The organism is Pandoraea faecigallinarum (assembly GCF_001029105.3).
Classification (GTDB): domain Bacteria; phylum Pseudomonadota; class Gammaproteobacteria; order Burkholderiales; family Burkholderiaceae; genus Pandoraea; species Pandoraea faecigallinarum.
On the sequence record NZ_CP011807.3, the window covers coordinates 2,822,198 to 3,052,883 of the forward strand.

The window sequence follows — 230,686 nt, forward strand, 5'->3', positions numbered from 1 at the left end:
CTCCGTGCCGCAGGCCGCCATCCAGTTGGCCGACAGCTTGATCCGGTCGAGCGACGCAATCGGCGCCGCTGCAATGTTGGTAATGGCTTCGCCAACGGCCATGCGCCCCGACGCCGGCGCGTCGATCACCGCCAGCGGGGTGCGCTCGCCCATCGTCATCGCTTCGCCGCGATAGCCGGCGTAATCCATCAGCGAAATGGCGCAGTCGGCGACGGGCACCTGCCACGGGCCGACCATCTGGTCGCGTGCGGTCAGGCCCCCCACCGTGCGGTCGCCAATGGTAATCAGAAACGACTTGCTCGCGACCGTCGGGTGACGCAGCACGGCGCGCGCGACCTCATCGAGCGAAAGCCCCGTGACGTCCACCGGCGGCAGTTGCTGCTTCACGCGCTTGACGTCGCGATGCATGCGCGGCGGCTTGCCGAGCAGCACGTCCATCGGCATGTCGACCGGGTCCGGCGATTCCGGATGCATCGGGTCGACGAGCTTCAATTGACGCTCGTCCGTGGCGATGCCAACGACGGCCACCGGACAACGCTCACGTTGGCAAATTTCCTGGAACGCCGGGAAGCTGTCCGGTGCGATGGCAAGCACGTAGCGCTCCTGCGCCTCGTTGCTCCAGATTTCCGCAGGCGACATGCCCGACTCTTCCAACTGGACCTGACGCAGATCGAAGCGCGCGCCCTTGCCCGCACCGTCGACCAGTTCGGGAAACGCATTCGAGATACCGCCCGCGCCCACGTCGTGAATCGACAGGATGGGGTTGGCTTCACCCTGGCGCCAGCACCAGTTGATCACTTCCTGCGCGCGCCGCTCGATTTCGGGGTTACCGCGCTGGACCGAATCGAAGTCCAGTTCGGCCGTGTTGGTACCGGTAGCCATCGAGCTGGCGGCGCCGCCGCCCATGCCGATGCGCATGCCCGGGCCGCCGATCTGAATGAGCAGCGTGCCGGCCGGCAAGTCGTGCTTGTGCGTGTGTTGTGCCGCGATGTTGCCCATGCCGCCGGCGATCATGATCGGCTTGTGATAGCCGCGCACGCGACCGCCCACGTTCTGTTCGTAGGTGCGGAAGTAGCCGCCCAGATTGGGCCGGCCGAATTCGTTGTTGAACGCCGCGCCACCGAGCGGCCCGTCGATCATGATTTGCAGCGGCGACGCGATGCGCTCCGGGCGGCCGTAGTCGGCACCGGTATCGCCGGGCTTGCGCAGCGACGGCGGCACGGCGACGTCGAGATCGTTTTCCCACGATTCGCGTGCGTCCGGCAGGGCCAGATTCGAGACAGTGAAGCCCGTCAGGCCCGACTTCGGCGTGGAGCCGCGGCCGGTCGCGCCTTCGTCGCGAATCTCGCCGCCCGCGCCGGTCGAAGCGCCCGGGAACGGCGAAATGGCCGTCGGGTGGTTGTGCGTCTCGACTTTCATCAGCGTATGCGTCAACTCGACGCTGCGGCCGTACTTGCCATCGGCACCGCGCGGATACCAGCGCTCGACTTCGGCGCCTTCCATCACCGAAGCGTTGTCCGAATATGCAACCACCGTGCCCTGCGGGTGCAACTGGTGCGTGTTCTTGATCATCTGGAACAGCGACTTGTCCTGTACCTGAGCGTCGATGGTCCAGTTGGCATTGAAAATCTTGTGGCGGCAATGCTCGCTGTTGGCCTGCGCGAACATCATCAGTTCGACGTCCGTCGGATTGCGCTTCAGGCTCGTGAAGGCGTCGACAAGGTAATCGATTTCGTCTTCGGCGAGCGCCAGCCCCAGATCGCGATTGGCCGACTCGAGCGCGCCGCGGCCTGCACCGATCACGTCCACCGTCTGCAACGGCTTGGCCGGCAGTTCGACGAACAGGGCTTCGGCATCCTTGCGCGTGGCGACGACCGTCTCGGTCATGCGGTCATGCAGCACCGCGGCCACGCGGGCGAGGACATCGGCCGGGAGCGACTTCTTGCCGCCCAGCAGTCCCGACTTCACACCGATCGTGTACTCGACGGCACGCTCGATACGGCGCACGTGATCGATGCCGCAGTTGCGCGCGATATCGGTGGCCTTGCTGGCCCATGGCGAAATCGTGCCCAGACGCGGAATCACCAGCAATTGATCGCCGACCGGCTCTTCGCGCACCGGTTCGCCGTAAGTGAGCAGACCCGCGACACGGGCCACGTCTTCGTTCGACAGCGCTTCGGCGCTGGCCACGAGGTGCACGTAGCGGGCATCGATGCGCACGATCGAACTGTCGATGGCTTGCAGGGTCTGCAAAAGACGTTGCTGGCGGAATTCGGAAAGCGCCAAGGCGCCGGCGAAGCAGGCAATGTGAGTCATGGAAGGACGGAAGGCGAGGCGTTCAAAACGCGGGGGAACGACAAACCGGGATTATACCCTGCTTACCCCGGGTTATACCCGAGTGTGAAGCGGGCATTCTGAGGGGTGTCCCGCCCTGTGAGGGCGTCTCTCTGGTAACCTATGCGCCCCGTATCCATCCGGTCCGCGAAACCAGGGTTCACGCGAATCCGGCCGGAATCCACCGCAATATGGCGGTTTGGGCGGTTTGTGCCGCTTAACCAGGCATGCGGCACGTCACAGAACGACACTAACAAGCGAACGAACGGGCGTTCGCCACACACCAGACGGTTGGGAATGAAGGTCATCGTTATCGGCGGCGGGGTCATTGGCACTTGTACTGCCTACTATCTGGCCGCTGCGGGGCACACGGTCACGCTCGTCGAGCGCAATAGCACGGTTGCGCAGGAAAGCAGCTTCGGCAATGCAGGCGTCATCGCGCCCGGGTATGTCACGCCCTGGGCGGCGCCCGGCATGCCGCGCAAGTTGCTGGGCTACATGTTCAGCGCCGCCAGTCCGCTCATTTTCCGGCCAGGCCTGTCCGCGGGCACGTGGCGCTGGGCGTCGCGCTGGCTGCGCGAGTGCAAGCTCGAGCGCTACCGCGCCAACCGCGAGCGAATGCAGCGTCTGGCGTTCTACAGTCAGCGTTGCCTGCACGAACTGCGCGAAAGCCATATTTTCGAATACGAACACACGCAAGGTTACCTGCAACTGTTCCGCACCGAACGCGAAATCAAGATGAACGAGCCGGCGCGCGCCATGCTCGCCGAGAACGAGGTGCCGCATCGCCTATTGACCGCGGACGAATGCCGCAAGCTCGAACCCGCGATTTCCATTGACGCGCAACTCGCCGGCGGCCTGCATCTGCCTCGCGACGAGACCGGCAACTGCCCGCTGTTCACCAAACGCCTCGCCCAGATCGCGCGTGAGCTCGGCGTGACGCTCATGACGGAGACGACCGTGCTGTCCGTGCGCCCGAACGTGGGGCGCAGCGGTGTCACGGCCGAGCTCGCAAGCAGCGCGCAGACCGGACAAGCGGGACAAGCTGGACAAACGACAGCACTCGAAGCCGACGCGGTGGTGATCGCCGCCGGCGTTGCCAGCACCTCCCTGCTGCGCCCGCTGGGCATCGATCTGCCGCTCTGGCCGATCAAGGGCTATTCGATCACGGTGCCGGTCAAGACCGAATTGTTCAGCCCGCGTATCGCCGTCATGGACGAGTCGTACAAGACGGCCATCACGCCGCAAGGCAACCGTCTGCGCATTGCCGGCACCGCCGAACTGGGCGATACCCAGCTCGTGCTGCGCGAGCGGGCCATCGCAACGCTCTATAAAGTGGCGACGGACTGGTTCCCGGGGGCCGGGAAGTATCGTGAGGCACGGGCGTGGGTCGGTGCGCGCCCGATGCTGCCGGATGGTCCGCCGCTGCTCGGCCCGACGCACCTGCCGGGCATCTTCCTCAATGTCGGTCACGGCTCCACCGGCTGGGCGATGGCATGCGGCTCGGGACGCGTGCTCGCCGATGTCATCTCCGGACAAACGCCGGACATCGATCTGAATGGGCTGACGCTGGCGCGATACGATCGCTGAGCCGAGTCTCCGACGGATTTTTCGGCAAATTCCGGGGAATTTCGATGGACTTCAACGGACTTCAACGAACTTCGACGGATTGCGATGGCACCCATGGCGTCGCGACGTCCATTGCCGGGGCAATCCGCGCGCTCGTGCTCGCTCATACTCGCTCATGATGCAATGCCACACGCGCGTCGGAAACCACCGACAGTCTGTCGGGATTCGCACTGGCAGGCATAGCGGCACTATCGCGGCATAATTCACGGATCGGTACGCAAACTATGGGCGTTCTGGGCGCGAAGGCGCCGAACGGTCCCGACACTGCGCGCACCGCCCTCGATTCCGGGAGCCCTGCCTGTCATGTCCGATTCCTTGAGCGCCGAAGGTGCGCCCGCCCCCGACAACGCCAGTCCGCCAGCTCGTCCGTCGGCATCGTCACCGTCCGTGGATAGCGTGTCGGCTTGTGCGAGCGCGACTGTCGCGCTCGATCTGCATCTGCCCGAAGCGCTGCGACGGACCGAGCGCGCCGCCGCCACGCGGCTCGCGCCCCACACGCTCATGTCCCGCGCCGGCACCGCCGTCGCCCATTGGCTCCATGGCCGTCTGCCCGCGCTGGCGAGTGCGGGACGACAACCGGTGCTGCTGCTCGCCGGCCCCGGCAACAACGGCGGGGATGCCTATGTCGCGGCGCGGGAATTGCATCGGCGCGGCGTGCTGGTGGACGTCTGGCAACTCGCACCGCCCACCACTCACGACGCGCGCTGGGCCTTGGCCGAGGCGCTCGCTGCCGGTGTGGCCGTGCGTCCGGCGCCGCACACGTGGCCGCAACCCGGCACTTACGCCTGGATCGTGGACGGCCTGTTCGGCATCGGACTCTCGCGCCCGCTCGAAGGCGCCGCCGCAACGCTCGTCGACAACATCGCATATGCCCACGCGCATGGCACGCCCGTGCTTGCCATCGACATCCCCAGCGGCCTGATCGCCGCAACGGGCATCGCCGACGGGCCGGTCATTCGCGCCAACGCCACGATAGCAATGCTCGGCGCCTGCCCGGGGTTGTTCACCGGCATCGGGCGCGACGTGGCCGGTCAGGTGCTGGTGGCCACCCTCGGCGCGCAAGACGTACCGGCGGCGTCCGGCGCGGGCCTGCTTTCGACGTCCGCGCCCGGCGCATTCGCCGCCCATCTCCCGAAGCGCCATCACGCGTCTCACAAGGGAAGTTACGGCTGCCTGGCGGTGATCGGCGGCCATGAGGGCATGGTGGGCGCGCCGATACTCTCGGCGCGCGCGGGATTGATGACCGGCGCAGGTCGCGTCTACGTCGGATTCGTCGCTCCTGACGCGCCGGCATGGGACCCGATGCATCCCGAACTGATGCTGCGTCACGCCCAGGGACTGGATCTCCCTTCGATGCAGGCGGTGGCCATCGGCCCCGGACTCGGAACGTCTGCCGCCTCGGCCGCATGCCTGTCGCGCGTACTCGCACTCGAAGACACCCCACTGGTGATCGATGCCGATGGCCTCAACCTGCTCGCCGCCGACCCGTCGCTCGCGCAGCGCGTGCGACACCGGGCAGGACCAACGGTGCTCACCCCGCACCCGCTGGAGGCCGCAAGGCTCACCGGCTGCGATGTCGCCCGCATTCAGTCCGACCGCCTGGCGTCGGCTCGCGCGCTCGCCATGCGCTTCGGCGCGACGGTCGTCCTCAAGGGCTCGGGCAGCATCATCGACGACGGCACGCGCGCGTGGATCAACACAACGGGAAACGCCGGGCTCGCGACCGCGGGCACGGGGGACGTGTTGACCGGTGTCATCGGCGCCCTGCTCGCTCAGGGCATGCCTGCGACGCAAGCCGCACTGGCCGCCGTCTGGCTGCATGGCAAGGCGGCCGAGCGTTGCGTCGAGCAGGGTGCCGGGCCAGCCGGTTTGACCGCGTCTGAACTTCTGCCCGCCATTCGTCACGAACTGACGACATTGGCCGATCCGGCCCAAACCGCCCGACGCCGCATTTCAGCGTGATTTCGCGGCGACTCCCGTTATACTTCGCTTTATCGAAATGGCCCTACCGCACATGCCGTACAAGACATCCGTTCGTTTGGATCAACTTCCCGCCTGGCGCACCTTGCTCGAGCACCGCGACGAGATCGCCGCGCAGCATATGCGCGACTGGTTCGCCGGTGCGGGCGCCAACGCGCGTGTCGAGAATTTCTCCCTTCACGCCGCTGGCCTGTATCTCGATTATTCGAAGAACCGCATTACGGACAAGACGCGCACGCTGCTCACGCACCTCGCGCGCGAGTGCCAACTGCCTGCCAAACGCGACGCCATGTGGGCCGGCGAACATGTCAACGTCACGGAGAATCGCGCCGCGTTGCACATTGCGCTGCGCGCGCCAAAAGGCGTGACATTTCGCGACACTGCCGGTGAAGTCAGCAGCGGCGTATGCGAAACGCTTGCGCGCATGCGCGACTTCAGCGAGCGCGTGCGCGACGGCCGATGGGTCGGCGCCACCGGCAAGCGCATCAAACATCTGATCAACGTCGGCATCGGCGGCTCGGATCTGGGCCCGCGCATGGTGTGCGATGCCCTCGCCGTCTACGGACGCGAAGACCTCTCGGCGCACTTCATCGCGAACATCGATCCGACCGAACTCGCCCGCACGCTGCCGACGCTCGACCCGCAAGCCACGCTGGTCGTTGTCTGCTCGAAGACGTTCACCACGCTCGAGACCATGACCAACGCCCGTACGATTCGCGCGTGGCTCACGGAAAACGGCGTTCCGCAAAGCGGTCTCGACAAGCATTTCGTGGCGGTATCGACCAACGTCGACGAAGCCATACGCTTTGGGATTCTCGGCGAGAACGTGTTCCAGTTCGGAGAATGGGTCGGCGGCCGTTATTCGCTATGGTCCTCGGTCGGACTCATCATCATGCTCTATCTGGGAGCACAGCATTTCGACGCAATGCTTGCCGGCGCCCACGCCATGGACGAGCACTTCCGGCATGCGCCGCTCGAAGCCAACATGCCCGTGCTGCTCGGCTTGCTGGGCATCTGGTATCGCAACTTCTTCGATGCGCAGACACTTTCCGTCGCGCCCTATACGGACGCTTTGCAAAAACTTCCGCCGTATCTGCAGCAACTGGACATGGAAAGCAACGGCAAGTCGGTACAGGTCGATGGCTCGCCCGTGTCCTGGCAGACCGCCCCGATCCTCTGGGGCGAGCCGGGCACGAACGGTCAGCACGCCTATTTCCAGATGCTGCATCAGGGCACGACGCTCGTGCCGGTCGACTTCATTGCGGTGCTCGAGCCGCAATACGACGAACCCGCCTATCTCGACCATCACCGCAAGCTGCTGGCGAACTGCTTCGCGCAAAGTGAAGCGTTCCTTCAGGGCGGTTCGATGGCAACGCCCGAACAGGCCGGCGGCCCGTTAGCCGCCCAGCGTCGCTTCGATGGCAATCGTCCGAGCAATACGCTGGTGATCGACAAGTTGACGCCGGAACGACTGGGAGCGCTGATTGCGCTATACGAACACAAAGTGTTCGTTCAGGCCGCCATTTGGAACATCAATCCGTTCGATCAATGGGGTGTGGAGTTGGGCAAGACGCTTTGCCGTGCGATCGAGCCGGAACTTGTCGATCCCGACTCGCTCAAGCCGGACGCTCACGACGCCTCGACGGCGTCGCTGATCCGTATCGCCGGCGAAGCGCTCAAGAAGCGCTGCTGACACCGGCTCGGCCGACGTCGCGGCGCAGACCAGGAAGGAGAAGCCTCGATGGCTTCTCCTTTTTCGTCTCAAACAGCCGCGCCGTTTACCACGCGCCCGCCCGCGAGGCGCACGGTCGCATCGCAACGCTGCGCGATGGCGAGATCGTGGGTTACGAGCACCAGCGTCGCCCCGCTCGCTTCGTTGAGCGAGAACATCAGATCGATGACGCGCTCGCCCGTCGCCGTATCGAGGCTACCTGTCGGCTCGTCGGCAAACAACACCGCCGGCTCGGTGACAAAGGCGCGAGCAAGTGCCACGCGCTGCTGCTCGCCACCGGAAAGTTGCTTCGGATAGTGCGTCAGCCGGGAGCCCAGTCCCACTTGCTCCAGTAATCCGAGGGCACGATTGCGCACCTCGCGTGTCTCACCCAACAACTCGAGCGGTAACATCACATTCTCGAGGGCGGTCAGATGCGGCATTAGCTGGAAGGACTGGAAGACGAAACCGACGGCCCCCCGTCGCAACGCGGCACGCCCTTCTTCGTCGAGCTCGCCCAGCGATCTACCCAACAGCGTGATGCTGCCGTCGGTCGCGGTGTCGAGTCCGGCCATCAACCCGAGCAGCGTGGACTTGCCGGAACCCGACGCGCCGACGATAGCCACGCTCTGGCCTTTCGCGACGCAGAAGTCGATATCCTGCAAAATGACCAGTTCACCGGTGGCGTCGCGCAACCGTTTGCCCAGACCCCGTACTTCAATAACGTTTTCGGAAAACGACATGGCAAGAAGAAGGTTCTTGAAATTGGCCGTATCGGCCTTCGTCGGCGGGTGCCTGCTCACAGGGACCGCGGCAAACGCGGCAAGTTCTGGCGCACCGGCGATCCTCGTCGTGGGCGACAGCCTCTCGGCGGAGTATGGCATTGCGCGCGGCGCCGGCTGGGTCAATCTGATGCAGCAGACGATCACGCAAAACGGATTCGATTATAACGTCGTCAACGCGAGTATCAGTGGCGACACCACCAGCGGTGGGCGCGCCCGCCTCGCCCCCCTGCTCGAACGTTATCGCCCGGTTGTCACGATCATCGAACTGGGGGGCAACGATGCCCTGCGCGGTATTCCGCTGGACCTGACGCGCAGCAATTTGCGAGAAATGATCGCAGCCTCCCGCAAAGCCGGCAGTCAGGTGATCGTGGTCGGTATGCGCATCCCACCGAATTACGGCCCGGACTACAGCGAGCAGTTCTTTGCGATGTTCTCGACGCTCGCCAAGCAGGAGAATACCGGCTATGTGCCGTTCCTGCTCGCCGGTGTCGCCGAGCACCAGGACTGGTTTCAGCAGGACCAGATTCACCCGCTCGCCAAGGCACATCCGCAGATCCTGCAAAATGTCTGGCCCACGGTGAAGCCGCTGCTCAAACCTGCCGGCAAACCGCCCGCCAAGGCGGTGAATGCACGAGCCTCGAAACCCGGCGCATAAAAAAAGCGGCCAACTGGGTTGGCCGCCCAGATTGCTGACAAACCCTCGCCAAGTGCGAGGGTTTTGTTTTTTAATAGCAGGATGCTAAAGATCCCGACGCCCACGCAGCACGAACTCGAGATGGTGACGCTCGAGGAACTCGTGCCGAAGGACCACCTGCTGCGCCAGATCGAGGCGGCGGTGGATTTCGAATTCATCCGCGAAAAGGTCGCGCACCTGTACTGCGCAGACAACGGTCGTCCGGCGCTCGATCCGGTGGTGATGTTCAAGCTGCTGTTCATCGGCTACCTGTTTGGGGTGCGCAGTGAGCGGCAGTTGATGCGCGAGGTCCAGGTCAACGTCGCCTATCGGTGGTTCGCCCGGTTTCGGCTGACCGACAAGGTGCCGGATGCGTCGACGTTCTCGCAGAATCGCCGCCGACGCTTCACGGACACGACGGTGTATCAGGAAATCTTCGACGAGATCGTGCGCCAGGCGATGGGCCGTGGTCTGGTCGATGGCCGTGTGCTGTACACCGACAGCACGCACCTGAAGGCCAATGCGAACAAGAACAAGTTCGACGTGGTAAAGCTGGAACAGACGCCTGCGGCCTATCTGGAGAAGCTCAATGCGGCAGTGGATGCGGACCGGGCCGCGCATGGCAAGAAGCCGCTGAATCGGGACGACGATGAGCCGCCGTCGAGCAAGGACACCAAGATTAGCCGGACCGATCCGGACAGCGGCTACATGGTGCGGGACGACAAGCCGAAGGGCTTCTTCTATCTGGACCACCGCACGGTGGACGCCAAGCACGCGATCATTACCGATACGCATGTGACGCCGGCCTCGGTGCACGACAGCCAGCCGTATCTGGAGCGGCTGGATCGACAGCGCGAGCGCTTTGAGTTCAAGGTGGAAGCGGTGGGGCTGGATGCTGGCTACTTCACGCCAGCGGTGTGCCAGGGGCTGGAGGAGCGGGAGATTGCCGGGGTGATGGGCTATCGCACGCCGAACCACAAGCCGGGGCTGTTCTACAAACGGCAGTTCCAGTACGACGCGTACCGCAACGAGTACGTGTGCCCGCAGGGACAGGCGCTGCCGTACAGCACGACTAACCGGCTCGGCTATCGGGAATACAAATCCGATGCTCGGATATGCCGGTGCTGCCCGGTACGAGCACAGTGCACGAACAGTGCCAACGCGGTGAAGGTGGTGACGCGCCACGTCTGGGAGCGCGCCAAGCAGCGGGTGGACGCGAGGCGGCTGAGCGAGTGGGGACGACGCATTTACGCGCGGCGCAAGGAGACGGTGGAACGCAGCTTTGCCGATGCCAAGCAACTGCATGGGCATCGCTATGCGCGCATGCGCGGGCTGCGCAAGGTGGCCGAGCAGTGCTTGTTGGCTGCGGCGGCGCAGAACATCAAGAAAATTGCGATGCTGGTGGCGCGCCTACGGGCGCGTTTAGGCGAGCGTTCGTACCTCTGGCGCCCGTTTCGGTGGCTCATGAGCGTCCTGAGGGCTTGTCTCTCAATGTGCGCGCCCTTACGCTGCCCATTCGCCCTTGCCTAAAAGATAAAACCCCTCGCTCCGAAAAACGAGGGGTTCGTCAGCAATCTGAGCGGCCAACTGGGTTGGCCGCCTTTGTTCTTGTGACTCGGTAGTCGCTTCGCGCTGGCCGGGGGCAGGTTACCCCCGCGTTCAATCGTTGACCTTGATCGCCGCGTCAACCGCTAACCGTGCGGTCCGTCATCAGTTCGCCGACCCCTTGGTCACGTCGTTCACGATCTTCACCTTCGAACTTGCACGCAGATCGCCCAGCCAGGCATTCCACTCCGCCTGCGCTGCCAACTGGCTCAACTGCTGCGCTTCGGCGGCCAAACGCTGCGGATCCTGAGCGCTCGACTGCGATACCTTGCTGATGCGATAAACCGCGTAGCCCTGTCCTTCGCCCAGCGCCACACCGACGTAGGCCGGCAGCTTGCTCGTATCGGCACTGAAAATGGCTGTCACCGCGGCCGGGGCCAGCTTGCCTGGATTGTCGCGCGAGACGGTCTGCGCGGCACCGAACGCAGCGTCGCCACCCTTCTTGAGCGCGTCAAGCTTGGCCTCACCCGCCTTCTTCGATGCTTCCGCGGCGAGATCAGCGGTCGCCTTCTGCCTGACCTGTGTTTCGATCTGCGCCAGCGGCGGCGTTGCCGCCGGATGGTAGGTGACGACGTGCGCCGACACCAATACGCCCTGACCGACGTCCACGGCTTCCGTGTTGCGCTTGTTCTTGAGCGCCTCGTCACCGAACACGGCCTTGAGCAGTTTCTCGTTGCCGAGCGGGCTTTGCGCGAGTGCGGGATCCGGCGTGCGCGTGACCTTCGCTGTCTGTAACTTCAGGTTCAGCTTGTCGGCCACCGGTTGCAGGCTGTCCGGCTGCTCATACACGGCGTTCGTGAACTGGTCGGCGAGTTTCGCATAGCCCTTTGCCGCTTCCTGCTGACGATACTGATCCGCCAGTTGCGCCTTCACTTCGTCGAACGATTTGGTCTGCGCCGGCTTGATGCCCGTGAGCTTGATGATGTGGTACCCGAAGTCGCTCTTCACGACGTCGCTGATGTCGCCCTCTGCCTTGAGCGAGAACGCGGCGTCCGCGAACGGTTTGACCATCGCATCGCGGGCAAAGAAACCCAGATCGCCACCGTTGGCCTTCGAACCCGGATCTTCCGAGTTTTCACTGGCCAGCCTGGCAAAGTCGCTCGGGTTCTTCCTGATCTGCGCGAGGATGGCATCGGCCTTGGCCTTCGCCTTGGCGTGATCGGCAGGCGAGGCGTCTGCCGGCGAAGCAATCAGAATGTGCGACGCGCGACGCTCTTCCTGCGTCGTGTATTGCTTCAGATTGTCGTTGTACATCTTGCGCAATGCGTCGTCGCTCGGCGCCGCCTGCGCCGATGCCGGCATAGCCTTGGGATCGAGCACCACATATTGGATCTCGGCCGACTCCGGTATCTGGAAGTCGGCCTTGTGCGCGTCGTAATACGCCTGGAGCTGTTGCTCCGTCGGCACGATCTTGCCAGCGTAGTCCGAGAGCGGGAATTCGATTGCGGCGACTTCCCGTTGTTGCGAACGCAGTTGGGCGAAACGCTCCAGCACCGTCTTGGGCAGCATTGCGCTGGCCTGAACACTCGACGGCAGTTGGTTCGAAGCCAACTGGAAACGAATTTGCGCTTCGAGGCGCTGCGGCGTCAGGTTCTGCGCCGACAGGAGCTGCTCGTAAGCCGCCTGATCGATGGAGCCGTCGGCACGGCGCAATTGCGCGATGGCGGGAATGGCCAGCAGGGCTTCGCGCACCTGCGCGTCAGGCACCGACAGATTTTTCTTGAGCGTTTCCTGCGCGAGCAGCTTTTGCTGAATCAGATTGTCCAGCACAGCGCTGCGCATCTCCGGCGTGTTGATCTGACTGGCATCGACCGCACCGCCGAACATCTGCTGCATCCGTTCGGTTTGCGCACGCAACGTACCGTCGAACTCCTGCCGCGTCACGGTCTGGTCGCCGACCTTGGCAATCGTGCCGGCGTCCGAAGCATACTCCTGCCAGCCATGCACGCCAAACACCACGAACGACGGCACGATCAACACCGTCAGGAAGATGAGGACCAATCGTTGATGACGGCGAATGAAGTCGAACATACGAAATCGGAAGAGTCGTCTGGATGCGTTTTATGACGCCATATGGCAAAAAAGGCGAACCGAAGTTCGCCTTTTCACAATTTGGCGGAGCGGACGGGGCTCGAACCCGCGACCCCCGGCGTGACAGGCCGGTATTCTAACCAACTGAACTACCGCTCCCCAAGATCTGGAACTGGTGGGTGCTGAGGGGTTCGAACCCCCGACCTACGCCTTGTAAGGGCGCCGCTCTACCAACTGAGCTAAGCACCCGTTCCTGATTTTGTCTTGTCTTACTGCCTCCTGCCGAAGCAGGAAAGCTCGTTAGTTTACATTATCTTTGAGATCTTTGCCAGGGCGAAATTTCGGAACTTTGGCCGCCTTGATCTTGATGGCCTCGCCAGTGCGCGGATTGCGGCCCGTGCGGGCGGCGCGCTTGTTGACGAAGAAAGTCCCAAAGCCAACCAGCGTCACATCGTCACCCTTCTTCAGCGCTTTCTTTACTGCCCCTACGAATGCGTCAAGTGCTCGTCCGGACGCAGCTTTCGAAATGTCTGCCTGTTCCGAGATGTGATCGATCAGTTCCGTCTTATTCACTGTAACCCCCTTGCAAGGATAGTAGGCGATTGAGCCGCGGAGGCGCTCTTTACGCGCCTTGACATTGATCTGAGAGGTCCGCTGGCTTTGCCATTAGACAAGCCGCAAACCCTGATGTCAAGCCGTTTTGCGGCCGTCGGAGCGCACCGGAAGCACACCTGAATCCGGGCTTGCCGGACGCCATTTTCAACCACTTCGAGTGAACAAAAAAAAGCCCGGGGAAAACCCCGAGCTTTTTGCCGCTTTTGCGCCGTGCCTTGTCGGGCGACGCTCAACCTTCCACGCCTCGCCCGACGAACATCACACTCAGTGCTTGATGACGTCCTGCTTGCCGCCCGCATCGGTGTTCGGCGTAACAGGCGCTGCCTTTGCTTCTTCTTCCGGCAACGGCGTCGGTGCATGCTCCAGCGCCAGTTCCAGCACCTTGTCGATCCAGCGCACCGGCACGATTTCCAGCGCGTTCTTGACCGTGTCGGGAATCTCTGCGAGATCCTTCACGTTCTCTTCCGGAATCAACACGAGCTTGATGCCACCCCGGTGAGCCGCAAGCAACTTCTCCTTGAGGCCGCCGATCGGCAACACTTCGCCGCGCAGCGTGATCTCACCCGTCATCGCCACATCCGCACGCACCGGAATACCGGTGAGCACCGACACAAGTGCAGTGGTCATCGCGATACCGGCGGACGGGCCGTCCTTCGGCGTCGCGCCTTCCGGCACGTGAATGTGGATGTCCTTCTTCTCGAACTGCTCGTCGGTCACGCCGAGTCGACGTGCGCGCGAACGCACCACCGAACGGGCCGCTTCGACCGACTCCTTCATCACGTCGCCGAGCGAACCCGTGCGGATGATGTTGCCCTTGCCCGGCATCAGCGCAGCTTCGATGGTCAGCAGATCGCCGCCCACTTCCGTCCACGCCAGCCCCGTGACCTGGCCGATCTGGTTTTCCTTCATGGCCAGACCGAAGTCGAACTTGCGCACGCCCAGGAAGTTGTCGAGATTGCCCGCATCGACCTTGATCGATGAGCCCTCGACCTTCTTGAGCAGCAACATCTTCACGACCTTGCGGCAGATCTTCGAGATCTCGCGCTCCAGCGAACGAACGCCCGCCTCACGCGTGTAGTAACGGATGATGTCGCGAATTGCGGCTTCCGTCAGATCGATCTCGCCTTCCTTCAGCCCGTTGTTCTTCTTCTGCTTCGGCAGCAGATAGCGCTGGGCGATGTTGACCTTTTCGTCTTCCGTGTAACCCGACAGGCGAATCACTTCCATACGGTCGAGCAGCGGCGCCGGAATGTTCAGCGAGTTCGACGTTGCCACGAACATCACGTCCGACAGATCGAAGTCGACTTCGACGTAATGATCCGAGAACGTATGGTTCTGTTCCGGATCGAGCACTTCGAGCAGCGCCGAACTCGGATCGCCACGGAAGTCCATGCCCATCTTGTCCACTTCGTCGAGCAGGAACAGCGGGTTACGCACGGCAACTTTCGACAGGCTTTGCAGAATTTTGCCGGGCATCGAGCCGATGTAAGTGCGACGGTGACCACGAATCTCGGCCTCGTCGCGCACGCCGCCCAACGCCATACGCACGAACTTGCGGTTCGTCGCACGCGCGATCGACTGGCCGAGCGAGGTCTTGCCCACGCCGGGGGGCCCGACGAGGCACAGGATCGGCGCCTTGACCTTGTCTACGCGCTGTTGCACGGCAAGGTACTCAAGGATACGTTCCTTGACCTTTTCCAGGCCGAAGTGGTCTTCGTCGAGCACCTTCTCGGCATTCGACAGGTCGTTGTTCACCTTGCTCTTCTTGCGCCACGGCAGACCGACCAGCGTGTCGATGTAGTTGCGCACGACGGTCGCCTCCGCCGACATCGGCGACATCAGCTTGAGCTTCTTGAGTTCGGCATCGGCCTTCTTCTTGGCGTCCTTCGGCAGATGCGCGGCCTTGATACGCTTCTCGAGTTCTTCGAGATCCGCGCCCTCTTCGCCTTCGCCCAATTCCTTCTGGATCGCCTTGACTTGCTCGTTCAGGTAGTACTCGCGCTGGCTCTTTTCCATCTGGCGCTTGACGCGGCCGCGGATACGCTTTTCGACCTGAAGGATGTCGATCTCGCTTTCGAGCTGCGCGAGCAGATGCTCAAGGCGCTCGATGACCGGAAACATCTCCAGAATCTTCTGCTTCTGCTCAAGCTTGAGCGGCAGATGCGCAGCGATGGTATCCGCCAGACGACCGGCTTCGTCGATGCCCGACAGCGAGGTCAGGATCTCCGGCGGGATCTTCTTGTTGAGCTTCACGTATTGATCGAACTGCGCCACGATCGCACGGCGCAGCGCCTCGGATTCCGGCGAGTTGCCGTCATCCGGTTCGAGCGGCATGACTTCCGACGTGAACTGGGTCTCCTCTTCGTCCACACTCAGCGTGCGGGCGCGTTGAATCCCCTCGACCAGCACCTTGACGGTGCCATCGGGCAGTTTGAGCATTTGCAGGATGTTCGCCACGCAACCGATCTCGTAGAGATCCTTGGCCGTGGGCTCGTCCTTGGCCGCCGCTTTCTGCGCGACCAGCATGATGTGCTTGCCACCCTCCATCGCGGTTTCAAGCGCTTTAATCGATTTCGGACGCCCCACGAAAAGGGGAATCACCATGTGCGGAAACACGACCACGTCGCGCAGAGGCAACAGGGGCAGTTGAATCGCTTCGGGCGGGAGGATTTGGGTGCCTGACATCTCGTTCCCCATATTTAACGATACCGTTGTGTTCCAGCTAATTGAGGCCGCCGGCGCGAATTACAAGGGGCGGGAACCGCCCTTTCGCCGACAAGTTGCACCACTCGGGGTTTCATTGCCCGTGGCATTAGTATGAAGGAAAAAAAGCCGTCCATGTTTCCATGAACGGCTTGGTATAGCCCTAAGTTGACCGTTCAATTGGAACCGGCAACCTTGGGCGACTCCTGATAGATCAAAAGCGGCTTTCCGTCGCCGCTGATCGCGTTTTCGTCCAGGATCACCTTGGTCACGCCCTTGAGCGACGGCAGCTCGTACATCACTTCCAGCAGCGCTTGTTCGATGATCGAACGCAAACCGCGAGCCCCGGTCTTGCGCTTGATGGCCTTGCGCGCCACCGCGTGCATGGCCGCCGGGCGAATTTCCAGTTCCACGCCTTCCATCGAGAACAGGCGCTGATATTGCTTGACCAGCGCGTTCTTCGGTTCGATCAGAATCGTCACCAGTGCGTCTTCGTCAAGCTTGCCCAACGTAGCAACCACCGGCAGACGACCGATCAGTTCCGGAATCAGACCGAACTTGATCAGATCTTCCGGCTCGACGTCGCGCAGCAGTTCACCCGCATCACGCTCTTCACCGGTCTTGACGGTCGCGCCGAAACCAATCCCCGTCTTTTCGGTACGGTTCATGATGATCTTTTCGAGACCGTCGAACGCGCCGCCGCAGATGAAGAGAATGTTGGTCGTATCGACCTGGATGAAGTCCTGATTCGGATGCTTGCGCCCGCCCTGCGGCGGTACCGACGCCATTGTGCCTTCGACCAGCTTGAGCAGCGCCTGCTGCACACCTTCGCCCGACACATCGCGCGTAATCGACGGGTTGTCCGACTTGCGGCTGATCTTGTCGATCTCGTCGATGTAGACGATACCCTTCTGCGCCTGCTCGATCTCGTAATTACAGTTTTGCAGAAGCTTCTGAATGATGTTCTCGACGTCCTCCCCCACATAACCGGCCTCGGTCAGGGTGGTGGCGTCGGCAATCACGAACGGCACATTGAGCAAACGCGCAAGCGTTTGCGCGAGCAGTGTCTTGCCCGAACCGGTCGGCCCGATCAGCAGGATGTTGCTCTTGGAGAGTTCGACCTCGTCGCGCTTGTCGCCGAGGTGCTTCAATCGCTTGTAATGGTTGTAGACCGCCACCGCCAGAATCTTCTTGGCGCGGTCCTGACCGATCACGTACTGATCGAGACTCTCACGGATTTCCTGCGGGGACGGCAGATCGGACTTGGCGCCGCTGCCGCTCTCGTCCTCGGCCGCTGCGGCCTCGTCGCGAATAATCTCGTTGCACAGATCAATGCACTCGTCGCAAATGAACACGGACGGACCTGCGATGAGCTTCTTGACCTCGTGCTGGCTCTTTCCGCAGAAGGAGCAGTAGAGCAGCTTTTCGCCGTTGGAAGTGCTTTTTTTATCCACCATATCTGTGTCAGCCTGCTAGCAATTTGCGCCCCGGTCGTCCCCCGCCGGGGCGGCAAACGCGGCATACGTGAATCCCATTGTAACGCCATGCTGTACGAGCGTGTGGCCCACTCGCGACAGCCATAAATTCCCTTTTACGACAAAGACTTGGCGCGATCACCCTGCTTCCCGAAACGAAAACGCCTGGTGTCGCGCCAACGATTTTGCCGTCAGACGCCCCGAATTCGAGACCGAATCAGGGACGCTTTTCGAGCACGCGATCGATCAACCCGTACTCGACGGCATCAGCCGCCGACTTGAAGTTGTCACGATCGGTGTCGCGCGCGATCACTTCGAGCGACTGGCCCGTGTTCTCCGCCAGCAGACGATTCAACCGGTCCTTGAGCAAAAGGATTTCCCTGGCGTGAATCTCGATGTCCGATGCCTGACCCCGCGCGCCGCCCAGCGGCTGGTGAATCATGATGCGCGCGTTCGGCAAAGCGAAACGCTTGCCCTTCTCGCCCGCGGCGAGCAGGAATGCGCCCATGCTGGCAGCCATGCCCAGGCACAGCGTCGAGACCGGCGGCTTGATGAATTTCATCGTGTCGTAGATCGCCAGGCCCGCCGAGACGGAACCGCCCGGCGAGTTGATGTACATCGAGATTTCCTTATCCGGATTTTCGCTCTCGAGGAACAGCAATTGGGCGACGACGAGGTTGGCGCTCTGGTCGTTGACCTCGCCAACCAGGAAAATGATGCGCTCCTTCAGGAGACGCGAATAAATGTCGTAAGCGCGCTCCCCACGACCACTTTGCTCGACGACCATCGGCACGAGGCCGAGGCCTTGCGTGTCGAGAGCGGAGTTGTGCGTCTGGGAGGCGAGTTGGGCGAGCAATTCGGAACGGGTAATCATATCGGTTCGACCCTTCTATCGAGATGGTTTTGCGCGCCGCAAGGTGGAGGCCCGAAGGCCATTTGGAAAAGAACCGCCACGGCCTTGCGGCCGCGGCGGTTCAGTCGGTCGTGTCGCAGTCGATCAGCCTTGCGTATTGCCGGCCAGTTCTTCGAAGCTGACCTGCTTGTCGGTCACCTTGGCCTTGCCCAGGACGAACTCGACAACGTTGTTCTCGACGACGAAACCTTCCATTTCCGCCATGCGCTGCTGATCGCCATAGTACCAGCGGACGACTTCTTGCGGGTCTTCGTAGCTCTTCGCAAACTCCTCGACTTCGGCCTTGATCTGCTCCGGCTTCGCTTGCAGGTCGTTCTGCTTGACCAGCTCAGCCAGAATCAGGCCCAGCTTCACGCGACGCTCGGCTTGTTCCTTGAACATTTCAGCCGGGATCGGCACGTTGCCGGCGTTCGGCACGCCACGCTGCGCGAGGTCCTGACGCGCCATCGCGACCAGGCGCTCCTGATCCTGAGCGATCAGCGCGTTCGGCACGTCCAGTTCCGAGACCGAGATCAAAGCGTTCATGACCTGATCCTTGAGGAGCGCCTGCGTGCGGCGCTTCACTTCGCGCGACAGGTTTTCCTTGATGTCGGCGCGCATCTTTTCGATGCTACCGTCGGCGATGCCGAGCGACTTGGCGAACTCTGCATCGACTTCCGGCAGGTGGGCCCACTCGACCTTCTTGAGCGTGACGGTGAACGTGGCGGTCTTACCCGCGACTTCCTTGCCATGGTACTCGTCCGGGAACTTGAGTTCGAATTCCTTCGACTCGCCGACCTTCAGACCCAGCGTTGCCTTTTCGAATTCCGGGAGCATACGGCCTTCGCCCAGCACGAACACGAAGTCTTCGGCGCTGCCGCCCGCAAACGCTTCGCCGTCGATCTTGCCGACGAAGTCGACGGTCACGCGGTCGCCGTCCTTGGCTTCGACCGAGCCGCCGTCGCCATGGGCGCCGGCTTCGCCGCGCACGTGGTAGTGCACGCGCTGCTTGCGCAGGATGTCGATGGTACGGTCGATCTCGGCTTCCGAGACCTCCGTCGTGGTGCGGCTGACTTCAGCCGTGCTCAGATCGCCGATCTTCACTTCCGGATAGACTTCGAACGTGGCGTCGAACGCATATTCGGTCTCAGCGGCGTCAGCCTTCGGGGCGAAGCTCGGCTGGCCGGCAACGCGCAGATCCTGTTCCTTGCTCACTTCGAAGAATTGCTGGCCGACCTTGTCGCTGACGACTTCGGCTTCGACCTGACCACCGTACTGCTGGGTGACCATCTTCAGCGGCACCTTGCCCGGACGGAAGCCCGGCATGCGAACCGTCTTCGACAGTCGCTGAATGCGCGTCGCGACTTCTTTTTCGACGTCCTGCTTGAGCAGGGTGATGGTAAAGCGACGCTCGAGCTTGCCGAGGTTTTCAACAGCGATAGTCATGAGGATATTCGTCCATCCAGAGGGTCGTTCTGTGTTGCGGTGAGGGAGTGCCGCAAGCGAACCCTGTCAGTTAATCAACCTTGGGCCGGTACCGACGATGCGACGCCGGCTTCCCTCCGCACCCGACAAATCGGGTTAGCGCCAAAACGGTCTTGCACACAAAGCGGAACATTTTAGCAAACTATTGTCCGGCACCGAGACTTTCCGGCGCGAACGCACCGAAATCAGACCTCTCCACCCCTGCGCCGGTTCAACCCGCCGCATTCACCGCGCCCTCGGACGCAACCCCCATGAAGGCCGCGCCCCGCTTCGCGAAACCGCGCTTTAGAGGGCAACGTCCACAAAAATACCTTGGGGCACCCCCGCTTACCGCCTAGCATTCAATCGAACGTTTGAATGAAACAGCGGTTCTTTGCGATGGCGTGGCCGTTCGCCACGTCTCACTGGAGGTTCGTCGTGAATCCTCGCGTCTCGGCCGGCCGCCAAGCCGGCGACACCAAACTGCGCATTCTCGATGCCGCAGAAGAGTTGTTCATCGAATTCGGCTATGAGGCAATGTCCCTGCGGCAAATCACGTCGCGCGCAGAGGTCAACCTGGCCGCCGTCAACTATCACTTCGGCAGCAAGGAGACATTGCTCCAGGCCATGCTCTCGCGCCGGCTCGACCGGCTCAACGACGAGCGTCTGGCGCTGCTCACCCGTGCCGAATCGGCCTGGCCGGCACCGCAACTGACCTGCGAGCACGTGCTGGGCGCCATGTTCATCCCGGCGCTCGCCATCTCCCACCACCGCGACATCGGCGGACCGGCGTTCCTGCGCCTGCTCGGGCGCGTCTATGCCGATCCGTCCCCTTTTATCCGCGACTATCTGCAACAGCACTACGCGCCCGTCTTCGAGCGGTTCTTCGAAGCCTTTGCGCGCGCCCTTCCCGAGTTGCCGCGCCAGGAACTTGGCTGGCGCCTTCACTTTGCCCTGCAAGCGCTCTCGGGTGTCCTCGCGAGCAGCGATACCTCGCGCCTGATCGACACCTTCGCGCAAGGTCAGGCCATGGGCGACCTGCAAGTGGTGGCAAGGCTTACGGCTCTCATGGTCGCGGCGCTCAAGGCGCCGATGCCCGGCGACGCGCAACTCGCGAGTTTTGCCGCGGTATTCGCGCTGGCCAAGGACGCGGACGTCACGCCGCCGCGCGAGGCAGGCCAGGTGTCGGGCGCCCCGGCACCGCAGGCGAACGACGACGGGCCGGTGGGTGGCCGGTCGCTCGCCAGCGCCTGAGGCCGGCAAGTCCTCGCCTCGGCAGGAGCCGTACCTGGGCTCGACGTACGCGGCACGCCCATGCCGTCCCGATTCGGGTGTGGCGTGCGTCGTCGGGGCACGAGGCATGGCCGCGCGGTTGCCGCGCGCTTTCGCAACTCGACGCTTTACTCGAATTTCCGGCGCACCAATACGTCGCCGAACGATCCAATAAAAACGCCATCACTGGCACGAACGGCGCACAACGCCTGCGAAAAACCGGCAGATGGCAAGTGGTTGACAGTCCCGGCGAGCCCCGGCGGCGCCGTTGTCCGGCGCAGCGTTGCGCGTTGCGCATCACGCGGCTCAGCTCCGATGACGTGCAATTTCCGTCCGATGTCGCCTGCCGGGACGCCGAACCAAGGGAGGAGAAAATGATAGCCGTATGGATTCTCGCGTTTGTCGTGGGCGTGAGCGCCCTGCTTTTGTATCGCGCGCATGCCTGGCAATGGCTGCTCGCGACCGTGCTCTGGGTCGGCGCCGGCGCCACGCTCGGACTGACCGGAACGATCGCGACTGCCGTCCTCAGTGTCGTTTTCGTGATTCCCGCCTTGATCCTCAGCATCGGCCCGCTGCGCCGCGCGTGGGTTACGGCTCCGATGCTCGTCAAGTTCCGGACCATCATGCCGGAAATGTCGGACACCGAAAAAGATGCCATCGAGGCCGGCACCGTCTGGTGGGACGCCGATCTCTTTTCCGGGCAACCCGACTGGAAGAAATTCACGGCATTGCCCGCTCCCGCGCTTTCCGCCGACGAGCAAGCCTTCATGGACAATGAGGTCGAGCACCTGTGCGACCTGTCCAACGACTGGGAAAGCACGCAGGTCTGGCAAGACCTGCCGCCCAAGGCCTGGCAGTACGCCAAGGACGCCGGCTTTCTCGGCATGATCATTCCCAAACGCTACGGCGGCCTCGAATTCTCGGCCTACGCGCACTCTCAGGTCGTGATGAAGCTCGCGTCGCGCTGCTCGGCTGCCGCCGTCTCGGTCATGGTGCCGAATTCGCTCGGTCCGGCCGAATTGCTGCTGCATTACGGCACCGAAGCGCAAAAGAACTACTATCTGCCCCGCCTTGCCAAGGGCGAAGAGATTCCGTGCTTCGCCCTCACCAGCCCTTACGCCGGTTCCGACGCCGCCGCCATTCCCGATGTCGGCATCGTATGCCGGGGCGTGCACGAGGGGCGCGAAACGCTCGGCTTTCGCGTCACGTGGAGCAAGCGCTACATCACGCTCGGCCCCGTCGCGACCGTGCTGGGCCTCGCCTTTCGCGCGCTCGATCCGGACCACCTGCTGGGTGAGGACGACGAACCCGGCATCACCTGCGCATTGATCCCCACGAAGCACCCGGGCGTCGTCATCGGCCGCCGTCACTGGCCGCTGAACGCCGTCTTCCAGAACGGTCCCAACTCGGGCAAGAACGTCTTCATCCCGCTCGACTGGGTAATCGGCGGTCAGGCGCAGGTCGGCAAGGGCTGGCGCATGCTGATGGAGTGCCTCGCCGCGGGCCGCGCGATCTCGCTGCCCTCGTCGAACGTCGGTTATTCGAAGATTGCCGTGCGCGCGACCGGCGCCTATGCGGCGGTGCGTCGCCAGTTCCGTACGCCGATCGGCAAGTTCGAGGGCGTGCAGGAAGCGCTTGCGCGCATGGCAGGCAATCTTTACGCGATGGACGCCACGCGCCGCATGGCCGCGCTCGCCGTCGATCTTGGCGAGAAGCCGTCGGTCATCTCCGCCATCGCCAAGTACCACGTGACGGAGCGCGCCCGCAAAGTGGTCAATGACGGCATGGACGTCGTCGCCGGCAAGGGCATCTGCATGGGCCCGAACAACTTCCTCGCCCGCGCGTACCAGCAGATTCCCGTGTCGATCACCGTCGAAGGCGCGAACATCATGACGCGCTGCCTGATGATCTTCGGTCAGGGTGCGATCCGCTGCCATCCTTACGTACTGAAGGAACTCGCGGCCGCACAAACGGCCGACGAAACCGCCGCCGTACGCGCCTTCGACGACGCCCTTTTCGGTCACCTGACATTCGTCACGAGCAACATCGTGCGCGGCGCGCTGCAAGGCATCACGCACGCCCGCTTTTCCTCCATCCCGTCGGGCGTGGCCCCCGAGCTGCACACTTACTACCGCGCCGTGAATCGCCTGTCGACGCTGCTGGCCATCGCGGCCGACGTTTCGATGGCTGTACTCGGCGGCTCGCTAAAGCGCCGGGAGAGCATCACGGGGCGTCTGGGGGACATCCTCTCCCAGCTATTCCTCGTGACCGCCACGCTCAAACGCTTCGAAGACGAAGGCCGTCCCGAGGCCGATCTGCCGCTCGTGCATTGGGCCGCGCAAGACGCCCTCTGGCAAGCCCGTGAAGCCTTCGAAGGGGTGCTGGCGAACTACCCGTCGCGCGGCGTGGCGTGGTGGATGCGCTGGAAGCTGACGCCGCTCGGCCTCCCCTACGCCAAGCCGTCCGATGCGTTGGCGACGCGCGTCGCGGAGATCATGCAGACGCCGGGAGATGCCCGCGAGCGTCTCATCGCCGGGAGCTACTCGCCGAGCCCCGAAGTCGACGATCTGGCGTACGGCGAGATCGTCTTCCGGATGACCCCGGAGGTCACCGCCATCGAGCAACGCCTGCGTAGCGCGGTCAAGGAGGGCCGTCTGCCCGTCATGCCCCAAAGCCTGCCCGAACTCGCCGCATGGGTCGAACACGCGGCGCAGTTGCAACTCGTGAGCAACGACGAACGCCGCCTGCTGGAGCAGTACGCCGACTATGCCGCCAGGGCCGTCGCCGTCGACGACTTCCCGGCCGACTTCGGACGCGCCGCCGACATGCGACGCGCCGAACACTACACGCCGACGGACGAAGCGCTGACACCGTAATGCCGCGCGTTCGATCGTTTGCCGACTTGCTCCGACTGACACCGACTTACCCCGAATTCCCCTTTTTCAGGATGACCGCGCCGTGACGACGTCCGACCGATACCTTGCTTTCGCCAACTCCGCCGTGGGCAGCCGACTGGCCAACGCGCTGGGCCTGCCGCGTCCGGTACCGCTGGAGCGGATGCCGGAGTACGGGGACGAGGTCGCCGAAGCGCGCCCGATGCCCGCACCGCTGGCCGTTGTCGGCGGCGCCAATGATGCGCCGCTTCTGCCGGGACTGGCCCGCGAACTGCATTGGCTGGGCGTGCCGAGTCTGGCGCATTCGCAACGGCTCGACTGGATTTCGCACGCCAACAAGGCAGGCACGATGAGCGGACGCTTCAATCCGAGCGAAGGCGTGCGCCCCAAGGCGTTGCTGTTCGACGCCAGCGCGATCGACAGCACCGGCGATCTGAGCGCGCTCTACACGTTCTTCCACGACACCGTCGCCTCGCTCGACCGATGCGCGCGTGTGCTGGTGCTGGGTCTGCCGCCCGCCATGGCCTCGACGCGCCAGGCCAGCACCGCACAACGGGCGCTCGAAGGCTTCGTGCGCTCGCTCGCGAAGGAACTCCGGCGCGGCGCGACAGCGCAGTTGCTTTACATCGCGCCCCAGGCCCGCGAAGCGTTGCACTCCACGTTGCGCTTCTTCCTTTCGCCGCGCGCCGCGTACGTCAGCGGTCAGGCCATCACGCTGCGCTCACCGGTGTTCGAGCCGCCTCCGACTCGCGATCGACGTCCGCTCGACGCACAGGTGGCCGTGGTCACCGGCGCGGCGCGCGGCATCGGCGAGGCCATCGCCACCGTGCTGGCGCGCGACGGCGCGCATGTGGTTTGCGTCGACATTCCGTCTGCGCAGGACGCCCTGAACGTCGTTGCCACGCGACTCGACGGGAGCGCGCTGCCATGCGACATCACCTCGCCCGACGCGGCTGCGACACTCCTCGCCCATCTGTCGACCCACGCCCCGCGCGGTCTGGACATTCTCGTGCACAACGCGGGCATCACGCGCGACAAGACTGTCGTACGAATGAGCGACGCGCAATGGCAAAGCGTGCTCGACATCAACGTCGGCGCACCGCAACGTCTGAATGCCGCATTGCTGGACGCCGGCGTGCTGCGCGAGGGCAGCCGGATCCTCGGCGTGGCGTCGATCAGCGGCATTGCGGGCAATCGTGGACAGACGAACTACGCCGCATCGAAAGCGGCCGTCATCGGCATGATCGAAGCGTGGTCGCCGGTGCTCGCCGAGCGTCACATCAGCATCAATGCCGTCGCGCCGGGGTTCATCGAGACAACGATGACCGCTGCGGTGCCGTTTGCAATTCGCGAAGCCGGACGCCGCATGAACTCGCTCGGCCAGGGCGGGCAGCCCGTCGATGTCGCCGAGACCATCGCCTGGCTCGCGCATCCGGCATCGGGCGCACTCACCGGACAGGTCGTGCGGGTTTGCGGCCAGAGCCTGCTGGGAGCCTGACGATGGCCAACGACCGAACCGACATCGTGCCCGTAACACAGGTAACACGCGTCACCCAGATCACCGATCTGCCCTCGCCGCTGCATCTCTATGGGCGCGCCCTGCTGTCGTCGCGCAAACCGGCCCGTGCGCAACCGATGCCGCCACTGGCCTTCGAGCGTCGCAACGTTGCGCTCGACGCCGGGCATATCGCGCGTTACGCCGGACTCTGCGGCTTTCCCGACGCGAACGGCGTGCCGCCGACATGGCCGCATCTGCTCGCCTTCCCGCTGCATATGCTGCTGATGACCGAGCGCGAATTCCCGTTCGCCATGCTTGGCATGGTGCATCTCGCGAACCGCATCCGGCAGTATGCGACGCTGGCCGCCGGAGAGCGACTGACACTGGAGGTGCGTGCCGGCCCGCTGTACGCACACGACAAAGGGCAAGCCTTTACGGTCGTGACCACGGCGCGCCGGGACGGCATCGTCGTGTGGACAGGCGAGAGCCTGTACCTCAGAACCGGCGTGCGCGGCGCGCTCGGCGCCCCTTACCGCGCCGAACTCGGCGCGAACGACACCCTGACGCAAGCCGCGACGTGGCACGTGCCCGGCGACCTCGGCCGCCAGTATGCCCGCGTCTCGGGCGACTACAACCCGATCCATCTTTGGCCGCTGACGGCGAAGCTGTTCGGCTTCCCGCGTCCGATCATCCATGGGATGTGGAGCTTTGCACGAACGCTTGCCGCGGTATTGCCCGCCATTTCGCCGAATGCTAGCGACGCGACGGAACTGGATCTCCTCGTGGAATTCAAGACACCGGTGTTGCTGCCCGGCGAGATCACGCTCTGGCGCGACGAGCGCGACAAGCGCGACAAGCGCAACGAAGCGAACGACGGAAACGAACACAGCGAGAGCGACGCAGGCGGCGAGCGCTTCGAATTACGCGACGCTGCGGGCAGCGTTCCGCATCTGCGCGGCCGCTGGCGATGCGTCGCCGCCGCGCCGCGCACCGCCCCCACTTCTTCGACTCCGGACTTCATATGAGCGCCTTCAAACCCACGGCACCCGCGCCAGCCCTGCGCCGCGTCGCGATTCTCGGCGGCAATCGCATTCCGTTTGCACGCGCGAATACGGCCTACGCCACCGCATCGAATCAGGACATGCTGACGGCGGCGATTCAGGGCCTCGTCGACCGCTTCGACCTGCATGGGCAGACGCTGGGCGAGGTCGCGGCCGGCGCCGTCCTCAAACATGCGCGCGACTTCAACCTCACGCGCGAATCCGTGCTGTCGACCACGCTCGCCGCGCAAACGCCTGCCTACGACGTTCAGCAAGCCTGCGGCACGGGTATGGAGACGGCCATTCTCACCGGCAACAAAATCGCGCTCGGTCAGATCGACGTCGCGATTGCCGGGGGTGTCGACACGGCCTCCGATGCGCCCATCGGCGTGAATGAGAAGTTGCGCAAGATCATGCTCGAAGCCAACCGCCAACGCAGCACCGGCGGCAAGCTCGGCGCGTTGGCAAAGGTGCGCCCGGGCATGTTGTTCAGCCCGGCGCTGCCGCGTAACGGCGAGCCGCGCACCGGTTTGTCGATGGGCGAGCATTGCGAGTTGATGGCCAAGCGCTGGGACATCGAACGTGCGGCTCAGGACGAACTCACGCTCGCCAGTCATGAGCATCTGGCCGAAGCTTACGAGCGCGGCTTCTTCCTCGATTTGATGACGCCCTTCCGCGGCCTGCAACGCGATAACAACCTGCGTCCCGACCTTACCCTCGAGAAGCTCGCCAGCCTCAAACCGGTGTTCGACCGCAGCGCAGCCGGCACGCTCACGGCAGGCAACTCGACACCGCTGACCGACGGCGCGTCGTGCGTGCTGCTCGCAAGCGAGGACTGGGCGAAGGCGCACGGCATGCCGGTGCTGGCCTATCTGACATACTCGCAAACGGCCGCCGTCGACTACTTCAATCCGGACGAATCGCAACGCGAAGGCCTGCTGATGGCCCCGGCCTATGCGGTGCCGCGCATGCTCGCACAGGCAGGACTCACGTTGCAGGATTTCGATTTCTACGAAATCCACGAAGCATTCGCCGCGCAGGTGCTGTGCACGTTGAAAGCCTGGGAAGACCCCGCTTACTGCCGCGACAGACTGGGACTTGGCGCACCGCTGGGCACCATCGACCGGCAACGCCTGAACGTGAATGGCAGCTCGCTCGCCTGCGGTCACCCGTTTGCGGCGACCGGTGCACGCATTCTCGCGACCCTCGCCAAACTGCTCGCGCAGCGCGGCGGCGGACGCGGCCTCATTTCCATCTGCGCGGCGGGCGGACAGGGCGTGGTCGCCATGCTCGAACGGTAAGCGCCGCGCGGCGAAAAAATCAGAACCATTCAACGGAGACAACGATGGATCAAGCCGTCCAGCACGAACGCGTGTGGCTCAACGCCTACCCTCCCGGTGTTCCCGCCGACATCGACGTGAATCGTTACACGTCGCTCGTGCAGGCCTTCGACGAATGGATCGACAAGTACCGCGAGCGCATCGCCTTCGTGAGTCTCGGCAGTGAAATCAGCTATGCCGAGGCGTCGCGCCAGGCTTACGCGTTCGCGGCATGGTTGCAGGCGCAAGGAGTGAAAAAAGGCGAGCGGGTTGCGCTCATGATGCCCAACTGCTTCCAGTACCCGATTTGCCTGTTCGGCACGCTCATCGCCGGCGCCGTGGTTGTGAACGTCAATCCGCTGTACACCGCGCGCGAACTGAAGCATCAGCTTCACGACAGCGGCGCGCAAACCATCGTCGTCTTCGAGAACTTTGCGAAGACCCTGGAGGATGCCATCGAGGGCACGCCGGTACGTCGCGTTCTTATCACGCAAATCGGCGACCTGCTCGGTCCGGGGCCGAACCTCAAGGGGCGCGCCGTCAACTTTCTCATGCGGCGGATCGCCCGTCAGGTGCCGCCTTACCATCTGCCGCAGGCAGTCGCGTTGCGCAGGGCGCTGGCCGAGGGCGCAAAGCGCAAGGTCACCCCCGTGCCGATCGCACGCGAGGACCTCGCGTTTCTCCAGTACACGGGAGGCACGACCGGCGTCGCCAAGGGCGCAATGCTCTCACACGGCAACGTGCTGGCGAACCTGTTGCAAACCGAAGCGTGGGCAGCCGGTCAGCTCGACGGCGACATCGAAGTGAATCTGTCGCTGCTGCCGATGTATCACATTCTCTCGCTTACGCTGAACTGCCTCGTCTTCATGAGCCTGGGCGGACGCAACATTCTTATCGCGAATCCGCGCGACGTAAAGAAGGTCGTCTACATCATCCGCAACGAAACGTTCACGGGCGTCACCGGCGTGAATACGCTCTTCAACGGGCTACTGGAAAACGCCGAATTCCGCGCGCGGGACTTCTCGAAGCTGAAGCTGTCGCTCGCCGGCGGCATGGCCACGCAACGCGCCATTGCCGAGCGCTGGAAACAGGTCACGGGCAAGCCGATCATCGAGGGTTACGGCCTGACCGAATGCTCGCCGATCGTCACGATGAACCCGGTCGACATCGCGCATATGGACGCCGTCGACTTCACCGGCTCCATCGGCCTGCCCGCGCCGTCGACCGACGTGCGCTTCAAGCGCGAAGACGGCACGTGGGCCGCGATCGGGGAGCCGGGCGAGTTGTGTGTGCGCGGGCCGCAGGTCATGAGCGGTTACTGGAATCGCCCGGAGGAAACGGCCCGCGCGTTCGACGCACAGGGATGGCTGCTGACCGGTGACACCGGGGTCATGGACGAGCGCGGCTACATACGGCTCATCGATCGCAAGAAGGACATGATTCTCGTGTCGGGCTTCAATGTCTATCCGAACGAGATCGAAGACGTGGTGATGCTCCATCCCGGCGTGCGTGAAGCGGCAGTCGTCGGCGTGCCCGACCCTGTGGCGGGCGAGCGCGTGAAACTCGTGGTCGTGGCGAAGGACCCTCAGTTGAGCGCCGAGGAGATCTCGGCGCACTGCCGCGAGCATCTCACCGCCTACAAGGTGCCACGCATCATCGAATTCCGTCAGGGCGAACTGCCCAAGACGACCGTTGGCAAGATTCTGCGGCGCGAGCTGCGCGATCCGGCACCGGCCTCAGGGAGATAACGACATGTCCATCCACTCCGCGGCGGCCGTGCGCCGCCACGCCCACCATCGTGCGCACCGTTCGCACCCTTGGCACCCTTGGCACCATTTGCACCCTTGGCACCCTTGGCACCCTTCGCGCCGCATCGTGACGATGCGCGCGCTGCTGCCGGGCGCCCTCGCCCTTTGCCTCGTCGCCGGCACGGTTGGTGCATCGCACGCCGTCGCGCAAAGCGCCTCGCCAACATCGGCGGGATCGGCAGTATCGACTGGACCGGCCAGTGCCGTCGCCAATCCCGCGCCCGCCCCCTCGACGGCAGGCGAATCCGATGCCGCCCGGCTCGCCGCCTTGCCCGTCGCCGCGCAAACGCAATGGCTCTCACGCGCTATCAAGAGCGGCGAACTGGCGAAGATGAGCGACGACCAGATCGTCGCGCACATGCAGGCTCTGCATCCGGACACCCTCGTGCGCTTCCTGAAGGCCGAATCCGCCGCGCTGCCCGAGTATCAATACGAACTCACGCGCCACGAACGTATCAACGATCAGTGGCAGACGACCCCGGATCGCATGCTCGTGAAAATTCGCGAGCATCCATTGCAGATTTACGCGAAGTGGCTGCCCGACGGTGCGCATGCCGGTCAGGAAATCATCTACGACGAGACACAGAAGCCCAAGGAAATGTATGGCCATCTCGGCGGCATTCTGGGCTTCACGTCGGTCTGGAGCAGCATCGACGGCACGCTTGCGCGCTCTCAGTCGAATCACACCGTGCGAGATCTGGGCTTCGCATTCATCGCGGAACAGATCGCCCACGACGCCAGGAGCTTCCGTGCGGCCGGACTCTCCGCAAAGCCGTCCAGAACATCGGTGTCCGAAGTGGGTGGCGTGCGCATGCTGGCGCTGGAGTGGGATGCCCCTGCCGGTCCGCCACAGCATTACGCCAACAAGTCGCGTGTATGGCTCGATTTGAAGACCGGTCGGCCGCGCGGCATCGAAGCGTGGGATGCATCGGGCCAGAAGATCGAAGAGATGCGTTTCGAGAAGGTGCGCAAGGCGCAGTGGACCGACGCGACGTTCGATCCGAAAAACCCGGAGTACCGGTTCTGACGCGTTACCGCGTACACGCTTCGCCGCCACTGGCATGGAGGAACGGCGAAAGCCCGCCACCCTGCAACGAGGGTGGCGGGCTTTCGCGCAGGCGGACATCGAACGGCCGGCGGCGTCTGGCCGACGCGCCCGATCTGCCGGACCCGTTCAGGTCTGCGGCAGTTCGATCTTCACTTCGAGCACTTCCAGGTTGTCCTGATGCTCGACGCTGACCTTGATGTCGTCTTGTGCGATTTTGACGTACTTGGAGATGACGGCGACCAGCTCGCGTTGCAGCGCCGGCAGATAGTCCGCCGGCGGCGACGAGCCCGCGCGTTCGTGCGCCAGAATGATTTGCAGGCGCTCCTTGGCAACGGCGGCGGTCTTTTTCTTCTCCCCCAGGAGGAAAGACAGGAAGGACATGGGCGCTCCTTACTTCGAGCCGAAAATGCGCTGCAACAGGCCCGGCTTTTGATAGTCGGTAAAGCGCATGGGTTTCTCTTCGCCCTTGAACCGGCTCACCACGTCCCGATACGCATCGGCCACGTCCGTGCCATCCAGATGGATCGCTGGCGTACCCTGGTTCGAAGCGTGGAGCACCGACTCCGACTCCGGAATCACGCCGATGAGCTTGATTCGCAGAATCTCCTGAATGTCTTCCAGCGACAGCATCTGACCGTCGTTCACGCGCTTCGGGTTGTAACGCGTAATGAGCAGATGCTCCTTGATCGGCTCGCTGCCTTCGATGGCGCGTTTCGTCTTTGACGACAGAATGCCCAGAATGCGATCCGAATCGCGCACCGACGACACTTCGGGGTTCGTCACCACGAGCGCTTCGTCGGCAAAGTGCATCGCGAGCAGTGCGCCGGACTCGATACCGGCCGGCGAATCGCACACGATGTATTCGAAGCCCATGTCGGTCAGGTCCTTGATGACCTTCTCGACGCCTGCTTGCGTGAGCGCTTCCTTGTCACGCGTTTGCGAGGCGGGCAGGATGAACAGGTTCTCGCAGGACTTGTCCTTGATGAGCGCCTGATTGAGGTTCGCTTCGCCCTGAATCACATTGATCAGGTCATATACCACGCGGCGCTCGCAACCCATGATGAGATCGAGATTGCGCAGGCCGACGTCGAAATCGATGACTGCCGTCTTGTGCCCCTGCAAGGCGAGGCCGGCGGAAAAGCTGGCGCTGGTCGTCGTCTTGCCGACGCCACCCTTGCCAGAGGTCACCACAATCACTTTTGCCATCTGTCGATGCCTTCCCAAACTTGAGGATGAAATTAGCTACGAATCATTTGAGCCCGAGGGGCTCGAAAATCAATTTGTCGTCTACCAGCCGCACCTGCACCGAGCGCCCCTGAACATCGGGCGGCAGCGCATGTTCGCCGGTCCGGTAAATCCCGGCAATGGAAATCAGCTCGGGCTCGAGGCAGGTACAGAAGATGCGCGCGTCGAGCTTGCCCTTCACGCCTGCCAGTGCCCGCCCCCGCAGCGGCGCGTAAATGTGAATATTACCTTCCGCGATCACCTCGGCCCCATAACTGACGAGATCGAGAATGATCAGATCGCCCTTCGCATAGACCTGCTGGCCCGAGCGCAACGGCTTATCGATGATGGTCGAGGGAATCGCCGACGCCTCCGACGCGGGCGGCGCGGGCGTCGCCTGGGCGGCCTCGGCGGGTGTCCCGGCCGATGCTTCGCTATCGCGGCTCGCACGGGGCGCAGGACGCTCGTGGCTGTCCAGACGCGGCAGCCCTTCCACCACCGCCCAGCCGGCCTGATCGGTGTTGGCAACAACACCGATAGGCTTCATGCGGAATTCGGCCAGCATTTCGGCCAACGCGGGCACGGCCACACGCTCGTCGCCGGCCAGACGCCGCACGTCGATGGCGACCGTGTCGCCGGCAAAAAACTCCGGGGTCGCTTCGAAACGTTGCGCCAGCTCGGTGCGCAAGGTATCCAGCTCAGGCGTCTTGACAACGAAATGCAGGGTATCCACGGCACCGCTGCGTAACTCGAAGTACGGCGTATTCTTTTGCGGCATGTCAGGTTGTTGTGCGCGAATTGCTGGCAAATTGGGCCATTCTACCGTCCTTGACCGGCAGCAAACCGCTAATAAGCAGGGCAACACCGCAAATTGCCCAAAAATTACCATTACTGCATCGCAGCAAGACGGTGCATTTTGTATACGGCACTTGCGTTGCGAAATGCTAGACGATTGACATGCCAATGTCATCAGCCAAGCCTAACCTGTGCGTGGGAAAGTCCAATAATAGAAGTGCTGCAATGCAGCATCGAAAGTACGAATTTTGTCGCGCAGGCGTCATTTTCGTGACCTATCCTTAAAGTCCCTGACGAGGGACCCCTGTGGAACCGCAAACCGGGAGACGGAGATGCTGAGTCATCATGAATTTGCCACCCTGATGCTGGTCAAGGAAGCTCCGGAGCAGGTGGAGCTGGATCGCCCGGACCTCGAATCGTTGCTCGAGAGCAAACTGATCGAGTGGGAAGAGTTGGAAGCGGGGAAGAAATCGCCGCGTCTGACCGTCCAGGGCAAGTACGTCCTTCAGGCCGTTGCCTGAGCGCCCAGCCAGTTGTTGAGGTGTCTTTAGTCGCAAAAAAGCCCGCCGGAAGGCGGGCTCAGATTGCTGACAAACCCTCGCCAAGTGCGAGGGTTTTGTTTTTTAATAGCAGGATGCTAAAGATCCCGACGCCCACGCAGCACGAACTCGAGATGGTGACGCTCGAGGAACTCGTGCCGAAGGACCACCTGCTGCGCCAGATCGACGCGGCAGTGGATTTCGAATTCATCCGCGAAAAGGTCGCGCATCTGTACTGCGCAGACAACGGTCGTCCGGCGCTCGATCCGGTGGTGATGTTCAAGCTGCTGTTCATCGGCTACCTGTTTGGAGTGCGCAGTGAGCGGCAGTTGATGCGCGAGGTCCAGGTCAACGTCGCCTATCGGTGGTTCGCCCGGTTTCGGCTGACCGACAAGGTGCCGGATGCGTCGACGTTCTCACAGAATCGCCGCCGACGCTTCACGGACACGACGGTGTATCAGGAGATCTTCGACGAGATCGTGCGCCAGGCGATGGGCCGTGGTCTGGTCGATGGCCGTGTGCTGTACACCGACAGCACGCACCTGAAGGCCAACGCGAACAAGAACAAGTTCGACGTGGTAAAGCTGGAACAGACGCCTGCGGCCTATCTGGAGAAGCTCAATGCGGCAGTGGATGCGGACCGGGCCGCGCATGGCAAGAAGCCGCTGAATCGGGACGACGATGAGCCGCCGTCGAGCAAGGACACCAAGATTAGCCGGACCGATCCGGACAGCGGCTACATGGTGCGGGACGACAAGCCGAAGGGCTTCTTCTATCTGGACCACCGCACGGTGGACGCCAAGCACGCGATCATCACCGATACGCATGTGACGCCGGCCTCGGTGCACGACAGCCAGCCGTATCTGGAGCGGCTGGATCGACAGCGCGAGCGCTTCGAGTTCAAGGTGGAAGCGGTGGGGCTGGATGCTGGCTACTTCACGCCGGCGGTGTGCCAGGGGCTCGAGGAGCGGGAGATTGCCGGGGTGATGGGCTATCGCACGCCGAACCACAAGCCGGGGCTGTTCTACAAACGGCAGTTCCAATACGACGCGTACCGCAACGAGTACGTGTGCCCGCAGGGACAGGCGCTGCCGTACAGCACGACTAACCGGCTCGGCTATCGAGAATACAAATCCGATGCTCGGATATGCCGGTGCTGCCCGGTACGAGCACAGTGCACGAACAGTGCCAACGCGGTGAAGGTGGTGACGCGCCACGTCTGGGAGCGCGCCAAGCAGCGGGTGGACGCGAGGCGGCTGAGCGAGTGGGGGCGACGCATTTACGCGCGGCGCAAGGAGACGGTGGAACGCAGCTTTGCCGATGCCAAGCAACTGCATGGGCATCGCTATGCGCGCATGCGCGGGCTGCGCAAGGTGGCCGAGCAGTGCTTGTTGGCTGCGGCGGCGCAGAACATCAAGAAAATTGCGATGCTGGTGGCGCGCCTACGGGCGCGTTTAGGCGAGCGTTCGTCCCTTTGGCGCCCGTTTCGGTGGCTCACGAGCGTCCTGAGGGCTTGTCTCTCAATGTGCGCGCCCTTACGCTGCCCATTCGCCCTTGCCTAAAAGATAAAACCCCTCGCTCCGAAAAACGAGGGGTTCGTCAGCAATCTGAGCCCGCCGGAAGGCGGGCTTTTCATTGGTCCGGAGCGTTTGCTCCGGCAATCGCCGGCACGCGTTAGCCGTGCCGGACGTCACGACGATGGCGCCGCCAAGTGTGCCGCGCCGCCGGGTGCTCCCGGCACCAATTGCGATCTGCCAGCCAGGCCACCGCGGCACCGATCACCAGCGCAATCACCAACATCCCAATCAAGCTCCCTGTGAGCATAGCGGCCTCCTAACTTCGAAATGGCGGGATGGCACGTTTTCATTCTAGGCAATCCCTATCGAAATAGGTACCCGAAAGTGATCCGGGTATACCGCGTTTGCGTGACGGCAAAATCGACGCAAGATCAGGACCTGCCCGATGCGGCAATGCAGCAATCCGGCGCGCCGCCGACCCCGGTCAGGCGATGGCGCCGCCCGCGTCGATCAGCACGGTCGAGCCGGTGGCGCTCGGTGTTCCGGCAAGATAAAGGATCGTGTTGGCGACGTCTTCTGCTGCCACGACACGCCGCGCGGGGAGGCGTTCTGCTGCATTGCGGTACATCGCCTCCCGGTCCGCCTCCGGGAGTTTGTTCCAAAGCGGCGTGACGGTCAGCCCCGGCGACACCGTGTTGACACGCACCGGCGAGAGTTCGAGCGCCAGCCCACGGCCCAGTGCTTCGACGGCGGCATTGATCGCGCCCTGCACGACCGACGACGTATTGGGCCGCACGCTCAGATAGCCCGACGTCACGTGAGTGAGCCGCCGTCCTCGATGCGCGCGAATTTGGCAACGTGGTAGGTACCCCAGAACTTGCTGTCGAAGGCGGCGTGGGCATCGTCGAGCGAGAGCCTGCGAACCTGCCCGGTCGGTGTTTGCGCGGCGGAGATCACAACGTGCTGCCAAGGCGCGTGATCCGCGAAGAAGCGCTCGACGGCCGCCACGTCGCCGGTATCGAGCACGACGGCACGCGCGGTGCTGCCAATGGTGGCGAGCACGTCGTCGAGCTTCGTCTGGCTGCGCGAGGCGATTGTCACCGCGGCCCCCGCCTTGGCGAACGCCTGTGCAGCGGCGCGACCGATGCCTGAACTGCCACCGATCACGAGTACGCGCTGCCCTTTGAAATCGAACATGATGAGACTCCCGAAAAAAGAATGAGGTAACGGAATTGCGACATCGATGACGGATGTCATGAAGCCATTGTGATCCTCATCCACTCAGACGATAATCCGTCGAAAAACGGAATGACTCTCTTCACTTCATTGAGAATGGCGCCGCGATGATCGACCAGACGCTGGATCTCACACTTTTCGACCGCATAGTCGGCACCGGCAGCATGTCGGCAGCGGCGCGCGAACTCGGTCTGTCCCTGGCCGTCGTGAGCAAGCGGCTTGGGCTGCTGGAGCAACGTCTCGGGGTTCGCCTGCTCAATCGCACAACGCGCAGGCAGGCGCTCACGGAGGAAGGCCAGGTCTTTCATGCCTGCTGCCAACGGATTCTCGCGGAGATCGCGGAAACGGAACGGCTCATGACGCGGCAGGCGGGCACCGTTGGCGGCGTGCTGCGTATCAGTGCGCCGCGTGCGTTCGGGCGGCGGCACCTGACGCCGCTGCTCGTGGAGTTTCGCAAGCGGCATCCCGACGTCAAGGTCCATTTGTCGCTGAGCGACCTATGGGTCGATCTGGTCGCACACGGCGTCGACGTCGCCATCCGCGTGGGCACCCTGCCCGACTCCAGTCTCGTCGCACAGGAACTCGCGCCGAATTACCGGGTATTGGTCGCCTCGCCGGACTATCTGGCGCAACGCGGTACCCCCTCGGACGTGGGCGAACTGCGAAGACACGACTGCATTCTGTTCGGCAATTCGCCCCATGGCGATTGGCGTTTCGTGTCGGATACCGAGACATTTCGCGTGCAAGTTGCCGACACCTATGTCGTGGACGACGGCGACACCGCCCATGAGCTGGCGTTGCATGGCGCGGGCATTACGCAGAAGTCGATCTGGGATGTGGGCGACGATATTCGCGCCGGGCGGCTGCTGCGCGTGTTGCCTGCGCTTCGGATCCCGGCCTCGCCGCTGCATGCCGTATATCCGCACAGCCGCCATCAGGCGCCGCGAACCCGCGTGTTCGTGGAATTTGTCAGGGACCGCCTGCGCACGGCCTGGCGCTGGCCGCTGGATTGAGACGCGCCAGCGCCAGGCGCAATGAAAAACGCCGCGACACCCATCGGGTATCGCGGCGCCATTTCTTCCCGGTCTGGGCGGCCGACGCTCAGGCCGCCTTGTCCATCTGGCGCTCACCGCCCACGGCTTCGACCAGGTCGTCTAGCATGCGGGCGAGTTCGCCAGTCATGAGGGCAACGTCGGCATCGAACTTCTCCGCCTCGCCGTCCGCGGTCGGATCGGCCGCTTCCTTGATGATGTCCAGCGGCGTGACACGCTTGATGATGAACGCGTCGGTCAGCACGAACGAGATGCGGTCGTTCCAGGTCATCGCCAGCTTCGTGCAGCGCTTTCCGGCTTCGATGTGCTGACGTACGTCCGCGCCGTCGAGCGGGTGAGCCACGTAACGCACGGCCGCCTTCTCATCGGTGTTCGAGCGCAGTTCCACGTCCTGATCGACGGTAAAGCCGGCCGGTGCATCGTTGCCCGCGAGCCACGAGGTCATCACGGCGACCGGCGCTTCGTTGAGTTCCACGTTCTCGAGAACGATGTCCAGCGTCTTGAGCAGCAGGCTGCGCACTTCGTCGGCCTTTGCCGGCGAGGCGGCATCGATGACCAGCCAGCGGTTGACCGGATCGATCCACACGCGCGTATCGCGACGAATGCCGAAGGCACGCGGCAGCAGCTCGTCGGTGACCTGCTCCTTGAGCTCGCGCATCTGCTTGCGCCCGGGCTTGAAGCCCTGCTGTTCTTCCAGCTCGGCGGCCTTGGCGCGCGTCACCTGGTTGACGACCGTCGCCGGCAGCAGTTTCTTTTCGGCGCGATAGGCCAACAGGAACTGACGATTGATGCTATGCACGAGTTCGCCGCCTTCGCGCGGCGGCGCCCAGCCCTGCACCTGCATCTCAAGGCTGCCGCCCTCGCGGAAGGCGTGCTTTTCGAGCGCCTCTTCCATTTGCGCGACGCTCATGGACCAACCGGCAGGAATTCGGTGCAACTGAAGATTCTTGAACCACATCGGCATCACCGCAAAATCAAAAGCAGCGATTTTACCAGCGCCGGGAGGTACGGCGAAGTGCGGTAACCCGAATCGCGCAAGAAGCGCTCGGAAGACGTCAGAGGAAGCGGTCGAGAATCTTCCGGCTGGCCTTGTCCAGCGTGCCCGAATCTCGAATCAGGAAATGGATGCCGTGGTTGTCGGTGATGAGCAACGTCTGGCCGCCGAGGCGGCGAATGTCCTCTTCGCCGCGCAGCACGAACGATGCCTCGCCGCGGTGGGTCTCCACGGTCCACGTGCTGGGTGTGGCGAACGTCGACACGCCTTTGATCCGCAGCACTTCCGGCATGAACTCACGCGCAGCGAGTTCGTCGTGCACAAGGGTGCGCATGTCGGGCGGCAGCACGTCGAGCGAATCGAGCCAGACAAGCTCGCGCCCTTCCGTGCTCACGAGCGCCAGGCCTTCGCCGGGCGCGGCAATCGGGAATGCCCGCACGGGCGCCACGCCTTCGTGGGCCACGCCCTCGGCGTCGGTCAGCACCAAACGTCCGAAGGCGTTGCGCGACAGGGTGAAATCGATCTGCATGAGTGTCTTCGCGAGCGGTTCGGTTGACGATCAGTTGACGGAAAGCGGCTGCGCCGGCGCGGCACTCACGGCAGCGACGGTTGCCGCCGCCTCGGCCGACTCGATGAGCGCATCGACGTCGGTATCGACGTTGCGTTGCTGCGCCTGATAGAGCTTGTAGTACGCCCCCTCGCGCGCGATCAGTTCGTCGTGGTTGCCCACCTCGACGATCTTGCCGCGGTCGAGCACCACCAGACGATCCGCCTTGCGAAGCGTCGACAGACGGTGCGCGATGGCAATCGTGGTACGGCCCTTGACGAGGTTGTCGAGCGCCTTCTGAATTTCCTTTTCCGTCGCCGTATCCACCGACGACGTCGCTTCGTCGAGAATCAGAATTCGCGGGTCGATCAGCAGCGCGCGTGCGATGGAAATCCGCTGACGCTCGCCGCCCGAGAGCGCCTGTCCGCGTTCACCCACGAGCGAATCGTAGCCATGCGGCAGACGCAGAATAAATTCGTGCGCATGCGCGGCGCGTGCGGCGGCGACAATCTCGGCGCGGGTGGCGTGCGGCTTGCCGTAGGCGATGTTCTCGGCAATCGTGCCGAAAAACAGAAACGGCTCCTGCAACACCAGACCGACATTGCGGCGGAAATCGGACACCGGCAGCGCGCGAATATCCACGCCGTCGATCTGGATCGAGCCTTCGACAACGTCATAGAAGCGGCAGATCAGGTTCACCAGCGTGCTCTTGCCCGAACCGCTGTGACCGACCAGACCGATCATCTCGCCCGGTGCGATGCGCAGGTCCATGCCACGGATGACCGCACGGTTGCCATATCGGAAACCGATGTCACGTAAATCGATGGCGCCCTTCACTTCTTTCAGATGCACCGGATTGACAGGCTCCGGCACGTTGGATACGTGATCGAGAATATCGAAGATGCGCTTGGCACCGGCGGCGGCCTTCTGCGTCACCGAGACGATACGGCTCATCGAATCGAGACGCGTGTAGAAACGGCTGATGTACGTGAGGAACGCCGCGAGCACGCCGACGGTGATTTCGTGCTTCGAGACCTGCCAGATACCGAAGATCCAGACGACCAGCAACCCGACTTCCGTGAGGAACGTGACCGTCGGCGAGAACAGCGACCAGACCTTGTTCACGCGGTCGTTGACGACCAGGTTGTGGCGGTTCGCTTCCTTGAAGCGCGCCACTTCGCGGTTTTCCTGAGCAAAGGCCTTGACCACGCGAATGCCCGGAATCGTGTCGGCCAGTACGTTGGTGATCTCCGACCAGATGCGGTCGACCTTCTCGAAGCCGTGACGCAGGCGGTCGCGCACGAGATGGATCAGCCACGCGATGAACGGCAGCGGAACGAGCGTGACGACCGCCAGCCAAGGATTGATCGACACGAGAATGACCGCCGTCATGACGATCATCAGCACGTCGGTCGCGAAATCGAGCAGGTGCAGCGACAGGAAAACGCAAATACGGTCGCTCTCCGAGCCGATACGCGCCATGAGATCGCCCGTGCGCTTGCCGCCGAAATACTCCAGCGAGAGACGCAGCAGATGCGAGTACGTGGCCGTGCGCAGATCGGCGCCGATGCGCTCCGACACCTTCGCGAGCAGATACGTGCGCGCCCAGCCGAGCACCCACGCCACGAGTCCGGCCCCCAGCAAGCCGGACAGATACATTCCCACCAGGCGGTAATCGATCGGTTTGCCGTTCTGGAAAGGGATGAGCACGTTGTCCATGAGCGGCATCGTCAGATACGGCGGGATCAGCGTGGCGCCCGTGGCGCATAACGTCAGAAGAAACCCTGCCAGCAACTGAAAGCGATACGGGCGGGCGAAACGCCACAATCGCAGCAATGCCCATGTCGACGGTGGGGCCTCGACTTCGGGGTTGCACTGAGGGCACTCATCCGCTCCCGGGGGCAATTCCGCCTGACAGATGGGGCAGACGCCCGCCTCCTGCGGCACGTCGCTCGCGCCATGTCCGGCCGTCAGCGCATCGCGCTCCCGCACGATCGTGTCCATCAGCGTGAGCGCCGCCGGGTTATGACCCAGGGTGTAACGCCAACTCGCCAGCCGACGGCTGGCATCGCACAACTCCAGCGCACCGACACCCGCATGATCCGAATGCGAGAGCGACAAGTCCGCGCGGTACGGCCAGGACTGCCACGTGTCCGACGCGCTGTCCCGGCGCGCTTCGCGCGCGAGAATCCGGCGCTCCGTCGCCACGACCACGCCGCGGGCGAAGTGCAGTTGGGCGTCCAGATCGACGTTCAGCCAGGCCAGTACGGATTCGCCCTCGGCCAGACGGGGGGCGAGATCCGGATACCACGGCTCGGCGGCAGCGCTGCGCGAGGGCGTAACCAGGGAAGATGCGCCGGACGGAGCGCTCGGGGTGGCGGCGGATGACGCCGCTTGGGCGGAGGTGTCGGTCATTGATGCGGCAGACGTGTCCTCAAGGGGCGGACATCGAGGCAAACGGAGAAAAATCGACGCGGACTTTCCCTGTCAGGTCCGCAAAATTGCCGCAAGTATAACCACAGCGACGCTTTTTGCGGCACGGAGTTCCCGCATGACACGGTGCAGCATCGAAATATTGTTGCGACTGTCAACCGTTTACGGATTTTTTGCGTTAAGCATCCAGTTAACTGTAAAAGCGCGACCGGCTGTGCCGTCTGAAACCGGCCTCGCCGGCTTCTACGTACCCGCCCTGACGCGTGAAACAAAGCCTTAGATGAAAAAGAAAGACATTGAGATTTTCGATGTCCTGTCGCTGCGCGGCCCGAATATGTGGACATATCGGCCAGTGCTTGAGGCATGGGTCGATATCGGCGAACTCGAAGCGTTCCCGTCCAATAAGATCCCGGGTTTCCCCGAACGGCTGTCCGAATGGCTGCCGAGCCTCATCGAGCATCGCTGCAGCATCGGCGAGCGCGGCGGTTTCCTTCAGCGCTTGCACGAAGGCACCTGGCCCGGCCATATCCTCGAGCACGTCACGCTCGAGTTGCAGAACCTCGCCGGCATGCCCGGCGGCTTCGGCAAGGCGCGCGAGACACCGATCTCCGGCGTCTACAAGGTCATTGTGCGCGCCTGGCATGAAGACGTGACGCGCGCGGCACTGTTCGCCGCCCGCGATCTGGTCATGGCGGCGATCGAAGACCGTCCCTACGATGTCGAGGCGGCCGTGGAAGAACTTCGCGCTCTGGTCGATAAACACTGCCTCGGCCCGAGCACGGCGTGCATCGTGGACGCCGCCGACGACCGCGACATTCCCCATCTGCGTCTGTCCGATGGCAATCTCGTGCAACTGGGTTACGGCGCCGCCGCCCGTCGCATCTGGACCGCGGAGACCGACCGCACCCCCGCCATCGCCGAGAGCATTTCGCGCGACAAGGACCTGACCAAGCAACTGCTCGAATCGTGCGGCGTGCCCGTACCGGAAGGCCGTCTGGTCGACAGCGCCGAGGATGCCTGGGACGCTGCCGAAGACATCGGCCTGCCGGTGGTCGTCAAGCCATACGACGGCAACCACGGTCGCGGCGTGTTCATCAATCTCACCACGCGGGAAGAAGTCACCACCGCGTTCGGCGTGGCGCTCGAAGAAGGCAACGGCGTGATCGTCGAGCGTTTCGTGCCGGGGCTCGAACACCGCCTGCTGGTCGTGGGCGGGCGCGTCGTGGCTGCCGCGATGGGCGAAATGGCCTCCGTGGTCGGCGACGGCCAACACACCATATCGGAACTCATCGAGCTGCAAATCAACAGCGACCCGCGTCGCGGCAGCGCCGAAGACCAGCCGCTCAACCGCGTACGCATCGATTCATCGGCCCGGCTCGAACTCAGGCGTCAGGGCTTCGACGCCGATGCCGTGCCGCCGGTGGGCAAGAATGTTCTGATTCAGCGCAACGGCAACGTCGCCTTCGACGTGACCGACCGCGTGCACCCGAGTGTGGCCGCCCATGCGTCGCTGGCCGCGCGCATCGTGGGTCTGGACATCGCCGGCGTCGATCTGGTCGCGCAGGATATCTCCCGCCCGCTCGCCGAGCAACGCGGCGCCATCGTGGAAGTCAACGCCGGTCCGGGTTTGCTGATGCACCTGAAGCCGGCCGACGGCACACCGCGTCCGGTCGGCCGCGCCATCGTCGACCATTTGTTCCCCGACGGCGACGCAGGCCGCATTCCGGTCGTCGGTATCACCGGCACGAACGGCAAGACCGTGACGGCGCGCCTGCTCACGCACTTGCTGCAACTGGCCGGCGAACATACCGGCCTCGCGTGCAGCGACGGTCTGTTCCTCGACAAGCGCCTCGTGCAAGGCGGCGACTGCGCCAACTGGGACGCGGCGAACCGTGTCCTGATGAACGCCAGCGTGACGGCGGCCGTCTTCGAAAACGACAGCACCGCCATCCTGTCCGAAGGTCTCGCCTACGATCGCTGTCAGGTCGGCATCGTGACGAACATCGACCGCCCGGATCATCTCGGGCAGTACTTCGTCGAGGACGTCGAGCGCATGTTCAGCGTGCTGCGCACCCAGGTGGACGTGGTGCTGCCGGACGGCGTGGCCGTACTCAACGCCCGCGATCCGCGGGTCGTCGAGATGGCCGAGCTGTGCGATGGCGACGTGATCTTCTTCGGTCTGGACGAGCAATTGCCCGCCATCGTGGCGCATCGCGCCGCGGGCAAGCGCGCGGTCTTCGTGCGTCATGGTCAGGTGATCCTCGCCAGCGGTTCGGAAGAAACGAGCATCGGTGCGACGGCCGGCATGCCGCTGACCTATGCCGGACGCGTCGGCTTCCAGGTCGAAAATGTGCTGGCCGCCGTGGCCGCCGCCTGGTCGATGGGGGTCGCACTGGACATTCTGCGCACCGGCGTGACCACGTTCGACGTCGGCCAGGTCGATGCGCCGGGCCGCTTCACGCTCTTCGAGAAGCAAGGCGCGACGGTGATCGTCGACGACGCCCACAACGCGCCCGCCCTGAGCGCATTGGCCGCGGCCCTCTCCGTGCTGCCCGCCGAGCGCCGCACGGTGGTGTACGGCCCGGGCGCCGATCGCATGGACGAAGACCTCCAGGCCGAAGGCAAGCTGCTTGCGCAGACGTTCGATCGCGTGGTGCTGTGCGACGACCTGAGCGTTTCGCAAAAGCGTCCCTCGGCGCAGTCGCGTGCGCAATTGCGTGCCGGCATCGACGCCGCCGGGCGCAAGGTCCATGTCACGGATGCCGCCGAGCGCCGTGCCGCAGCCGAGGCTGCGCTGGCCCAACTCGCGAGCGGCGATCTGCTCGTGTTGCAGGCCGACGAAGGCGGCGCCGGCGCCATGCTCGATCTCGTGCATTTGTGGATGGGGCAGCCGATGCGGGCCCTCGCGGCCTGAGCCGCACCAGCGAACCGGAGAAAAGGCGGCAGGCAAACGCCCTGCCGCCGTCTCTATATAGATACCGTCACCGAAGATCCAAGCCACAGTCGTTTTTCTCGCCAACCAACCGCCGTATCGATACACAGGGACGCGAAGTGGACAGACAGGGATTGCAATTTATGGAAGTCTCCCGTATCCGCGCTTTGCGCGGTCCGAACCTCTGGAGCCGTCACACCGCCATCGAGGCCATCGTGACGTGCACCGATCTGGAATACTCGATCGGCAATCTGGCCGGCTTCGAAGCTCGTCTGCGCGCCCGCTTCCCCGAGTTGCCCGCGCTCACGCCCGACGCCGAAGAGCGTCCGGTGTCGCTGGCGGATGCGCTCGCGACCACAGCGCTGCATCTGCAAGCCGCCGCCGGCTGCCCGGTGACATTCAGCCAGACGACCCAGACCATCGAGCCGGGCACGTTCCAGGTGGTCGTGCAGTACAGCGAAGAGCCCGTCGGGCGTCTTGCGTTCGATCTCGCACAACAACTCATTCACGCGGCGCTCGAAGACGGCCCGTTCGATCTGGCCGATGCGCTCTATCGTCTGCGCGATCTGGACGAGGACGTACGTCTCGGGCCGTCGACGGGCTCCATTGTCTACGCGGCGCTCGCCCGCGGCATTCCGTATCGCCGCCTGACCGAAGGCTCGATGGTGCAATTCGGCTGGGGCAGCAAGCAACGCCGCATCCAGGCTGCCGAGACCGACCGTACGTCGGCCGTGGCCGAGTCCATTGCGCAGGACAAGGACCTGACCAAGACGCTGCTGCACGCGGCCGGTGTGCCGGTGCCGCTCGGCGGCACGGTACGAGACATCGAAGACGCATGGAAGCTCGTGCAGGAAATCGACGCCCCGGTCGTGGTCAAGCCGCGCGACGGCAATCAGGGCAAGGGCGTGGCCGTGCGTCTGCGCACCCGCGAAGAGATCGAAAAGGCGTTCGAAGCCGCGCAGGACATCAGCCGCGACGTCATCATCGAGCGCTACATTCCCGGGCACGACTTCCGCCTGCTCGTCATCGGCAACAAGCTGGTCGCCGCCGCGCGCCGCGATCCGCCACAGGTGACGGGCGACGGCGTGCACACCGTGCGCCAACTGGTCGAGGCGGTGAACGCCGACCCGCGCCGCGGCGAAGGTCATGCCACGTCGCTCACGAAGATTCGATTCGACGACATCGCGCTGGCAACGCTGGCGAAACAGGGCTTGAACGCCGATTCCGTGCCGGACGCCGGTGCACGTGTGGTCTTGCGCAACAATGCCAATCTGTCGACCGGCGGCACGGCCACCGATGTGACGGACGACGTTCACCCGGAAATTGCGGCACGCGCCGTCGCAGCGGCGCAGCAAGTCGGTCTGGACATCGCCGGCGTGGACGCCGTGTGCGAAACCGTCATCCGCCCGTTCGAAGACCAGGCCGGCGGCATCGTGGAAGTCAACGCCGCACCGGGCCTGCGCATGCACCTTCAGCCGTCGTACGGCAAGGGCCGCGCGGTCGGCGAGGCCATCGTCTCGACCATGTTCGAAGACGGCGACGACGGCCGCATTCCGCTCGTGGCCGTCTCCGGCACGAACGGCAAGACAACCACGGTCCGCCTGATCGCCCATCTCATCGCCCAGCAAGGGCTGCGTGTGGGCATGACCGGTACCGACGGCATCTATATCAGCGGCCAGCGTATCGACACGGGCGATTGCAGCGGCCCGCGCAGCGCGCGCAACGTGCTGATGCATCCGGACGTGGACGCTGCCGTATTCGAGACGGCACGCGGGGGTCTGCTGCGCGAAGGTCTCGCCTACGACCGTTGCGACGTCGCCGTGGTGACCAACATCGGCATGGGCGACCATTTGGGTCTGTCGTACATCAACACGGTGGAAGATCTGGCGGTGCTCAAGAGCGTGATCGTGCGCAATGTGTCGCCGCGCGGCATGGCGGTGCTCAATGCCGCCGACCCGATGGTCGCGCGCATGGCCGACGCATGCCCGGGTGACGTGACGTATTTCGCCACGGACGCCGCACACCCGGTACTCGCCACGCATCGCGCCAAGGGCAAGCGCGTGGTCTATGTCGACGGCGGCCATATCGTCACGGCGCACGGCAGCGAGCAAACGCGCTATGCGATGGCGGCGATTCCGCTCACGCGCAATGGCGCGATCGGCTTCCAGGTCGAGAACGCGATGGCGGCGATCGGCGCTGCCTGGGCACTGGCCATCGATCCGGTGACGATTCGTGCCGGACTGGCGACGTTCGTGAACGACGCCGGCACCGCGCCGGGCCGCTTCAACGTCTTCGATTACAAGGGCGCCACGCTGATCGCCGATTACGGCCATAACCCGGACGCCATTGCGGCGCTCACGCAGGCCGTCGAGACCATGCCCGCGCGTCGCCGCTCGGTGGTGATTTCGGGGGCGGGCGACCGGCGCGACGAAGACATTCGCCGCCAGACCGAGATCCTGGGCGACGCCTTCGACGACGTGCTGCTCTATCAGGATCAATGTCAGCGTGGCCGTGAAGACGGTGAAGTGATCAAGCTGTTGCGCGACGGTCTGGCGGGGGCACGCCGCACGAGTCATATCGACGAGATCAACGGCGAGTTCGTCGCCATCGACACGGCACTCGCCCGCCTGCAACCCGGCGACCTGTGCCTGATTCTCATCGACCAGGTCGACGAAGCGCTGGCGCATATCGCGCAGCGCGTTGCCGAGGCCGGCGGCCGCTGACCCGCGCCCGGGAGCCTCCCCGGCTCCCGGCTTCATTCGGCCGCCATTCGATTCGGCGGCAGTTCATCTGACCGCGTGCCGTCATGCAGACGTTCGTGCCGGGCGCGCCGACCAGAGCAGTTCGAGCGCCTCCGTACCTTCGACGAAATCCGACTCATCGAGCGGCCGGTCCCGCTCCGGATGCCGTGTGCCCTGTGCCAGCAATTCCCGCTTTCCGCTTTCGCTGACGACGTGATACACGGCGTCATGTACCCCCTCCTCGGGCACGGACAACAACATCCATTCGGCATCGGGCGGCTCGTTCGGGTGCATCGCCTGCGCCGCTTCGAACCGGATGACATGGTTCGGTCCGAACGCCCGGGTCGGCCCCCACGGATGCAGGCTCGCGTACACGATCGAGCGGATCCTTGCCTGAACATCATGGCGGTTCGGCGTCACGCCGATCTGGCCACGATAACGCTGCGCCTCGTCGCGATGGCGCGCCCGTGCCCTTTGCATGGCCAGCGCGCTCGCATCGATGGCCGATCCCAGCGTGGCCGGCAGGCACGCGGCGGCCACCTCGTGCGTGTGCGATGCGCTGAGAAGCCGTCCTTGACGCGCAAACGCCGTCGCGCAGAACCGGACGATCCGTTCGATGGCGGCATAGTCGGTGCCGCAAATATCGAGCGTCTCCATTACAAGGTCCTGAATCTGCGTCAAGCGCATGTCCGCGAGTACACGCAACAGTTGCGCTTCGCCGCGGATCATGAGTTCATCGGCGATCTCGGCGTCGCCCGCGGCACATAAACAAACACCGGCGCGCAGGTACTGGATCGCGGATTGCCGCGGCAGGTGGCCGTCCCGGAAATGCAGCGCGGAAAGCGCGTGCTGTATGCCGACGTTGGTCCAATGCGCCGTTCGCATCTCGCACAGCGCCAGGAACTGCCCGTCGCGCAGCGCGATGGCGCGAGACGGGAGATCGGGCAATTGTCTGGACAGAATATGCGCCATTTCCTTGCGCAGTTCGGCCGCGCGCCCGTCGTCCTTGCGCCAGGCGAAAAATCTGGCGAACGGCTCGCGAAACGCCACGCTTTTGCCATTGGGCCCGAGCATGTCCAGCACAGACGCCGCGAGCGTGCACACTTCGGCGGGGTCCAGTTCGGGCAGCAGGCTGCCGTCCGGACCGATCGCCGCATGCAACAACTGGCCGGCGCTCACGGGGTTACGTGCGGCAACCCGCGACATGGCCCGCAATACCGTCATCGGTTCGCCGTCCAGCTGCGCGAGCAGCAGCGACGTTGCTTCGCGCTGCGTGAGGCAGAGCCCGCTTTTTCCAAAGGCATTCCCGATCAACGCGCACCGAAAGCCGGTATCGGGAATGTCCACGCAGAGGTACTGCCGGTCGGTGAGACGCAGCGACGTCGCGCCGCCGTTCGACCAGCGCGCCACGATGTCGTCCCGCACCGCCTGCGTCAACATCCCGATCACGTGCGACGCAACGGTGCCGAGCCGCTCATGCAAGGGTCCGGTCTTCAGATGATCGATGCCCACCGCATATGTTGCGAGATGTCCGCGCACCAGATGTTCGGCGATCGGGCGACGCACTTCATCGTCTTTGAAGCAGTGCCGCAGGCACGACCAAACGTCCGGTTGCAGCACTTCCCGCTCCAGCCCATCGACGAGCCGCGTCAACTGCGCGGATCCGGCCGCGCAGTTGCGCACTTCGATATCGAATTCCCGTAGGGCCGCCTTTAGTCGCTCGCCCGGCGCAGCGTCGCTCGCGGCGAGCATCGCTGCGCCGGCCCGTGAACCGGTCGTAATGGCAATCATTGTCCCTCTCTGATGACGCGACGACGCCGGCGGGTAGCCAGACCTTGGGCAGCCGCGTTTCGGAATCGCCGACATCAACGAACGGAGAAACCGCGCACTTCCGCGTCCCGGTTGGCGATAACGCCATGGCGCGTATTTCCCGATCGTCGATCCGCCGCAATGGGACGCCGTACAGCCGACGCGCCCGCAGAACTCCAAGTTCGGGATAGCGATGTCCCAGTGTCCCACTACGCGATTTCCCGGGCATGCACAAATCGCTCAGGCGACGCTTTGTGCACGGTCGCCGTCAACATGTCGAGTGCATCGGTACCCTCGATGAAGTCCGACGCGCGCAATGGCTGCTGAAGATAGGGGTGACGACTGCCGCTCGCCATGAGCCGAGCTCTCGTGGCGCTCGTCACCAGTTCGAAGATCTGATGGCGCGCCGTGGCCTCGCCTCTGCGCAGCAGCACCCACTCTGTGGGCGCGTTCCTGTCGAATTCCTCCGCCGAAATCATGTCGCTGTGCTCTTCGAACAGGATGGTGTACCCGTCTCCCCTGAGGCCCTCCTGCGCATCGAATCGATCGAGCCTCGCATCGATGGCGGACCGGATCAGGGACGCAACGTTCATGTCCGACGCGGCCAGCCCCACGTCCGCGAAGTGCGCCTGCGCCTTTGCCATATGCGACGCTTCAAGCGCCGCAATGGCCCGCGCATCGGCGCCCGCGCCGCGTCTGAGCATGCCCAGACGCACGAACACGAGTTCGTGCACCATGGCGGCGCTGATATGAAGTCCGCGCCCGGCGAACACGTCGGCACAGCGCGAGCCGATCATGCTCACGGCGCGGAAATCGTTGCCATAAACGTTGATCGCGTCGGCCAGGACATCCGCCATCGCCGAAAACGGATCGCAAGTGGCCAGTCTCTCGGCAGCGTTCGCATAATTTCCGGCTGCCATCGCACGGTCGCCGGCCGCAGCAAAAATCCTGGCGGATTCCAGATACTGCGCGGCAGCCTGGCGCGGCTGCGCCGCGCGCGCGTAGTGAAATGCCGCCCGCTGCCGGTTTTCGCCCGCCCGCACGTCATTGAATCGACGAACGTCGTCGAGTGTCGCCGGCCCTTCGCGGGCAATCTCGTCCGCCCCCCCGTTCTCCGGCGCAGACATCGCCGAGTGGATCGTCGCGATGATCTGGCGGGACTGCGCGGTGCGCCGGTCGTCGCCCATCCATTCGAAAAATCGCGCCAACGGCTCTCTCTCCGCCAACACACCGCTCACACGTGCGAGCGCGTCATGCGCGGCCGCGGCAACCGCATGCACGGCATCCCGATCCAGTCCGGGCAGCAGGCTGCCATCCGCCCCGATGGCGGCACCGACGATGCGGAAATTCGCGACGGGATGGTCCTCCGTGAGGTCCGGCATCACGTCCAGCAGCGTCGTGCCGGGTGGAGTCCCCTCGGGGTGCGCCAGCAGCAATTGCGTGGCCTCGGTCTGCGTGAGATTCAGACCGCCGAACGAGAACCCGCCGTCCATCAGCGAAAGACGTAGATCGGTCCCGGGAACACCCACGGCAATGAACTTACCCTGTGTCACATGCAGTCCCGTATCGTCGGGCTGCGACCAGCGATTGACGATTTCCGCGCGAATGTGCGGTCGCAGGGTACGCGTGAGCTGCGTGGCGTAAGCGTCGAGTCGCGCTTCCGACACCGCGTGACGCACGTGTTCGAGGCCGGTCGGCGTGGTCGACAGGTGGCTGAGCAAGAGCCGCCGCACGAAGGCGTCGCGATCGACGTCCCGCTCGAAACAGCGCTTGATGAACCGCCAGCCGTCGCTCCTCGTGAATGCGGCCTCGACCCGCTCGATTGCCCGGGTGAGCTCGGCCGACCCCGGCGCGCAGGTTTGCAGCCGGTCCTGCAATGTCTGCATCGCCCGCGTCAGATGGGCAGAGGGCGATTCGAGATTCCGGCACGGGCTGAGCGCGCTTCTTAGCGCGTGAATGGCCCCGGAGATCATCGCATCTCCTCGCACGGCAGCGGGTTCGATGCCGTCAACGGGCAGGTACCGTGATGAAAATCAGCGCCGCCGGTGGTATCCGGACAAGCCTGGAGAAGGGAATGGGGGAGGGGCGGACGCTCGGATGCCGATACGGTCATGGTGGGATTTGGCGGGAAGCGGATGAGAACCGCCCCCTTTTTGCTCGCGGTGAAAGCGCCCAATTTTTCCATTGGGCCTTTTCACACGCGCGCAGAAATCGCTCAAACCACCACTTCCTGGGGCGCCATCTCCGTGCCGTAAGTCGCCCAGCGTCGTTCGCCGTCGGCATCGGCCGCCGCCACGGTCGGCTTGCATTGGCCTGCGGTCTCGTCGAGCCCCTGCAACAACGGGCAGCGCTCGAAGATTTCGGCGATGAAATCGACAAATACACGAACTTTGGGAGACAAATGACGGTTATGCGGATACACCGCCGAAATCGGCATGGGCGGCGGTTTCCACTGATGGAGAATCTCCACCAGCTGCCCCGATTGCAAGTACGGCAACGCCATGAAGCGCGCGAGCTGCACGGTGCCGAAGCCCGACAACCCGAGCTGGAGATACGCCTCGGCATCGTTGACCGCAACCGAGCCCTGCATGTGGATTTCGACTTCCTTGCCGTCGACCACGAACTGCTCTTCGATGACGCGGCCGGTGCGGCTGGAGAAGTAATGCACCGCGGTGTGCCGTTGCAGATCGTCGAGCGTGTGGGGCATGCCCATACGCTCCAGATAAGCGGGCGACGCACACGTCAGACTCTGAAACATGCCGACCCGCCGGGCCACGAGGCTCGAATCCTGAAGCGTGCCCACGCGCAACACGCAATCGACCCCTTCCTGAATCAGGTCGACGGGCTTGTCGCCCATGCCGACCATCAGTTCGATTTCCGGATAGCGGTCGTGAAACTCGCACAACGACGGCAGCACCACGAGCTTGCCCAGCGAGCCCGGCATGTCGATGCGCAACTTGCCACGCACGCGCTGGCTGCTCTCGCGAAACGACGACTCCGTCTCCTCGATGTCCGCGAGAATGCGCAGGCATCGCTCGTAGTATGCCGCGCCGTCCGGCGTGAGATTGAGTCGCCGGGTCGTGCGCTGAAGCAAACGCGTGCCCAGATGCGACTCGAGATTCTGAATGATCGTGGTCACCGAGGTGCGCGGCAACCCGAGGTTGTCGGCGGCACGCGAGAAGCTGTTCGCCTCGACCACTCGCGTAAAGACCTGCATCGCTTGCAAGCGATCCATGATATTTCCCCATTGAAAGCACTGTTGCACTGGCCGGTCCGGTAATTTCGCTCCCGTCGCAACCGCATAAGCTTATTGGTCGACGGCATAAGCCAATGCCCACAAGGCTGAGACCGATTAGTCGAGTTGGCCGAACAGTGTTGCCAAATTATAGGCGTTTATCCCAATGTCCGTGGCCTCTAGACTTCGCTCCATCGAACGTCATCAGAGGGGTATCGCTCGCGCGAACCCAAAGCCATATGTCAGCCAACGCCAAGTCGAAGCCGGGCCCAGCGGGAAAGCCGGGATCTGCCGAGCGCAGCGCCCGCACCGACGACGGACTGCGCATCGAAGAGGTGAGCATCCCGGGCCACGTCGCCCCGGTCACGCTGCGCCTGTACCGGCCGGTCGGCCTGGGTTCGCCAGGCGCGGCCACCGAACACGCCGGCCAGCCGGGCGTCGTGGTGCCGCTCGAAGCGCACCTGCCCGCCGTGCTGTATTTCCACGGCGGCGGCTTCTGCAAGGGCTCGCTCGACGACGGCGACGCGGCCGCGCGTTACCTCGCATCGAAGGTCCCGGCGCTGGTGGTATCGGTCGCCTACTCGCTCGCGCCCGAACATCCGTTTCCCGCCGCGCCCGAAGACGCATGGTGCGCTGCACTCTGGCTGCAACGCCATGCGCGCCGTTACGGGGCGAGCGCACGCCGTCTGGCTGTCGTCGGCCACGACGCGGGCGGCAACATCGCAGCCGCCCTCACGATGATCGCCCGCGACCGGGGCGAAATCGCCGTGTCGGCCCAGGCGCTGCTCGCGCCACTGCTCGATCCCAGCATGACGCGTCTGGCTGATGGCCGCACGCCCAGCGACATCGAAGCCAACGAGTGCGCCCGTTGCTATCGCGCGTATCTGCCCCATGCCACACAGCGGCTGCACCCCTACGCGGCACCGCTCGAATCGCGCCGTCTCGCGGGCCTGCCGCCCACGTTGATCGCCTCCGCCGAACATGACCTGTTGCACGTCGAAGCCGAAAAATACGCTGCCGAACTCATTGCGGCCGGCGTGCCCACAGAAGTCACGCGCCATCGCAGCGCTTCCCATTACGGCCTGGCCGCCCTGCCCGCGGCGCTGCGGGAAGTGGCCACATTCCTGACACGCCGGCTGGCCCCGCCTGTTACCGGCTCTACCCAGTGAGTCCATCCGATCCCGGAGATTTGAATAATGACCACCCTCGCTCGCAAACCTGTACTCATTGCCGCTGCCGCCACGGCCGCGCTCCTGGCCATCGGCACGCTCACCGTCGTGCGCGTGGACGCCAGCACGCCCGCCGCCCAGGTAATGCCCACTGTGGAAGTGGATGTCGCCAACGTCCTGTCTCGCACCGTAACCGACTGGCAGAGCTATTCGGGCCGGCTCGATGCCATCGACCGGGTCGATATCAAGCCGCTCGTGTCGGGCACCATCACCGCCGTGCATTTCAGGGACGGCCAACTCGTGAAAAAGGGCGACGCCCTTTTCACGATCGATCCGCGTCCGTACGCCGCCGAGGTCGACCGCGCCGCCGCACAGCTCGCGTCGGCCAAGGCCCGCGACGTCTTCACCAGCACCGATCTGGCGCGTGCGCAGCGCCTGATCGCGGATAACGCCATCGCGAAGAAGGACTTCGATCAGAAGGAAAACGCGGCACGCGAGGCCGCTGCGAACGTGAAGGCAGCGCAGGCCGCGCTCGAGACCGCCCGTATCAACCTCGGCTACACGCAAATCGTGGCACCGGTCGCCGGTCGCGTCTCGCGCGCGGAGATCACCGTCGGCAATACGGTGTCGGCCGGCGCCCAGTCGCCTGCGCTCACCACGGTGGTGTCGGTCTCACCGATCTACGCCGCGTTCGACGTCGACGAGCAAACGTACCTCCGTTACCTGTCGAGGGACACCGCCAAACCGGGCGGCGTGCCGGTCGATCTCGGCCTTGCCAACGAATCGGGCTACTCGCGCAAGGGCACGGTGTACTCGGTGGACAACCGCTTCGACACCACGTCGGGCACGATCCGCGTTCGCGCGCGCTTCGACAACGCCGACGGCGCCCTCGTACCCGGCCTGTATGCCCGTATTCGTGTCGGCGGCGGCGAGCCCCACCCCGCGCTGCTCGTCGACGAAGCCGCCGTCGGCACCGACCAGAGCAAGAAGTTCGTGATGGTGGTGGACACGGCGAACAAGGCGCAGTACCGCGAAGTTCAGCTCGGCGAGCGCCACGGCGCGCTGGTGGAAATCACTGGCGGGCTGAAAGACGGCGAACGCATCATCGTGAACGGTCTGCAACGCGTGCGTCCGGGCGACGCCGTCGCGCCGAAGGTCGTGAAGATGGCCGGTGACACGGGGGATACGCACGACGTGGCTCCGACGGCCATGGCCGCTACAGGAGCTACAGAAGCTACAGGTGCCACGGGCGCCGGCGACGCGCCCAAGGCCCCGGCTACCGCCCCGGCTGCGAGCAATGCCAGGGATACGGGCGCCACGCAAAAAACTTCGCAAAACGGCAGCAAGACGCAATCGGTCGCCGCGGCAACCACCGCGCCGCGCTCGTGAGCGTCGTGACGGACGTCATGGCCACCATGGGCCCGATGCTCCAAATGCGCGTGCAGGCACACAGCAACATTGCACGCTGAACGACACCCCAGAGTTTCGTCATGAACATCTCAAAATTCTTCATCGACCGGCCTATATTTGCGGGCGTGCTTTCGGTCCTCACGCTGCTGGCGGGGCTGATCGCCGTGTTCCAGCTGCCGATTTCGGAATACCCGGAAGTGGTGCCGCCGTCGGTCGTCGTGCACGCTCAATACCCCGGCGCGAACCCGAAGGTGATCGCCGAGACCGTTGCTTCGCCGCTCGAAGAGCAGATCAACGGCGTGGAAAACATGCTGTACATGCAGTCGCAGGCCAACAGCGACGGCAACCTCACCACGACCGTGACCTTCCGTCTGGGCACCGACCCGGACAAGGCGCAGCAGCTCGTGCAGAACCGCGTCTCGCAAGCGTTGCCGCGCCTGCCGGACGACGTGCAGCGTCTTGGCGTGACGACCATCAAGTCCTCGCCCACACTCACGATGGTGGTGCACCTGATTTCGCCGAACGACCGCTACGACATGACCTATCTGCGCAACTATGCGCTCATCAACGTCAAGGATCGCCTCTCGCGTATCAAAGGCGTGGGTGAAGTGCAGATGTGGGGCGCGGGCGACTATTCCATGCGTATCTGGCTCGATCCGGCCAAAGTGGCGCAACGCGGTCTGACAGCATCGGACGTGGTGAAGTCGATTCGCGAGCAGAACGTTCAGGTGGCCGCCGGCGTGATCGGTGCGACGCCTGCCGGGCCGAATACGCCGCTGCAGTTGAACGTGAATACGCGCGGCCGCCTCAACACGGAAGAAGAATTCCGCGACATCGTTCTCAAGACCTCGCCGGACGGCGCGGTCACGCATCTGAGCGATGTGGCCCGCGTGCAACTCGACGCCTCGTCGTACAGCCTGCGCTCGTTGCTCGACAACAAGCCGGCCATCGGCCTCGGTATCAACCAGTCGCCGGGGGCGAACTCGCTGCAAATCTCGGACGATGTCCGTGCCGCGATGATCGACCTGCAAAAGGACATGCCTCCCGGCGTGGAGTATCGCATCGCGTATGACCCGACGCAGTTCGTTCGCTCGTCGATCGAGGCGGTCGTGCACACGCTTCTCGAAGCCATCGCACTCGTGGTGATCGTGGTGATCGTGTTCCTGCAAACGTGGCGCGCCTCGATCATCCCGCTGCTCGCCGTGCCGGTGTCGATCGTCGGTACCTTCGCCTTGCTGCTCGGCTTCGGCTACTCGATCAACGCGCTGTCGCTGTTCGGGATGGTGCTGGCCATCGGTATCGTGGTGGACGATGCCATCGTGGTGGTGGAAAACGTCGAACGGAACATTGCGGCGGGGCTCACTCCGAAGGAAGCGACGTATCAGGCCATGCGGGAAGTGAGCGGTCCGATTATCGCGATTGCACTCACGCTGGTGGCTGTGTTCGTGCCGCTTGCCTTCATGTCGGGTCTGACGGGACAGTTCTACAAGCAGTTCGCCATGACCATCGCCATCTCGACGGTGATCTCCGCCTTCAACTCGCTCACCCTGTCGCCGGCCATGGCCGCCCTGCTGCTCAAGGACCATCACGCCGAGCCTGACTGGCTCACGCGTCAGATGAACCGCTATCTGGGCGGCTTCTTCACCGTGTTCAACCGTGTGTTTCATCGCGGTTCCGAGAAATATGGTCACGGTGTCACGCGCGTCATCGGCCGCAAGGCCCTGATGATGGCGATCTTCGCGGTGCTTCTTGGCATTACGGTACTGCTGGGCAAGGTCGTGCCGGGCGGCTTCGTGCCCGCGCAGGACAAGGAATACCTGATCGCGTTCGCCCAGTTGCCAAACGGCGCGTCGCTCGACCGCACCGACAAGGTCATTCGCGACATGTCGGATATCGCGCTCAAGACGCCCGGCGTGAAGAATGCCGTCGCCTTTCCGGGGCTCTCGGTCAACGGCTTTACCAATTCGTCGTCGGCGGGGATCGTGTTCGTCACGCTCAAACCGTTCAGCGAGCGTAAGGACAAGTCGCTCTCGGCCGCGGCCATCGCTGCAAAACTCAACGCCGAGTACACGAAGAACAAGGATTCGTTCATCGCCGTGTTCCCGCCCCCGCCGGTGCTGGGTCTCGGTACGCTCGGCGGCTTCAAGCTGCAAGTGGAAGACCGTGGCGCACTCGGCTACGAGGCGCTGAACAACGCCACGCAGGCGTTCATCAAGAAGGCTTCGCAGACAAAGGAACTGGGGCCGACATTCTCCTCGTACCAGATCAACGTGCCGCAGCTCAACGTCGATCTCGACCGAGTGAAGGCCAAGCAGCTCGGCGTGCCGATCACCGACGTGTTCGACACCATGCAGATTTACCTCGGCTCGCTGTACGTGAACGACTTCAACAAGTTCGGTCGCGTGTATCAGGTCCGGGTGCAGGCCGACGCGCCGTATCGTGCGCACGCCGACGATATCGGCCTGCTCAAGACACGTAACGCGAACGGCGACATGGTTCCGCTCTCGTCGCTGGTGAAGGTCTCGCCGACGTACGGTCCGGAGATGGTGGTTCGCTACAACGGCTACACCGCCGCCGACATCAACGGCGGTCCGGCCCCGGGTTATTCGTCGGGTCAGGCACAGGCTGCCGTGGAGCGCATTGCCGCCGAAACGCTGCCGCGCGGTGTGAAGTTCGAATGGACCGACCTGGCGTATCAGCAGATTATGGCGGGCGACTCGGCGCTGTGGGTGTTCCCGATCTCGGTGCTGCTGGTGTTCCTGGTGCTTGCCGCGCAGTACGAAAGCCTGACGCTGCCGCTGGCCGTCATCATGATCGTGCCGATGAGCATCATGTCGGCGCTCTTCGGTGTGTGGCTCACGCGAGGGGATAACAACATCTTCACGCAGATCGGTTTGATGGTGCTGGTGGGGCTTTCCGCGAAGAACGCGATCCTGATCGTGGAATTCGCGCGGGAACTGGAAATGCAGGGACGTACCGCGATCGCTGCCGCCATCGAAGCCAGCCGTCTGCGTCTGCGCCCGATTCTGATGACGTCCATCGCGTTCATCATGGGTGTGGTGCCGCTGGTGACGTCGTCCGGCGCCGGTTCGGAAATGCGTCACGCGATGGGGGTGGCCGTGTTCTTCGGCATGATCGGGGTGACCGGTTTCGGCCTGATCCTCACGCCGGTGTTCTATGTGCTGCTCCGTACGCTCGCCGGCAAGAAGCCGCTGCACAGTGCACACGCGTCGACCATGCCTGCCAACGTCAAGGCCGAAGTCTGAAGGATGCCAATCATGCAATCGCAATGGATGAAACGCAGTCTGGGTGTGTCGGGGCTTCTCGCCACCCTGCTGGTGGTGGCGGGCTGCTCGATGGCCCCCACGTACGAAGTACCGAGTGTGCCCGGCAAGGGCACGCCCACGGCATTCAAGGAAGCCGTGCTGCCGGCCAATGAAGCCGGCACGTGGAAGACCGCGGAGCCGTCGGAGGCGATGGCGCGCGGCGAATGGTGGAAGGTGTTCGGCGACGCCACGCTCGACAAGCTTGAAGACGACGCCCTGTCCGCCAATCAGAACCTGAAGGCCGCCGCCGCCCGCGTGCAGGAAGCGCGCGGCGTGCAGCGTCAGGCACGTGCCGCGCTGTTCCCGACGCTCGACGCGGGGTTCGGCCCGTCGCGCCAGAAGATCTCGCCGGCGTCGCAGTTGCTGCCGGACGGCACGAACATCGCACCGTACACGCTGTGGCGTGCGCAGGCGAGCGTCGGCTACGAAGTCGATCTGTTCGGCCGTGTGTCGGATAACGTCGCCGCCGCGCGGGCGGATGCCGAGCAAAGCGAGGCGTTGTACCGCTCGGTGCAACTGGCGCTGCAAGCCGACGTCGCGCAGAACTACTTCAATCTGCGCGAACTCGACGCCGAACAGGCGTTGTACACGCAAACGGTGATCCTGCGCGAGCAGGCGCTGAAGCTGGTGCAGCGCCGCTTTACCGAAGGCGACATCGGCGAGCTGGACGTGGCGCGCGCCAAGGCCGAACTGGCAACGGCGCAGTCGGACGCCCTCGCCGTTGCCCGTCTGCGTGCCGCCTCGGAGCACAGTCTGGCGATTCTGCTGGGCAAGACGCCGGCCGAGTTCACGTTCGCCCCCTCGCCGCTCGAGCCCGTCACGGTCCGCATTCCGGCGGGTCTGCCCTCGGCATTGCTCGAACGGCGGCCGGACATCGCCGCCGCCGAGCGCGCCATGGCCGCAGCGAACTCGCGTATCGGCGTGGCGAAGGCCGCGTTCTTCCCGTCGCTCTCGCTGACCGGCTCGGGCGGCTTCGAAGCCGCCACGCTTGGCGACCTGTTCAACTGGTCGAGCCGCACGTTCCTGCTCGGTCCGGTGGTCGGTGGCCTGCTCTCGATACCGATCTTCGACGGCGGTGCGCTCAGCGGCAACCTGTCGCGTGCCCGCGCGCAGTATGAGGAAGACGTCGCGAAGTACCGTCAGCAAGTCCTCGTGGCCTTCCAGGAAGTCGAAGACAACCTGTCGAACCTGCGTCTGCTCGCGCAGCAAACGCGCGCTCAGGACGATGCAGTCAAGGCATCGAGCCGTGCCGCGCAACTCTCGCGCACGCAGTATCAGGAAGGTTCGATCGCTTATCTCGATGTCATCGACGCCGAACGGACCGTGCTGCAAACGCGACGCAGCGCCGTACAGCTCGCCGGCGCGCAGGCGGTGTCGACCGTCAACCTGATCCGCGCCCTGGGCGGGGGCTGGGGCGACCTGCCCAAGTCGACCAAGTCCCCCGATACGCCTGATACGCCTGGTACGTCTGATACGCCGGCGAACGGCTCGGGCGCCGCGCCGGTAACGCCGACGGCCAGCGCGCCCGGTTCCACCGGCCCGCTCGGCTCGATTGACCCACTCGGCCCGAGCCGCGCGTCCGTCGCTGCCCGCTGACCGGCAGTGTCCTGCCGGAGGACACCCACCGAACGTGCCGTAACGAATGCATCGAACCGGCGGCCGCGCTCGTGCCCCCAAGACGAGAGGCGTGCCGACCTGCCCCCAACGCTCGCCTGGCGAGCCGCCGGTCTCGATGCACCTCTCGGACCGTGCACGGCCGGTCGACAAAAAGGTTTCTTCCCTGCGTCCCTGCTTGCCCGGCGCATGCTCCATGTCAAACGACACCGGGCGTGCCCGGGCGCTTTTTTTGCCGACGATGGTAGGATGGGCACACGGTTAGCGCATTTGTGTGCGATACGAACGGCACAAAGGCAACGGCCGTTGCTGGCAAGTCATCTCGAATGCTTCCCCCGCGTTCGGTCCCTGGACCTGACAAGGTACCGAAATAAGGAGTGCAAACAATGAAGATGCGCAAGACACTGTCGCTTTGCCTCGCCGCCGGTCTGGCGGTTTCCTCATCGCTCGCCCTGGCCCAGGGCGGTCCTCCGCCGCAGGGTGGTCCCGGCGGTCCCGGTGGTCCGCATGGCGCGCCACCCGGGCACGGCCCGCAGAAGGGTCAGCATGGCGGCCCGCCGCCGCAGGCACGGGGCGGTCCGGGCAACGATTCGTCGTGGCAACACCCCGACTGGCGCAAAGGCGACCGCGTGCCGCAGCAATATCGCGACGCGCAGTACCGGGTCGACGACTACCGCCAATATCACCTCGATCCGCCGAAACGCGGCCATCACTGGGTTGGCGTCGGCGCCGACTTCCTGCTCGTCAACAGCTCGGGCGTGATCGTCCAGATCGTGGGCGGACACTGATGAGCACGTGGCGTCCATGACATTCGACGTCGCAACTTTCCGCTGATTTGCCAGCCACGCGGCAGGGTCCCGGCCCTGCCGCGCTTCGTTTCCCCGGCGCCCGTTCGTACCACTTCCCGCCCGCCTCCCTCAAAAACCGCCGACGCCTCGCGCCTTGCCCCGCAAGCTTCGCGCCCATCACGTCCCGTTTTCCTCCATTCGGTGCACCACTTCCGGATTGGCTGGCTCGGGACACTGATTTCGCTGCGGCGCAGCATTAAAATCACGCGCTCATACCCTCCCAATTCATCGATATACGATATATCATGCACAAAATATCAAGAACCCGCCCCAAACGGGTGCGGAAGATGGAGCGGGACGACATGGCAATGACACGACGTGACGTGAGGGATTGGATGGCGGGGTTCCTGCCTGCCGTGGCGGCCGTGCACTGGCGCGAGCGGCTTCGCGCGGGCATCGGGGCGCTGTGCGGCATCGCACTGACCGGCGGCCTGATGCTGTGGCTGCTCGGTCCTGCGACGTACATTCCCTGGCTGGTCGCCCCGATGGGAGCATCGGCCGTTCTGCTCTTCGGCGTGCCTGCCAGTCCTCTCGCGCAACCCTGGTCGATTCTTGGCGGCAATCTTGTCGCGGCGCTCGTCGGAGTGACCTGTGTGATGTTCATTCCTTCGCCCATTGTGGCGGCGGCAACGGCAGTCGGCGTGTCCATTGCGTTGATGTTCACACTGCGCTGCGTGCATCCGCCCTCGGGCGCCGTCGCGCTCACGGCCGTACTCGGCGGCCCGTCCGTCCATGCGCTCGGCTACGGCTTCGTGCTCGAACCGATCGCCTTGCAGTCCGTCATGTTGCTCGGCTCCGCAATCGCCTATCACGCGATTACCGGTCACCGTTATCCGCACGCGACACGGGTGCAGGCACCGGCGCGTGCGGTCAATGCACAGGCCATCCCGGTCACGACGGCGGACGCCGAGAAGGCACTCGCCCGACGCCGCGAACTGCTCGACATTTCGGCGGACGATCTGGCGAGCCTGTTGCGCGATACGCAGCGTGAAGCTTTTGCACGCCGTGCCCACGAGCTGACCGCTGCCGACGTCATGGCGCCGCCGCTCGCGAAGGTGCAGGCGCACGACGAAGTCCCCGCAGCGTGGCGTCTGTTGCAGCGTCACGGGCTGGACGCCCTGCCCGTGGTCGATGGCGAAGCACGCGTCATCGGGCTGGTTACGCGGCACGATTTGCACACCCGTCGCGCGCGTCGCCAACGCTGGCCGCGTTTCGCGATGTCGTTCGGTGCCGGCGCTCAGCGCCCCGCAGTGCGTGATCTGATGCAAGGCGATCTGAAGTCGGCCACTGCCGGGATGCCGCTCTCCGAACTCGTGCCGCTGCTCGTGACGCAACGTCATGGCACGTTGCCGGTGCTCGACGAGGCGGCGCGACTCGTCGGCGTCGTCACGCACGCGGAAGTGCTGCGCAAGGTCATGACGGCGTAAGCGTTGTTCATCGTATTGAAGATCCGGGACCCCGACTTGGTGTCCCGGCGCTCTGCCCGCGTAACGGCCGCATAACGGCCGCATAACGACCACATAACGGCCGCCCCTCCCTCCTTCATTCCCTTCGTTCCCCCTCATTTCCGCCGCAGCACTCCCTGCGCCCCATAATTGTCAGTCCTGAGCCGATCTGCAAGAATGGCGGCGTTGTAACGCACCGGCGTCAGACAGCTTCGATCAACGAAGCGATATTGGCTCAAAGGGGAAACATGGAACCGATAACGTTCAAGCAGTGTTTCAAAGGAGCATGGATCGACGGTTTCAGCGCGTTACGCAATCGGCCGCTGCTTACCATTTCGATTGCGGTCGTCATTCTCGTCACGCTGGCGCTCGGCACCTCCGTCAAACAACTCGCCGCCACCGCCGCGCAAACCGGCATGTCCGCCGCCTATCGCCTTGAGCTTGCGCTCGCGTCGATGGGCATTGGTCTCGTAAACGTCGTCGCGTTCTCCATACTCGCCGTTCATACCCTGCGCCACGTCATTCTCGGCCCGGACATTGCCCGTGCGACACCGTGGTATCGCGATGTCGGGCGCTACGTGTGGGCGTCGATACAGATCGGCGTCGGCTTCGGCGTGGTCACGGCGGCGATCATGGTCATTGCCGTGCTGGCGCTGCGGGTATCGGGCCATGGCAATTCGTCGGCGCTGGTCCTCACGCTGCTCGTTCTGCTGATCTGTCTGGTGGTGTTCGTCGCGATCCGGCTCTCGCTGATTCTGGCGCAGATCGGCGCCGGTCGCAGCAAGCGCTGGCGCGCCGCATGGCAGGACACGCGCGGCCATTTCTGGTCGATATTCGGCACCGGCGTCGCCATTGCCCTGCCGGTGATCGTCGGCGCGCTCATCGTTCTGGTCGTCGTCGAACTGCTGGTGAGAATGACGACCAGCACAACCGTGCTGGTGCTTGCCGCCTTGATCCTGCAAGCGGTGATCTCCGTCGTGTGGATGGCGGTCATCTGCGCGGGCAACGGATGGATCTACCATCGCTATGCGAATCGCCTTCTCGATCTGGAGGGCGCACCGGACGACGTCTGAGCGTCGGGTGCAAAAATGGGACGCAGTTCACATTTCTGCGCCCCATTTTCCATTCGACTTCCGACGGCGTCAGGCGGCGTTCGCCGCGGCGCCCCCGCCATCGAGCGCGCCGTAACGCGCATATTCCCCGAGGCCGTCCGGCCATTGTGTGAGTACCTGGAAGCCGGTCTCCGTGACGGCCACCATATGCTCCCACTGCGCGGAAAGCGAGCGGTCGCGTGTGACGACGGTCCAGCCGTCGGCCAGTTGCTTCGTGTCCGGCTTACCGGCGTTGACCATCGGTTCGATGGTGAAGATCATGCCAGGACGCAGGGTCAGCCCCGTGCCCGGACGGCCGTAATGCAGCACCTGCGGGTCGTCGTGATACGTGGTGCCGATCCCGTGGCCGCAATAGTCGCGCACGATGCTGAAACCTTCGCGATGCGCCACCGTCTGGATCGCGTATCCCACATCGCCGAGCGTCGCCCCCGGGCGTACCGCACGAATACCTGCGAGCATCGCCTCGTAGGTCGTGTCGACCAGACGCTTGGCGAGAATGCTCGGCTTGCCTGCGTAGTACATGCGGCTCGTGTCGCCGAACCAGCCGTCCTTGATCAGGGCGACGTCGATGTTCACGATGTCGCCGTCATGCAGCCTCTTGTCGCCGGGAATGCCGTGACAAACGACATGATTGACCGAGGCGCACACCGTCTTCGGATAGCCGTGATAACCGATGTTGGCCGGGATCGCCTTGAGTTCGTTCACGATGAAATCGTGACAGAGACGGTCGAGTTCGTCGGTCGTAACGCCGGGCTTCACATGCTCGCCGATCATCGCGAGCACCTGCGCGGCCAACTCCCCGGCGCGGCGCGACAGGGCAATTTCTTCGTTCGAGCGGATGACAACGCGTTCGCGCACCATTAGGCCACCTTGTTCAATACGGTGACGGGTGCACCAGTTGCTGGAGAAACGACAGCTCCGGCCTCGGTGACCGGGGCGCCATCGGATTCGATGAGACGACGGCAAATCTCGCCATAGCTCATCGTCGGATTCAATTCGGCGAGCATGCCGACGCGCAGCCAATGCTCGGCTTGCGCGTTAATCGAGCGGCTGAGGGCACCGCTAGTGTTGCGCAGCGCCTCGTGCATTTGCTCCGAGATCTTGACGATACCCATATTGCAGGCTCCAAATATACGAAATAGCTACGAAACGTATATTAACAGCCTTGCCCCGAATTGTCTTCCCCCGGATCGATACCGCCAGGGACATGACGACGATTTATCGCTCACGCCGGTGGCATCGTCGGTACGGGGCGTTCGCAGCGGCAAATTGCCGCAATGTGTCATATTCACCGCGAAATCGGTGACGACGGTAAATAGTGGGCGTGTCCGCGCGATTGGCATTCGGGTTCGACTTCACGAGCGCGGCCAGTGGCTGCTGAGAAACGATCCGCCGACTTCAAGGCCCGGCACGTCGCGGGCACGTTGCACGGCCCTCGATGACCTCGTATAGTGTCGGACGTGAGGACGACCTCACCGGTTGACGATACAGTCCGGGACGGCCCGGCTCTTTTTGGAGAGCCGTATGGCTTGGATCTATCTGATGCTTGCAGGTGTTCTGGAAGTGCTTTGGGCGTTCACGATGAAGCAGTCCGCCGGCTTCACAAAACCGCTCCCCTCTCTAGTCACGTTCGTGACGATGGCCGCTAGCTTTGGACTGCTGTCGGTTTCCATGAAAACGCTCCCGCTGGGCACCGCCTACTCCATCTGGACCGGCATTGGCGCCGTGGGTGCATTCGTCGTCGGCATCGTCATGCTCGGCGAGATCGTCAGCGTGGCTCGCATTGCCGCTGCTGCACTGATCGTCAGCGGACTGGTGCTGATGAAACTCTCATCGTAATCGACCGACGTTCCCGTGGTACTTCCGACCGGCGAGGCGATTGCGTTCTGGCGCGAACGTCCTCGTCGGCCCGTCCTTCTTCCTGCATGGTAGCCTGATGGATGTCTCCGAATATTACCCGGCCCTTCTTTTCCTTCTGCTCGCGTTGCTTATCGGCGCGGGCCTGCTGGTGGTGGCAAAGCCCATACGTCCGGACCGGCCGGACGCCGCCAAAGGGTCACCTTATGAATGCGGGTTCAACGCATTCGGCGATGCGCGAAAGAAGTTCGACGTGCGCTTTTATCGCGTCGCGATCTTCTTCATCATTTTCGACATCGAATTGGCCTTCACCATCCCGTGGGCCGTTTCGCTTCGCGAAGCAGGCCTCACCGGCTTCGCAGCAATGCTCGCATTCCTCGGACTGCTCGCTCTCGGTTTCGCCTACGAGTGGAAAAAAAAGGCCTTCGAGTGGGAGTGAGCGACGCCGATATGGTTAGTGGTCCTGATAAGCCTTGGTAGAACGGCGCGCATGAGAGCTTTCACGCAAGTTCCGAAATGAATGCTCCCGCCTTGAGTGGTTTCGAACGCGCATGGTGCGACGGTTGGGATCGAGCAGTGGTGGCGTCACTACAATGCCATGACCGCATTCGAGTCTGCGCCGCCCCGACGCCCGGCGAGTTCAAACGGCGGTATTGTTCAACGGAAGCAGTCGAGGCCATTCTCCAAGACTGACGTGGTCCGGAGAAAATGGAGGGACGAGTACACCGTCCCCGGTTGCTGGAAGGGTCTGCTCTCCTGGGGGTCAAGATTTTCGTGCCGTCCAACGACAAACCTCGGCCGTAGCGTTTTGGCGCATTTCGCCTGCGGCAGTGGTGTCGGACGTGAGCCGGCCGACGTAATCTCCGATGTTGCTCCAGTGCTTCGTGACAACGTGAAACTCGCCCCGTCCAATGGAGCCACCTTGGATGTCGCCGTTTCCAATCGACCCACGCGGCGCATATTGTCCGCCGCCTGAGTCGACCACTTCGAATGGTTCGTCGGAAAGCGTCCAACTGCAACTCACAGTCATCAGCCAACGGCCAGCCAGACTTGCTTCTGGGACTTGTGTTTGCCCCGCATCGCCGGGCTGCTTTTCCGGGGATGCGCCCCCTGCTCTCTTGCAAACGCGACATGAAACGTCGGAAAGGTTGGCGCGTGTGATCGGCTTTTGACCGAAGACCCGATCTTCGCCGTGATTGCCTTGGCTCAAGATCGTGAAGTACGGCGTTCCGTCGACGTAATAATCGACCTTCGAGCAAATGGGAGCGCTTGAAGTGAACTTCAGATCGGCGCCATAACTGCCCTTCTTGGACTCGGTAGGAATGACGCTAACGGACACAGAGCATGTGCCAACAATCTGCTGACAGTCGCAGTTGTTGCCCTGAGCATTTGCGGTCGCTGATAACCAAGCAAACAGAACTACGAGAAGCTTCTTCATGGGCTTCCTCGGTTGATCGTTCCAACTCCCCCCCGTGTGACGAGCAAAAGGGGCTTCCCTTTGAGCTTCGTCCCCCGGCGAGGATCATAGCAAAACATTATGCGCACGCCATACATCGCTCACTTGCCACTCGTCCTGTTTCTGCTGCCGCGCCTCGGTAAGTACCTGACAAAAAACTTCGCTGAGCACAAGATGAACGAGAAACGCTATTGGACAAGCCGAGGAATCACGGTCCCGGAACGTCATCCTATCGATCACATACTCGGCGACGACGCCCCAAGAGCAATAGTGCTCGCTTCTGAGGCAGCGCAATAGGTAGGTGCAAGCTTGGATCAATGCCAAGTCTTTTGGAATCAGGATTTAGGATGCTTTTGGTTGGCTACGCGGGAGAACGTCCATGAATGAGCCTCGACGACTACCCCTGGAAATCGACAGCATCCGTCTCGTGGAGCATCTCGCCCAATCGGTGGCGGACCGGATATCCCCTGCGCTACCGCTGGCGATTCAGCTTTGGAACGCAAAGACGATTGGCTCGTACCTGCAACGCTCCCCAGCCGTAGTGCTTGAGCGGGTAGTCACACTTCCAGACTTCCCGACACCAATTCGACTTCCATCCACCCGGGCGAAATCAAAAAGCGACGCGAACTCGCACGTCAGCGGCACCATGGGACAGCCCCTATGGAAAGCGATTGAAGTCATCGCATGGGTAGATTCGCACCGCAAGACACGAGGCGGACGCCCGCGCAAACTGAACTGAGTCAAGCCGGCCGATTCTTCACAACAATTGAGTCGGCCGCCACTACCCGTAATTCATCAACTGCTATACGGGGAATGACTACAATCGGCCAGGAGCGGACACCCATAGCTTATTCGAATCGCTGCTCCCGCCAGCTGTGTTCTTCCGCTTCCCGTTCCCGTTCCCGTCGCACGAGTTGCTCGATACGCTCAAGCATCTTGGCTGCGAGATCCCGGACTTCGGGCAGGAGGTGTTCCAGCAACTCGGCGAAGGCCCGGCCCCGAATCTCCATGATGTCAGCCCGCGAGCCGGACCAACTCATAGGCTGGATTCTCGAAAATATCGTATTGACGATGCCCTGCTTATCCACTGCGGCTTCCAACAAAGCCTTGATTGGCTCGCTGAGAACCACGCGTTTCGGATGCTCCAGCCGAACATCGCTTGCCTCAGCAGCTGAGTATGCGCACACCGCAGTGGCCACGCGCCCGATCAGGTCCTGATCACCTTGGCACCATGCGACTAGGCGAGCCACCGGGGCGCTATTTAGAGACGGTGAACTACGACTCAGGCCATCCGTGAAAAGATGATGGATCAATCGGCGCTCCCGGTCTCCTCCCGTGAAAACCTCGCTGAGGACAATCTCTGGGAAGTTGCTAATCAAAGTCGTGATGATGACATCGAGATTAGAGCTGTAGAAACGGAAAGCATCCACTCCGTCGCAGAGCAACTTCACGATCTCCCTGATTTCCTGTTCCGGAGCAGACGCAGATAGGCAACGGCAGACGATACGCTCAGCCCCGAGGATGCGCCTCAGGTCGATCCGTTCCCACTCGCCAGACAGCAAATTGCGAATGGTCCCGCGTCCGACCGAAAGCAGTTCTTCGCTCGGCACATAAGTACTGTCCTTACCGACGAAGAACCGCATCCCCAGTATGTCGAGCGTAGTGTAGATGCCATCATCCCGCCTGTTCAAAACGGCGAGCAGTTTCGACAGTTCGCCGTCGGAAATGGATTCGTGCATGCGGCCATAAGCGAGCTGCCGGAACTGCCAAGGCTCGAAATCTCCGCCTCGTGCGAGCTCGAGCAGCTTCCTAACCCCCCATGGGGCGACTTTGCAGGCGCCGAGCAGGTAAATGAAATGTGGCCTCAGCAAGGGATGATCCAGCACGCGCTCCAGCATCGCCCTGACCAAACCGGGATCCATGTCGTGCACCGCATTGATATAGCCTTGAAGCACCAGCGGATGGAGCACAGCGGGCGCCCGCCGTTGCACCACGTGCAAGAGATGCTCGAAAGTGGCCATTATGTCGGCGCTGCCCCGCGCCAGCCCAATACCGAAGGGATACAGCGCATCAAACTTGCCTTCCCAGAGCCTGGGACCCAATCGCTCCAAGTAGCCTAGCTCTGCCGCGGCCACCTCACCCAGCGAAGCGATCTTCGTCTTGATCGAGTCGACGCTGGCGGTATCTAGCTCACCTATGCTCTGGACGTGATCCCAAGTATTGGCCAGCACATAAGCCTCCATCTCTGAATAGGGGGCGGATGGCGCCGCAAGGCGTTCCAGCGCCTCCAGACGGGTTCGTAGCTCGGGAGGAGCGGCGTCGCTGTCGAAACTAATCGTCTGCTTGATGGCCCTCCACATCCTCGGCCAACTGCCTCCGGCAGCATGGCTGCGGACGATTTCTTCGAGCTCATCGAAGCAGCCCGCGAATGTCCACAGGCCGCGAAAGTGTCCCGCCAGTAATGAGCGCGCCCATTCATGCATGGCCGGGTCGGCACTTGCCAACGCAGGTCGCAGCAACTTCAGGAAACCGACATACCAGTCGAGTTCTTCGGCGCGCGTGCGCGGACGCCAACCGGAATCTCGTCTCCGTGCGCCGAAGTCGAACATCGAGAAAGACGTCCAATGCATTGCCTCGAAGGCGGCGTGGAACAATTCGCCTGCGATTTCCCGATGTCTCGGGCTACCCGACTCGAGTAGCTCCCTGACGAAGGCGCGCCTGCGTGACGGTGGCGCCTGCGTGCCCGAAAGGTGCAACGAGAACAGCTGACTCATCTGTCTGACGATACTGTTGTTGTTCTCGCCCGACTTCTCACCCTCGGCAAACTTCAACATGGCCGCTACGGCGCGATTGAACTTGTCATCGTCGTAAGCGATCTGGCCCAGCAAGCGCACAAACAAGCTGACGTGCGGATTCTCACGCGAGGCAAATTCGGGGCCGGTTGCTGCGTCTTCGATCAGCCGCAGCACGGTTTCCGGGAAGACCGGCGCGATGTACTGCAACGCAGACAAGCTTTCTTCTTTGCACGATCCGATGTCATGCAGCGGCCCGCCAGGGGCCACCCAGCTATGCGCCAAGCGACGCGCAGGCTCGAAATCGTGAAGGTATCCCAACCGATGTGCGCATGAGCGGAACAGACGCCGGTTCTCCGTCTTCAGGAGCTCGGCATTAATCGATTCGGGGGGAATATTCTCCAGCGCCCGCTTCGCCAAACGGTTGGCAAGTGCATGCGGAAGAATCGCCCGCCACTCGCCGCGTTGCTGCGCCAGTTGACGACGCAGCAACTCCGCCTGGCCCCGATGCAGCACTCGGCGCTCGAGACCAGCGATGGTGCTCAGGATGCCAAGTTCGTCATTGAACTCGGACGCGGCCACATTGAACGAATAGACAAGCGAGAGCGCTTCGGCGCTTTCCAAGAGGTAATCCGACGCGCCCTTGCGCTGACTGAACAACCGCTGGAACAGATCTTCGTCGGAGAAGTTTGTCAGCGTCTCGTCCGCATCCACCCGACTTGCCAGCGCGATTGCGATGCGCGCATTGCCGCCGGAAAACTCGGCGATCTTGTCTGCGTTCAACTGCCCCAAGTCCGGATAGCGCTTATGGATCAGCATGGAGACCGTTTTCTCGCTGCACGGCTCAAGATGAATTACCTCGGTTTCTTCGGGGCGGTCGTCGGAGATGTCATACTCGATGGTCAGCAGGCTGAGCCTGGCACAACTCTCCGACACTCGCTTCTGTAACCGCCTATGCACCTCCGGCGGACAGTTGTCGAGTATTAGATGAACGGCATGATCGTTGGCGATGAGATATGAAGTCAGTTCGGATGCCGTCGGCGCCAGGTCCTCGCCTAGATCGGCGTAGATTGCGCTGGGAGGAGATAAAGCCCCTTCGCCGACCTCCGCCTCGAACAGCGCCTGCGCGAATCGCGTCTTGCCTACTCCCGAGAGGCCTGTGATACGCACGGCACTGCCGGGGCAGCGCAGTCGCTCGCGAGCCAGCTTGATGCCTTCGGATACGGGCATGGGATCCTTCGCGCTCGAGTTCGCGTCGATCACGCAGGGATGGTCGTCGACCAGAAACACGTCATCCTGTCCCGGGGGAGTCGCCGCCCACCGCCCAAAAGGCTTCCACCCGGACAAGGGCCGACCGAGACGCGCGCGAACCCACAGCGCCACGCTTGGATGCCGCCGAAGCCAGGTCGCCAGTCGATCACGGCCATAGAAGTCCAGATGCAGAGACGCCTTGTTGGGCAGCAGCGCAACAGCCTTAGCCATCCCTCGCAATCGGCTCGCTAGCATGCTGTCCGAACAATCGTCCTTGCCACTGACGATGATGTAGGCACCATTCTGATCGGCCAGCTCTGAGATTACCGGCCTCAGCGCCCCGTGTTCCAGCATCTCGTCGTTGCATGCGGTCCCGGCCATCGTGTGCTTCTTGACCTGGAATCCGCAGATACCACGTGGAACAAACCCGTTGTTCGACGGCAGGCTGGTATCCTCGATACGCACGTCCAACCCGCCGTCGGGCGCCTCCTGCGCGCCTCCCCAAGTAACGCACGTCGACCGACGCCCCTGCTGGATCATCTCGGCTTCGCTCAGACGGGCGACTAACTCACGCAGGTCTCCCGCAACAAGCTCCGTGATGTCTGTAGCATTAAGTTCGAAGAAGCCCATAACTCCCTTCCAGCGACGACCAAACTCTCGTATTAAAGCGGGAAAGGTGGTTAGCGTAAAGTCGCAGGTCGCCCCGGGTAAAACGGCCTACTCAGGAACGCACACCGATTTGTCGCGAAAGATTCGGCCTAAGCCTGCCCGCGTTTGGCATCCGACCAATGGCAGCTTGGGATCGAATGCAGACAGTCTCACCCAAAGCCCGAAAGCGGAACCCGGTAGGTTCCTCTAACCTAGGGCCATCCGCGGGAACTTCCGCCAATCGCAAATTTAACGCAATTGAGACTGGCGAAGGAATGCAGCACAGATAAATCTCCGCCTATTAACCTAAGCGTCCCGCGATATCTGTTGCCGTCGCGTTGTAATAGGTTATGAGTTCAGAAATGTTCCTATGCCCAGTCATTCTAGCTAAGTCCAGCGGCTGCAATTTCTTGGCTAGGCGCGTGATAGCTTCGTGACGGGTATCGTGAAAGGTGACGTCGGGAATCTGTGACCTGTCGCGCGCTTTCCGGAAAAGCGCGTCCCGGCTGGCAGTGGACAAGGCAAATAGTGGTTTGCCTTTATCCACTGCCGGAGCATCTTCAGAAGTTCAATTGCGCGGGATGACAACGGTACATTTCGCGCAGTGCCGTTCTTGGTCATCGGCAGACGCGCAAACTTGCCCTTATAGTTCACCGACGAAGCCGTAAGCGTCAGGATTTCGCTGGAACGCATGGCCGTCTCTATTGCAAAGAGGAATGCTACCGCCACGCGCTGCATTGGTTTTTCTACCGGCAGTCCTTCTTCGTAGCCCATGCTTGTAAGCAGCGACTCGATTTCTTCTTCGGATATCGATCGTTCGCGGCCTGGCGGTTCCGGCGGACGCTTCACTTCCGCCATCGGATTCGTCACCAGCCAGCCCCACTCCTTCCGGGCCACGAGAAACGCATGTGACATCAACGACATTTCTCGCGACGTTGACGCCCCTGAAACTTCTCGCATCCGCGCATCCCGCCATGCCGCTATATGACTCGGCCGAAGTTCCGCCAGCTTGATATCCCCAAATTTCCGCCCGCCAATCACCCGGTTCCCAATCAACGGTAACCGCAGCTTCTCCCACCTCGCCCCGCGCTTGGTCGGACTCACCTTCAGCTCATATTCCTTGAGCACATCGCCAACCGTCAGCGTCTTGCTACCTGAGCCGTTGGCAATCGACCGCAGCTCCGTCTCCCGCTGCGCACTCCATGCCATCGCGGCCGCCTTCGTATCAAACGTCCTGCTATCGCGCTGACCATCGACCATCACCTGCGCGCGCCAGCCCTTCGCCACCTTCTGAATTGATGCCATCCGTGGGGAATCCTCGGGTAAAAAATGGGGGACCGGCCACGATTTTAGGTGGGAAGAGGTGAGATTTGGGGCGTATCACGAACAATCAGAATCCACGCAAAAATCCCGGCTTGCCTTACCAGCCGGTCATTTGCGAGATATTGCAGGAAGAAGTGAGACCTACAGAACCGATGCCAAAACGGGGAGTTGGTGCGAGGAAGGGGAAACGCGATTCGTTTGGAATCAAGGGGGTTACGAGGTTTTGGGGAGGAAATGGGGACGGGGGATTGGACGCAGATTGCGGCAGTTCGAGTCCGACAGACGCACACGCCCCCCAACGCCCATTGACAAACAGTGAACACGAAATCTGACGGGGACCTGTCAGAAATTTCGTGTTTAATGCATAACATGCTCCCAAGGAGAACGTATGCCTCGCAAACCGAAAACCCAGCCAGCGGACCGGCCGGTGAATAAACGTTCGCCCCAACGAGGCGAATAATGCCGGAAACGTAACCGGCACCATGCTCGCACTCCAACTCCCCCCGCCTCGCCCAATCGGCGGTGCAACGCGACCGGACACAGATTATCACACTGGCCTATCTAACCAGTCGTCGCACCACCACCTATCACGGTGGTGACGACGGTGCAGGTCCATGTTCTTTCTCTATTTTGGAGACCCAACGAACGCCCTGCCAAACATTGTAAAATTCTCGAACGGAATTCTGTGTATCTCTTCATGATCGCATTGGAAATGAAAAGCACACGCTTGAAGCAGTGATTCTTTCTTTGGCCTCAAAAGACAAAGCACAAGCCATGAATAAATCTCGGGGAATTTTTTCGATATTGACCCAGCCTCAGGAAGTAATTTCGTTCGTTGGAGACGTTACTGCGGCTGCGGACTCAGACAAGGCCTCTCTCGGGTTTTACCCCGACTCTGTTTATCTCGAGTACGCGTTGAAGGGCAACATTTTCGTTGCGATCACAGAGTTGGGAAAGCAACGCTTGTATGCCGGCCATGTCCTGTTTGACCTAAGACAGCCGAGAGCTAAGGTGCTGCAAGTCTTTGTTGATCCCGGACATCGTCGTCTTGGCATTGCCGAAAGCTTAATCTCAGAATTGAAAATTTACCTTTCAAACCTGCAATACCTTTCGATTGAGGCCCGAGTTGCTGAAGATATGACGGAGTCCAATTCCTTTTGGGAACGCCAGAATTTCAATGTTCAGCGATTGGATGATGGAGGGGCGAGTCGCGGCAAGCGCCGAAGGAAGATTTTGGTTCGCAACCACGAACTAGCGTCGCCCCAACTGTTCGGCCCCAGTGGGATCGACGTGAAGAATCCGCTCGGATTTAGCTTCTTGTCAGGCACTGAAAAGCCAATCTACCTGCTAGATATGAATGTCTTGTTCGATCTAGGACCAAGAAGACACCGCAGAAGCGATGTCGCCAACTTGTTTCGAGCCGAACGCATGCAAGCGTGCAGCCTAGCGATTAGCTCCGAGATTCTTGAGGAACTAAAGCGCAATTGCCCTGATGGGAAAACCGACCCAATGCAAGACTTTGCGTCGATTTTGCCCACGTATTCTGGGCCGCCTGACGATGAGTTGAGCGAGCTTATTGCCGACCTCGCAGAGTTAGTTTTCCCCGATCGTAGCCAGCGAAATGCATTGACGGTCAACGACACCTCGGACCTTAAACACCTTGCTACCGCGATCTTCCATCGCCTGAATGGTCTGGTCAGCAGTGATATGTCGATACTGCGTGCGGCCCCCAGTCTCCGTACACAATATGGCCTTGACGTTCTTTCACCTACTGCATTTTCGTTACAAGACACTCATTCGGTGGATGTAACAACCTTCGGAAGTGAACAGGATCGCGTCTTGACACTGAGTGCTGTGGAGCCTCACGACGAGTCCGAAGCGAGAAGCCTCCTATCCCGGTCAAAAATAGGCCACAGCCAACAGCTTAATGAGTGGGCTGCGGTAGACCTACACGGGGGACCTTGTAGACGATTTGTCGTACGAAGCGACGGAGACGTCGTCGGCTACATCACTTGGCACCAAAAGGTGGGGCAAACTTCCATCGATGCGTTGATGGCGATTGACGAGAAATCGCCGACAGCTACCGATTGTGTTCGGTTAATGCTAAGCAAGTTGAGCGAGGACGTCGCTCATAATCAAGTTGTACTTGTACGCTTGGGTTTTCCTGCACAGCAGTACCAGATTCGACAGGAAGCCATTTCTATCGGGTTTACAGCAGGCGGCAATAACCAAGCGCAGCTTCATAAAATTGTCCTTCGAAGTGTGGTCACACAGGTAAACTGGGAGCAAACGAGAGCGTCCCTCATGGCAAATTGTGGCGTTCGGCTACCATCAGTCGCGCCAGCATTCAGGAGCATCAATCAGCACATTGAGATTCATGCGGCGGATGGCAACCGTACTCATTTATCGCTTCACGGGTTGGAAAGTCTGCTCGCACCGGGCTTATTTTGCTTACCCGGACGTGGCGGCGTGATCACTCCTGTTCGACGACAGTTCTCAGAGCACCTTTTGAGGCACCTTCCCCAGGGTTCGCTGCTCCCTCAAGCTCGCGTGCAGTTGTACCAGCAGCGGCACTATCTCAGCCATCCGAAGAATCGAACAAAGTTCTCGACAGGGCAGCTGATCTTTTTTTACGAATCTCAGAATCACGGCGGCCTCGGCGCCCTCGTCGCCGTCGGGAGAGTCGTTCGGGCATACCTTCAAGACCGAAGTGTGATGGGCCATTCCGAACTTGACCGCTCAGTCTTCGATATTGACCAACTTGACACCATTGGTCGGACTGAAACCAGAACAGTGACCGTTTTTGATAACCTGAATGTTCTTCCCGCTCACGTTTCCGGCGATACTCTTAGAGAAATAGGTTGCGGCACACCGGTTAAGCTGTTGAGCACCCAAACAATCACCAGCGAACAAGTGGAACGCATTCTCGCAAGGGTGTATAACTCATGACCTCGACTGAACACGTTCTGATCTCACTAGAAGAACGGCACGCAAACGGAATATTCGCGGGCACCAAGCGCGTCGAGTTACGTCGGCGCACCATGCACGTTGATGAAGGCACCGTAGTATGGATATATGTGAAGCAACCCGTAGGCAGTGTGCTCGGACAAGCCGTTGTAGCCGCCACCCACACCCTTACACCTAGCCAGATTTGGAAGCGTTTTGGCTCGTGCTCAGGCCTTAAGAGGGCCGAGTTCTTTGAGTATTTTGAAGGATTGAGTAGGGCGTTCGTGTTGGAACTTAAAGAGGCACAGATGTTGCCCGAGGCAGTCTCCCTGCACACCCTCCGAAGTGCGTCATCGGGATTTCATCCTCCTCAGTTTTTTACCCGCATTGACCCGGACAGTTCATTGGCCAGCACAATGACTGCAGGAATGTCGTCCAAAGGCAAGAACGGTCGTCGGCGTCGAGTGCCTTACCGACGAGTCGCCCATAGAGTTGGAGGAAAAAAATCCGGAAAATCTGCATAGCAGCGCCTTTCCTAGAGAAGACCGGATTTGCAACGTACCCTGTTCTCCACACCTAAATTCGACGCAAGCGCATTCAACGTACGCAATGCAACGCAAATGTCGTAGTGCTCGCAGGAAAACTCTCATGCTGAGCCGGTGTGCGAGGAGAATTCGAGCAGCCTCTGCCCGGGTGGCCGCGAAAAAGAAGTAACACGGGGAGAGGCTCCCAAAAATGCCTTATGTTCCGAGAACCCCAAAAGAAAAGGCCCCGCGTTTGCGGGGCCTCAATAAACGGGGGCTTGAGCCATTCGGAATTCGCGGCTTACGCCGTTGCATCGTCTCGGGTCGCGCCCCACCTAGCCTGTTGGTCAGTCCACTGGACTAATCGTGCATGCATAATATATCACATGCTATCAACAGTCAATCCAACACAGAATGCCGCCGCCATCAGGCTCCTTGAGTTTCTTTCCGACCGACGACCGTGGCATCGGTCTCTTTGGGGGATCGGGGCCATTCTTGCGATGGAGGAGCTTCACGAAGCCTGCGTAGCCATGAGGCATGGCCATCTCAGCGAGGGTGCCATAAAGCGGATCGCGTCGTCACTCCAGAAGCGTATCGGCGTACATCCTGCGTTCACAGACAACGAGCGCCTGTTTCTTCGACAGCAGTTGAATCAAGTACCCCGCGCCGATGGTGCTGCTCACTATGGAATACGTGAGTTGTCTGCCCGGGTGTCTCCGAACTACTTGAGTCGCTGGGGAGACGCCGTCGCGAAAGGAAGATTCACTGTAGAGACATTCGCACGGAGCGTCGCTGCGCACATTCTCGATGCAGGTTTCGCCGGACCATACATGCACAGCATCATTAAGAGCTATTTGGATGCTCCGGAGCCAATCACGCTTGAGGAGTTGTGCAATAGTCTGCAAACAGAAATGGCTGCAAATCCGGTTCGCGAGTTTGAAGTAATGCTCGCGTTCACTGCCGCACCGACCACAGGCAATGGTGTCCCTGAGGTCTGGCTGAAAGGGCCAGAAGTTACTGCTTGGCTTCGCGAGCACGGCTTCGAAACGTCAGGCGTTAGAGCTCAATTCGGGATGCGGCTACACGTGCAAGCCCGAGACCGGGTCGGCGCAGCGCAAGCCGCTCGCACCGAGGCCGACCGATATGCCGCACGCGCGTTACTTGCATCAGGAAATCCCCTGAGCTACGCGCCATGGCTGTGGGTTAAGGGAAGTCCTGAACCCGCACCGATGAACGAGGATTCGCGCGGAGTTGGCGTCAAAGAATTGCTCCATGGAGACCGTGTTTTCACACCGAGTTCAAGCCCTAGTGTCGACGCTGCGCTTGAGCTCTTGTCGCACCTGGAAAACAGCTCGCCTCCCGCAGCAGTCGCTGGAGGTTGGGGTGCAATCGAAGGATTGCTTTCAGATCCGAGTGACCGCTCAAGTGCCGCCGACAACTTAGCCACATTAGTGGCATGCTCATTCCCTAGAGCCGAACTCACGACTCTGTCGTACAAGGCGCAACGCGAATTTCCCGATCAGTTTCATGCTCTGAAAGAAGCGCTCACCAACCGAGAGCGGTCGCGCATCGTGGCTCGGAAGATTATCGACAACACAATGCCCCAACTGCGAGGAATCACAGATCAAGCGGCGGTCGCGCGAGTTAGGAAGTTGTTAGCGAATCCACAGCCAGAACTACAGACGATTCGCGACTCAATCGGAGAATCACTTCACCGTCTATATCGGCAGCGAAATCTAATTCTGCACGGAGCCAGACTGGACAGCGTGGCGCTGGCGGCAAGCTTGCGAACCGTAGCTAAGCTTGTAGGGGCCGGTATGGATCGTATTACCCATGGGCACTATGCTCAGAACCTAAAACCTATGGAGTTAGTGGCAAAAGCCAATCTCGCTCTCGCGACGGTCAGTCGAGAGCATCCGATGGGTTGCGTCGATCTGCTCGAAATGAACTGACCGGTGTTCGACACGCTATCGACGCACCGCATCGATGTCAGCCCACATGCCAAAATTGCCAATGCAAACGCGGCTGGCCACTGCAAGGCCTAGGAATGATCCCGAAGAACTTATGGGCGACGTCCGAATCTCGCGCTAAATCGTAAAATCCCGGCCTCCATGGCTTGAAACGCACATGCAGCGCCAATAGACTGTCTACCGTCACGTCCCAAAACGTGACCGGGTTTAGCAGCCCGAAGATGAGTTTATGGGCACACGGCCGCATGTACTTGCGGTCTTAGTGTGCGATGTCCTTCATACATCTATCAATGGGTGGGCTTGGATTGGGACGCCTTCGGGCGTGCCGCTGAACCATACTCGTCGCGGTCTGCTAACCCAGTTCAATGCCCACCCACCCCTGCGGCCTGCAGAGGGTGGCGGGAATCTCAAACGGTTAGTACGAGGAACCCTCCATGACTTGGCCCCAGCGTATCAACACGCCGTCCCGCGACACATTAGACCGCCTTAACGAATTGTCTGAACGGCTTGTCGAACTTTCTATGGTGGGAGCAAATCAACGATTCGACATGATTCCCGACAACTTCAACGAAGCCTATTTCGATCAGATGTGCGACATCTCCACCGAGGTATACGATTTATGCCATAAGCTCGATGAAGATGTGAATTACCTGCTTTCGCAAAAAACTGTGGCGGCGTAAGCTTCAGCAACTCAATTGGCCCCCCGCATACCAAAGCCCCCGTCTTACCCACACCAGTTAGCGATCAGACCTCCCCCTCCCCGCCTTCACTTCAATCGAAGCTCCGACGAACTCCTCAACGTCTTCCGGTCCCGCTCCACTCTCTCCAACACCGGCGAAGAATGCCCGTGATCCTCGTCCGTCATCCCCGTTCCCAACCAATACGCATACTGAGGCCAGTGCTTGCAGAGCGCGAGAATCGCATCCTCTGTTGCACGTTGACGCCCCTCGTAGATGCTGCGCCAGGTCTGCGCCCGCACGCCGCTCAACTCCTCTAGTGCCTTAAATCTGCGATGGGTCGGGACGACCGCATCGATGATCTCCATGATTCTTTCGCGCATTGTCGGAACCTTCCCAAACCACGAGGCAGGGATCCTCAATATGATTCGTACAGGTTTTACGAATCAGTAAATTTCTTACGACGGAATGGAGGATTCACATGACCAGCAAGCAGAAGCTCACGATCGTAAACGTCATCCGCCGTGAGGGCGTCTCTTCCAAAACAGGGCGTCCATACGACATGCGAACAGCGCAGTGCATCCTTTGGCAAACAACCAGTGAAGGCGAGGAGACCGTGGTAGGCACGGTCACGCTCCCCAACTCGCTGAAAGACACCGAGAAAGGCGATTACTACGCCGAGTTTGCAATGGCGCAATCGATGGACGGCTCGCTTGTCCCTCGAATTGTATCGCTCCTACCTTTCGCCACTTCTTCCAAAACGGTCGCACCTAAAATCGCTCAGTGACGTTCCTCATGTCGTCGACCGCGTAGGCCTACCGACCGCCTGTTTCCGAATTCGGCCCCCCGCTCGCTTTTTTCACCCTGCCGCGCTCAGTGGCACAAATGGGGGTTGCAATGGTTCGATCTATCTCGTGGCGAATCGCCAGGCACAGTCCTACCCACTCAGCACGCGCATTCGCTGTCCCAATAGCTGAGATTCTTCTTCCGCCCCGTCGGCATATGTCGGCGCTGCACCTCATCAGCACTCGCTCGCGTCACAACGACCGCTCACCGGTGCGAATCGATGCTCATCGAGACGTCATGCAATACCGCGCATTCAAATTCAACTGACGAGGGCCGCCATGAGCGACATGAATGACTTTAATCGGCCGGGAGACGGCATTTGGCACATCGTTGAATCCCTCGACCCACCTCCTGAATTCGACTTCGACACAAACGATCCGACCTACGACAACTACCTGTTCGACGAAGAACAAGAGTACGTCGGTAGTCGCCGTGTAGTCGCGACTGCGAGGAACCTAGACGAGTTGGTGCAAAGGATTCTCGAGATAGGTACTGACAACGAACGCGGCGTTGGTACCGATTTTGATGACTTTCTGACTGACGACGCATGACGCACGTTAGCTCAGTAAAGAACGTACTCATTTGCCGTCCGCAACTGCACGATGAGTCCATTTCCGAACTCGACTCTCTGGCATGTCCCGGCAACGGCGCTTCGCGCCTCAAGCTGGCCACGACACGGGCTTACGTCTCCAGTGCTAGCGAAGCTCCTCCCCCGCCCGACTTCATCCAGGCGGGCGCTTTCTGGACACTGGCATTCGCAACCGTCGTAGGTCTTTGGTTTGTGAGTGCCCATGTGGGTGCGGTTCTCGGATTCATCCGCCGAGGCTGACACAGCGCGCCGGGCGTTTCCCGGCATCTCAATCGGAGGTAACCACCATGAAGGAAGTGCTTCAACGAGTCCGCACGGTCAATATGCGCGTCGGCGTCGGCATCACTTTGGCCGCGGCATCCTGCTTCGCTAAGGCCGCAGGGGAAGGCGGCAGTGCCGGAGATTTGTCCGCGTTGACGTCCGGCATCAGCATGGGCTCGACGGCATCCGCGATCATCGCTGCCGCTCTGACGTTGGTCGGTGTGTATGCCACGTTACGCGGCGCAAAGATCGTGTTGAGCCTGGTTAAGGGCGGCTAACCGTCCAAAGCGGCCCGGCATCCGACGCGCGCTAAGGATGCCCGGCCCTTCGACTGATCTCCGAAGCGCCCCTCCCGCCATCCAACCAAGATCATGCCGATACAAGAACTGTGGAATCTGACTTTCTTCGCGTGGGGAATCGTTTGCGGATGGGCCGTCGTCCAAGGACTGAGGGGATGACCATGAAACGTATATTCGCGGCTGCCGTGCTCCTTTCAATCCTCGCGCAACAACCTGCTGCCCCTCAGGCGCTACCTGCGGCGAACTTCGCCATGAATCGCGCGATCGGTGGCATCATCACGCGAATCGCGGCATCGCGCGGCTTCGCAGCAAACGATCCCCGCATCATTGCTACACTCGAAGCGATCTCAACAACCAGTACCTCACTCAATGTCCTCTCGACCGGTGTCGGGGTCGGACTGTCTATCGCAGGTGTGCCCGTCTGGCTCACGATTCTTGCAGGGCTTGGTATCGTTGGCGCGGGCGCTCAAGTGCTTGCCACGCTGGGAAATGCAGAAGTTGCTATCGGGCAGACCTACGACGGTTCCGTTTCCGTGGTTCGCATAAATACGCTTGATGAGCCAATCGTCCTACCTCCGTACCCCGAATTCGTAACGCCTCAAGCCGAATATAAGCTTTTCGAAAAGCTAAAGCGACTAGGTGCACACGTCTATCGAACAGCCGACTGCAGCGCAGCGAACACGCGTGCGGCATGCCATGAATATCCGCTGATCCCGTCCGTCGAAACTGGCATTGCACTCCGTTTTCAGGAGCACAAGCTTCGCATCCCCTTTCAGTCGATTGCGGAACTTGAGGACTTGCGCGCGCGATGGGAGTTCGAACCGGGAGACGAAGATCCGCAACTGCGGCTCATCGAAACGTTTGACGAAGACGGTGAGTTCGCGGGCTTTGCCGAGCGCATGTGGACCAACAAGCATCGCTGCAAAAAGAGTGACATGCCCGATTGCACCGCTGAACATGAATGGGTCACTCTCAAGGTGAATCCCGAAATGTTCGACATCACCCGCGACGCTTTCCACGGACGGAATCGAACGACTTCCCAGACGCTATATCCCGATCTGAACGCCGCCCGCGCAGACATGAGTCGCGATATCCTCAAAATGCCAATCAGCGCGGAGTCACTGGCCAGCATCGTGGATCAGTCTTGGTGGCAAGCCGCCGAATCCCCCGATTACAAGGGACTCCCTTACGACGAATCGGAACCGGTCACCGAAGATGATGTTTGGATCTGGATCAAACGAAACCCGAAGGAGGTGCCATACATCGGGGACATTCTGGAGCCAGCCAATCCTCCGGACGAGACGACTGTCCCTATTTCGCCGCGAGTCCGCCCACGAGGCGATCCCTTTCCGACAATCGATCCCGCAACAGATCCGCGCACACAACCCGAGATCGATCCAGTAACGAACCCGGACACGGCACGCGATCCGAACAAGAAACCCGATCCAGAGATCGACCGCGAACGGGCTGTTGAAGGTGTACAAGACGTTAACGTCGTCAACAGACCGACGGTCGATATCGGCAACCGGGTGAAGGTGGACATCGAGTTGGGCAACGCTCCGGAAACGACTACGCCCCAATTGGAAGACACACCGACGGCAAAGATGATCCTCGATCCGCTCTTGAATCTGACGTCCGAACTCAAGTCCTGGTCGATGCCTTCAAGCAACGGCGCCTGCCCGAGCGCAACGCTCAACGTCTTCGACGCGTCCATTCCGTTTGATGCCCACTGCACGATTGCCGAGCGCATCGGACCACAACTGCGTCAGGCCATGCTCGCCGCGTTCGCCGTCGTCGCGATTCTGATCGTCCTCTCAGCTTGAGGTGTCTATGCCACTGTTCTCGATTCTCTCCGGTGCGCTGAACGTCGTATTGGGCTTCATGTTTCGCGCATCAGTGGTCAAGTGGGGCGCGTTCTTCGTGCTTTGGTATGTCGTCACCGAGTTCGTCTCGGTTATTAAATCCAGCGGCCTGCTGCCAGACGCCGCCAAGCTCAACGACGCGTTCTCAGGAATTCCCTCGGGTGTCTGGTACTGGCTCGATTTGTTTGCCATCGCAGAAGGAGCACCAATGATCGTTGGCGCTTTGGCGACGCGCTTCCTGATTCGGCGCTTGCCGATCATCGGTTAAACGCTATGGCAATCAACGCGTACACCGGCCTGATGGGGTCTGGCAAAAGTTATGAGGTCGTCAGCAACGTCATCGTGCCTGCCGTTCTGGCGGGTCGACGCGTGGTGACGAATATCGATGGCATTAACCCCGAGGAAATCTACGCGTACTGCAAGGACGTTGGAAAAACTAACGCGAAAAGGCTTGGAGAAGTGATCCCCGTCACAAACTCAGACTTACGCAAAGACGGATTCTTCCCTGACGAGACAAAGCCCGAAGTCGAGTCATTCGTGAAGCCCGGCGACCTCGTCGCCGTAGACGAGGCATGGGAGTTCTGGTCTTCTGAGAAGAAGATCACCCCCGAACATATGCGCTTCTTCCGTATGCACCGGCACTATGTGCATGCAGAAACTGGCGTGTCATGCGACGTCGCATTAATGATCCAGTCGATTACCGACCTTCATCGGCAGTTACGCTCCGTGATTGAACTTACGTTTGTCACGAAAAAGCTCAAAGTGCTCGGACAGAACCGTCGCTATCGAATCGAGATGTATAGCGGCGCGAAGCTCACAAAAGCGGCGCAAATCAGCATCGACATCACGACCTACAAGCCAGCCATATTTCCGCTTTATCAGTCTTACGCAGGGGGCAAAGGCAACGAGCGCGCTATCGACGCCAGGCACAACATCCTGCGAAGCCCCAAAGTGTGGATCAAAGTTGCGATTTACGCGACGTGTTCCATTGGCTCTGGTTGGTATTGTTGGCGTTACTTTCATCCGCAAACTGCTGCGGAGACTTCGGCCAATCAGGTTGCGTCGGAGAATAAACACGCCACACAGGATGACGCGCCCTACTCGACCCCATTACCGATGCCAATTCCGAGCGAGCGATGGCGCGTCGCCGGGCACTACTCTGTTGCGGGCGAACGGCACATTGTTCTGAGCGACAGCTCGGGCCGGATCCGCGTCGAGTCCCCCGCAGGATTCCGCAATCGTGGCCTCAACATTGTCGGCGAAGTCGATGGTCAACAAGTCACCGTTTGGTCTGGTCAACGGCCCGCGTCTCGGTTCTTCGGAGGAGCGTCATGAGGATCATTTTTGCGGGCGCGCTTTTGATGGCCTCCACATCGGTCATCGCGGACATGCCTCGCATTGTTCACGCGCCGATCGATTACCGTGGGCCAGCGCTTCGCGATGACGGTCCCGAAATTCGGGACGACACAGAGCGCCGCCGTATGTCGGACGGGCCCAAGGAACACGGTCCCGCCTCACGATTAGCGTCTCGGGTAACGTCCGGGACGTTCGACTTCCAGTTCGTCAACGTCGCGCAACTCCTTTCCTTGCTCTACAGCGAAGCCATCAGGACGCCGTACGTCATCGCGCCGGAAGTGCTCGAAGACCAGCGGATAGTCTCCATGAGGTTCAACACGAGGCGCGGTGACCTGCGGACTTTCCTCGCGTCACTCATCGAATCGCTTGGGTTCTCCATCGAAAAGCGCGAAGGCGTCGACTTCGTGTTCAAGCGACGCGATGTTGTCCCGGTTCAGCCCCCTCGGTCCACCTACGTATACCGACCGCAATATCGCGACACAGCCTATCTCGCGAATCTCGTCAGACCGATATTCCGAGGGCAATTCACAGTCAACCGTGAGGTACCCGCGTCGCCAGAAGGAAGAATCGACGGCAACGTTCCGGAAGGATCAGCTGCGATGCTCATCGACCAGAAGGGAGACACGCTCGTCTTCCGTGGCACTCAGGAGGAAATCCGAACGCTCACACAATTGCTTCCTCGCGTTGATACGCCAGTGGGCGAGGTTGCGGTACGTGCAACCGCCTACGAGGTCACACAAAGCACTGAACATGGCTCTGCGTTTCAACTTGCGCTCGATCTGCTTTCGAAAGGCTTAGGTCTATCCGTCGAAGTTACAGGCGAAAAGCTGAGTAATGCCGTTCGAATTAAGACGGGCGACCTCGACACCGTGTTTTCTGCGCTGGCGAGAGACACCCGGTTTCATGTCATCAATAGCCCCAACTTGCGCATTCGGTCTGGGGCGCGCGGAAAGCTGACGGTGGGGCAGAAGGTTCCGATACTTAAGTCGGTGTCTTACCCTCGCGGCGGCGGCGAGCCGGTCCAGTCCGTCGAATACCACTCGTCCGGGGTGATTTTTGAACTGAGGCCGACCGTCAAAGACTGCGTAATTGATCTGCACGTCTCGCAGCAGATTAGCGACTTCGTGAAGACGACAACCGGTGTTAACAAATCTCCGACGCTGAACACCCGGGAAGTCAGCACCGAAATCAGCCTCCAGGACGGCGACGTCATCCTGATCGGCGGCCTTACGACCAACAAGGCGTCAGACAACAACACGGGGCTGTCCTTCCTGCCGCGATTTCTGGACAGCTATTCGGATACCGCATCTGCCACTGAGATTCTCTTGGTGCTCCAGGTCGAGCGCGTGCGGGCATCTAGCGTCGGGAGTGTCGGCGCCGATATCGGAGCTAGCAGGGTTCACGGGAACGTCTGCAACGTCCGGACCGCTGACGCGCGACTCAGCGCGGCTCGCGCGACCGAGCAGCGGGTGGCACCACTGACGAACGCCGAAGCGCCGCCGTCGGCCACACCTCCCCTCATTGAAAACCGTCTTTCTTACCCCGCCGAAAAGGGGGAGCGGACCGAGGAAAGCGGGACGATTCGCGCGACCGCCGCCGCCCGCAGGGCCGAGGACGGCGGGGGCGCGCGAAGCGCGCCCTAGATTTATATCAGTAACACTTAACGGACAAGGAGGAAGTAAAGCCCGACTGAGAAGCTACAGCAACACGTTGATCCGGACGAAAAAAGGCCCCGATGCGGGGCACCGGGGCCAACACTTTCCGCGATGAAGCATGACAAAGGAGCTGCCATGCAGGAACCAATTCTAGGGAACGATGCCGCCTTCCGGCGAGAGTGGCTCATCCGAGGACGCAACTTCGGGGATGGCCAAGTCGAGGTCACAGCCACCCGATTCGACCGCTACATGGGCGCTCAGCAGCTTCATACCCTTCCGAAAGCCAAACGCGGCGAATCTGAGAATTCGGAAAACAACCAAATGGCGGCGGCGAAGCGAGCGAAGCAGCAAGTCAGATTGCGTTGTAAGGCCATCGCTGCGGATCGCATGATTACGTTGACCTACCGGGAAAACATGCAGGATAGAAGCCGGCTGAAACGGGACTTCGATGCTTTACGTCGCCGCTTGGGTAAGTTTCAGGACTTCCAGTACGTGGCGGTCTCAGAACGTCAGAAGCGAGGCGCGTGGCACCTGCACATCGCCGTAAAGGGTCGACAAAACTATCGCGTGCTTCGCTCCGTTTGGCGATCCATTGTCGGCGCAGATAACGGCAACGTCGACGTACGCAATCCGTTCCGTCAAAAGGGCCTGCGCCATAAGCTCGCTGCGTATCTCGGTAAGTACCTGACAAAAGACTTCGCTGAGCACAAGATGAACGAGAAACGCTATTGGACAAGCCGAGGAATCACGGTTCCAGAACGTCATCCTATCGATCACATACTCAGCGACGACGCCCCGAGAGCGATAGTGCTCGCCTTTGAGGCAGCACGACAAGTCGGTGCAAGCTTGGATCAATGCCAAGTCTTTTGGAATCAGGATCTAGGATGCTTTTGGTTGGCTACGCGGGAGAACGTCCATGGATGAGCCTCAACGACTCCCCCTTGAAATCGACAGCATCCGTCTCGTGGAGCATCTCGCCCAATCGGTGGCGGACCGGATAACGCCAGCGCTGCCGCTATCGATTCGACTCTGGAACGCGAAGACAATTGGCTCGTACCTCCAACGCTCCCCAGCCGTAGTACTTGAGCGGGTGGTCACACTTCCAGACTTTCCGATACCAATTCGACTTCCGTCCACTCGAGCGAAATCAAAAAGTGACGCGAACTCGCGCGTCGGTGACACCATGGGACAGCCTCTATGGAAAGCGATTGAAGACATCGCCTGGGTCGATTCGCACCGCAAGACACGAGGCGGACGCCCACGCAAACTGGACTAAGGTAAGTCGGCCGATTCTTCGCAACAACCGAGTCGGCCGCCACTGCCTGAAATTCGTCAACTGCTATACAGTAATGACTACAATCGGCCGCAACCGACCGTTAACGTGCATCGCAGATGAGATGTTCAGGCGTCGGTTTCACTTTGAAATCGGCCGTCCAGTTGTCGAAGATGGATACTTCGCCATCTGCCTTTGCCGACAGTCGCCTATCGGACACAGTTAGCGTTCCAAGCTTACTCATGTCATCACGATCTTGATTCGCCATTCGCCCATAGATTGCCGATGCTCAACGTTCGCGAATCGAAATCCCCAATTTTCTTGTCGTACGAATTCAGTTTCCTCATCAACATCCGCTACGCTCTTTGACAGCGGCAACTTTGCGGCTTCATAAATAATAAAATATGGGGCCTGACGGCAACTTCCGCTGAGAATTTCTCATTGAATTGTCGACCACATCAAAGAAAAACCAAGCTTCATGATTATTTATTAATTATCTCATCAATTCTTGTTGCTGTAGAGCGGTGATTTTCCATCATTAATCTCTAGCCATCGATGGTATCCATCCATACTGTTTCCGCCGAGATTGATTGAATACTCAACACCAAAAATTGCAAGCACAAAATAAAACTCACTACTTTCCGCTGTCCCCGTCGCGAGGATGTCACACTCCCAAATCGTTTGAACTGATTGCCCGTCCGAAGTTAGTGTCGAATTATCCTGCCCATATATGCGACGTTTGCTGTAATCCCATTTTTCCTCTGGCCTTGGTGCGCGTGCATATCTTCTAACCTCATCGAGTCCTTCATGCCCGACTATATAATCATTCCATCCGTCCGTGTTTTGCCAGCGAAATGCAAGCATCTCGAGCCCCATCTTTGCTAACCATCTTGACGTCAGCATGTCATCGGGAGCGGCTCCCGAAATGGGAATCATCATTTGGGTTCCGCCCGTGTCCAGATATTCCTCTATTTTTGAGAAATCATCTGACTTGAAAGAAAAACTAAGTTTCCCATGACGACGCGCGCTAACAATTTTATCCCCAAAAATCACCGAAGCCATGGGGATTTTTTGTCTTTTATTTTTTATCCCTTGATTAAACCTTAAATATAAAAACTCATTCGATTTTAGTATGGGTTGCTCGAGATGCGTGGCAAAATAATTATTACATCGATCACAGACCGTACCTTTTGGTAACATTAGTGTCGAATTTCCCAATGATTCGGGGATTATATGCTCAATAGCCACACTCGACGACGAATCTTTTTTGCAGAAAATACATCGCATTTTTATATTTAATAAATAAAAATATAGTAACCGAATGATTTCAGCCAAGTTGGTCAGATGTCAGGCGGCCTATTTTCTCATGATATTCCAGGGGAAGATTTTCCGAATAGCGACCACCTCCCGTGCGGTCGAGTGCTGTCCTCGCGCCTCCAAAAATTGCTATCTTCACAACATCAGGCGGTCTAACAACCACAGAACAACCCTTAGCCTTCCATTACCGGCGATTGTCCAAACGCCCGCAATGGGGGCAATTACGGAAGTTGAGCGTAGCATCACGTGCGATTGATCGTCGACCAGTTGAAACCACAGCCAGGAGCGGTCTATCGTGATTTTCTGTTTATCGGTTGAGCATTAGGCATAGCCGAACAATTGAGTGGTCCATCAGCGATGTCGCAGCATCCATAGGTCGCATTGCCACGTGGATATCCCATCTATTCGATCCATGAATGCATGGTCTCCCCCCTCCGAACATTTGACGAAATTGAGACTGGCGGACGGATGCAGCGCCGATATATCTTTTACTATTAACCTAGGCGTCCCGCGATATCCGTTGCCGTCGCGTTGTAGTAAGTCATGAGTTCAGAGATGTTTCTATGGCCGGTCATTCTGGCTAAGTCCAGCGGCTGCAATTTCTTCGCCAGACGCGTGATAGCTTCGTGACGGGTATCGTGAAACGTGACGTCGGGGATCTGCGATCTGTCTCGTGCCTTCCGAAAAAGTGCGTCGCGGCTGGAAGTCGACAAGGCAAATAGCGGTTTGCCTTTTTCCACTGCCGGGAGCATTTTCAGCAGTTCAATTGCTCGCGAGGACAACGGTACGTTTCGTGCCGTTCCGTTCTTGGTCATCGGTAGTCGTGCGAACTTGCCCTTGAAGTTCACCGACGATGCGGTGAGCGTCAGGATTTCGCTGGAGCGCATGGCCGTCTCTATTGCAAAAAGGAATGCTACCGCTACCCGCTGCATTGGTTTTTCTACCGGCTGTCCTTCTTCGTAGCCCATGCTTGTAAGCAGCGACTCGATTTCTTCTTCGGATATCAATCGTTCGCGGCCTGGCGGATCTGGCGGGCGCTTCACTTCCGCCATCGGATTCGTCACCAGCCAGCCCCACTCTTTCCGGGCCACGAGAAACGCATGCGACATCAGCGACATTTCCCGAGAGGTCGATGCCCCCGAAACCTCCCGCATTCGCGCGTCCCGCCACGCCGCTATATGACTGGGCCGTAGATCCGCCAGTTTGATCTCCGCGAACTTTCGCCCGCCGATCTCTTTGCTACCGATTAGCGGTAAACGCAGCTTTTCCCACCTCGCGCCACGTTTCGTCGGGCTCACCTTCAGCTCGTACTCCCGGAGCACATCACCGACGGTGAGCGTCTTACTGCCAAAACCATCCGCGATAGATCGCAGCTCCGTCTCACGCTTCGCGCTCCACGCTAACGCAGCAGCCTTCGTGTCAAACGTGCGACTGTCCCGCACGCCGTTCTGCTTTACCTGCGCTCTCCAACCTTTCGAAGTCTTCGTAATCGATGCCATTTTTTGGGGCCGAGTTGGGGCCCCAATGGGGCCGACCCATCGATTTTAGGTTTGAAGAGGTGAGATTTTGCGCCCCGGACGAACAATCGGAATTCACGCAAAAAACCCCGCCAAGCCTTACAGGCAGGTCGTTTGCGAGATATTGCGGGAAGAAGTGAGACCTACAAAACCGATGCCAAAACGGAAAGTTGGTGCGAGGAAGGGGACTCGAACCCCTACACCCTTGCGGGCGTCAGGACCTAAACCTGGTGCGTCTACCAATTTCGCCATCCTCGCAGCCCGTGGGTGTCATTACCTTGTAGGGACGACATCCCGGCATCGGGTCGACGGCATGCTTGCGTCCTGTCGGACATGAAAAGGGGCGACCTGTCGCCGCCCCGCTGCACGCGTCAAAGCAGGCGCGTATTCTACATGAACCGATATTGGCCGGCAATCTCCCGCCCGCCATCCGCCATCCGCCATCCGCCTTGCTCGCCGCCCATTCGGCCCGCAATGCTAGAATTCGCACCAACTCATGGCATCTGCCCCGCTGCGCGCTCGCGCACCGGCATCCGGGCACCTGACCAAACCGATACCCCATTCGCATGCAACCCCACGAGACCGCCGACAGCAATTCCGGCTCCCCCGCCAACCCCGCTCAGACCAACGCCCAGGCCAAAGAATACTGCCGCCAGAAGGCCGGCCCGCCCGGCTCCGCGCTCTACTACGCCCTGCTCCAATTGCCACCGTCCAAGCGCGACGACGCCTATGCCGTTCACGCATTCTCGCAGGAAATCGCCGATATTCACGCCGCCGTGCACGATCCCGGCGTCGCCCACGCCAAGCTCGACTGGTGGCGCCAGGAACTCGCGCGACTCTTCTCCGGAAATCCCGCCCACCCGGTGACCCGAGCCCTCTCCCCCGTCATCAAGCGCACCGGCCTGTCGCGCGACGCCTTCGAGGCCGTCCTGCACGGCGCCGAAATGGACCTCGCGCAAATGCGCTATCTCGACTTCGCCGGACTCAGCCATTATTGCGACGCCGCCGGCGGTGCCCCCGCCGAACTCGCCTCGCACGTCTACGGCTTCGACGACCCGCAAACGCCCGCCCTCGCCCGCGCCCTCGGCCACGCCATCACACTCGGCCGGCGTCTCACGGACGCCGGTGTGGACGCTCGCGCCGGCTACGTCTATCTGCCCATCGACGAACTTCAGCGCTTCGGCGTCACCGCCGCCGATATCCAGAACGGCAGGTACTCGCCCGCATTCGTCGAATTGATGAAGTTCCAACACGCTCGCGCACGCCAAACCATTACCGACGCGGCCGCAGCCATTCCGAAAATGGACCGGCGCAAGCAACGCCCCCTGCTCGCCCTCGCCGCCCTGCAACTCGCATTGATGGACGAAGTCGCCGCCAGCGACTACCAGGTGCTGCACCAGCGCATCGACCTCACGCCACTGCGCAAATTCTGGAAAGCCTGGCGAGCACGGTAATTCGCTCGGACCGACCCGGACGTCACGCCCGCAATACGTCCAACGGCTTGAACACGCCGCCGAGCACCGGCTGCGCATTCAAACCCCACCAGCGTTGCAGCACCGTGGCATAGACGTCTCGAAAGTCCACCGCGAACGGCAGGTTGCCGTTACCGTCCAGACGATCCAGTCTCGGCACATCACCATACAAGCCACCACGCACGCGGCCGCCCGCGATGAAATGCGGCGCGACCGTCCCGTGATCGGTCCCGTTGCTCTGATTCTCGCGAGGCCGCCGCCCGAACTCGGCATACGTTACGATCATCGTCGACTGCCAGCGGTTCAACTCGATAAGCCCCGCACGCAACGCCATCATCCCCTGCGAGAACTGACGCAACAGACTCGCCTGTTGTCCCGGCTGATTCTGATGCGTGTCGAACCCGTTCAAGGTCAGACGCAAGACAGCGACACCACGCCCCGGCAACGGCGCGCCCGCCGGCGAATCCGCCGCCGCCACCACCTGCAACGCCGTCTTCACCACATTGCCGAATGCCCCAGGCGATATCGGCGTGTGCAGCACGTACTGCCCCTGGCGCGGACGCAAACCGTCCGCCGCCTTCACGATGTCGTTCTCCACGCGCAGCACATGGGCCAACGCGGGATTGCCCACCCGCGACGCATTCGCCGACGCCAGATTCGCGTCGCGCAAAAACTGCGCAGGATTCGTCAACGTCACGGCACGCGCACCGCCGCTCAACGGCCCCAACTCCGCGCTGCCGACAATCACACCATCCGCGTCGAAACCCACCGGCACCGGCTGCTCTGCGAACGCCCGCGACAACCACCCATCTCGCAAATACTCGTCCGATCGCGACGCTGTATTCCATATCTCGATGGAACGGAAGTGCGACAGGTTCGGTTGCGGATAACCCACGCCCTGCACGATCGCCAACTCCTTTGCATCCCACATCGGCAACAACGCGCGCATCTCCGGATGCAAACCGCAGCGCTCGTCGAGTTGCACCACCTGCTCGCGCTTGATGCCGATATTCGGACGCAAGCTCGCATACATCGGATCCGCATACGGAACGACCGTATTGAGCCCGTCGTTGCCCCCTTTCAGCTCGACAAGAATCAGCAGATTGTCGTAATTGCCCACCGTGCCCGGCGACATTCCGGACAAGTCTCTGGCTGCCGCCAACACCGGCGCCGGGGTCAGCCACGTCGCACCCAGGCCGCCAGCGAACGTCAGAAAATCGCGTCGACGCATTTCACACCTCTCATGACCGGTCTCCCACCGATCGGCAAAGACCGCTCCGTAACCTGCCCAAGCCATTCACACCAACGCAGCGCGCCCGGTCACTTCAACTGATACGCCGGATCCATCAGCAACGCCTGCAAGAACGAGGCGCTGTTGACGCCCGGCGGTTGCGGCGCGGCGGGCGCAAGCGGCAAGACAGCTCGCTGCAATGCCTCGCGAGACGCCCCGTCCGGAACATCGACCGGACCCAACGCGTAAGGTTGCAGCCAGCGCGACAAGTCGAAACGTACGCCCGCCACGGTTCGCGGCATCGCCTGACCCGCACGAAGCGCCGTGCGCTGCACGCCGGAGCGTATTGGCGTCGAAGAAACGGACATCGCCGCCGACGGACCACCAGCGTTGGCGTTTTCCGTCGCGCGGAACATACGCTCGACGAACTGCTTGCGTGCGAGCAAGGTCGTACTGTCGATCCACGCGTCGCCACCGGGCCACCCCTTTACATTGGGCGGACGAAACAGGTCCTGCCCCAATACGCGCATCTGCTGCGCGAGCATCTGCGGATCGTCGTACCCGATATCGAACTCGCGAACGGTGTCCGTCACGAACTCGGACGGGGATTTGATCAACGTGCCGCGGGCGCGCGCGTCCCAGAACGCCGGCGTGAGGAACAACGCGCGCATCGCCACGCGTATGTCGTAGCCGCTCGCGCGAAACGCGTCGGCAACGCGCTCCACCTGAGTGGGGTCGGGTGTCGGCGATACGAACTCGAGCCACAATTTGCCGACGATGAACCTCGCCGTCTCCGGGCGCGCCAGCAGGATGTCGAGCACCTGATCGCCATCGAAGTCGCCCGTCCGATTCAGCACGGTCTTCGTGCCGGTGTCATGCAGGTCGGCACGCCAGACATATGTCATCGTGCTCCGGTCGAGACTCCAGCCGGTGTAGGCGCGCGCGGCTTCCCGCACGTCCTGCTCGGTGTAATGCCCTTCGCCCAACGTAAACAATTCCATCACTTCCCGTGCGAAGTTTTCGTTCGGATGCCCTTTGCGGCTGCCCGCGCCATCCAGATAGATGAGCATCGCCGGATCTTTGGAGACGTCGTGCAGCATCGTGCCGAAGTTGCCGAGCGCGTTTGCGCGCAGTAATACGTTCTGCCGGTACAGCACGGTCGGCTCGCGCACTTTGTCGTCACTCGACACGAAATGGTTGTGCCAGAACATCGTCATGCGCTCGGTCAGCGGCGAGGGCGTCGTCGCCATTTCCTGTGCCCACCAGGCAGACAGCGCGCTCGCCATGCGGTTGCGCCGCTCGTTGAGTTCGCGTCGCTCGTCCGGCGTCATTCCCTTGAGTGCAGCGCCGTAAAGCGGCGGATCGGCAGCCCATGCGGGGGGCGGCGTCACGGCCGTGCGGCGTGCCTGCATCAGCAACTGGTCGACGGCCTGCGCGCGGGTCAAGCCGACGAACGGCGCCAGTTCGCGCGCATCGGGCGCGTAGCCGGCGCGAGTGAGGAAATAACGGGCGTCGTCGGCGGTCAGTGGGCGCCTGGACGGATCGGCCGCCGACAGCGCAGCCCGTGACATCCTGGCATGGCCGGCTTGTCGAGCGTGCTGCTGCACGCGATTGGCATCCGGCGAACGGGCTTCGGCAGCGCGGGCGCCGGGGACAACAAGCGAAGCGCTCAGCATAGCAACGAGCCAGAGCGCGGCACACGCGCCTGCCGCCCGCGTGGAAGCCGTCGTGCGACATGTCATCGACGCGGCTGTGGCGCCATCGTCCGGCGGTGTGATTTCGGCCGACGGGACCGAGCGCAGCGCAAACGGCGCTTCGCCCGCCGCCGGACATGTCGTCCTTCGGTTGCAGTCGTGCCTGGTGCGCCACTTGCCCCTGTCGCGAGCTTCGTCGACGCAAAAAAAGCCAGCGTCGGCTGAGGCTGGCGGATTGGGTTTCGGCTTCATGGCACGCTCTCGTCAAAGTGACGTCACTGGCGTTTTCGGGAAGAAGCGTCGCGTAGTGTCCCCTTGTCGGCGAGGACTGCGCATCGTGTCAGTGACTATACAGTTCACGCACGGCGTCTTGAATGTGTTGACGCAGCAAGCGCCGATCTTCGGGCGACATGTGCCCATTGGGACGCCGGCCGGCTGGCGGATTCGGGAGATCGTCGGCGCGGCGATCTGCCGGAGGTTCGGCTGACTGCGCCTTCCTGGAGGCGTTGCGCGGCGACGGTGCAGGCGCGGCGTGTTGGACCCGGGGAGCGCTCGCCCCTTGGGATTGCGTGCTGAAATGAGCCACGGGACGGGCATACGTCACGCCCAGGTGTCCCCAGAGCATGATTCCCCCGAACAGTAGCGTAAACTCAGCAGCCCATCTCATCTTGTGCGTATGTCCTTCATGCCATGCGGCTGTTTTTGCCCTGGCAGGGGTGCAAGTGTACCCACTGCCTATGGTCAGCGCTCAAGCCGTAGGGTAAATTGTGTAACCCTTTGTAACCCGCTTTGGCGGCCTCCTCAGTTCGCAACATTTCGGGCTAAGATACACGGCATGGAAAACAAAAACTCTCCCAAAATTCTGGTTGTCGACGACGATCCGCGCCTGCGCGACCTACTGCGTCGTTACCTCGGGGAACAGGGTTTCAATGTCTTTGTGGCCGAAAATGCGACGGCCATGAACAAGCTTTGGGTGCGCGAGCGCTTCGATCTGCTCGTGCTGGACCTGATGCTCCCCGGTGAAGACGGTCTTTCGATTTGTCGCCGTCTACGTGGCGCGAACGACCGCACGCCGATCATCATGTTAACGGCCAAAGGCGAGGATGTCGACCGTATCGTCGGCCTCGAGATGGGCGCCGACGATTACTTGCCGAAGCCCTTCAATCCGCGCGAACTCGTCGCACGCATTCATGCAGTGCTGCGCCGTCAGGCGCCGCCTGAGCTTCCCGGTGCGCCCAGCGAAACGATGGAGACGTTCGAGTTCGGCGACTTCGCCCTGAATCTCGCCACACGCACGCTCACCAAGAACGGCCAGGAAATCGCGCTCACCACGGGCGAGTTTTCGGTGCTGAAAGTCTTCGCACGCCACCCGCGTCAGCCGCTCTCGCGCGAAAAGCTCATGGAACTGGCACGAGGTCGCGAATACGAAGTGTTCGACCGCAGCCTCGATGTACAGATCTCGCGCTTGCGCAAGCTCATCGAGCCGGATCCGGGCAGCCCCCGCTTCATTCAAACGGTGTGGGGCCTGGGCTACGTGTTCATCCCGGACGGCGGCGCGTGATCGGCCGTCATGACGTCCCAGGTTATCGAACGACGCCGGTCGCAATGCTTTCGCGCGCCGGCGTCTCGCCTTGTCCCGCACTGCGCTCCATGTCTTTCGCCGAGGCTCGCATAAGCTTTCGCCACTGCGCGCTTCGAACCTTCCGGCACGCCCACGCCACGTACTAGACGGAGCAACCCCATGCATCCGATACGGATGGTACGCGGGCTGTTCGGTGGTCTGTTCTGGCGTACCTTCTTCCTCATTGCCCTGCTCATCGGTGTCAGCCTCGCGGCCTGGTACCAGAGTTTTCGCGTAATCGAGCGCGAACCGCGCGCCCAACGCGTCGCGCAGCAACTCGTCTCCATCGTCAAGCTCACCCGCACCGCCCTGCTCTACTCGGAGCCCGACCTGCGACGTGCGCTGCTTCAGGATCTGGAGAGCAACGAAGGCATTCGTGTGTACCCGCGCGAACCGGCAGACGCCGTCGAGAAACAACGCGCGGGCGTCGTGCAGGACCTGATCGTGCGCGACGTACAGCGCCGCCTGGGCACCGACACCGTGATTGCCGCCTCCGTCAACGACATCCCCGCGATGTGGATCAGCTTCAAGATCGACGAAGACGACTACTGGGTCGCCATCGAACAGGATCGCATCGACACGGCCACCGGTCTCCAACTATTCAGTTGGGGCACATTCGCCCTCGCCCTCTCCCTCATCGGCGCGGCCTTCATCACCGCGCTCGTGAACCGTCCGTTCGCCCGACTGGCGCACGCCGCGCGAGCCATTGGCGAAGGACACCGCCCCGACCCATTGCCCGAGCGCGGCATGGGCGAGGCTGCCGAGGCGAATCGCAGCTTCAACCAGATGGTGGAGGAACTCGACCGGCTGGAGGCGGATCGTGCCCTGATGCTCGCCGGGATTTCCCACGACCTGCGCACGCCGCTGGCCCGCCTGCGACTGGAGACGGAGATGAGTCCGTCGGACGAGTCGGTCAAGCGCGACATGATCAGCGACATCGAGCAGATGGACGAAATCATCGGCCGCTTCCTCGATTATGCGCGTCCGGCCTCGCGCACGACGCAGTCCATCGACCTGTCCGAAATCGCACGCGACACCGCCGCCAATTTCGACGGACGCGACGACCTGAACCTCAGCGTCGATCTCGCCGATGCCGCCCCGGTTCTCGCGGAGCGCACCGATCTCAAGCGCCTGCTCACGAACCTGATCGAGAATGCGCGCAAATACGGGCGCGATGCACAAACGGACATCGCCAACGTCCACATCTCGACCCGGGTGCTGGGCGAACGTGTGGAGATGCGCGTACGCGATACCGGCCCCGGAATTCCCGAGGAACAATTGCACCTCGTGTTCCGTCCTTTCTATCGTGTGGACACGGCGCGCACGAAGGCGGACGGCACCGGTCTGGGCATGGCGATCGTGCAGCGCATTGCGTCGCGTTACAAGGGGCATGCCTCGCTGCGCAATGTTCGCCCGGGTTCCGGCCTTGAAATCATCGTGTCATTTCCGCTTGCTAAATAAGTGTTTGATGTGATCCGGCGAAAATTTGGCTATGCTCAAGGCTTGGCGCCACGCCACACCGCAAAATCCTATCGACGGGATTTGTTTTAACTATCTCCCAAATAAAATAAAGCTATTGCTATCGATAGTTTGATAGCGTATACTGCTTTGGTTGATCGGGATCGCGTGAACTCGGTCAGTTGCTGGTTGCGGCGTTCCCGGATGTCGCGACATAAACCGCACTAAATTTAGGAGTAATCGATGAAGACTGTCGGCGATAAACTCGAAGCGTTCTCGGTCCAAGCGGCCAAGCCTGGTTTCAACAACCACGAAGAAAACGGCGTGTCGGCTTTCGAAACGATCACGGAAGCGTCGTTCCCGGGCAAGTGGAAGGTCATTTACTTCTACCCGAAGGACTTCACCTTCGTGTGCCCGACCGAAATCGTGGAATTCGGCAAGCTGGCCAACGACTTCGCAGATCGCGACGCCGTGCTGCTCGGCGGCTCGGGCGACAACGAGTTCGTGAAGCTGGCATGGCGCCGCGAGCACAAGGACCTGAACAAGCTGAACCACTACTCGTTCGGTGACACGACCGGTGCTCTGATCGACCAGCTCGGCGTGCGTGACAAGGCTGCCGGCGTGGCCCTGCGTGCAACGTTCATCGTTGACCCGGACAACGTCATTCAGCACGTGTCGGTGAACAACCTGAACGTCGGCCGTAACCCGCAAGAAGTCCTGCGTATTCTGGACGGCCTGCAAACGGACGAACTCTGCCCGTGCAACCGCGCGGTCGGCGGTGCAACGCTGTAAGCGTCGTCTCGAAGCCCGCGAAAGCGGGCTTTTTCAGCCCAAAGCAATAGGAGAAATTTATGGAATTCCTCACCGCGATTAAGGCGCAGATTCCCGATTACGCCAAGGACATCCGCCTGAACCTCGACGGCACCATCGCCCGCTCCTCGCTCGAAGGCAACGACGCCGTGGGCGTGGCCCTCGCCGCGGCTTTTGCCGCCAAGTGCCAGCCCATCGTCAAAGCGATTCGCGAAGCCGGCGTGCTTGCCCCGGAAGAACTCGAAGGCGCATTGACCGCTGCGGCGATCATGGGCATGAACAACACGTGGTACCCGTATCTGGAGATGGCCGATAACGCCGAACTCAGGAACGAGAAGGCCCAATTGCGCATGAACGGCTACGCCACGCGCGGCGGCGTCGATCAGCGTCGTTTCGAAATGTACGCACTGGCCGCGTCCATCGTGGGCAAGTGCCACTTCTGCGTGAAGTCGCATGCCGCGCTGCTCGTCGACGAGCACAAGATGAGCACCGCGCAACTGCGTGACGTTGGCCGTATCGCCGCGGTCATCAATGCCGCTGCCCAGGTGATCGCCGCCGAAGCTGCATAAGCTGCACGGGCCGGGCGGAATAGCGCCGCCGGCGTTGCGCAACGCCGGCGGCGCGTGCCGTCACAACGCAAAACGGCGCTACCGGATTCATCAGGTAGCGCCGTTTTGCGTACTGGATGCGGGGCGGCGGCGTACGCCGACAGCCCGCTGGTCCCTCAGCGACCGATCAACAGTGCGGCCGCCTGCGCTTCGATCCCTTCCTGGCGGCCGAGATAGCCCAGCTTCTCGTTCGTCTTCGCCTTCACGTTGACCTGAGCGATGCCCACCCCGAGCGCGTCCGCAATCGATTGCGTCATCGCGGCGATGTGCGGCGCGAGCTTCGGCGCCTGCGCAATCACCGTGCAATCGACGTTCAGTATTTCATAACCCTGCTCGCGCACACGGCGCATCGCTTCCTTGAGCAGAACGACGCTGTTCGCCCCCTTGAAGGCGGGGTCCGTGTCCGGGAAGTGGCGACCGATGTCGCCAAGCGCCGCCGCGCCCAGCACGGCGTCGGTGATGGCATGCAGCAGCACGTCGGCGTCCGAGTGGCCGAGCAGACCTCGCTCGAACGGGATCGTTACGCCGCCCATCACGAGCGGACGACCGGGCACGAGGGCGTGCACGTCGTAGCCCTGACCGATGCGCAGTTTCGACAACGAGGCAAGAGAAACGGGAGAGATGGGAGAAACGGAAGAAACAGGAGTCACAGCGTGTTCAGTCATGGGGAATCGTCAGATGCGCAATAGCAATACGGTATGGCGGTTTGCTCAGGCGGATTTGGCTGCACCAAGAAACGCCTCGGCCAGCGCGAAATCTTCGGGATATGTCACCTTGAAGTTGCGCAGGCTACCGCGCACGAGCTTCGGGGCGTGACCGATACGCTCGATGGCACTGGCCTCGTCCGTCACTTCGGCGCCGGAGGCCAGGGCATCTTCCAGTGCATGACGCAGCATGCCGAGACGGAACATCTGCGGCGTTTGCGCCTGCCACAGGCCGTCACGCGACTGCGTGGCGCGTACCGACGCCAGCCCGCCCATCCCTTCTGTCCCGGCGGGCGGCTGCTCGCGCTTGAGCGTATCGGCGACGGGCAACGCCAGAATACCGCCGACGGGGTCGTCGCGCAGCGCACCGACGAGCGTACGGATCAACTCCGGCGTGATGCCAGGACGCGCGGCGTCGTGCACGAGTACCCAGTCGCTGTCCTGTGCACCGAACTCGGTGAGTGCCTGAAGGCCTCCCAGCACCGACGCATGACGCGACGGACCGCCACAGCGCCGCACTGCGAAACGCAGCGTGCCGAAGCGCCGTCCGTCGAAGTGATTGTCGTCCGGCGCCAACACCAGCAAGGTCTGCGCGAATTCGGAGCAGGCATCGAACGCGGCGAGCGCGTAAGCCAGCATGGGAAGTCCGCCAACGCTTCGGTATTGCTTGGGCACGGCGGCCCCGGCGCGCACACCGGTCCCGGCGCACGGGATCACGGCAAAAAGTCGGTCGCTCACGATAAAACGCAGGTAAGGGGAAAGCAGAGATTTTATAATAGACGCTGACTGTCACGGGGCCCCATGCGAATGGAGCCCCGTGCTTTGCCATTTCTGCAACGTTTTTCCTATGTCCTCCGCCAACGCCTTATCCCGTAGTACCGTGCCTGTGCCGCTCGTGAAAGCGGGACAGCGTTACGCCTTCGCCGGCTCGCATGCGTCGAGCGACGCCCTGCTCATCGCCCGTTATTTCGAGGAAAATCGCGATCGCCTGCCGCTGCTCGCCGTCGTCTGCGCGCAGGCGACCGACGCGCTGCGCCTTCAGCAGGAACTCAAATGGTGCGCGCCGGACCTGAGCGTGCGTCTGCTGCCCGATTGGGAAACGCTGCCCTACGACACCTTCTCGCCGCACCAGGATCTCGTCTCCGAGCGACTTGCCACGCTGCACGATCTGGGCGAAAAGCGCTGCGATATCGTGCTGGTGCCCGCCACCACGGCACTCTATCGCATGGCCCCCGCGAGCTTCATGGCGGCCTACACGTTCTTCTTCACGCAGGGCGAACGGCTCGACGAAGCGCGTCTGAAGTCGCAATTGACGCTCGCGGGCTACGAACACGTCAGCCAGGTGATGCGTCCCGGCGAGTACTGCGTGCGCGGCGGGCTGATCGATCTTTACCCGATGGGCTCTGCACTGCCCTATCGTCTCGATCTGTTCGACGACACCATCGACAGTATTCGCGCGTTCGACCCCGATACGCAGCGCAGTCTGTATCCGGTCAAGGACGTGCGTCTGCTGCCCGGGCGCGAATTCCCGTTCGACGAACCCGCGCGCACGGCCTTCCGGGGACGCTGGCGCGAAGTCTTCGAGGGGGACCCGAGCCGCAGCCCGATCTACAAGGACATCGGCAGCGGCGTGCCCTCGGCAGGGATCGAATACTACCTGCCGCTGTTTTTCGAAGAGACGGCCACGCTCTTTCACTACCTGCCCGCCGACGCCCAACTCGTATTCATCGGCGATCTGGACGCGGCCATCGGCCGCTTCTGGAACGACACGCGCCAGCGCTATAACTTCCTGTCGCACGATCGGGAGCGGCCGGTGTTACCGCCGGAGCAACTGTTCCTGCTCGATCAGGACTTCTTCGCACTCGCCAAACCGTTCGCGCGCCTGACGCTGCCCACGCCGGGCGATGGCAGCTGGGCGATCCCGCTGCCGCCGCTGGCGATCAACCGTCGGGCCGACGATCCGCTCGCCGCCCTGCGCGCATACCTCGCCCGCACGCCGGCCCGGGTACTTCTGTGCGCCGACTCGGCCGGGCGTCGCGAGACGCTGCTGCAACTGCTGCACGACAACGATCTCCGGCCGGCGAGCGTGGAGTCGCTGGAAGATTTTCTGACGTCCGACAAGCGCTTTTGTATCGGCGTCGCCCCGCTGGCCGCGGGCTTTCTGTTACCGACGGAAGATCTGGCGTTCGTCACCGAAAACGAGTTGTACGAAGGCCTCGCACGCCGTGCGGGCAAGCGCCGTCAGGAGCAGGCGACCTCCGTCGATTCGATGGTGCGCGATCTCGCCGAGTTGAAGGTCGGTGACCCCGTGGTCCACAGTCAGCACGGCATCGGCCGTTATCAAGGCCTCGTCAGCATGGACCTGGGCGAAGGCGAAACGGAATTCCTGCATCTCGAATACTCGGGCGAGAGCAAGCTATACGTGCCGGTCTCCCAATTGCATCTGATCTCGCGTTACAGCGGCTCGGACCCCGACACCGCGCCGCTGCATTCGCTGGGCTCCGGACAGTGGGAGAAGGCCAAGCGCAAGGCCGCACAACAGATTCGCGACACCGCGGCCGAACTGCTCAATCTCTATGCGCGCCGCGCCGCGCGCTCGGGCTATGCGTTCGAACTGTCGCCGCGCGACTACGAGAAGTTCGCCGACAGCTTCGGTTTCGAAGAAACGCCGGATCAGGCAGCTGCCATCGCCGCGGTGATGAGCGACATGACGAGCGGCCGGCCGATGGACCGTCTGGTCTGCGGGGACGTCGGCTTCGGCAAGACCGAAGTCGCACTGCGCGCCGCCTTCATCGCCGTACTCGACGGCAAGCAGGTCGCCATTCTCGCGCCCACCACGCTGCTCGCCGAGCAGCACGCGCAGACCTTCTCCGACCGTTTCGCCGACTGGCCCGTGCGTATCGCCGAACTCTCGCGCTTCAAGACCGCGAAGGAAGTCAATGCCAGTGTGAAAGCCATCAACGAAGGTCAGGTCGACATCGTGATCGGCACGCACAAGCTGCTCTCGAACGACATCCAGTTCCAGCGGCTCGGGCTCGTGATCATCGACGAGGAACATCGCTTCGGCGTCCGTCAGAAGGAAGCCCTCAAGGCGCTGCGCGCGGAAGTCGACATGCTCACGCTGACCGCCACGCCGATCCCGCGTACGCTGGGCATGGCGCTGGAGGGATTGCGCGACTTCTCGGTGATTGCAACCGCGCCGCAAAAGCGTCTGGCGATCAAGACCTTCGTGCGGCGCGAAGAAGACGGCGTGATCCGCGAAGCCATGCTGCGCGAACTCAAGCGCGGCGGTCAGGTGTACTTCCTGCACAACGAAGTGGAGACGATCGAGAACCGCAAGGCGCAACTCGAAGCGCTCGTGCCGGAAGCACGTATCGTGGTCGCGCACGGCCAGATGCACGAGCGCGACCTCGAACGCGTCATGCGCGACTTCGTCACGCAGCGCGCCAACGTGCTGCTGTGCACGACCATCATCGAGACGGGCATCGACGTGCCGACCGCCAACACGATCCTGATGCATCGCGCCGACAAGTTCGGTCTCGCGCAATTGCACCAGTTGCGTGGCCGCGTGGGCCGCTCGCACCATCAGGCCTACGCCTATCTGCTCGTACACGATCCGAAGTCGCTCACGAAGCAGGCGCAGCGGCGTCTCGAAGCCATTCAGCAGATGGAGGAACTCGGCGCCGGCTTCTATCTGGCGATGCACGATCTGGAGATTCGCGGTGCGGGCGAGGTACTCGGCGACAAGCAGTCGGGCGAGATTCACGAGATCGGCTTCCAGCTCTATACCGACATGCTCGCCGACGCCGTGAGCGCTCTGAAGGCGGGGCGCGAGCCCGATCTCAACGCACCGCTCGCCGCCACCACGGAGATCAATCTGCACGTGCCCGCGATCCTGCCGAGCGACTACTGCGGCGACGTGCAGGAGCGTCTCTCGCTGTACAAGCGGCTGGCCAACGGCACGCACACCGACGCCATCGACACGATTCAGGAAGAACTCGTCGACCGTTTCGGGAAGCTACCGCAGCAGGCGCAGGCGCTCATCGAAACGCACCGCCTGCGTCTGCTGGCCAAGCCGCTGGGCATCGTCAAGATCGACGCGAGCGAGGAAGCCATCGCGCTGCAATTCGAACCGACGCCCTGCGTCGATCCGATGCGCATCATCGAGCTCGTGCAAAAGCATCGCCACATCAAGCTGGCCGGACAGGACAAGCTGCGCATCGAAGCCAAACATGCGCAGCTCACCGACCGGGTCCGCGCGATCAAGGAAACGCTGCGCGCGCTGGGGTCCCCCGGTGCGAAGGCCGCCTGAACCCGGACCGGCCCCGGAAACGGCGCCGATACCGAAACAAAACCGGCAAGAATCGTGTGCGGCGCAGCAATTCACGACCACTGCGCTTCGTGCACGTCCGGACAAACCCGCGCCCGGCGTGCCTTTTCCCGTCAGGCAGGAATGGTTGTTCACACAACCTTTTACCTCTAAATTATTTTTGAGTAACATTTCCCAGTAGCAATACGTAATCGACGTAATTTACGTAAGAGACGTATGACTGGAGATTCCCGGAGATTCGAATGACAAGCGCTTCCCAAGCCATCGCCCCGCAGGCCACCAACGAGGCCCAGCCGGCATCGCTCGACTGGATCACGAAGCTGGTCAGCATCGACACCACCAGCCGTGAATCGAACCTCGGCCTGATCGAGACGGTGCGCGACAGCCTCAAAGACGCCGGCGTCGAACCGTGGCTGTCGTATGACGCCACCAAGCGCAAGGCCAACCTGTTCGTCACCCTGCCCGCCGCCGACGGCAACACGCAAGGCGGTATCGTCCTCTCGGGCCACACCGACGTGGTACCCGTCGACGGCCAGTCGTGGGACACCGATCCATTCAAGCCGGTCGTGCGCGACGGCAACCTGTACGGCCGCGGCACGTGCGACATGAAGGGTTTCATCGGCTCTGTCATGACGATGCTGCCGCAAATGCGCGACGCCAGGCTCAAGACGCCGTTCCATTTTGCATTTTCGTACGACGAAGAAATCGGCTGTGTCGGCGCGCCCGTAATGCTCGCAGAATTGCGTGAGCGCGGTATCCGCCCGGACGGCTGCATCGTCGGCGAGCCGACGAGCATGCGCGTGATCGTCGCGCACAAGGGCATCAACGCCTACCAGTGCTGCGTGCGCGGTCACGCGGCGCACTCGTCGCTCACGCCGAAGGGCTCGAACGCCATCGAATACGCCGCCCGTCTGATCTGCTACATCCGCGATCTGGCCGACCACTTCAAGCAGAACGGCCCGTTCGACGAACTGTTCGACGTGCCGTTCACCACGGCGCAAACGGGCACGATTTCGGGCGGTATCGCCCTGAACACGATTCCGGCGCTGTGCGAATTCGTCTTCGAGTATCGCAACCTGCCCGGCGTGGACGCCGAAGGCATCTTCCAGCGCATTCAGGAATACGCCGTGAACGAGCTGGTGCCGAAAATGCAGAAAGAGCACCCGAACGCCGGCATCGAGTTCAAGAAGATCGCCGCGGCCCCGGCGCTGGACGCTTCCGAACAGGACGCCATTACCCAGCTCGTGCGCGCCCTCACCAAGGACACCGACAAGCGCAAGGTCGCCTACGGCACCGAAGCCGGTCAGTTCCAGTTGGCGGGCGTGCCCTCGATCGTGTGTGGCCCGGGCAACATCGAACAGGCCCACAAGCCCAACGAATTCGTGTCGCTCGAACAGATCGCTCAGTGCGAGTCGTTCCTGCAAAAGCTGATTCGCAGCAACACCGTCGGCGCCTGATCGTGTCCGGCGCCCCGAAACGGTTCGGGCCGCAAGGACATCGAGGTCTCACCGGGCCGTATTCCGCCAGCCGGATGCGGCCCGTTGCCTTGGCAGACAAGGCAGCCGCGGCGTGCATGACCGGCCGGATACGGCTTGTCATAGGCGTGCGCCGTGCAACGCAACGTGCAGTACGCCTCACGTATTACGCAGTATCAGACGCCTGAACAAAGGCGCACAGGACACCCATCCGCAAGATAACAAGCACGTACGCCAGACAGGTTTCGGAGATCTCGCCCATGAGCGCAAGCGCAGCCCCCAACGCGACGGCACCGGCCGCCCGCACCTCCCCGCACGCATGGCGTGTGATCGTATCGGCCTCGATCGGTAACGCGCTCGAATGGTTCGATCTCGTCGTCTACGGCTTTTTCGCCGTGACGATCGCCAAGCTGTTTTTCCCGACCGGCAACGATACGGTCTCGCTGTTACTCACGCTCGGCACCTTCGGCGTGTCGTTCTTCATGCGTCCGCTGGGCGCAATCGTGATCGGCGCGTACGCCGACCGCGCCGGGCGCAAGGCCGCGCTCACGCTCTCGATCCTGCTGATGATGGTCGGCACGCTGCTCATCGCGATCATGCCGACGTATTCGGCCATCGGCGTGCTCGCACCGGTGGGCATCGTGATCGCCCGGATGGTGCAAGGCTTCTCGGCGGGCGGGGAATTCGGGAGTGCCACGGCATTTCTCGCCGAACACGCGCCGCAGCGTCGCGGGTTCTTCTCCAGTTGGCAGGTGGCCTCGCAAGGCCTCACCACGCTGCTGGCCGCCGGTTTCGGTGCCCTGCTGACCGGCAACCTTTCGGCCGAGGCGATGGCGTCGTGGGGCTGGCGCGTGCCGTTCTTCTTCGGTCTGCTGATCGGCCCGGTGGCCTACTACATTCGCCGTCGTCTGGACGAAACGCCCGAATTCCTCGACATCGAGCCCACGCAAAGCCCGTTGCGCGACACGTTCGCCAGTCAGAAGGAGCGCCTGCTGCTCGCCATCGGGGTGGTCGTGATGGCCACCGTCGCCACCTATCTCGTGCTTTACATGCCGACGTATGCCGTCAAGCAACTGGGCCTGCCGTCCTCGGCCGCATTCTCGGCCGTGCTGCTCACGGGGGTCGTGCAGTTGATCGTCGCGCCCATCGTCGGCCACTGGTCCGACACGCATGGCCGCATCAAACCGATGCTCACAGCCGCCGTGGCGCTGCTGGTACTGGTCTACCCGATGTTCCGCTTCCTCGATGCGAATCCGACATTCGGCTCGTTGATGGTGTTCCAGATCGTGCTGGGCCTGCTGATGACGACGTACTTCGGCGCGCTGCCCGCGTTGCTGACCGAACTGTTTCCGGTGCAGGTGCGCACGACCGGCCTCTCGCTCGGTTACAACGTCGCGGCGACCGTGTTCGGCGGCTTCGCACCGTTTATCATCACGTGGTTGATCGGTGCAACAGGCAACAAGCTTGCCCCGAGTTTCTACCTTATCTTCGCAGCGATCATCAGCATTGCCGCGCTGCTGCGCAGCCGCAAGCTCGGCCTGCGCTGAAATCGACAGATCGGAGATATGGGGGCATGACGCACGCGAATCCTGGCCGCGCGCCATGCCCGGCGCCCGAAGCGCCGCCTTTCATTCCTACGGAGACATAGTCCAAGTGACGCAATCGCCCCCCGACCTGCACGCCGAGACCATCGACGCGCAACCCGTTCCGACGAAGGACGCCATCGCTGCGCTGCACGAGACGCTCAAGCGTTACGCACGCAGGACGCCGGTCTTCACACGCAACGATTTTCCGACGCTCGGCAACACCGAGGTGACGTTCAAGTACGAACTGTTGCAGGCTTCGGGGACCTTCAAGGCACGAGGCGCCTTCTCGAATCTGCTCTCGCTCGACGACGCACAACGCAAGGCCGGTGTGACTTGCGTGTCCGCCGGCAACCACGCGGTTGCCGTCGCCTACGCGGCGCAGGCAATGGGCGTCGCCGCGAAAACCGTGATGCTCAAGACCGCAAGTCCCGCGCGCTCCTCGCTGTGCCGCGAGTACGGCGCCGACCTGATTCTGGCGGAGAACGTGCATGAGGCGTTCGAGATCGTCAACCGTGTGGAACAGGAAGAAGGCCGCTACTTCGTGCATCCGTTCAACGGCTATCGCACGATTCTGGGCACGGCCACGCTCGGCTACGAGTGGATCGAACAGGCCCCCGATCTCGACGCGGTCATTGTCCCCATTGGCGGCGGCGGTCTGATCGCCGGGGTCGCCACGGCGATCAAGCTGTTCGCCCCGCACGTGAAGGTGTACGGCGTCGAGCCGGCAGGCGCGGACGCGATGGCGCAGAGCTTTGCAAAGGGCGGCCCGATAAAGATGGGGCCGATGTCGGGCATCGCCGACAGCCTGATGGCCCCGCACACCGAGTTGTACGGCTACACACTGTGCCGTCGCCATATCGATGAACTCGTCACTGTCACCGACGACCAGATGCGCGCAGGCATGCTCACGCTATTCCGTGAGTTGAAGCTCGCCGTCGAGCCCGCCTGCGCGGCGGCCACCGCTGCGCTCATGGGGCCGCTGCGCGACAAGCTCATGGGCAAGCGCGTGGGCGCGCTGCTGTGCGGCACGAACACCGACACGGCCACGTTCAATCGTCACATCGAAGCTGCGCTCGCGGCCGAGGCGAACGGCTGAGGCGCGTACGGGCCGCATGGCACCCGCAGTACCCCACGCGGCCCGACGGCCGCGTCTTCGCTGGCGACTCGTGATTCACGAATGCGCCCTCACACGACCCCACGACCGCACGACATGTTCAAGGATTTCGTATGTCCCCCTCCGCTGCGTCTCCCTCCGTCCTCCTGCTCGATGCCGCCCAGATCGCAGCGCTGATGCCGGTCGGCGACGCGATTCCGGTCATGTCCGACATGTTCGGCGCGCTCGCACGCGAGCAGATCCACCTGCCGCTGCGTCAGATCATTCGCCCGCCCGACGCTCTCGGCGCAAAAGGCATGCTCGGCATGATGCCCGCCTTCCTCGCCGGCGCGGCCGGTGGTGTGTCCGTCTACGGCGCGAAGGTCGGCACGTTTTTCCCCGGCAACAGCGCACTGGGCAAAGACCCGCATCAGGGCTGCGTGTTGTTGATGAGCGGCGAGACGGGGGAGCTTCTCGCTGTCATGAACGCGGCGCAGATTACCGGCATTCGCACTGCGGCCGTGACGGGACTGGCGACGCGTCTGCTCGCCCGTCACGATGCCACGCGCCTCGCGTTGATCGGCGCGGGCCATCAGGCGCACTGGCATCTCGCGGCGCTGGCCGCGGTGCGCCCGCTGCAACATGTGCGTGTGGCAAGCCGCTCGCTGGCGACGGCACAGGCGTTCGTCGACAGGGAACAGCCTCGCTACGGATGCCGCCTCGAAGCCGTGACAAGCGTTGAAGCCGCCGTGCGCGACGCCGACGTGGTGGTGACGGTGACGAACTCGGCGGACCCGGTTCTCAAGGCGGAATGGATCGCGCCGGGCACCCATGTGAATCTGGTCGGCAGCAGCACGCCACGCCACCGCGAGGCGGACACGACGCTGATGGCGCAAGCGCAACTGTTCGTCGACCGGCGCGAATCGACCGTCAACGAATCGGGCGACTATCTGGCGGCCGCCGCCGAAGGCCGTATCGGCCCCGAGGACCTGCTTGCGGAACTCGGCGAACTCGTCATCCGTTCGCATCCGGGCCGCACCGACGCCGAGTCCGTCACCCTGTTCAAATCGCTCGGCATGGGCGCACAGGACGTGGCGCTCGCCGCAGCGCTATATCGGCGCGCGCAGCACGCCGGTACTGGGGTGCGCGCCGCCCTGTGACCCGCCCGGATGGCGGGCGGCGCCCCTTGACCAGTGCGATCGATCAATGTCCGAATCGGTCCGGTTCTGGTCGTCGAATGGGCTGTCGGGGCCGGGTTCGTGCTTGTAAGATGTCACCATCGTCACCCCACCCCACGGAGCCACTTTCATGTCACAGAACACGCCCTCCCAAACGTCGCGCACTGCCCTGCTCGTCATCGACGCTCAGGAATCGTTCCGTAAGCGTCCGTACTGGCGCGAGGACGACCTTTCCGTGTACTTCGAGCGCCAGCAGGCGCTGATCGACGGTGCAGTTGCGCGCGGCGTGCCGATCGTGCAGATCTTTCACATCGCCTCCGGCGCGTTCTCGCGCGACTCGGGCTTCGTACGCACGCTCGAAGAACTGCGCATCACCCCCGATTTCACGGTGGACAAGGTCAAGCACAGCGCTCTGGCGGGCTCGACGCTCGGCGCCTGGCTGGTTGAGCACGGCATCACGCGCCTGATCGTCTCGGGGATCCGGACAGAACAGTGCTGCGAGACGACGGCCCGTGCGGCGTCGGATGCCGGTTACGCCGTCGATTTCGTGACGGAAGCCACACTGACGTTTCCGATGCAGCACCCGCGCACCGGACGCGAACTGTCGAGCGCCGAACTCAAGGAGCGCACGGAAACCGTGCTGGTCGGGCGCTTCGCGCGCATCGTGACGGTTGAGGAAGCGCTCGCGGCGGTGTAACGTTCCATCTCTCATCCGTCCGAATTTGTCCGCTCACTCGTGCTGAAGGTGTGCCCGCGATGCCACGGCTGCAACCCGTCTATCTCCTTGTCATGCCGGACTCGCTGCTGCTCGACGTCGCCGCGCCGGCCGAAGCCCTGCGCATGGCCAATCATCAGCAGGACGAGGTGCGCTTCGAGCTGCGTTACGTCGGCACGCAGCGATCGGTCGCCACGTCGATCGGCCTGCGCGTGTCGCCGCTCGACGTGTTGCCCGAACACGTGCCCGACGACGCCTGGCTGGTCGTGACGGGCACCGTCGAGAGGCCGCTGCCGGTCCAGCGGGTCGGCGAGGATGAGGAGGACGAGGAGGACAATGAGGACGATGAAGACGGCGGGTACAGCAGACACAGCCAACGCAGCAAACATGACGCGCAGGCCGGCCGCCACGACGCTGAAGCTCTCGCCATCGCGTGGCTTCGGCGTGTCGTACGGCCGACGCAGCAGTTGGCCTGTATCTGCACGGGTGCGCTGTTGGCCGCGCGCGCGGGATTGCTCGACTCGCTGGCCTGCACCACGCATCACGGCAGTTGCGGGGTGCTACGCGCGCTCGCCCCCGGCGCGCGCGTGGCCGACAACCGGCTGTATGTCCGCGATGGCAACGTCTGGACGAGCGCCGGTGTGACGACGGGGCTGGACCTGATGCTCACGCTCATCGCCGATGCGACGAGTCCGTTGTGCGCGGCCGCCGTCGCGCGCCAGATGGTCGTCTACGCACGACGTGCCGGCGCCGACCCGCAACTCTCCCCATGGCTCGACGGCCGTAACCATCTACACCCCGCCGTGCATCGCGTGCAGGACGCCATTGCCGCCGCCCCTGCCAACGACTGGACGCTCGCCGCAATGGCGGACATCGCCTGCACGAGCGAGCGCCACGTGACACGCCTGTTTCGCGAGCATGCGGGGGTCGCCCCGATCGATTATCTGCATCGTCTGCGCATCGCACTGGCTCGTGAGATGCTCGGCAATACGCGTCTCGATCTCGAACACATCGCGCAACGTGCGGGCTTCGGATCGAGCCGTCATCTGCGTCGCGTGTGGCACAAGTTCGACGCGTTGCCACCGAGCCGGGCGCGCACCGCCGGCGTCTGACGCCGAACTCGCCGGCGCGCCCGGCGACACGCCATCACCGTGGCCGATCCGGCGCGAGGCGAAAAATTGCGACGACCGGACGCCGCTGGAGCAACACCGGTGGCGCTTTAGCGTAGCAATGGCGATTCGGATGTATCCGTTGCGTTCGTGGTCCGCCAGCCGGGCGGGTGCAGAAGTACGCCGCCTGCCCCGAAGTCTCCGGCAAGGGCGCCGGGCACGAGCGCGAACCCCTGCGCGGCATACAGCGCGTCGTCGACCGTATCGAAGTCGAAGTACTTCACGCATCGCGCGCCGCAGTGCCTGACGTACAAGCCGCGCCAATGGACTTCACTTGCAACGACAGTGCCATTCGTTCGCGCCGCGACCTCGCCTAGCGTCTGCCCGACGAAAAGATCGGCCGCGAGACGTTCGACGTGCCCGCTCGTGACCCACGCGGGCGGTGCCCGCCCCGTCAAGGCGAGCGATAGTTGCGGCCTGAACTGCTCCGCCGAAGCCCAGATGGCGATCACGCGATAGCGCACGTCTGTGACACCGTTGGCGGCAAAGACGCCGCCGAGCGACGTGAGCAGGTTGGCCGTGGCGTCATCCACGCGCAGAACGCGGGCGCCGGTACGCTCGGCATGCATCGCCATGATGCCCGGCTGCGCGAGCAGCGTGTCGAGGAAGACCGATGCATCGATTTCGCCGGGTTCGAGCGCCTCGGGCGCCGGCTCCGCGAAAACGTTCGGCGTGTCGCTCTGTACCCATAGCCGCATCGCCGCCCCCTGGCGGCGCCAGACACGTTCGCGCGCCGACCACTCGAAACCGCCTTCGCCACGAGCGATGTCGAATGCCTCCAGCCTGAAACGCGGTTCGCTGCCGGTGCCCACGTTGCTTGCCACGGCGACACGCCCGTGGCCGAGGCTGAGCATGTCGTCGTAACCGCGCGAAGGGTCGCTGCCGTCGGCCACGCGCCGAGACAGGATGCGACACCCGCGAGGCACGTTTCGCAGAACGTCCGCTCCGTGCAGTTCGACCAACTGCGGGGCACCGCCTTGCCGCGCGCGAAATGCGCCAACGCCCGGCACCTCGCGCCAGATCGCGGCCGTCGCCGCCCCGAACTTCCCGTCGTGCAACTCGATGCCGGCGCCAAGCATGGCGGCGGCGAAATCCGCATTGCCAATGCCCGACTCGATCAGACTCGCGATGTCGCCCCGCACGCGGTCGACGATACGCCATTGATGCACGTGGTCAACGAAGGCGGCGACGAAGTCCGTCGCTTCTCGCGTGGGATCTGCCGGGTCCTCGTCCGGCGTGTTGGGCGCGTTTTCACCCATCGGACCCTCGCCCGGGTACGGCATGACGCCAGCGGGTGTCGTGCGCCGGACCGGCTGCGACAGCGTCGCGGAGAACACGTCGTGCGCAAATTCCCGGATCGCCGTTCCGATGTCGTAAGCCAACCCCATCGCCGGTGCGGTTTGCGGGCCTGCGACCGGTTCGTTCAGGTAAAGAACTTCGGACGGCGCCGGACGGTGCGCTCGGGTCACGTTGCGCAGGGTCTCGGCCAGTGACCGTGCGTGTGCGCCGGGCAATGCGAGCGCAGCGCGGCACGTCAGTTCGACAACTCCTGCCCAGGCGGTGCGGTCCTGTTCATCCAGTCCATCCCCCTCGCGCCGCGGCATTGCTCGAACGATCCGATCACGCAGGTCGTCGATGAGCCGCTCCATGCCGGCGTCGCGCTCCGGCGCACCCAGCGAGACCCGCAGTTCCCGATGCGCGACGTCCGGCAAGCGATGGGCTTCGTCATGCGCCATTGCAAACGCCCGTAGCCGCGCCCGGTCATCGCTGGCGCGCGGCACGGGTTCGACGTCCAGCGCGATAGCCTCCCCCGTCATCAGCGAGAGCAACAACCGGCACTCGCCATGGCGCAGTCCGAGCACCCCGGGCAGCGGTAACCCGTTCACGGCGACAGGCCGAAATCCCGCCTCGGTACGCAACGTCTCCAGAATCAACGCACGGTGGCGTGGCGGCAGATGCGGCAAATGCCACAGCAGCAAGCCGCGACGCGCACGCACGACCACCTCCGTCAACGCGCGTCGGAAGGCCGGCGTCTGCCAATGGGCGCCGATGTCCATCGCCGACGCGTGCTGTGGAGCGAATGCGCGTACGACGCGCGAGCCGGCATCTACGGAAGGTGCCGGAGCCGCAGTCGAAGCCGCGGTCGAAGTCGAAGTCGAAGTCGAAGTCGAAGCCGAAGCCGAAGTTGAAGCCGAAGAAGACGCCGACGGTATTGTGCTCTCGCGCATGCGCTGCGGCGTATGGCCGGATATATGGCGTCCTTCCCGGACATACCACGCGTCGACCAGCGTGCCCCAGTCGTCCTGCGCGCGCTTGGTGCGCGCGCTCGGGATCGCATGACGCCCCCTGGGCCTCGGCAGCCACGGCTCGCCATCCCGGGACGACTCCGGCAGTGCGTGCCGATCCTGAGTCCCCTCCGGCGCAAGGGTGGACGTCGACACCGGCGTGAGCGCCGGCAGGCCCGGCCATCTGGCGGCCGAGCCCGGCATGTTGCGCCACCATTGCGGCAATCGGTCGACGAACGCCTCGACATACATCAGGCCTTCGATGGGGCCGAACCGGAAGCGCTCGTTACTGAACGTGATGCCCTTGGGATCGAAGCGCTCGACGCCGCGCGTTGGCAGGATCGACGCATGTTTCGCGCTCGCCAGCGTGTCGTTGACGCCGATTCCCAGCAGCTTCCCATGTCCGCTCGTCAACCCGGCGAAGAACATCGTGCCGTCGGGCTCGGTGAACGCGAAACCATAGCCCTCCGGCAAATCGTTCAACTGAGCGACGGACGTGACCTGCATGCGCCCGGCGCCCAGGAATGCATCGACATGCCGCTCGCCGTCGCGCATCGGCACCGTCTCCTCGCCGTCGGTCGAAATACGCCAATAGCCCTTGAGCATGCTGATCGACTGCCACACGTGCAAGGCGCTCACGCTCTCGCCCTCGGTTTGACCGGCCGGCTGCGTCGGGGGCGCCTCCGGTTGTTGCTTGCCCGCTTTCGGATGCCCTTTTCGTTTCGCCCCCTGCGCGCGTCCTTCATCCTTTGGCTCGCTTTTCACCATCCGGCGAACTTGCTCGGCAAATGCCCTGCGCCGTTGGGCAGCCGTCGGCCACGCCTCCATGAAGTGTTCCAGCGTCTGTGAGACGTTGGGCGCACGCCCCAACCCGTTGAGAACCCACTCGGCGGCGGTATCCAGCGCACCAAGATTCGGGATACGAAGTAGCGCGGCAATCGACTCGGCCAATGACATCTCCCGGTGGATACGCCGAAGTTCGTCCACTTCGGCGCGCGTCGCACGGTGCGAAAGTTCGGATAGCTCGGCGACGTGGGGCCCGATCTCGTACGCCATCGACATGACGAACCCCGCCCGTCCGAGGCCCTTGAATGCGGCGATCAACGCCGGACCGGCGAGCTTCAGACCGTCGTAGACGATGTGCCGGACGCTGCTCGCGCGACGCTCGTCGCGCCACGCCTGCGAAACGATCAGGAAATCGCGCTCTTGCGCCGCTCTGCGAAGCTGGGCATACCACAGTTCGAGTTCGAGCGACGCACAGGCGGCGAACTTGAACGACGGGTTGAGCGAAACCTCCGCGTACAAGGCGTCGACGCCCCCCTTGTACGGTTCGGGCTCGCGGCGTCTGAGCGTCGCGCCGCAGGCCCGATTGCTCTGCACGGACGTCGAAGCGATCCGGTACTTGAAGAGATCCCAGCGCAGCGGACTCTCGGCCGCCTGACGCTGCCGGGTGGACAGGTGAGACCGCATGAACTCCCGAAAGGCGTCCGTCGCCTCCACTTCGGGACGCCAGTGAAACTCGGTGCCGTGCTTGACGGAAATCAGCAGCGCGGACTTGTCTTCCAACGACGGCACCGCCACCAGCCCCGGCAGCACTTCGTCTTCGAACGTGACGGCACGAACCACGCCATGGCCGATGCGGAACAACTGACGCTGACCGATAGCCTGATGTCCCGGGTGCCCCGGGTGCCCCAACCGGCTGGGAATGCTGCCCGGCGGCAACGCACGCTCGGGCGATGCAGACGTATGCTGAATCAGCACCCCGGTAAATACCTCCCGCACGTAATGAATGTACGCATCTCTGTGATCGGCCGACTTCGCCATCCGCTCCAGTTGCTGACTGTCATGGTCGATCAGTGCGGTGCGAAACACATCGTTGTCCACGGCACTCAGCAACTTCTGCGCGGCATCGTCGAGCGCGCGAACCGACTCGACCTGCTTGGAGCCGAGGAAGATGCTGAACTCCTTCAGAAAGTGGTGCCCCAACGCGATGTCGAACGTCGTGAAATGCGTCGTGGTTTTTTCGCCCGCGCTGAAACTGAAGCGTTCGGTCTCGGTGGAGCGTCCCCATTCGTCGTAGGCCACTTCCACGGTCGCATTCCAGGGCTGCTCGGTGCTGCGTTTGAAGCCCGCTCCCGGATAGAGCTTTCGCAGCACCACGCCCATCTCCTTGGCGATCGTTACCTGAATCTCCTTGCGGTATTTTTCAATCGACGCCGCGGAAAACTCGATCGCGTCCGTCGACTTGATCACGCGAAGCATCTGATCCAGCGTCGCGATATCCTCGTCTTCGGAAACCAGTTGCGGCACCTGATGCACGGCCGGTTCATGATGTCTGGGGCGCAACTCCAACGCCGCCGCCCCTGGCGGCCCCAGCGCGGCCATGTCGTCGCGATACCCGCGCCGGTCGCCGGCGAGGCGGCCGTACAGCATTTTGGCCGTCACTGTGACGGCCGTGGCAATTGCGCCGCCACCGATCCATCGTCTGTTCCATTTGCCAAGCAGCACCGCGCTCAACGAAACGGAGGCGGTTTTCGATACCACCTCATCGACCATCGGACCGAGCAGCCCTTGCGCGGGTGACATGGCGTCGAACCGTGCATCGCCTGCGGTCGTTGCCATGCCCTTGCCCCACGTCATGGGGGACGATGCCACCGGTGCGCGCTGCAAGCGCTGTATGACGAAATCGCGCGGCCAGTCGTGTACGACTCCCTTGCCGAACGCGGCGACGGGAGAATCGCCGGGCATCGTCAATCGGCGCGGGGCGCTCGCCAGGGCTTGCGCGTCAAGCAGCTCGACCTCCTCGCGCCAATGGTCCCGACGGCGCTGCGCGAAGGCCTCCTGAACCACGTTGGTCCACAAGTTGCCGACATTCATCCCGTACGCCAGATGAACCGCTGCCTCAAGGGCCGTCACCCAGCCGGGCGTGTCGTAACGAAGCAGGGGATGGCGACGCTCGCGCGATTTCCTCTGGAAATCCGGCCAATCGATGCGCGATATCACGTCCGACGGTGTGACGCTTTGCGACACGCCGTCGAGCCGGCGATTGAGCAGCGCCGCCACATCGAAGGCGTCCGCCTCGGCAACATGCGTGCCCAGCTTCGATACGAGTTGCCGCAAGGCTGTTGCTGTGAGCGACGGAACAAGCAATGCATAGGCCGAGAGATGCTGCGCGCGTTGCAGCGCCAGCGCGTCGTGCTCGGTGGGACGCGCCGCGCACAGACGCACCAGCGCCGCCGCTTCCAGCGTGCCCGCAGCCAACGCCCCGGCCATTGGTCCGAACGTCTGCCAGGCGCCTGCGTGATGCGCCAGTTCGGTGGACGCCGCCAACGGTTCACCGACGCCAGCAGTCGCGGCCGAATGCAGCGCGTCCGGCGCGAAGCGATACGCGAGGCCGACCGCCAGTCCCGCCGCACCGGCCAACAGCGGTACGCAGCGACGGGCGACCTCGCCCAGCGCGACCGGCGTCACCGGCAAGAACTCCGGCTGGTTGCCCGCGAGATGCCTGTCCCATGCGGCCACGGCGAAGTCGGGATCGTCGACCACCAGTTGCGAGAGCAGGCCGGGAAGTTGCGAGAGTTGCAACACATCGACGGACGTTTCGCCCGGCGCCAGCACGGCCGTCAGCACGGCCTGCCATAGCCCGTTGTAGTACGCGCCGAGGGGTGCCCAATGGAGCGTTGCGTTGCCGACAACACCGAACCGGCCGTCAACGTAGGCGATCTCGGGCAGCGGGTCTGCGCGCACTGCAAAACCGGCCTTCGCCATGAGCGCCGCAAGGTCAAGAAGCCCGGCCTGCGTCTGCATGTTCAAGGGTTCCCCTGACGCTGCCGTGCGCTCTGCCGCCCCGTCGCGCCGGTCCAGCAACCGATACGCGAGCGCACACGACACCGGCCCCCAGCGATCGTGCGGCAGAGACACCAGCGCATGAACGACGCGCGCGCGCCAATCTTTGTCCGCCAGCGCTTCGGGAACGAGTGTCCGGACCGGAGCGGCCTGCGGCGAAGCGTCGGCACTGACGCTCGCCTCGGCCTGCTGCGCAGGCGTTCGCTCGAACGGCATGCGCGGTGAATCGCCATGGGGCGCCACCGGATCGGACGACGTCGCCGCGCGACTCGTTGTCCAGTCACGCCCCGTCGGAGGAAAGATCTGCATGTGGACTCCCGACATTGACATGAGGTATCGACTCCCTGCGCCCAGATACTCATGCCGACGTCAACGCCGTCGAGTTCACATATCGCTCAAATCGAGTGAATTGGGAAAACCGCTTCGGCGTTTGCAACCCTGTAAAATGCGGTTCCATTCGCACGCGATGCGCCGCGCCCGGGCGGTCTCCGAGCGGTATTGCGCAGTCGCACATTTATCATTCCAGATGGCTCATGACCTCGTCATATTGGGACCTCACGCTCCCACAGGCCCCGCTTCGGGTTCGGCAACGCAATCGGCAGACGCACGCCTGTGCGTGCCGCAAGCAGCGATTCGGGCTTTGGTGCCGAACGGTGCCATCGAGATGTCGCAGGGCGTTGCGCGCGTGCGCGGCGTCGTCGATACGCCCGCCCTGCGCGCCGCCATGGAGGTGTTTGGGCAAGTGCACGGCGTCGACGCCGTGCTGGTCGACAGCGCACGCCGGCTGACCGATTTCAAGCTCGTGGCGATGGACATGGACTCGACGTTGATCACCATCGAGTGCATCGACGAAATCGCGGATTACTGCGGTTTGAAAGCGGAAGTCTCGGCCATCACCGAAGCCGCCATGCGTGGCGAGATCAAGGACTTCAACGAAAGTCTGACGCGTCGCGTTGCGCTGCTCAAGGGACTCGACGCCAGCGCGTTGGAAAAGGTCTACGAGACGCGTCTGCAACTCTCGCCCGGGGCGCAGACGATGCTGCGCGGCGTTCAGGCGCTCGGCATTCGCACGTTGCTGGTATCCGGTGGTTTCACGTTTTTCACGGAGCGGCTGAAGACACGCCTGAATCTGGATGTGACGCGCGCGAACACGCTGGAAATCGTCGACGGAAAACTGACCGGCCGCGTGCTGGGCGAGATCGTCAACGCCGAGGTGAAAGCGCGCACCGTTGCGGAAGTCGCCGCGCAATTCGGCGCAACGCCGGCCCAGGCCATCGTCATGGGAGACGGATCGAACGATCTTCAGATGATGGCCATCGCTGGCCTGTCGGTGGCCTTTCGCGCCAAACCGGTGGTCCGCGAGAAGGCGTCGGTCGCGTTCAATTACGCCGGACTGGACGGCGTGCTGTCGCTGTTCGCGAAGGACTGACTCAGGCTCTGGCATCAGCGTTCCGGCCCCCTTCGCTCGAACCGGGAAGCGCGGAACGAAAACAGTCACTTGTCCAGCCCCTTGTCAGCCTTGTCCGCTCGGCTCGCATCGTTGCACGCCGGGAGGACCACGCCACCACGCCACCGCGCCCCATGCTCGCCGAACGGTTCGGCGGGCACGGAAGCGCGCGGCGCTTGCGCTGCCGTTTGCGGGCTCAGACCGTCAGGTGCGCCTTGAGGCTGGCTTCGATGTCGGCTCTCAGATCGCGCACGTCTTCCAGCCCCACGTAGAAGCGCACGAGCGCGCCTTTGTGCGGCCAGGGCGTGGCCGTGCGCATCGACGGTACACGATACGGCACGACCAGACTGTGCGCGCCACCCCAGCTGAACCCGATCTTGAACAGGCGCAGCGCTTCGATGAACGCGTCGACCTGTGCCTGCGTATAGCGCTCGTCGAACACGACGGAAAACAAGCCGCCCGCGCCTGTGAAATCGCGTCGAAAATTCTGATGCCCGGGGCAATCGTCGAACGCCGGGTGCAACACCGCCGCGATTTCATGGCGCGTTCCCAGCCAGGTCGCCAGCGTCATCGCCGCGCGGTCGTGCGCTTCGAATCGCAACTGCATGTTCGGGAGGCTGCGCAGCACCAGACTGCAATCGTCGGCCGATACACCCACGCCCATGCGCATGCGCGCCTGCTTCAGACGATGGTGAATGTCGTCGTCGATGGTGACCACGCCGCCCATCAGAACGTCGCTGCCGCCCGACTGGTACTTGGTCAGCGCCTGCACCGAAATGTCGACGCCATGATCGAACGGACGGAATGCCAGGCCGGCGGAGTACGTGTTATCGATGGCGGTGAGTACACCCCGCGCTCGCGCCACCCGGGCAATGGCCGGAACGTCGGGCACTTCCATCGTGACCGAACCCGGCGCTTCGAGCCAGATCAGCTTCGTATTGGGCTGAATCAACGCGCCGATGCCTTCACCGATCATCGGGTCGTAGTAACGCACCGTGATGCCCCACGACTGCGCGAGCCAATCGCCATGTTCGCGATTCGGGCCATAGGCGTTATCGGGAATCAGGACATCGTCGCCGCTCTTGACGAGGCCGAAGTAGACGTTGGAGATGGCCGCGAGTCCCGAGGGGAACAGCAGGCAGTGCCTGCCGCCTTCGAGCGCGGCCAGACGGCGCATCAACTCCATCGAGGTCGGCGTCGCATGCAGCCCGTAGCGCCACTGACTGTCGTTCTTCCAGTCGAGGGCACGCATGGCCGCCAGATCGGGGAAGATCACCGTCGACGCCCGCGCCACCGGTACCGGCATTGCGGAGAAGCCGGCGGGCAATTGTGTGTCGGTGTGCAGAATATTGGTTTGCCAGTGCCAGCCGTTGGCTTCCGGCTTGTCGAGGGGCTTGCGGTTGTCTTGCGTCATCACGGCTCCGGAAAGGCTCGGGCCGGCAACACCGCCGGCCCCCGGGGAGTAACTTACACGCGCTCGAACACGGCCGCAATGCCCTGACCGCCGCCGATACACATGGTCACGAGCGCGTAACGGCCCCCGATGCGCTGCAACTCGTGCAGTGCCTTGACCGTGATGAGCGCGCCCGTCGCACCGATCGGATGGCCGAGCGAAATTCCCGAGCCGTTCGGGTTCACCCTGGCGGGGTCGAAACCGAGATCGCGCGTGACGGCACAGGCCTGCGCGGCGAACGCTTCGTTGGCTTCCACGACGTCGATGTCGCCGACCTGAAGACCTGCGCGCTCCAGCGCCTTGCGCGACGCCGGGACCGGACCGATGCCCATGTAGTTCGGATCCACGCCGGCGTGTGCGTAGCTCACCAGACGTGCGAGCGGCCTGGCCCCGCGGCGCTCGGCCTCGGCACGCTCCATCAGGACGAGCGCGGCGGCGGCGTCGTTCAGGCCCGAAGCATTGCCGGCCGTCACGGTGCCGTCTTTTTCGAACACCGGGCGCAGTTTCGCCATGTCTTCGAGACTGACTTCGGCGCGCACGTGCTCGTCGATCGTAAAGGCGGCGTCGCCCTTCTTCGTCTTCACCGTGACCGGCACGATCTGCTCGTTGAAGTAGCCTGCGGCCATCGCACGGGCGGCGCGCTGGTGCGATTCCACGGCGAGACGATCCTGATCGTCGCGGGTAATGCCCCACTTCTTCGCGATGTTCTCGGCCGTCACCCCCATGTGGATGTTGGCGAACGGATCGTGCAACGCGCCGAGCATCATGTCGACGAGCCGCGATTCGCCCATGCGAGTGCCCCAGCGCGCGCCGGGCATCACGTACGGCGCGCGGCTCATGCTCTCGGCACCGCCCGCCAGCGCGACCTCGGTGTCGCCCAGCAGAATCGATTGTGCCGCCGAGACCACCGCTTGCAGGCCGGAGCCGCACAGACGGTTCACCGTCATGGCGGGCGCATGCTGGCTCACGCCGGCCTCGATGGAGGCCACGCGTGCCAGATACATGTCTTTGGGTTCGGTATGGATGACGTTGCCGAACACGACGTGTCCGACGTCCTCGCCGCCGACGTGCGCACGGGCCATGGCCTCACGGGCGACGATAGCGCCGAGCTGCGTCGGTGCAAAATCCTTCAGGCTGCCGCCAAAATCACCGATCGCGGTACGGACTCCACTGACGATCACGACCTCTCGTTGCATGTCTCTTCTCCGGGTGGATATAGGTTTGCAACGAGTATAGCGCCCTGGGGGTTACCGCGATGGCAGGCGCATTGGAGGGAAACTTCGGTCAGCTCGCCAGTTGCCGCAACACCTGCTCCGCGCGCGGCACCGGGGCGACCGCGCCGTAGCCGGTGGTCGACAACGCCGCGCATACGTTCGCATACCGGGCTGCCGCGAACGGATCGTCGCCCAGCGCCAGACGCGCCACGAAGGCGCCGCCAAAGCAGTCGCCCGCGCCGGTCGCGTCGAGCGCCTGCACCGGATACGGCGCGACGATGCGGCGTTCCTCGGGCGTGGCGACGTAGCATCCTTCCCGTCCCAGCTTGAGCGCCACGACCTTCACCCCGTGGGAGAGCAATTCGTCCAGAATCGCATCGCGATCTTCGAGGCCGGTGACCGCCGTGACATCGTCCCAGCTCGGCAGGCACACGTCGGTCAGGCCGAACGCTTCGCGCATCGTGGCGCGCGCACGGGCGAGCGGCCACAGTTTGAGACGCAGATTGGTGTCGAACGACACCTTGCCACCCGCCGCGCGGATCTTCGACATCGCGTCGAACGCGGCGTCGCAGGCATTCACGCTGATCGCGAGACTAATGCCCGAGAGGTGCAGGAACTGTGCACCGGCCAACGCTTCGCGCGGCAGATCCTGAGCGCGATACCGGCTGGCCGCGGAACCGGCGCGCAGGTAATCGAAGTGGTGTCCGTTCGCGTCGTGCGACACGAAATAGACGCCGGTCGGCGCCTGCGAGTCGACCCGGACGAACTGCGTGTCGACATTCTCGTCGCGCCACAGATCGAGCAGCATGCGGCCGAACAGATCGTCGCCGACCGCGCTTACGAACCCCGTACGCACGCCCTGCCGGCTGGCCGCGATCGCGAAGTTGGAGGTGTCGCCGCCAAAGCCTTGCAGATACCGGCGGGCGTCGTCGGGCGACTGGTTGAATTCGACCATCGCCTCACCCATGGCGAGAACCTGCGGAGCCCGGGGGGCTTGCAGCGCTTGCGCAGCCTTCAAATCCGCCTGCGTCATCAGACCACCTCACCCCAAAGATCGTGACCGTCGGCACCCGTCACCTCGACGTTGACGAACTCGCCGACCTTCAAACGCCTGGCCGCCTTAGGCGTCGGCTCGATGTACACGAGGCCGTCGATTTCCGGTGCGTCGGCGGCCGAGCGGGCAATGCCGCCGTCCTGATTGATTTCGTCGACGATAACCTGAATCGTCTTGCCGACCTTGCGCTGCTGGCGCTCGGCCGAAATTTCCTCAGCCACTTCCATGAAACGCGCGCGGCGCGCTTCACGTACGTCGTCCGGCAGCGCGCCCGGCAATTCGTTGGCACGCGCGCCCTCCACCGGCGAATAGGCGAAGCAGCCCACGCGGTCCAGTTCGGCTTCGCGAAGGAAATCCAGCAGGTATTCGAATTCGGCTTCCGTCTCCCCCGGGAAGCCGGCGATGAACGTGCTGCGGATTGTCAGGTCCGGGCACATCCTGCGCCACGCCTGAATGCGCTCGAGATTCTTCTCGCCCGAGGCCGGGCGCTTCATGCGCTTGAGCACGTCGGGGTGCGCGTGTTGCAGCGGCACGTCGAGGTACGGAAGGATGTGGCCTTGTGCCATCAACGGAATGATCTCGTCGACGTGCGGGTACGGATAGACGTAGTGCAAACGCACCCACGCCCCGTACTGCCTGGCCAGTTCGCCCAGCGCCGTGACGAGTTCGGTCATGCGGGTCTTGAGCGGACGACCGGCCCAGAAGCCGGTGCGGTACTTCACGTCCACGCCGTACGCGCTGGTGTCCTGCGAGATCACCAGCAACTCCTTGACGCCCGCCTTGAACAGGTTCTCGGCTTCAAGCATCACTTCCGCGACCGGACGCGAATCGAGATCGCCACGCATCGACGGAATGATGCAGAACGTGCAGCGGTGGTTGCAACCTTCGGAAATCTTCAGATATGCGTAGTGACGCGGCGTGAGCTTGATGCCGGCCGCAGGCACGAGGTCGGTGAACGGATCGTGCGGCTTGGGCAGGTGCGTATGCACCGCGCTCATCACTTCGCCCACGGCGTGCGGCCCGGTGACAGCCAGCACCTTCGGGTGAACGGCGCTCACGATGTCCTGACCGGCGGCATCTTTCTTCGCCCCCAGACAGCCGGTGACGATGACCTTGCCGTTTTCGGCGAGGGCTTCGCCGATGGCGTCGAGACTTTCCTGAACGGCATCGTCGATGAAGCCGCAGGTGTTGACCACGACGAGGTCGGCGCCGTCATAGGTACCGGCGATGTCATACCCTTCGGCACGGAGTTGGGTCAGGATCTGCTCGGAGTCGACCAAAGCCTTGGGGCAGCCGAGCGAAACGAAGCCGACCTTGGGGGTGCCGGCGGGCGATGGGCGGGACATGGGGCGAAATCCTGATCTAGTCAATACGTGTAACGATCGGCCGGCAAGGTGTCGCGACGGCACACAGGCCCCGTGACCCAATTGGCCACAAGACTTTGTATTACGTCACCCTCCGGCGAGTAACCGCGCATTTTACCCTGATCGCCTTCGGTTCGTTCCAACAATTGCGCCGGACTGCGCGGCGTGCGCCCCATGGCACACCGCAGCGTCCTGGATGGCTGCCGGATCGGCCCGCTCAGGGCTTCTTGTTCGGGTCGCGGCCCGGGGCGCCGGGTGCTCCCGGCCCACCGGGGAACGGGAACGTGCTGAACATGTTCTTCGCCTGGCTCTGCATCTGCTCCTGCATCTGCACGAACAGGTTCTTCGACTGCTCGATGTAGTTGGTCATCATGCCCTGCATCATCGGCGCCTGCATGTTCATGAATTGCGCCCAGACGTCCGGGTTGAAGGCGGCGCCCTCATAGATGCCCTTGGACTGATCGGCCAGCTTGTTCTGAATCTCGATGAAGGTCTGGATGTTCTTCTCGAGGTACGTGCCCATCATCCCTTGCAGCGCGTGGCCGTAGAAGCGGATGATCTGGGCGAGCATGGCGCTCGAGAACATCGGCACACCGCCGGTCTCTTCTTCCAGAATGATTTGCAGCAGAATGCTGCGGGTCAGGTCCTCGCCCGTCTTGGCGTCGACGACCTTGAACTCCTCGGTCTCGAGCACCAGTTGCTTCACATCGGCAAGGGTGATGTACGTACTGGTCTGGGTATCGTACAGACGCCGGTTCGGATACTTTTTGATCAGGCGTTCGTCAGTCTTCTTGCTCGCGGTCATGCGGTGGGTTTCCTGCGTTTTTTGAAGGACTACCCCGACCGGCGGTCGGGGTTAATCACATATTATCGATTCTAGGGCGTTTGCTGCTATGCGGCAAAGCCCTAACCCGCAACGGAGCGCCGTGCTTCGCATGGGCCCGCACCGGCACCCGCCCCGTCACCGCTTAGCCCATATGCAGGCCGCCGTTGAGCGAGAAGTCGGCACCTGTGGCGAAACCGGAGTCGTCCGACGCCAGCCATGCCACGATCGAGCCGATTTCGCCCGGCTCGCCCAGACGCTTGACCGGAATCGTCGCCACGATCTTGTCGAGCACGTCCTGACGGATCGAGCGAACCATGTCCGTGCCGATGTAGCCCGGCGACACGGTATTGACCGTCACGCCCTTGGTCGCCACTTCCTGCGCCAGCGACATCGTGAAGCCGTGAATGCCGGCCTTCGCCGTTGCGTAGTTGGTCTGGCCGAACTGGCCCTTCTGACCGTTGACCGACGAAATGTTGATGATGCGGCCGAAACCCCGCTCGCACATGCCCTCGATCACCTGCTTCGTGACATTGAAAAGGCTGGTGAGGTTGGTGTCGATGACGGCATCCCAGTCCTCGCGGGTCATCTTGCGGAAAACGACGTCGCGCGTGATACCGGCGTTATTCACCAGCACGTCGATTTCGCCGACCTCGGCCTTGACCTTGTCGAACGCCGCCTTGGTCGAATCCCAGTCGCCGACGTTGCCTTCCGATGCGATGAAATCGAAACCCAACGCCTTCTGGTCTTCCAGCCACTTCACGCGGCGTGGCGAATTCGGACCGCAGCCCGCCACCACCTTGAAGCCGTCTTTGTACAGCCGCTGGCAAATGGACGTACCGATACCGCCCATTCCGCCTGTCACATATGCAATGCGTTGAGTCATGGAACGCTTCCCCCAAAATAACGGCAAACTTGCCGCCTGTTGCGACTGCCAATTGACCGACGCGCAGGCCGCGCGTTCCCGCGCGAGCCTTTCGTCTCCTGACTACTTCAGCGTGAGCCCGTGCGCGTTGCACCCACGGGCGACACCGATTCTTCTGCGGTTCTGATGACCAACGCGAACGGGCGTCAGACGCGCTCGACCGCCAGCGCCACACCCATGCCGCCACCGATACACAGCGACGCCAGACCGCGACGGGCGTCGCGACGTGCCATTTCATGCAGCAGCGTGACGAGAATACGGCAGCCCGATGCACCGATCGGGTGACCGATGGCGATAGCGCCGCCGTTCACGTTGATCTTCGACGTATCCCAGCCCATTTGCTTGTTCACGGCGAGCGCCTGTGCCGCGAACGCTTCGTTGATTTCCATCAGGTCGAGATCGCTCGCCTTCCAGCCCGCGCGCGACAGGCAACGCTGCGAGGCCGGCACCGGGCCAATGCCCATGACCGACGGATCGACACCGGCATTTGCGTACGACACGATGCGCGCAAGCGGCGTGAGGCCCAACTGCTCCGCACGCTTGGCCGACATCACGACCACGGCAGCGGCCCCGTCGTTGATGCCCGCCGCGTTGGCCGCCGTCACGGTGCCATCCTTCGAGAAGGCCGGCTTGAGGCCCGCCAGCGATTCGGCCGTCACGCCATGACGCACGAATTCGTCGGTCTTGAAGACGACCGGGTCGCCCTTGCGCTGCGGGATCGAGACCGGCACGATTTCATCGTCGAAACGGCCGGCCTTTTGCGCTGCTTCGGCCTTGTTCTGCGACGCTGCAGCAAAGGCGTCCTGCATTTCGCGAGTAATGCCAAACTCCTTGGCGACGTTCTCGGCCGTGATCCCCATGTGGTACTGGTTATAGACGTCCCACAGACCATCGACGATCATCGTGTCGATGAGCTTGGCGTCGCCCATGCGGAAGCCGTCACGCGAGCCCGGCAGCACGTGCGGCGCGGCGCTCATGTTCTCCTGACCACCCGCCACGACGATGTCGGCATCGCCCGCGGTAATCGCATTGGCGGCGAGCATCACGGCCTTCAGGCCAGAGCCGCACACCTTGTTGATCGTCATGGCGGGCACCATCGCCGGCAGGCCGGCCTTGATCGATGCCTGACGTGCCACGTTCTGTCCCGAACCGGCGGTCAGCACCTGCCCCATGATGACCTCGCTGACGTCCTCGCCCTTGAGCCTGGCACGCTTGAGCACTTCGTCGATGACGATCGCGCCCAGATCCGGCGCCGCCACCTTGGCCAGCGAGCCGCCAAATTTACCGACTGCCGTACGGGCAGCCGACACAATCACGATATCCGTCATGTCTCATTCCTCTTTTTTCAATGGGTTCGAACCAGGGGGATGCCCGTCGCCGCACGTTACGCTCAGGCTTTCGCCTTCACATAGCGGCCGGGCGCCGGTTCAATGGGGGCATAAGCAACATTACCATACGCCTTTTGCGCTTTAACGCGTTTTCCGGCGTAGCGCGCGAGCCATTCGCTCCAATCGGTCCACCAACTGCCCGGATGCTCGGTGGCACCGGCCAGCCAATCGTTCGCGTCTACGCCGACGTCATCGTTACGCCAATAGCTGCGCTTTTTCTTTGCGGGCGGGTTGACCACCCCCGCGATATGGCCCGACGCGCCCAGCACGAAGCGACGCTCGCCGCCCAGCAACGGCAGCGAACGAAACGCCGACGTCCACGGCACGATGTGGTCTTCGTGCGAACCGAACACGTAAGCGGGCGCGTCGATGGCTCCGAGGTCCACAGGCACGCCGCAGGTCTGGATCGCCCCGGGCTGCTTCAGTTCGTTCTGCAAATAGAGATGGCGCAGATACCAGCAGAACATGGGGCCGGGCAAATTGGTCCCGTCACCGTTCCAGTACAGCAGGTCGAAGGGTTGCGGGGCATTGCCCTTCAGATAGCTGTCGACCACATAGTTCCAGACCAGATCGTTCGGGCGCAGAAACGAGAACGTGTTGGCCAGTTCCACGCCGCGCATCAGGCCCGGCGGCTGACCGAGGCCGCCGCCGATCGTCTGTTCGCGGAATTGCACGTGCGGCTCGTCGACAAAGACGTCGAGCACGCCGGTATCCGAGAAGTCGAGCAGCGTTGTGAGCAACGTCACGCTCGCGACCGGCGATTTTCGGCCCGTTTGCCCCCTGGCGGCAAGCACGGCCAATGCCGCGGCGAGCAACGTGCCGCCGACGCAAAAACCGAGCACGTTGATCTGCGACTGGCCACTGATGTCGCGCACTACGTCGATAGCGGTCACCGGCCCTTCGCCCACATAGTCGTCCCACGTCTTATGCGCGAGCGTCATGTCCGGATTGCGCCACGAGACGACGAACACGGTGTGGCCCTGCTCCACGGCATAGCGGATCAGCGAATTCTCGGGCTGAAGATCGAGGATGTAGTACTTGTTGATGCACGGCGGCACGACCAGCAACGGACGCTGATGCACCGTCGGCGTGAGCGCCTTGTACTGGATGAGCTGGATCAGGTCGTTCTCGAAGACGACGGCGCCTTCGGTCGTCGCGACGTTGCGCCCCACTTCGAAGGCGGCCTCGTCGGTCTGCGACACCTTGCCCTTGCCCATGTCGACGAGCAGATGCTGCATGCCCGCGAGCAGGCTGTCGCCATGCGTCTGCACGAGACGCTGCTGCACGTCCGGATTGGTGGCGATGAAGTTGGCGGGCGAACTTGCCGCGACCCATTGCTCGACGGCGAAACGAATGCGTTCACGTGTCTTCGCATCGGCGTCGACCAGTTCGGCCATGCGCATCAGAAAACGGCCATTGAGCAGATAGAGCGCCGCGGGCAGCGCGTAGAACGGATTGCGCCAGCCTTCCCCGGCAAAGCGCCGGTCGCCCAGCTCCGGGGCCGTGTCGAGACCGGGCTGATGGAAACGGGCGACGAGTTCGGAAAATTCTCGGGCGTAATCGGACTGAAGCTCGTTCAGCCGTGCCGGATCGACATGCAGCGACGTCGGGTGCGGCAGTGCACCGGCCTTGCCGAAGCGCTCGAAAAGCGCTGCGAACGAGTTCGTGGCAGGCGCCGCACCACCGGCAGCAAGGGATGAAGGGCCGGCAGCCCCCGGCAAAGCGCCGAACATCTGTTGGGCGGCCTTGAACCACTGCGACATGTCCTGAGCGGAGAGCGAAGCGGAGGGAAACTGCTGGGCAAACGAGGCGGCAAACGAGGCCGGATCGAAGTTGGCACTGGCGCGATTCATGGTAGCCTGAGTGTCACATCCGTTGCGTTCGGGGCCGGCGCCCGGAACGCGGCGGCATGCTTCGCTTCATGAGCGACGCGCCCCGCCTGTGAAGCATTCTTGCGTGCGCGCGCAGGCGTGTCAATCTTTGCGGCGAACGGCTCCGGTGCGCGGCCCTCGCATTGTCCCGCACCGGTCGGCATTGTCCCGTTTACCGGTGTCATTCCATCTCCATTCCCGAACGCGCTTGTCCCGATGCTCATCATCCTTCTCGGCTGGCTCTACGTCATCGCGATGATCGCCATCACCGCACCATCCGTGTGGCTGGGCATCGCGATCTTTCTGCTCGGCGGCATCGGTCCGGCGTTACTCATCCTGTACATCGCGGGAAGCCGCGCGCGGCGCGCACGCACGCTGCGACGCGATGACGCAGATTGAACGCTTGCGATATCAGGCTTGACGCCACACCAGCGCCGCCATGCGCCCCGTCGTGCGGTCGCGCCGATAGGAATAAAACCGCGCCGGATCGCCGACCGTGCACCACTGACCGCCCGAGACGCTCGTCACCCCTTCGCGGGCCAGCCGCAAACGGGCCAGTGCGCAGAGGTCCGCCAAGGCTTTGCCGGCACTCGGATCGCCGTGAGGGACGAACGCAGCTTGCGTTGCCTCGCGCTCGTCGTTCGTCGCGGCGTCGAGAAACGCCTCGCGCACCTCAGGGCCGACTTCGAATGCCGTGGGCCCGATACACGGCCCGAGCCACGCGATCACCGTCGCATTCGCCTGCGCCTTCGGCAGGCGCGCGCGCAGGGCCTGCACGGTCTGCTCGATCACACCGGCGCACAGGCCGCGCCATCCGGCATGCGCGGCGGCGACGGCGTGCCCCTGCGCGTCACACAACAACACGGGCAGGCAGTCCGCCACCATGACGGTGCTCGCCAGTCCGGGCACGTTCGTCGCGCTGGCATCCGCCTGCAACGGTTCGCCGGCAGCCACGGCATCGAGCGCTTCCTGTGCATCCACGACCCGCGGGCCGTGAACTTGCGCGATCCACGCCGATGGCACGCCCGTTCGCGCCACAAGCAACGTTCGGTTGATACGTACGGCTTCGGGATCGTCGTCCGCTTTGTAGCCCAGATTGAACGTCGCTTGCGGCCCTTGGCTGACACCGCCCGAGCGTGTCGTAAAAACGGCGCGGACATTCGCCGGCGCCGGCCAGTCCGGGATGATCCAGTCGGCCGCCATGGCGTTTTGCATCGCGTATTGATCGTTTGACTCAGGCTGGGAAGAAGTCATCGAGCGAATTGGGGAGGGTTGCAAAGTCGAATTCGAGGCCAAGCGCCGTCATGAGTTCGCGCATGTCGTGCGGCAACGGTGCCTGCCAGTGCATCGCACTATCGTCCTCGGGATGAATCAGGCCGAGACGCCAGGCATGCAGTGCCTGACGGGCAAAGCCGCCCGGTAATGCCGGGCGCTTGTGACGCGGTTTGTACAGCGGATCGCCCAGCAGCGAATGGCCGAGATGTGACAGGTGCACGCGAATCTGGTGCGTGCGCCCCGTGTCCAGCGAGCAAAGCACCAGCGAAACCGGGGAATCGTCCCATTGCGCACTGGCAACGGTCACCAGGCGGGTACGCGCCGGCTTGCCGCCCTGTCCCTGCACGACCGCCATGCGCGTGCGTTCGCGGGGATCGCGGCCGATCGGAGCATCGACGACGGTACGCGAGGGCGGACGTCCCCACACGAGCGCTGCGTAGTGCCGCTTGACCGAGCGCGCCTGCAACTGCCGCACCAGATCGGTCTGCGCCACCAGCGTGCGCGCCACCACCATCAGTCCGGACGTCTCCTTGTCGAGCCGATGGACGATCCCCGCGCGCGGCAGGTCGGCAGCCGATTGTCCATACCGATGCAACAGACCGTTGAGCAGCGTGCCCGACCAATTGCCCGCCGCCGGGTGGACGACAAGACCCGCCGGCTTGTTGAACACGGCGAGCGTCGTGTCCTCGTAGACGACATCGAGCAGCACCGGCTCCGGTGCGAAGGCGAGTTGCTCCGGAAGTGCGGCCGGCGTGATGACGACCGCCTCGCCGCCGGCGACCTTCTGGCGCACCTTCGCGGTCTCGCCGTCGAGCGTCACGCGAGCGTCTTCCACCCACGCTTGCAGGCGGCTACGGGAATATTCGGGAAAACACGAAGCCAGCGCCTTGTCCAGACGCTCGCCGGCGAGCGCCTCGGGCAACGTGGCAGTCAGCGGGGTCTGGGCCGGAACCACGGAGGCCGTCACTGCGGGGGCGAGATCGGAAGCGCTTGGGAAAGCCCCGGCAAGCGAGTCGAGGTCGTCGTCTGACGAATCCTCCGCATTTTCCGTGGCAAATGAGGCGGGTACGCTATAATCCGGCACTATTGAACGGGTCATCGAGAAGTGAAGCCAACGAGCATGCAAGCCCTGAAACTTGTCAAACATCTGACGCTGGCCGCCATCGTGGCCGGCAGCATGGCCGCCTGTGGCATTCTGCCGGAGAAGGTCGACGAAACGGCCAGCTGGTCGACGAACAAATTATACTCGGAAGCCAAGGACAGCTTCGACAGCGGCGACTACACGAAGGCCGCCAAATACTACGAGTTGCTCGAAGGTCGCGATCCGTTCGGCCCCCATGCCCAACAAGCGCAGATCAACACGGCTTACTCCTACTACAAGGACAACGAGCCGGCGCAGGCGCTCACCGCCGTCGACCGTTTCATTCGCCTGCATCCGGACAGCCCGTCGATCGATTACGCCTATTACCTCAAGGGCCTGATCAACTTCAACGACGACCTCGGTCTGTTCGGCCGCTTCTCGGGTCAGGATCTGAGTGAGCGCGATCCGAAGGCGCTGCGTGCCGCTTACGACAGCTTCAAGTATCTGGTGGAGCACTATCCGAACAGCAAGTACGCGAACGACGCCGCCCTGCGCATGCGCTACGCCGTCAACGCCATGGCGGCCCACGAGGTGCACGCTGCGGAGTATTACTATCGTCGCGGCGCGTACCTTGCCGCCGTGAACCGCGCGCAGAGCGCCTTGCAGGACTACGATCAGGCACCGGCACTGGAAGACGCGCTCGGCATCATGATCAAGTCGTACGACAAACTCGGCATGACCGAACTTCGTGACGACGCACGCCGCGTGATGGAGAAGACGTATCCGAACAGCGGTTATCTGACGGTCGGCCGTCGCATCGACACCAACCCGGGCGACAAGAAGTCCTGGTGGCAGATCTGGCGTTAAGCCATGCCGGTGGTCGATTCGATTGTCGATCGCATCGCTCGAAAAGCCCTCGCGCCTGCGAGGGCTTTTCGTTTCGGTCATGACAGGATGACCATCGCTCACAAGGAGTGCGTTACGTGAGTCCCTCCCTGGCTTCCGTCGCTTCCGGCAAGACGTTGCTCGCCTTGCGCCACGTTCATTTCGAAGACCTTGGCACCCTCGCGCCGTACTTCGGTCAGCGCGGCTACGCCATCGACTATATCGATGCGCCGCTCACGGACCTTCGCGCCATCGATGCCCTCGCCCCCGACTTGTTGGTGGTTCTCGGCGGTCCCATCGGCGCGTTCGACGATGCGATACATCCGTTCGTCACCGACGAGCTTGCACTGGTCAAGGCGCGTCTCGACGCGGGTAAACCGACCCTTGGTATTTGCCTCGGAGCGCAGTTGATGGCGCGCGCGTTGGGCGCAAAGGTGTATCCGCTCGGCGTGAAAGAGATCGGCTACGCACCGCTCACGCTGACCGGCGCGGGACGGGCATCGCCGCTGGCCGCGCTGGCCGACGCTCCGGTGCTTCACTGGCACGGCGATCAATTCGACATTCCGCCGGGCGCCGCGCATCTGGCACGCACAGCCGTCGGCGAAAACCAGGCATTCGCGCTCGGCACGCATGCCCTTGGTCTGCAATTTCATCTGGAAGCGGATGCCGCACGCATCGAATCCTGGCTCGTGGGCCACGCTTGCGAGCTGGGCGCCGCGAAGATCGACCCGGTCGCATTACGCAACGACGCGCGCCGCCACCACGCTCGCCTGTCGGAAGTCGCGCCCGCCGTCATCGGCCACTGGCTTGACGCGATGCCCGCCTGAACGACATCCGCCATCATGAAAACGGCCAGACATTCGCGGTCTGGCCTTCTCACATCGGGCATGTCAAAACAATACGAGAGCAATACGATAGCAAGCCGCCACGCATCGACAGCGGCCGGAGCCGTCAGCCGCCTGCTTCAGCGGCGATCTCGTCGAAGAAGCCGCGCACGATGGGCAATTCCCGGGTGCGCTTGAACGGCGGAAGACTTTGCCAGATGCGCCGGCCATAGGGCTTGTCGACCAGCCGCGGATCGCAAATCATCAGCACGCCCCGGTCGGCCTCGGAACGTATCAGACGCCCTGCCCCCTGCTTGAGCGTAATCACCGCCTGCGGCAACTGATGCACGGCGAAAGGACTGAGTCCCTTCTTTGTCAACACGTCGAGGCGCGCGGCGAGCACCGGATCGTCGGGCGGCGCAAAGGGAAGCTTGTCGATGATGACGAGCGAGAGCGCCTCACCACGCACGTCCACCCCTTCCCAGAAACTCTGACTGCCAACGAGCACCGCGTTGCCCAGCGCACGGAAACGGTCGAGCAGTTCGGTCCGGCTCGCCTCGCCCTGCACAAGCAGCGGATAAGGCCAGCCGCGACGCTCGAATTCTTCACGCAGACGCTCCGCCGCACGGTTCACCGCGCGCAACGTCGTACACAGCACGAACGCGCGCCCGCCACTCACTTCGAGCACCGGCAACGCTGCGTCGAGCATGGCGTCCGTGAAGTTGGGAGCCGACGGTTGCGGCAGTCCGCGCGGCACGTATAGCAAGCTCTGATTCGGGTAGTCGAACGGACTGGCCAACGTGAGGGACTTCTGGGCGTCGAGGCCCAACTGTGCCGCGTAGTGCGTGAAGTTGCCCTTCACGGACAACGTCGCCGAAGTGAAGATCCACGCCCGCGGTGCGCCTGCGCGCTGCTTCGCGAAGATCGGCGCAATCGAGAGCGGGGTCTGATGCAACTGCACCGCCTGCGAAAACACCTCGATCCAACGAACGGTCTCAGGCGGTGAAAAGGTTTTTTCCGATTTGCCGTCGCCGTTCGGATCGATTTCGGCCGTATTCGCCTCGGCGGCGAGCCGCGCCGCTTCGGCTTCGCGCGCCTTCGCCGCTTTCTCGCGCTTGCCATCGGTGACACGCGGCGCGTGGGGATCGAGCAACGGCAACGGCGGCTCGCCCGGCGTGGGCGGCGTCACGCCCATCTGCCAGCGCTCCAGTTGCTCGTGCAATTCGAGCGCGCGACGCAGACACGCCCCCAGCGCCTCGGCACGCTCGGCCTGATGCTGAAGGGTTTCGATCAGGTCTTGCAGCGAGAGATCGACGCTTTCCAGCGCGCCGAACAGTTCGTGGTCGTCCGGCAATTGCGCGACGGACATGCGCGTGTTGTCCTGCCCGAACGTCAGACGCACGTCGCGCGCCGCCCGTTCGAGGCTGGCACCGAGTTTGACCCAGTCGGCAGCGTCGCGTGCATGAATCAGGCCTTCGGCCACACAATCGCGCGCCAGTTCGAGAAGCTGCGTGGTCGACACCGTCTCGCCGAAGAACAGCGTCGCCGTTTCCGGCAACTGGTGTGCTTCATCGAAAATCACCGTGTTGGCGCTGGGCAGCAACTCCGCCATGCCGGTGTCGCGCAGCATCACGTCCGCAAAGAACAAGTGGTGATTGACGACCACCAGGTCTGCCTGCTGCGCTTCCTTGCGCGCGAGCATGACAAAGCAATCCTTGTATCTCGGACATTCCTGCCCCAGACAGTTGTCGCGAGTGGACGTGACCTGCGCCCAGATCGGGGCGTTCTCGGGCACCGACGCCAGTTCCGCCTTGTCGCCGCTGTGCGTGATCTGCGAGAACGTGGTGATCTCGCGCAGTTGCGCGGCTTCATGACGCGAAGCGAAGCGCCCTTCCTGCTGGGCGCGCTCCAGATAGTAATGACAGAGATAGTTCGAGCGGCCTTTGAGCATCGCCACCGTCACGGGCACGGCAAGCGCCTTGCGCACTGTGGGAATGTCGCGCGCGAAGATCTGGTCCTGCAAATGCTTGGTGCCGGTCGAAATGATCGTCTTGCCGCCCCACAACATGGCGGGCACGAGATACGCGTAGGTCTTGCCCGTCCCCGTGCCGGCCTCGGCGATCAGGCAATCGTGCGTCTCCATGGCCGCAGCCACGGCGCGAGCCATTTCGGTTTGCGGCTCGCGCGAGCGGTAGCCGTCGATCGCACGAGCGAGCATGCCGCCGTCACCGAAGATTTCCTGCAACTCGCGCTCGCGTTTGGGCGTGAGCGGCTTGAGTCCATGAAACGTTGGGGTGTCGGCGCTGAGGGAGATGTCGGCGGGATCGCTGGGTGCGGCGGCGGAATCGGTCAAAACGGCTCGAAAAGTGTGAAGGCAGTGCACTCGAAGGCGCCGCGAATCGCTGGGTGCGGCCTCTTAGCGCCTCAAGGAAAAATAACTGCGCGTGAAAAACAACCGCGAGGCCCGCACGAATGCGCCGGGCGTCGCGCGAATCTCCGGCGCGTCGCGCTCAGGCGGGCTGGTCCGGGGTCTGCTGCACTTGCAGCAGGGTGATCGTGTCCTTGATCTTCAGACGACGCTTCTTGAGCCGGGTAACCTGAAGTTCGTCGTATGCCGGCTCCGTCAGGAGCTTGTCGATCAGGTAATCCAGATCGCGGTGTTCGATCTGCAACTCGATGATGCGACGTCCAACGGAGTGAAGATCGTGCTGCATCGTGGCAACTCTCCTACGACTCTGAAATGATTCCGGTTCCGGCGTCAACGATCGGCCAGCGTCGCTTACTGTCCTTGCAGCGCCTTCTGTGCCGGCGATCCACCCGATTGCGACTCGTTGCGGCGTGCGTCCGACTTCCGCTGACGCTCGATGGCTTCCTGCTGCTTCTGGTTGTACTTGCGCACGTTCTCTTCGCGCTCGGCCGCCTTCTGTGCTGCGGTGGCCTTCGCTTCGTCGAGTTTCTGCTGCTGCGCGGCCTGCTTCGCATTGTACGACTCGGCGTTGGCCGCGCGCTGCGGCGCCTGGCCGGTGCGCTCCGTCACACGCTGCTGATACTCCGCCTGCTTGGCTTCGTAGTCGGCCACGTTTTGCGCGCGCTCGGCTGCACGTTGCGGCGCCTCGGCAGCGGTTTGCGCACGCTTTTCGGCAAGCCGGTCGTCACGCTCCTTCGCACGCGCCTTGCGCTCCTGATCTTCCAGCACGAGCCGCTGACTGCGAATCGCCTTGAGCGCGTCGCGCTGTTCGTCGCGCGCCTTGTCTATGCAGTGGTTCACGAAGAACTTGGAGGCGCACTCGTATTTTGCCTCTTCGAAACGGTAATCGACCCAGGCCCGCTGACGGTCGAGCACCGCGCGGCGGCCGGCGAAGTCGTCTTGCGCCGGTTGCATGTCGAGCTTGTCGTCGTAGGCAACGGGCCTGTCGTCCTCCGCCGCCGCTGCCGCACTGGCCTGACTGGCGGGCGACGGGACGCGGTCCGCGGTCGCGTCGAACGGAACGACGGGCACGCGCAGCTGATCCGTCGTGCGTCCGGCCGCTTCGACAGCGGAGAGTCCCTGCGCATACGTCGCGGCCGGAACGGCGGCGGCCGCCACGATGCCGATCGCCCCAATCGCACTGATCGCACCGATGGCGGAGACCGACGCGCATGCACGGGAACCCCCATCCGCACGCGAAAGCAGACGCAGATTCAGTCGCAAAAACAATTTTTCGAAGGAAATCATGAGGTTGAGCAGAGTAAGGTCAAATTTTAGCATTGCCTGCCCGGACGCGCCCGCGGTTTATGGCAAAATGCCCCGCTCCTGGCACTTGGGTAACTCGCAACACTCATGACGCAAAACGTAGCCCTTCAGATCGTTCAACGCATCGCCGACGAACTCAACGTGCAGCCGCGTCAGGTCGCCGCCGCCGTGCAACTGCTGGACGAAGGCGCCACCGTGCCCTTCATCGCTCGCTATCGCAAGGAAGTGACCGATAACCTCGACGACACGCAACTGCGCACGCTCGAAGAGCGTTTGCTGTATCTGCGGGAACTCGAAGATCGCCGTGCGGCGATCCTCACGAGTATCGAGGAACAAGGCAAGCTGACCGACGAACTGCGCACCGCCATCGTGGCGGCCGAGACAAAGCAGACGCTAGAAGATCTTTACCTTCCATACAAGCCAAAGCGCCGCACGCGCGCGCAAATCGCCCGTGAAGCCGGTCTCGAGCCGCTCGCGCAGGCATTGCTCGCCGATCCGACGCTCGACCCGCAAGCCGAGGCCGCCCGGTTCGTCGATGCCGAGAAAGGCGTGTCGGACGTCAAGGCCGCGCTCGACGGCGCGCGCGACATCCTGTCCGAACAATTCGGCGAAACGGCCGAGCTGCTCGGCAAGCTGCGCGACTATCTGTGGACGCAGGGCGTGGTGTCGTCAAAGGTCGTCGAAGGCAAGGAAAGCGAAGAAGGCGAGAAATTCCGCGATTACTACGACTACGCCGAGCCGATCGCTGCCGTGCCGTCGCACCGCGCGCTCGCCCTTTTCCGCGGCCGTAACCTCGGCATTCTGATGGTCAAGCTGGGCCTCGGCGAAGAGTTGGACGCTCAGGTCCCGCACCCGTGCGAAGGCGTGATCGCCGGACATTTCGGCATTCGCCAGCAAGACCGGGCTGCCGACAAATGGCTGGCGGACGTGTGCCGCTGGTGCTGGCGCGTGAAGGTGCAGCCGCACCTCGAATCGGAACTGCTCACACAGCTTCGCGAAAGCGCGGAAAGCGAAGCCATTCGCGTGTTCGCACGCAACCTCAAGGCGTTGCTGCTCGCCGCACCGGCCGGCCCGAAGGGCGTGATCGGTCTGGACCCTGGCCTGCGCACCGGGGTGAAGGTCGCCGTGGTCGATGCGACCGGCAAACTGCTCGGCACCGATACCATCTACCCGCACGAACCGCGGCGCGATTGGGACGGCTCGCTTGCCCGCCTGTCGAAGATCGCCGCCGCAACGGGCGCGCAACTCGTCAGTATCGGTAACGGCACGGCGTCGCGCGAGACGGATAAACTGGCACTGGAGCTGATCAAGCGCCACCCGGAACTCAAGCTACAGAAAATCGTGGTGTCGGAAGCTGGTGCTTCGGTGTACTCGGCCTCCGAGTTCGCCGCCAAGGAATTCCCGGAACTGGACGTCTCGCTGCGTGGCGCCGTCTCGATTGCTCGCCGCCTGCAAGATCCGCTGGCCGAACTGGTCAAAATCGAGCCGAAGGCCATCGGCGTGGGCCAGTATCAGCACGACGTGAACCAGCGCGAACTGGCGCGTATGCTCGACGCCGTCGTCGAGGATTGCGTGAACGCCGTGGGCGTGGACGTCAACACCGCATCGGCCCCGCTGCTCGCCCGCGTGTCGGGCCTGAACAGCACGCTCGCGAAGAACATCGTCGACTTCCGCGACAGCAACGGTCCGTTTCCCAACCGCGAAGCGCTCAAGAAGGTGCCGCGACTCGGCGACAAGACGTTCGAGCAGGCGGCAGGTTTCCTGCGCGTGAACGGCGGCGACAATCCGCTCGACCGCTCGTCTGTTCACCCGGAAGCGTACCCGGTCGTCGAACGCATTCTCGCGAAGATCAGGAAGTCGATCGGTGAGGTGATGGGCAACGGCCCGGTCGTGCGCAGCGTTTCGCCGGCGGAATTCGTTGACGAGCGTTTTGGTCTGCCGACGGTCAAGGACATTCTGACCGAACTCGAAAAGCCGGGCCGCGACCCGCGCCCCGAGTTCAAGACCGCGACGTTCCAGGAAGGTGTCGAGAAACTGACCGACCTGAAGCCGGGCATGCAACTCGAAGGCGTGGTCACGAACGTTGCCGCCTTCGGCGCATTCATCGATATCGGTGTGCATCAGGACGGTCTCGTCCACGTCTCCGCCATGTCGACGAAGTTCATCAAGGACCCGCATGAAGTCGTGAAGGCCGGTGACATCGTCAAGGTCAAGGTGCTCGAAGTCGATCCGCGCCGTCAGCGTATCTCGCTCACCATGCGTCTGAACGACGAGCTGCCGGTGGCTGGCGCGGGCGACCGCCCAGGCAGCAGCAGCGGCGGTGGCAACGGCGCGCGTGGCGGCTCCGGTGGCGGCGGTCATCGTGGCGGCAACGGCGGCGCACGCCAGCGAGAACCGGAGCCGGTCAACGCCATGGCAGCAGCATTCGCCAAGCTCAAGCGCTGATCGAGAAAGGCGGGCGATGCGGCGCACCGCATCGCTACCTTTGCCGGCGTCGCTTCCCCCCATGGCGTTCGCCAACAAAAAGCCCGCTCATCCGAGCGGGCTTTTTGTTGGCGCGCCGCGTGGCGACGCGCATGCGCCAGAATGTCCGGCGAACCGGACATCAAATCTCGATCTTCGTACCCAGCTCGACCACGCGGTTCGCCGGAATGCTGAAGAAGTCGGTAGGCTTGGCGGCGTTCTGGTGCATCCATGCGAACAGCCGTTCGCGCCAGATCGACATCCCCGGCAGTTTGGTCGGCACAACCGTTTCGCGCGCGAGGAAAAACGACGTATCCATCAACTCGAAGTGCATGTCCGTCTTCTCTTCGAGCAGATGCAGCACTTCTTTCACGTCCGGCGTCTCGTTGAAGCCGAAGGTCGCCACCACGCTATACAACCCGCCCGTGTGATCCTTGACCTCGATGCGACTGCCGTCTTCGGCATACGGCACATCCAGCGTGCGGAACGTCAGGAAAATCGTGCGCTCATGCAGGATGCGGTTGTGCTTGAGGTTATGCAACAGGCTTACCGGCACGAGCGTGTTGCCGCCGGTCAGATAGATCGCCGTTCCTGCCACACGATGCGGCGGATGCGCGAGCAATCCCTGAAGGAACGGTCCGAGCGGAATCCCGTCCGCCGCCGTACGCTCGCGCAGCAGCTGACGGCCCTTGTGCCAGGTCATCAGCATGAAGAACAGGAAAGCCCCCAGCGCCAACGGCAGCCAGCCGCCCTCTTCCACCTTGATGAGGTTTGCGCCGAAGAACGCGAAGTCCACCACGAGAAAGCCGGCGATGATGAGCGCGACGAGAAACTTGTTCCAGTTCCAGACCTTGACCATGACCACGCACGCCAGAATCGTCGTGATGACCATCGTCGTCGTCACGGCAATGCCGTATGCCGCCGCCAGATTGCTCGACGACTTGAACGCCAGCACGATCCAGATGATGACGAACAGCAATGACCAGTTGATCACCGGCATGTAGATCTGCCCGATTTCGCGATCCGACGTGTGCAGAATCTTCATGCGCGGCACATAGCCGAGCTGGATCGCCTGGCTGGTGAGCGAGAACGCCCCCGAAATCACGGCCTGCGATGCGATCACGGTCGCCGCGGTCGCCACGATCACCAGCGGCAGCAGCGCCCAGTCCGGCGCCAGCAGGAAGAACGGATTCTCGATGGCCTTCGGATTCGACAACAGCAACGCGCCTTGACCGAAGTAGTTGAGCACCAGTGCCGGGAAGACGAGAAACGACCACGCGAAACGAATCGGACGGATGCCGAAATGCCCCATGTCGGCATACAGCGCCTCGGCACCAGTCAGTACCAGAAAGACGGAACCGAGCACGATATACGCTTGCAGCGCGTGCGTGTGGATGAAATGGATGCCGTAGTACGGATTGATCGCCTTGACGATCTCCGGCGCAAGCACCATGTTGTACACGCCCAGCACGCCGAGAATAACGAACCAGAGGACCATGACCGGCCCGAACAGGCGTCCGACCTTGGCGGTGCCCGACTTCTGCATCGAGAACAGAACAATCAGGATGACGATGGTGATCGGCAGCACGAATCTGGATAGCGACGGGGCGGCGATCTCCAACCCTTCCACGGCCGACATCACGGAGATGGCAGGTGTGATGACAGCGTCGCCATAGAACATGCAGGCGCCGAACATTCCCAGCATCATGAGTACGGAAGCCCACCGGCTGCCCGCGCGCACACTGCGCAGGCTGAGCGCCATGAGCGCCAGTACCCCGCCTTCGCCGCGGTTATCCGCACGCATCACGAACAAAACGTACTTGAGGGAGACGACGATCACCAGCGCCCAGAACAGCAGCGAGATGATGCCGAACACGGCTTGCTGATCGAATGGAATGCCGTGCTGCGGATCGAAACATTCCTTGAGCGCATAGAGCGGGCTGGTGCCGATATCGCCGAAGACCACGCCGATGGCCGCCACCATGAGCGCGGGCATGGCCTGAGGGCGCTGCCCGTGTCGTATGTTTTGCGTCATAAGGTTTGGGTAATCGCTTTATTGCGCTGCACAAAATGGGCGCTATTCTAACTGGGCGCCGGTTCCCTCGCCAGCCCGGGCAGTTCCCGAGCGCCGGGCCTGTGACATGACGGGCTTCGCTAGGATATGACGAGCCGCGCGCCGTGACCAGTCCCGTCCGGCAAGGGTTTTACCCATCTCGGCCGGCATGGGGACGGCGTATGCGTATCCGCATTTCGAGTTGCAAATGCGCGACATATGCCGGACATGCGCGGTTCGCGAGTCGACAGTTTCGTCAATTGCGTGTAGCGCGGACCAGATATCCAGCCCCCTGCTCCGTCCTTTGGCCACACGCCCACGAAAAAAGCCGCCCGAAGGCGGCTTTCTCACATCTTGAGACGAGACGGGCTCGCGCTGGGGCCAGCTGGCTTAGCGCCGGCGCGTCGTCTTCTTCGCCGAGCTTCTGACCGAGCGCACGAGGTCCGAATCGACTGCGTTCTGCTGGGCTTCCAGCGAACGAATCTGGCCCTGCACATCGCTCAGGCGGATGCGTGCGGCGCTACGTTCGGTTTCCAGTGCCGCCGCCTGTTCACGCACGGCCTGCTGGTTCTGGGCCAGCGCCTGCTCCTGCTGACGCTGGATACTCAGATCGTTCTGCACGGCGTTCAGGCGGCTTTCGCTTTCGGCCAGCTGGCGCTCGATCATCGCCTTCTGCGCTTCGAGTTTGATCCGGTTGATCTCGACGTCGGCAAGCACTTGCGTCTGGCGCACGAAATCGGCGTACAGCGCTTCGGCCTTCTTCTCGTTGTTCAGCTTGACCACGCGCCAGAACTGGCCTTCGTGGAACAGGGCGACGTAGTAGCCCAGCGTCTGCGGATAGAACAACAGGCTCGCCCCGTAGCGGCCGTTGTACGTCGTACGAAGTTCGGTGACTTCCTTGTTCTGGATGCGATCGCGCAGTTCCTGAATCGTGCCCGAGGCTGCGGCCGGCGCCGTGGCCGATTGTGCAGGCACTGCCGGAGCGGCGATTTGTGCGGACGTTGCGCCGGTCACATCACGGACCGCATCGGCCGCCATGGCCGGCGTTCCCCAGGCCGCCAGGCATGCCACCCCCACGCCCAACCACAACCGCCCCCGGCAATCACTGATTTTCATCTGATCTGTTTTCCTGTTATCGACCGGATCGTTTTACGACCCTTATTCGTCGCATTCACTCGCCACCCCGGACTCCGTCCCGAGGATCTGATACCTGCGTATTTGTGGAATGATAACCGCATGCCCGCAATAGCCGACAATTCTATCCATTGAGGCGCACTCTTCCAAGCGGGGAATGCGTTATTGTGGCCGTGCGATTTCATCTGTTGATACGGCGCAACTCGGGGGGGCGGCGAATTCCGGAAGACGGAAACTGTTTGTCAGAAAAATCCCGTCAACAAGCGTCATATTGAGGCATCGCCCACGTAATACGCGTCGTGATGAACGACCGGTGTCCGACGATGACATTCCATCCCCCTGCGCGTCATCTCACCCTTCGTACTCGCTGGCCAGTTCCGAGTCGTTACCGAGAATCTGGTACTTGCGCATTTTTTCCCAGAGCACCTTGCGACTGATGCCCAGCGCGTTGGCCGTGTCCTGACGCCGCCAGCCGTTCGCATCGAGGGCCGCGACGATGCGTGCGCGCTCGGTTGCGTCCCAGCGCGCGCGCTCGCGATCCGCCATCGCAGCGCCGCGTGCCCCCTCGTCCGAGCGGGCGACGGTGCCCATCGACAGCGCATCGAAGATCGGACGGATACGCCGCTCGTCCCACCCGCCCAACTGCCGGTAGATGATGCCCACGCGCTCGGCGATGTTGCGCATCTCGCGCACATTGCCCGGAAAGAGCCCGTTTTCGACGAGTTCGCGAAGCCAGGGCGGGACTTGCGCGCCGATCTCGCTGTCGCCCACGACCTTGCCCAGGTAGGCGGTGAAGACGGCCAGCTTGTCGACCGGCCCGCGTTCTTCAAGGCTCGGGATGTGAAGCTCGATCACGGCAAGGCGGTAGAACAGGTCGGCACGGAACAATTCGTCGCGCACCATCGATTTCAGGTTCTTGTTGGTGGCCGCCACGAGACGGAAGTCGAGCTTCACCGGCTGCGCCGAACCGAGACGCGTCACTGCGCTGTCCTCCAGCACCCGCAGCAGCTTGACCTGCTGATACAACGGCAGATCACCGATCTCGTCGAGAAAGAGCGTGCCGTCGTTGGCCTGCTCGAAGTATCCCTTGTGCGAGTACAACGCTCCCGTGAATGCCCCTTTGGCGTGCCCGAAGAAATGGGACTCGAACAGGCCGTCGGGAATCGCGCCGCAGTTCACGGCAACGAACGGCCCTTTCCCGTAGTGGCTTTGCTTGTCGTGGAGCAGCCGCGCGATGCGCTCCTTGCCCACGCCCGTCTCACCATGAATCAGCACGTTCGAATCGCAATCGGCGAACGCGTCCACTTCGGCCAGCAGCGCGAGCATGGCGCTCGATTGCGCCACGAGCGGGTCGCTCGGCACGGGTGCGCTGTCGGCTTCCGCAATCGCGCCCGAGAGCTTGAAGATGAGCGTGCGCAGTTCCGCGCCCGAGAAGTCGAGCGTGAGGATGTTGCTGTATTCGGGCGGGAACACGCGGCCGTCGGTCTCGCGCGGGGTCGTCGCCACCCAGATCACCGGCATGCCATGGCCGAGTTGCCATTCGTTTGCATTCGTCGAGGCGCCTTCGATCACCGACACGCTTACCACGGCGATGGACGGCCGCGCCTTCGTGCGCTCGCGCGACAGGTCGATGCCGTCGGCACGGATGACTTCCATGTCGAAGCTCGCGAGGCAATGAGATACGCGGTCGGCGATGTCCGACTTGCCTTCCCACACGTACACATCGAGATCTTCACGTACTGGCTTGCTTTTCATGCTTGTCCGCTCGTTGGCGAACGCCCCCGGCGTTCGTCATGGTGAAGTTCAGTGCGCCGGCCCGACGGCGTGGCCGCGCAACACGGATCGCCCTGCTTGCTGCCCCTTGTCCGGCGCTAATACACCAGTTGCACCAGGCCGTTCTGGCAGTTGATGCTGTCCACCGTCACCGTTGTCATGCCCAGCGTAATGCCAAGCGACGACAGCAGCGTGTTGAGCACGTTGCTCAGCGGCGTGAGCAGCGGATTGAGCAAGGTGTAGAGCACGCTGCCCAGGACCGGGGCGACTTGCGACGAACTGATCGAACCCGATACCACGTCGACACGGCATTGCTTGCCGCCCAGATTGCAGATCAGATCGGACACGCCACCGAGCAACCCGGTCACGATCCCGCCCAGCGTGTTGACCAGTCCACCGACCAGCCCGCCCACCCCGCCGACGACCTGCGGCAAATTCAGCGTCACCACGCCGCCGAGTGTGGTCCCCAGCGCGTTGGTCGTCTGCTTCAGCCCCGCGGCCGCCGTGCTCAGAAAACTGTTCACCGTGCTGATGGACACCCCGGCCAGCGCAGATGGCACATTGCTCACCAGTCCGTCGGCCACCGTCTGGGATGTCGAAGTCCCGCCCGCCCCTACGTCCAGCGAGAGACCGGCGATCAACGCGGTGACAATCTGACTCAGATCCACGCTCGACCCAATGGGTCCGACTTTCTGAGGGAACGGTCCCGCGAATGGGATCGGCGCCGGCGAGTTCGTCACGAGCGAGAGGTTGACGTTCGCACCGACGTTGATCAGACCGAGCAATGTCGCGATGTTCGTGCGCTGCGTCATGAGCGTGGTACAGCTCGCCGGATTGGTCTGCACATTCACACCGGCGGCCGTCCCCCCCACGCAGACGTTCACCAGCCCGGAGTCGACCTGCAACGTCGTCGAGGGTGTCGCCCCGCACTGCAGGGCCGTGACGGTAGCCGTCGACTGCGCGACTTCGAGCACCAACGGCAGGGCAAGCGTGGTGCCCGCTGCGTTGAGCAAGCCGCCGAGCGGCCCCGATGCCGCCGAGTTGACGGTGAGGAACAGCCGCACCTGCGCGTTCGTCGCCTTCGCACCGACCCCGCCGACGCCGATCTGCGGCGGTGAAATCACGCGCGCGACGACCGACACCGTCCCGCCAAGAATCGACAACGACGGCACCGCCACGGCGTTGGTGCCGTTCGCGCCGACAATGGCCGCCGTGATCAGATCGGAGATTCCGACGTTCGCACTCAGCGCGTTTGCAGCGCTCACACCGGCCACGTCGATATTGGCGAGGATGCCCGGGGTCGTGGCCGTACCCAGCAGATTCACGGGCAGGTTCAGCACGGGACTGTTGGCGAACACATTGACGAGGTTGTTCATCGCCGTGACGGACGCCGAGAGCGCACCGTTTTGCGTGGCGAGCGCCGTGTTGGTCGCACTCAGCAACGTGCCCACGGTGAGGTTCTTCACAGCCGCCACACCGGAGAGCGACGCCACGCTGACGTCCCCCGTCACGGGCACGCCGAGGGCCTGCAACAGCCCCTTGGGCGTGATGTTGACCCCGACCAGTTGCTGCGCCGCGCCGACATAGAGCGACGGCGTGATGCCGATCGACGTGAGCAACGGTGCGAGCACCGAATTGCTCGTATTGAGCGCCAGCAGACCGGAATCGACCGTGAAGGTGACGACCGCGGGCGCTTTGCGCGCCACGGCGCTCGCCGCGATCGTGCGTGTGCCGGCAAGGTCGAAGAAAGACGGCACGGCCAGCGTCAGCGCCACCGACACGGCGTTGCCGCTCGCCGCGTTTGCGGGCGTCGACGCGACAAAGGTCCCGGGCGTGGTTGCCGACGCGGCGGGCGACGTCCAGATACCGCACGAGGTCGAGATCGTCAGACCACTCACGTTGCTGCCGAGGTTCGAGGCGACGTTCGCTCGCGCTACGGTGTCGAACGACGTCGCATTGGCGCAACCCGGCAGCGTCTGCGCACCGGCCAGCGCCGCCATGTCGGCCGCGCGTTGCAGGTCGCGACGCTTCATGAATGCATAACCGGCATCGATGGCGAACGCCAGAATCAGTACGACCACCACAAAGATGAACGCGAGGATCGGCACCGAACCGCGCTGACGTCCATTGACCCGGCCCGGCCGCCTCTCGCGAATCGCCCCTCCCGTTGGCCGCTCACGCGCACGCGCAGTCATGGCGCCTCACTGGCTAACGCCAGCCCCCATTGCCGCAGGCGCCGTACCGCCGCCTGCGGCGCCGCTACCTCCGCCGCCACCTGCGCCGTTGGTCGTCTGCACCATCGTCTCGAAGAACGCCGGAATCGGATAGGTAAAGCTGTCGAGGTACCGCTTGTAAGCCCGCGAGGCGGTCGCGCCGAGCATGGGCAGCCCGCGTCCGGCTGCGAGGTTGTTGCCCTGTACCGCCAGCAGCGCTTCGGTTTCGTCACCGAGCATGCCGTCACGCGCCGGTTCGCCCACGCGCGGCGGGGCGGTGCGGCGAACCACATTGGCCGGTGTGCGCGCCGCCTCCTGCACGGGGACGGCCGGGGCGGCTGTCGCTTCCGTCGCTGTAGTCGCTGTCGTTGTTTCAGGCTGGCCGACGCTCGCGGCCACCGGCGTTGGCTGCACCGCCGGTGCGCTCGACGGCGCAGCCACGGCTCGCATGCCGGTACCGCCCATCGTCCCGGTGACCGGCGCATTGCTCTGCGCGAGCGCCACGTTCGTTCCAAGCACACAACCGAGCGCACTACCGAGCACAACACCGAGCACAACACCGAGTGCACCACCGAGCACAGTACGCAGCGCGAATACGGCGAGCCCGCGCTGCGCCGTCTCACGCGGCCGGGTGCCCGGGGGCCTCTGAAGTTTCTGGACTGCCATCATCACGTCTCCCTGATGTTGCGTGATTCGCAACGCGTGTTCTGCATCCCGTCTCGCGACGCAGGCAACCGGTTACGTTCGACCGCATGCTGCCGCACCCCGCTATGCCCGATTGCGCATCACTGCGAAGGCGCGAAGCGATCGAGCATCGACGTCGGCATGTCGCTACGCGACGTTTCGCCCGCACGAGCGAGCTTCGCATCCGCCGTCGCCTTCGTTGGCATCTGGTCCCGCGCGGCAACGTCCGGTGCGCCGCCTTGCGGCAAACGCACCACCACCGGCATATCGCCGTTCCCGCTCGCGGGCGAGGCCGGTGGGCGCATCGGCGTCTGCGCGAAAGCCGAAGCCGGCGCTGCCGGCGGCACGATCGCCGCCGCTGCCTGCGCCGCCGCACGGGCCGCGGCGGCGTCTGCCGCCTGCTTGCGCGCCTTCGTATGGGCGCGAATGTCGGCGGCCAGTTTGTTGATGGCGTCGCGCGTCTCCTGCGGCATCTTGGCGTTCGTCATCATGTCTTCCGCGCGCGAGCGATCGCCCGTCACGACCAGATACACCGCCAGGTTGCTGAGCACCTTGCGGTTGTCCGGACGCAGTTCGGCCGCCTGCGCCAGCGGGACACGCGCAGCGGCGGCGTCGCCGCTATTGAGCAGCGCAAAACCCAGATCGCTGAGGTAGAACGGTTCGGTCGGCGCACGATTCACCGCTTCGCGAAGCGCCAGTGCGGCCCCGGCGTAATCCTTGCGCTGCGCCGCCACGAGCCCGATACCATGCCATGCGGCGGCCGCCTCAGTGCCGCCGAGCAGCGTGCGGTACGCCTGTTCGGCCAGCTCGGGTTGCCCTGTCTCGCGCAGCGCGTCGGCACGCAGAATATCGATGTCCGGCGCCGAGCCGTACTCGATCCGGAACTGTTCGATGTGGGCGAGCGACGCGAAGTAAGCCCCCTGTGCCTGCGACTGCCGAATCATCGAGAGGTACAACTCGCGCGTGTCCGGCTTGGCCAGTCTGGCCTTCTCCTCGTCGTTCTGCTGCGCCTGCATGAGGGCGGCAGCCGAGGGCGCGCCGTAGCCACCGAGCGTCGGCGTGCTGCTGCATCCCGCAAGCCACGCCGCACATAGCACGCACAGCACGCACAGCGAAACCCGCCCGGCCGGCTTCCGGTTCAGGCCCCGCCACCGCCGGGGCGCGAAATCGTGCGAAAGATATGTCTGGATGGGGGACGTCACATGGCCTCCATGGATTTGGTCAGCGACAGGATCGCCGGCCCCGCGACCACGAGCATCAGCGCGGGCAATAACGTGAGCATCATCGCCAGCGTCATCTTCACCGTGAGCTTGCCGATACGCTCCTTCATCGTCTGACGGCGCTGCTCGCGCAAACGGTCGCTGAATTGTTGCAACGGCTCCTGCACGGCACCGCCGTGCTGTTCGACCTGCACGATCAGCCGAACGAGCGCGCGCAGATCGTCGTTGTCGTACACCTCGCGCAGCCGTCCCATCGACGCCTCCCGGCCACGTCCCGATGCGTACTGGCGATTGGCCGCCTCGAACTCCCTCGACAGGATCGGCAGCACTTCGCGAAAGTCCGACACCATCACGTAAAGACTTTGATCCATGGACAGCCCCACGCCCTGCAACAGACGCAGCAAGTCGATGAGCAAAGGCAATTCCTCAACCAGATCGCGACGACGCTGGGCCGCCTTGCGCTGAATGTAGAACTTCGGCGCGAGCAGCCCCACGCCGGCAGCGCCGATCAGACGCAGCATCGTGCCAAGCCCGCCGCCGCCGGGGAACCACAACCACACGAGCAACGGCAGGACAACCGCCAGCGCCACCCGCGCGAAGAGGAACAACGACTTGGCGCGTACGCTGTCGTAACCGCATTGCGCGAGCAACAGACGATCTTCGGCTGCGATCAGACTCTGTCCAAGACGCGTTTCGGACCACTGCTTGCCGAGCTCTGCCGCACGGTCCAGCAACGCGCGCCAGCCCCGCTGCGGGCCCTTCGCCGCGTGCGCCGCGTCCACCGACTCGGCGTCCGGCGCCGCACGCAAACCGGACGGCGCCGTTGCGGCGCGCAGCGCCGCGAGCGCCTGTTGCTGACGGCTCGCCAACACCTGATCGATCACCCGTTCGCTGCGTCCCTGGCGCATCGCGCGCAACAAGATGGCCGACGCTGCCAGCAGCAGACCCGCCGCGACCATCAGCAGGCCAAGCATCATCCACGTTTGCGAGTTCACCGTCAGGGACGAAAAATTCATGGGTATCGATCCTCCGCGCCAGACACCGTGCTTTGCGCGTATGAGCCGCTCAAAGCGACTTCGCCAACCGGTACAGCACGAAACCGCCGAGCACTTCCAGGCCCAGACCGATGGCGAGCAGTTTCTGCCCGGCGCCCTCCTGGAACATCGGCTCGAAAAACTTCGGGTTCAGCAACATCAGCAACGCGCTGACGATGATGGGCAGCGCCGCAAGTACCCAGGCCGACATGCGCGTCTCCGACGACAGCGCGAACAACTCCGCCTGCGCCTGCTCCCGGTCGCGCATGAAGCCCGACATCCGCGCCAGAATCTGGTCGGCCCGACCGCCGAAGCGCGTCGAGAGATCGACCACCGATGCGAACAGATAAATCTCTTCGACCTGATATACCCGGGCGATCTGCTTGAGCGCCACGTCCAGCTCCACGCCGGCCTGCACCTGACGCACGGCGCGCTCCAGCAATTCGCGCAACGGCAGATCCGCGTTGCCGGCCGCCGACTGGAACGCCGCCGGCAAACTGTTGCCGACGGTGAGCATGCGCACCATACCGTCGAGGAAAACCGGCAGCTGCCGCACGATATTGCGGTGTCGCCGCGCCGCCTTGAGCCAGTAGCGCAGCACGACGCCCACGGCATACACGAGCAAAATCACAATAGCCGAGAGCGGTCCCTGCCACATCCAGAACACGAGTGTGAGCAGCACGCCGGGCGCGATCAGCAGCAGGTAGAAGGTCGAATCGGTCTGGACCCCGGCGCGCTCGAAGAAGAACTCCCACGGCAACGATTTGCGGCGCGGCGCACGAACCTGCCCCGTCTCGTTCCCGCCGAGCTTCGGCGCGCTTTGCGCCAGTTGACGCTCCAGGAACGCACTCGCGGCCTGCTCGCGGGCGCGCTGGTGCGTGCGACGCCACAACTCCAGCCCTGCGGCCACCAGCAGCAGCGCAATACAGACGGACCACAGCACGACGGGATTCATCGACGGCGTCCGAAGAAGCCGCCACCGCCGCCGCTATCCGGCGGCACATTGCCTTGCTGCGATTGCAACGCAGCGGCAGCATTGCGCGACTGTTCCTTATAGCGTTGCAGCTTGGGCGAATGCGGCTGAAGCCCGAGCGACACCCACTTGTCTTTCTCTTCGCCGTCCGGACCCACGACCGACTCGTGGCGAAACAACTCCTGGGTCGAGATCACCGTATCGGACACACCGGTGACTTCCGTAATGGAGAGAATGCGGCGCCGCCCGTTCGACAGACGTCCGATCTGCACGATGAAGTCGAGCGCGCTCGTGATCTGACGGCGCAGACTGCTCTCGCTGCCCTGAAAGCCGGCAAAGCCCGCCAGCATCTCCAGACGATAGAGGCACTCGCGCGGCGAATTGGCGTGGATCGTGGCCATCGAGCCTTCATGGCCGGTGTTCATCGCCTGCATCATTTCCAGCACTTCCGAGCCGCGCACTTCGCCCACGATGATCCGGTCCGGACGCATGCGCAGGCTGTTGCGAATCAGATCGCGAATCGTCACCTCGCCCGAACCGTCGAAGCCGCCCTGCCGCGACTCCAGCCGCACCACGTGCGGGTGATTGAGCGAGAGTTCGGCGGTGTCTTCGACCGTCACCACACGCTCGGTCGCCGGAATGAAACTCGCCAGCGCATTGAGCAGCGAAGTCTTGCCCGAACTGGTTCCGCCGGACACGAGAATGTTGCAACGCGAGCGCACCGCCGCTTCGAGCAGGTTGTAGATCTCTTCGTTAAAGCTGCCCAGCGCCAGCAGGTCGGACGGCTTGAGCGGGTCCTTGCGGAACTTGCGAATGGAGACGACCGGCCCGTCCACCGCCAGCGGTTCGATCACGACGTTCAGGCGCCCGCCATCGGGCAAGCGCGCATCGACCATCGGATTCGACTCGTCGAGCCGGCGGCCGATGGGCGCGAGAATGCGGCGCACGATACGCAGCAGATGCTGATTGTCCGAGAAGCGCAGCGCTTCGCGCGCGAGCACCCCGCGACGCGAGACATACACGTCGTTGTAGCCGTTGATCAGAATGTCTTCCACCGCGGCGTCGGCCAGCAGGTCCTCGATAGGGCCGAAGCCGGCCAGTTCCTTGGTCAGCGCATCGGAAATCTGACGCAGCTCCGCCTCGTTGATCGGAATGCGACGCAAGCGCACGAAGCCGTCCATCTCCAGATCGACGAACTGCTGGATCGCGCCGCGGCTCCAGCGCCCGAACTCGGCGCCAAGCTCCTCGATGCGCGCGAGCAGATGTTCGTGCGCCGCGGTCTTGATGTCCTGAAACTGCTGTGAATTGGCAAACGCGCGCTTGTCGTCGGCGAATTCGATGGAGTCGGTCATATCAGTGCTTTCCCATGAATCGGCCGAGCCAGCCAGACGACTGGCGCTGCGACGCGGCGCCCGCATGCTGGGCGGACAGCAAACGCTCCACCAACGGTTGCAATGCGCGCACGTACGGATCGCCACGCGCGGTGTCGATGATCAACTTGCCCTGATTGGTCGCGGAGAGCATGGTGAGCGGACGATCCGGCAACGTGGCGAGCAGTGGCACGTCGAAGCGCTTGGCGATCTGGTCGGCGGCCATGCCGTAACGCGGATCGTATCGATTGAGCACGAGATGGAGATGATTGCGCTCCACGCTCTTTTCCTCCAGATCCCGCAACATCGATGCGAGCGAGACGATGGCGCCGACACTCTGATCGACCACGAGCCAGACTTCGTCGGCCGCGCGCACGAGGCTCGCGACGAACGCAGGATTCGAAAAGCCGCCGAGATCGGCGACGATCAGGTTGAAGAAGGCGCGCAGGCGGTCGGTGAGTGCCAGCGCGTCGGCGGCGGCCACGCTGCGCATGTCGCCCAGATCGAGCGGCAACGGCAGCACCGCAAGCCCGCTCGGGGCATGCGAGACAGCGGTATGCACCAGCGTTTCGTCGAAACGCCGCAGGTTCTGGACCGCTTCGGCGAAGCTGAACTGGCTTTGCGTGTTCAGGTACAGCAAACCGTCGCCGGCTGGCAAACCGAGATCGAGCAGCGCGACGTGACCGAGCAAGGAAGCATCGAACTTGTCGTCCTTGTTCGCGCCCGGCTTCGCCTTGGCCGCACGTTCCGCGCGCTCCGGGTGGGCGCCTACGGACAGTTCCTGCCCGAGTTGCGACAGATGCGCGGCCAGCGTGCTGCACCCCACGCCGATGCGCGCGCCGAGCAACACGACGAAGCGGCCGTGCCGTTGCGGCGCCGCGCCGGGCGCCGCGGGCGGCGTATGATCGATCACCCGGCGAACGACTTCGAGCGCTTCCTCATGCGTCGAATGCATGTCGATGAAGTCGTGCACCCCCGCGCGTAGGGCCGCCTTCATGCCGTCGGCGCGCACCATCGAGCCCACCGCCACGAGCGGAAGTTTGGGCGCGACGCGTTTGAGCATCTGCGCCAGCTCTGTGGCTTGGGCGATCCCTGCGTCGGGCGGCTCGTCGGCGTGACCGGTCGACTCCCCCGAGAAGTCGAGCAGCACGACCTGCGGATCGAGATCGCCGATACGCTGCTGCAATTGCGCGGGACGTCCTGCTTCTTGCAGTACAACGCCCTCTTCGCGCAAAGCCGCCGAGAGCCACTGCCCGTGGCCAGCATGTGCGCTGCAAAAAAGAAAGCGATGCAACTCAGTCATGGTGTCCAGTATTCGCGTCGGTGCGTTCATTTATGCACTCCTTGCCCCTCCTACCACCCCTACCACCCCTACCACCCCATCCCGCCACTCGCCAACGCGCCGCCCGATCCTGCCTTGCCGTGCCCCGGACGCTCCCTGCGCCGGTGCCGGCATCACTTCGAGAAGCCCGGCAGTTCGCTGTCGCTCGCGCCGCCCATCAGATAGGCGCCCCAGACCTGTCCCGGCCGCCTCTCGCGCGTGTCGCCCGGCAACGGCAGGGCAACGTCGCGCGAAACCGGCTTGACCAGACGCGGCGTGACAATGATGACCAGTTCCTTTTCGGTACTGTTGTACTTCAGATTGCGGAAAAACGCGCCGATGAGCGGTAGATCGCCAAGCAGCGGCACCTTGTCGACGGCGGCGGTCGTCGTGCGCGAAATCAGGCCGCCGATGATGAAACTCTCGCCGTCGCCCAGTTCGACCGTCGTGTCGGCGCGGCGTGTGGAGATCGCGGGAATCTGCGTCGAGGCGATCACCACGGCATTCGTGTAGTCGAGATCGGACGCCTCCGGCGCGACCTTCAGGGCAATGCGATTCGGCGACAGAATCGTCGGCGTGACCGTCAACCCGACGCCGAACGACTTGTAGACGATGGTGGTCGTGCCCAACCCGCCCGACTGCGGCACCGGCAACTCGCCACCGGCGAGAAAACTCGCGCTCTGACCGGACAGTGCCACCAGCGTGGGTGCGGCCAGCACGCGGCCGAGACCGTTCGACTGCAATAGATCGATCTCCGCCGACAGGTTGAACGCCCCTCGCGTAATGGAGCCGAAGAACGATCCGAAGTTCGGGACTGCGCTGGCGCCGGTGAACGCCGAGTTCAGCTTCGAGCCTACGCCGAAACTGCCCGAGCCCGACGTTCTCGATGCACTGAAGCTCGCTCCCAGCTGATTCAGGATGTTGCGGTTCACTTCCACGATTTTCACGTCGACCTGCACGACGCCGGTCTCCCCCACCGTCGAGCGATCGACGACGACACCGCCCTTACCGGTGGCGTCGACAGCCGCTGCCTGCAAACCGCTATGCTCCACGACCGATCCGGCGTGCCCCTTGATGATCGCGGCACCACCTCGCGCGTCCACGTTGGCCCCGCCGGTATCGCCTAGCGCGCTTTGCAGGCTGCCTTGCACGTGCACTTCCCAGCGGCTCGCCTCGCTTCCCGCCGACCACGTCGATACCTGCGTCGTGCCGGCCTTCTTGCCGATGACGAGGACCGAGCCGCGCCGCCCGCCGGAGCCCTTGAGCACGATGACGTCGGCGACCTTCGGATCGGCAACGGCTACACGCTCGAGCTTGCCGGCAATCGGGAGTTCGCGTTGCTCGTCGACGCCCAGCGTCAACGAACGCGCCCCCGCGCCCGACGCGCTGTCCGCGGCATCGGCCATGCGCGCCGCTACGGTGGCGCCGCACGCGAGCAACGCGGCAAAGCACAGCAACATTCCCGTGACACGTCTGGCATCTCGTCTTGCAGTGCGAACCTGGCTTCTGATCATGGCGTGGCTGTATCGGTCACTGTGTCGGTTGAGCGGCGCGGGCGGGTGTCTGCGATGTTGCTCCACGTCCGGCGTCACTGGGTCTGCGTGTCACTTCGATTCGGTCCCACCCGGTTCGATGCGATTGAGTGCGGTTCAGCTTGTCTCCATGGCGTCACACCGGTGCGTCCTAGTAAGCCGCCGTGGAACGTTCGGCACCGCGCACGACTTCGACCGTGCCGCCGCTGCTGCCACCGCCGCCGTGCGCGGCACGTGACGCGCCCATCGGCGCGCGCCTCGGCGCTTCCCCCGCGAGCCCGGTCGTGGCGATGCCGGCATAGGCGCGGTTCTCCGGGGTATCGAGCGACGCTTTGGCGTCGCCCGTCAGTGCGGCTTTGCTCACGAGAACAGGCGGTGGCGGCGGGAACAGCGACGTATCCGGTTTCGCATCGTCGGTCGGGTTGCGCAGAGCCAACGTGATCTTGCCCTGCTGCGCGCCTAGCACGAGACGGTTGACGTCTTCGATCGGCACGGCCACGACGGCCGAGGTGGCAGGCATGGGGGGCTGCGCGCTCATCGGAGGTTGCGTAGCCTGCGGCTGGCTTGCCGCTGCGGCGGCGACCGTCGAGGCCACGCTGGGCGCCGCGGGCGGCGGCGTAACGTCGTCGAGCGAGGCGTTGCCATATGTCAGTACGCGCACGCGCGAGGCGAGCAAACGCGCCTGCGTATCGTCAGCCAGCCCGACAGCCGGACTGCCGGCCGGCTGGTTCGTTTTCATCGTGAAGAAGACATCGACGAAATCGCCCGGGCGAATGCGATTGCTCACGCCGACGGTTTCGGTCACGGGAAGGGAGACGGCGCGCTCGCCCGGGGCCAATTGCATGGCCAGGCCATGCGCCAGCAGGTTTTGCGTGACCGGTACGCCGGCGGCGAGTGCGACGAGGGGCACGCGGCCGACGACATCGGCCGGCACGTTGAAGGCGCCCGGCGCGGCGCTGTCGAACTGCGCGATCTTGACGTCGTCGGCAGTGATCGGCTTGCCGGGCGCCAGTGCCCTGGCCGCCACCACGGCCGGAAAACGCTGGGTGAGCGTCTGCGTCACCACCGAAGGCGTCGCCGACGGCGCGGGGGCGTTCGCCGTGCCCAGACGCAAGGCAAAGAGGGCGAGCAGCACCCCGGCGACGACCAGCACAGCAGCGAAAATCTTGGTGGCTTTGTTCATGGCTTGGGGCCTGTCGGCCGTTCAGTCGCAATTTGCGGGACGCCGGCTCGCCGGCGGCATCTCAACCTGTCCTCACTTCCGTACCGCGCTTATCCGGTTCATTCGACTCCGTTGCACTCCCGTTCGCCTGCCACGCTCAGCTGCCCCCGAGTGTCGACGTGTCGAGCGTGACCGCCGCCGTCCCGACGACCGTCGCCGGCACCAGCGCGCCCAGCCCCGGCCAGTTGACGGTCATCGGCTGGTTCAGCGTCAATGTCACGTGGGCGATGCATTGCGACGCTGCGCCGACGCCCGACGCCGGGCACGGATAAGTCGCGTCGACCGGAAACGTGGCCGTCACGGCCGATGCCGACGGCCAGGTCAGCGTGGTGTTGATAGCCGTGGTGGCGAAGCCCTGGCGCTGCGTCATCGTTCCCGCGCGCAGCATCGCGCGACCGGCCTCGGAGGCGGCCTGCGTGAGCATCTGCCGGGCAAGAATGTTCAGAGAGAAGGCGACGGCGACGTAGAAGGCAGGCAACAGGATCATGAGGATGAGCATGAATTCCAGTGCGGCCACGCCGCGCATGTCCGCCGCGCGTACGTTCGGCCACCCTGACCCCGCCTGTGCCCCAGACCGCTTCATGACGATGCTCCCCGTCGCGCACGGCACCTTTGGGCCGTGTCCGGCGACGCATGAACCTGCCAATTCGCGCGGCGTCGCCCGCGCCTCCCGATATTACGGCGCTGCCTGCGGCAGCACTCGTCACTCCCCTCGTCTGCGAAGTCCGTTCGGCTCGCGCCCCTCGCGCCCCTCACGCCCCTCACGCCCCTCACGCCGGACCGACCTCACCTCACGACCAGCGCCGCGGCTGCCAGATACGCCCCATAGGGCAGCCCGGCGCGCCCCGCGCGCCACTGCAAGATTCGTTGCCATACTCGCGATGCCGCCCAACGTTCGCGCCATCGCGTCATCGCCTGCGAGCGTCCGATGAGCAGCACGAGTGCATGCACACCCGCCGCCACACTCGCCAGACACCAGACCGGCAGCAGCGCCGGGTATCCCGCCATCAACCCGATGACGGCGAAGAGCTTCACGTCACCGGCGGCCATCACGCCGCGCCACCAGAAAGGCAGCAGTACGAGCAGTCCGAGCAGCGCGCCAAGGCCATGGACCCACAACACTTGCGGTCCGCTCAGCCATGCCTGCCAACCGAGCCAGAGCAGCGCAGGCGCGCCGACACACAGCAACCAGAAATTCGGAATGCGCCGGGCGACAAGATCCGTCAATACGATCGGCACGCACAACAGCCACAGCAATATCAGCACGGCACTCTCAGTGCGCCGCCGACGTTGCGGCCGAACTCACCGAACTGAAGACACTCGACAAGATGGTGCTCATGTTCGTGTAGACCGTGCCACCGATGATGACTGCGACGATGGCCGCCAGAATGCCGTACTCCAGCGCGGTCACACCCTTTTGCCGGGACAGTCTGCGCTGGCGACCGGATTGGCTTGCTCGATTTGCTTGCATGATTCGCTTCCTCGCGAATACAGCATCCCGCTACCTCGAATGGCACGACCTGCGACCGGTGCCCTTCCCGTTGGCGTCGGCACGCTTCTCAGGCGCCCACGGCCGTGATGGCGGATTGAATCTTCCCGAACACGGACGCGAATGCGGTTCCGAGGTTCGTATAGACGGTGCCGCCGATGATCACTGCCACGATGGCGGCGAGAATGCCGTATTCGAGCGCCGTGACACCACGCTCGTCGCGAGCGAACAGTCGAAAACGATTACCGAGTTTCATATCACCCTCCCTCAAAAAGGCACCGGAGCGCCCGTTGACCCACGGCGAGACGTCACCCGCCGCGCGCGCCGATGACTCGGTCTTGCCATATCGCTTATCAACTCTGGACTTCGGCCTCGGGTTCATTGCGCCACAAGGCTTGCGAACCTCTTTTCCCGTGTACGCCAATATTTCTCACGCTGTTGGCACAGCGTTTGCGCGTGCGCGCTATTTTTCCGATGCTAATTTAAACTAAATCCCAGAACCTAGAGTTTTGCTTCCAATCACCCGGGCTATTGTAAAAAAACGTTACATCGGTTGATCAAACAATACTCCAAAACTATGTGATGCAACGCTCGCAAGGGAAAACCATGATTGGTGCGACGCCACACAACGTAGCGCTTTCCCGTACCGCGACTTCAGCGCACGTTTAAATAACTATTCATTCGTTTCATCCCGGCACGGTCCCAGGCGCCACGCCGCCTCCCTGCACGCCGGCACCGTCGAAGTTTCGACATCCGGCTGGTCTGAATTCCGATAAGCGCGCGCCCTTCTTTATATAAAAGCAAGGCTTCCTCAGCATCGTGTTCGGTCCAGCATTAGCCGAATGGCCTGCGCGGACTAAAGAATTACTTAACGCACGTCATTCGCTCGCCACGCGCTCTGTTTTGCCTCTTCCTTTCGGTGCGTTACATCGGGGTCGTTACGTTACGTTACCCGTAACGAGCCACGTAACGGGAACGCAATTCCCCCCGTGATTCGCCATTTCCCGATGGCGTTAACCCTGATGTTCCTCATCCGCGGCATAGCCCCGATCTCTCAATTCAAAAGATTCTTGTTTTCCGAAACGCAAATAAATACAGGCTTTCCGGCCGATTGGCGGAAAAACTAGAGCGGCGATTCGAACTCCGCATTGGAGATTGGCACACCTCTTGCGCATATCCCTGCATCGCAACGCTGAACATCACGAGGCACACCATGATCGTTGGCAATACCAAACAAACGATGTACGGCGCAATCGCCATCTCGGCAGAGCGTCAGCGCATCGCGCGACGGCAGCAAAGTGCTGCGGCCGACACCGATCGTAGAGGCGCAAGCCCAGGGAGGGGCGGTGAAGAAGGCGGTGGCGTACGCGCCACCGCCACACCGACCGAAACGGCAAACGCTCGCAGCAACGGCAATTCGAATTCGGCCCATGCGATGACGGGCCCCGATAGCGCAGTCGTCAACGCGCTCCTGTTCGCACTCATCGCACAACGCATGCACACCCGATTGGCAGCACAAGACGTGCTCGCCTGATGACGAAAAAGACCAGAGGACATCATCATGAAAAACATCCAGCGCAACCTTCTCGCTTCCGCCGTTCTTCTCGCCGTCGTCACGATGACCGGCTGCGCCAGCTCCGGCTCGGGCGGCACCAGTGGCTCGCTCGGCGATGGCGGTGGCAGCGGCACCACCGCTGGCACCGGCAGCGGCGGCGGTTCGGGCACCGGCACCGTGTCTGACGGATCGGGCGGCACGGGTGGCGGCACCGGTGGAGGAACGGGCGGCGGTGACGGCAACGGCAATGGCAATGGCAACGGCGGCACGGGCACCGGCGCGCAGACCAACCCGATCGGCACCGTCGCAGCGACGGCCAGCACGGGCGTGGTGACGCAGGTCGGCAAGACGGTCAGCGACCTCGGCACCGTCGTCGGCAGCACCAACCTGCCGCTGGTGAGCTCGCAAACGCAAAGCGGTCTGGCGGGTGCCACGACGAAGACCGGCGACGCCGTGCAATCGATCGGCACCGGCTTGACGAACGGTCTGGGCAAGCTCGGGTCGAGCAACGACGTGCTCAACCCCACGATCACCGGCGTGACAGGTGCCGTGACGGATCTCGGTCAGGCCGGTCAGCAACTGGGCAGCGCCGTGGCCGGCCTCGGCCAAACGACAGGTCTCAACAAAATCGCACCGGTGAACAGCGTGACCACGCTGCTCGGCGGTGTGGTGAGCGCGGTGGGTGGCGCAGGCGCCGCACTCGGCACGGGCCTGACCGACACGGTCAATGCCGCCCCGGTGCAGCAATTGACCTCCAGCCTGTCGAAGACCATCACGCCGATCACCACAGTCGTGACCAACACCACGCAAACGGTTGGGAACGCCACGGGACTCGGCACGCCGATCAACAACCTCCTGGCCACGGTCGGGGGCGGTCTGAGCGGCGTGGGCACGAAGCTCGGCGCTCAGATCGACAACCCGATTGCGGTCGACCTCGGCGGCGTCGTCAAGGGCGTAGGCAATACGGTCGCAAGCCTCGGGGGCGTCGTGCATGGCACGCCGAGCAGCACCAACCCGCTCGCGCCGCTCACGTCGGCCCTTGGCGGGCTCACGAGTATCGGTGGTGTTGGCGGCGGCACGGGCGCGACTGGCCCGCTCGCGCCGGTCACGAACCTCGTCTCGGGTCTCACGGGTGCGCTCGGGGGCGCCGCGGGCGGGGCTTCGGGCAGCAATCCGCTCGCTCCCGTCACGAATCTGGTCTCAGGCCTGACAGGCGCTCTGGGCGGCGCCACGGGCGGCACTTCGGGCAACAACCCGCTTGCACCGGTCACCAACCTGGTCGCCGGTCTGACGGGTGCGCTCGGCGGCGCCACGGGTGGCGCGGCCGGCGGCGCAGCGGGCAGCAACCCGCTCGCCCCGGTCACGAACCTTGTGTCGGGCCTGACGGGCGGCCTCGGCGGCACGTTGACGGCAGGTGCCGGCGCCTCGGCCGGAACGGGCGGTGCATCGGCAGGCGCCGGTGGCACGGCATCCGGCGGTGTGCTCGCACCGGTCACCACGCTGCTCGGTTCGGTAACGGGCGCGGTCGGTGGTGCAACCTCCGGCAGCGGCAGCACCAGTGGCGGCCCGCTCGCCCCGGTGACCGGCTTGCTCGGTGGGCTGCTCGGCGGCGTCAAGAAGTAATGCCCGCGCCCCCGACCGGGGCGCCCCGCACGACGGCATCACAGCGAACGGCCCCGGTTTATCCAATGGAAATAGCAGTCCCGGACGGTAAGTCACGCAAACCAACGGCGCCATCGAGCGGTCCTCCGCCAGCCGACACTCAGAACGATCAAGGGAGATAAACATCATGAGCAACGCACTTCAACGCACGCTTCTCGCTTCGGCCGCCATCGCCGTCATCGCCCTCACGGGTTGCTCCAGCGGCGGCGGCGGCAGCGGCGCCACCTCGACCGGCACGACGGGCACGCCGAATGCCGTCGGTACGACGGCAGCGGGCGCGGGCGGCGTCGTCAGCTCGGCAGGCAACGTCGTGAGCGCGCTGGGCGACCAGGTGGCCAGCACGCAGCTTCCGCTCGTGTCCTCGCAAACGTCGCAAGGCATGGGCGGCGCGCTCAAGAGCACGGGTAACGCTGTCAGCGATCTCGGCAACGGGGTGAGCGCGGGCCTCGGCCAAAGCGGCACGTCGGCCGATACCGTGGGCACCACGCTCAAGGTCGGTGTGGCGCCTGCCATTACCGATCTTGGCCACGCAGGCGTGCAACTGGGTAGCGGTATCGCCGGCATCACGAAGGGCAACCCGCTCCAGAACACTCCGGTCGACACGCTGGTCGGCGCCGTAGGCAATGTCGTGGGCACCGTCGGACAGGCCGGCATCGCCGGGGGCGCCATCGCGAGCCAGGCATTCTCGGGCGGCCCGGTGGCGCAGGTGACGCAAACGCTCTCCTCGGCCGTGAATCCGATCACCAATGTCGTCTCCGACACCACTCGCACGGTCGGCAACACGACGGGGCTTGGCGGCCCGCTCAATGGCCTGCTCATCACGACGGGGAATACGGTCGCCGGCCTGGGCGGCCAGATCGGCGCAACGTCCTCGAACGGCGTCGTGAAGTCGCTCGGCAACACCGTCACGGCGACCGGGAATACGGTCGCAACGCTGGGCGGTTTCGTGAACGGCTCGACGTCGACCGGTTCGGCGAATCCGTTCGGCTCGTTGCTCGGCGGTCTCGGAAACACGGCCTCCGGCGGTGGCGGCAGTGCCAGCCCCCTCGGTTCCCTCGGCTCGCTTGGCTCGCTCACCGGCCTGCTTGGCGGCGGCAGCGGCCCGCTCGCCCCTGTCACCGGCCTGCTGGGTGGCCTCGGCGGCACTGGCGGCAGCGGCCCGCTCGCCCCCGTCACCAGCCTGCTCGGCGCTCTGGGCGGCGCAACCTCGGGCGGTGGCAGCAGCAGTCCCCTCGCCCCCGTCACCAGCCTGCTCTCCGGCGTGACGAGCAGCGCAGGTGGCAGCACCGGCAGTGCAAACGGTCTGCTGATCCTGGTGCAGCCGGTCACGAACCTGCTCGGCAGCGTTGCCAGCGTCGGCAAGTAAATCGTTCGACGAGCGGCCCGGCGCGCCTCGCGCCGGGTGCGCGACAACCACCGACAACCACCGATAACCATCGATAAGGAGATGCCATGGCCCGCTTCATATCCGACACCGGCGTTCTGATGCGCGGTCATGGCGAATCCGCCCCGCAAACCTCCGAACCGCTGGCAATGCGCGACGCCGGCAACGGTTACGCCCCCAGCCGCCACACGTACGGCACCGACACGGACGCCGCCTCCGCACCGGTCCCGACGGGTGCGCCGGCCCATGCAACGAACGGAACGAACGGAACGCACGGCACCATGAGCGACCGACACACGAACCGCAACGATCTCGTCGCCGGCATCGTCCGCTCGCTCGGACGCCGGCTCGCCGTGTACACCGCGCTCTATCACGCCGCGCTGGCCGAACAGCTTGGCCTGAACGTCACCGATCTGAACGCGCTCGATCTGATTCTCGAACTCGAATCGATTACCGCTGGGCAGCTCGCCGAACTTATGGGGGTGAGCTCCGGCGGCATCACGACCGTCATCGACCGGCTGGAGCGCGCGGGCTTCGTCGAGCGCGAAAAAAACCCGCACGACCGCCGCATGGTCATGATTCACCCGATCGAAGAGCGCTGTGCGCAGATCGAGCAGTTCCTGTCGTCGGTGTCGCGCGAACTCACCGCCGTGAGCGCCGCGTATGACCATAGCGAACTCGCCGCGATTCACGACTTTCTGGTGCAGAGCATTCGCACGCTCAAGAGCGAGACGTTCCGCCTGCGCTTCGAAGCCGATCAGGACATCGCCGGCCTGGTGTCGAACACGCGCGGCACGTCGTCAAAAACCTGAGCCGGGTGGCCGGTCGCGCGCCCGGTGCGCATGCGACCCAATGTCCCCCATCGAGGAGGTACATCATGTCGAAGATTCTGCGCCCCCTGTGCCTCGCCGCACTTGTCGCCGGCGCGCTCGGTATCACCGGATGCTCCAGCTCGGGCGGCGGCAGCGGCGCCACGGGTGACAGCCCCAACAACCCCAACAACCCAAACAATCCGGACACGCCCACGAATCCGACCCCGCCGACCAACCCGACCTCCAGCAGCAACGGCGTCGTCAGCTCGGTCGGCTCGGTAGTGAGCGCGCTCGGTGATCAGGTGTCCAACACAACCCTTCCCGGCGTTTCGCCGCAGGTCATGCAGGGCCTCGGCGGTGCCGCTTCGCAGACCGGCAAGGCGCTCACCGATCTGGGCAAGGGCGTGGGCGACGGGCTCGGTCAGTTGGGCACGACCGGCGCCAATCCGGTGGGCACCACACTTGCGAGCACCGGCGGTGTCGTGTCGGACCTCGGCAATGCTACAAAGTCGCTCGGCAGTGGCGTGACGGGTATCGGTTACAGCGGCCCGCTCGCCAACACGCCGCTCAGCACCTTGACGGGCGTGCTGGGCAACGTCGTCACGACCGTTGGTCAGGGCGGCGTGAACGGCGGACAAGCCCTCACGCAGGCACTCACGAGTCCTCAGGTCGTTCAGGCGACGGCGGCCCTCTCGTCGGCGATCACGCCGATCACGAATACGGTCGTGACGACCACACAGACCGTCGGCAACGCCACCGGCCTCGGTGCGCCGGTGGCGGGGCTGCTCGGGACGTTGGGCGGCACATTGAACTCGACCGGCGCTCAGGTCAAGGCAGGGGCGCCGAACGGCGTCGTCGCCAGTCTCGGCAACCCGATCATGGCGCTCGGCAATACCGTGACAAGCGCCGGTGGGTTGCTCTCGGGCTCGACCGGAACAACGAGTCCGAACGCGCTGGGTAACGTGCTGGCGAACGTCGGCAATACGACCGTGACGCCCACCGCGGGCAGCGGTAACAATCCACTCGGTGCGCTCACGGGCCTGTTCGGGGGACTGGGGGGGCTGGGGGGGCTGGGTAGCACGACAGGATCGTCGGGCAACCCGCTCGGCCCCATTGCCGGGTTGCTTGGCGGTGTGGCCCACGGCGCGGGATCGTCCGGCGGCAATCCGTTGGGCAGCGTCACCGGACTGTTGAGCGGCGTACCGGGGCTCACCGCTATCACCGGTGCCACTGGCGGGCCGGGCGGGCCGGGCAGCACCGGCGCCGCAAACCCGCTGGCGCCTGTCACGACATTGCTGAGTACGGTCACGACACCGCTCACCTCGCTGGCCAGTGCCGGTTCGGGTAGTCCCGCCGGCGCAGGCAGCCTGCTGGCACCGGTGACGGGATTGCTCGGCGGTTCGGCGAAGTAACCGGCAAGTCATCGCGGGGAAGATCGCGAGGGGGACGTTCGCAGAGCGCAGGCGCTGACGAACGGTGCAGGACGGCAACGCCCGGACAGTGAAGCGACACTGCCCGGGCGTTGTCGTTTGCATTTTCGTTCGGCATGGATTCGTCGGCGCGCCACGATGGCAACGCCGAAAATGAGCCATTCCTGATTTTCCGGAAACACCGGCCTCGCGCAGAATCGCTCGCCTTTGCCTCCGCGATGTGTCATGCCCCCGGCCACGAGCCGGGGTCGTACCACGCGCGGGGGGTCACCATCGCGACGACGACTCTCATGCACATTCCTCCCAGGGCGCTCAGCCCCACGCTGTATCTCAATCTCTTCAGCCCCACTGCCGCGAACAAGCCGGTTCACGATCCCACCGGCGACACCTTGCCCGACACGGCGCACATCGACACGATCGACACCACCGGCATTGCCAACGTGACGGGCACGGCGGGGACCGTCGGCCCCATCGGCACGGTGGAACCCATCGGCACAGTCGGCACCGTCGGCACCGTCGACATGCTCGACATGCTCGACGTGCACTCGCGTGCGATGCCATCCCCATGGTCGGAGCACGCCTGCGAGCACCGCCTCGCGAGCGACGAGTGGAGACGCACGCTCCAACGCGTCGGGCCGCGTCCGCGGCCAGATATCACACCGTCGACCGGCATTCCGCGCGCATTGCACAGTCACCTGCGCAAGCTCAAGCAAGCGTGGCGCGATACAGTGCGACACACCACCGGCGCGACCCCCGCCCCGGTATCGAGCACAGACGGCCGCCAGCAAGCGAGCGCCTATCGCAACGTCCTTTCACAAATGACGCCGCTCGTCGGTGCCGATGCGGCACACGACGCCGCACAGAAAACGTCGAAGCTGGTGCACATCGCGCAGCATGTCGACAGGATCGATGCCTGGATCGAAGCGAGAGGACACCGCGACATCCCCGCCGATTTGCTGGAACAGCGCAACGTGATGGCCGCTGCGCTCATCAACTACGACGTCTATTTCGATCACGCCGTGCCGCAGATCTTGCCCGCGCGTGTGCGGCGTCTGGAAAGTCACGACGACAACGGCCCGGAACAGTCGGGCCACTTCGCGGCAATCTATTCCGACACGCTCAGCTGCAAGATCGTTGTGGCAAACCGCGGCACAGAGATGGGTATCGCGGGGCGCGCGGCCATCGACTGGATGCAGAACGTGCGGCAGGCGCTCGGACTCGCCTCCAGCCAGTACACCCGGGCCATCGGGCTGGCAAGATCGCTCGCATGGAAGTATGGCGCGACGAATCTGGTCTTCACCGGCCACTCGCTTGGCGGCGGCCTGGCGACGGCACAAACGTCCGTCGTTCCGGGTTCGAGCGGTCTGACGTTCGACAGTGCAGGTCTTCACAATCGGACCGTGGCGCGGCATTCGGCGTCTCCCGCCGCGTCGCGTATCAAGGCGTACTACGTGCAAGGCGAAGCGCTCTCTCTGGTGCAGGCGACGGTGAAAAGCGCCGAACATCTGGCCATGCATACCCCGTTCATCGGCAAGGCGATGGGATGGGCCTCGCGGCTGATGATTCCACGACCGGTCGGCCAACGCATCGGCTTACCCGCGGCGTCGCCCCCTGCCGCTCCTGTTGCATGCGACGAGCCGGCTTCCCCGATCCACGACGCAGCGGCTGACACAACCTCGCGCACGTCGCCCGCTCGCGGCATTCGCGGCGCCATCGGGAAACACGCCATGCCGGAAATGATTCACGCGCTGTTCGACAGGCTGCCGAAACGCAAGGCGTCGCGTGACGACATGTGCGGCGTGCGCGGCGTCACGTCGTAAAGGTCGTAGAAGTCGTAGAAGTCGCAAACATCGTAAACGGCAAAGACCCGGACGAAACCTCGTCCGGGTCTTGTTGCATCGAATCTTCGATGGCTGTCGCGGGTTATTGCTCGCGAATCCAGGTCTGCGTGCGGCCGATCAGCGAAATGCCGATGAAGCCGCGCACGTCGAGCTTCTTGCCGCCGTCGATCACGGTCAGCTTGCACTTGTAGTCCTTGCCGTTCTCGGGATCGAGAATGTAGCCGCCACTGTATTCGTCGCCATCCTTTTTGATGCCGCGAATGATTTGCATGCCGAGCATCTTCTGGCCCTTGCGCGCGTCGGTGCACTTCTCGCACACACGCTCCGGATCGTCGTTCGGCCCCAGGCCTTTGGTAATGACGCCCACGTACTCGCCATCCTTTTCCGAGATGGTGACGAGTGCCTTGGGCTTGCCGGTCGCGTCGTCGATGGTCTTCCACACACCCACCGGCGAATTCTCGTCGGCCGCCATCGCCGCCTTTGCCACGCCACCCAACAGCGCCACTGCAACGAGTGCGTGAGCACCCAGACGTCGCCACGACGTCGCGTTAGCCATCTGCATCATGATTGTCATCCTCCCGGATACGGAATTGATTGTCGTAGGACTCACCGTAGCCGCGAAGGACACGCCCCGAAAAACAGGCACCCGGTGCAGGTCTTCCACGCGTGAGTCGCTTTGAAGATTACGCCAAAGGCGTGACGTCGTGCTGAGGAAGTCCTCTAGCCCGGCAACGTCGGAAGCCCCATTGGAGGATGAGGTTACGGCTCGCGAATCCAGGTCTGTGTGCGGCCCAGCAGAGAGATGCCGAAATAGCCTCGAACTTCGAGTTTCTTGCCACCTGCGACGACCCGCATCTTGCAGCCGTATTCGCTGCCGCTGTCGGGATCAAGAATTTTCCCACCGACGTATTCGTCGCTGTCCGCGTCCTTGTGCAAGCCGCGAATGATTTGCAGCCCCTGAAGCTTCTTGTCCTTGCGCCAGTCCGTGCATTCGGTGCAGCGGCGCTCCAGGCCGTCCGGCCTGCCGAGACTGCGGGTCAGCGCCCCCACGATTTCGCCGTTCTGTTCGCTGATCGTGATGAGTGCCTTCGGGTCGCCCGTCTCGTCGACGATGCGCCAAACGCCCACGGGCGAAGATAGATCGGCGCCCGCCACGGCGGCGAGCGCATTGCCCGTCAACATGGCGGCGACACAAAGGCGTCGCCAGGACACCGCATTCAGAATGGCATTCAAGATGGCTACCAATACAAGGGATTACAACGGCGGCAACGCGATCGCCGTCAAACGCCACTGCACGAGATTTCGTCGTGTCAGCGTGAAGGTCACGACCCGTTCGGGACGGTCGCTGCGCGACACGTGCACGAGGAAGTGATTGAAGTCCTGAAACTCGGTGGTCGTGGTGGTGCGCGGCGGCTTGTTTTCCGGGGATCCCGCGCCCGCTGCGGACGAAGAATTCGCGTCACTGTTCGAAGGCGGTGACGCGGGTGATGCCAGTGATGCAGGTGGTGCTGGCGGCGCGCTCGCCTCGGCCGGGGGAGGTGTCACGTCTCGCGGCGCCGGTGCGCCGGGCGCAGGCGGCAACCCCGTGCTGTCGCCGCGCAGCATGGCGGCGACGGCCTGGGGCGTGAGCAGCGCTTCCACCACGCGGTCCGACACCCAGCCACCAAGGGCCAGCGCCAGCGCGCCAAAGGCGTTGCCGCGCTGCTTGTCCATCTGACGCGCCAGCTCGTCGTGAAGACTCGTCTTCAGGCTCTCGCGCACGGCGGGATAGTCGACGTACGACGACAACGTGTCGGCGTCGCGCGCATTGGCGGCATCTCGCGCACGCCACAAGGTGTAGTACGGCGTGCCGAAAAGCAGCCCCAGTATGACGACCAGTGCGACAACGGCAATGGAAAGCTTACGCATGGCAAAACTCCGGCAATCAAAACAGCGCATGGTAGGCGACGTATCGCGACGACCGCCTATCGGCTTACATTGCTTTACAAATCTTTACAGCACGCAGACCGCGGTGCTCTTAATCTCGAAGCGTAGCCGCAATGGCTGCGTCGCGCAGAGGAGCCTGCTCACCCGGCGGATTCGCTCGTGCGCGGCGCGCTTTCGGCCATTCAAGGCAATTCAGGGCAGTCAACCGACAAGGAGGTGGCACCATGCGCACGACGCGTCATGCCCGACTTGTCCGGATGCTATGTTCCGTCATGCTGGCCGGTGCATCGTGGGGGATGTCCTTCGGCGCGGCGGCCGAATCGTCGTCGGGCAGCCGATTCTTCCAGGGCTGGTTCGCGCAAGGCGCCGAACGTCCTAACGGACGCGGAGATAACCATGGCGGCGCACGGTCTGGACCGTCTCGGCCGCAACCCCAGGAAGTCCGGCCCCAGGGCGACCTGCGCGGCGACATCTACAACCACATCCGCGAACAACGGCAATCGCCGCCTCCCCCGCCGCCCTCCGCGCCGCCGGACGCGCGACAGCGAGGGCGTACGGAACGGGGACGTTGAATCACGTCAGCGACGTGTCCACCACACGACGCGGCGCTTCGAGGTACTCCAGCGACTGCATTTCCACCAGACGTGAGACCGTCCGCGTGAACTCGTGGGCCAGCGTGCCTTCCGTGTACAACGCCTCGGCGGGCACTTCCGCCGACATCAGCAACTTGACCTTGTGGTCGTAGAAGACGTCGACGAGCCACGTGAAGCGACGCGCCTCCGAGGCCATACGCGGCGTCATTTTCGGCACATCCGAAAGCACCACCGTGTGGAAGCGATTGGCCAGCTCCAGATAGTCGTTCTGCGAGCGCGGGCCGCCGCACAGCGTATGGAAGTCGAACCACACGACCCCGCCCGCGCGACGCAGCGCCTTGAGTTCGCGCTGCTCGATATGCAGCAGCGGGCTTTCGTCCGGCACGCCGGCGATCTCTCTGAACGCGGCCCGCAAGGCGCGGTTCGCCTCGTTGCCGAGCGGGTAGTGATAGACCTGCACCTGCGCGAGCGTGCGACGGCGATAGTCGATCCCGGCGTCGACATTGAGCACGTCGAGCTTCTCTTCGAGCAGACGAATCGCGGGCAACACGCGATCGCGGTGCAGGCCATCCGGATACAGCGTGTCGGGACGATAGTTCGATGTCATGACGAACTGCACGCCGTTCTTGAACAGTTCGGCCAGCAGACGGTGCAGAATCATGGCGTCGGCCACGTCGGACACGTGAAATTCGTCGAAACAGATCAGGCGGTAACGTTTGGCGATACGCTTGGCCAATTCGTCGAGCGGATCCGGCAGCCCCTTGAGGGCCTGCAGTTGATGGTGCACTTCGCGCATGAACTCGTGAAAGTGCAAACGCGTCTTGCGCTGTAACGGCACGACCGAGTAAAAACTGTCCATCAGGAAGCTCTTGCCGCGGCCCACCCCGCCCCACAGATATACACCCTTGGGCAGTTCCGGATGCACGAGCCACTTCTTCAGCGCGTTCGAGCGCCTCGACTTGTACGCCGCCCATTCGTCGTAGCATTTCTGCAAGCGCTCGACCGCCCGCTCTTGCGCCTCGTCGGGCTTGTAGCCGCGCGCGGCCAATTCCTGTTGGTAGTATTCGCGAACGTTCATGCAGTGCGGCGGCGTCCCGCGCCGGGGGGCAAAGGAAATCGGGGAAAAAACAAAGGCGAGTTGCCTCGCCTTTGTTCATACAGGTAAGCGAAAACGGCTTACTTGTTCAGTGCACGCTTCTCGACATCGAGTGCGGCTTCACGCATCACTTCCGACAGCGAAGGGTGCGGATGGCAGATACGGCCGATGTCTTCCGACGCCGCCTTGAACTCCATCGCCACCACGGCTTCGGCAATCAGATCCGAAGCGTTCAGGCCGATCACGTGCACGCCGAGGATTTCATCGGTCTTGGCATCGGCCAGCACCTTCACGAAACCGTCCGACGAGCCCATGCCCAGCGCACGGCCGTTGGCCGTGAACGGGAACTGACCCGGCTTGAACTCACGGCCTTCGGCCTTCAGTTGCTGCTCGGTCTTGCCGACCCATGCGATTTCCGGCGAGGTGTAGATCACCCACGGAATGCAGTTGTAGTCGATGTGCGGCTTTTGGCCGGCGATGACTTCGGCCACCAGCACGCCTTCATCTTCGGCCTTGTGCGCGAGCATCGGGCCGCGCACCACGTCGCCGATCGCGTACACGTTCGGCAGCTTGGTACGGCAGTGCTCGTCCACGGGAATGAAGCCGCGCTCATCGGTCGCCAGACCGATGTTGCCCAGGCCCAGATCGTCCGTGTTCGGCACGCGGCCGACGGACACGATCAGGCGGTCGACTTCGAGCGTGTGCGCCTTGCCGTCCTTGTCCGTGTAGTTGATCGTGACGTTGTCCTTGCCGGTCTTGACTTCGCCAACCTTCACGCCAACGTTGATGTCCAGACCCTGCGCCTTGAACTGCTTGGCCGCTTCCTTGGCCACGCCGGCATCGGCGGCTGCCAGGAATTCCGGCATGGCTTCGAGCACGGTCACTTCGGCACCCAGACGGCGCCACACCGAGCCCAGTTCCAGACCGATCACACCGGCACCGATCACGCCGAGCTTCTTCGGCACCGTCTCGAACGAGAGCGCACCTTCGTTATCCGAGATGAGCTTGTTGTCGACCGGCATGCCCGGCAGATGGCGGGCCTTCGAACCCGTGGCGATGATCACGTTCCTGGCGGTGACCGTTTCGGGCGCTTCGCCCTTCACGTCGATCTGGTAGCCGCCGTCGCTCTTGGCCTTGAGCTCACCGTGGCCCTTGAGCCACGTGATCTTGTTCTTCTTGAACAGGTATTCGATACCGCCCGTCATCTTGTCGACGATGCGCTGCTTGCGCGCGAGCATCTTGGCGATGTCGATCTTGACATCCGACGTGCTGATACCGTGGTCGGCCAGGTGGTGACCGACCTTCTCGAATTCTTCCGACGAGGCGAGCAGCGCCTTCGACGGAATGCAACCGACGTTCAGGCACGTGCCGCCCAGCACCATCTTGCCGGCCGGGTTGGTCCACTTCTCGACGCAAGCGACCGAGAAGCCGAGTTGAGCGGCACGGATCGCGGCAATATAACCGCCGGGGCCGGCGCCGATAACGACTACATCAAATTCTTTGTTTGCCATTTTGAGACTCAGTGAAGGTTGACGGCAGGGGGAGGCGCGGCGCGCAGGCCATGTCGAACATGGCCGGGCGCCACCGCGCAGTGCGCGCTAACGCTTACAGGTCGAGCAGCAGGCGTGCCGGATCTTCCAGCGCTTCCTTCATGGCGACGAGGCTCAGCACGGCTTCGCGACCGTCGATGATACGGTGGTCGTAGCTCATGGCGAGGTAGTTCATCGGACGGATGACGATCTCGCCGTTTTCCACGACAGGGCGGTCCTTCGTGGCGTGCACGCCGAGAATGGCCGACTGCGGCGGGTTGATGATGGGGGTCGAGAGCATCGAGCCGAACACACCGCCGTTCGAGATCGAGAACGTACCGCCGGTCATTTCTTCGATCGACAGCTTGCCGTCGGCGGCCTTCTTGCCGTACTCGGCGATCTTCTTTTCAATGTCGGCCAGGCTCATCTGGTCGGCATTGCGCAGGATCGGCACCACCAGACCGCGCGGCGAGCCCACAGCGATACCGATGTCGAAGTAGCCGTGATAAACGATGTCGTTACCGTCGATCGAGGCGTTCACGGCCGGGTACTTCTTGAGCGCGTGGACGGCGGCCTTGACGAAGAACGACATGAAACCCAGCTTCACGCCGTGTTCCTTCTCGAACTTGTCCTTGTACTTGTTGCGCAGATCCATCACCGGCTTCATGTTGACCTCGTTGAACGTGGTCAGAATGGCGTTGGTCTGTTGCGACTGGAGAAGACGCTCGGCAATACGGGCGCGCAGACGCGACATCGGCACGCGCTGTTCCGGACGGCCTTCGAGCGACTGGTCGCGGCCCACCGGGGCAGCAACCGACGGCAGTGCGGCGCGTTGTGCCGGGGCCGGGATCGACGAGGCGGCAGCCGCAGCGGGCTTGGCGCCGGCAGCCAGGGCGTCGCCCTTGGTCACGCGGCCGTCGCGGCCCGAACCGGCGACGTCGCCGGCCGACAGGTTCTTCTCGGCCAGCACCTTCGCGGCCGCCGGGCTGGCGATATTGCCCGAAGCGCCACCGGCTGCGGGGGCAGCGGCCGGTGCGGCAGCCGCCGGCGCGGCGGCTTCGGCCGGCTTGGCAGCGACCGGCGCAGCAGCGCCCGCCTTGGCTTCGGTGTCGATCTTGGCGATGATCTGTTCCGACGTCACGGTGTCGCCGGCGGCGGCGGACACTTCGACGAGGACGCCAGCCGCCGGGGCCGGCACTTCGAGCACGACCTTGTCGGTCTCGACTTCGATGATGGTTTCGTCCTGAGCGAATGCTTCACCGACTTTTTTCTTCCAGTCGAGCAGTGTGCCTTCGGAAACCGACTCGGAAAACTGGGGGACTTTGACTTCAACAATGGCCATTTCTGGATCCTGGATTCGATAAACGTTCAATTCGGAAATACGGCAGCGGCCGTCCCTGGGGGAGGACGACCGCTGTAAGACCTAACCGGTTACTGCGCCGCCGTCGCGCCCTTCAGGGTGCGACCGAAAGCAACGTCGAGCAGCGACTTGAGCTGTTCGTAATGCTTGGCGTAGTAACCCACCGCAGGCGAGGCCGATGCCGGACGGCCGGCGTATGCCAGCTTCTGACCAGCGCTCATGGCTTCGAGCAGGTGGTGCTCGATGTAGAACCACGGACCCTGGTTTTGCGGCTCGTCCTGAGCCCACACCACTTCGGCGAGGTTTTCGTACTTCTTCAGCTCGTTCTGGAACGCCTTGTGCGGGAACGGATAGAGTTGTTCCACGCGGATGATCGCGACGTCGGTCGACTTCTCTTCACGACGGCGGGCAATCAGGTCGTAGTACAGGCGGCCAGAGCAGGCGATGACACGCTTGACCTTGTTGGCGTCGATCGTGGCGTCGGTTTCGCCGATGACGGTCTGGAAACCGCCCTTGACGAGTTCCGACAGATCGCTCACGGCTTCCTTGTGACGCAGCAGCGACTTCGGCGTGAACACGATCAGCGGCTTGCGCTGCTGACGGATCATCTGGCGACGCAACACGTGGAAGATCTGTGCCGGCGTGGTCGGCTGAACCACTTCCATGTTCGTATCGGCGCACAGTTGGAGGTAGCGCTCCATGCGTGCCGACGAGTGCTCCGGACCCTGGCCTTCGTAGCCGTGCGGCAGCAGCATCGTCAGGCCCGAGACACGGCCCCACTTCACTTCGCCGCTCGAGATGAACTGGTCGATCACGACCTGCGCACCGTTGGCGAAGTCGCCGAACTGGCCTTCCCACAGCACCAGCGTGTTCGGCTCGGCGGTCGAGTAACCGTATTCGAAACCGAGCACGGCTTCTTCGGACAGCACCGAATCGATCACCGTGAAGTTGGCCTGGCCATCGGCGACGTGTTGCAGCGGGGTGTAGGTACCGTCGTTCCAGCGCTCACGGTTCTGATCGTGCAGCACGGCGTGGCGGTGCGTGAACGTGCCACGGCCGGCATCCTGACCGGTCAGGCGCACGGCGAAGCCCGATGCGACCAACGAAGCGTAAGCGAGATGCTCGCCCATGCCCCAGTCGAGCGGCTGCTTGCCTTCGCCCATACTGCGACGGTCCTTAATGACCTTATCGACGAGCGGGTGAACCTTGAAGTTCTCGGGGATGGTCGTGATGCGCTCGGCCAGTCGCTTGAGTTCCGCGAGCGGCACGGCCGTATCGGCCTTGTCGATGTACTTCTTGTTCAGGAACGGCACCCAGTCGACGGCGTACTTGCTCTTGTAGTTCGAGAGCACCGGATCGATCGTGTGGTGACCGTCGTCCATGGCCGAGCGGTAGGCCTTGACGAAACCGTCGCCTTCCTCGGCCGTGATCACGCCTTGCGTGACCAGCTTCTCGACGTACAGGGCGCGCGTGCCCGGGTGCTGAGCGATCTTCTTGTACATCAGCGGCTGCGTGACAGCCGGCGTGTCCTGCTCGTTGTGGCCCAGTTTGCGGAAGCAAACGATGTCCACCACGGCATCCTTCTTGAATTCCTGACGGAATTCGAGGGCCAGTTGCATCGCCAGCACGACCGCTTCCGGATCGTCGCCGTTCACGTGCAGCACCGGCGCTTCGATCATCTTGACCACGTCCGAGCAATACGTCGTCGAACGGGCATCGCGCGGATCCGACGTGGTGAAGCCGATCTGGTTGTTGATGACGATGTGCACCGTGCCGTGCGTGCCGTAACCACGCGTTTGCGCAAGGTTCAGCGTTTCCATCACGACGCCCTGCCCCGCAAATGCGGCGTCGCCGTGAACCTGGACTGCCAGCACGCTGGCCGCGTCGGCTTCGCCGCGACGGTCCATACGGGCCTTGGCCGAGCCTTCGACCACCGGGTTCACGATTTCAAGGTGCGACGGGTTGAATGCCAGCGACAGGTGGACCGGGCCGCCAGTCGTCGAGACGTCGCTCGAGAAGCCCTTGTGGTATTTCACGTCACCGGCCGGCAGGTCGTCGACGTGCTTGCCTTCGAATTCGGCGAACAGGTCCGACGGCATCTTGCCGAGGGTATTGACCAGCACGTTCAGACGGCCGCGGTGGGCCATGCCGATCACGATTTCCTGCACGCCCTTGCTGCCGGCATGGTGCACGAGTTCGTCCATCGCCACGATGAACGATTCGCCGCCTTCGAGCGAGAAGCGCTTCTGGCCGACGAACTTGGTGTGCAGATAACGCTCGAGGCCTTCGGCGGCGGTCAGACGCTCGAGGATGTGCTTCTTCTTTTCCGCGGTGAAGTTGGGCGTGGCGCGCACCTTCTCCAGACGCTCCTGCCACCAGCGCTTTTGCACCGGATCGCTGATGTACATATACTCGGCACCGATCGAGCCGCAGTACGTGTCGCGCAGCGCCTTGAGCAGATCGCGCAGGCTGGCCTGTTCGAAACCGAAGTACGTGTTCTCGGCCGAGTACACGCTGTCCATGTCGGCTTCGGTCAGGTCATAGAAAGCGGGTTCCAGTTCCGGGATGGCCGGACGTTCCTGGCGCTTGAGCGGGTCCAGATTGGCCCAGCGTGCGCCGAGGAAGCGGTAGGCGGCGACCAGCGACTGCACGTGCACCTGCTTGCGGGCGACGGCCAGGTCGGAAGCACCGGCATGCGACACAAAGGCATTGGCCTTGGCGCGCTGGGCGAACGACTCCACGATCGGGGCGTGAGCCACGTCGTTGGCGTTGGAACCATCAACAGCGGGAACGTTTTGCAGCGCGTCGAAATACTGGCGCCAGTTGTCCGGCACGGAAGCCGGATTATCAAGATACGATTCGTACAGTTCTTCGACGTAGGGGGCATTGCCGCCGAAGAGGTACGAGTTCGCTTGGAATTGTTCCATCAAACTCATTTTGCGCTCACCTTTTCTACGAGTGTCTCGAGAAATAGCGGGTTACGAAACCTTCCGCGACACGGCCTGACCGATTAGCGGATTGCGAGAATCAAGTGGTGCTTGGAAGGACCTGATCAATCACGGCGAGGAGCATAGCACGTTTTCCCGGCAGCCACCGCCCCGGAAAGCCGTCGCACGGGGCCTTGCGGGGTGCCCGTCGCATGGGTTGCGAGCCCCTGCCCCGCGGGCCTCGAACGCCCGTTCGCATTGGCGCGATCCTGCGCGCATCCGACCCCGATTTCGCGTCACCTTCCCTCGATTTGATAGCGAACATGCCGTTATCGCGCGTACTTATGCGTATTCGTATTACGCATTGGGCGCTCCCGTTTGCCCCCACGCCTTATGCCTATATGGAAAAAGGATATATAAAGATTAAATTTTATTATTTTAATTTCTAAGGGCCGGTGACTAAGGTGAATGGGTGTTGCCCGGAGCCCGCATTGCCATGCAAGAGACGCCCCTTACCGCCCAGCAAGCACAGTTACTCAACCAACTGGTGAACGGCCTGTCCGCCGAGCAACTCGCATGGGTGCGCGGTTTTCTCGCCGGGCTCAACCACGCCGTACGATACGCAGGCGCACGGGCACCGGCCGCCGCGACCGCCGGCAGCGCGGCGGCCCAGTTGACCATTCTCTACGGCTCGCAGACGGGCCATGCCCAGGAAGTCGCCGAGCAGGCGAAAGCGCGGGCGGCGGCTGCCGGCTTCAAGGTCGAGCTGTTCGCCATGGGCGACTACAGAGCGTCGCGACTGAAGAACGACAAGTCGCTGCTCGTCGTGGTGTCGACGCAAGGCGAAGGCGATCCGCCGGACGACGCCCGCGGCTTCCACGACTTCCTGCACGGGGACAAGGCTCCCAGACTGAATGGCACGCGCTTCGCCGTGCTCGGGCTGGGAGACTCCAGCTACGAGAAGTTCTGCCAGGCGGGCAAGGACTTCGATGCACGGCTTGCGGCGCTGGGCGCCGAGCGGCTCGTCGCCCGCGTGGACAGCGACGTGGACTACGACGCCCCCGCCGAGCGCTGGATCGACGATGCGCTCGAAGCGTTCGGGCGCCTTGCGGCCGACGCATGCGCACCGTGCGCATCATCCCGGACCGGCCCCTCCCCGGCCGGCCATCCCGCTCAATCCCAGGGCGCCAAACCGCTGAACATCACCGAGACCTTCACACTGGCTGCACTCGCCGGCGGGATGACGTCGACGGCCGTCGCGCAGCACGAGTACGGCCGCAAGCATCCGTTCGACGCGACCGTCCTCGAAAACGTCACGCTGTCCGGACGCGGCTCGTCCAAGGAAGTCCATCACATCGAACTCTCGCTCGAAGGGGCGGGCCTCACGTACGAGCCCGGCGACGCGCTAGGCGTGGTGGCGAGGAACGACTCGGCGCTCGTGGACGCGTTGATCGACGCGCTCGCGCTGGACCCGCAGGCCACGACCACCACGCAGGACAGCACGTTATCGCTTCGCGAGGCGTTTCTGAGCGCCTACGACATCACCACGCTCTCGCGCGCGTTCCTCGAAAAGTATGCGGCGCTGACAGAATCGACGGAACTCGGGGCGTTGCTTGCCGCCGGCAACGAAACGGCATTGCGCGACTATCTGCATGGGCGCGACGTGCTCGACGTCGTCCGGCAGTTCCCCGCGCGCAAGGTCAAGGCCGCCGAATTCGTCGGCACGCTGCGCACGTTGCAACCCCGCCTGTATTCCATCGCATCGAGCCTTGCCGCCACCCCCGACGCCGTTCACATCACCGTGGGCGCCGTGCGATACGACAGTCACGGACGCGCGCGCCGCGGCGTCGCATCGACATATCTGGCCGACCTGGCGCGCGAAGGCGAGTCGGTGGCGGTGTACATCGAGGCGAACCGCAATTTCAAGCTGCCGCAGGACAGCCATGCGCCCATCATCATGATTGGGCCGGGCACGGGCGTCGCGCCGTTCCGGGCCTTCGTGCAAGAGCGTCAGGCGCTCGATGCGCCGGGCAGGAACTGGCTGTTTTTCGGCGATCGAAATTTCCGCACCGACTTTCTCTATCAACGCGAGTGGCAACGCTACGTCAAGGACGGCGCACTCACGAAGATCGACCTCGCCTTTTCCCGCGACACCGGCGACAAGGTGTACGTGCAGCACCGCATGCGCGAGCAAGGCAAGACGCTGTACGCGTGGTTACAGGAAGGCGCGTACCTCTATGTCTGTGGCGACGCCGGACAAATGGCGCGCGACGTGAACGCCGCGCTCGTCGACATCGTCGCCGAACATGGCGCGGTCTCGCCCGACACGGCCGCGGAGTACGTGAAGACATTGCAGCGCGAAAAGCGCTATCAGCGCGACGTGTACTGAATCGCGCGAGAACACCGGCAATACCGGACAACAGCAACATCACCGATAACAGGGACCGCATTCCCCATGACTCAGACGACGCCATCCGGCAGCGCTGACAAATCGGCGGCGCGCTCGGAAGTCGAAAAGATCAAAGACGTCAGCAATTATCTGCGCGGCACGATCGCCCAGGGGCTGGCCGATCCGCTTACGGGCGCCATCTTCGAGAAAGACGCGCAACTGCTCAAGTTCCATGGCGCCTACATGCAGGACGACCGGGATCTGCGCGCCGAGCGTCAGAAGCAGAAACTGGAGCCTGCCTATCAGTTCATGGTCCGGCTGCGCATGCCCGGCGGGGTGTGCACGCCGGCGCAGTGGCGCAAACTCGATGCGCTTGCGCAGCAATACGGCGGCAACACGCTTCGTCTGACGACGCGTCAGACCGTGCAGTACCACAACGTTCTCAAGCACCAGTTGCGCCCCCTCATCCGCGGAATCGACGAGGTCGCGATGACGAGCATCGCGGCGTGCGGCGACGTGAATCGCAACACGCTGGTGTCGAACAATCCGCACCTCTCACCCGCACATGCCGAAGCGCTGGACTGGTGCCTGAAGATCGACCGGCACCTGTTGCCGCATACGAGCGCCTATCGCGAAATCTGGCTGGGCGACAAGCGTCTGGGCGCAGGCAAGGAAGACCTCGAACCGATTTACGGCAAGCACTATTTGCCGCGCAAGTTCAAGATCGCCATCGCCGTTCCGCCGAACAACGACGTCGATCTATACGCCAACGACCTTGGCTTCATCGCTATCGTGGGCGACGACGGCAAGCTCGAAGGTTTCAACGTCTCGGTCGGCGGCGGCATGGGCATGACGCATGGCGATGCAGCAACGTATCCGCGCACGGGCACGGTCATCGGCTACATTCCTGCGCACCGGATCGTGGACGTGGCGGAGAAAGTGTTGCTGGTGCAGCGCGATTTCGGCGACCGCACGAATCGCAAGCATGCGCGCCTGAAGTACACCATCGACGACCGGGGCGTCGAATGGTTCGGTGAAACGCTCAACCGGTACCTCGGCTGGGATCTCGCCCCGGCGCGTGCGTTCGCCTTCACCACCAACGGCGATCAATATGGATGGCGCAAGGGCGCGGACGGCTTGTGGCATCTCACGCTCTTCATCCAGAACGGGCGGGTGAAGGACCGGGGCGACTATCGTCCGATGACGGGCCTGCGCGAAATTGCCGGTGTGCACGACGGCGAGTTCCGAATCACGGCCAATCAGAACCTGATCGTCGCCCGGGTGAGCGACGCAAACAAGCCGCGCATCGAAGCGCTCGTCAAGGCGTACGGCCTGCTTGAAGGCGAGCATCATAGCGCGCTACGCATCAATTCGATGGCCTGCGTCGGCTTTCCGACGTGCGGTCTGGCCCTCGCGGAGAGCGAGCGTGCCCTGCCCGGTCTCGTCACGCGACTGGAGAAGGTGCTGGAGGACGCCGGGCTGGCGGGCGAACCGATCACGCTGCGCATGACCGGCTGCCCGAACGGCTGCGCGCGGCCTTACCTCGCGGAAATCGGACTTGTCGGCAAGTCCCCCGGCAAGTACAACCTGTACCTCGGCGCCGGCTTTCATGGCGAGCGTCTGAACAAGCTGTACAAGGAATCGTTAAACGAGGATCAGGTCGTTGCCGAGTTGACCCCGTTGTTCCGCCAATATTCGGCATCGCGCGACGCCGGTGAAAAATTCGGTGACTTCCTCGTACGTCAGGGCATCGTGAAAGCGGTGGTCGAAGCCCGCGAGGACTTCCACGGTCCGGGGCACGCCGAATCGTAGGTCACTCAAGGGGACGGCTCATCCCCGCATCGGGATTTCGCGGGCGGCGAAACACAACGGGGCTACCTGCCATCCCAATGAAAAAACCCCGGCACTTTCGCGCCGGGGTTTTGCATTCGGGTACCGCGAGACGTCAGTCGTTGCTGCCCGCGTAAGGCACCATGCAGCGCTTGACGGTGTTCTCGTAGTCGCGCGGCAGCTGGCTGCCCGGGATTTCGAAGTACTCGATACGCGCGCCGAAACCGCCCTGCATGATATCGACGTACGGGTTGTAGATCGCGTTGTTGTCCTTGTCGTGACCGCGATAGACGCGCACACGGTCGGCGCCCTGACGCGCGTAGCTCGTTGAATCCACGTTGGTCGAAAGCTCGCTCCAGCCGTGATAGATGCAATTCAGCACCATGAACCGGTCGGCACTGGTGCCTTGGTCGAGCAGTCGGCCCGTTGCCGGATCGGGCCGGCTCATCTGGTTGATCGGGCCACAGCCTGCCATCAGGCCAGCCAGCACTGCCACCGTCGCCATCAGCGCCACTCGCTTCATACTTCGACACCCTCAACTGAGCAAAAGATGGGCAATGTTACCCGGTTCGGCGGGCCACCGCCATGGACGCCCCGCCTCTTCCCGCCTCTCGCCCGCCGCTCCTTATCGCGCTTACTTGCGCTTTGTTGCGCTTCATCGCGCTTGTTCCCACCGGTTCCGCCTCACGGCGCCATGCCCCGGACCGAAGCGAGGGCTTTACGCGGCGAGCGACAGCGACGTGCCGCCGACCGCGTGCAGTGCAGGGCGTCTTCCACCGCCGCTTGCCGCGCCTTCGTCCCCCAGACGGAAGCGCGCCATCTCCTCGCGCAGCGCGTTCGTCTGGTCTTCCAGCGATGCCGCAGCGGCGGCCGCCTGCTCCACCAGCGCCGCGTTCTGCTGCGTAACGGTGTCCATCTGCGTGACAGCCTGATTCACCTGCTCGATGCCGCCGCTCTGTTCGTCCGATGCCGCAGAGATCTCGCCCATGATGTCGGTCACGCGCTGAACGGCCTGCGTGATCTCGTCCATCGTGCGCCCGGCCTCGGCCACGAGCGTTGAACCGTCGGACACCTTTTGGGCAGACGCTTCGATCAGCGTCTTGATCTCGCGCGCTGCCGTGGCACTGCGCTGCGCCAACGTGCGCACCTCGCCGGCCACCACGGCAAAACCGCGCCCCTGCTCGCCCGCGCGCGCGGCCTCGACCGCGGCATTGAGCGCGAGGATATTGGTCTGGAACGCAATGCCGTCGATCACCGCGATGATGTCGACGACCTGAGACGAACTCGCCGAGATGCCCTGCATCGTGTCGACCACGCGCGCCACCACCTGAGCGCCGCGTGCCGCGATATCCGAAGCGTTGACGGCCAGTTGGCTTGCCTGGCGCGCATTGTCGGCGTTCTGTTTGACCGTTGCCGTCAATTGCTCCATCGAGGAAGCCGTCTCCTCCAGCGACGCGGCCTGCTGTTCGGTGCGCGCCGAAAGATCGGTATTGCCCGCCGAGATCTCCGCCGTGGCCGTCGCCATCGCGTCGCAACTATGGCGCACGCCGCGAATCGTGCCGGCCAGGCGCGTCTGCATCATCTCCAGTCCGCGCATGAGCATCGACATTTCGTCCTTGCCGCGCACCTGCACCGGGTTGTCGAGCTGACCGGCGGAGATGTTCTCGAAGTGCGCGAGCGCCTCCTTTAGCGGACGCATGATCGCACCGCGCAGGGAGAAATAGCACGCGATGGCCATCAGCACGCCCAGCGCCGTGGCGCCGATGCTCAGCCAGCGAAACGCCGTCAGTTCCGCCATCGACGCTTCGTAGGTGTCCTGTCCGAGCTTGAGCTTGTAGGCCGCCAGCGCGTCGCTTGCCGCGGTGAGCGCGGCGTAGTGCCTGGGCAGCACGTTCATCGTGATGTCGTCCATCGCGGTGCGGTCGCGCGCGTCGATGGCGGCAAGCATTGGATTCATCCCCTGATCGAAGAATGTCGCGCGGCGCGTGGCGACGTCGTTTGCCAGACGTTGCTCCTCGGCGCCATGCGGCAGCGCCTGATACGCGACCCACGCGGCGTTCGCGTCCTTGATCATGCTGCGCGCGCGTGCGGCAACCTTGTCGGCGTCCGGCGATTCGGGATGCAGCACCACGCGATCGAGAATCGCGCGGGTTCGCGCGAGGGTGGCGTTGTCTTTGCCGAGCGCCACCGTGGCGGCGAGGTGATTGGCATACGTTTCGCGAAGCGCATCGCCGGTGCGCGTCATGCCCGCGATGCCCAGTGCGCCCAACAGAATCAATAGAACAGCCAACAGCGCCATGGTGATGCCCAGGCGCGCCTTGATCGAAAAGCTCCGAAACATGCTGTCGTCTCCGTCTTACGTGATGGGTATCTCACCCCTGTCCGGCCTCTGTCGGGCCGGTCATACTTGTCACATCGGCGCTTCGCACGCCAGACTTGAGCATCCTGAGGGTTTACGTGCCTGTGCGCCAAGGTGCCGGTGACGGTGGGATTGATTCACATCAACTGTCACGCATCGGGCATTTCGCGCTTGCGACGTCTTGCGCAACGAAACGGCACCGACCGGCACAAGCCGGGACAAACCCGGCACGAAACGAAATCGCCTTGCGAAGTCGCCTGGGGTGGCACCGAGCAACGGCAGAATGCTGCGGGTGACTGGGGGGAGCCTGCGTGATCTTATTACGTTTTTTATATATACATTCAATATATTCGGATCATGATCGAAGGACTCGAGAAACTGCTGGCCGCGGGCAAAGACAATGCGCTGCTGCGCTTCGGCCTCGGAAAGGCCTATCTTGATGCGCAGAACTTCGCGCTGGCCGCCGATCATCTTGCGCACTGTGTGGCGTTCGACCCCGCATACACCGCTGCATGGAAGCTGCTGGGCAAAGCTCGCCAGGGCGCAGGCGACGCGACCGGGGCGCGCGACGCGTGGACACGCGGCATCGCCGCCGCCCAAGCTCACGGCGACCGGCAGGCCGAGAAGGAAATGACCGTTTTTCTCAAACGGCTGGGCTGAATTCGCGTCATGTGACCGATCGGTATTTCGGAACCGGCGTGTTGGCGGCGGGCGTGGTATCGTGCAGCCTGCCCTTTACAAGAGACTCGAACGCATCGAGCGTTCGGCACACCACGACAATGCCTGAGATCTCCACCTGGCTGGCTTTCGCCCTGGTCGCCATCGGCATGGCCCTGACGCCGGGACCGAACATGATGTACCTGATTTCGCGCTCGCTATGCCAGGGGCCGGCCGCCGGCCTCGTATCGCTAGGAGGTGTCGCGCTGGGCTTCGTCTTCTACATGCTGTGCGCTGCGTTCGGTATTACCGCCCTGCTGTTCGCCGTGCCGTTCGCGTATGATGCGCTGCGTTTCGGCGGCGCGCTGTATCTGTTCTGGCTATCGTGGCAGGCACTCAAGCCAGGCGGCCGTTCGCCGTTCGAGATGCGTACGCTCCCCAAGGATAGCAACCGTCGCCTTTTCACGATGGGTCTGCTGACCTCGGTGCTCAATCCGAAAATTGCCATGCTTTATCTGGCACTGCTCCCGCAGTTCGTGCATCCCGGACATGGCAGCGTCCTGACGCAGTCGCTGCTTCTCGGCGTGACGCAGATCGTTGCGAGCGTCGCCGTCAACGCATCCGTTGCGTTGTCGGCCGGCACCATTTCCCGCTTCCTCGGTCAACGCCCGGCTTGGGTGCGCATTCAACGCTACCTGATGGGCGGCGTGCTGGGGGCGCTGGCGCTGCGCATGGCGACGGAAGCCCGTCGCTGAGCATTCGATGGCGCCAGATGGGCATTCGGAACGCCGGATGCCTGCATCGCTCTAATCGCGCACTGACCCCACAGTTTGCCGCCTCGTACGACCCCTCACATTTTTCGGGGGGTGACGTCCCGGGCGTGGCATACTGCTCCGATTTCGCCGCGCGGCGGGGATCCACGCAGCGCTAGGCCGGCCGGCCTGTTCCCATCCTGCATTTTTCGTTGGGTATGTCCTTGAAGCATTGTTTGCCGCCTCGTGCGCCATCGCATCGCGCGCACCGCTTGTCCCCCGTCGTCACGTCTCAGGCGCAGTCATCGCACGCCGCCTCGCCCCCACTCCATGGACGTCCCCACGCGCGCCAGCGCGGATTCGGCACGCTGGCCGTTATCCTTGCCACGTTGGCAGGGTTGGCTGTCGTCGCCGCGCTGATCGTCGGTTATGCATTGATCGTGATGCGCCCGAACCTGCCGCCGCTGGACGTCATTACCGACTACCGGCCGAAGGTGCCATTGCGTGTCTACACGGCCGATAACGTGCTGATCGGAGAATTCGGCGAGGAGCGTCGCAGTCTGGTAACCATCGACCAGATCCCGGACGTCATGAAAAAAGCGGTGCTCGCCATCGAGGACTACCGCTTCTACGATCACGGCGGCGTCGATTTCATCGGGATTCTGCGTGCGGGCGTCTCGGACGTGATGCACCGGGGCGCGGCACAGGGCGCCAGCACGATCACCATGCAGGTCGCGCGCAACTTCTTCCTCTCACGCGAGAAGACGGCCACGCGCAAGATCTACGAAATGCTGCTCGCGTACAAGATCGAATCCGCGCTGTCCAAGGACAAGATTCTCGAGCTGTACATGAACCAGATTTATCTGGGACAACGCGCTTACGGCTTTGCCAGCGCGGCACGCATCTACTTCGGCAAGGATCTGAAAGACGTCACCCTCGGTGAAGCGGCGATGCTCGCCGGCCTGCCCAAGGCACCGTCCGCCTACAACCCCATCGTCAATCCCAAGCGCGCGAAGATCCGTCAGGAGTACATCCTAAAGCGCATGCTCGATCTGGGTTACATCTCGCGCAATCAGTATGAAGACGCCCTGCACGAGCCGATTCGCACGCGCACATCCGGCAACGAGTACAACGTGCATGCCGAGTACGTCGCCGAAATGGTGCGCCAGGCCGTGTACGACGAATACAAGGACGACGCGTACACGCGCGGCCTGAGCGTCATCACCACGCTCGATTCGAAGAAGCAACAGGCCGCTTATGAAGCGGTACGCGCAGGCGTGCTCGATTACGAGCGTCGCCACGCCTATCGCGGCGCGGAAGGTTTCGTGGAGTTGCCGGCCGCCATGCCGGACCGTCAGCAACTGATCGAAGATACGTTGCTTGAGCATCCGGATAACGGAGATCTTGTCGCTGCGGTGGTCGTGGCCGCGAGCACGTCGCAAGTCACGGCGGTGCCGCTCTCGGGCGACGCCGCGGTGGTCAATGGCGACGGCATCGGTTTTGCCGCGTCCGCGCTCTCGCCCAAAGCGAGCGAGAAACTCCGCATTCGTCCGGGTTCGATCATCCGGATCATGAAGGACGCCAGGGGCAAGTGGCGCATTTCGCAGTTGCCCGAGGTGCAGGGTTCGCTCGTCTCCCTCTCGCCGGACGACGGCGCCATTCGCGCGCTGATCGGCGGTTTCGATTTCAACCAGAGCAAGTTCAACCGTGCGACGCAGGCGTGGCGTCAGCCGGGCTCCACCTTCAAGCCGGTGGTCTACTCGGCGGCCATCGAAAAGGGTGTGAGTCCCGCCACGATGGTGATGGACGGCCCGCTGAACCTGCCGCCCGCACAAACCGGCGGACAGGCCTGGGACCCGCATGACGACGATGCCTTCAGTGGGCCGATGACCGTACGCGAAGGACTGCAACGCTCGAAGAACCTCGTGGCGATCCGTCTGCTGCAATTCGCGGGCACGCAGTACACGCAGGACTACGCGACCCGCTTCGGCTTCGACGCCGACAAGGTGCCGCCATACCTGCCCATGGCGCTGGGCGCCGGGCAGACCACCCCGCTGCAACTGGCCGGCGCCTACGCCGTGTTCGCAAACGGCGGCTATCGCGTCGCGCCGTATCTCATCAGCGAAATTCGCGATGCACGCGGCAACGTGCTGAACAAGGCGACGCCGGTCGTTGCAGGCGTGAATGCCGCGCGCGCCATCTCCGCGCCGAACGCGTTCATCATGAACAGCCTGTTGCAAACGGTCGCGCAACGCGGTACGGGGTCGGGCACGAACGCGCTCAAGCGTACCGACATTGCAGGCAAGACCGGAACGACCAACGATGCCGTCGACGGCTGGTTCGCAGGCTATCAGCGTTCGCTCGTTGCGGTGGCATGGCTCGGTTTCGACCAGCCGAAGACGCTGGGCAGCCGGGAATTCGGCGCGCAACTGGCGTTGCCGGTCTGGCTCAAGTACATGGGTGTAGCGTTGAGCGGCGTGCCGCAGCAGCAAATGCCGATGCCCGACGGCGTGAGCGTCGTGAACGGCGAGCTGTACGAGTCCGACAAGCTGCCGGGCAACGGGTTTGTCGCGAGCATCGGTATCGAGGACAACAGCGGCGGCTTCTCGCTGCCGTTCTTCGGTAACCGCTCGCCATCCCCGGCCGCGCCCCCGCCAGCGGCCGGTCAACCGCCCTCGCCCGGCGGGACCGACGCGAGCGAAAAGGCCCGCATTCTCGACATGTTCAAGCATCCGTGATCGCCGGACGGACGCCCACAGGGGCTAGCGCTCAGGACGTCACTTCGATCTCGTAACGCTTGCGAAGCGGCCGCCCGGACAGGCGGCCGCTTCGCCTTCCCGGTGTCACGTCCACACACCCCGCACACGCGCGTGCCCATACGCGGCCTGGCGCACGTCGAGCGCAAGAACGTACAAGCGCACGACGATGCGAACCCGCTATGCTGGCGGCTTCGGACCTTCGCCCATCTTCCTTCAGGAACGTCTCACCATGCCGGTTCTGTCCCGCACGGCAAGCTTTGCCACAGGCGCCCGCGACACCTTGCCGATGATCGTCGGCGCGGCCCCCTTCGGCCTCATTTTCGGTGCGTTGGTCGCCACGACGCCGCTCGCGCTGTGGCATGGTCAACTGATGTCGCTGTCCGTCTTTGCCGGATCGAGCCAGTTCATTGCGGCCGGTCTGTTCGCCACCGGCGTGGGTTACGTCGTGCTGTGGGCGACCACGCTCATCGTCAATCTGCGCCATATGCTGTATGCGGCCAACCTGCTGCCGCATGTGAAGCATCTCGATTGGCGTTGGCGTGCGGTGCTGGGCTTCGTGCTCACGGACGAGACGTTCGCCGTCACGAGCAGTTACTTCCACCGTCATCCCGACGATCCGATGGGACATTGGTATTTCCTCGGTTCCGGCCTGTCGATGTACGTGAACTGGCAAGTGTGGACGTTGGCCGGTCTGCTGTTCGGCGCTGCCTTTCCCCGTCTGCAAACGCTCGGACTCGACTTCGCGATGGTGGCGACGTTCATCGCGATCATCGTGCCGCAAATGGCGCGCATGCCGTGGGCCATCGCGACCGTCGTCGCGGGCACCGCTGCCTATCTGTGCCGCGCAATGCCCTACAAGCTCGGCCTGCTCGCGGCCGTGGCGCTCGGTATTGCCGCGGGCATGCTGGCGCTGCATGCGAAGCGCCGTAACGGCGCACGCCCGACATCGGGCCCCGGGAGCGATACGCATCGGCGCACGCCGGACGATCGTTCGGGCATGCGCTCGCAGGAAACATCGGCGGGAGGGGCGCAATGAACTATGTCGTCGCAATTCTCGGCATGGCGGCCGTGACGTTCGCGGTCAAGGCCGCCATCTTCGTCCTCGGCGATCGTGTGCGCTTCCCTGAGTGGCTGCGCGAAGCGTTATCGTTCGTGCCGGTCACGGTGCTCACCGCGATCATCGTGCCGATGACGCTGGCCCCGCACGGCGAGGGGCTCGAATTGACGTGGCGCAATCCGCAGCTCGTGGCGGCCCTGCTGGCGACTGCCGTGTGCGCGGCAACGCGCCACCAGCTGCTCACCATCGGGGCTGGACTCGCTGTCTTCTTCGCGTGGCAGCTCGGCGTTCTCGCCTAAGAAAAAAGCGCCTAGCAAGGCGCTTCAGATTGCTGACGAACCCCTCGTTTTTCGGAGCGAGGGGTTTTATCTTTTAGGCAAGGGCGAATGGGCAGCGTAAGGGCGCGCACATTGAGAGACAAGCCCTCAGGACGCTCATGAGCCACCGAAACGGGCGCCAGAGGTACGAACGCTCGCCTAAACGCGCCCGTAGGCGCGCCACCAGCATCGCAATTTTCTTGATGTTCTGCGCCGCCGCAGCCAACAAGCACTGCTCGGCCACCTTGCGCAGCCCGCGCATGCGCGCATAGCGATGCCCATGCAGTTGCTTGGCATCGGCAAAGCTGCGTTCCACCGTCTCCTTGCGCCGCGCGTAAATGCGTCGTCCCCACTCGCTCAGCCGCCTCGCGTCCACCCGCTGCTTGGCGCGCTCCCAGACGTGGCGCGTCACCACCTTCACCGCGTTGGCACTGTTCGTGCACTGTGCTCGTACCGGGCAGCACCGGCATATCCGAGCATCGGATTTGTATTCCCGATAGCCGAGCCGGTTAGTCGTGCTGTACGGCAGCGCCTGTCCCTGCGGGCACACGTACTCGTTGCGGTACGCGTCGTACTGGAACTGCCGTTTGTAGAACAGCCCCGGCTTGTGGTTCGGCGTGCGATAGCCCATCACCCCGGCAATCTCCCGCTCCTCCAGCCCCTGGCACACCGCTGGCGTGAAGTAGCCAGCATCCAGCCCCACCGCTTCCACCTTGAACTCAAAGCGCTCGCGCTGTCGATCCAGCCGCTCCAGATACGGCTGGCTGTCGTGCACCGAGGCCGGCGTCACATGCGTATCGGTAATGATCGCGTGCTTGGCGTCCACCGTGCGGTGGTCCAGATAGAAGAAGCCCTTCGGCTTGTCGTCCCGCACCATGTAGCCGCTGTCCGGATCGGTCCGGCTAATCTTGGTGTCCTTGCTCGACGGCGGCTCATCGTCGTCCCGATTCAGCGGCTTCTTGCCATGCGCGGCCCGGTCCGCATCCACTGCCGCATTGAGCTTCTCCAGATAGGCCGCAGGCGTCTGTTCCAGCTTTACCACGTCGAACTTGTTCTTGTTCGCGTTGGCCTTCAGGTGCGTGCTGTCGGTGTACAGCACACGGCCATCGACCAGACCACGGCCCATCGCCTGGCGCACGATCTCGTCGAAGATCTCCTGATACACCGTCGTGTCCGTGAAGCGTCGGCGGCGATTCTGTGAGAACGTCGACGCATCCGGCACCTTGTCGGTCAGCCGAAACCGGGCGAACCACCGGTAGGCGACGTTGACCTGGACCTCGCGCATCAACTGCCGCTCACTGCGCACCCCAAACAGGTAGCCGATGAACAGCAGCTTGAACATCACCACCGGATCGAGCGCCGGACGACCGTTGTCTGCGCAGTACAGATGCGCGACCTTTTCGCGGATGAATTCGAAATCCACTGCCGCGTCGATCTGGCGCAGCAGGTGGTCCTTCGGCACGAGTTCCTCGAGCGTCACCATCTCGAGTTCGTGCTGCGTGGGCGTCGGGATCTTTAGCATCCTGCTATTAAAAAACAAAACCCTCGCACTTGGCGAGGGTTTGTCAGCAATCTGAAGCGCCTAGCAAGGCGCTTTTTTCATGGTGCCGGTTGTTCGTGTGAGGAACGACGAAGGACGAAGGACGAAGGACGAAGGACGAAGGACGTCAGACACTCACCGTCCCGAGCGTTCCGGCACGATAGGCCGCCACGAACGCGTCGAAATCGCCGACTTGCGTGCGTTCGAGTTCGGCCTGCGCGTCGAGCGACTTGCGCGCCAGCGTCTCGAAGTGTTCGACGACGGCCGCGTCGAGCGGCATCTCGCGCAGCGTGCGCGCGTGACGCTTGCTCCAATCCAGCGCAAACGCCTGAAACGCGCCGCCCTTCGTGCCGCGCAGCGGTTCGAGCGCCGCCATCACGCGTGCGGACGGCGTGAGCGACACGTCCTGTACCTTGGCGCGTTGCAGCGCCATCGAATGCGCGTAATGCGCGCCGCCCCGTTGCGCGTCGAACGCCGCGGCCGTGCGGTCGATGCGATCGAGCAACTCCTGCGCCCAGTCGAACAACGTGATCGCCTCGCCACCGCGGTGCAGCCTCAAACCGGGCTTGCGGCCCTCCTTCACCACGTGCGCGAAGTTGTCGCGATTTTCCGCGTTCTCCGCATTCGAGCACGACGGGCTGTTTTCCAGCGCGCAGAACAGCAGGAAGGCGTCGATGAAGCGTGCCGTGTCGACATCGATACCGACAGGCTGGAAGGGATCGATGTCGATGCAGCGCACTTCGACGTACTGCACGCCACGGCGCGCCAGTGCCTGTACCGGACGCTCGCCGCTATACGTCACGCGCTTCGGGCGAATCGTCGCATAGAACTCGTTTTCGATTTGCAGCAAGTTCGTCGACAACTGAATCCATTCACCGTTACGCTTCGTGCCGAGCGCCTCGTAGGCGGGATGCGGCTGGCTGACAGCTTGCGTGAGCGCATCGATGTAGCTTGGCAGACAGTCGTAGCACGGCGAGACTTCGGACTGCGCACTGTTCTGATAGCCGAGATCGCTCATGCGCAGGCTCGTGGCGTACGGCAGACCCAGGGTGCCCTCGTCGAACGACTCCAGACCGTGGTTGCGCCCGCGCAGGAACTCGGCATGCAGCACCGGCGACGCCCCGAACAGATACATCAACAGCCAGCTATAACGGCGAAAATTGCGAATGAGGGCGACATACCGCGCCGACTGATAGTCGCGCGCGGAATCCGTCGAACCTTCGGCTTCGCGCAGCAGTTCCCAGACAGGTTCGGCCAGCGAGAAGTTGTAATGGATGCCGGCGATGCACTGCATCGGCTTGCCATAACGTAGCGCGAGGCCCCGGCGATACACGTGCTTGAGCAGGCCGATGTGCGAGGTGCCGTAGTCGGCAATCGGAATCACCTCCTCGGGCGGCAGTGCGGGCGGCATCGAATCGCTCCACAGCAGCTCGGCGCCGAGCTTGCGATAGGCGAACTGATGGATCTCATTGAGGCGGGCGATGACCTCGGCGGCGTCGCGTTGCGGCGGCGTAATGAATTCGAGCAGCGCTTCTGAGTAGTCGGTGGTGATCTCGTCGTTGGTCAGCGCCGAGCCGAGCGCGCGCGGATGCGGCGTCAGTGCGAGTGCGCCGTTGTCTTCGACGCGCAGCGTTTCGCGTTCGATTCCCGACAGGCCCTGACCGAGCAGGTCCCGGTGCGCCGGTTGCATGACGAGCGCGAGGCGCTGGTCGAGTAACGCATGAGTGCCGGCATGAGCGGCGCGAGCCGTGTGTTCGTTTTGACGATTCTGGTTTTCCAACTTCCATCCCTCTGGACAAGCGCAGTGCTATGGCATGACGGTCACCGGCAAAACCCGCCATGACAGGCGTCACGGTCGGTTTGCGTTTCGGCGGCGAACGGCGTGCGGAGGTCTACGGGGGTGCCGACGGCGGCGGCACGGCCGCCGGAACCTGGACTCCGGGGGACGCGCCCGATGCGCGGCACGGCGCGAATTTGGCCTGAGCATAACTGAAAACGCCAAACCGCGTCGGACGCCACTTCGGCACGACTTTTCGGGACACCTGTCTCGAAGTTCGCATCGACATCGGCCGCAATGCCGTTCAACGTCGGCGTCGGTCCCGATCAGGGGCGTGAGCCTCGCTCAGGTGTCGATTTCGAACCCTCACCGTAGCGCAGCCTCGGTATGGATCGGCATGGACCGCCGCACGAGCCACAGTGGCGGTCCCGGCAGCAGCCTCAGCGCCAGCCTGAGTCCGCCTGCGCGAATGCCGCATTGGCGGCCCGTCGCCGCCCGCCGATACTCACACCATGATGAATACTCAACACTTCGCTGATCTTCTCCCCCTGCTCTCGCTGGGCCTCGTTACCTTCCTGCTTGCCGGATTTGTCAAAGGCGTGATCGGGCTGGGCCTTCCGACGGTGGCCGTCGGTCTGCTGGGCCTTGCCATGCCGACGGCCGAGGCGGCCGCCCTGCTGATCGTGCCCTCGCTCGTGACAAACGTCTGGCAGTTGCTGGCCGGGCCGCGCTTTGCCGCGCTGGCCAGGCGCCTGTGGCCGATGCTTCTCGGTATCTGTATCGGTACCTGGGCGGGTGGCGGATGGCTCGCAAATGGCGGCAATCTGGCCGGAATGGCGTTGGGGGGGGCGTTGCTCGTCTATGCGGCGCTCGGGCTGGCGGCCGTGCGGCTTCACATGCCGAAAACATGGACGAGTTCGCGTGTGAGCGCGCTTGGCGGCGGCATTGGTGTCGTTACGGGCCTGGTGACGGCCGCAACTGGCGTCTTCGTCATTCCCGCCGTGCCGTTTCTTCAGGCGCTCGATCTCGAGAAGGACGATCTCGTACAGGCGCTGGGTCTGTCGTTCACGGTGTCCACGATTGCGCTGGCCGCCGGACTGGCGCGCGACGGCATCTTCCACGGCCATGCCATCGGTGTATCGCTGCTTGCGGTTGCGCCGGCGCTGGGCGGCATGTTCTTCGGCCAATGGGTGCGCGCCCGCGTGAGCGCGCCCGTGTTCCGCCGCTGCTTCTTCGTGGGGCTGGCCATGCTGGGTGCCGAGTTGGTGATTCAGCACATGCGTTGAGCGCGGGCGCATCGATGCATCGGCCGACGTCACTTCAGATCGGCAAAGTCGACATCCCAGAACTCCCTTTCACGACGCAGCTCCAGGCTGCGGCCCTCCTCCGTGCGCCGGAGTTCGACGCGGCGAATCTTGCCGGAGATCGTCTTCGGCAAATCGCAAAACTCGATGCGGCGAATGCGCTTGTAAGGCGCGAGCTGGTCGCGGCAGAAACGCAGTATGTCGAGCGCGAGCCGATCGTCGGCCTGAAATCCGGAGCGCAGCGTGATGAAGGCCTTCGGCACGGCGAGCCTGACGGGGTCGGGGCTCGGGACGACGCCCGCCTCGGCGACAGCCGGATGCTTGATGATTTCGCTCTCCAGTTCGAACGGGCTGATGCGGTAATCGGAGGCCTTGAAAACATCGTCTGCGCGGCCGACATAAGTGAAATAACCGCGCTCATCGCGCATGGCGACGTCACCGGTGTGATAGTAGCCGTCACGCATCGCGTCGGCCGTCTTCCCGGGATCGTCCTCGTACCCTTGCATCAGGCCTGTCGGGCGCGGTGACAACACCAGCGCCACTTCACCCTCGTCGGCTTCGTTGCCATCCGCGTCGAGCAGCACGACGCGATACCCCGGCATCGGGCGTCCCATGGCGCCTGCCTTGACGGCCTGCCCCGGCGAATTGCCGATCTGGCAGCAGGTCTCCGTCTGCCCGTAACCATCGCGGATCGTGATGTTCCATGCGCGCCGGACCTGATCGATCACCTCGGGATTGAGCGGCTCGCCCGCACCGATCAGTTCGCGGAATTTCACGGCGTGCCGCGTGAGGTCTTCCTGAATCATCATGCGCCAGACGGTCGGCGGCGCGCACAGGGTGGTGACACCACAACGCGCGGCGGTCTGGAGCGCGGCGCGTGCGTCGAAGCGCGAAAAGTTGTAGATGAAGATGGTGGCCCCGGCATTCCACGGTGCGAAGAAACAACTCCACGCGTGCTTCGCCCATCCCGGCGAACTGATGTTCCAGTGAATGTCACCGGGTTGCAGGCCGAGCCAGTACATCGTGGCGAGATGGCCGACGGGATAGCTTTGATGCGTGTGCAGCACGAGTTTGGGACGCGATGTCGTGCCCGACGTGAAGTACAGCAACAGCGGATCGGTTGCGAGCGTGATGCCATCTGGCGTGAAGCGGGCCGACGCATCGTAGGCCGGCGCGAGCGGCGTCCATCCGGCGGGCGCCCCGTCGCCAACGGCGATGCGCTGGTAGCCGCCTGGCAGGCTGGCGAACTTGAGTGCGTCTCGCGCGGTGGTGACCACGTGACGGACGCGCCCACGTTCGAGCCGGTCGGCGAGGTCGCCCGCCGCGAGCAGCGTCGTGGCGGGAATCATGACGGCGCCGAGCTTCATGCAGGCGAGCATGAGGTCCCAGAGCTCGACCTGATTGGGCAGCATGAGCAGCACACGGTCCCCGCGCGCGACACCATGTTCGCGAAGAAAATTGGCGACGCGATTGGAGCGGGCGGACATCTCGGCGAACGACAGACGTGTTTCCCGGCCGTCCTCCTCGACGACCCAGAGGGCCGGGTTGTCGTTGCCCTGCGCCTGCGGATCGAAGAAGTCCAGCGCCCAATTGAATTGCGAGAGGACTGGCCAGCGGAAATCACGGTACGCCACGTCGTAATGAGCGCGCTGCGCGAGCAGTAGATCGCGTGCGTCGCCGAATCCCTGGGTGTGCGGCATCGCTTGTCTCCGAGCCTCGTGGGCAATGGATCTGGGCAGATTTCCATTATCGTGAGGCCCTTCGAATTCGACATTCGGGATAACCATCATCGTGATCGGGGACGGCGTTCGGGATGTGATGCACCGACGTGAAACGGTTTGTGCCGCGCGAAAAACAGAAGCGATTCAATGAGTTGATGCGTGGCGAGCGAAGGGAAGGAAAAAAAGATGCGTCGCGCGCGCATGCCCCCTATCTTTCCCGCAAAAAGCTCTGCTATAATCGCGTTCTTTCGAGCGATGCTTCTTAACGAAGCGTCTCTCACGGGGCGTAGCGCAGCCTGGTAGCGTACCTGCATGGGGTGCAGGTGGTCGGAGGTTCAAATCCTCTCGCCCCGACCAGAACAGAACCCGCACAGTCTTTGGCTGTGCGGGTTTTTTCTTATAAGTCGATTTGTTCGGAGCCGCGCCACGTTTATCGCGACGTCAAGTGCGCGCCTCCCGTTGCGCGGGATCAGCCGGAACACCTCGCGGCGGTGATCCCATTTTGGGGAGTTGGCGCGCCGTCTCGCTCGATCCAACTGTAGTGGTCCTTATCACTCATCCGATATAGGTCTTTGTAGCCATTGGCCAGTGCCACGGCAAAGTCGGTATCGTTCAGCCGCGAGACGGTGCCACTATTTCCAGAACTTCCGGAATCGCCTACGAAGGCAAATCTGATCGAGTTCCCTGAAATCGAAATGATGTTTCGTCCGTACGCGTCGCGCGAGCACCAAGTCCCGTCAAGCTGCGAGGTAAAAGCCCGATCTGATGAGTTCGTACCCGATCGCGAATCTGGCGCTGCACCGTCGGCGCGCTTACATACCCGACACGAAATGCCGGAGAGGTTTGTCCGGGAAATAGGCTTCTGTCCAAATACCCTATCCTCACCACGATTTCCTTGAATGAGAATCGTGAAATACGGTGTCCCGTCAACGAAGTAATCGACCTTGGAGCAAATAGGGGCGCTTGACGTGAATCTCAGGTCTGCCGCATAGCTACCTTTCGTCGATTCGGTTGGAACGACGTTCACGGACACCGCGCAAATCCCGACAACTTGCTGGCAATCGCAGTTGTTTCCCTGCGCAAAGGCCATCGCCGGCGCCAGCAATAGACACCACCCAATCAGTCTTCGCATTCCTGTTAAATGATTCGCAAACTTCACGACGGCGAGACGTGCCCGCTCATCGATTCCTCGTACTTCCCGGTAAGCCGCAGCGTCAATTCATCCGTGGAAGGAAGTGGGTCGATCCCTGAAGAACGCAGTCATTCGGACACGACTTCCAATTCGACTGGAGCCACACGTAGATCGCTTGACAAGGCCTGCCGACACTATCGCACCTAGCAAAATCCCCTGATCCGCATTCCCCCATCCTTTATCGTTCTATTGAAAATCGGGTCAGCATATTTGCCGGTTTTTCGGTCGTCAATACCCCGTTTTGTGGATGTCGATACTGTGTTTTGGGTCAGGTGGCTGACGGTGGTGCCGCTGTTCTTCCGGGGAAGCACGCAATCAATGATAACGATTACATGGAAGGGCTGCCATTGCACCACGGCGCCCGCGCGCCGTCAGTAATCCCAGTCGTACTGGATTTGCCCATTCGACGTCACGTGGTTGCATGACATCTCGGTGCTTGACATGGGCTGGACGGTCCATCGCTTACGGCAAGGGTCGCCTTAACAGAAGTAGTTTAAATAGATCTCGAAGTCGCACCGGTTCTTTAGGGCGGTTCGCCCCCCCTGCGCCGGAGCCGATAGAGCGCTCTGCGACGCACCGGGCGCGACAGCCATCTACGCTCGCAAGCGGAAAACGCCCTACGTCGCTTTAAGATGCTCGCGGCTTACCGCATTCTGAATCTCGCTCTGAACCTTGCTCATGCCCGAAGTTTCCGTTGGCGATATGGGAGCTATCCCGTATGACGTTCGATATATGCGACAATACCCAGGTTTTTTGCTGCATCATCGGCCGGAAACGTACGAGCGTTTTGAAAAATTCCAAATAGATATTTTAAAAAGCTATGGATTTTCAATCGGGGAACACTGACGATCATCCGATCCCTCCGTGGGTATATCGCCTCGTCGCTCAGTGGAGGATTTTCGCGCCGCTGGCGATTGCCGTCGCGGGTATCGCCTATGGGGTCGGACATTCGCGTGCTTTTCATTTCGAGAGTAAAGGCTTTGTCGCGTTGCATCGCCCCATCGCGCTCTACAACTCACAGCGCCAGGCCTTTTATGACACTGCGCAGTTACGAAACTACCTCACACAGAAGAAAAAACTGGATACGCCCGAAGGGCAATACCTGATTAAGGCGCTCAGCCCCGCTTTCATTAATAAGAACGTGGTGCTTACGATGCCGTACGGGAAGGACGATCTGCGATACGTCGGCGATAAAGATCAGTCCGCGCTATTTTCGTCCGGCCTGACAATGACGATGCAAAGCGTTAATTCCGGCGAGGACGCGGCGGCGCGTATGCAATTGCTGGCCGCGTTCGTCGTGGATCAAATGCTGAAGCAGACGCTGGCATCGGAATTACGTGCCCGGCTGATGGCCGCGCGCAGTCAGCGCCAATCGCTCGACAACAAACTCATTGACATCAACCAGAACTTGCGCGAATTGTCGTCCCGCTTGACGCAGACGCGCGAAATTGCCGCCCGTTACCCGGAGTCCGCCCGACTCAATGATCGCCAGCTCTTGAGCACGGCGGGTGAAACCGGACGTTTTCTTTCCCCACTGGCGCAAATCATCGGCCTCGAGTCGGACATCGCCACTCACAAAGCGACGCGGGACCGGTTGATACGTCTCGAAAAAAGTAACACGATCGCGCTCAGCTTCTATGAGAATCTTTACAAGAAGCTCCCGGGCACGCCGACCGGTGAGCAACTTCTCAATGGCGTCATCACGGAAATCAAAAGCCATTTCGGCGCGACGCCGCCCGCCGACGATGTCGCTCGCGAGGTCTACACAATCAATTGTTGCTGGCGCAGTCCGTGCGCAGTGAGGGGCTGGTAACGCCCAGATTCATCTCCGGTCCCAGTGTGCCGACGCAGATGCAAGGTATTCCTCGCGTCGCATTGGCATTCCTTTCGCTTCTCATCGGTTTGTGTGTCTCTGGCGCAGTCACAATGCTTCTGGACGTTCTGAGATCGTCGAGAAAGCGTAGCTCCACGCCGCTCGCGCAAGGTGCAGTCGAGACCCATGTTACGCCGCGCCCGGAGGCCAACGGCCCGGTCGGGCTCGATTCGCGTCATGAGCACAGGCGTGCCTGACAGGGTCGCGGCGCAAATATCCGCGTCGCCCTTCCGATATGGCAAGCGAACGCCCACAATGTCACGATGTGGGCGGTTCGCTAATGGATACGGGTTTCGCAACGGGCCGGTGATGAACCAGCTAGAAGCTAGAAATCCGGGCGGAGAAGGACTTCGAGCCGGGTCTGTTTAGCGTGAGCGACTGGCGTCGAGCAGACCGAATATTCCGGACGCGAACAGCGTCCGTCTTGACAGGCTTCCTCGTAGGATACCCGAGCCACCGATTTCGGACCCTCGACGACAAACAGGCTTTTGTCGTTCCACCGCCCAGTGCCCGTGACATCGACACCCCACAACGTGCACAGCGAACTTTTCGCGGACTCGCCACACGTCCAGGTGGCCACGATGGCGGTCATGCCGCCGCATATCGCTGTGTCGCTTACCGGCTGTGCATGGCCCAAACAACTCGCACACGCCGACGTCAGAAAAAATACGAGATTACGCGCTGTAACCATGGGTATTGGCTTACTCAGCACCCCGACTCGTCAATTATTTTTTCTGAAATATACCTCACTCGATTCGTACGACGCAAAAAAGTGCCGCAGACAACGCTGCGGCGAAGAGGGAACCCTGTGCGGTCACCGACTCCCCATGCAAGTTCGGGGCGTGCGGCAAGCTGCCCGCCGCTCAACGCTTTGCCGCGTCGTCGTCGACCGAATCGCGGGCCAGATAAGTCTCCGTGACACGAGGAAGATGCGCAAGAAGCCAGCGCGCCATCTCGATCTCCTGCGGCAGGATCATCTCGCACGTCTTGCGCACGTCGTCACGTCCGCATTGTCTGGCGGCGGCGATCAGGGTCGTGTAGGCGGCGATTTCGATGTTCTCGAAAACGTATCCCGCCATCGCGCCCTTCACCACCTCGTCCGACGCCAAACCGCCACCGAGCGCCTGTCCGAACGCGCCGATGCGGCCCGCGAGATCCTTTATCGCGGACGGACTGCTGCCCAGCCCTTCCAGACACGTTTCGAGCAGTTTTTGCTGCCCGAGCGTCTCTTCGATGTGCTGCTCGATCCTGACCTTCAGCTCGGGATAGTGATCGAGCCGCGACGCCTGCGCCTTGAGCATGGTCTCGGCATGCTTCTCCATCGCGTACGCATCTCGAAGCCAGTCGATCAGGTGGTCCAATGATTCGTTCATGTGCATCTCCTTTGTCTCGGGAATTGGCAAAACGCCCCGGTGGCGCCTGGCGTGGGATTAACCTCCGGCAGTCGCCATCGTGGACAGCCATTGCTTGACGCCCGTCAGGGGTTCGTTCTCCGCTTCCAGCGTGTCGCTATTTCCAGCGGCGTGCCTTTGGCGTCCAGCAAGTTCTTCAAGCTTTCCATGGCGTTTCGCCGTCAACGGTTCGCGTGCCACGTCTGCAACGCAATAGCCGTGCCACGGGCCACCGCCGGGCCGGGGCAGGCTTCCGAAACGAGTGCGGTGGAAAAACTGCACCGGTCTGTAGAAATGGCGCGCCATCGGGCAACGCGCGCACCGGCCGTCGCGTCCAGATCGCCACGCACCGCGGCCGGGCGTGCGGCACGGCGAGACGGCCGAAGCGAAGGTAGGAAACTTGCTTGCGCTACACAGGGAAGTGCCGTCTCTTTATCCATTGCCGAGGAGCCAGCCGTGGAAACAGTACCGGACAACGATCGAACGGAGCGGGGAATGTCGAATCAGGGTTCCCGCAGGCCCGACCGGAACGCGAGCGATGGAGCGCTGCCGACGCAGGAAGAGCGGCTGGACTACCGCCTATTGCACGAAGATGGCGACGAGGAAACGATCGGAACACATCACGGACGCATGGGCAACGGCTACTGGCCGTCGCACGAGGCGACGGCGCCTCACGTCTCGCCGGTCCCGCCGGAGCCGCTGTCCGACGGCATATCGACCACGGGTGACGACAGCGAACCGGTACGCAAAGCCAGAACGAAGCCGCGCGGACAACGCCGCTCCGATCCGCCGCTGCGCCCATCGTCGGAGGGACTCGATATTGGCAACGAACCGCCAGCGCCGGATCAGCCACCGGACTGACATGTGCATGCCTGCGCGCGGCCTAATCGGAGACGGGAATATAGACCTTCATGGTGTAGCGCGCATCCGGCATGACCACGAGACGCGCTTCGACAACGCTCGTCCCTTCGAGGCGCGTACACACGGGCAACACGTAGACACAGTCGTACACACGCTGCACCGTCGGTTCTTCGCCGGGCTTTGCGGCCTGAAGCCGCATCGAACGCAAACGATCGAGGATGAAGCCGCGCACGTCCTGCTCGGAGGGAGTCTCCACGCCGATGGCGCGCGCGAATTCATCGTGTGCGAATTTCCGGACGAGATCCACCGTCTCGTCGAGGTTTGCCTGAACCGCGACAGTCTTCATATCTTTTTCTGCGTGAACAAACAGAGGGGAATCCGGAGTGACCAGTCGATCGATCACCAGCGACCATCCACCCAGTCCTTCGCCAGCACGCCGATCGATTCGAGGGCTTCCCTCTCGTCGTCGAAGATCGTGCCGCCGACCTGGCTCACCTGGTGATCGCGCCACAAACCGTCCGCCACCTTCAGTATCTCCGCCATGCCCCGCATCTTGCCGCCGGGGGCCGGCAAGACCGTGCATACGATTCGGAAACCCTTATAGGAAAACGACCTGACCGCCGCCATCTTTCACTCCTCGCGTACCCCGTGCCGGCAGGCTGGTCCTCCAACGTTTATGCCGCCCCACCCGGCACCGCAATTAGCACTGCATCCATGAAAAACGGGCGCTAACCCTCGACGCCCGACCGTGTTGCCAACAGAAAGATAGGGCAGATCTACCACTTTCAAAATACTGTTTTTTCGTACAGTCGGAATCCACCGACAAAAGAAAAAGGCACGCCCCGATAGACGAGGCCGTGCCTTTCATGCCTGCACGGCTTGCGCGCCGCACGGCAACCGTATTGCGCCCTCTTGCGGCGCGCGTCAAACCATTCCCGGCATCGACATCGGATCGTCAGGCCGTCAGTCGCGCGAGCAGCGTGCGCGGACGCCCTGCGCGCGCCTGTGCCGCGAGCGCCGCCTCGCGCCAGCGCGCCGTGGGCACCTCGGAGGACGAGAGCAGGCTGTCGAATCCGCATGCCCACAACATCGCCAGTTGGTCGGGCAACAGCGGGCCTGCGGCGCGGATCGCACCCTGGAAATTCCATTTGTCGCGCAGAAACTTCGCGAGCGTGAACCCGCGGCCATCGCGCGTCTTGGGAAATTCGATCACGACGAGTTCGAGTTGCGGCAGCAATGCAGCGATACGCTCGGGATCGTCGTGGCCCTGCACGCGAATGCCGGCGGGGGCCGCGCCGCGCTCGTTCGCGGCAAGCCACGCATCGAGCGGCAGCACGCTCTGCTGACAGGACTCGTTCGCCGCGTCCACCGGAATCGGTGTGTCGGCGCCGAGATAGGTCCAGACGTCTTCGGCCGGCAGGCCGTTACGATCAATCAACATGCAAAGCTCCCTTGAATTCTTCCGCGCCGACGCGACCAAGTGTGTCGATAAAACGCTCGCCTTCGTTACGCAGCTTCAGATAGCGCTCGAGAATGTTCTCGATGACCTGTGGCACGGCTTCGTAGGAGACCCCCGGGCCGAGGATCTTGCCCACGGCGGCGTTGTCGTCCGCCGAGCCCCCCAGCGTAATCTGATAGTTTTCCTTGCCGGCCTTGTCCACACCGAGAATCCCGATGTGCGCCACGTGGTGATGGGCGCAAGCGTTGATGCAGCCCGACACGTTGAGCGTCACCGGTCCGATGTCGCGTTGCTGCGCTTCGGTAAACCGCAGCGCGATGCGCTGCGCCACCGGCACCGAGCGGGCATTCGCGAGCGCGCAGTAGTCCAGTCCCGGGCATGCGATGGCATCAGAGATCAGCCCGATGTTCGGCGTTGCAAGACCCGCTGCCTTGAGCTGCTTCCACAGCGCATACAGCGCGTCGCGCTGCACGTGCGGCAGCACGAGGTTCTGTTCGTGCGTCACACGCAGTTCGCTGAACGAATACTCGTCGGCCAGATCGGCCAGCACCAACATCTCCTGAGCGCTCGCGTCGCCGGGAATGCCACCGGGCGGCTTGAGCGAGACGACCGCGCTGATGTAGCCCGGCACCTTGTGCTCGTGCGTGCAGGTGTCGACCCAGCGCTTGAATTCGACGTCGTTCTCATAGGCCTGCGTGAACGCGGCCGAGACTGCCGGCAGCGTCGCGAACTCGGGAACGATGAACCGCTCGCCGATGGCCTTGACGACGTTGTCCGCCAGCGGGCGATGCGTCTGTGCAATGCGCGCGAATTCTTCCTCGATCATCTCGATGAACTTCGCGGGCTGCATTTCCTTGATGAGGATCTTGATGCGCGCCTTGTAGATGTTGTCGCGACGGCCCAGCGCGTTGTACACGCGCAGGATCGCCTCGACGAAGCGCAGCAGATCGGCTTCGGGCAGCCACTCGCGCACGAGCGTGCCCACGATGGGCGTGCGGCCCAGACCACCGCCTGCGTAAATCTGGAATCCGACGTCTCCTTGCTCATTGGTCCGCGCGAGTATGCCGATGTCGTGAAAACGCACGGCCGCGCGATCCGTCTGTCCGCCGGTAATCGCGATCTTGAACTTACGCGGCAAATAGGTGAACTCGGGATGGTCCGTCGACCATTGACGCAGGATCTCGGCGTACACGCGCGGGTCGACGACTTCGTCTTTCGCCGCACCGGCGAACTGATCGGTCGTCACGTTGCGAATGCAGTTGCCGCTGGTCTGGATGGCGTGCAGATCGACGTCGGCCAGCGCCGACAGAATCTCCGGCGCATCGGTGAGCGTGGGCCAGTTGAATTGCAGGTTCTGACGCGTGGTGAAGTGCCCGTAACCTTTGTCGTAACGGTTCGCCACGAACGCAAGCTGACGCAGTTGCACCGCGCTCAGTGTGCCGTAAGGAATCGCCACACGCAGCATGTAGCCATGCAATTGCAGGTACAGACCGTTCATCAGACGGTAGACCTTGAAATCGTCTTCGCTCAGTTCGCCGCTCAGCCGGCGCGCGACCTGTTGACCGAATTCCTTCGCGCGGTCCTTCAGATACTCGCGCTCGGACGCGTCGTAGCGATAGATGCCCGCATGCTCCGGGGCGACGCTCAGTGCGGGGGCATGGGCAAGCGCAGCGTGCACGCCGTCGTCGGCGGCCTGCTTGCCGAGATCTTCACGTACCGACGGACCCCGTGCGCGCAGTCGCTCGCGAAAGTCCACCGGCACCGGGCCCGCTTCGCCGGGTTGCGCCGGGCGCGGGACGGGATCCACGATGAGATTGGCGGCTACGGAGGCCTTGGCGGCGGCTTGCGCCTGGTCGAGACTGTGTTCGTCGAACACGTGCGCCTGCGCCAGGTCATCTACCCAGTTGTGTTGCTGGTCCAGCCAGACGACCAGACCGTCTTTGAGCCGGTTCGCCGAAATCAGATTGCCTGCATTCATTCGATGCTCTCAATACCTGTAATTTTGGCCGCGAGTTGGTGGGAAACAATTCGCGATTAGAACCGCAGGCTATCAAGAGGCGACGGAATATACGAATATTCACTAGTTATGTAGGCATTACGAGATGTTGTTTGGCGAAAAAGTCACTCGCACCACTGTATTTTTATACAGTGTTCATGCTACATTCCCGATCATTCAACTTCATCGTGAGGGACACCATGAGCGACGCCAAATCCATCAAGTTCATCGTCGTGCCGTATCGCAAGAACAAGGACGGTCTGTTGCAACCGGGCGAACTGCGTCAGGCGAGCACGGAGTTCGGCGCGGTGCGTATCGCACAATCGATGGCCTCGGGATTTGCCGGCATCGCGGCTTATGAAGTGCTGGTCGACGAAGAGGACGGCACGATGGACGCCCCCCGCATTCTCTTTCAGGAAGGCGCCATCCCGGCAATGGCGGACTGAGGGCCGGGTCGGCACGGGCTTCCGCCCGGTCTTGCGCCTCACTCGGGGCGGGACGGGCGGGCAATGCTGTCGAACGTCTTCGTCTGCCGCGGATGCTGCAGGTCCCGGGTATCGAGCGCCCGGCGTTGTGCAAGCGCTTCCTGCACGCTGGGGCCCGTGGGCACACCGTTACGCTCGCTTGCCGTGCGATTGATGCTGGCGCTCGCGCTGTGGGCATCGGTCACCGTAGCGGTCCGGCCGCCGAGCGCCGCCACCGCGGGGCTCACCGCCGGTGTCCTGTTCGACTCGCGGATGCTGCCGAGGTCGCCAGCGCCCAGATACGACTGGGCGCCGGCCTGAGCACAGACCAGCGTGCCGGCGAGGCATAGACAAGCGGCGAAAAATTTGATGTGGCTCATGGCGTCCCCCGTTTGGCTGGTGAAGATGGGTGGTTGTCGATGGCTGGATTGTCTCAGCCGCGTGCCGTCTTGTCGCCCTGCATTAATCACAGTGGGCGCTCTGCCCCTTCCCTTCCCGCTCCCGCCTCGTTCCTTCGCCTCCCGTAAGACGAACGATCGGCTATCAAATTTAATAGCCCGTTCTGCTACACTGCGCAAAAAATGGGCTTCCGGCTCAAGAGAAAGAAATGCAACAACGGGGGATCTCATGTCGGACGATGTCAGTTTTCGCCGGGCAACGGACGCTGTCCGGGCCGTGGGAGCCGGACATGCGGACTGGCTCGACGTCGTGCATACCGCGCGGGACTTTCTCGGCGCGGACGCCGCCACATTGCTGTGCCACGACAAGCAAAGCCGCTCGGTCCGCTTCGTCGAACAATCCGGGCATGAAGCGCGCCTGATCGAGGAGTACGCGCAGCATTTCTATCAATACGACGACGCCACCCGGCGCTTCTGGCACGCGAGCGCCGGCACGTGGTACGACTCGCGCGTTGCGCGCGAACACGAATCGGAGAACGATCGGGTCTTCTGGAACGAATTCATGCGCCCTTACCAACTCCAGCAGTTGGTCGGCGTGGTGATCTGCAACGACGATGATGCCCTCACGGCGCTGAGCATCCAGCGCATGCATATCGTCGAACCCAGCTTTGCGCACGCGGCGCGCATTGCCGAGTACGAGCGCCTGCTCGCCGCTGCCTTTGCCGCCCGGCGCGCCGCCGCGCGCGCCAGCCTGAGCGCGCTGAGCCAGATGCTCGACCCGGCGCGCGAAGGTTTCCTCATCGCCTCGCCGGACGGCTGGGCGCTCGAGTTCGCGCCCGGGCTCGACTCGCTGCTCGGCGGTCACGACAGCCAATTGATCCTGAAGCAGCGGCGTCTCATGCACCGGCAACCGGCATGGCAGACCCGCTTGCAGACGGCACTGCGACAGGCCGGCGTCGATGGCGAGCCCGTGACGCTGGTAGTGCCGGACTCGTGGGGACACGCCTACCGGCTGAGCTTACGCCGCCTGAGCGCGCCAATGAACCATGGCCTGCGCGCGGCCGTCGGCGTGCGCATCGAGCGACGCAGCGTTTTCAATGTCCCGGGCGAAGCCGCGTTACGCGAGCACTTCGCGCTGACCCCGGCCGAAGCCCGGCTCTTTCACCACCTCGTGGCGGGGTTGACCATCGGGGAATGCAGCGAAGTCCTGAATCTGGGCACGAGCACGCTGCGCACCCAGCTGTCGGCGATTCTGCGCAAGACGGGGTGTCACCGTCAGGGCGAGTTGCTCCGCCTGGCGGCGATGCTGACAGCGTAGCGCCGCGCGTCTGGTTTTCGGACGACGTGGTGCGCCGGTGCACCTGCCCATGACTATCCCCCGTGCGATGCCGGGTCCGACGCCGCATCGGACGCCGCGGGCGCGGTCTTGCGGCGCATCACGGTCGTGCTGATGCGATTACGTCCGCTTTGCTTGGCGATGAACAGTTGCGCTTCGGCCGCTTGCACAATGGCGTGCGCGCTCTCGCACGCGTCGGCGGCACCCGTTGCCGCGCCCACGCTCACCGTGACCATGCCCGTCTCGCTACCCACATGGTCGATGTGCAGACGTTCGATGTCGCGACGGACCTGCTCGGCCATGACGGCAGCCGCCTGCGCATCGGTGTCGGGCAACACCACCGCGAACTCCTCGCCGCCGTAGCGAGCCGCCATGTCGCTGTCGCGCCTGAGGTGTCCGCTAATGTTCTTGGCGACCGCGCGCAGCACATCGTCGCCGGCCGGATGGCCGTACGCGTCGTTGAAATGCCTGAAATGGTCGATGTCCACGAACAGGATCGACAGCGGCGTGCCCGAACGTTTCGCCCGCTGCCATTGGGCGGCGAGTTTGGTGTCCAGTGCGTGGCGATTGGCCAGGCCGGTGAGGCCATCGGTCACGGCCAGGCTCACGAGCCGCGCCGCGGCACTCGCGCGCGTGCGCATCGCCGCAGCCAGCAACCAGGCGCCGGCAACGAGGGTTGCCGCGCACATGACAGCAATCACGCCAAAGAGCAACGTATGCCGTCGCCATTCGCGCATGAGCACTTCGTTCGACGGCGTCACCACGACGTACATCGACGCCCCCGGCACCCGCACCGACCGATAGTCCATCGCGCTTACGCCCTCGGGAAACGACAGCGCCGTGGCCAGATCGCCGTTGCGGGCGGCATTGCCCGGCAACGTCACGAGCATGCCCGGGCGCGAGTCCGCGCACGGGTCGCAGGCGAGCACCGTGCCCTTCTCTTCCACGATGTCGATGGATCGCAGATCGGCCGAATCCACGTCGTTGACGAGCGTGCTCAGATGGTCGAGCCGCAACGCAAGCACGGCCACGCCGGCGAACGAATGATCGGGGGCGGCGATGCGGCGCGTGAGCGCCACCGAGAGCGCCCCGCCGTGAGTGCGCGAAGCATAGGGTTGCGAGATATACAGTCCCAGCGACGGGCTCGATTCGTGCGAACGGAAGTAGTCCCGGTCGGCGACACTCACCGGCGCGCCCGGCGGTTGATTCAGGGGTGCGGCAATGCGCCCTTGCCTGTCGACGACGTAGGCGTCGTCAAGGAAATCGCGGCTCAGGGTCTGCCCGAAACGCACCCGGTCGCGCACGCGCTCGGGGAAAAGCGGCGTGACCGGATCTTCCGCCTCGCGCACCATCTCCTTGAGCAGCGCGTCGTACACCGCGATGTTGCCGCCAAGACTTGCCGCCACCACCGACGCCACGCTTTGCGCACGCTCCAGTGCGTGGAGGTAACGTGTCTGCCGGTCGGCGCGCAGCAACCACGTCACACCCATCAGTATCGCCACCGCGATGGCCGTGCCGGCGAAGCCGATCGTCGATGGATGGCCGGCGAATCTGGCGAACAGCGCGCGAAGTCTTTTTCCTGCCCAATTCCGCAAACGAGAGACACTCAGGCGTGTGGTCATGGCAAAGGCCGAGAAAGATATGGGCGACTGAATTAGTGGGGATGCCTCGAATTGCGTGAGTGACGTGAATGCCGGGCGTTGTGCGAAATATCGTCGAGCAACGGCACGATGGCGAGCATGATGAGCACGACGGCGAGCGGAATCGTCGAGACGAAGCCCAGATACTTGAATCCGAGCGCGCCTGTCAGTCCGCCAAGAAAGAACATGCCCAGCAAGGCACAGAGCAGACGCAGCTTCTGCCGGTCGCCTGCCACGCGCGGTAATTCCTGCGCGACGCCGGGCCGGTTCCAGTAGCCCATCTTGCCCAGTTCGATGCCAATGTCCGTGACCAGCCCGGTCACGTGTGTAGTACGGATCTCCGCGCGCGAAATCTTGGTGACGATCGCGTTTTGCAGCCCCATCACATAGCACAGCAATCCGACGGTGGCGGGCACGTAGAACCAGCGCTGCCCTTCCAGATTGGCGCCCATCATGCCGAAGGTCAGCAGGAGTATCGCCTCGAACATGAGCGGCGCCGCGTATTCGCTGTGCGTATGGTGGCGTCGTCCCCAATGGATCAGCACGGCCGACGTGGCGGCCCCGAACAGGAACGCCAGCAAGGCACTCAGCCCGGCGAACACCAGCACCAGTTGCCCGAGCACCAGATTGTCGGAGAGCGACGCCACGATGCCCGACATGTGCGACGTGTACTGTCCAACGGCGAGGAAGCCGCCGGCGTTGGCCGCGCCCGCCACGAAAGCGAGCGAGCAGCCCAGACGACGGTTCGCGGCGTCCGTACGCATCGGCTGGGTGAAACCGCGTAAATAGTTGATCGGCATGGCGCGTAAGAGTCCCCGGCATCGCACTTCAGGTATTCTAATGTGCGTTGACGCAAAGTCGACGCCAACCTCATGTCATTGCCGCGCAGGCCGTGCGACGAGGGGGCGAAATGGGGGATTCACAACAATGATCGAGTGTTACGCGTACATCAGCCGCGCCTTGCCGGACCTCGATCCGGTCGCGCTATCGAAAATCATCGTCCACTCGCGCGGGTTCAACGATGCCCATGGGGTGACGGGCGTACTGCTCTATGACGGCAGCGCTTTCTATCAGTACATCGAAGGGCCCGCCGACGCGCTGGCGGACGCCCGTCAGCGTATCGAAGCCTCGCGCCACCACGGCGCCATTCAGGTGTTGCTCGACGGCACGCCCCACCGTCCCGGCGCCTTCCCGAGGTGGAGCCTCGGTTATCTGATGCTGGACGAACCGGCCCATGCACTGCACGCGTTCGTCATGCCGGCGAACCACGCGCAACTCGTCGGCGCGTTCCACCTCCTCGCCGCGCAGGCGGACGTGATGTAGGCCGGCGCGTCGCGCTTGGCAAGTGCATGCGCGACGCGCCGGCCCGCGTTGGCTTACTGCTCGATCTGGCGATTCCAGCGCTGATCCCACTGGGCGCGACGCTGATTGATGGCGTCCCAGTCCACCGTCTTGATGTTCTTGGTCAGGTCGTCGAGTTTGCCGAGACGTTTTTGCATCGTCGGCGGAATCGTCGCCTGCGGGTTCGTCGGGATGTAGGCGCCGGCGGCGGCGGCCAGTGTCTGGCCCCTGGCCGACAGGAGGAACTGCGCGAGCTTTTGCGCCATCGCGTTGTCCGGGCTGTTCTTCACGACGCACAGATCGACAAGCAACTGCACCGCGCCTTCCTTCGGTGCGACGTAGCCGACCTGAATGCCCTTGTCCTGAAGGTCGCTCACGGCCGTCGGGGTCAGCGGGAAGATCGCGGCTTCACCGGTCTGGATCATCTCCGAGAGCTTGGCCGAGTTCGGAATGTACTCGACGACGTTCGGGCCGACTGTCGACGCCCACTTGGTGAAGCCCGGTTCGACGTTGGTCTCGCTGCCGCCCCAAATACGGTTCAGTGCGAGAAAGCCATGCAGGCCGAAGGTGCTGCTCGATGCCGACTGGAACACCACCTTGCCCTTGTACTTCGGATCGGCGAAATCGGTCCACGAGGTCGGCGCCGCCCAGCCCTTTTCCTTGAACAACTTGGTGTTGTAGCCAATACCGGTCATGCCGAGTTGAACGCCGGCGCCCATGTCGTCCTTCACGCGCGCGGACGGCATCAGTTCCTTGAGCACGGGCGAGTCGTCGAGCTTCTGGCAAACGCCCATGCCGATGGCACGCGCCATGACGCCGTCGTCCAGGAACACGACATGCATCTGCGGGCTATTGCGGTTGGCAAGCAGCTTGGCGAGCACGTCCGAAGACGTGCCCGGCACCACCACGACCTTCACGTTGTTGGCCTTCTCGAACTCCGGGAAAACCTGGCTCGTGTAAGCCTTTTCCATCGGGCCGCCATTCATGCCGATGTAGAGCGTTTTGGACTGCGACCAGGCCTCGCTGCCTGCGCCCAATGCCAGCGCCGCAGCGCACATGACGACCTTATGGGATAGCTTCATCGTGGTTCTCCTTGCGTTTGCAGGGTGTTAGGAATGTTGTTGGGTAACGCACGCCGAATGGGGGCGATGCGCGAACCGGTCGACGGCAAATGCATCGATCGGCGTGATGGTCTCGCCGTGGGTGACGAGATCGGCCAGCACTTCGCCGACACCGGGTGCGAGCAGAAAGCCGCCGCCGGAGAAGCCGAAGGCGTGTACCAGACGCGCAGTCGTGCGACTCATGCCGATGACGGGATTGTCGTCCGGGGTCTCGCCTTCCACGCCGCTCCACGTACGAATGAGCAACGCATTGCGCAGCGCCGGGAGCAAGGCGCAAGCCTCGCGCATGACGGCGCGCGTGGTGTCGGCCGACGGCTGGGCATACTCGCCGTCGCCGGTACCGCGTCCACCGCCGATCACGCAGTTGCCGCGCTCGACTTGCCGCGCATAAACGCCGCCGCCGTACACGCCAAGGCTGTGACCGACGAACTTCGGCAACGGCTCCGTCACCCACATGTTCGGGTAGATGGCATGCATCGGCACGCGCTCTCCGAACGTGCCGGCGATGTGATTGGCCCATGCGCCGGCGGTATTGAGCAGCCAGTCGCAGCTCACATGCAGGGTCTCGCCCTGCTCGGGCTGCGCCGTCAGTTGAAAGCGCACGCCGTCATGCGCTACCGAGGTAATCGGGGTGCGTTCGCGAACGTCCGCACCGAGGGCGCGCGCGGCGCGCGCAAAGGCGGGCGACACCAGGCGCGGATTCGCATGGCCGTCGCTCATGCACAGCGAGCCGCCGACGGCGCCCTCACCGAGCCACGGGAAACGCCGGCGGAATTCCGCCCCGCGAATCACGGTGGACGTGAGCCCATAGTTCGCCGCCATCGCCGCCCATGCATCGAGCGGTTCGAGATCGCTCTCGCGGCGCGCGAGACGCAGATGGCCCGAGGGGATGAATTCGCCATCGATGCCGATCAACGCCGGCAGACGATCCCAGACGCGACGCGCACGCATCGCGAGCGGCAATTGCTCTTCGGGGCGGCCCTGACACCGCACACCGCCGTAATTCACGCCGCTGGCCTGCGCACCGCAGTAGCGGCGCTCGAACAGCGCCACCTTCAGGCCGCGCTCGGCCAGCGCGCGTGCAGCCGAGGCGCCAACCAGTCCACCGCCGGCGATCGCCACGTCGTAATGCAAGGTCCCGCGCAGTTCACTCATCGCGCGCCTCTTCGGGAATGGTCGCAACGTTCTCGTCGAACAGCATCGGGGCAATCGGAATCGGTTTGATGGGTGCCTGTGCACGCAAACGCCCCACTTGCGCGAGTGCCTGCCCACTCGCCTCGGCGAGCACGTGGCAGGCCGCTTCGCCGCACATCCGCCCCTGGCAGCGCCCCATCCCGACACGGGTGAGGGCCTTGAGACGGTTGATTTCGCTCACGCCGTCCACACGCACACATTCGCGCAGCGTGCGCGCGCTGATCTCTTCGCACCGGCATACGAGCATGTCGTCCGGCCACCGTGCCGCAGGCGCTTCGGGCAGCGCGAACGCCTGCTCGATGCCTTCGCGAAAGCGGCGAATGCCGGCGAGCTTGCGCTCGATGCTCGCGGCATCGGGCATGTCCGGCATGGACGGCGCTGCAACGCCAAGGTCTTCGAGCAGCGCGAGCGCGGCGCGGCGCCCCGCGAGTTCGGCAGCGTCTGCGCCGGCGATCCCCGCACCGTCGCCCGCCAGATAGATGCCCGAGCACGAAGTGCGCCCGGCCGCGTCGCGCGCCGGGAGCCAGCAACGGTTCAGTTCGTCGAACACGAAGCGGCAACCGGCGAGATCGGCCAGTTGCGTTTCCGGGCGCAGGCCATACCCCAGACCAACGGCGCTGCATTCGAGCGAATGCTCGCGGCCGTCGCGCAGCCAGCGAATCGCTCGCACACCGGCTGCGCCATCGATATCGTCGCCCGCCTCGGCACCCTCGATACTGTCGAGCGTCACGCCGTGTTCGACGCGCACGCCGTGCGCGCGCAGCCATCCCACGTAGTAGACGCCCTTGGCGAACGTGGACGGCTGACTCAGCAAACGGGGCGTGGCCCTGGCCTGCGCGGCGAACGCGCTGGTGTCGAGCACGGCGGCGACGTTCGCCCCCGCCTTCGCATACTGATAAGCCACGAGATACAGCAACGGCCCGGTGCCCGCGAACACGACGCGCTCGCCGATTGCGCAGCCCTGCGCCTTGAGCGCAACTTGCGCACCGCCGAGGGTATACACGCCCGGCAAGGTCCATCCCGGCAAGGGCAGCACGCGGTCGGTGGCACCGCTCGCGATAATCAGATGGCTGAACGGCACCGGCGTTTCACGGCCCTCATGCATCGTGTGGAGCCGCCGCGGATCGCATGCCCAGACCAGCGTCTCGGGACGATAGTCGACATGCGGCAACAGCGACGACATCGCATTGTGAACGGCCTCGGCCTTTGCGGCTTCGAAGCCGTACAGCGTCTGCTTGCTGCGCGTGAAACCGGCGTGTGCCGGCGGCTGACGATAGATCTGGCCGCCCCAGCGCGGGTTCTCGTCGAGCACGATCGGCCGCAAGCCCGCCGCCACCAGCGTTTGCGCCGCGCGTATCCCCGCCGGCCCCGCGCCGACGATGACAGCATCGGTGAAGTCGGCACCCTGCCGCGCGGGCGGAGGTCCGGCGCGCTCAATCATGCGAGCCTCCAGGCGCGAGTGCGATATGGGTGGCATCGATGGCATCGATGGCATCGATGGCATCGGTGGCAAGCGTGACGATGCGCATGCCCGGCTGGACAATCGTCGAGCAGGCACGCAAGCGCGTCAACTGCCTCTCGCCGTGACCGTCTGACACTGTCTCGCACCGCACCCAGCAATCCTGACACGCGCCAATCAGGCAAAAGCCCGCGCGAGGCGTGCCGCTGAACTCGCTGAACCGCACATGGCGCTGATGCGTGAGGATTGCCGTGAGCAAGGTGTCGCCGGCAAGGGCCTGCACCGGCTCGCCGTCGAGATAGAACGTGACGGGTGCGCGCGACGTTTCGGCCAGACGCGTCAGTTGCGCATGACGGGCGGACCGGGCAGGCGCGCGCGGGGCCTGAATCGGAAATTGGGAAGAACGGGACATGGGAGTCGTTGGGCGCGCGTTCAGTGCTGACCGATCAGAATGCGGTTCAGGCCGTAGATGCGGTCGAGCAGCAGCATCGCGCCGAGCGTCACGGCGATCACGAGCGCCGAGACGGACGCCATCATGGGATCGATCGATTCGGTCGCGTACATGTACATGCGCACCGGTAGCGTCACGGTCTGCGGCGCCGTCAGGAAGACCGACATCGTCAACTCGTCGAAGCTGTTGATGAACGCAAGCAGCCAGCCGCCGGTAATGCCGGGCAGAATCATCGGCATGGTCACGCGGCGAAAGGTGGTCCACGACCCGGCACCGAGCGAGGCCGCGGCGTTTTCGACGCTGCGGTCCAGCCCGCTGATCGACGCGAGCACGAGACGCATGATGAACGGCGTCACGACGATCATATGCGCGAAGACGAGTGCGCCGAACGAGCCGGTCACGCCCAGCATCGCAAAGAAGCGAAGCAGCGCGATACCGAGCACCAGCCCCGGAATCACCAGTGGCGAGAGCAGCAGACCGTTGAGAAAGTTGCGTCCCGGAAAGCGCGAGCGGCCGATGGCCAGTGCGGCGGGCAATGCCAGCGCGAGCGAGAGCGTGGCCGAGATGAACGCGAGCTTCAGACTGGTGAAGAACGACGCGACGAAATCGGGATAGTCGAGAATCGCGCGGAACCAGCGCAGCGAAATGCCTCGCGTGGGCAGCGAGAGTGTCTGCTCCGGCGTGAACGCGACCAGCACCACGATAATCATCGGGGCGAGCACAAAGAGAATGACGAGCGCATGAAACGCGAGCGCCAGAGGACTGTTTTTACGCATGATGGCGAATGAGTTCTGTTCTGCGGTGGCCTTAGCCCATGCTTCGCGAATAACGGCGATCGAGCACACGGTAGTACGTGAGCATCACGATCAGATTCGCCACGAGCAACAGCACGGCGATGGTGGCGCCCAGCGGCCAGTTCAGCGAACTGAGGAACTGGTCGTACACGGCCGTGGCCGCGACCTTCAAACGGCGTCCGCCCAGCAGGCTCGGAATGGCGAAGGCGCTGGCCGACAGGCCGAAGACCATCAGGCTGCCCGACAGAATCCCCGGCACGAGTTGCGGCAGCACGATACGGCGCAGTGTGGTCGCGGGCGAGGCCATGAGCGAGAGCGCGGCATTCTCCGTTTGCGGATCGAGGCGTTGCAGCGACGTCCATACCGGAATCACCATGAACGGCAGCATCACGTGCGCGAGCGCCACCACGATGGCGAAGTTCGTGTACTCCATCTTGTACGGCCCCATGCCGACCAGTTCGAACGCCTGATTGATCAGGCCGCCCGAACTCAGCAACATGCTCCAGCCGAACGCGCGCACCACGATCGACACGAGCAGCGGCGAGAGAATCACCAGTAGAAAGAGCGAGCGCCACGGATCGCCCATGCGCGAGAGTACGTAGGCTTCGAACGTCCCCACGACAGCGCAGATCGCCGTGACGGTGAGCGAGATGCCGAACGTGCGCAGGAAGATCGTGTGGAAGTACGCGTCGAACAGCACTTCCTTGTAGTTCTCGAACTGGAATGCGGCAATGGGACCGCTCGCCGGGTCGAACTGATAGAACGTGAGCGCGAGCGTCATGAGCAACGGAATGAGCACCAGCGCCACGAACAGCAGCATGGCCGGCGCGCTCATCACCCACATCGGCGCATAGGCCTGCCACGGCGCGCGCGCCGCCGGTGCGGCGCCGGTACGCGGGACTTGAAGCGTCTCAGCCATTGGCGCAAGCTCCCGCGGCAACGAAGCGCACCGCTTCCGCATGCCAGTCGAGGCCCACCGGCGAGCCTTCGTTGAGCGGCTCGCCGCCTTCGTTCTGACAACACACGAGCACCTCGCCGAGCGCGCTGTCCACACGGTACAGCCACTGGCTGCCGAGGAAGAAGCGGCTCGTCACGGTCGCCGGCAGACGACCCGCGGACGGCGCGCACAGACGGACCTTTTCAGGGCGCAGACACATGGTGATGGCGTCGCCGACCGCCATGCCGCGATCGCGCGGCGAGAGATCCGTAAGCGCGGCGCGCTGGGTCAATTGCGCGCCCAGATCGATATGCAGATGCTCTGCGTCGCGCGCGGCCACCCGGCCGGCCAGCATGTTGGCCTTGCCGATGAACTGCGAGACGAACGGTGTTTCCGGACGCTCGTACGCACGATAAGGCGTGTCGACCTGCGTAATACGGCCGGCCTCCATGACCACGACGCGGTCGCTGATCGACAGCGCTTCGGACTGATCGTGCGTGACCATGATCGTGGTCGTGCCGATCTTGCGCTGAATCGAACGCAGTTCGAACTGCATGTCCTCGCGCAATTTGGCGTCGAGGTTTGACATCGGTTCGTCGAGCAGCAGCACCGGCGGTGCGATTACCACGGCGCGCGCAATGGCCACGCGCTGGCGCTGACCGCCCGAGAGTTCGCGCGGATAGCGATGGCCGAGGGCGTCGAGTCGCACGAGCGCGAGCGCCTCGCGGATACGGTCCTGACGTTCTGCCTTGTCGACGCCGCGCATCTCCAGACCGAAGCCGACATTGTCCGCCACCGTCATATGCGGAAACAGCGCGTAGCTCTGGAACACAATGCCCAGACCGCGCTTGTTCGGGCGCATGTTCGTGATGTCGCGACCGTCGAGCGTGATGCGCCCGGTGGTGGCTTCAACGAAGCCCGCGATCATCTGCAACGTGGTGGTCTTACCGCAGCCCGACGGGCCGAGCAACGAGACGAACTCGCCCTTCTCCACCGAGAGATTGACGTTCGAGACGGCATTCAACTCGCCGAACGTCTTGGAAACATCCGTCAAAGTCAGAAAAGACATGGTCACTACCTTTGGGCACGCACGCGCCACATGAAATGCAATTGCCTCGAACAGTAGCGAGCCAAATTGCACGCCGCAAGATAACGATTCCATGAAACGAGATAAATTTTCAGATTATTTCGTTTGATGGAATATTAAACAGCGAGACGTGCACTTTTCTTTCGCGTCACCGTCTCGGGATAATCCCTAACTTATGACATTTATTGGCTATTTCCTCGGCTTCCAGAGTTTCGCGCCAGTTTCCAAGTCACAATGCCTTGCTGTAGTATTCCGTTTGACGGAATATTCGAGACCCTGATGAGCACCTCCGATTCATTAAGCCGCGCCGCAACGAAGGACGTGTCGCCGTCGGAATCCGCCGGCGCGGGCATTCTGCAACGCACTTTTGCCGTGATTCGCGCGCTGGGTGTCGCCAAACCCGGAGGCGAGCGCGTCACGCATATCGCCAAGGCCGTCGGCCTGAGTCAGGCGACGGTGCACCGGATCCTTCATGCGCTCATCGCCGAGCAGGTCGTGGAACAGGACGAGACGTCGAAGCTGTACCGGCTGAGCATCGATTTCTTCGCGATGGCCGCCCAGGCGGGTAATCCCAGCGGCATGCGCACGCTGTGCCGCCCCTCGTTGCTGCGCCTTTGCGCGAGTCTGGGCGACACGATCTTCCTGCTCGTGCGCAGCAGCTTCGACGCTGTCTGCCTCGACATGTGCGAAGGTCCCTTCCCCATTCGCTCGTTCACCGGCGATATCGGCGGGCGCGTGGCGCTGGGCGTCGGTCAGGGCAGTCTGGCAATCCTCGCGTTCCTGCCGGAGGCCGAGCGCGAGGAGATCATTCGCTTCAATGTGCCGCGCCTGCGCGGTTACGGGGTGCTCGACGAAGTCTATCTGCGCACCGAGATCGAGCGGGTACGCCAGTTGGGCTATGCAGGCAGTAACAGCGGCGTGCTCGACGGCATGGCCGGTGTGGCCGTGCCGGTGTTCGATCGCACCGGCCACGCGGTCGCTGCGTTGAGCGTGGGCACACTGGCCGCGCGGCTGTCGCAGGACCGTCTGCCGATGGTGGTGGAGTTGCTCAGACGTCAGGCCGAAGTCATCGGCCCGCAGACCAATCCGTTCGATGTGGCGATGCGCCGCCCCATGCACGGACTCACACGGGCGCTGACGACCGAACCGCTGGCCTGAATGTGTCTGTTTCACGGCGCCCGGCGGTCGACTTCCGATCGCGGCCTGCGCAGCGTCGCGCAGTCCCGGGCGAATGGAGATGAGGACAGGGACGGAGACCGGGAGGGGGACCGGGATGGGGACCGGACTGGGACGAACGCATGAAATACTGCGCTCACATCTGATCCGGCACGCGCTCCCCGCACCGTGCCGTTTGCACGGCCCGCAGCTGACCCTGCGGGCCGCCTTTTTCGGCACTCGCCCGCCGCGCGATCATGGAACGCCCGATGGCGTGCGAGTGGCGCCAACAGCGTCCGGGCGTCGGGTTTGCCAAGTGGCGCCGGGCGCGGCAGAATTGACAGCGTTGCCGACGTCTTCGATCGGGAGTCGACCTGGTTGCGTAGCCGGTCGCCATCGATGCCGCCGGCACTGCTGCCGTCCACCCGCTGGCCGCTGCCCAACCATCGCGACATGACTGCATCCAATGCCCGTTCACCCGAATCACCCGGTCCACACGATTCATACGGTTCGCCAGGTCGATCCGGTCTTGACGACGCCCGCCCGCGTCAGCCCCGTGTGATGCCCTCCCCGCCTGCCCGCACCTCCGGCATGTTCGGCGTGGGGCTCGACGAGGCCGAGCGCCTCGCCGCCCTTCGCCGCTACGAGATTCTGGACACGCCGCCCGAGCCCGCCTTCGAGCGCATCGTGCGGCTTGCGTCGTATGTGATGGGAGTCCCCATCTCGCTGATTTCGCTGATCGACGAGTCGCGTCAGTGGTTCAAGTCGAAGCGCGGCATCAATGCCACACAGACGCCGCGCTCGATGGCCTTCTGCACGCACGCCATTCTTGGCGACGACGTGCTCGTCGTGCCGGATGCCCGTGCCGACCGGCGCTTCGCCGACAATCCGCTGGTGACCGGCGATCCGAACATCCGTTTCTATGCGGGCGCGCCATTGCGCACGCCCGAGGGCCATCGGCTGGGCACCTTGTGCGTCATCGACCGCCGTCCCCACGATCTGGACGACGAAAAACGCGGCCTGCTCGCGGACCTGTCGGCCCTCGTGGTGGACGAACTGGAATTGCGACGCGTGAACCGGGTCCTGGGTGACATGGCGATGCGCGACGGCCTGACCGGCCTGCTCAACCGACGCGCCTTCCTGATGCAGGCCGATCGCCTGTTCGTCGCTGCGCGCGCGCAGCAGCGCCGCCTGTCGGTCCTCATGCTCGACATCGATCATTTCAAGGTCATCAACGATACGTGGGGACATGCCATCGGCGATCGCGTCATCGTGGAGCTGACGCTGGTCTTGCGGGCCGCGCTGCGCAAGAGTACTGTGATCGGCCGTCTGGGCGGCGAGGAGTTCGCCGTGCTGCTGCCCGAGACCGACGCACAACGTGCCGTGCAGGCCGCGGAGCGCCTGCTCGCCGCGATTGGCGATGCGAGCGTGCCGGGCCCGAACGGAGCTGCCGGACCGGTGCGCTTCTCCGCCAGCGTGGGGGTGGGCAGCCTCGGCTCCGACGACGCCGATTTCGGCACCCTGCTGCAACGCGCCGACCGGGCGCTTTATGCGGCAAAGCAGGCCGGCCGCAATCGCGTGGCCGTGCTGTGACATCCATCCGGTATTGACACGGGCGCAAAGCAATGGGCAAGAGCCGACTCGAAGCGTTCAGCGATGGCGTGATCGCCATCATCATCACGATCATGGTGCTGGAGATGAAAGCACCGCACGGCAGCGAACTGGCCGACCTGATTCCCGTCGCCCCGACCTTCCTGACCTACATTCTCAGCTACATATACGTGGGCCTTTACTGGAACAACCATCACCACCTTTTTCAGGTCGTGCAGCGGGTATCCGGCGGTGTGCTCTGGGCCAACCTGCATCTGCTGTTCTGGCTGTCGCTGATTCCGTTCGTCACCCACTGGCTCGGCGACAATCACTTCACCGCCTGGCCGACGGCGCTCTACGGCGTGGTGCTGTGCATGGCAGCCATCGCTCACTTCATTCTGTCGCGCGCGCTGCTGGCCGTTCACGACGGCAGCAACAAGAAGTTGGCGGCCGCGCTCGGGCGCGACTACAAAGGCAAGCTCTCGGTCGTGGTATATGCCATGGCCATTGTGCTGGCATTCGTGGTCCCGGCCATCTCGCTGGCGCTCTATGCGCTAATGGCTGCCGTGTGGCTGATTCCGGATCGGCGCCTCGAACACGTGATCGACGCCTGAGCCGCGGCGGGCCGGGCATGGCGCGACCGACGGCCGGCGACGCGCGAAACCTGCGACCTCGCGCCGGTTGCACAGCAAGGCGCCAGGTCGAACGATGTTAGTCGACGCGCCTCGGCTTTTTACGTAGTATCCGCCCCACTATGCAAAACCTGACCTTTGAACTGACGGGCGAATTCGTCGCCCTTAACGACCTGCTCAAGCTCACCGGCGTCGTCGACTCGGGCGGTGCGGGCAAAGTGCTGGTGGCCAACGGCGACGTCACGGTCGACGGCCAGCTCGAAACCCGCAAGACCTGCAAGATCCGCGCGGGTCAGACGGTCGCCGTAGGCGGCATCCGCATTCGCGTCAAAGGCGCTTGAGCGCGGCGAACGCCGCCAATACCGTCAGACATCCGCTTTTCCTTCATCGCTTCGTCTGTTTTCGCTTCGTCTGTTTCCGCTGCCCGGCAGCGCATCGGCGTCCGATGCTCTCCCGGTTTCTCCCATGTGAGCCTGCCCTCGCAGGTCGCTATACTTGAAAGCGATTTTGGCGTGTCTGTCCCCGTCACACCCGACAATGTCCGCAGGACATCCGAGGAGGCCCTTGCGATGGTCGTGCCCGGTTCACCGTCCGCCGCAGGCGCCACACCGGCACCGGGGCGCGAAGCGCTGCTCGAAGCCCTCGACCGCTCGCTGGGCACCCTCACGCTTACGCCTGACGGCACGGTCATCGACGTCAACGACAAGTTTCTCGGCGTCTTCGGCTACACCCGCGACGAACTGATCGGCCAGCGCCATGCCATGCTGTGCGATCCGCTGGACGCCACGTGCGGTGACGCGCTGGCGCAGGTCGTCGGCACCGGACGTGCACATACCGGTCAGGTCAAACGCGTCCGGCGCGACGGCAGCGTCGTCTGGCTCGAAGCCACTTACAACCCTGTGTTCGACGCCGCGGGCCAACTCGCTTTCGTGATCAAGTTCGCCGTGGACGTGACGGCACGCGTGGCACGTCAGGCCGCCGACGACGCGCGCATGCATCTGCTCTCGCTCGGTGTGGACGAGACGGACAACGCCGTGCTCATCACCGACGCGCAGGGCAGCGTGCGCTACGTGAACGCAGGCTTCACACGCATGCTCGGCTACGCGGCGAGCGAAGTGATCGGCAAATCGGCCCATGCGCCATTCGATGAGACGTCGCTCGACGAATTCGCCGACGCCGCCGCCGTCGATATCAAACAGGCCCTCTCCGGATGCCTCGTCCGCGCACGCGACGGCCGCAGTTGTCACTGCGAAGTGCTCGTGCGCACCGCCCAGCGTCAAGCGCTGTGGGTCTCGGTGGTCACGAATCCGATTCTCGATGCGCACGGCAAGCTCGTGAATGCCGTGGTGCTGTTCACCGACATCACGCAGTCCAAGATTCAGGAAGTGCTGCAACACAAAGCGCTGGCCGCGATGGTGCGCGACGCCCCGCTCGTTGAGGTGCTCACGCTCGTGTGTCGCGAACTGGAGCAGATCGCCCCCGAGGTGATGGCGTCCGTGGTACGGGTGGACGCGCAAGGCAAGTTGCGCCCGCAGGCGGGGCCGAGTTTGCCAGCGCAATATCATCAGAGCGTCGATGGCGTGGCCATCGGCCCGAACGTGGGCACCTGCGGCACGGCGGCATTTCTCGCCCGGCCGGTCATCGTTACCGACATCGCGAACGACCCGCGCTGGGCAGGCTTTCGCGAGATGGCGGCCGAGTTCGGCCTCGCAGCGTCATGGGCAATGCCCATCATCGCCAACGATGGACGAGTGCTCGGCGTGCTCGCGTTCTATTACCGCACGGTGCGCGGCCCGGACGCGCTTCACGAGCGGCTGGTCGACGTGTGCGTGCATCTGTGCAAGCTCGCCTTCGAGCGCGACGAGTCTCGCACACGCATCCGTCAGTTGGCGTTCTCGGACAGCCTGACCGGCCTGCCCAACCGCAGCATGCTCGGCGTGCTCGCAGCGCAGGCCATCGCCAGTGCAACCGAATTGGGCACGCGCATGGCGGTCATCTTCATCGATCTGGATCGATTCAAGCAGGTCAACGACTCGCTCGGCCATCAGGCAGGCGACGTGCTGCTGCGCACGATTGCCCAGCGCCTGCGCCGCTCGCTCAGAGGCGCGGATATCGTTGCGCGACTCTCGGGCGACGAGTTCGTGGCCGTACTCACCGAGTGCGACCCGGAGCGCCTGGACATCGCCATCGAACGCATGCGCAGCGCACTCACCGCGCCTTGCCAGATCAATGGCGTGACGCTGGTGCCCTCGGGCAGTTTCGGCATCAGCCTGTTTCCCAATCACGGCCGGGAGTTCGACATTCTGCTGCAACACGCCGATATGGCGATGTATCAGGCGAAGATGACGAGCCCGGGCAGCGTGCGTTTCTACAACGAAGACATGAACATCCACGCGCAGGAGCGGCTCGAACTCGAAACCGCACTGCGCGACGCCCTGCGTCTTGGCAAACTTCAATTGTTCTATCAGCCGCAAATCAATTTGCTGGACGATTCGATGTACGGCGCGGAAGCGCTCGCCCGCTGGCGACATCCGCAGTACGGCGACGTACCGCCGTCGCGCTTCATCGCGCTCGCCGAGGAGTGCGGGCTGATCGGGGAACTGGGGGCGTGGACGTTGCGCGAGTCGTGCCGTCAGCTGGCTGACTGGCGCAGGCGCGGCGTGGGCATCGGCAATGTGTCCGTCAATCTCTCGCCGACCAACTTCCACGATCACGACCTGCCTCACATCATTGCCGAAGCGTTGGCCGATCACGAATTGCCGCCGTCGTGTCTGGCAATCGAGATCACGGAAAGCGTGTTGATGGATCACAACCCGAGCACGCTGCGCATCATCGAAGAAGTCCACAACATGGGCGTGCGCCTGTCGATGGACGATTTCGGCACCGGGTATTCGAGCCTGGGATATTTGCGGCGTCTACCGGTCTGCGAACTGAAGCTCGACCGCAGCTTCGTGCATGACATCACGCGCGACGAAACGGTACGCGCGCTGACCAGCGCGATCATCAGCATTGGTCGCAACCTGCACCTCACCGTCGTGGCCGAAGGCGTGGAAGACGAAGCGCAGCGCGATTTGCTGCTGGCACAGGGTTATCGGGTCGCGCAAGGGTATCTGTTCTCTGCGGCACTTTCGAGCGGCGATCTGGAGCGCTGGCTCGACCAGTGGTCCGCGCGTCGCCAGACGCCCCGGCCCATTCGCTCCTGAATCACGGCGCCAGTCCCAGTTCCAACTGATGCAGCGCCGTTTCGATGGCCTGGCTTTGCTCGCCGTTGAGGGCGTCGGCCGCCACGCTCGTCTCGCGACGGTAGATCATCTCGCCATAGACGTTCGCCAACGCACGCGCCGACGGACACAGCGACAGGTTGCTGTCGGCGGCCTGATGACGGGTCCAGTAGTTGATCGCCTGTTCGATGTCGGCGATGGAGTAATTGGCTTTCATGGAATGTCTGTCTCGCCGTGGAGTGAATTACTGTAATTATATACAGTATTCGGGGAATCGGAGAACGCCTCGTGAAGGCATGACATTTGGCTGCGCCTTGCGCCTGCTTCGGTCCATTCTCGGGCGCACGTTTCGGAACTGCAACACTTCACGCGGGAAAGATTCGAGCGCCGCCCGCCCGCTGTCGCGTCTCCCCGGCGGCCTTGGGCCTGGTCCTGCACGACGTGACGTCGTGAGCGACGGGCCACCACGTTTGCTATGCTGCGGCTTTCGCGTGCCACTCCCACCGGGAGGCCTCGCGCACATCGTCTTTTGAAGAATCGTAATGTCCGCCAAAACCCCAGAGTCTCGGAACACCGCCAACCGGCAAGACGCCAAACCGGCCGCCGTCGATGTCACCCCTCCGCCGCCGGGCGCCATCCCGCTCGCATGGATCGGCCTGCTGGCGGCAGCGGCGTGGGTGCTCAAGAGCCCGAACCCCACGTGGGGTGTCGGCGTGCTGTGTCTTTGTGCGGGACTGATTTCGTCGTTCGGCGCACGCCGTCGTGGCCGCGCACCATGGCCCGCGTTTTTTACGGGATTGCTGCCCGTGGGCGTCGCCCTCTTCTTTGCGCTGCTCATGCTGCGTCCACTGCTTCGATAACGCGCCACATGCGAGTCACGGCGCCGACATCGAACCGGACTCGCATCGCCCCCATGAGTTACCCACAGGTTCTGTGGATAACCCACTGGATAACCCGGCAGCACCCCGTCAAAATGCCCGCCGTTACAGGCTGTCAAGAGGATTGCCCGTTTCAGCATCAAGATGCGAAAAATTTATTGCGCTTGACGTTTTGCCTCGCTTCTGTGCGGAATCGTTCCGGCGTTGATATCGTACGCGGCCACCCAGGACGACGAAAACAAGGCACCCCGGATGGCGCGCGACCGGGGGGCGATTGGCCTCGCCCCTGTCCGGCACCGCGTGCACGCCAGGGTTCGCAGTGTCGGGGAATCGGCCTATGATGGAGTCATGCGACACCTCGCGAAGGAGAATGTCTCGTATGACCCAGTCCGACAAGCCGTCCGTCAGCCCCTCGTCCACCAATTCCCAAAACGACGCAACCGGCACGCCAGTGACAGAAGCGGAGCGCGTCCATCTGGACGAACTGCTTGCGCGCCACTCGGTCACGGATACCGTTGACCGCGCGTCTGTCATCGATCTGATCAACCGGTTGCGCGAGCCCGACGTGAAGACGTCCGACGACCGCGATCGTGTGGTCAAGGAGAGCCGGTTGTGGAAAGAGGTCTCGCACCGCGACACCGCCATGTCCTTGCTCAATTCCCTGGCTCAGATGGCGCCGATCTTCCTGAACCAGATCCACTGGTGATGCCTGCCGCGCCGGCCGTCGCCGGCGCGCCTCACAGCTCGTAAGCGGGACGGTGTCGTGCGCGTGCCTTACAATGCGGGTCGCTCAAGTTTTCCCTTTGAACCGACATCATGACCACCACGCTGGACACCCCGACCGAATTCAAAAGCTGGATCTGCCTGATTTGCGGCTGGATTTATAACGAAGCCGAAGGCGCACCGGACGATGGCCTCGCGCCCGGCACCCGTTGGGCGGACGTTCCCGCCGATTGGCGCTGCCCGGAATGCGATGTTTCCAAGGAAGATTTCGCGTTATCGGAGTTTTGAGGCGAGGCCCCGGCCATGACCGGGGATCGCCATGGGATAGACGAGCGGCCGCGCCGCGAACGATTCGGATTGCAGGCGTGACCTCAGTGCTGCCAGCCCCATCCACGGCCGCGCCCGTGCCAGCCGCGGCCGTAACCCCCGCCGTAACCCCCGCCGTAATACCCGCCGTAATACCCGCCCGACACACCGAACGTCACCACCGGTGCAGGCGCCACCGCGTAGCCCGGCGCGTAGTAGCCTGGGGCGTAGTCGTATCCGTTGTAATAGCTGCCGCCGTACGCAGGCGCACCATAAGGCACTGCCACACAGCCTGCCAGCGACATGGCGACGGCTGCGCCGCCCGCCAGCATCAGAATGCGTTTCACGATGAGGTCTCCCGCACGAACCGTTCGAATCGGCGAGGCGCCGAACGACGCGTCCGACGCGGCGCATGCTGCCTCACCTGCTTGGTCCGTTAGACATGGAAGTTCACGCGAAATGCGGTGAAGGGATGCGCTCTTTGGTTACCAAACGTGACATTGGTAACGGCGGCGAAATCCTGCGCCGCCCTCAGAAGACCCAGCAGCGGTCGCGCCCCGCGCGCTTGGCGCGATACAGCGCCATGTCGGCACGCTCGACCATGTTCATCGGCGAATCCGTGTCCTGCCACTCCGTAATACCGAAGCTCGCCGAGAAACGCAGCGGCGGCTCGCTGCCTTCGAGCGATTCGCGTTTGCAACGCTCGCGAATCCGGTCCGCCACGCGCAGGGCATCGCGCTCGCTTGCTCCTGGCAGCAGAATCGCAAACTCTTCGCCGCCGATACGGCCGATCAGATCGTCGCCCCGCAGCGTCGACGAGCAGACGAGTACAAAGCGGCACAGCACCTGATCGCCGATGGCATGCCCGTACGTATCGTTGATCGACTTGAAGTGATCGAGGTCGGCCACGATCAGGCTCATCGGCTCGTTCTTGCGCTGGGCGGCTTCGAGCAGTTGATCGAAGCGATGGAAGAAGTAGCGGCGGGTGAGACTGCCCGTGAGTTCATCGTAGCTTGCTTCGAACGCCAACTGGTTGTTCGCCGCGCGCAGTTCCTCGTTCGACTGACGTACCTCCCGGTGCTGCGCGCGCTCACGCCAATACGTCCAGCCGGCAAGCGCCACGATCACCACACCACCGAGATACAGCAAGAAGCACAGCGCCAGATCCTTGGCATGCTGGCGGGTGAGCGCGTCCCACGCGTCGACATTCTCCACGGCATAGACAACCAGATCGTTGCTCGAACTGGGGCGCGACGCGATCACGAACGGCTTGTGAAGATCGCTGAACTCCGTCATCCGGTCGAGCAGCTCCTGCGGCACCCAGGCATTGGAGCGCCCCGGCGCACGCTTGAATTGCGAGATCGGCATGCGCGCGAAATCGTGCCGCTGATACAGCGCGAGACGTTCGGCATCGGAGAGCGATCCGAGCTTGCCGTCGAGCATGAAGCGATTCTCGAAGCGCGGATCGTTGGCCATGATGACCACGCCATTGCCATCGGTAATGAACGACTCGCCGCTGCCGACCCAATGACGCAGACGTGTGAGTCCGATCTTGGTCATCACCACGCCGATCAGGGCGCCGTCGCGGTACATGGGTGCGCTGAAGTAGAGGCCGGGCGCCTGCTGCTCCCAACCGGCGGCATAGCTCTCGAAGCGCTCGCCGAGCAACGCATGAGTGACGTACGGCATGTCGGCCACGGACTGACCGACGGGCGACGGCGTGTCGCGGTAGTTGCTCGCCGCCACGCAAACGCCCCGCGCGTCGATCACCCATACCCGGTCCACACCGAAGTAGCCTTGTGCGCCGCGCAGGAATTCGTTGGCTCGCTGCGTGACTTCCGCCCCCGCGGATCGGGCAGCGGCGTCCGGCAGGACGTCACGCAGCAAGTCCACTTCGGCCAGCGTCGAGGGAATCGCACGGACCATGGACAGGTCCGTGTTGATGGCGTGAACCATGCCGTCGGCCACGCGATCGGCCACGGTCTGCCCGGCCTCGACACTCTGCGCAAGCTTGTCTCCAACCAGTGACGTGGCCGTGCGGTCGGCGGCAACCCAGCAGGCGACCAGCACGCCGGCCGAGACACAGGCGGCATAAAGCCAATGCCTTATCCTCATCCGAAAATCAAACGCTCGTTCTATTATTTTTCACTTATTACGTTGGCGAAGTATCCGCGTCGTTCAAGTCGCGTTTCTGTCACTTCCCCGGACAGAACTTCTGGTCGCGACCGGCATTCGTCGTGCCGGCGAATTCCCGCCAATTCCGGTCTGCGCGTCGAACACTATCCCTCGTTTCCGATCCCCGGCCTGTCGCGCCCCGCGCCTTCGGATCCCTGTCGCCACGCCATTGTCCACCCCGACAATGGCAGGCTGTTGACAGCCTGTCGCCCCTACCCCGATCTGGTGCCGGGTGAGATCCAACGAGCATCCGTTCATACGGTTTTCATCGTTCCCGAGAACCAGGTGATTCTATAGTACTCCGACGGTGCCGCCGCATGAAAACCATCAAATAATCGATAGACGCTCAATTTCTATTTAACGTATTAACTAGGCCGATTTGATGTTTATCATTTGCATCTTTTTTATCGGCAAATGCCAAATCGGGCAATTAGCGAATCCAGTTGTTCGATTTCCACCGGACGGGAAAATAAATAGCCCTGCGCACTGAGGGGTACGAAATGCCGCAGCCAATCCAGCTGACGGTCGTTCTCTACGCCTTCGACAATCAGATCGATGCCCAGCGAGCGCGCAATATTCACAATGTTGGAAATCATGAGACACGAACGCGACGAATCGGGAATCGATTCGACAAACGAGCGATCCACTTTCAGTGTGTCGACGGGAAAACGCGTCAGATAGGACAACGATGAGTATCCGGTGCCGAAATCGTCGAGCGCAATGCGCAATCCGGCGCGCTTGAATTGTTCGATCTTCATTTCGACGAGAGCCGGATTCTTGACCATCACCGATTCGGTGATTTCCAGTTCGAGCCGATGCGGCTCGATGGCATATGCCTTGACCAGTCGCTCGACGAGTTCGCCAATGTCTCCGCGCCAGAACTGCACCGACGACACGTTCACCGCCAGACGCAGCGAACCCATCGGCGTATCGCGCCAGGCGACCAGCTGACGGCACGCCTGGGTCAACGCGAACTCGCCAATGGCCACGATCTGACCGGTGGTCTCGGCCAGCGGAATGAATTCGCCCGCGCTCAGCACGCCCCGCTCGGGATGACGCCAGCGAATCAGCGCCTCCATGCCGCACACGCAATCGCGGCCGAGCGAGATGATAGGTTGATACGCGAGGAAAAACTCTCCGTTGGCCAGCGCCTGCTCCATCTCTCGTTCCCAGACGACAAGCTGATGCGCCTGATGCGTCATTTGCTGCGTGTAGACGCGCACGACACTCTTGCCCGCCTCCTTCGCCGAGTACATTGCCAGATCCGCCTTTTTGATGAGATCGGCTTCGGTCTCCTCCGGCTTCGTCCAGAACGTCACGCCAATGCTGGCATGCAAAGCGAACGACGTACCGTCGGCCACCATCGGCGCCTTGAGGGCCGCAAGCAGCGTCTCGCCCAACGGTTCGGCCTGCTCGGGTGCTCCATCGCCTTCGAGCAGAACCATGAATTCGTCGCCGGCAAACCGGGCGAGCATCGCGCTGGCCGGCATGCGCGGAATGAACCGCTCTGAGACCTGGCGGATGATCTCGTCGCCCTGCGTATGACCGAGCGTGTCGTTCACGCTCTTGAAGTTGTCCAGATCGATGTGCAACAACGCGACTTTGCCAAGTCGATCCGGGTTCGCCAGCGCGCGGCGCAGCGACTCCATGAGGGCGTAGCGATTGGGCAGCCCCGTCAGCGCGTCGAAGGAGATCAGTCGCGTGAGTTGTTGATCCCGGCCGATCAGGCGTTGCATCAGGTACGCGATGAGCGCGAAAAACACCACCAGCGCGACCGAGATGAAGGTCGCCATCGTCAGATAGACGCGCTCCACATGCCGATACTCGGATAGCTCCTCGTCCAGCGACAATCCCACCTGCACAGCAAGCGGATAGTCCCGCAAATGACGATACGCGACCACACGCTCGACGCCGTCGATCGGATCGCGCTGCAAACCGGAGCTACGTTGCTCGTCCGTGAACGGCGGCAATTCACCCGTGCCGGTGATGGCAACGCTGGCGCCGGTGCTGCGCGCGAGCAACGCCCCGTCGTCCGCAATGACGGCGATCTGGCCGTACTGCCCGAGCACGGCATTCGTATAGAAATCGGAAGTGAAGTAGCTCGGTTCCTGGGACACCACGACCACGCCGGCGAAGGTGCCGTCGGGATTGTTCAGACGCCGGCTGAACTGGAGCACCCATTTGCGCGACACGCGGCCGAAGACCGGGTGACTGATGTACAGGCCGTCGCTCTCGTGGTCCAGATGAACGCGAAAATGTTCGCGGTCCGCGATGCTCACTCCCGAGCCGCCAGGCATCGTCGCGGCAATGACGTTGCCTTTGGCGTCTGCAATGCTCACAAGCACCATGAAGCGCTCGGCAACGATTCCCTGGGCCAGCGTCTGCCTCAGATCAAAGTCACCGCGGCTTCGCTCGTACTCGTACTTCACGAAACGGGTGATCTGATCGACCTGGCGAATGGCGCGCAGGGTCTGTTGTTCCAGCGCGGTGGAGACAGTCGATGCCGATGCCGCCGTGTCGCGAAGAATTGCCTTGTACTCGATGGAGATGCGCCAGAGCACGGCCGTCCAGAGGAGGACCAGAATCAGGAGACCGAAAATCAGGATTGCGACGATGGAGCGATAGGAGGTCGCCCAACGTCCGCGCCGCACTCCCGTCATGCTCGGTTCCGCCATAGGTCGAGATCCTTTCAGCCCTCGCGCCCCCGCGCGATAAGGTCGGTATTGGCCCGTCTGTCAAGAGGATCCAGGAGACGTCACTGACGGACGTCATGGTTTCCGGCAAGTGTAAGGCAATCCCCGCGCCCCCGGAAGTCGTCCGACGTCGGCTCAATCCCGGGATGTACGAACTTCATCGTGCCGGGCGCGCGCGATCCCGCCTCTCGGCGTGCCATATCTCGGATTACGGAAGTTTCGGCCACCCCCGCATTAGGAAAATCCCGAGGTCCGTGGGCACAGGCGAAATCCGTGAGGAATGGCATGCAAAAGACCACGGGACGCACCACGGGCGCTTCCCGTTCAGGACTTGAGGAGATCGATGATGGATTCGAGGCGGCGACGCAGGTCGCCCACGTCGAGCGCCCCGTCGCCCGGTTCGCCGGACATGGCGTCGCCCGGCTGAGCGGTCGCGCCGGAGGCCCGGGCACCGCGCGGTGTGTCGGCCTCCAGCCGATTACGGGCGCCATTGATGGTAAAGCCCTGCTCGTAGAGCAGTTCCCGGATACGCCGGATCAGCAGGACTTCGTGGTGTTGGTAGTACCGCCGGTTGCCCCGCCGCTTGACCGGGCGCAATTGCGTGAATTCTTGCTCCCAATAGCGCAGCACATGCGGCTTGACACCACATAGCTCGCTCACTTCACCGATGGTGAAGTAACGCTTGGCGGGAATCGGCGGCAAGGCAACGTGATCCATCGCGGCGTTAGCGGAATGGGACGACGGTTAAATTGCGGACGAAAAACCAACGGCCGCCACAGAATGCGGCGGCCGGGAATTACTTGCTCAGTACGCCAGACTCGACCATCGACTTGAGCTTTTGGCTGGCGTGGAAGGTAACGACGCGACGCGCAGCGATCGGAATGGCTTCACCGGTCTTCGGATTCCGCCCCGGCCGTTGCGGCTTGTCGCGCAACTGGAAGTTACCGAAGCCCGACAGCTTGACACTGTCGCCGGACTCGAGAGCGTCGCGAATCGATTCGAAAAACGCTTCGACCATGTCCTTCGCTTCACGCTTGTTCAGGCCAACGTGCTCGAACAGCAACTCCGCCAGTTCGGCCTTGGTCAGCGTCGGCGCCTCGGTCGAGACCTCGTTCACTTCGCTGCGACCCAGCGCAATGCGCTGTGCCGCGAGCATGGCTTCAAATTCACCAGGATTCATTTCGTTCATACGTCCCACGCGATGGCGATGACAGTGCGATAACCCACTCGCACCCGGATTTTTACTGGGCGTTAGGCGCGCAAGCGTGCACCAAACCCTTCTACCCGTTGTACCAGTGCGTTAATGGCGCCCTGGACCGTCTCGTCCTGCAACGTACCCGAGGGGTCTTGCAGAGTAACACGAAACGCCACGCTTTTGTCCTGCGCTCCCAGGGAGCCCGACGTGGCGCCAGCCTTGGGCCGGAACTCGTCGAACAGGCGCACCGATTGCACCACGCTGCATGCCGGATCGTCGTCGCGCGCGGCAAGCATCGCATCGAGCAACACTTGCACCGGCTGCGACTGATCGACCACCAGCGCGATGTCGCGCGTGACTGGCGGGAACTTGGAAATGTCCTCGTAGCTCGCGACGTCACGGCCGAACAGTGCTTCGGCTTCAATCTCAAACAACACCGGTGCCTGCGGCAGATCGTACTTCTGCTGCCAACGCGGATGCAGTTCGCCGATGAAGCCCACACGCTTGCCATCGATTTCGATCGCCGCACTGCGTCCCGGGTGCAACGCCGGATGCTCCGCCTTCACGAAGCGCGCCGTGCGCGGCGCCAGCAACGCTTCCAGATCGCCCTTCACATCGAAGAAGTCGACCTGACGCGCAGCCGCGCCCCACTGCTCTTCGAGCACCGGACCATACGCCAGCGCAGCGACGGTCACCGGCTGACGATAGCCGCCCACACTCAGCTCGCCCGACGCCACCGTATTGTCACGGCGATACGTGCGACCGATTTCGAACACACGAACGCGCGAGGCCTTGCGATTCAGGTTGTAACGCGTGGTCGCGATCAGGCTGCCGATGAGCGTCGAGCGCATCACGGCGAGATGACTCGCGATCGGGTTCAGCAACTTTATCGGATTGTCGTTGCCGGCAAAGTCCGTTTCCCATTCCACGTCGACGAAGCTGAAACCGACCGTCTCGTGATAGTCACGCGCCGCCACGGCGTGGCGCACCGCGTGTTGCGAGCGGCGGCCTTCGTGCGTCGGACGCATTTCGCTCGCCGCCACCGGCGGATTGGCCGGAATGCGATCGAAACCGTAAATGCGCGCGATTTCTTCAATCAGGTCCTCTTCGATCTCGATATCGAAGCGGTAGGACGGCGGCGTCACTTCGAACACGCCATCGTTGAGCGTGAACGGCAGACCGAGACGCGTAAAGATGGCGCTCATTTCCTGCTCGGAAACCGGCACGCCCAAAATCTTGACGGCCCGCGTCACACGCATCTTCACCGGCTGACGCTCAGGTAGCTTCGCGACCAGGTCTTCCAGCGGACCGGCCTGTCCGCCGCAAATCTCGAGGACCAGTTGCGTGGCGCGCTCGAGGGCGCGTACGTTTGCGGCGAAATCGACGCCACGCTCGAAGCGATGCGATGCGTCGCTCGTGAAGTTGTACTTGCGTGCCCGGCCCTGGACCGCCTGCGGGAAGAAGAATGCACCTTCCAGGAAGATGTTCTGCGTCTCGAGTCCCGCCTTCGTCGAGTCGCCGCCCATAATGCCGGCGAGACCGATCGGACCGCTCGCGTCCGTGATGGCGAGCGTGCTTTCGTCGAGCGTCACGGTCTGCTCGTTGAGCAGCTTGAGTGTCTCCCCGGCACGGGCGAAACGCACGTCGATGCCGCCTTGCAGACGGTTCAGATCGTAGACGTGCAAGGGCTGGCCCAATTCGAGCATCACGTAGTTGGTGATGTCGACGAGCGCCGAGATACTGCGTTGACCGGCACGCTCGAGGCGCTCCACCATCCAGCGCGGCGACGGCGCTGCGGCGTTCACATTACGAATGATGCGACCACCGAAGCGTCCACACCCCTCCGGCGAGCTGATACGCACCGGCAGCGTGTCGGCGATGGTGGCGGGCTGGGCGCCCTGCCCCGGCAGATCCTTGAGCGGTGCACCGGTAATGGCCGCGACTTCACGCGCGACGCCGAGCAGCGACAGGCAGTCCGCCTTGTTCGGCGTGAGCTTGACGACGAACACCGTATCGTCGAGATCGAGATACTCGCGAATGTTCATGCCCACCGGTGCGTCTTCCGGCAGGATCATCAGACCGGCGTGGTCGTCCGAGAGCTTGAGTTCACGCGCCGAGCACAGCATGCCGAAGCTTTGAACGCCGCGCAGCTTGCCAATCTTGATCTGGAACGGTGCACCGCCCGCCTCCGCCGGCGGCAGTGCCGCGCCCACCGTGGCGCACGGCACCTTGATGCCGGGCGCCACGTTCGGCGCGCCACACACGATGGTGAGCGTCTCGC

176 protein-coding genes, 4 tRNA genes and 3 pseudogenes (2 of these 183 cut by a window edge) are annotated in these 230,686 nt (G+C 63.2%); 84 read left to right on the forward strand and 99 right to left on the reverse strand.

The window, feature by feature from the left end; all coding sequences use genetic code 11:
• Positions 1–2,316 carry the 5' portion of a phosphoribosylformylglycinamidine synthase gene (gene purL, locus AB870_RS12335; protein ID WP_047904946.1) on the reverse strand. It extends 1,716 nt beyond the left edge of the window, so 2,316 of the gene's 4,032 nt are visible here — the first part of the coding sequence; the start codon lies at positions 2,314–2,316; its stop codon lies beyond the left edge, outside the window.
• A gap of 315 nt (positions 2,317–2,631) precedes the next feature.
• Here purL and AB870_RS12340 point away from each other — a divergent pair, with 315 nt between their 5' ends.
• The 3 genes from AB870_RS12340 (at position 2,632) to pgi (ending at position 7,636) form a co-directional block, all read left to right on the forward strand.
• Complete coding sequence (locus AB870_RS12340; protein ID WP_047904947.1) at positions 2,632–3,924, forward strand: D-amino acid dehydrogenase; 1,293 nt, start codon at positions 2,632–2,634, stop codon at positions 3,922–3,924.
• A 342-nt stretch (positions 3,925–4,266) separates the two neighbouring features.
• Positions 4,267–5,925: an NAD(P)H-hydrate dehydratase gene (locus AB870_RS12345; RefSeq protein WP_084663649.1), complete on the forward strand. Its 1,659-nt coding sequence runs from the start codon at positions 4,267–4,269 to the stop codon at positions 5,923–5,925.
• Positions 5,926–5,977: 52 nt separating this feature from the next.
• Positions 5,978–7,636, forward strand: coding sequence for a glucose-6-phosphate isomerase (gene pgi / locus AB870_RS12350; RefSeq protein ID WP_047904949.1), 1,659 nt, complete (start codon positions 5,978–5,980; stop codon positions 7,634–7,636).
• A 68-nt stretch (positions 7,637–7,704) separates the two neighbouring features.
• Here pgi and AB870_RS12355 read toward each other — a convergent pair whose 3' ends face one another.
• Complete coding sequence (locus tag AB870_RS12355; RefSeq protein ID WP_047904950.1) at positions 7,705–8,397, reverse strand: ABC transporter ATP-binding protein; 693 nt, start codon at positions 8,395–8,397, stop codon at positions 7,705–7,707.
• Between AB870_RS12355 and AB870_RS12360 the strand changes: the two genes are divergently transcribed.
• Both AB870_RS12360 and AB870_RS12365 read left to right on the forward strand, forming a co-directional pair.
• Complete coding sequence (locus AB870_RS12360; protein WP_047904951.1) at positions 8,396–9,094, forward strand: arylesterase; 699 nt, start codon at positions 8,396–8,398, stop codon at positions 9,092–9,094. The two genes, AB870_RS12355 and AB870_RS12360, sit on opposite strands and share 2 nt — an antisense overlap.
• Before the next feature lie 81 nt (positions 9,095–9,175).
• Positions 9,176–10,642 carry an IS1182 family transposase gene (locus AB870_RS12365; RefSeq protein ID WP_053059343.1) on the forward strand — a complete coding sequence of 489 codons (1,467 nt, stop codon included), beginning with the start codon at positions 9,176–9,178 and terminating at the stop codon, positions 10,640–10,642.
• Positions 10,643–10,822: 180 nt separating this feature from the next.
• Here AB870_RS12365 and AB870_RS12370 read toward each other — a convergent pair whose 3' ends face one another.
• From AB870_RS12370 to tig, 8 genes are all read right to left on the reverse strand, one after another.
• Complete coding sequence (locus AB870_RS12370; protein ID WP_047904953.1) at positions 10,823–12,748, reverse strand: SurA N-terminal domain-containing protein; 1,926 nt, start codon at positions 12,746–12,748, stop codon at positions 10,823–10,825.
• A gap of 82 nt (positions 12,749–12,830) precedes the next feature.
• Positions 12,831–12,907: transfer RNA gene (locus AB870_RS12375), tRNA-Asp, on the reverse strand.
• A gap of 14 nt (positions 12,908–12,921) precedes the next feature.
• Positions 12,922–12,997: transfer RNA gene (locus tag AB870_RS12380), tRNA-Val, on the reverse strand.
• Positions 12,998–13,048: 51 nt separating this feature from the next.
• Positions 13,049–13,321 (reverse strand): HU family DNA-binding protein, encoded by a 273-nt coding sequence (locus AB870_RS12385; RefSeq protein ID WP_047904954.1) that lies wholly within the window; start codon positions 13,319–13,321, stop codon positions 13,049–13,051.
• Between the two features lie 306 nt (positions 13,322–13,627).
• A complete protein-coding gene (gene lon / locus AB870_RS12390) occupies positions 13,628–16,048 on the reverse strand; it encodes an endopeptidase La (protein ID WP_047908138.1) in 2,421 nt (806 codons plus the stop codon).
• A 194-nt stretch (positions 16,049–16,242) separates the two neighbouring features.
• Positions 16,243–17,523 carry an ATP-dependent Clp protease ATP-binding subunit ClpX gene (clpX, locus tag AB870_RS12395; protein WP_047904955.1) on the reverse strand — a complete coding sequence of 427 codons (1,281 nt, stop codon included), beginning with the start codon at positions 17,521–17,523 and terminating at the stop codon, positions 16,243–16,245.
• Between the two features lie 235 nt (positions 17,524–17,758).
• Positions 17,759–18,412: an ATP-dependent Clp endopeptidase proteolytic subunit ClpP gene (gene clpP / locus AB870_RS12400; RefSeq protein WP_047908139.1), complete on the reverse strand. Its 654-nt coding sequence runs from the start codon at positions 18,410–18,412 to the stop codon at positions 17,759–17,761.
• Positions 18,413–18,538: 126 nt separating this feature from the next.
• Positions 18,539–19,879 (reverse strand): trigger factor, encoded by a 1,341-nt coding sequence (gene tig / locus AB870_RS12405; protein ID WP_047904956.1) that lies wholly within the window; start codon positions 19,877–19,879, stop codon positions 18,539–18,541.
• Positions 19,880–20,296: 417 nt separating this feature from the next.
• Here tig and AB870_RS12410 point away from each other — a divergent pair, with 417 nt between their 5' ends.
• From AB870_RS12410 to AB870_RS12440, 7 genes are all read left to right on the forward strand, one after another.
• Positions 20,297–21,151, forward strand: coding sequence for a TetR/AcrR family transcriptional regulator (locus tag AB870_RS12410; RefSeq protein WP_047904957.1), 855 nt, complete (start codon positions 20,297–20,299; stop codon positions 21,149–21,151).
• Positions 21,152–21,543: 392 nt separating this feature from the next.
• Entirely contained in the window at positions 21,544–24,045 is a 2,502-nt protein-coding gene (locus tag AB870_RS12415; RefSeq protein WP_047908140.1) for an acyl-CoA dehydrogenase, read from the forward strand.
• Positions 24,046–24,127: 82 nt separating this feature from the next.
• Complete coding sequence (locus tag AB870_RS12420; RefSeq protein WP_047904958.1) at positions 24,128–25,561, forward strand: 3-oxoacyl-ACP reductase; 1,434 nt, start codon at positions 24,128–24,130, stop codon at positions 25,559–25,561.
• A 2-nt stretch (positions 25,562–25,563) separates the two neighbouring features.
• Positions 25,564–26,586: a MaoC family dehydratase gene (locus tag AB870_RS12425; RefSeq protein WP_053059344.1), complete on the forward strand. Its 1,023-nt coding sequence runs from the start codon at positions 25,564–25,566 to the stop codon at positions 26,584–26,586.
• Entirely contained in the window at positions 26,583–27,902 is a 1,320-nt protein-coding gene (locus AB870_RS12430) for an acetyl-CoA C-acetyltransferase (RefSeq protein ID WP_047904959.1), read from the forward strand. Before AB870_RS12425 ends, AB870_RS12430 begins: the two co-directional genes overlap by 4 nt.
• Positions 27,903–27,946: 44 nt before the next feature.
• Complete coding sequence (locus AB870_RS12435) at positions 27,947–29,668, forward strand: AMP-binding protein (protein ID WP_047904960.1); 1,722 nt, start codon at positions 27,947–27,949, stop codon at positions 29,666–29,668.
• Between the two features lie 4 nt (positions 29,669–29,672).
• Positions 29,673–30,755: a DUF1571 domain-containing protein gene (locus tag AB870_RS12440; protein WP_237169930.1), complete on the forward strand. Its 1,083-nt coding sequence runs from the start codon at positions 29,673–29,675 to the stop codon at positions 30,753–30,755.
• Positions 30,756–30,902: 147 nt separating this feature from the next.
• Here AB870_RS12440 and minE read toward each other — a convergent pair whose 3' ends face one another.
• Genes minE through minC form a run of 3 tightly spaced genes read right to left on the reverse strand, consistent with a single transcriptional unit; the run spans position 30,903 to position 32,778 of the window.
• A complete protein-coding gene (minE, locus tag AB870_RS12445) occupies positions 30,903–31,157 on the reverse strand; it encodes a cell division topological specificity factor MinE (RefSeq protein WP_010808102.1) in 255 nt (84 codons plus the stop codon).
• Between the two features lie 9 nt (positions 31,158–31,166).
• On the reverse strand, positions 31,167–31,982 hold the full coding sequence (gene minD, locus AB870_RS12450; RefSeq protein WP_047904962.1) for a septum site-determining protein MinD: 816 nt from the start codon (positions 31,980–31,982) through the stop codon (positions 31,167–31,169).
• Positions 31,983–32,025: 43 nt separating this feature from the next.
• Positions 32,026–32,778, reverse strand: coding sequence for a septum site-determining protein MinC (gene minC, locus AB870_RS12455; protein ID WP_047904963.1), 753 nt, complete (start codon positions 32,776–32,778; stop codon positions 32,026–32,028).
• A gap of 349 nt (positions 32,779–33,127) precedes the next feature.
• Here minC and AB870_RS12460 point away from each other — a divergent pair, with 349 nt between their 5' ends.
• Positions 33,128–33,316, forward strand: coding sequence for a hypothetical protein (locus AB870_RS12460; RefSeq protein ID WP_047904964.1), 189 nt, complete (start codon positions 33,128–33,130; stop codon positions 33,314–33,316).
• 113 nt (positions 33,317–33,429) lie between these two features.
• The gene (locus tag AB870_RS12465; RefSeq protein ID WP_053059345.1) at positions 33,430–34,896 is read left to right on the forward strand and encodes an IS1182 family transposase; all 1,467 of its coding nucleotides are present in this window, start codon (positions 33,430–33,432) and stop codon (positions 34,894–34,896) included.
• A gap of 439 nt (positions 34,897–35,335) precedes the next feature.
• On the opposite strand, the pseudogene AB870_RS12470 reads toward AB870_RS12465, so the two are convergent.
• A pseudogene (locus AB870_RS12470) lies at positions 35,336–36,048 on the reverse strand (SDR family oxidoreductase).
• Positions 36,049–36,194: 146 nt separating this feature from the next.
• On the opposite strand from AB870_RS12470, the gene AB870_RS12475 reads away from it, so the two are divergent.
• A complete protein-coding gene (locus tag AB870_RS12475; RefSeq protein WP_047904966.1) occupies positions 36,195–37,100 on the forward strand; it encodes a LysR family transcriptional regulator in 906 nt (301 codons plus the stop codon).
• Between the two features lie 88 nt (positions 37,101–37,188).
• Here AB870_RS12475 and AB870_RS12480 read toward each other — a convergent pair whose 3' ends face one another.
• The 3 genes from AB870_RS12480 to AB870_RS12490 all read right to left on the reverse strand — a co-directional run bounded on the left by AB870_RS12480 (position 37,189) and on the right by AB870_RS12490 (position 41,095).
• The gene (locus AB870_RS12480; protein ID WP_047908142.1) at positions 37,189–38,097 is read right to left on the reverse strand and encodes a recombination-associated protein RdgC; all 909 of its coding nucleotides are present in this window, start codon (positions 38,095–38,097) and stop codon (positions 37,189–37,191) included.
• A 97-nt stretch (positions 38,098–38,194) separates the two neighbouring features.
• Complete coding sequence (locus tag AB870_RS12485) at positions 38,195–38,662, reverse strand: cyanophycin metabolism-associated DUF1854 family protein (RefSeq protein ID WP_047904967.1); 468 nt, start codon at positions 38,660–38,662, stop codon at positions 38,195–38,197.
• A gap of 30 nt (positions 38,663–38,692) precedes the next feature.
• The gene (locus AB870_RS12490; RefSeq protein WP_047904968.1) at positions 38,693–41,095 is read right to left on the reverse strand and encodes a cyanophycin metabolism-associated ABC transporter; all 2,403 of its coding nucleotides are present in this window, start codon (positions 41,093–41,095) and stop codon (positions 38,693–38,695) included.
• A 298-nt stretch (positions 41,096–41,393) separates the two neighbouring features.
• Between AB870_RS12490 and cphA (AB870_RS12495) the strand changes: the two genes are divergently transcribed.
• Both cphA (AB870_RS12495) and cphA (AB870_RS12500) read left to right on the forward strand, forming a co-directional pair.
• Positions 41,394–44,027 carry a cyanophycin synthetase gene (gene cphA, locus AB870_RS12495; RefSeq protein WP_047904969.1) on the forward strand — a complete coding sequence of 878 codons (2,634 nt, stop codon included), beginning with the start codon at positions 41,394–41,396 and terminating at the stop codon, positions 44,025–44,027.
• Positions 44,028–44,188: 161 nt separating this feature from the next.
• Positions 44,189–46,768 carry a cyanophycin synthetase gene (gene cphA / locus AB870_RS12500; RefSeq protein ID WP_047904970.1) on the forward strand — a complete coding sequence of 860 codons (2,580 nt, stop codon included), beginning with the start codon at positions 44,189–44,191 and terminating at the stop codon, positions 46,766–46,768.
• An 81-nt stretch (positions 46,769–46,849) separates the two neighbouring features.
• Here cphA (AB870_RS12500) and AB870_RS12505 read toward each other — a convergent pair whose 3' ends face one another.
• From AB870_RS12505 to AB870_RS12515, 3 genes are all read right to left on the reverse strand, one after another.
• Positions 46,850–48,577 carry a hypothetical protein gene (locus tag AB870_RS12505; RefSeq protein ID WP_047904971.1) on the reverse strand — a complete coding sequence of 576 codons (1,728 nt, stop codon included), beginning with the start codon at positions 48,575–48,577 and terminating at the stop codon, positions 46,850–46,852.
• Between the two features lie 227 nt (positions 48,578–48,804).
• Positions 48,805–50,568, reverse strand: coding sequence for a hypothetical protein (locus AB870_RS12510; protein WP_157112308.1), 1,764 nt, complete (start codon positions 50,566–50,568; stop codon positions 48,805–48,807).
• A gap of 242 nt (positions 50,569–50,810) precedes the next feature.
• Positions 50,811–51,830 carry a LysR family transcriptional regulator gene (locus AB870_RS12515; protein WP_047904973.1) on the reverse strand — a complete coding sequence of 340 codons (1,020 nt, stop codon included), beginning with the start codon at positions 51,828–51,830 and terminating at the stop codon, positions 50,811–50,813.
• Positions 51,831–52,069: 239 nt separating this feature from the next.
• Here AB870_RS12515 and AB870_RS12520 point away from each other — a divergent pair, with 239 nt between their 5' ends.
• The 7 genes from AB870_RS12520 to AB870_RS12550 all read left to right on the forward strand — a co-directional run bounded on the left by AB870_RS12520 (position 52,070) and on the right by AB870_RS12550 (position 62,715).
• Complete coding sequence (locus AB870_RS12520; RefSeq protein ID WP_047904974.1) at positions 52,070–52,999, forward strand: alpha/beta hydrolase; 930 nt, start codon at positions 52,070–52,072, stop codon at positions 52,997–52,999.
• Between the two features lie 27 nt (positions 53,000–53,026).
• Positions 53,027–54,388 carry an efflux RND transporter periplasmic adaptor subunit gene (locus AB870_RS12525; protein ID WP_084663653.1) on the forward strand — a complete coding sequence of 454 codons (1,362 nt, stop codon included), beginning with the start codon at positions 53,027–53,029 and terminating at the stop codon, positions 54,386–54,388.
• Between the two features lie 101 nt (positions 54,389–54,489).
• Complete coding sequence (locus AB870_RS12530; RefSeq protein ID WP_047904975.1) at positions 54,490–57,675, forward strand: efflux RND transporter permease subunit; 3,186 nt, start codon at positions 54,490–54,492, stop codon at positions 57,673–57,675.
• Between the two features lie 12 nt (positions 57,676–57,687).
• Positions 57,688–59,331 (forward strand): efflux transporter outer membrane subunit, encoded by a 1,644-nt coding sequence (locus AB870_RS12535; protein WP_084663655.1) that lies wholly within the window; start codon positions 57,688–57,690, stop codon positions 59,329–59,331.
• A 404-nt stretch (positions 59,332–59,735) separates the two neighbouring features.
• Entirely contained in the window at positions 59,736–60,137 is a 402-nt protein-coding gene (locus AB870_RS12540; protein ID WP_047904976.1) for an RcnB family protein, read from the forward strand.
• Between the two features lie 368 nt (positions 60,138–60,505).
• Positions 60,506–61,624, forward strand: coding sequence for an HPP family protein (locus AB870_RS12545; RefSeq protein WP_047908145.1), 1,119 nt, complete (start codon positions 60,506–60,508; stop codon positions 61,622–61,624).
• A gap of 266 nt (positions 61,625–61,890) precedes the next feature.
• A complete protein-coding gene (locus AB870_RS12550; RefSeq protein WP_047904977.1) occupies positions 61,891–62,715 on the forward strand; it encodes a hypothetical protein in 825 nt (274 codons plus the stop codon).
• A gap of 69 nt (positions 62,716–62,784) precedes the next feature.
• Here the strand turns inward: AB870_RS12550 and map are convergent, their stop codons facing one another.
• Positions 62,785–63,615 carry a type I methionyl aminopeptidase gene (gene map / locus AB870_RS12555; protein ID WP_047904978.1) on the reverse strand — a complete coding sequence of 277 codons (831 nt, stop codon included), beginning with the start codon at positions 63,613–63,615 and terminating at the stop codon, positions 62,785–62,787.
• Positions 63,615–63,869 (reverse strand): ParD-like family protein, encoded by a 255-nt coding sequence (locus tag AB870_RS12560; RefSeq protein ID WP_047904979.1) that lies wholly within the window; start codon positions 63,867–63,869, stop codon positions 63,615–63,617. Before AB870_RS12560 ends, map begins: the two co-directional genes overlap by 1 nt.
• Before the next feature lie 409 nt (positions 63,870–64,278).
• Between AB870_RS12560 and AB870_RS12565 the strand changes: the two genes are divergently transcribed.
• From AB870_RS12565 to AB870_RS27110, 3 genes and pseudogenes are all read left to right on the forward strand, one after another.
• Positions 64,279–64,593, forward strand: a complete 315-nt coding sequence (locus AB870_RS12565; protein WP_047904980.1) for a DMT family transporter — start codon at positions 64,279–64,281, stop codon at positions 64,591–64,593.
• A 97-nt stretch (positions 64,594–64,690) separates the two neighbouring features.
• Positions 64,691–65,050 carry an NADH-quinone oxidoreductase subunit A gene (ndhC, locus tag AB870_RS12570; RefSeq protein WP_047904981.1) on the forward strand — a complete coding sequence of 120 codons (360 nt, stop codon included), beginning with the start codon at positions 64,691–64,693 and terminating at the stop codon, positions 65,048–65,050.
• Between the two features lie 14 nt (positions 65,051–65,064).
• Positions 65,065–65,304, forward strand: a pseudogene (locus AB870_RS27110) (integrase core domain-containing protein); the annotation flags it as partial.
• 70 nt (positions 65,305–65,374) lie between these two features.
• Here the strand turns inward: AB870_RS27110 and AB870_RS26370 are convergent.
• Complete coding sequence (locus AB870_RS26370) at positions 65,375–66,049, reverse strand: hypothetical protein (RefSeq protein ID WP_064674824.1); 675 nt, start codon at positions 66,047–66,049, stop codon at positions 65,375–65,377.
• Positions 66,050–66,446: 397 nt separating this feature from the next.
• On the opposite strand from AB870_RS26370, the gene AB870_RS25605 reads away from it, so the two are divergent.
• Complete coding sequence (locus AB870_RS25605; RefSeq protein WP_084663657.1) at positions 66,447–66,806, forward strand: hypothetical protein; 360 nt, start codon at positions 66,447–66,449, stop codon at positions 66,804–66,806.
• Between the two features lie 109 nt (positions 66,807–66,915).
• Here AB870_RS25605 and AB870_RS12575 read toward each other — a convergent pair whose 3' ends face one another.
• The 3 genes from AB870_RS12575 to AB870_RS12580 form a co-directional block, all read right to left on the reverse strand.
• A complete protein-coding gene (locus AB870_RS12575; protein WP_197683843.1) occupies positions 66,916–70,740 on the reverse strand; it encodes a hypothetical protein in 3,825 nt (1,274 codons plus the stop codon).
• Between the two features lie 319 nt (positions 70,741–71,059).
• Entirely contained in the window at positions 71,060–71,278 is a 219-nt protein-coding gene (locus AB870_RS27340) for a tyrosine-type recombinase/integrase (protein WP_250637612.1), read from the reverse strand.
• Positions 71,173–72,063 (reverse strand): tyrosine-type recombinase/integrase, encoded by an 891-nt coding sequence (locus AB870_RS12580; RefSeq protein ID WP_237169931.1) that lies wholly within the window; start codon positions 72,061–72,063, stop codon positions 71,173–71,175. Before AB870_RS12580 ends, AB870_RS27340 begins: the two co-directional genes overlap by 106 nt.
• A gap of 753 nt (positions 72,064–72,816) precedes the next feature.
• On the opposite strand from AB870_RS12580, the gene AB870_RS12585 reads away from it, so the two are divergent.
• The 3 genes from AB870_RS12585 to AB870_RS26375 all read left to right on the forward strand — a co-directional run bounded on the left by AB870_RS12585 (position 72,817) and on the right by AB870_RS26375 (position 78,201).
• Positions 72,817–75,030 carry a GNAT family N-acetyltransferase gene (locus AB870_RS12585; RefSeq protein ID WP_084663658.1) on the forward strand — a complete coding sequence of 738 codons (2,214 nt, stop codon included), beginning with the start codon at positions 72,817–72,819 and terminating at the stop codon, positions 75,028–75,030.
• 907 nt (positions 75,031–75,937) lie between these two features.
• Positions 75,938–77,503 carry a hypothetical protein gene (locus AB870_RS12590; protein ID WP_047904983.1) on the forward strand — a complete coding sequence of 522 codons (1,566 nt, stop codon included), beginning with the start codon at positions 75,938–75,940 and terminating at the stop codon, positions 77,501–77,503.
• 452 nt (positions 77,504–77,955) lie between these two features.
• Positions 77,956–78,201, forward strand: a complete 246-nt coding sequence (locus AB870_RS26375) for a hypothetical protein (RefSeq protein ID WP_157112309.1) — start codon at positions 77,956–77,958, stop codon at positions 78,199–78,201.
• Between the two features lie 86 nt (positions 78,202–78,287).
• On the opposite strand, the gene AB870_RS12595 is transcribed toward AB870_RS26375, so the two are convergent.
• Positions 78,288–78,566: a hypothetical protein gene (locus AB870_RS12595; protein ID WP_064674825.1), complete on the reverse strand. Its 279-nt coding sequence runs from the start codon at positions 78,564–78,566 to the stop codon at positions 78,288–78,290.
• A gap of 113 nt (positions 78,567–78,679) precedes the next feature.
• Between AB870_RS12595 and AB870_RS12600 the strand changes: the two genes are divergently transcribed.
• From AB870_RS12600 to AB870_RS12635, 8 genes are all read left to right on the forward strand, one after another.
• Positions 78,680–78,985, forward strand: coding sequence for a hypothetical protein (locus AB870_RS12600; protein ID WP_047904985.1), 306 nt, complete (start codon positions 78,680–78,682; stop codon positions 78,983–78,985).
• A gap of 337 nt (positions 78,986–79,322) precedes the next feature.
• Entirely contained in the window at positions 79,323–79,595 is a 273-nt protein-coding gene (locus AB870_RS12605) for a hypothetical protein (protein WP_047904986.1), read from the forward strand.
• Positions 79,596–79,920: 325 nt separating this feature from the next.
• Positions 79,921–80,172, forward strand: coding sequence for a hypothetical protein (locus AB870_RS12610; protein WP_047904987.1), 252 nt, complete (start codon positions 79,921–79,923; stop codon positions 80,170–80,172).
• Positions 80,173–80,348: 176 nt separating this feature from the next.
• On the forward strand, positions 80,349–82,016 hold the full coding sequence (locus tag AB870_RS12615; protein ID WP_167362699.1) for an IgG-binding virulence factor TspB family protein: 1,668 nt from the start codon (positions 80,349–80,351) through the stop codon (positions 82,014–82,016).
• A gap of 7 nt (positions 82,017–82,023) precedes the next feature.
• The gene (locus AB870_RS12620; RefSeq protein ID WP_237169932.1) at positions 82,024–82,323 is read left to right on the forward strand and encodes a DUF2523 family protein; all 300 of its coding nucleotides are present in this window, start codon (positions 82,024–82,026) and stop codon (positions 82,321–82,323) included.
• Between the two features lie 5 nt (positions 82,324–82,328).
• A complete protein-coding gene (locus tag AB870_RS12625; protein WP_047904989.1) occupies positions 82,329–83,390 on the forward strand; it encodes a zonular occludens toxin domain-containing protein in 1,062 nt (353 codons plus the stop codon).
• Complete coding sequence (locus tag AB870_RS12630) at positions 83,387–85,054, forward strand: type II secretion system protein GspD (RefSeq protein ID WP_064674826.1); 1,668 nt, start codon at positions 83,387–83,389, stop codon at positions 85,052–85,054. The genes AB870_RS12625 and AB870_RS12630 overlap by 4 nt, the downstream gene beginning before the upstream one ends.
• A 147-nt stretch (positions 85,055–85,201) precedes the next feature.
• A complete protein-coding gene (locus tag AB870_RS12635; protein ID WP_047908149.1) occupies positions 85,202–85,990 on the forward strand; it encodes a rolling circle replication-associated protein in 789 nt (262 codons plus the stop codon).
• Positions 85,991–86,840: 850 nt separating this feature from the next.
• Here AB870_RS12635 and AB870_RS25620 read toward each other — a convergent pair.
• The 4 genes and pseudogenes from AB870_RS25620 to AB870_RS12645 all read right to left on the reverse strand — a co-directional run bounded on the left by AB870_RS25620 (position 86,841) and on the right by AB870_RS12645 (position 89,431).
• Entirely contained in the window at positions 86,841–87,401 is a 561-nt protein-coding gene (locus tag AB870_RS25620; RefSeq protein WP_237169933.1) for a hypothetical protein, read from the reverse strand.
• A gap of 123 nt (positions 87,402–87,524) precedes the next feature.
• A pseudogene (locus AB870_RS27540) lies at positions 87,525–87,626 on the reverse strand (HNH endonuclease); the annotation flags it as partial.
• Positions 87,627–88,150: 524 nt separating this feature from the next.
• A complete protein-coding gene (locus AB870_RS12640; protein WP_047904990.1) occupies positions 88,151–89,155 on the reverse strand; it encodes a tyrosine-type recombinase/integrase in 1,005 nt (334 codons plus the stop codon).
• A 189-nt stretch (positions 89,156–89,344) separates the two neighbouring features.
• Positions 89,345–89,431, reverse strand: a tRNA-Leu gene (locus tag AB870_RS12645).
• A 308-nt stretch (positions 89,432–89,739) separates the two neighbouring features.
• Between AB870_RS12645 and hpnD the strand changes: the two genes are divergently transcribed.
• A complete protein-coding gene (hpnD, locus tag AB870_RS12650) occupies positions 89,740–90,627 on the forward strand; it encodes a presqualene diphosphate synthase HpnD (protein ID WP_084663661.1) in 888 nt (295 codons plus the stop codon).
• A 22-nt stretch (positions 90,628–90,649) separates the two neighbouring features.
• On the opposite strand, the gene AB870_RS12655 is transcribed toward hpnD, so the two are convergent.
• Complete coding sequence (locus tag AB870_RS12655; protein WP_047904991.1) at positions 90,650–91,876, reverse strand: DUF1501 domain-containing protein; 1,227 nt, start codon at positions 91,874–91,876, stop codon at positions 90,650–90,652.
• An 89-nt stretch (positions 91,877–91,965) separates the two neighbouring features.
• Positions 91,966–93,447 (reverse strand): DUF1800 domain-containing protein, encoded by a 1,482-nt coding sequence (locus AB870_RS12660; protein ID WP_335645735.1) that lies wholly within the window; start codon positions 93,445–93,447, stop codon positions 91,966–91,968.
• Positions 93,448–94,405: 958 nt separating this feature from the next.
• Between AB870_RS12660 and ompR the strand changes: the two genes are divergently transcribed.
• The 4 genes from ompR to AB870_RS12680 all read left to right on the forward strand — a co-directional run bounded on the left by ompR (position 94,406) and on the right by AB870_RS12680 (position 98,028).
• Positions 94,406–95,131 (forward strand): osmolarity response regulator transcription factor OmpR, encoded by a 726-nt coding sequence (gene ompR / locus AB870_RS12665; protein ID WP_010808867.1) that lies wholly within the window; start codon positions 94,406–94,408, stop codon positions 95,129–95,131.
• 180 nt (positions 95,132–95,311) lie between these two features.
• Positions 95,312–96,652 (forward strand): ATP-binding protein, encoded by a 1,341-nt coding sequence (locus AB870_RS12670; RefSeq protein WP_157112311.1) that lies wholly within the window; start codon positions 95,312–95,314, stop codon positions 96,650–96,652.
• 240 nt (positions 96,653–96,892) lie between these two features.
• On the forward strand, positions 96,893–97,441 hold the full coding sequence (locus AB870_RS12675; RefSeq protein WP_047904992.1) for a peroxiredoxin: 549 nt from the start codon (positions 96,893–96,895) through the stop codon (positions 97,439–97,441).
• Positions 97,442–97,500: 59 nt separating this feature from the next.
• On the forward strand, positions 97,501–98,028 hold the full coding sequence (locus AB870_RS12680; protein WP_047904993.1) for a carboxymuconolactone decarboxylase family protein: 528 nt from the start codon (positions 97,501–97,503) through the stop codon (positions 98,026–98,028).
• 155 nt (positions 98,029–98,183) lie between these two features.
• Here the strand turns inward: AB870_RS12680 and ispF are convergent, their stop codons facing one another.
• Positions 98,184–98,600, reverse strand: a complete 417-nt coding sequence (ispF, locus tag AB870_RS12685; protein WP_237170133.1) for a 2-C-methyl-D-erythritol 2,4-cyclodiphosphate synthase — start codon at positions 98,598–98,600, stop codon at positions 98,184–98,186.
• A gap of 177 nt (positions 98,601–98,777) precedes the next feature.
• Complete coding sequence (gene ispD, locus AB870_RS12690) at positions 98,778–99,509, reverse strand: 2-C-methyl-D-erythritol 4-phosphate cytidylyltransferase (protein WP_047904994.1); 732 nt, start codon at positions 99,507–99,509, stop codon at positions 98,778–98,780.
• Between the two features lie 109 nt (positions 99,510–99,618).
• Here ispD and mfd point away from each other — a divergent pair, with 109 nt between their 5' ends.
• The 7 genes from mfd to AB870_RS12725 all read left to right on the forward strand — a co-directional run bounded on the left by mfd (position 99,619) and on the right by AB870_RS12725 (position 110,260).
• The gene (mfd, locus tag AB870_RS12695; RefSeq protein ID WP_047904995.1) at positions 99,619–103,083 is read left to right on the forward strand and encodes a transcription-repair coupling factor; all 3,465 of its coding nucleotides are present in this window, start codon (positions 99,619–99,621) and stop codon (positions 103,081–103,083) included.
• A gap of 260 nt (positions 103,084–103,343) precedes the next feature.
• Complete coding sequence (gene argE / locus AB870_RS12700) at positions 103,344–104,558, forward strand: acetylornithine deacetylase (RefSeq protein WP_047904996.1); 1,215 nt, start codon at positions 103,344–103,346, stop codon at positions 104,556–104,558.
• A 278-nt stretch (positions 104,559–104,836) separates the two neighbouring features.
• A complete protein-coding gene (locus tag AB870_RS12705; RefSeq protein ID WP_047904997.1) occupies positions 104,837–106,123 on the forward strand; it encodes an MFS transporter in 1,287 nt (428 codons plus the stop codon).
• Between the two features lie 106 nt (positions 106,124–106,229).
• Positions 106,230–107,258, forward strand: a complete 1,029-nt coding sequence (locus tag AB870_RS12710) for a threonine/serine dehydratase (protein ID WP_047904998.1) — start codon at positions 106,230–106,232, stop codon at positions 107,256–107,258.
• A 131-nt stretch (positions 107,259–107,389) separates the two neighbouring features.
• A complete protein-coding gene (locus AB870_RS12715; RefSeq protein WP_047904999.1) occupies positions 107,390–108,415 on the forward strand; it encodes an ornithine cyclodeaminase family protein in 1,026 nt (341 codons plus the stop codon).
• Positions 108,416–108,563: 148 nt separating this feature from the next.
• Entirely contained in the window at positions 108,564–109,130 is a 567-nt protein-coding gene (locus AB870_RS12720) for a cysteine hydrolase family protein (protein ID WP_047905000.1), read from the forward strand.
• A gap of 59 nt (positions 109,131–109,189) precedes the next feature.
• Positions 109,190–110,260: a GlxA family transcriptional regulator gene (locus AB870_RS12725; RefSeq protein ID WP_047905001.1), complete on the forward strand. Its 1,071-nt coding sequence runs from the start codon at positions 109,190–109,192 to the stop codon at positions 110,258–110,260.
• A 107-nt stretch (positions 110,261–110,367) separates the two neighbouring features.
• On the opposite strand, the gene AB870_RS12730 is transcribed toward AB870_RS12725, so the two are convergent.
• On the reverse strand, positions 110,368–116,757 hold the full coding sequence (locus tag AB870_RS12730) for a hypothetical protein (RefSeq protein ID WP_047905002.1): 6,390 nt from the start codon (positions 116,755–116,757) through the stop codon (positions 110,368–110,370).
• 355 nt (positions 116,758–117,112) lie between these two features.
• On the opposite strand from AB870_RS12730, the gene serB reads away from it, so the two are divergent.
• Entirely contained in the window at positions 117,113–117,877 is a 765-nt protein-coding gene (gene serB, locus AB870_RS12735) for a phosphoserine phosphatase SerB (RefSeq protein WP_084664151.1), read from the forward strand.
• A 214-nt stretch (positions 117,878–118,091) separates the two neighbouring features.
• On the opposite strand, the gene AB870_RS12740 is transcribed toward serB, so the two are convergent.
• The 8 genes from AB870_RS12740 to phaC all read right to left on the reverse strand — a co-directional run bounded on the left by AB870_RS12740 (position 118,092) and on the right by phaC (position 127,969).
• Entirely contained in the window at positions 118,092–119,309 is a 1,218-nt protein-coding gene (locus AB870_RS12740) for a cystathionine beta-lyase (RefSeq protein WP_047905004.1), read from the reverse strand.
• Positions 119,310–119,362: 53 nt separating this feature from the next.
• Positions 119,363–120,544 carry a beta-ketothiolase BktB gene (bktB, locus tag AB870_RS12745; protein WP_047905005.1) on the reverse strand — a complete coding sequence of 394 codons (1,182 nt, stop codon included), beginning with the start codon at positions 120,542–120,544 and terminating at the stop codon, positions 119,363–119,365.
• 88 nt (positions 120,545–120,632) lie between these two features.
• Positions 120,633–121,595 (reverse strand): sugar kinase, encoded by a 963-nt coding sequence (locus tag AB870_RS12750; RefSeq protein WP_047905006.1) that lies wholly within the window; start codon positions 121,593–121,595, stop codon positions 120,633–120,635.
• Positions 121,595–122,962 carry a 30S ribosomal protein S12 methylthiotransferase RimO gene (rimO, locus tag AB870_RS12755; protein WP_047905007.1) on the reverse strand — a complete coding sequence of 456 codons (1,368 nt, stop codon included), beginning with the start codon at positions 122,960–122,962 and terminating at the stop codon, positions 121,595–121,597. Before rimO ends, AB870_RS12750 begins: the two co-directional genes overlap by 1 nt.
• Positions 122,963–123,197: 235 nt before the next feature.
• Positions 123,198–123,785: a polyhydroxyalkanoate synthesis repressor PhaR gene (gene phaR, locus AB870_RS12760; protein WP_044456077.1), complete on the reverse strand. Its 588-nt coding sequence runs from the start codon at positions 123,783–123,785 to the stop codon at positions 123,198–123,200.
• Between the two features lie 163 nt (positions 123,786–123,948).
• Complete coding sequence (locus tag AB870_RS12765) at positions 123,949–124,689, reverse strand: 3-ketoacyl-ACP reductase (protein WP_047905008.1); 741 nt, start codon at positions 124,687–124,689, stop codon at positions 123,949–123,951.
• A gap of 185 nt (positions 124,690–124,874) precedes the next feature.
• A complete protein-coding gene (locus tag AB870_RS12770) occupies positions 124,875–126,056 on the reverse strand; it encodes an acetyl-CoA C-acetyltransferase (protein ID WP_047905009.1) in 1,182 nt (393 codons plus the stop codon).
• Positions 126,057–126,118: 62 nt separating this feature from the next.
• Complete coding sequence (gene phaC, locus AB870_RS12775; RefSeq protein ID WP_237169934.1) at positions 126,119–127,969, reverse strand: class I poly(R)-hydroxyalkanoic acid synthase; 1,851 nt, start codon at positions 127,967–127,969, stop codon at positions 126,119–126,121.
• A 234-nt stretch (positions 127,970–128,203) separates the two neighbouring features.
• Between phaC and AB870_RS12785 the strand changes: the two genes are divergently transcribed.
• The gene (locus AB870_RS12785; protein WP_047905010.1) at positions 128,204–128,386 is read left to right on the forward strand and encodes a hypothetical protein; all 183 of its coding nucleotides are present in this window, start codon (positions 128,204–128,206) and stop codon (positions 128,384–128,386) included.
• 12 nt (positions 128,387–128,398) lie between these two features.
• Here AB870_RS12785 and pgeF read toward each other — a convergent pair whose 3' ends face one another.
• On the reverse strand, positions 128,399–129,202 hold the full coding sequence (pgeF, locus tag AB870_RS12790; protein WP_047905011.1) for a peptidoglycan editing factor PgeF: 804 nt from the start codon (positions 129,200–129,202) through the stop codon (positions 128,399–128,401).
• Between the two features lie 19 nt (positions 129,203–129,221).
• The gene (locus tag AB870_RS12795; RefSeq protein ID WP_084663664.1) at positions 129,222–130,361 is read right to left on the reverse strand and encodes an RluA family pseudouridine synthase; all 1,140 of its coding nucleotides are present in this window, start codon (positions 130,359–130,361) and stop codon (positions 129,222–129,224) included.
• Between the two features lie 21 nt (positions 130,362–130,382).
• On the opposite strand from AB870_RS12795, the gene AB870_RS12800 reads away from it, so the two are divergent.
• Positions 130,383–131,210 carry an outer membrane protein assembly factor BamD gene (locus AB870_RS12800; RefSeq protein ID WP_047905013.1) on the forward strand — a complete coding sequence of 276 codons (828 nt, stop codon included), beginning with the start codon at positions 130,383–130,385 and terminating at the stop codon, positions 131,208–131,210.
• A 116-nt stretch (positions 131,211–131,326) separates the two neighbouring features.
• On the forward strand, positions 131,327–132,055 hold the full coding sequence (locus tag AB870_RS12805; protein WP_237169935.1) for a glutamine amidotransferase: 729 nt from the start codon (positions 131,327–131,329) through the stop codon (positions 132,053–132,055).
• 124 nt (positions 132,056–132,179) lie between these two features.
• On the opposite strand, the gene AB870_RS12810 is transcribed toward AB870_RS12805, so the two are convergent.
• The 3 genes from AB870_RS12810 to AB870_RS12820 all read right to left on the reverse strand — a co-directional run bounded on the left by AB870_RS12810 (position 132,180) and on the right by AB870_RS12820 (position 135,743).
• Entirely contained in the window at positions 132,180–134,405 is a 2,226-nt protein-coding gene (locus AB870_RS12810) for an ATP-dependent DNA helicase (protein ID WP_053059347.1), read from the reverse strand.
• A gap of 157 nt (positions 134,406–134,562) precedes the next feature.
• Entirely contained in the window at positions 134,563–134,766 is a 204-nt protein-coding gene (locus AB870_RS12815; RefSeq protein WP_044456085.1) for a YdcH family protein, read from the reverse strand.
• A 65-nt stretch (positions 134,767–134,831) separates the two neighbouring features.
• Positions 134,832–135,743 carry a hypothetical protein gene (locus AB870_RS12820; protein WP_157112312.1) on the reverse strand — a complete coding sequence of 304 codons (912 nt, stop codon included), beginning with the start codon at positions 135,741–135,743 and terminating at the stop codon, positions 134,832–134,834.
• A gap of 129 nt (positions 135,744–135,872) precedes the next feature.
• On the opposite strand from AB870_RS12820, the gene AB870_RS12825 reads away from it, so the two are divergent.
• Positions 135,873–138,230, forward strand: coding sequence for a Tex family protein (locus AB870_RS12825; RefSeq protein WP_047905014.1), 2,358 nt, complete (start codon positions 135,873–135,875; stop codon positions 138,228–138,230).
• Between the two features lie 160 nt (positions 138,231–138,390).
• Here AB870_RS12825 and AB870_RS12830 read toward each other — a convergent pair whose 3' ends face one another.
• From AB870_RS12830 to AB870_RS12905, 16 genes are all read right to left on the reverse strand, one after another.
• The gene (locus AB870_RS12830; protein ID WP_047905015.1) at positions 138,391–140,283 is read right to left on the reverse strand and encodes a potassium transporter Kup; all 1,893 of its coding nucleotides are present in this window, start codon (positions 140,281–140,283) and stop codon (positions 138,391–138,393) included.
• Between the two features lie 408 nt (positions 140,284–140,691).
• On the reverse strand, positions 140,692–141,417 hold the full coding sequence (locus AB870_RS12835) for a DUF2968 domain-containing protein (RefSeq protein WP_084663665.1): 726 nt from the start codon (positions 141,415–141,417) through the stop codon (positions 140,692–140,694).
• A 369-nt stretch (positions 141,418–141,786) separates the two neighbouring features.
• Entirely contained in the window at positions 141,787–143,190 is a 1,404-nt protein-coding gene (locus tag AB870_RS12840; protein WP_047905016.1) for a sigma 54-interacting transcriptional regulator, read from the reverse strand.
• A 116-nt stretch (positions 143,191–143,306) separates the two neighbouring features.
• Positions 143,307–145,403: a pilus assembly protein TadG-related protein gene (locus tag AB870_RS12845; RefSeq protein ID WP_071386876.1), complete on the reverse strand. Its 2,097-nt coding sequence runs from the start codon at positions 145,401–145,403 to the stop codon at positions 143,307–143,309.
• Between the two features lie 6 nt (positions 145,404–145,409).
• Complete coding sequence (locus AB870_RS12850; RefSeq protein WP_053059350.1) at positions 145,410–146,090, reverse strand: DUF3613 domain-containing protein; 681 nt, start codon at positions 146,088–146,090, stop codon at positions 145,410–145,412.
• 116 nt (positions 146,091–146,206) lie between these two features.
• Complete coding sequence (locus tag AB870_RS12855; RefSeq protein WP_064674827.1) at positions 146,207–147,307, reverse strand: tetratricopeptide repeat protein; 1,101 nt, start codon at positions 147,305–147,307, stop codon at positions 146,207–146,209.
• Positions 147,304–148,341 carry a type II secretion system F family protein gene (locus AB870_RS12860; RefSeq protein ID WP_084663667.1) on the reverse strand — a complete coding sequence of 346 codons (1,038 nt, stop codon included), beginning with the start codon at positions 148,339–148,341 and terminating at the stop codon, positions 147,304–147,306. The genes AB870_RS12855 and AB870_RS12860 overlap by 4 nt, the downstream gene beginning before the upstream one ends.
• A 49-nt stretch (positions 148,342–148,390) precedes the next feature.
• A complete protein-coding gene (locus AB870_RS12865; RefSeq protein ID WP_047905018.1) occupies positions 148,391–149,314 on the reverse strand; it encodes a type II secretion system F family protein in 924 nt (307 codons plus the stop codon).
• The gene (locus AB870_RS12870) at positions 149,311–150,684 is read right to left on the reverse strand and encodes a CpaF family protein (RefSeq protein WP_047905019.1); all 1,374 of its coding nucleotides are present in this window, start codon (positions 150,682–150,684) and stop codon (positions 149,311–149,313) included. The genes AB870_RS12865 and AB870_RS12870 overlap by 4 nt, the downstream gene beginning before the upstream one ends.
• A gap of 1 nt (position 150,685) precedes the next feature.
• Positions 150,686–152,035: a CpaE/TadZ family protein gene (locus AB870_RS12875; RefSeq protein WP_047905020.1), complete on the reverse strand. Its 1,350-nt coding sequence runs from the start codon at positions 152,033–152,035 to the stop codon at positions 150,686–150,688.
• Between the two features lie 122 nt (positions 152,036–152,157).
• Positions 152,158–153,483, reverse strand: a complete 1,326-nt coding sequence (locus tag AB870_RS12880; RefSeq protein ID WP_047905021.1) for a type II and III secretion system protein family protein — start codon at positions 153,481–153,483, stop codon at positions 152,158–152,160.
• A 223-nt stretch (positions 153,484–153,706) separates the two neighbouring features.
• Complete coding sequence (gene cpaB / locus AB870_RS12885; protein WP_047905022.1) at positions 153,707–154,738, reverse strand: Flp pilus assembly protein CpaB; 1,032 nt, start codon at positions 154,736–154,738, stop codon at positions 153,707–153,709.
• A gap of 136 nt (positions 154,739–154,874) precedes the next feature.
• Entirely contained in the window at positions 154,875–155,360 is a 486-nt protein-coding gene (locus tag AB870_RS12890) for a TadE/TadG family type IV pilus assembly protein (RefSeq protein WP_064674828.1), read from the reverse strand.
• A gap of 203 nt (positions 155,361–155,563) precedes the next feature.
• Positions 155,564–156,043, reverse strand: coding sequence for an A24 family peptidase (locus tag AB870_RS12895; protein ID WP_053059352.1), 480 nt, complete (start codon positions 156,041–156,043; stop codon positions 155,564–155,566).
• Between the two features lie 7 nt (positions 156,044–156,050).
• Positions 156,051–156,248, reverse strand: coding sequence for a Flp family type IVb pilin (locus AB870_RS12900; RefSeq protein WP_047905024.1), 198 nt, complete (start codon positions 156,246–156,248; stop codon positions 156,051–156,053).
• Positions 156,249–156,336: 88 nt separating this feature from the next.
• Complete coding sequence (locus tag AB870_RS12905; RefSeq protein WP_047905025.1) at positions 156,337–156,522, reverse strand: Flp family type IVb pilin; 186 nt, start codon at positions 156,520–156,522, stop codon at positions 156,337–156,339.
• A 957-nt stretch (positions 156,523–157,479) separates the two neighbouring features.
• Here AB870_RS12905 and AB870_RS12910 point away from each other — a divergent pair.
• From AB870_RS12910 to AB870_RS12935, 6 genes are all read left to right on the forward strand, one after another.
• Complete coding sequence (locus tag AB870_RS12910) at positions 157,480–157,800, forward strand: hypothetical protein (protein ID WP_047905026.1); 321 nt, start codon at positions 157,480–157,482, stop codon at positions 157,798–157,800.
• A 27-nt stretch (positions 157,801–157,827) separates the two neighbouring features.
• Positions 157,828–159,444: a collagen-like triple helix repeat-containing protein gene (locus AB870_RS12915; protein WP_047905027.1), complete on the forward strand. Its 1,617-nt coding sequence runs from the start codon at positions 157,828–157,830 to the stop codon at positions 159,442–159,444.
• Positions 159,445–159,610: 166 nt separating this feature from the next.
• The gene (locus tag AB870_RS12920; RefSeq protein ID WP_053059353.1) at positions 159,611–160,849 is read left to right on the forward strand and encodes a collagen-like triple helix repeat-containing protein; all 1,239 of its coding nucleotides are present in this window, start codon (positions 159,611–159,613) and stop codon (positions 160,847–160,849) included.
• An 86-nt stretch (positions 160,850–160,935) separates the two neighbouring features.
• On the forward strand, positions 160,936–161,679 hold the full coding sequence (locus AB870_RS12925) for a MarR family winged helix-turn-helix transcriptional regulator (protein WP_053059354.1): 744 nt from the start codon (positions 160,936–160,938) through the stop codon (positions 161,677–161,679).
• A gap of 65 nt (positions 161,680–161,744) precedes the next feature.
• Entirely contained in the window at positions 161,745–163,091 is a 1,347-nt protein-coding gene (locus AB870_RS12930) for a collagen-like triple helix repeat-containing protein (protein ID WP_053059355.1), read from the forward strand.
• 308 nt (positions 163,092–163,399) lie between these two features.
• The gene (locus AB870_RS12935; protein ID WP_157112313.1) at positions 163,400–164,929 is read left to right on the forward strand and encodes a Tle-like phospholipase domain-containing protein; all 1,530 of its coding nucleotides are present in this window, start codon (positions 163,400–163,402) and stop codon (positions 164,927–164,929) included.
• A gap of 103 nt (positions 164,930–165,032) precedes the next feature.
• Here AB870_RS12935 and AB870_RS12940 read toward each other — a convergent pair whose 3' ends face one another.
• The 7 genes from AB870_RS12940 to AB870_RS12970 all read right to left on the reverse strand — a co-directional run bounded on the left by AB870_RS12940 (position 165,033) and on the right by AB870_RS12970 (position 174,381).
• Positions 165,033–165,515: a DUF2147 domain-containing protein gene (locus AB870_RS12940; protein ID WP_157112314.1), complete on the reverse strand. Its 483-nt coding sequence runs from the start codon at positions 165,513–165,515 to the stop codon at positions 165,033–165,035.
• Between the two features lie 194 nt (positions 165,516–165,709).
• Entirely contained in the window at positions 165,710–166,132 is a 423-nt protein-coding gene (locus AB870_RS12945; protein ID WP_047905030.1) for a DUF2147 domain-containing protein, read from the reverse strand.
• 72 nt (positions 166,133–166,204) lie between these two features.
• The gene (locus tag AB870_RS12950) at positions 166,205–166,858 is read right to left on the reverse strand and encodes a DUF2939 domain-containing protein (RefSeq protein WP_053059357.1); all 654 of its coding nucleotides are present in this window, start codon (positions 166,856–166,858) and stop codon (positions 166,205–166,207) included.
• A gap of 591 nt (positions 166,859–167,449) precedes the next feature.
• Positions 167,450–168,547 carry a cell division protein ZapE gene (gene zapE, locus AB870_RS12955; protein ID WP_047905031.1) on the reverse strand — a complete coding sequence of 366 codons (1,098 nt, stop codon included), beginning with the start codon at positions 168,545–168,547 and terminating at the stop codon, positions 167,450–167,452.
• 98 nt (positions 168,548–168,645) lie between these two features.
• Complete coding sequence (lpdA, locus tag AB870_RS12960) at positions 168,646–170,076, reverse strand: dihydrolipoyl dehydrogenase (RefSeq protein ID WP_047905032.1); 1,431 nt, start codon at positions 170,074–170,076, stop codon at positions 168,646–168,648.
• Positions 170,077–170,170: 94 nt separating this feature from the next.
• The gene (odhB, locus tag AB870_RS12965; RefSeq protein WP_047905033.1) at positions 170,171–171,436 is read right to left on the reverse strand and encodes a 2-oxoglutarate dehydrogenase complex dihydrolipoyllysine-residue succinyltransferase; all 1,266 of its coding nucleotides are present in this window, start codon (positions 171,434–171,436) and stop codon (positions 170,171–170,173) included.
• An 89-nt stretch (positions 171,437–171,525) separates the two neighbouring features.
• On the reverse strand, positions 171,526–174,381 hold the full coding sequence (locus AB870_RS12970) for a 2-oxoglutarate dehydrogenase E1 component (protein WP_418303963.1): 2,856 nt from the start codon (positions 174,379–174,381) through the stop codon (positions 171,526–171,528).
• A gap of 496 nt (positions 174,382–174,877) precedes the next feature.
• Here AB870_RS12970 and AB870_RS12975 point away from each other — a divergent pair, with 496 nt between their 5' ends.
• On the forward strand, positions 174,878–176,770 hold the full coding sequence (locus AB870_RS12975; protein WP_047905034.1) for a sulfite reductase subunit alpha: 1,893 nt from the start codon (positions 174,878–174,880) through the stop codon (positions 176,768–176,770).
• 66 nt (positions 176,771–176,836) lie between these two features.
• Complete coding sequence (locus AB870_RS12980) at positions 176,837–178,582, forward strand: NADPH-dependent assimilatory sulfite reductase hemoprotein subunit (RefSeq protein WP_047905035.1); 1,746 nt, start codon at positions 176,837–176,839, stop codon at positions 178,580–178,582.
• Between the two features lie 133 nt (positions 178,583–178,715).
• Here the strand turns inward: AB870_RS12980 and AB870_RS12985 are convergent, their stop codons facing one another.
• Together AB870_RS12985 and AB870_RS12990 are read right to left on the reverse strand one after the other, a co-directional pair.
• Positions 178,716–179,123, reverse strand: a complete 408-nt coding sequence (locus AB870_RS12985) for a hypothetical protein (RefSeq protein ID WP_047905036.1) — start codon at positions 179,121–179,123, stop codon at positions 178,716–178,718.
• Between the two features lie 195 nt (positions 179,124–179,318).
• Positions 179,319–180,941: a methyl-accepting chemotaxis protein gene (locus AB870_RS12990; RefSeq protein WP_047905037.1), complete on the reverse strand. Its 1,623-nt coding sequence runs from the start codon at positions 180,939–180,941 to the stop codon at positions 179,319–179,321.
• A gap of 375 nt (positions 180,942–181,316) precedes the next feature.
• Here AB870_RS12990 and AB870_RS12995 point away from each other — a divergent pair, with 375 nt between their 5' ends.
• From AB870_RS12995 to AB870_RS13015, 5 genes are all read left to right on the forward strand, one after another.
• Positions 181,317–181,619, forward strand: coding sequence for a hypothetical protein (locus AB870_RS12995; protein WP_047905038.1), 303 nt, complete (start codon positions 181,317–181,319; stop codon positions 181,617–181,619).
• Between the two features lie 119 nt (positions 181,620–181,738).
• Positions 181,739–182,371: a LysE family translocator gene (locus tag AB870_RS13000; protein WP_047905039.1), complete on the forward strand. Its 633-nt coding sequence runs from the start codon at positions 181,739–181,741 to the stop codon at positions 182,369–182,371.
• A 233-nt stretch (positions 182,372–182,604) separates the two neighbouring features.
• The gene (locus AB870_RS13005; protein ID WP_472462566.1) at positions 182,605–185,106 is read left to right on the forward strand and encodes a penicillin-binding protein 1A; all 2,502 of its coding nucleotides are present in this window, start codon (positions 182,605–182,607) and stop codon (positions 185,104–185,106) included.
• 250 nt (positions 185,107–185,356) lie between these two features.
• Positions 185,357–186,163, forward strand: coding sequence for an AzlC family ABC transporter permease (locus AB870_RS13010; protein WP_084664157.1), 807 nt, complete (start codon positions 185,357–185,359; stop codon positions 186,161–186,163).
• On the forward strand, positions 186,160–186,483 hold the full coding sequence (locus AB870_RS13015; protein ID WP_047905041.1) for an AzlD domain-containing protein: 324 nt from the start codon (positions 186,160–186,162) through the stop codon (positions 186,481–186,483). Before AB870_RS13010 ends, AB870_RS13015 begins: the two co-directional genes overlap by 4 nt.
• Before the next feature lie 73 nt (positions 186,484–186,556).
• Here AB870_RS13015 and AB870_RS13020 read toward each other — a convergent pair whose 3' ends face one another.
• Positions 186,557–188,023: an IS1182 family transposase gene (locus tag AB870_RS13020; protein ID WP_053059358.1), complete on the reverse strand. Its 1,467-nt coding sequence runs from the start codon at positions 188,021–188,023 to the stop codon at positions 186,557–186,559.
• Between the two features lie 145 nt (positions 188,024–188,168).
• On the reverse strand, positions 188,169–189,731 hold the full coding sequence (gshA, locus tag AB870_RS13025) for a glutamate--cysteine ligase (RefSeq protein WP_047908168.1): 1,563 nt from the start codon (positions 189,729–189,731) through the stop codon (positions 188,169–188,171).
• Between the two features lie 599 nt (positions 189,732–190,330).
• Here gshA and AB870_RS13030 point away from each other — a divergent pair.
• The gene (locus tag AB870_RS13030; protein ID WP_047905043.1) at positions 190,331–191,104 is read left to right on the forward strand and encodes a sulfite exporter TauE/SafE family protein; all 774 of its coding nucleotides are present in this window, start codon (positions 190,331–190,333) and stop codon (positions 191,102–191,104) included.
• 29 nt (positions 191,105–191,133) lie between these two features.
• On the opposite strand, the gene AB870_RS13035 is transcribed toward AB870_RS13030, so the two are convergent.
• On the reverse strand, positions 191,134–192,822 hold the full coding sequence (locus AB870_RS13035; RefSeq protein WP_047905044.1) for an AMP-binding protein: 1,689 nt from the start codon (positions 192,820–192,822) through the stop codon (positions 191,134–191,136).
• A gap of 301 nt (positions 192,823–193,123) precedes the next feature.
• On the opposite strand from AB870_RS13035, the gene AB870_RS13040 reads away from it, so the two are divergent.
• Positions 193,124–193,200: transfer RNA gene (locus AB870_RS13040), tRNA-Pro, on the forward strand.
• A gap of 1,655 nt (positions 193,201–194,855) precedes the next feature.
• The gene (locus AB870_RS13045) at positions 194,856–195,848 is read left to right on the forward strand and encodes a hypothetical protein (protein WP_047905045.1); all 993 of its coding nucleotides are present in this window, start codon (positions 194,856–194,858) and stop codon (positions 195,846–195,848) included.
• Between the two features lie 923 nt (positions 195,849–196,771).
• Here AB870_RS13045 and AB870_RS13050 read toward each other — a convergent pair.
• Positions 196,772–197,281, reverse strand: a complete 510-nt coding sequence (locus tag AB870_RS13050) for a ferritin-like domain-containing protein (RefSeq protein ID WP_047908169.1) — start codon at positions 197,279–197,281, stop codon at positions 196,772–196,774.
• A 513-nt stretch (positions 197,282–197,794) separates the two neighbouring features.
• On the opposite strand from AB870_RS13050, the gene AB870_RS13055 reads away from it, so the two are divergent.
• Positions 197,795–198,160: a hypothetical protein gene (locus tag AB870_RS13055; protein WP_053059359.1), complete on the forward strand. Its 366-nt coding sequence runs from the start codon at positions 197,795–197,797 to the stop codon at positions 198,158–198,160.
• 22 nt (positions 198,161–198,182) lie between these two features.
• On the opposite strand, the gene AB870_RS13060 is transcribed toward AB870_RS13055, so the two are convergent.
• The 4 genes from AB870_RS13060 to AB870_RS13075 all read right to left on the reverse strand — a co-directional run bounded on the left by AB870_RS13060 (position 198,183) and on the right by AB870_RS13075 (position 201,597).
• Complete coding sequence (locus tag AB870_RS13060; protein ID WP_053059360.1) at positions 198,183–198,506, reverse strand: hypothetical protein; 324 nt, start codon at positions 198,504–198,506, stop codon at positions 198,183–198,185.
• A gap of 53 nt (positions 198,507–198,559) precedes the next feature.
• On the reverse strand, positions 198,560–198,787 hold the full coding sequence (locus AB870_RS13065; RefSeq protein ID WP_071386877.1) for a hypothetical protein: 228 nt from the start codon (positions 198,785–198,787) through the stop codon (positions 198,560–198,562).
• 328 nt (positions 198,788–199,115) lie between these two features.
• Positions 199,116–199,601, reverse strand: coding sequence for a DUF934 domain-containing protein (locus tag AB870_RS13070; RefSeq protein WP_047905047.1), 486 nt, complete (start codon positions 199,599–199,601; stop codon positions 199,116–199,118).
• Entirely contained in the window at positions 199,591–201,597 is a 2,007-nt protein-coding gene (locus tag AB870_RS13075) for a DUF2849 domain-containing protein (protein WP_047905048.1), read from the reverse strand. Before AB870_RS13075 ends, AB870_RS13070 begins: the two co-directional genes overlap by 11 nt.
• 218 nt (positions 201,598–201,815) lie before the next feature.
• On the opposite strand from AB870_RS13075, the gene AB870_RS13080 reads away from it, so the two are divergent.
• Entirely contained in the window at positions 201,816–202,061 is a 246-nt protein-coding gene (locus AB870_RS13080) for a hypothetical protein (RefSeq protein WP_047905049.1), read from the forward strand.
• Between the two features lie 38 nt (positions 202,062–202,099).
• Here AB870_RS13080 and AB870_RS13085 read toward each other — a convergent pair whose 3' ends face one another.
• A complete protein-coding gene (locus AB870_RS13085) occupies positions 202,100–202,459 on the reverse strand; it encodes a hypothetical protein (protein ID WP_047905050.1) in 360 nt (119 codons plus the stop codon).
• Between the two features lie 247 nt (positions 202,460–202,706).
• Between AB870_RS13085 and AB870_RS13090 the strand changes: the two genes are divergently transcribed.
• The gene (locus AB870_RS13090; protein ID WP_053059361.1) at positions 202,707–203,795 is read left to right on the forward strand and encodes a helix-turn-helix transcriptional regulator; all 1,089 of its coding nucleotides are present in this window, start codon (positions 202,707–202,709) and stop codon (positions 203,793–203,795) included.
• 53 nt (positions 203,796–203,848) lie between these two features.
• Here the strand turns inward: AB870_RS13090 and AB870_RS13095 are convergent, their stop codons facing one another.
• Together AB870_RS13095 and AB870_RS13100 are read right to left on the reverse strand one after the other, a co-directional pair.
• The gene (locus tag AB870_RS13095; protein WP_084663675.1) at positions 203,849–205,435 is read right to left on the reverse strand and encodes a GGDEF domain-containing protein; all 1,587 of its coding nucleotides are present in this window, start codon (positions 205,433–205,435) and stop codon (positions 203,849–203,851) included.
• A gap of 32 nt (positions 205,436–205,467) precedes the next feature.
• On the reverse strand, positions 205,468–206,253 hold the full coding sequence (locus AB870_RS13100; RefSeq protein WP_047905051.1) for a YoaK family protein: 786 nt from the start codon (positions 206,251–206,253) through the stop codon (positions 205,468–205,470).
• A gap of 127 nt (positions 206,254–206,380) precedes the next feature.
• Here AB870_RS13100 and AB870_RS13105 point away from each other — a divergent pair, with 127 nt between their 5' ends.
• On the forward strand, positions 206,381–206,776 hold the full coding sequence (locus AB870_RS13105; protein ID WP_047905052.1) for a BLUF domain-containing protein: 396 nt from the start codon (positions 206,381–206,383) through the stop codon (positions 206,774–206,776).
• A 53-nt stretch (positions 206,777–206,829) separates the two neighbouring features.
• Here the strand turns inward: AB870_RS13105 and AB870_RS13110 are convergent, their stop codons facing one another.
• The 7 genes from AB870_RS13110 to AB870_RS13140 are packed head-to-tail and all read right to left on the reverse strand — an operon-like array spanning position 206,830 to position 213,819.
• The gene (locus tag AB870_RS13110) at positions 206,830–207,876 is read right to left on the reverse strand and encodes an ABC transporter substrate-binding protein (RefSeq protein ID WP_047905053.1); all 1,047 of its coding nucleotides are present in this window, start codon (positions 207,874–207,876) and stop codon (positions 206,830–206,832) included.
• A gap of 27 nt (positions 207,877–207,903) precedes the next feature.
• Positions 207,904–209,070 carry an NAD(P)/FAD-dependent oxidoreductase gene (locus AB870_RS13115; RefSeq protein ID WP_047905054.1) on the reverse strand — a complete coding sequence of 389 codons (1,167 nt, stop codon included), beginning with the start codon at positions 209,068–209,070 and terminating at the stop codon, positions 207,904–207,906.
• Positions 209,063–210,550, reverse strand: coding sequence for an FAD/NAD(P)-dependent oxidoreductase (locus AB870_RS13120; protein WP_047905055.1), 1,488 nt, complete (start codon positions 210,548–210,550; stop codon positions 209,063–209,065). Before AB870_RS13120 ends, AB870_RS13115 begins: the two co-directional genes overlap by 8 nt.
• Complete coding sequence (locus tag AB870_RS13125; protein ID WP_064674829.1) at positions 210,543–210,980, reverse strand: (2Fe-2S)-binding protein; 438 nt, start codon at positions 210,978–210,980, stop codon at positions 210,543–210,545. Before AB870_RS13125 ends, AB870_RS13120 begins: the two co-directional genes overlap by 8 nt.
• 20 nt (positions 210,981–211,000) lie before the next feature.
• Complete coding sequence (locus AB870_RS13130; protein WP_047905056.1) at positions 211,001–211,795, reverse strand: ABC transporter permease; 795 nt, start codon at positions 211,793–211,795, stop codon at positions 211,001–211,003.
• A gap of 31 nt (positions 211,796–211,826) precedes the next feature.
• Positions 211,827–212,732, reverse strand: a complete 906-nt coding sequence (locus AB870_RS13135; RefSeq protein WP_047905057.1) for an ABC transporter permease — start codon at positions 212,730–212,732, stop codon at positions 211,827–211,829.
• A complete protein-coding gene (locus AB870_RS13140; RefSeq protein ID WP_047908173.1) occupies positions 212,725–213,819 on the reverse strand; it encodes an ABC transporter ATP-binding protein in 1,095 nt (364 codons plus the stop codon). The genes AB870_RS13135 and AB870_RS13140 overlap by 8 nt, the downstream gene beginning before the upstream one ends.
• A 297-nt stretch (positions 213,820–214,116) precedes the next feature.
• Here AB870_RS13140 and AB870_RS13145 point away from each other — a divergent pair, with 297 nt between their 5' ends.
• From AB870_RS13145 to AB870_RS13165, 5 genes are all read left to right on the forward strand, one after another.
• Positions 214,117–214,995: an IclR family transcriptional regulator gene (locus AB870_RS13145; protein ID WP_047905058.1), complete on the forward strand. Its 879-nt coding sequence runs from the start codon at positions 214,117–214,119 to the stop codon at positions 214,993–214,995.
• A gap of 558 nt (positions 214,996–215,553) precedes the next feature.
• The gene (locus AB870_RS13150) at positions 215,554–216,585 is read left to right on the forward strand and encodes a GGDEF domain-containing protein (protein ID WP_237169937.1); all 1,032 of its coding nucleotides are present in this window, start codon (positions 215,554–215,556) and stop codon (positions 216,583–216,585) included.
• A 32-nt stretch (positions 216,586–216,617) separates the two neighbouring features.
• Positions 216,618–217,196, forward strand: coding sequence for a TMEM175 family protein (locus AB870_RS13155; RefSeq protein WP_047905060.1), 579 nt, complete (start codon positions 216,618–216,620; stop codon positions 217,194–217,196).
• 140 nt (positions 217,197–217,336) lie between these two features.
• Complete coding sequence (locus AB870_RS13160) at positions 217,337–217,555, forward strand: RNA-binding S4 domain-containing protein (RefSeq protein WP_047905061.1); 219 nt, start codon at positions 217,337–217,339, stop codon at positions 217,553–217,555.
• Positions 217,556–217,783: 228 nt separating this feature from the next.
• Positions 217,784–220,417 (forward strand): EAL domain-containing protein, encoded by a 2,634-nt coding sequence (locus tag AB870_RS13165; protein WP_047905062.1) that lies wholly within the window; start codon positions 217,784–217,786, stop codon positions 220,415–220,417.
• A gap of 1 nt (position 220,418) precedes the next feature.
• Here AB870_RS13165 and AB870_RS13170 read toward each other — a convergent pair whose 3' ends face one another.
• Positions 220,419–220,652 (reverse strand): DUF3717 domain-containing protein, encoded by a 234-nt coding sequence (locus AB870_RS13170; RefSeq protein ID WP_047905063.1) that lies wholly within the window; start codon positions 220,650–220,652, stop codon positions 220,419–220,421.
• A gap of 325 nt (positions 220,653–220,977) precedes the next feature.
• Between AB870_RS13170 and AB870_RS13175 the strand changes: the two genes are divergently transcribed.
• The 3 genes from AB870_RS13175 to AB870_RS13185 all read left to right on the forward strand — a co-directional run bounded on the left by AB870_RS13175 (position 220,978) and on the right by AB870_RS13185 (position 222,324).
• Positions 220,978–221,295 carry a hypothetical protein gene (locus AB870_RS13175; RefSeq protein ID WP_047905064.1) on the forward strand — a complete coding sequence of 106 codons (318 nt, stop codon included), beginning with the start codon at positions 220,978–220,980 and terminating at the stop codon, positions 221,293–221,295.
• 397 nt (positions 221,296–221,692) lie between these two features.
• The gene (locus tag AB870_RS13180) at positions 221,693–222,019 is read left to right on the forward strand and encodes a hypothetical protein (protein WP_047905065.1); all 327 of its coding nucleotides are present in this window, start codon (positions 221,693–221,695) and stop codon (positions 222,017–222,019) included.
• 110 nt (positions 222,020–222,129) lie between these two features.
• Positions 222,130–222,324, forward strand: a complete 195-nt coding sequence (locus AB870_RS13185) for a rubredoxin (protein ID WP_039397716.1) — start codon at positions 222,130–222,132, stop codon at positions 222,322–222,324.
• Positions 222,325–222,407: 83 nt separating this feature from the next.
• On the opposite strand, the gene AB870_RS13190 is transcribed toward AB870_RS13185, so the two are convergent.
• From AB870_RS13190 to pheT, 6 genes are all read right to left on the reverse strand, one after another.
• A complete protein-coding gene (locus AB870_RS13190; RefSeq protein WP_053059363.1) occupies positions 222,408–222,689 on the reverse strand; it encodes a hypothetical protein in 282 nt (93 codons plus the stop codon).
• A 184-nt stretch (positions 222,690–222,873) separates the two neighbouring features.
• Complete coding sequence (locus AB870_RS13195; RefSeq protein WP_084663679.1) at positions 222,874–224,457, reverse strand: sensor domain-containing diguanylate cyclase; 1,584 nt, start codon at positions 224,455–224,457, stop codon at positions 222,874–222,876.
• 464 nt (positions 224,458–224,921) lie between these two features.
• The gene (locus AB870_RS13200; protein ID WP_047905067.1) at positions 224,922–227,192 is read right to left on the reverse strand and encodes a bifunctional diguanylate cyclase/phosphodiesterase; all 2,271 of its coding nucleotides are present in this window, start codon (positions 227,190–227,192) and stop codon (positions 224,922–224,924) included.
• 342 nt (positions 227,193–227,534) lie between these two features.
• A complete protein-coding gene (locus AB870_RS13205) occupies positions 227,535–227,927 on the reverse strand; it encodes a MerR family transcriptional regulator (RefSeq protein WP_047905068.1) in 393 nt (130 codons plus the stop codon).
• A 79-nt stretch (positions 227,928–228,006) separates the two neighbouring features.
• The gene (locus AB870_RS13210) at positions 228,007–228,399 is read right to left on the reverse strand and encodes an integration host factor subunit alpha (RefSeq protein ID WP_044456146.1); all 393 of its coding nucleotides are present in this window, start codon (positions 228,397–228,399) and stop codon (positions 228,007–228,009) included.
• A 62-nt stretch (positions 228,400–228,461) separates the two neighbouring features.
• Positions 228,462–230,686, reverse strand: the 3' portion of a protein-coding gene (gene pheT, locus AB870_RS13215) for a phenylalanine--tRNA ligase subunit beta (RefSeq protein ID WP_047905069.1). 214 nt of this gene lie beyond the right edge of the window; 2,225 of the gene's 2,439 nt are visible here — the last part of the coding sequence; its start codon lies beyond the right edge, outside the window; it ends in the stop codon at positions 228,462–228,464.

Coding starts and splice junctions, on each gene's coding strand:
- AB870_RS12340 (WP_047904947.1), top strand. CDS start 2,632: ATGAAGGTCATCGTTATCGGCGGCGGGGTCATTGGCACTTGTACTGCC.
- AB870_RS12345 (WP_084663649.1), top strand. CDS start 4,267: ATGTCCGATTCCTTGAGCGCCGAAGGTGCGCCCGCCCCCGACAACGCC.
- pgi (WP_047904949.1), top strand. CDS start 5,978: ATGCCGTACAAGACATCCGTTCGTTTGGATCAACTTCCCGCCTGGCGC.
- AB870_RS12360 (WP_047904951.1), top strand. CDS start 8,396: ATGGCAAGAAGAAGGTTCTTGAAATTGGCCGTATCGGCCTTCGTCGGC.
- AB870_RS12355 (WP_047904950.1), bottom strand. CDS start 8,397: ATGTCGTTTTCCGAAAACGTTATTGAAGTACGGGGTCTGGGCAAACGG.
- AB870_RS12365 (WP_053059343.1), top strand. CDS start 9,176: ATGCTAAAGATCCCGACGCCCACGCAGCACGAACTCGAGATGGTGACG.
- AB870_RS12370 (WP_047904953.1), bottom strand. CDS start 12,748: ATGTTCGACTTCATTCGCCGTCATCAACGATTGGTCCTCATCTTCCTG.
- lon (WP_047908138.1), bottom strand. CDS start 16,048: ATGTCAGGCACCCAAATCCTCCCGCCCGAAGCGATTCAACTGCCCCTG.
- clpX (WP_047904955.1), bottom strand. CDS start 17,523: ATGGTGGATAAAAAAAGCACTTCCAACGGCGAAAAGCTGCTCTACTGC.
- tig (WP_047904956.1), bottom strand. CDS start 19,879: ATGACTATCGCTGTTGAAAACCTCGGCAAGCTCGAGCGTCGCTTTACC.
- AB870_RS12410 (WP_047904957.1), top strand. CDS start 20,297: ATGGCGTGGCCGTTCGCCACGTCTCACTGGAGGTTCGTCGTGAATCCT.
- AB870_RS12415 (WP_047908140.1), top strand. CDS start 21,544: ATGATAGCCGTATGGATTCTCGCGTTTGTCGTGGGCGTGAGCGCCCTG.
- AB870_RS12425 (WP_053059344.1), top strand. CDS start 25,564: ATGGCCAACGACCGAACCGACATCGTGCCCGTAACACAGGTAACACGC.
- AB870_RS12430 (WP_047904959.1), top strand. CDS start 26,583: ATGAGCGCCTTCAAACCCACGGCACCCGCGCCAGCCCTGCGCCGCGTC.
- AB870_RS12435 (WP_047904960.1), top strand. CDS start 27,947: ATGGATCAAGCCGTCCAGCACGAACGCGTGTGGCTCAACGCCTACCCT.
- AB870_RS12440 (WP_237169930.1), top strand. CDS start 29,673: ATGTCCATCCACTCCGCGGCGGCCGTGCGCCGCCACGCCCACCATCGT.
- minE (WP_010808102.1), bottom strand. CDS start 31,157: ATGTCCTTCCTGTCTTTCCTCCTGGGGGAGAAGAAAAAGACCGCCGCC.
- minD (WP_047904962.1), bottom strand. CDS start 31,982: ATGGCAAAAGTGATTGTGGTGACCTCTGGCAAGGGTGGCGTCGGCAAG.
- minC (WP_047904963.1), bottom strand. CDS start 32,778: ATGCCGCAAAAGAATACGCCGTACTTCGAGTTACGCAGCGGTGCCGTG.
- AB870_RS12460 (WP_047904964.1), top strand. CDS start 33,128: ATGCTGAGTCATCATGAATTTGCCACCCTGATGCTGGTCAAGGAAGCT.
- AB870_RS12465 (WP_053059345.1), top strand. CDS start 33,430: ATGCTAAAGATCCCGACGCCCACGCAGCACGAACTCGAGATGGTGACG.
- AB870_RS12475 (WP_047904966.1), top strand. CDS start 36,195: ATGATCGACCAGACGCTGGATCTCACACTTTTCGACCGCATAGTCGGC.
- AB870_RS12480 (WP_047908142.1), bottom strand. CDS start 38,097: ATGTGGTTCAAGAATCTTCAGTTGCACCGAATTCCTGCCGGTTGGTCC.
- AB870_RS12485 (WP_047904967.1), bottom strand. CDS start 38,662: ATGCAGATCGATTTCACCCTGTCGCGCAACGCCTTCGGACGTTTGGTG.
- AB870_RS12490 (WP_047904968.1), bottom strand. CDS start 41,095: ATGACCGACACCTCCGCCCAAGCGGCGTCATCCGCCGCCACCCCGAGC.
- cphA (WP_047904969.1), top strand. CDS start 41,394: ATGAAAAAGAAAGACATTGAGATTTTCGATGTCCTGTCGCTGCGCGGC.
- cphA (WP_047904970.1), top strand. CDS start 44,189: ATGGAAGTCTCCCGTATCCGCGCTTTGCGCGGTCCGAACCTCTGGAGC.
- AB870_RS12505 (WP_047904971.1), bottom strand. CDS start 48,577: ATGATTGCCATTACGACCGGTTCACGGGCCGGCGCAGCGATGCTCGCC.
- AB870_RS12510 (WP_157112308.1), bottom strand. CDS start 50,568: ATGATCTCCGGGGCCATTCACGCGCTAAGAAGCGCGCTCAGCCCGTGC.
- AB870_RS12515 (WP_047904973.1), bottom strand. CDS start 51,830: ATGGATCGCTTGCAAGCGATGCAGGTCTTTACGCGAGTGGTCGAGGCG.
- AB870_RS12520 (WP_047904974.1), top strand. CDS start 52,070: ATGTCAGCCAACGCCAAGTCGAAGCCGGGCCCAGCGGGAAAGCCGGGA.
- AB870_RS12525 (WP_084663653.1), top strand. CDS start 53,027: ATGACCACCCTCGCTCGCAAACCTGTACTCATTGCCGCTGCCGCCACG.
- AB870_RS12530 (WP_047904975.1), top strand. CDS start 54,490: ATGAACATCTCAAAATTCTTCATCGACCGGCCTATATTTGCGGGCGTG.
- AB870_RS12535 (WP_084663655.1), top strand. CDS start 57,688: ATGCAATCGCAATGGATGAAACGCAGTCTGGGTGTGTCGGGGCTTCTC.
- AB870_RS12540 (WP_047904976.1), top strand. CDS start 59,736: ATGAAGATGCGCAAGACACTGTCGCTTTGCCTCGCCGCCGGTCTGGCG.
- AB870_RS12545 (WP_047908145.1), top strand. CDS start 60,506: ATGACACGACGTGACGTGAGGGATTGGATGGCGGGGTTCCTGCCTGCC.
- AB870_RS12550 (WP_047904977.1), top strand. CDS start 61,891: ATGGAACCGATAACGTTCAAGCAGTGTTTCAAAGGAGCATGGATCGAC.
- map (WP_047904978.1), bottom strand. CDS start 63,615: ATGGTGCGCGAACGCGTTGTCATCCGCTCGAACGAAGAAATTGCCCTG.
- AB870_RS12560 (WP_047904979.1), bottom strand. CDS start 63,869: ATGGGTATCGTCAAGATCTCGGAGCAAATGCACGAGGCGCTGCGCAAC.
- AB870_RS12565 (WP_047904980.1), top strand. CDS start 64,279: ATGGCTTGGATCTATCTGATGCTTGCAGGTGTTCTGGAAGTGCTTTGG.
- ndhC (WP_047904981.1), top strand. CDS start 64,691: ATGGATGTCTCCGAATATTACCCGGCCCTTCTTTTCCTTCTGCTCGCG.
- AB870_RS26370 (WP_064674824.1), bottom strand. CDS start 66,049: ATGAAGAAGCTTCTCGTAGTTCTGTTTGCTTGGTTATCAGCGACCGCA.
- AB870_RS25605 (WP_084663657.1), top strand. CDS start 66,447: ATGAATGAGCCTCGACGACTACCCCTGGAAATCGACAGCATCCGTCTC.
- AB870_RS12575 (WP_197683843.1), bottom strand. CDS start 70,740: ATGGGCTTCTTCGAACTTAATGCTACAGACATCACGGAGCTTGTTGCG.
- AB870_RS12580 (WP_237169931.1), bottom strand. CDS start 72,063: ATGGCATCAATTCAGAAGGTGGCGAAGGGCTGGCGCGCGCAGGTGATG.
- AB870_RS12590 (WP_047904983.1), top strand. CDS start 75,938: ATGCTATCAACAGTCAATCCAACACAGAATGCCGCCGCCATCAGGCTC.
- AB870_RS26375 (WP_157112309.1), top strand. CDS start 77,956: ATGACTTGGCCCCAGCGTATCAACACGCCGTCCCGCGACACATTAGAC.
- AB870_RS12595 (WP_064674825.1), bottom strand. CDS start 78,566: ATGGAGATCATCGATGCGGTCGTCCCGACCCATCGCAGATTTAAGGCA.
- AB870_RS12600 (WP_047904985.1), top strand. CDS start 78,680: ATGACCAGCAAGCAGAAGCTCACGATCGTAAACGTCATCCGCCGTGAG.
- AB870_RS12605 (WP_047904986.1), top strand. CDS start 79,323: ATGAGCGACATGAATGACTTTAATCGGCCGGGAGACGGCATTTGGCAC.
- AB870_RS12610 (WP_047904987.1), top strand. CDS start 79,921: ATGAAGGAAGTGCTTCAACGAGTCCGCACGGTCAATATGCGCGTCGGC.
- AB870_RS12615 (WP_167362699.1), top strand. CDS start 80,349: ATGACCATGAAACGTATATTCGCGGCTGCCGTGCTCCTTTCAATCCTC.
- AB870_RS12620 (WP_237169932.1), top strand. CDS start 82,024: ATGCCACTGTTCTCGATTCTCTCCGGTGCGCTGAACGTCGTATTGGGC.
- AB870_RS12625 (WP_047904989.1), top strand. CDS start 82,329: ATGGCAATCAACGCGTACACCGGCCTGATGGGGTCTGGCAAAAGTTAT.
- AB870_RS12630 (WP_064674826.1), top strand. CDS start 83,387: ATGAGGATCATTTTTGCGGGCGCGCTTTTGATGGCCTCCACATCGGTC.
- AB870_RS12635 (WP_047908149.1), top strand. CDS start 85,202: ATGCAGGAACCAATTCTAGGGAACGATGCCGCCTTCCGGCGAGAGTGG.
- AB870_RS25620 (WP_237169933.1), bottom strand. CDS start 87,401: ATGGCTTCGGTGATTTTTGGGGATAAAATTGTTAGCGCGCGTCGTCAT.
- AB870_RS12640 (WP_047904990.1), bottom strand. CDS start 89,155: ATGGCATCGATTACGAAGACTTCGAAAGGTTGGAGAGCGCAGGTAAAG.
- hpnD (WP_084663661.1), top strand. CDS start 89,740: ATGCAACCCCACGAGACCGCCGACAGCAATTCCGGCTCCCCCGCCAAC.
- AB870_RS12655 (WP_047904991.1), bottom strand. CDS start 91,876: ATGCGTCGACGCGATTTTCTGACGTTCGCTGGCGGCCTGGGTGCGACG.
- AB870_RS12660 (WP_335645735.1), bottom strand. CDS start 93,447: ATGTCACGGGCTGCGCTGTCGGCGGCCGATCCGTCCAGGCGCCCACTG.
- ompR (WP_010808867.1), top strand. CDS start 94,406: ATGGAAAACAAAAACTCTCCCAAAATTCTGGTTGTCGACGACGATCCG.
- AB870_RS12670 (WP_157112311.1), top strand. CDS start 95,312: ATGCATCCGATACGGATGGTACGCGGGCTGTTCGGTGGTCTGTTCTGG.
- AB870_RS12675 (WP_047904992.1), top strand. CDS start 96,893: ATGAAGACTGTCGGCGATAAACTCGAAGCGTTCTCGGTCCAAGCGGCC.
- AB870_RS12680 (WP_047904993.1), top strand. CDS start 97,501: ATGGAATTCCTCACCGCGATTAAGGCGCAGATTCCCGATTACGCCAAG.
- ispF (WP_237170133.1), bottom strand. CDS start 98,600: ATGGGCGGCGTAACGATCCCGTTCGAGCGAGGTCTGCTCGGCCACTCG.
- mfd (WP_047904995.1), top strand. CDS start 99,619: ATGTCCTCCGCCAACGCCTTATCCCGTAGTACCGTGCCTGTGCCGCTC.
- argE (WP_047904996.1), top strand. CDS start 103,344: ATGACAAGCGCTTCCCAAGCCATCGCCCCGCAGGCCACCAACGAGGCC.
- AB870_RS12705 (WP_047904997.1), top strand. CDS start 104,837: ATGAGCGCAAGCGCAGCCCCCAACGCGACGGCACCGGCCGCCCGCACC.
- AB870_RS12715 (WP_047904999.1), top strand. CDS start 107,390: ATGTCCCCCTCCGCTGCGTCTCCCTCCGTCCTCCTGCTCGATGCCGCC.
- AB870_RS12720 (WP_047905000.1), top strand. CDS start 108,564: ATGTCACAGAACACGCCCTCCCAAACGTCGCGCACTGCCCTGCTCGTC.
- AB870_RS12725 (WP_047905001.1), top strand. CDS start 109,190: ATGCCACGGCTGCAACCCGTCTATCTCCTTGTCATGCCGGACTCGCTG.
- AB870_RS12730 (WP_047905002.1), bottom strand. CDS start 116,757: ATGCAGATCTTTCCTCCGACGGGGCGTGACTGGACAACGAGTCGCGCG.
- serB (WP_084664151.1), top strand. CDS start 117,113: ATGTCGCAGGGCGTTGCGCGCGTGCGCGGCGTCGTCGATACGCCCGCC.
- AB870_RS12740 (WP_047905004.1), bottom strand. CDS start 119,309: ATGACGCAAGACAACCGCAAGCCCCTCGACAAGCCGGAAGCCAACGGC.
- bktB (WP_047905005.1), bottom strand. CDS start 120,544: ATGCAACGAGAGGTCGTGATCGTCAGTGGAGTCCGTACCGCGATCGGT.
- AB870_RS12750 (WP_047905006.1), bottom strand. CDS start 121,595: ATGACGCAGGCGGATTTGAAGGCTGCGCAAGCGCTGCAAGCCCCCCGG.
- rimO (WP_047905007.1), bottom strand. CDS start 122,962: ATGTCCCGCCCATCGCCCGCCGGCACCCCCAAGGTCGGCTTCGTTTCG.
- phaR (WP_044456077.1), bottom strand. CDS start 123,785: ATGACCGCGAGCAAGAAGACTGACGAACGCCTGATCAAAAAGTATCCG.
- AB870_RS12765 (WP_047905008.1), bottom strand. CDS start 124,689: ATGACTCAACGCATTGCATATGTGACAGGCGGAATGGGCGGTATCGGT.
- AB870_RS12770 (WP_047905009.1), bottom strand. CDS start 126,056: ATGACGGATATCGTGATTGTGTCGGCTGCCCGTACGGCAGTCGGTAAA.
- phaC (WP_237169934.1), bottom strand. CDS start 127,969: ATGAATCGCGCCAGTGCCAACTTCGATCCGGCCTCGTTTGCCGCCTCG.
- AB870_RS12785 (WP_047905010.1), top strand. CDS start 128,204: ATGCTCATCATCCTTCTCGGCTGGCTCTACGTCATCGCGATGATCGCC.
- pgeF (WP_047905011.1), bottom strand. CDS start 129,202: ATGCAAAACGCCATGGCGGCCGACTGGATCATCCCGGACTGGCCGGCG.
- AB870_RS12795 (WP_084663664.1), bottom strand. CDS start 130,361: ATGACCCGTTCAATAGTGCCGGATTATAGCGTACCCGCCTCATTTGCC.
- AB870_RS12800 (WP_047905013.1), top strand. CDS start 130,383: ATGCAAGCCCTGAAACTTGTCAAACATCTGACGCTGGCCGCCATCGTG.
- AB870_RS12815 (WP_044456085.1), bottom strand. CDS start 134,766: ATGCAGCACGATCTTCACTCCGTTGGACGTCGCATCATCGAGTTGCAG.
- AB870_RS12825 (WP_047905014.1), top strand. CDS start 135,873: ATGACGCAAAACGTAGCCCTTCAGATCGTTCAACGCATCGCCGACGAA.
- AB870_RS12830 (WP_047905015.1), bottom strand. CDS start 140,283: ATGACGCAAAACATACGACACGGGCAGCGCCCTCAGGCCATGCCCGCG.
- AB870_RS12835 (WP_084663665.1), bottom strand. CDS start 141,417: ATGAAAATCAGTGATTGCCGGGGGCGGTTGTGGTTGGGCGTGGGGGTG.
- AB870_RS12840 (WP_047905016.1), bottom strand. CDS start 143,190: ATGAAAAGCAAGCCAGTACGTGAAGATCTCGATGTGTACGTGTGGGAA.
- AB870_RS12845 (WP_071386876.1), bottom strand. CDS start 145,403: ATGACTGCGCGTGCGCGTGAGCGGCCAACGGGAGGGGCGATTCGCGAG.
- AB870_RS12850 (WP_053059350.1), bottom strand. CDS start 146,090: ATGATGGCAGTCCAGAAACTTCAGAGGCCCCCGGGCACCCGGCCGCGT.
- AB870_RS12860 (WP_084663667.1), bottom strand. CDS start 148,341: ATGAATTTTTCGTCCCTGACGGTGAACTCGCAAACGTGGATGATGCTT.
- AB870_RS12865 (WP_047905018.1), bottom strand. CDS start 149,314: ATGAATCCCGTCGTGCTGTGGTCCGTCTGTATTGCGCTGCTGCTGGTG.
- AB870_RS12870 (WP_047905019.1), bottom strand. CDS start 150,684: ATGACCGACTCCATCGAATTCGCCGACGACAAGCGCGCGTTTGCCAAT.
- AB870_RS12875 (WP_047905020.1), bottom strand. CDS start 152,035: ATGAACGCACCGACGCGAATACTGGACACCATGACTGAGTTGCATCGC.
- AB870_RS12880 (WP_047905021.1), bottom strand. CDS start 153,483: ATGTTGCTGTGCTTTGCCGCGTTGCTCGCGTGCGGCGCCACCGTAGCG.
- cpaB (WP_047905022.1), bottom strand. CDS start 154,738: ATGAACAAAGCCACCAAGATTTTCGCTGCTGTGCTGGTCGTCGCCGGG.
- AB870_RS12890 (WP_064674828.1), bottom strand. CDS start 155,360: ATGAAGCGGTCTGGGGCACAGGCGGGGTCAGGGTGGCCGAACGTACGC.
- AB870_RS12900 (WP_047905024.1), bottom strand. CDS start 156,248: ATGCAAGCAAATCGAGCAAGCCAATCCGGTCGCCAGCGCAGACTGTCC.
- AB870_RS12905 (WP_047905025.1), bottom strand. CDS start 156,522: ATGAAACTCGGTAATCGTTTTCGACTGTTCGCTCGCGACGAGCGTGGT.
- AB870_RS12910 (WP_047905026.1), top strand. CDS start 157,480: ATGATCGTTGGCAATACCAAACAAACGATGTACGGCGCAATCGCCATC.
- AB870_RS12915 (WP_047905027.1), top strand. CDS start 157,828: ATGAAAAACATCCAGCGCAACCTTCTCGCTTCCGCCGTTCTTCTCGCC.
- AB870_RS12920 (WP_053059353.1), top strand. CDS start 159,611: ATGAGCAACGCACTTCAACGCACGCTTCTCGCTTCGGCCGCCATCGCC.
- AB870_RS12925 (WP_053059354.1), top strand. CDS start 160,936: ATGGCCCGCTTCATATCCGACACCGGCGTTCTGATGCGCGGTCATGGC.
- AB870_RS12930 (WP_053059355.1), top strand. CDS start 161,745: ATGTCGAAGATTCTGCGCCCCCTGTGCCTCGCCGCACTTGTCGCCGGC.
- AB870_RS12935 (WP_157112313.1), top strand. CDS start 163,400: ATGCACATTCCTCCCAGGGCGCTCAGCCCCACGCTGTATCTCAATCTC.
- AB870_RS12940 (WP_157112314.1), bottom strand. CDS start 165,515: ATGATGCAGATGGCTAACGCGACGTCGTGGCGACGTCTGGGTGCTCAC.
- AB870_RS12945 (WP_047905030.1), bottom strand. CDS start 166,132: ATGTTGACGGGCAATGCGCTCGCCGCCGTGGCGGGCGCCGATCTATCT.
- AB870_RS12950 (WP_053059357.1), bottom strand. CDS start 166,858: ATGCGTAAGCTTTCCATTGCCGTTGTCGCACTGGTCGTCATACTGGGG.
- zapE (WP_047905031.1), bottom strand. CDS start 168,547: ATGAACGTTCGCGAATACTACCAACAGGAATTGGCCGCGCGCGGCTAC.
- lpdA (WP_047905032.1), bottom strand. CDS start 170,076: ATGGCAAACAAAGAATTTGATGTAGTCGTTATCGGCGCCGGCCCCGGC.
- odhB (WP_047905033.1), bottom strand. CDS start 171,436: ATGGCCATTGTTGAAGTCAAAGTCCCCCAGTTTTCCGAGTCGGTTTCC.
- AB870_RS12970 (WP_418303963.1), bottom strand. CDS start 174,381: ATGGAACAATTCCAAGCGAACTCGTACCTCTTCGGCGGCAATGCCCCC.
- AB870_RS12975 (WP_047905034.1), top strand. CDS start 174,878: ATGCAAGAGACGCCCCTTACCGCCCAGCAAGCACAGTTACTCAACCAA.
- AB870_RS12980 (WP_047905035.1), top strand. CDS start 176,837: ATGACTCAGACGACGCCATCCGGCAGCGCTGACAAATCGGCGGCGCGC.
- AB870_RS12985 (WP_047905036.1), bottom strand. CDS start 179,123: ATGAAGCGAGTGGCGCTGATGGCGACGGTGGCAGTGCTGGCTGGCCTG.
- AB870_RS12990 (WP_047905037.1), bottom strand. CDS start 180,941: ATGTTTCGGAGCTTTTCGATCAAGGCGCGCCTGGGCATCACCATGGCG.
- AB870_RS12995 (WP_047905038.1), top strand. CDS start 181,317: ATGATCGAAGGACTCGAGAAACTGCTGGCCGCGGGCAAAGACAATGCG.
- AB870_RS13000 (WP_047905039.1), top strand. CDS start 181,739: ATGCCTGAGATCTCCACCTGGCTGGCTTTCGCCCTGGTCGCCATCGGC.
- AB870_RS13010 (WP_084664157.1), top strand. CDS start 185,357: ATGCCGGTTCTGTCCCGCACGGCAAGCTTTGCCACAGGCGCCCGCGAC.
- AB870_RS13015 (WP_047905041.1), top strand. CDS start 186,160: ATGAACTATGTCGTCGCAATTCTCGGCATGGCGGCCGTGACGTTCGCG.
- AB870_RS13020 (WP_053059358.1), bottom strand. CDS start 188,023: ATGCTAAAGATCCCGACGCCCACGCAGCACGAACTCGAGATGGTGACG.
- gshA (WP_047908168.1), bottom strand. CDS start 189,731: ATGCAACCGGCGCACCGGGACCTGCTCGGTCAGGGCCTGTCGGGAATC.
- AB870_RS13030 (WP_047905043.1), top strand. CDS start 190,331: ATGATGAATACTCAACACTTCGCTGATCTTCTCCCCCTGCTCTCGCTG.
- AB870_RS13035 (WP_047905044.1), bottom strand. CDS start 192,822: ATGCCGCACACCCAGGGATTCGGCGACGCACGCGATCTACTGCTCGCG.
- AB870_RS13045 (WP_047905045.1), top strand. CDS start 194,856: ATGGATTTTCAATCGGGGAACACTGACGATCATCCGATCCCTCCGTGG.
- AB870_RS13050 (WP_047908169.1), bottom strand. CDS start 197,281: ATGAACGAATCATTGGACCACCTGATCGACTGGCTTCGAGATGCGTAC.
- AB870_RS13055 (WP_053059359.1), top strand. CDS start 197,795: ATGTCGAATCAGGGTTCCCGCAGGCCCGACCGGAACGCGAGCGATGGA.
- AB870_RS13060 (WP_053059360.1), bottom strand. CDS start 198,506: ATGAAGACTGTCGCGGTTCAGGCAAACCTCGACGAGACGGTGGATCTC.
- AB870_RS13065 (WP_071386877.1), bottom strand. CDS start 198,787: ATGGCGGCGGTCAGGTCGTTTTCCTATAAGGGTTTCCGAATCGTATGC.
- AB870_RS13070 (WP_047905047.1), bottom strand. CDS start 199,601: ATGTTGATTGATCGTAACGGCCTGCCGGCCGAAGACGTCTGGACCTAT.
- AB870_RS13075 (WP_047905048.1), bottom strand. CDS start 201,597: ATGAATGCAGGCAATCTGATTTCGGCGAACCGGCTCAAAGACGGTCTG.
- AB870_RS13080 (WP_047905049.1), top strand. CDS start 201,816: ATGAGCGACGCCAAATCCATCAAGTTCATCGTCGTGCCGTATCGCAAG.
- AB870_RS13085 (WP_047905050.1), bottom strand. CDS start 202,459: ATGAGCCACATCAAATTTTTCGCCGCTTGTCTATGCCTCGCCGGCACG.
- AB870_RS13090 (WP_053059361.1), top strand. CDS start 202,707: ATGTCGGACGATGTCAGTTTTCGCCGGGCAACGGACGCTGTCCGGGCC.
- AB870_RS13095 (WP_084663675.1), bottom strand. CDS start 205,435: ATGACCACACGCCTGAGTGTCTCTCGTTTGCGGAATTGGGCAGGAAAA.
- AB870_RS13100 (WP_047905051.1), bottom strand. CDS start 206,253: ATGCCGATCAACTATTTACGCGGTTTCACCCAGCCGATGCGTACGGAC.
- AB870_RS13105 (WP_047905052.1), top strand. CDS start 206,381: ATGATCGAGTGTTACGCGTACATCAGCCGCGCCTTGCCGGACCTCGAT.
- AB870_RS13110 (WP_047905053.1), bottom strand. CDS start 207,876: ATGAAGCTATCCCATAAGGTCGTCATGTGCGCTGCGGCGCTGGCATTG.
- AB870_RS13115 (WP_047905054.1), bottom strand. CDS start 209,070: ATGAGTGAACTGCGCGGGACCTTGCATTACGACGTGGCGATCGCCGGC.
- AB870_RS13120 (WP_047905055.1), bottom strand. CDS start 210,550: ATGATTGAGCGCGCCGGACCTCCGCCCGCGCGGCAGGGTGCCGACTTC.
- AB870_RS13125 (WP_064674829.1), bottom strand. CDS start 210,980: ATGTCCCGTTCTTCCCAATTTCCGATTCAGGCCCCGCGCGCGCCTGCC.
- AB870_RS13130 (WP_047905056.1), bottom strand. CDS start 211,795: ATGCGTAAAAACAGTCCTCTGGCGCTCGCGTTTCATGCGCTCGTCATT.
- AB870_RS13135 (WP_047905057.1), bottom strand. CDS start 212,732: ATGGCTGAGACGCTTCAAGTCCCGCGTACCGGCGCCGCACCGGCGGCG.
- AB870_RS13140 (WP_047908173.1), bottom strand. CDS start 213,819: ATGTCTTTTCTGACTTTGACGGATGTTTCCAAGACGTTCGGCGAGTTG.
- AB870_RS13145 (WP_047905058.1), top strand. CDS start 214,117: ATGAGCACCTCCGATTCATTAAGCCGCGCCGCAACGAAGGACGTGTCG.
- AB870_RS13150 (WP_237169937.1), top strand. CDS start 215,554: ATGCCCTCCCCGCCTGCCCGCACCTCCGGCATGTTCGGCGTGGGGCTC.
- AB870_RS13155 (WP_047905060.1), top strand. CDS start 216,618: ATGGGCAAGAGCCGACTCGAAGCGTTCAGCGATGGCGTGATCGCCATC.
- AB870_RS13160 (WP_047905061.1), top strand. CDS start 217,337: ATGCAAAACCTGACCTTTGAACTGACGGGCGAATTCGTCGCCCTTAAC.
- AB870_RS13165 (WP_047905062.1), top strand. CDS start 217,784: ATGGTCGTGCCCGGTTCACCGTCCGCCGCAGGCGCCACACCGGCACCG.
- AB870_RS13170 (WP_047905063.1), bottom strand. CDS start 220,652: ATGAAAGCCAATTACTCCATCGCCGACATCGAACAGGCGATCAACTAC.
- AB870_RS13175 (WP_047905064.1), top strand. CDS start 220,978: ATGTCCGCCAAAACCCCAGAGTCTCGGAACACCGCCAACCGGCAAGAC.
- AB870_RS13180 (WP_047905065.1), top strand. CDS start 221,693: ATGACCCAGTCCGACAAGCCGTCCGTCAGCCCCTCGTCCACCAATTCC.
- AB870_RS13185 (WP_039397716.1), top strand. CDS start 222,130: ATGACCACCACGCTGGACACCCCGACCGAATTCAAAAGCTGGATCTGC.
- AB870_RS13195 (WP_084663679.1), bottom strand. CDS start 224,457: ATGAGGATAAGGCATTGGCTTTATGCCGCCTGTGTCTCGGCCGGCGTG.
- AB870_RS13200 (WP_047905067.1), bottom strand. CDS start 227,192: ATGGCGGAACCGAGCATGACGGGAGTGCGGCGCGGACGTTGGGCGACC.
- AB870_RS13205 (WP_047905068.1), bottom strand. CDS start 227,927: ATGGATCACGTTGCCTTGCCGCCGATTCCCGCCAAGCGTTACTTCACC.
- AB870_RS13210 (WP_044456146.1), bottom strand. CDS start 228,399: ATGAACGAAATGAATCCTGGTGAATTTGAAGCCATGCTCGCGGCACAG.